This is a genomic window from Yoonia rosea (assembly GCF_900156505.1).
In the GTDB taxonomy this organism is placed as follows: domain Bacteria; phylum Pseudomonadota; class Alphaproteobacteria; order Rhodobacterales; family Rhodobacteraceae; genus Yoonia; species Yoonia rosea.
In genome coordinates, this window is the sequence record NZ_FTPR01000001.1 from 741,470 (window position 1) to 969,316 (window position 227,847).

The window sequence follows — 227,847 nt, forward strand, 5'->3', positions numbered from 1 at the left end:
CTTGACGATTACGAACCGGGTGCCACCGGCGCGCGCTTGGGTGCGATGTTCGCGGCCTTGCGCCCGCGTCTTGTCGCGCTGCGGGCGGCGATTTTGGATAAACCGGTGCCTGCGCCGTTGCGCACACACTTTGATGAAGCCGCACAATTGGCGCTGTCGGAAAAGCTCGCCCTCAGCTTTGGCTACGGTCTTGCAAACGGACGGATCGACAAGGCGGTGCATCCGTTCTCATCAGGCTCCGGCCTTGATGTGCGGATCACGACGCGGACCAATCCGACCGATCCGTTCAACTGCTTCTATTCCACGATCCACGAGGTCGGCCATGCCGCCTATGAGCAGGGAATTGACCACGCGCATTTGCTTACCCCTTTGGGGCGGGGTGTATCTATGGGCGTGCACGAAAGCCAAAGCCGGATTTACGAGAACCAGCTTGGGCGCAGCCGCGCCTATACGGGCTGGCTTTACGGGCAAATGCGCGATGCATTCGGTGATTTCGGGGTCGCCGATGAAGAGACCTTCTATGCCACGGTCAACCGCGTGCATGACGGGTTTATCCGCACCGAAGCCGACGAGGTGCAGTATAATCTGCATGTGTTGCTGCGCTTTGATCTGGAGCGTGCGCTGATCGCGGGGGATCTGGCTGTGACTGATCTGGAAGCGGCATGGAACGACCGCTTTCTGGCAGATTTCGGCTATGCGGTTGATAAGCCCTCGAATGGTGTCTTGCAGGATGTGCATTGGTCCGAGGGGCTTTTTGGCTATTTCCCGACATACACGTTGGGCAATGTCTATGCAGGCTGTTTGCATGTGGCGTTGCGTGATGCGGTCCCTGATCTGGATGCAGATCTTGCGCGGGGCGATACATCGAAAGCAACGGGCTGGCTGCGCGCGAACCTGCAACAATATGGCGGGCTGCGCACGCCGGTTGCGACGATCACCCATGCAACCGGTACAGCGCCCAGCGAGGCGCCTTTGCTGGACTATCTGGAAGAGAAATTCAGCGCGATCTACCGGTTGTAGGCGTCGGAGCCTCCGGCGGGGATATTTTCGGGCCAGTAATAACGCAGGCTAGGACCACTGCGGATCGCGTTTTTCCAGAAAGGCATTGATGCCTTCGTTGGTGTCGTCGACCAGCATGTTCTGCACCATGACATCGCCGGTGTAGGCGTAGGCCTCGGCCGTTGTCATCTGGGCCTGCGCATAAAAGGCCTGTTTGCCGATCTTGACCGCTGAGGGGAGTTTCTTGGCGATCGCCTGCGCAAGCTCTTGGGCGTCGCGCTCCAATGCGTCGGTGTGCACAGCGCGGTTGATCAGGCCGAGGTCCTGTGCCTCGCGGGTGTTGATAAAGCGGCCCGTTGTCAGCATCTCGAAAGCAGCTTTGCGGTGGATATTCCGGGTCAGCGCCACCATGGGGGTGGAACAGAAGAGGCCGATATTCACGCCATTGACGCCAAAACGCGTATCGTCCGACGCCACGGCCAGATCGCAGGTTGCCACAAGCTGGCAACCGGCCGCCGTGGCGATGCCGTGGACTTGCGCGATGACAGGTTGGGGCATGGACTGGATCCGCTGCATCATGGCGGCACAACGATCGAAGAGGTCCTTGAAATAGGCCGCACCCCCATCGGGCGATTGCCGTCCGGCCTGCATTTCCTTGAGGTCATGGCCCGCGCAGAACGCTTTGCCTGATCCCCGCAGGATCACGGCGCGGATGCTGCTGTCCTGTGCGATTTGATCAAACGCCCCGTGCAGGGCAGCCAGCATCGCATCCGAAAGGGCATTCAGGCGCTCGGGCGCGTTCATCGTCAAGGTGGCGATATGGCCTGTGTCTTCGCGAAGCAGGATTGTCATCTTGTCCCTTTCGGTGTTGCTTGGGTGAACCGTAATGCAGCGCGAGGTGATATGGAACACAAGATGGATATTCCCGGACTTCAATCGTTTCTGATTGAGGCTTTTCCGCAGGTTGCCGGAGAGATCGCGGTGACTGAACTGGCCGCTGATCAGCTGACGGTGCGTTTAAAGGTCCAAGACAAGCACTTGCGCCCCGGAGGCACGGTATCCGGGCCGACGATGTTTATGCTGGCTGATGTGGCTGTCTATCTGGCGATCCTATCGCGGATCGGGCCGGTTGCCTTGGCGGTGACCACCAATTGCAGCATCGATTTTATGCGCAAACCAGTCGCCGATGCCGATCTGATCTGCACGGCGCGGCTGCTGAAATGCGGGCGGGTGCTGGCCGTTGGCGATGTGCTGATCCACAGCGCGGGGCAGGCGGCCCCTGTCGCCCGCGCAAGCCTGACCTATTCCATTCCGCCAAAATAAAAAAATGGGCCGCAACCAGTGCGGCCCAGTCAGGAAAAGGCAGGAGGGGTTTAGTCCTGCCAGAACGGCTTGGCGGCTTCTGCCTGCGCAGAGAGGCGGTCCAACCCGATATCATGAAGCAGATGTGGTTCTAAGTCCTTCAATGCGCGGCGGGTTTTGCGTCGGGTGTCCCATTGTGTCACCACCACAGCAAATTTAACCGCAAGGCCAGCAACCATTGGCAGGTCTTTCCGGGCAGTGAGATTCATAAGTTGCGCGGTATGGAGCGCGTTTGACATGGGTCGACTCCTAAAATTGTATTGACACAATACAGAGAATTTCTACAATGCATTGGTACAAATGAAGAAACTAAAGGTCTATAAAATGATTGTATCCGATACAATTTGGCAGCCGAAAGTTTCAACCGCTGGCAAGTCCAAATACAAAGCGCTCGCACAGGCGATCCGCGAGGGAATTGTATCAGGACAATTAGCAGCAGGAGAGAAGCTACCGCCGGTGCGTGACCTTGCCTATCGGGTGGGTGTGACACCCGGGACCGTGGCGCGGGCCTATTCGCTTTTGATTGATGAGGGGCGTTTGATCGCCGGTGTGGGCCGGGGGACCTTTGTGTCGGGTCAGAAAACCGGTTCAGAGGCCGCCATCAAGGCACCTGTCATACTGGACAGACCCAGCAATGCGCCGGACCGCGCGCACCTGTTAAGCCCCAAGGTGCCCGATATGGGGCAATCACAGTTGCTGCGTGACGGGATGCAGGCGCTTTCGCGTAACTTTCACCCCGAGCATCTGTTGCGTTATCCCACGCGTGAGACCGACCTTGCCGCGCGGCTTGCGTTTCAGGCCGAGATTGTCCCCGAGAGTGTGGCGCATTTCACCGTTGATGACATCGTCACGGCCCATGGCGGGCAGAGTGCAATCGTGATGGTTTTACAAACGGTGCTGCATGGCACGCATCCCGTGATCGCGGTTGACGAGCTGAGTTATGGCGGTTTTCGCTCGGCGGCGCTTTTGTGTCGGGCGGATGTTGTGCCTTTGCCGTGGGATGAAGAGGGGCCGCTGGTTGCCGCCTTTGAGGAAGCGATCAAATCCAAAAGTGTGCAGGTCTATTTTACCGCATCCGAGGTCTGCAATCCCACGGTCAAGGCCACATCGCCCGCGCGCCGCGTTGAGATTGCGGCGATTGCGCAGCGGTATGGCGTGCACATCATTGATGATGATTGCTATCGTTTGATGAAAACAAAGCGGATCGGGCCGAGCTATCGTGCTTTGCTGCCCGGGCTGGGCTGGTATGTGTCCTCGCCGGCCAAGACGCTGACAGCGGCATTGCGTATCGGTTTTGCGATTGCGCCCGAAGGGTGGGGGCCGGCGCTGGTCAGGACCGCCACATATCATTCCTTTGGTGTCTCGCGGATGATCACGGACCTTTACGCGCATGTGCTGGCCACGCCCGAGCTGCCGCAGATCATTGCGCAAGTAAAGCAGAGGGTGGCCGCAGACATTCACGCGGCCGTCAACATCTTGGGGGGATACCAGTTGAACTGGTCAGAGGACGTGCCGTTCCTGTGGCTTGAACTGCCCAGAGGGTGGCGGGCCACCGCATTCTGTACCGCGGCCGAGGCGTCTGGGGTCCTGATCAAACCTGCCGAAGACTTTGCCTTGCGCGATGGGCGTTCCGTTCATGCGGTGCGTATTGCGATCAATGGTCTTATGCCGCACGACGCCTTCGTCGAGGCGATGGGGGCACTTCGTGCATTGCTTGATCAACCGGCAGAGCAACTTGCGACATAATTGATGGGGTAAAATAATACCTAAATTTTAACCCATTGAAAACGCATGAGTTTACCGCGTCAAAGGCGCTTGACTGCGCACCGGCTCTGTTTATAACGCCCCAATCGAATGACACGTGGCGCGAGCCACCCCAAACTTTTGGTGGAATATGAAAACCTTTACCGCAACTCCTGCGGATATCGACAAGAAATGGATCCTGATCGACGCTGAGGGCGTTGTTCTTGGTCGTCTTGCCTCGATCATCGCAATGCGCTTGCGCGGCAAGCACAAGCCTTCTTTCACACCGCACATGGATATGGGCGACAATGTGATTGTCATCAACGCCGAGAAAATCCAGATGACTGGTAACAAGCGTGATGAGAAATACTATTGGCACACCGGTCACCCCGGCGGCATCAAGTCCAAGACCAAGGCAGAGATCCTTGAAGGTGCGCACCCCGAGCGCGTCATCATGAAAGCCGTACAGCGCATGCTGCCCGGTGGCAAACTGTCCCGTCAGCAGATGACACACCTGCGCGTTTTCGCAGGCGCTGAGCACGGCATGGAAGCCCAGAAGCCCGAAGTTCTGGACGTGAAGTCCATGAACAAAAAGAACACGAGGACTGCATAATGGCCGATCAAGTAAACTCGCTCGAAGAGCTGGGCCAAGTTGCAACAGGTGCCGAGGCACCAGCTGCAGCGGTCGAAGCAACGATCACACGTGAGCCCGTGCGCGACGCGCTTGGCCGGTCCTATGCGACAGGCAAGCGCAAAGACGCTGTTGCCCGCGTCTGGATCAAGCCGGGTTCCGGCAAGGTCACAGTCAACGGCAAAGCCATGGACGCCTATTTCGCGCGTCCCGTTCTGCAGATGATCCTGCGCCAGCCATTTCAGGTTGCCGGTGTTGTTGACCAGTTCGACGTGATGGCAACTGTTGCCGGTGGCGGTCTGTCCGGTCAGGCCGGTGCGGTCAAGCACGGTGTGTCCAAAGCCCTGCAGCTTTACGATCCAACACTGCGTGCCGCGCTGAAGGCCGCCGGCTTCCTGACACGCGACAGCCGTGTGGTTGAGCGTAAGAAGTACGGTAAAGCAAAAGCCCGTAAGAGCTTCCAGTTCTCCAAGCGTTAATCGCTGGATGGCAGAGATTGGAAAGGGCGGTCCTTGGGGCCGCCCTTTTTTGTTTGAAGGCCGTGATTTGGACCAAGGTCCGCTGTGCGGTTCAAGTTTGCCGTTCGTTTCTTATGGTGAAATGACTGCTTGTAACCCAAGATGGACGTTATCCGTCGACGGTTGCACTTGCAGTATTTGACAGTGAGGGGCGGAAAGCGGCCTTTCGCTGCGCTTGGCATAGAGGTCCGCTTTGCGAGACCAAAGCCGACCTTGGTCTCATTATCGTCAATGGCTGCTTCGGGCGGTCGTTCAACAAACGAACCCTTTTGGTAACATCTTATTGGGTTCAGCGGGCTATGAAACTTGATCTGCAGGCCATAAAACGTAATACAATATTGAGCCTTTATTGGGGATTCAAAGATGGCTGATGCCTTGCCTGTGCGACAATATGTTGTCGAGGCCCTACGCTCAGAAATTTTGGCGCTGCGCTTCGCGCCCGGAGAAAAACTTGTCGAACGTCGTCTATGTGAAATGACAGGTGCATCGCGGACTGCTTTGCGAGAAGGTTTACGCCAGCTAGAGGCAGAGGGCCTGATCGAGATCATCCCTAATCGCGGTCCGATTGTCCCCAAGCTGACGCCCAAGAATGCGCAGGACATCTACCAACTGCGTGGGGTTTTAGAGGCTGATCTAAGCCGACAGGCGGCACAGTCCGCCACGGGGCGCGATGTGATCGCGTTGCGAGCTATCGCCGAAAAGGTGACTTCTGCTATGAGATCGGGCGATCGCAAAGCCTTGCTCGCCGCAAAATCAGATTTTTACGACTGGCTTTTGCGCCTTTCGGACAATGACGAAACAACTGTTGTGATGCGCAAGCTTCTTGGCAGAACAGCGATCATTTGGCCGTCGACTGTGCTCGACGATATGCCCGCAAATGTACATGGCATCCAGACTTTCACCGATTTGGTGGACGCAATCGCCGCGCATGATCCTGACCGCGCGGCGCACGCGGCCCGTGTCCAAGTCCTGTCGGCTGGCGAATTTGCCTTGGCCCACATGCAACGCTCTGCAGAAATGTAATACAAAAGACTTGATTAAGTATAAAATGTAATACTATTAAATACCATCTCATCGAAAGGAGATGGTATGACTTTACATCAATTCGACCACGACATTGATCCCGGACGCACGGCTCTTGTGCTGATCGAATGCCAAAACGAATGGCTTGCGCCAGATGGCAAGCTACAGCTCGTCATTGAGGACCGTCCGCAATTTGAACGTGCCGCCAAAGGCGCTTTGACCCTTTTGCAACTTGCGCGGGACGCACAGATGTCTGTTGCGCATGTTGGACTGCGGTTTGCCGAGGGCCACCCGGAAATGGGCGCAGGCGGCTTTGGATTGCGTGGTGCCATAAAGCAATTTGGGACTTTCCCGAGCGCGTCACCTGCGAGCGAATTTGCGCCCGGGTTTACACCTCGCACCGGTGAGTTCGTTGTCCGTGGCCGGGTCGGTGGTTCAGCCTTTGCAGGATCAAATCTGGACATCTGGTTGCGTAACAACGCGATTGATACCGTGATCCTTGCCGGTTTCGCCCTACATGTCTGCGTCGAAAGCTCCCTACGGGCTGCCCATGACCTTGGATACTTCAGCTATGTGGCGCAAGACGCCACCGCCGCATTCAATTCCGCACAGCGCAAGCACGTGCTTGACGATGTCGTGCCGCACTTTGGCAAGGCCTTGTCAAATGCGAACCTTCAATCCCTTCTCTCAACATTTCAGGAACTAAGTGCATGAAATCAATCGTTTGGGCCTTCAGCCTTTCCCTCTTCCCCATCATCACAACAGCAGAGACTTCCATGACCCCGATCAATCCCCCCTTCGTCGACATCCCTGGCGTATCACAGGCCGTTTTGGTCGAAAGTGGCCGGACGCTCTACATTTCAGGTCAGGTGCCTATGGGCCCAGAAGGGCTTGTTGACGGCGGCCTTCTGGCGCAAGCCGACCAAGCCTTTGCCAATTTCACAGCGACGCTCGAAGCGGCCGGTGCCGATTGGAGCAACGTTGCGCGGGTCACATTCTACATCAAGGATTATGACCCAACCCAGTTGGACGTCATGCGTGAGTTGCGCAACAAATGGATCAAAACTGATGTCCCACCAGCATCCGCCCTAATCGGCGTTGCGTCCCTTTTCCATCCCGGTGCATTGATCGAGATCGATGGAATAGCGGTGCTACCATCAGAGTAGATTTTTGCAGAAACTATCGGTGCTGTTCATTTTGAATGGGACCAAAACCGTCATTCTTGAAACCTAAACAAATCAACTTTTTGCTCTTCCCACTAACGCCGTTCAAAACGCAAATGGCTGTCGAACGCTTTTGGATCACTTGTGAAAGAGGCCTTCCGTGCAAAACGCAGCATCGGTGACTATGGGCTCACAGCTGCCGTTCGCTGCAAGATGCATCAACGGTAGCGTTAGGCCGAAATTGACCGAATGGTCGCTCAAAGTTCGCTACTCTGCAAAGCTCTATCCCTGCGCATTTCCGCCGTTCAGGCTGAAAGCAATGTCGGTCAAAGTGGATCCTACGTCGTCGTCGCAATAACCGATCCGCATGCTTGTGCTCTCATCACAGCTAGTCGAACTGATAGGACAGCCTGACCCCAACAGTCTCTAACCCCGGGTTCACTTCGGACAGATCGGCGTTCGAGCGGTGATCAAGAAACACCGAAAGGCTGCCCATGTCACCGAATTTGACACCAGCGCCGACTGATCCGCGCCATTGGAGCGGAAAACCCAGATCGGGGCCCTCGTCTTGTATATAGAGACCGGGCATGAGTGAGGCTTCGATAAAGATCGGGCTGTCGCTGATGCGTTCGCTGGACCATTTGGCACCGGCACCCAGCCAAAGATCGTTGTTGCTCGTCAGGCTTGCACCCACAGTCGGTTGCACCGCGCCAATGCGCTTGGGGAGGTCGTAGCTGATGAACACCTCATCGCCGATTACCTCTTCCTGAAAGTACGTATCGCCATATTGCACATGGATGCGCGCCGGTGCCTCGCTTTGCTGAAAGCAATCGCTCTGGCAGTCGTTCAGGTAGGTGTCTGTGGCGCTTACGATGATAAAAATCCAGGCGAACGTACTATCAGCCATTGGGGTCCTCACTGTCAGGTGCGATCAGGCCAAGCCCGCGCAGATAAATCCCGATCCCTGTCTCAAGCAGGTCTTCAGGCGGAAACGGGCTTTTGGTGCCGGGGTTGGAGCGGGCGAAAAGCTCGACCACGCCATGCGATAGCGCCCAGATATGGGCACTGAACATCTGGGGTGGGGGGCGCTTTTCGGCCGGAATATGTTGCGAGAGCTGTTCAGCCGCTTTTTCCAGAACGCCCATCGCGCGGGTGGCGACGGCGTGCAGCTCTGATGAGCGGTTGATCGAAATGCCGCTCTCGAACATCGCGATATAGTGGCCGGGATATTTGCGCGCAAAGGCCAGATAGGCGCGTCCCGTGGCCTCGAATGCCTTGAGCGCCGATGGCTGGCCGTCGCCATAAGCGTATTCCATCAGGTCACCGAACATCTCGTAGCCTTGCAGCGCTGCCGCCGCGATCAGATCCTCGCGGCCCTCAAAATGGCGGTAGACGGCGGCTGGGGTCACACCGGCCTCGCGCGCCGCCTCGGACAGGGTAAACCCCGTCGGGCCACGCTTTTCGATCAGCGTCAGACAGCCGTCGATCAGCGCCTCGCGCAGATTGCCGTGATGATACCCGCGTTTAGCCATGCCAGAGGTCAGGCCCCCCAAGGATCTTGTCATCTGTGGGGGTGACGGCAGTTTCATCCTTCATCGGGTAATCAAGCTGGCCCAACAGATGCCGGATCACCTGCACGCGCGCGCGGCGCTTGTCGTCTGAGCGCACAATCGTCCATGGTGCATGCGCGGTATGGGTGCGCTCAAGCGTCTCCGCGATTGCGGCGGTATAGGCGTCCCATTTGCTCAGGCCTTCGACGTCTATCCAGCTGAGCTTCCATTGCTTCAGCGGGTCTTTCTCGCGGTCCAGAAAGCGTTTGAGCTGTGTGGCACGTCCGACATTGAGCCAGATTTTGACCAGTGTGATCCCTTCATGGACCAGCATGTCTTCAAACTCGGGAACCTGCGCAAACCAGCGTTCACGCTGTTCCGGCGTGCAAAAGCCGAAAACATGTTCAACGACGCCGCGATTGTACCAGCTGCGGTCAAAGATCGTGATTTCACCTTTCGCGGGCAGATGGGCGATGTAGCGTTGGAAATACCACTGCGCGGCCTCCACATCGGTGGGCTTGGACAGAGCGACCAGTTTTGCGCCACGCGGATTAAGGTTCTCGCGCAAGCGTTTGATTGTGCCACCTTTTCCGGCTGCGTCACGCCCTTCGAAAACCACTGCGATGCGGCGTCCGGTTTCGCGCGCCCATGCCTGCATCCGGACCAGTTCGATTTGCAGGGCGGCCAGCTCGGCCTCGTATTCACTGCGCTTCCAGCGGTCCTGATAGGGGTATGCCGGGTTGATAATGTCACCCTTGCCCGCTGCTTTTACTGCGTCACGCACGTCGGCAGGGGCATCTTCAGTGAAATAGCGGCTGATCCCGCCATCAAAAGGTAAATCCATGAAAATTCTCCCAAACCTCGCACACCATATATGGGGGTTTGTATCTGGAAGCGCAATTCGGCTTTCAACGCCAAGAGAGACTAAGGTTGCAGGCCCGCGCGCTGTGCTGCGCGGTCAATTGCGCTGATCGCGGCAAGCGGGTCCGCATGGTGTGGCATATGACCCACGCCGGGCAGGCGGGTTGTGTTCACTTGCGGGACGATTTTCGCGATCTCTTCGGCATGAATGTGGATCGGGACGGTCGTGTCTTCCTCGCCATGCAGAATCTCGATCGGCAGCGTCAGCTCCGGATACCGCTGGGAGAGTTGCACGACATGCGGGCGCGATGTGTTTACCTGCCGCGTATTGGCGCGCATGCTGGATGGCCGCAGCGTCAGCCCGGCGCCGATGTAGTCTGCATAGCCTGCAGGCGCGCTTTGCGGGGCAAAGGTCGCTTCGATGCTGCTATCCACCACCGAAGGCGGCACAAAGGCGGAAATTGCAGGGATCGTCACGACACCGCCAAAGGCGCTGCCATTGACGGTATAGTATCTGTCCAGCCCGCCCGGCCACGGCATGGTGACGCCGGCAAATGACACGATTGCCGATGCATTCGCGGGGCTGTCTTGATCCAGACCAGCCACCGCCCATGCATAAGAAACGATGCCACCAAAGCTGTGTCCTGCCACAATCGGATCTGTGATGCCGATCTTTTCTGCGGCTTCGCGCAGCATGGCCGCTTGCGCCTGCGGGCTGTCACCTTCGGTCGCGGTCAGCCCAGTGGCGATGCCGGGCACCCTGTCGGTATACCCCAGACCGGGGCGATCAAAGGCCGTGACAGTATAGCGATCTGTCAGACGGTTCATCAGATCAAAGGTCCATTCGCGCAGGTTGCCACCCGCGCCATGCAACAGGACCAGATGCGGCCCGCTGCCGTCTTGCACATAATGCACCTGACCGCCCGTCACATCGACGAACTGACCCAGTGGCGGGTATTGCGTGGTTGCCTGCGCGGCGCGGTACTGTGAAATCACGGTGGTTGCCAGCGCTGTGACACCGAGAATGACGGAAAGGGTTTTAACTGCCAATTTTATCCAACTCAAAATGGGTGGTCTGGTAAATTTCGTTTATCCAGTTTCCATATAGGAGATGTGCGTGACTTCTCCACCTGTTCTGAGGTTGTTTCGTCGGGTCATCACCCGGATAGTAATTCATCGGCACGTTAATCGGCGTACCATTGCTGATATCGCGGTCATATTCCTGCTTGAGCGTGCCGCTGTCGTACTCGAAGTGATTGAAAATATAAAGCGCACGGTGTGCCGGGTCCTCGACAAGGGCAGGGCCCGCGTCATCGCTGGTAATCAGCGTCTTCAGCCCACCCGCTGCATCAATTTCATCCTGACGCATCTCTGTCCAGCGGCTGACTGGGATCACGCAATCATCCGAAAACCCGCGCAAATAGGGTGAGGCGGGGTCGGTGACATGGTGCCGGAAACAGCCGAAGGCTTTGTGATCCAAAAGGTGTTTCTGCACACCGTGGAAATAATTGATCATCGCCATGCCACCCCAGCACACGCCAAAGGTGGAATGCACATTGGTTTGGGTCCAGTCGAAGACCTCGGTCAGCTCGTCCCAATAGGTCACGTCCGCGAAAGGCAGGTGTTCAATCGGCGCGCCTGTGATGATCAGACCGTCGTATTTTTCGTCTTTCACCTCTGAAAACGGGCGATAGAACTCTTCCATATGCTCGGCGGCGGTGTTCTTGGTCTGGTGTTCCGTCATCCGCACCAGTGACAGCTCAATCTGCAAAGGGGTGGCCCCGATCAGGCGTGCGAACTGGTTCTCGGTCTGGATCTTTTTGGGCATCAGGTTCAGCAAGGCAATCCGCAGCGGGCGGATGTCCTGACGGGACGCTGTATCTTCATCAAGCACCATAACGCCTTCGTTCGACAGAACGTTATAGGCGGGCAGGGCACTGGGCAGTTTAATAGGCATTGTTCACATCCAAGATAAGACGGCAGAGATAGGCGGCTTAGCCGCGCATCTCAAGGGCGTCAGCGATCATGCCAACAAAGCCCTCCGTATCTTTGACCTTCTCAACGGCATGTTGCGGTACGGTGATGCCCCATTTGTCCGCCATCGCCTGATAGCGCGGCTGGCGGTGCGCCAGTGCCTTGGCAAAGGCCCAGCGGATGAAATCATCGGGGTTTACCTTGTCAGGGGCCACGTTGAACTCATCCAGATAGGCGTTCCATGTCGCTAACAGAAAGGCGGGATCATAGGACATCGGCTTGGGTTCGCGATCAAAGCGCCGGATCAGTTCGGCGGTATGCTCGTCGGTGCCTTTGATCCAGACCATCAGTGTCTTGGCGGCCAGATCGGTCATGATCGGATCATCCGGATCATTCACATCGACCCATTCACAGATGGACCCGCCCGTGTCGCAAACAAAATGCGGGTACTGGTAAAGCCTGCTGGAACGTTCGATGAAATGCCCCGTATCATGCAGTGCCGCGATTTCAGCCTGCTGAAACTGGTCCTGACGGCGGGTGTATTCATCCCAGGGCAGGCCGCCGAAGGCAGGATCACCCGGTTTGCCCAGATAGGACGACATCGGCCGCAGATCGTTGAACGAGATGTTCGAGCCGATATAGATGCTGTCCGAGCGCAGAAGATCACGCAGGAACGGCACCTTCATGGCTTCGCGCTTGGCGTTATCCGCGATCAGCTCGCCCATGTACCGCGTCCCGATACGGTAATCGATCGAGTAGTGAAACCAGTCGCCTGTGCTGCGCAGCATGTTGGACAGATACGTCTTGCCGAGGCCGGACATGGCAAACAGCAGAACGCGTTTTTGCGGGGCGTTGCGCCACTCGGATGCGGATGTGTAAATCATGCCGCAAGGGGTAGCGGCAGGTTAGCGCATTTTCCAGCGGTTTTTACGGCTCTCACCCCAAGACGCTGGGCCAATTTGCGTTTGCGGAGGCAATATGACCCGGAATATCGCGTTCCCAACGGCGGCGCACGCTGGTTGAGAAATTTAGGTAAAGCTTGTCGTCCACGATCGACCACGCCTCGGGCACAGTTGGCGCTGTGTAGCCTTGGCTGACCGCATAGGCGCAATAACCGCCGTATTGCGGCGCATAGCGGGCAGGGTCGGCGGCAAAGGCATCGCGGTTCTCGGTCGATGCGAACAGCCATGTCGCACCCATATAGTCAAACGTGATCTCGGGATTGCCCGCAACGGGGGCGCCTTGGGTGAAGTAGCCGACAACATCGGACCCATCCACGGCGATCCCGTTCTCGGCGTAAACCTCAGGCGTGGCGGCCATGGCGCGGGGGGCAAAGGCGGCGAAAGCGGGTGCAGCGATGGCTGCCGTCAAAAGGTGGCGTCGTGTGATCGTCATTGCGGGTCTCCTCGTGCTGGACTGGCATTTCTGATCCCAATAGGGGCATGTTGCCGCGCAAAAGCTAGAGGGCACACAGACATGTGACCTTTCGTTGCAAAACGCGCTATGTGTGATGTGGGCGCCTTATGCGCCGCGCCAGATCCAGCCGCCACCCAGCACCCGTGTGCTATCAGGGTCATAGAACACGCAGGCCTGCCCGGGCGAGACCCCTTGCTCGGCGACCAGCAATTCAACCTCGGCTTCCGTCTCGGAGATCGGGCGCAATACAGCATCCGTTGGCGGACGGGTGGAGCGCACGCGCACCGCGATCGGGCGCTCGCCCATATCCGTCAGGTTACCGCCGCCGATCCAGTTGATTTCGCGGATCGGCACGCGGCGGGTGGCCAGAAGGTCTTTGGGTCCCACAACGACCTGCTTTTTGTCGACATCAAGTTTGACGACATAGAGCGGATCAGCCAGCCCGCCGATCCCCAGACCACGCCGCTGGCCGATGGTGTAGTGTATGACACCCTTATGGGTGCCCAGCACGCGGCCTTCGGTGTCCACAATGTCACCCGGCGCCGCAGCACCGGGGCGCAGTTTCTCGATCACCGCCGCGTAATCACCATTGGGCACAAAGCAGATATCCTGACTGTCGGGTTTATCCGCCACGCTCAGCCCGTATTTGCCCGCCAGCGCGCGGGTTTCTTCTTTGGATGCATGATGGCCCAGCGGGAAGCGCAGGTAATCCAGCTGCTCTTGCGTGGTGGAAAAAAGGAAATAGCTCTGGTCCTTGGTCGGATCCGCGGCGGAATGAAGCTCGGCCCCTTCAGCGCCCATTTTGCGCTGGATATAATGACCGGTCGCCATGCAATCGGCGTCAAGGTCCTTTGCGGTTTCCAACAGGTCCTTGAATTTCACCCGTTCGTTGCAGCGAATGCAGGGCACGGGGGTGGCACCGCCCAGATAGCTATCGGCGAATTCGTCCATCACCGCTTCGCGGAAGGTATTCTCGTAATCCAGCACGTAATGCGGGAAACCCATTTCTTCGGCCACACGGCGTGCGTCATGGATATCGCGGCCCGCACAGCACGCACCCTTTTTGGCCAAGGCCGCGCCATGGTCATAAAGTTGCAGGGTCACACCCACCACATCATAGCCCTCTTCGGCCAGTTTGGCGGCCACGACAGAGCTGTCGACGCCGCCGGACATGGCAACAACCACGCGCGTCTGTGCGGGCGGCTTGGCAAAGCCGAGCGAATTAAGCGGCGAATCAAGTGACATAGGGTGTTCCGGAAGCTTCGTTTACAGAGATAAATATAGGAAAATGCGATACACTCTCAAGGCCCCCCTATACCACTCATTAAACCCTTCACCGGATATTTACCCCCGGAGTGACACAAAGGGGTGCAAATATGTACTTACGTAAGATTGAAGGACCAAGATCAGTGACCTTGTCTGATGGAACAATCATGACGCGGGCGGACCTGCCCAGTCAGAAAACAAGACGCTGGGTTGCGTCACGCAAGGCCGCGGTTGTGCGGGCCGTCGGCGGGGGGCTGATCACACGGAAAGAAGCGTTGGAAACTTACGCGCTTTCAGAAGACGAGTTTTCAGAGTGGGAGAAGGCGGTGGATCAGCACGGCGAAGCGGCGTTGAAGGCCACAGCATTACAACGCTATAGACAACTATAGGTTGTTTTTGGTAAAGGTACGTTGGGGGTAACGGCTAATTAACCTTTATTGGTTTAATTGAAGGCTACCGAACTCATAGCGGAGAACTGCCATGCGAGTATTGCTGGTTGAAGACGACCCCACAACGTCCAAAAGCATCGAGCTGATGCTGACCCACGCCAATCTGAATGTGTACGCAACAGATATGGGGGAGGAAGGGATCGATCTTGCAAAGCTTTATGATTATGACCTGATTCTTCTGGACATCAATCTGCCCGACATGAACGGGCACGAGGTTTTGCGCCAGCTTCGGTTGAGCCGTATTGATACGCCTATATTGATCCTTTCAGGGGACGATGGGACAGAAAGCAAGCTAAAAGGCTTTGGTTTTGGGGCAGATGACTATCTGACCAAACCCTTCCACCGCGAAGAACTCGTGGCGCGTATTCATGCAATTATCCGGCGGTCCAAAGGACACGCGCAATCCATCATCAAAACAGGGCAGATTGCCGTAAACCTTGATGCCAAAACGGTTGAGGTCGAAGGCAGCACCGTGCATCTGACGGGCAAGGAATACCAGATGCTTGAACTCTTGAGCCTGCGGAAGGGCACAACCCTGACGAAAGAGATGTTTCTCAATCACCTCTATGGCGGCATGGATGAGCCCGAACTCAAGATTATTGATGTGTTCATCTGCAAACTGCGCAAAAAGCTGAGCGAGGCCACCAACGGTGACAATTATATCGAAACGGTTTGGGGGCGGGGCTATGTCCTGCGTGATCCGGACCCTGTGACATCCCATGCACCGATAGCAATCGGGGCCTAAGACGCGCACCTTTCATGCTTTCTGACTGCGGGCATCCGGCACTGGACGCCGCAGTGCAGCCCGCCTAATTATGACGTAACCCCAACGGTGGGGCGTCATTGGGTGGGAGGCCGGCATGGTTCAAGATACAGCGCAACATCCGGAAACAGGTCAAACCCCCGTTGCGCAGCTCACCACAGCCCAGGCGCGCGCCGAATTGGCGTGGTTGGCCGAACAGATTGCGGCGGCAAATACGGCCTATCACCGCGATGACGCACCCGAGATCAGTGACGCAGATTATGATGCGTTAAAACGACGAAACGCCGCGATTGAAGCGTATTTTCCGTCGCTCAAGCGCACCGACAGTCCCAGCGATGTTGTTGGTGCCGAAGTCGCCGAAGGATTCGGGAAAGTCCGCCATGCGGTACGGATGTTGTCCTTGGGCAATGCTTTTGCGGATGAAGATGTGAGCGAATTCGATGCGCGCATTCGCAAATACCTCGGTCTGGATGCGGACACCGCATTGCGCTACACCGCCGAGCCAAAGATCGACGGGCTGTCGCTTTCGCTGCGCTATGAAAGCGGCGTGTTGATGCAGGCCGCAACACGTGGCGATGGCGAAACGGGTGAAAACGTGACCGCCAACGCCCGCACAATTGCCGATATCCCGCGCAAGATCACCGACGGGCCCGCCGTGCTCGAGGTGCGCGGTGAAGTCTACATGAGCCACGATGACTTTGCCGCACTCAACGCACGTCAGGCAGAGAGCGGTGGCAAGAAATTCGCAAATCCGCGCAACGCCGCCGCCGGATCATTGCGGCAACTTGACGCTGAGATCACAAAATCACGGCCGTTGCGTTTCTTTGCCTACGCATGGGGTGAACTCTCGGCGCCTTTGGCCGACACGCAATCAGATGCAATCGCAAAACTGGCGTCTTTCGGTTTCGTCACAAACCCGTTGACGCGTCGCTGCGACAGCCCCGACACCCTTTTGCAGCACTACAAAACGATCGAGGCGCAGCGCGCGACGCTTGGCTACGACATCGATGGTGTGGTCTACAAAGTTGATGACCTTGCGCTGCAAAAACGCCTCGGTTTCCGTTCAACGACCCCCCGTTGGGCGATTGCGCATAAGTTTCCCGCCGAACTGGCGTGGACAAGACTGGAAGCCATCGACATCCAGGTCGGGCGCACCGGCGCGTTGTCACCCGTCGCGCGATTGCAACCCGTCACCGTTGGTGGCGTGGTGGTGTCGAACGCGACGCTGCACAATGAAGACTACATTGCAGGGCGCGACGGAAACGGCGCACCGATCCGCGAAGGTCGTGACATCCGCGTGGGTGACTGGGTTCAGGTCTACCGCGCCGGTGACGTGATCCCGAAAATCAGTGACGTCGATCTGGCCCGCCGCCCTGAAGATGCGGTACCCTATGTGATGCCGAAAACCTGTCCCGAATGTGGGTCGGATGCGATCCGCGAAGAGGGTGATGCGGTACGCCGTTGCACCGGCGGCATCATCTGCCCTGCGCAAGCCGTGGAAAAGCTCAAGCATTTCGTCTCGCGCGCGGCCTTTGACATCGAGGGGCTTGGCGCCAAGCAGGTCGAGCAGTTCTACGCGGACGGCTGGATCACCACACCTGCCGATATTTTCACCCTGCGTGCGCGCTATGGCACAGGCGTGCAGCAACTCAAAAACCGCGAGGGCTGGGGTGAGAAAAGCGCCAGCAATCTCTTTGATGCCATTGACGAGAAACGCAAAATTTCGCTCGCGCGCGTGATTTTCTCGCTCGGGATCCGGCATGTGGGCGAAAACAGCGCGGCCCTTTTGGCCAACCACTACACGTCTTGGGACGCGTTCGAGCAGGCCATGACCACCGCAGAAATCGGCGCGGGCGCTGCCTGGGAAGACCTGATCGGGATCGACGGTGTGGGCGCTGTGATGGCCACGTCGCTGGTGACGACGATGCAACAAGAGGCCGAGCGCGCGTCGATTGACCGCCTGATCGCGGAGCTTTCCGTGCAGGACGCCGAGGCGCGGGCCACAGACAGCCCTGTTGCGGGCAAGACCGTGGTTTTTACAGGCACGCTCGAACGTATGACGCGGGCCGAGGCAAAAGCGCGCGCCGAAAGCCTTGGCGCCAAGGTGTCCGGCTCGGTCAGCGCAAAAACCGACATTCTGATCGCAGGGCCCGGCGCGGGCTCAAAGGCGCAGAAAGCGGCTGATCTTGGGGTTGAGACGATGGACGAAGACGCCTGGCTTGCCCTGATTGGCGACGCATGAGCGGGCGGCCCGAAATCCTTTTTCCGCTGTTTGCAGAATTGACGAAGCTTGATGGGATCGGCCCGAAATCGGCGCAAATCCTTGAAGCTGCGGCGATTGCCAAGCCGCTTGATATCCTGATGACACTGCCCGCGTCAGGTGTGGACCGCCACAGGCGGGCAAGCATTCGCGATGTGGTGCCCCCCACTGTTGCCACTGTTGAGGTGACGGTGGGCGAGCACCATCCGCCGCGCACGCGGGGGCGACCTTACCGTGTGCATGTCGAAGATGCGGAAACCTCGTTCCAACTGGTCTTTTTTCACGCGCGCGGTGATTATCTGCAGCGGCTATTGCCGACGGGCCAAAGGCGGGTCGTATCCGGCAAGGTCGAGATTTTTGACGGGATCGCGCAGATCGTCCATCCTGATCACGTGCTGCCTGTGGCCGAGGCGGCCGATATTCCGGCATTCGAACCGGTCTATCCGCTGCACGCCGGTATCACGCAAAAGGCGATGTGGAAGGCCACGCGCTCGGCGCTGTCCTTGCTGCCGGAGCTTGCGGAATGGATTGATCCGGCTTTGAAGACACGTGAGAACTGGCCGGATTGGGCGGCGGCGATGCAGGCCGCACATAGCCCGCAATCGACGTCCGATTTGTCGCCTCATGCGCTGGCGCGGGAACGACTGGCCTATGATGAGCTTTTTGCGCACCAGTTGACGTTGGCCTTGGCGCGTGCGGCCACACGGCGGGCGAAAGGGCGTGCGTCGCAGGCAACAGGCGTGCTGAGCACAAAGGTTTTGGAGGCTTTGCCGTACAAACCAACCGGTGCACAGAGCCATGCCATCGCTGAAATCGTCGCGGATCTGGCCACGCCGTTGCGGATGAACCGGCTGCTTCAGGGCGATGTCGGGTCGGGCAAGACGCTTGTTGCGTTGATGGCATTGCTGGCTGTGGTCGAGGCAGGCGGGCAGGGCGTGATGATGGCGCCTACCGAGATTCTGGCCCGCCAGCATCTGGACGGGTTGCGGCCTTTGGCAGAATCCGCAGGTGTGACCTTGGACATCCTGACAGGGCGCGACAAGGGGCGCGCGCGCGCGGCCAAGCTTGACGCCCTTGCGAAGGGTGAGATCAATATTCTCGTGGGCACCCATGCGGTGTTCCAGAAAGACATCGTTTTCAAGGACTTGCGCCTTGCCATTATTGACGAACAGCACCGTTTCGGGGTGGCCCAGCGGATGCAACTTGGCGCCAAGGGGCAGGCCGTTGATGTGCTGGTGATGACAGCCACGCCCATTCCGCGTTCGCTCGCGCTCGCGCAATACGGGGATATGGATGTCTCCGTGCTGGATGAAAAACCGCCCGGGCGGACACCTGTTCAAACCGCGCTGGTGTCGGCCTCGCGAATGGACGAGGTGGTGGAAAAGCTCCGCCATGCGGTGGCGCAAGGGCGGCAGGCCTATTGGGTGTGTCCCTTGGTCGAAGAAAGTGAAGTTGTTGATATGACCGCCGCCGAAGAGCGGTTCAAGCGATTGCGCGCGGCTTTGGGTGAGGGTGTTGTGGGGTTGGTTCATGGCCAGATGCCACCGTCCGAAAAAGATGCCGCCATGGCGCGGTTTGTGGCTGGCGATACCAAGGTGCTTGTCGCAACCACGGTCATCGAGGTGGGTGTCAATGTGCCCAACGCCTCGATCATGATGATCGAACATGCAGACCGCTTTGGTCTGGCGCAACTGCACCAACTGCGGGGCAGGGTCGGGCGCGGGTCTGCAGCCTCGACCTGTTTGTTGCTCTATCAAGCGCCGCTGAGTGAAAGCGGGCGACGCCGGCTTGAGATATTACGCGAGACAGAAGACGGGTTCCGGATTTCTGAAGAAGATCTGGCCATGCGCGGTGCGGGCGATGTGATTGGTACGGCGCAATCCGGTATTCCACGGTTCCGAATTGCCGATCTTGAACGGCAGACAGGGCAGATGGCAGTGGCCCAAACCGACGCGCGCAAACTGCTGAATGACGACCCGAAACTGGAAACACCCCGTGGCAAGGCCGCCAGAACGCTCCTTTGGCTGATGGAGCAGGACAAGGCGATCCGTTTAATATCAGTGGGTTAACCACAGTAGTCACAAAATGTTCTCAAATGTTCTATAAAAGTTCTTTACAGGTGGTTAATGATATGAGAACAAAGTAGCAACAGAGCATGAGGAGAACACACCAATGGCTGAAGAGATTAAATCCGTTATCGCACGTTCACGCGACACGATTGTCGCCGATGCGTTGGGCGTTGCCGCCCTCATGGTCATGTTGATTGTTGGATTGGCCTTGCCCGGGCTGATCTGACCTGCCGAAGCGATCACGGCCCGGTCTGTCACATTGCCCTGTCCCAAGAATGCAATGCTTGATGACCTGCCTGTCTGATATCCAAAGCGGGGGTTTTGCCTCTCCCCATGGAATACTGGATCGGGTCGTGATCGTTTTCAAACCTGCCGCCGCCATCTGCCCGGATGTGCGGCGGTTTTTTTATGCGCTGGCCTGTTGGCTGTGCAGGGCGTCCAATGTGGCATCAAAGGCAAGCATGATCGACGCGTGGCGGTTCTTATAGTCTTTGGCAGGCTGCAACACCTCAAGATCGCCAAAGGGGGCAGCGGGTACGGGGCCATCTGATTTGAGCATCGCATAAAGCGCATCACGGCCGGCTTGGACCTGATCGAGGGTCAGCCCGACGATATTTGCCCCAACAACAGCGGCCGCGGCCTGACCCAAAGCGCAGGCTTTCACATCCTGCCCGTAGCCCGTAATCACACCATCGGCCAGTTCCAGATCAACGGTCACGGTCGAGCCGCACAAAGGGGCCCGCTTTTTCGCGGTCGCTGTGGGATGGTCCAGCCGTGCCGTGCGCGGCATATCCGCAGCCAGCGCCAGAATACGCCCCGAGTAGAGTTTGATCAGATCGTTTTCCGCCGACATCGCGTTGCCCTTTTTCTTACACCCCATTAGATAGTGCGGGCCGCCCCGCTTGCAAAGGTTTTTGATATGCCCTTCGATCCCGCGACCCTGCTTTATAACGACGCAGGCCTGATCCCCGCGATTGCACAAGATGCTGCAACCGGTGAGGTGCTGATGATGGCGTGGATGAACGCCGATGCGGTGGCGCAGACACTTGAAACGGGGCGCGTCACCTATTGGTCGCGTTCACGGCAGGCATTCTGGATCAAAGGTGAAACCAGCGGCCATACGCAGGAACTGGTGGATTTTCGCGTGGATTGTGACCGCGACTGCCTCTTGGTGCGGGTCAACCAGACCGGGCCGGCCTGTCACACAGGGGCGCGTAGCTGCTTTTTCACCGCCGTGCACGACGGCGAAGAGGTCAGCGACTAATCGCGCCAGCCGATCATGTGCTTGATGTCCTGCACGCTCAGACCTTCGGCGCGGTATTTAGCCAGCGCCTTGGCGTGATCAATCTTCGCCAGCCGCTTGCCATCCGCGTCTGTAATCAGTGGGTGGTGATGATAGACAGGCGTCGGATAGTCCAAGAGCGCCTGGATCAGCACATGCAGCGGCGTCAGATCACGCAGATCCATGCCGCGCACCACATGTGTAATGCCCTGCAGCGCATCATCCACGACGCAGGCCAGATGATAGGCCGGATCGCCCGTATCCTTGCGCCGCAAGATCGGATCGCCAATGGTCCCCAGCAGCAGGTCATCGGTGATGTTTTGGGACGTGGTTGCGCCTGTCTCATCATATCCTAACGGCCCGTCGATCCGGGCCAAGGCCTTGGCGATATCCAGACGCAGCCCGTCACCGGGTTGTGCATCCGCCATACTGCGGTGACGACACGTGCCGGGATAAACCAATCCGTCCGCACCCGGTTTGGCGCCTGCATCTGCAATCTGGCGGCGCGTACAGCTACAGGGATAAATCAGGCCCGCGTCGCCAAGGTGTTCCAGAACTGCGTCATATTCCGCGTAATGGTCGGACTGGCGGCGCACCGGTGTTGGCCATGTCAGGCTAAGCCATGCCAGATCTTCATATATACCCGCCTCATGTGCGGGGCGTACCCGCGTGCTGTCGGTATCCTCGATCCGTAAGAGGGCGGTGCCACCCAGATCGCGGGCAACTTGCCAGACGGTCAAAGCCGAATAGGCGTGTCCAAGATGCAGAGGGCCGGTGGGCGATGGGGCAAACCGCGTCAGCACGCTATTCGGCGGCGTCCAGCATCGTCTGGCCCAGCCACGCCTGCCAATCGGCCTTGGCGCGGTCGGTATAGGCTTTGTAGCGCTCTTTGCGGCCACGGCGCCCGCTTTTCACACCGTCAAGTGGCGGGAACAGCCCGAAATTCACGTTCATCGGCTGAAACGTCTTGGCCTCTGCGCCGCCGGTGATGTGGGTCACTAGGGCGCCCATGGCCGTCGTGTTCGGGACCGGTGCAAGGCTGCGCCCCGTCATTTCCGCCACCGCCATACGCCCCGCCAAAAGGCCCATGGCAGCACTTTCGACATAGCCTTCAACACCCGTGATTTGCCCTGCAAAGCGGATATTGGGGCGGCTGCGCAGGCGCATTTGATCGTCAAGCAAGGTGGGCGAGTTAATGAATGTGTTGCGGTGGATCCCACCCAGCCGCGCGAATTCCGCATCCTCAAGGCCGGGAATCATTTTGAAAACAGCCTTTTGCGCGCCGTATTTCATCTTGGTCTGAAAGCCGACGATATTGTAGAGCGTGCCCAATGCGTTATCGCGGCGCAACTGCACCACAGCATAGGGCTTGTTTTGCGGATCATGGGCGTTGGTCAGTCCGACGGGTTTCATCGGCCCAAAGCGCAGGGTTTCGCGCCCGCGTTCAGCCATCACCTCGATCGGCAGACAGCCGTCAAAGTAGCCTGCGGTCTCGCCTTCTTTGAATTCGGTCTTTTCGGCGTCCAAGAGCGCATCAATAAACGCTTCATACTGGGCCTTGGTCATCGGGCAATTCAGGTATGCGGTGCGTTCCGCCTCGGTTTCGCCCTTGTCATAGCGCGACTGCATCCACGCCACATCCATGTTGATGCTCTCGTGATAAACAATTGGCGCAATCGCATCGAAGAAGGCCAGTGCCTCGGCACTGGTCTCGGCCTGAATGGCCTCGGCCAAGGCGCCCGAGGTCAGCGGACCCGTGGCAATGATCCAGTTCCCGCTTTCAGGAAGTGCCGTAATCTCTTCATAAGACACAGAAATATTGCTATGGGCCTTGAGTGCCGCTGTCACGCTTTCCGCGAACGGATCACGGTCCACCGCCAGTGCACCACCGGCAGGCAGGCGGTGTTTGTGGGCGGTGTGCATGATCAGCCCGTCGGCCTGCATCATTTCCCAGTGCAGCAATCCGACAGCGTTTTGTTCATGATCATCCGAGCGGAACGAATTGGAACAGACCATTTCGCCAAGGTTGCCTGTGCGATGTGCAAAGGTTTCCACCTTGGGGCGCATTTCGTGAATGACAACTTTCAGGCCCGCGTTTGCCGCCTGCCATGCTGCCTCTGATCCGGCCATGCCGCCGCCGATGATATTGAGTGTTTTATCCATAGGCGTGATCTAATCCGCAGCCCCGCAAAAGAAAAGGCCCGCGACAATCTGCGGGCCTTTTGCGTTATTCTGTGACGGGGTTTTCCTCATCCTCGCCCTGGTCGGCAATCCAGGCCACGCTGACCACGGTTTCGCCCTTGCCGGTGTCGAACACTTTGACGCCACCAGCCCCGCGTGAGCGGAAGGAAATCCCTTCAACAGGCACGCGGATGGACTGACCGGTCGAGGTGACCAGCATGATCTGGTCGGACATCTCCACAGGGAAGGATGTGACCAAAGGACCGCCGCGCATCGCCTTGTCCATCGCGGCCACACCCATGCCGCCACGTCCGCGCACTGGGTAGTCATGGCTGGAAGACAGCTTGCCGGACCCTTTTGCCGTGATCGTCAGGATCAGGTTTTCGGCCGCAGACATCTCTGCATAGCGTTCTTGGGTGATCGCACCTGCGACAGCCTCCTCCTCGTCATCGACCTCGGCGTCATCGGCCAAACCGGCCATTGCGCGGCGCATTTTCAGATAGGCGGCACGCTCTTCGGCCTCGGCCTTGAAGTGGCGGATGATCGACATGGACACGACCTTGTCGTCGCCCTGCAGACGGATCCCGCGTACACCCACCGAACTGCGCGAGTTGAAAATGCGCACGTCGGTGGCGGGGAAACGGATGGCGCGCCCGCTGTCGGTGACCAGCATCACATCATCATCATTGGATGCAATACGCGCGTTAATCAGCGTGGTATCCGCATGTTCATCCTCGAATTTCATCGCAATCTTGCCATTGCGCATGACATTGGTGAAATCCGATAGCTTGTTGCGGCGCACAGTACCTGCCGAGGTCGCAAAGACGACCTGAAGGTCATCCCATTCTTCCTCGGGGCGGTCGACAGGCATGATCGCGGCAATGGAAACACCCGGCGGAATTGGCAGGATGTTCACGATTGCCTTGCCCTTGGCGGTGCGGCTGCCCAGCGGCAGACGCCATGTTTTCAGCTTGTAAACCATGCCGTCGGTCGTGAAGAACAACAGCTGCGTATGGGTATTTGCGACGAAGAGGGTGGTTACCACGTCTTCTTCTTTGGTGGCCATGGACGACAGGCCCTTACCACCACGCCGTTGCGCGCGGAAATCAGCGAGGGCCGTGCGTTTGATGTACCCGCCCGAGGTCACGGTCACGACCATATCCTCTTTCTCGATCAGGTCCTCGTCTTCCATGTCGCCCGACCAGTCGACGATTTCGGTGCGGCGCGGCACGGCGAAAAGATCGCGCACCTCGGTCAACTCGTCACGGATGATCTGCATGATGCGTTCGCGTGAGCCCAGAATTTCAAGGTATTCGCGGATTTTTCCAGCGAGTTCCTGCAGCTCGTCTGTGACTTCTTTCACGCCGATCTGTGTCAGGCGTTGCAAACGCAACTCAAGGATCGCGCGCGCTTGCGCTTCGGACAGGTTATAGGTGCCGTCTTCATTCGCAGGATGGGTCGGATCGTCGATCAGCTTGATGTATTCAAGGATCGCTTCTGCAGGCCAGCGGCGCGTCATCAGCTTTTCGCGCGCTGTCGCGGCGTCGGCGGACGAGCGAATGGTCGCTACAACCTCATCAATATTGGTGACAGCAACGGCCAGACCGCACAGCAGGTGCGAGCGTTCGCGCGCCTTGCGCAATTCATATGCGGTGCGGCGTGCCACCACATCTTCGCGGAAATCGACGAACGCGGTCAGGAAGGCACGCAGGGTCAACTGCTCGGGCTTGCCGCCGTTCAGCGCCAGCATGTTGCAGCCGAAATAGGTTTGCATCGGGGTAAAGCGGAAGAGCTGGTTCAGTACCACTTCGGCTGTGGCATCACGCTTGAGTTCGACCACCACGCGCACACCGTTGCGATCGGATTCGTCCTGCACGTGGGCGATGCCTTCGATCTTCTTGTCGCGCGCAGCCTCTGCGATCCGGTCAATCATTGAGGCTTTGTTCACCTGATATGGAATCTCATTGATCACAATGGCATAGCGGTCTTTGCGAATTTCCTCGACCACTGTCTTGGCACGGACAATGACGGACCCACGGCCTTCAAGATAGGCTTTGCGCGCACCCGCGCGGCCCAGAATAATCCCGCCAGTCGGGAAATCGGGGGCAGGGATATACTCGATCAATTCCTCTGACGTCATGTCGGGATTGTCGATCAGCGCGAGCGTGGCGTCGATCACTTCGCCCAGGTTATGGGGCGGGATATTCGTGGCCATGCCCACGGCAATACCACCGGCGCCATTGACCAGCATATTGGGATAACGCGCAGGCAGAACCGTCGGTTCACGGTCCTTGCCATCATAGTTGTCCTGAAAATCAACGGTGTCCTTGTCGATATCCGCCAGCAGATAGACCGCAGGTTGGTCCATCCGCACCTCGGTATAGCGATAGGCCGCCGCACGGTCGCCATCCATCGAACCAAAGTTGCCTTGCCCATCCAAAAGCACCAGCGACATTGAGAAATCCTGCGCCATCCGCACCAGCGCATCATAGATCGCGCTATCACCGTGGGGGTGGTATTTACCCATTGTCTCGGCCACCGGACGTGATGATTTCCGGTAAGGTTTGTCCGGTGTGTTGCCCGTACCATGCATCGCGTACAAAATCCGGCGGTGCACCGGTTTCAGACCATCGCGCAAATCCGGAATCGCGCGCGACACGATGACGCTCATGGCGTAATCCAGATAGCTGGTCTTCAGCTCATGCTCGATCGTGACAGAAGGCCCCTCATACGCAGGGCGCATGGGCGGGTTTTCTTCATCGTTTTCAGGTGTTTCTGGGGTATCGTTCACGTGATCCGCCTGTTGGTTTTTGGACTGCTACATCTGGTTGGAGCCACTCTATCAGACACTTGATATGGGGTGCAATGATGGATGCAGTCAGGCGTTAGCAGCCACACGGACATGCTGCTAATATATTGTTTTTGTTGACATAATTTTATCCGGTGGAATCATGAAGCAGGGGCAAATGTGAGCAAGGAAAAATAACATGCCATCAGAAACCGAATTGATGTTGAAGGGTTACGGGCTGACGACAGCCGAGATGTTCTATCACATGCCGGACTACCCACATGTGCTAAACACCTTTGTCTGGCAGGACTATGATTTGGCACCCGACCACGACAAGCTTTTGAATTTCATCAGCTTTTGGCGCAAAGAGTTGGAAGGGCCGCTACATTCCGTGCGATTTGTCCATCGCAAGATGATCAGCCCGGGTGAATGGCGGCATGTGACAGGCGAATTTACCTATCACTAAGCCCTAAAACTGTCCGGGCGTCGGTTGTGGGACAAGCGGGATATCACGGGCAGGCGCAGTGCAAGCGGCCAGCGTGAGAAGGCCAATCAGTGCGGTTAGAAGAAGGGTCCTTTTGTACATGAAGACATACCTTTTTTTGTTCTTTGCCTACCAATAGACGCGGCAGATTCTTTCGAAAAGGTAGATAATGCGTCTTTACGAAAAACCGCCTATCCCGCGCGCTTGATCATCCCGAACAGATCGCGCGGATCATCAGGATCGGCAATCAGGTCCAGATCAAGATAATAGGGCGTATCTTGGATTTTGCGGTGCACGTAGCGCAACGCACTGAAATCCTCGATGGCGAAACCGACACCATCAAAAAGCGTGACTTCACCGGCCGATTTACGCCCTGCCTGCGCACCTGTGATCACTTGCCAAAGCTCGGTCACCGGGTGATCGGCGGGCATCTGCTGAATTTCGCCTTCAATCCGCGTTTGAGGCGGGTATTCGACGAAAATCGAAGACCGCGCCACAATATCGCGGTGCAATTCTGTCTTGCCGGGGCAATCGCCGCCGATAGCATTAATATGCACGCCCGCACCGACCATATTGTCGGTCAGAATCGTTTGCATATCCTTATCCGCAGTCGCCACCGTGATCACGTCTGCGCCTTCAATCGCCTCTTCCGGCGTTGTGCAGGGGGTGATGTGAAAGCCAAGTCCCGCAAGGTTTTTCATGCATTTCTCGGTCGCGGCACTGTCGATGTCGTACAGGCGGATATTGTCGATCCCGCAGACCGCCTTGATCGCGAGGCACTGGAACTCCGACTGCGCGCCATTGCCGATCATTGCCATTGTTTTGGCATCAGGGGACGCCAGATGTTTTGTTGCGACGGCCGACATCGCACCGGTACGCAACGCCGTCAGGATCGTCATTTCCGAAAACAGCAGCGGATAGCCGCTATAGACGTCTGAAAGCACACCAAAGGCCGTGACCGTTTGCAGGCCTTCTTTCATGTTCTTGGGGTGGCCGTTGACATATTTGAAGCCGTAGAATTTGCCATCAGAGGTTGGCATCAATTCAATGACACCTACGTCCGAGTGGCTGCCCACACGTGGTGTTTTGTCAAACAACTCCCAACGGGCGAAATCCGCTTCGATCTCATTTGCGAGATCGGCCAGAAATGCCTCAATGCCGATGTGATGCACCAGACGCATCATGTTATCGACGCTGACAAAGGGCACCATGGCGCGCTGCGATGCTTTCAGGCTCATTTCTTATCTCGTGTTGGGCGGTCAAAGACGCGACGGCCAAGAAGGGATGCGGTCAAATCGACCATCAGGTTCGCGGTGGTGCCGCGGTCATCCAGAAAGGGGTTCAACTCGACAAGGTCGAGCGAGGTGACAAGTTCACTGTCCGACAAGATCTCCATCACCAGATGCCCTTCGCGTACGGTCGCACCGCCCGGCACCGTGGTGCCGACAGCAGGGGCGACAGAGGGATCAAGGAAATCGACGTCCAGCGATACGTGCAGCATGCCATCCACAGCCGCGACGCGTTCCAAAAACGCTTTCAGCGGGGTGCTGATCCCTTCCTCATCGATCCGGCGCATATCGACCAGTTCAACATCACCGCCCGCAAGGACCGCATGTTCAGCCTCATCGACAGAACGCAGACCGATCATGCAGATATTCTGCGTCTCGACCTTGGCGGGCAGGGGTGGAAAGGCGTCAAACCCGTCGCGTCCTGTCACGTAACCCACGGGTGTTCCATGCAGATTGCCACTGTCAGAAGTATCGGGCGTGTGAATGTCGCTATGCGCATCCAGCCATAGCGCAAAGAAAGGGCGGCCCAGCTTTTGCGCATGGGCGGCCATGCCCGCCACGGTGCCCGCGGCCAAAGCATGATCGCCACCAAGGAAAATGGGCATGCCGCGCGGGGCGGCCTCCTGCGCGGCGGCCATTAAGGTCTGGGTCCAGCCGATATTCTCCGCCAGCTTGTGCACCAGCGGGTTTTTCGGGGCGGCCACCGTGACATCGGCAGGTGCCAGATTGCCGATATCTTCAACCGTATGGCCAAGTTTCGTGATCGCCTCGGCAATGCCGGCGGTGCGGTAGGCGTCGGGGCCCATCAGGCAGCCCTGGCGGCGTTTGCCACAGTCCACAGGGGCGCCAATCAATATGCAGTGTTTTTGTGTCATGGTCAGAGTGTTGCCCAAAACAGGGGGTGGGTTAAGCGTGCAAATTGTGCAAAATGTAAATGGATTACACAAAATGGATAATACGAATGGACGAATTGGATGCTCACCTGATCGCTGCCTTGAAACGCAACGGGCGCGCGTCGCTGTCCGAGCTTGCCGCCCAGCTTGGCGTCACCCGCAGCACGGTGCGCGTGCGCCTAGACCGGTTGGTCCAAGGGGGCGAGATCGCGGGATTTACGGTGCTGACAAGGTCAGACGTGCGGCCTGATCCTGTGCGCGGTCTGATGATGCTGGAAATCGCGGGGCGCGGGGCCGAGAAGGTGATGAAGCAACTGCAAAGGATGACTGAAGTACAGGCGGTCCATTCCACCAATGGCACATGGGATCTGATCGCCGAGATCGGAACCGACACGCTGGAAACATTCGATCAGGTGCTGTTTGCGATCCGGCGTCTGGAAGGTGTCACGCGCTCCGAGACGAACCTGCTGCTGTCGACGCGCCGCTAAGCCGGACTGCGATGATCCAGCCGATCACCAGACCAATCGAGAAAATCGCGTTCCAACTGGCCATAGAGAGCGAAAACAGCTCCCAGCTGACCTGATCACACATCACAACGCGCGGGCCTGTAACGGTCAGCAGGTCCGCACCGGTTAGCCCTTCGAGGCTACTTCCGCCTGTACAGCTGCTCGGGCCTTCCCACCAATCGCGTTCGACGCCGGTATGAAACACGCCAATCGCTGCGGTTGTTGCGGCGGCAATGGCGCCAAGCAAAGGCAGAACACGGCCCGGAAACCGCAAGGCCAAGAGACCGATCAGGATTGCGGCCGCATGGGGCCAGCGTTGCCACAGGCACATCGCGCAGGGAGGATAACCCAGCGCCTGAAACAAAAAGGCGCCGGCCAGCAATGCGGCAGATCCACCCGCAGACAACAAGATCATCAGGTTTCTGGTCATAACAATCCAATCATAGCGAATCCCGCGATCAGGAGCACGCAAAAGACGATGAACACCAATCCGAGCCGACGTTCGATAAAGTCGCGGATCGGTGCGCCGAATTTCCACAAAAGCGCGGCGACAAGGAAGAACCTGAGCGCGCGCGCAAAAATGGACGACACGATAAAGACGGACAAGGGCAGACCGGTGACACCCGAGGCGATTGTAATCACCTTGAACGGCAGGAATGTGACACCTGCCACCACCACGGCCCATGCGCCATATTCGTTGAAAACAGCCGACATCTCGGCAAAACTCGCGTCTTTGCCATAAAGCGCGAGGATCGGCTGGCCGATCGTCTCCATCAAGACAGCGCCAATGTAATAGCCGAACAGGCCCCCCGCCACGGAGGCGACGGTGGCGACGGCCGCAATCAAAAAGGCACGCGAAGGCCGTGCAATAATCATCGGGATCATCAGCACGTCGGGCGGGATAGGAAAAAACGAGGACTCAATAAATGACACAAACGCCAACACCCAAAGGGCGTAGGGCGACTGCGCGCTTGAAATCGTCCAGTTGTAAAGCCTGCGTAACATCTTCTGCCCGATGGTTTTGTGCCTTAGGCCACGAAGTGCCCCTATCGTCAAGCTTGCGTCGTTCAGGGGAGCATCTAAACTGCTGGCAAACGCCCGACAGGAGATAAGCGATGAAGTGGCAGGGACGACGTGGAAGCGGCAATATCGAAGACCGCCGGCGGCGCAGCGGGACCCGGCGGGCAGGGGGGATCGGTGGGATCGCAGGGGTCCTGATTTTGCTTGCAGGTCTGTATTTCGGGGTGGATACAAGCCAGTTCGTCGATCTCGGCGGCGTTGGTGTGCAGAGCAGCGCAGAAACCGAAATCACACCCGCGGATGAACGCGCCGCACAGTTTGTGTCGGTCACGCTTGCGGATACAGAAGAGGTCTGGACCGATATTTTTGCGCGCCAGCTCGGCCAGACTTATGATCCGCCGACGCTCGTGCTGTTCAAGGGCCAGACACGTTCAGCCTGCGGCGGGGCATCTGCAGCAACCGGGCCATTCTATTGTCCGCCGGAACGCAAAGCCTTTCTCGACACAGCGTTTTTTACGACGATGGAGGACCGTCTGGGCGCCGGTGGAGATTTTGCCGCCGCTTATGTGGTCGCCCATGAGGTCGCGCATCACGTACAGAATGAATTGGGCATACTGGGGCAGGTCAACCAGATGCGCGCACAAATGAGCGCGGCTGATTCCAATGCCATGTCCGTCAGGGTCGAACTTCAGGCGGATTGCCTTTCGGGGATATGGGCCCGTACCGCGCAGGAAAAATTCGGCAGCCTCGAGCGCGGCGATATTGCCGAGGCGATGAACGCCGCCGCACAAATCGGCGATGATACCCTGCAACGCAACGCAGGGCAGCGCGTGCAACCCCATACTTTTACCCATGGGACCAGCGAACAAAGGCAGCGCTGGTTCCAGCGCGGATTGGACAGCGGCAACCTTGCGGATTGTGACACGTTCTCGACCAACCGTTTGTGATAAATCACGATTGACGCGCCCGAATAGGGGCATTAGGAGAAGCGCTGTTGCCGATGTGGCGGAATGGTAGACGCAGGGGATTCAAAATCCCCCGATAGCAATATCGTGAGAGTTCGAGTCTCTCCATCGGCACCACTGGTCCTGCTTGTATGACCAGTCCGCGTTTCTCCACCAAGGGTTGTGACTTTCTGCAGGAAAGACACAACATGAGCATATTTTAGCCAAATTTGTATGATTCAAGCTGAGGGGGTCTTTCCTTTAACGGACTATCTATGTCTTTGTGTGTACATAGTATTTTAGCCGTCAGGACGCCCGGAACATTAAGAGTGTGGCGCGCCTCAAATAGACAAGAGGCAGAGGTCGAGATCCATTTGCTGGGTGACAGATCTATGCGTTCAAAGCAGCCTGTGAATGGGCTTGGTTCAAGAGTTGGAATTGCAAGGACCCTTTGTTGGGGCCGCCGCAACGATGAGATGAGTGGTCGGATGCCCGTGGATTTTAAGGCTGGTTTGACATGACGCGTGACACGCAGAACAAGCTGTCAACCGACATTGATAGCGACAACACGGATACAGCGGCAGGGGCCGATTTCGTTCACAGCTTTCATGAACTTGAGCGCGTGGTGCCTTGCTTTACCCCAGGGACGATGATTGCAACCCCGCGCGGTGAGGTGGCGGTTGAAACGCTGAAGGCAGGCGGCCGTATTCTGACCCGCGACAATGGTATTCAAGCCATAAACTGGGTCGGTCAAAAGCGGCTTGATTTCATGGAACTGAAAAAGGCGCCACAACTGCGGCCGATCGTCATTGCCGCCGGCGCACTTGGCGACGGAATGCCGGAACGGGACATGATGGTGTCGCCGACCCACCGTGTCCTGATCACGTCGCACAAGGCAGAACTCTATTTTGGCCAGTCTGAAATTCTCGTGCCCGCCAAGTATATGCTGGCATTAGAGGGAGTATCAGTCTCGGATCAGCCCTATGTCACCTATATCCACATGATGTGCGAAAATCACGAGATCGTACTCGCTGACGGCGCTTGGAGCGAGAGCTTCCAGCCCGGCGACCACACACTCAAGGGCTTTGACGAGGATCAGCGCGAAGAACTCTTTGCACTGTTCCCCGAGTTGGCAACCGAAGAGGGGCTTGCCGCCTATCGCGCAGCGCGACGGACTTTGGGCAAGCGTGAAGCGGCCCTTTTGTTCACGTCCTAGTCAATCGCCAGGCGTCCCAGTCTTCCGGCGTATCAAGATCGAACCGCGCGCGTGCATCCGGCAGCGCGACAAAATGCGTGGCACCTGTGTGCTTTTTCACGAGCGCATCCGCGCCTTTATCGCCCGCAAGACCTGCAAAATCGGGCCGCAATGATGCATCAAACAGGATAGGATGCCCCGGTTTTCTGTCAGCGGTCGTGCCCCGCCAGATCAAGGCATCAGGGGCCGCGTTGCGGGCATCCAGAACTGCCACAAGATCTGCGGTCTCAAGTGCCACCAGATCGCCCAGCATGACCAGAAAGGCCGGTGCATCTGGCAATTGCGCCACGCCACTGCGCAGACTTGCGGACAAGCCTTCATCTGCATCCGCGACGATCAAAGCTGTTGCCTTGCTTTCGTCAATGATCGCCCGGCGGGCGATAGCATCGGGGGGGACGGCCACAAAAACCGGCTGCCCTGTGCCCTGTGCCATTTCGATCTGGCGGCGCAATAGTGGCAGGCCATCGACATCTTCCAACAGCTTGTCTTGCCCGCGCATCCGGCGGGACCGGCCAGCCGCAAGGATCAGGATCGGGACGCTGGTAATCTCGGGCACTCCTCTTTGCGGCGTCGTATGTATCGCGCTGAAAAACCGCTGACGGTTCGGAAAACGACAAAAGGTGTCGGTGGGCGGCTATCGCTTGCCCTTACCATTGCAGACGGTGGGCCTGTCATCAAACGAAAGGTTCCGCCGATGCGCACCCATGCCCAAGCCGTTGTCATCGGAGGCGGTGTGATCGGTTGCTCCATTCTGTACCACCTTGCCAAACTGGGCTGGACCGATGTTGTGCTGCTGGAACGCGATGAGCTGACATCCGGTTCCACATGGCATGCGGCGGCGAATATCCACGGGTTGCATGACAGCACCAATATCAGCCGGATCCAGCATTACACGATGAACCTTTATAATGCGCTGGAAGAGGAAACGGGCCAGTCTTGCGGCGTGTTCCAGCCCGGATCGCTCTATCTGGCGCAAACCGAGGCGCGCGAACACCAGCTCCGCTTGCAGGCCGCGAAGGCCAAATTCTACGGGATGAATTTTCACGAAGTTGACCGCGCCGAGGCCGAACGCCTGCACCCGCTGGTCGATTTTGATGGCATTCGCTGCATCATGTTCGAACCCGATGGCGGCAATGTCGATCCATCAGGTGTGACCAATGCCTATGCCATCGGCGCGCGCCAGCGCGGTGCCGAGATTCACCGCTTTACGCCGGTGACGGCGACTGTCCCGCAGCCGGATGGCACGTGGATTGTCGAGACGTCCAAAGGCAATATCCACACCGAATGGGTCATTAACGCCGCAGGGCTTTGGGGGCGGGAGGTGGCGCAACTGGCAGGCATCACCTTGCCGCTTTTGCCGACCGAGCATCAGTATTTTGTTACCGAAACGATCCCCCAGATCGCCGCACTGGACCGGCGTCTGCCTTCGGTCGCGGACCGTGACGGGGAGTATTATCTGCGTCAGGAAGGGCAGGGCCTCTTGGTCGGGGCCTATGAAAAAGACGTGCGCTTCTGGGCCGAAGATGGCACCCCGCAGGGCTTTGGCCATGAATTGTTTGCCGATGATCTTGAACGGATCGAAGACAATATGATGCGCGCCATCGCCCGCGTACCGGCTGTGGGCGAGGCGGGGATCAAGCGCGTCATTAATGGGCCGATGATCTGGTCACCTGACAGCAACGTCCTTTACGGTCCGCATCCTGATTTGCGCAACTACTTCTGCTGCAACGGCATTATCCCGGGATTCAGCCAATCGGGTGGCATGGGCCTGATGGCGGCACAGTGGATCATCAAAGGCGAAAGCGAATATGACATGTTTGCGTGGGATGTGGCGCGTTTCGGGCCCTGGGCGGACGCGAAGTTCACCAAAGCCCGCGTCGGCGACCAATACGCCAAACGTTTTGCGATCCATTTTCCCAATGAGGAACGCAGCGCAGGCCGGCCTGTTCGCACACGCCCTGTCTATGAGATGCAAAAGGCTGTGGGCGCGGTCTTTGGCCTGAACTACGGCTGGGAACATCCGCTCTGGTTCGCCGATGCGCCTGATGTCGCCGAAACCAATGGGTTCACCCGCCAGAACTGGTTCGAACCCGTGGGCCGTGAGGCGCGGATGCTGCGCCAAACCGCCGGGATCATTGATATATCGAACTTCGCCAAATACTTCGTCAAAGGCCCCGGCGCCGCGGATTGGCTGAACGCCGTCTTTGCCAATCATATGCCCAAAGCGGTCGGCCGGTCGTGCCTGACGCCGCTTATTGGCGTGAACGGCGGTATTGCGGGGGATTTCACGGTCACGCGGCTGGCCGGTGATGCCTTCATGGTCATTGGCAGCGGAGCGGCAGAGCATTATCACCAGCGGTTCTGGAACGCGGTTCCATTGCCGGCAGGGACGACATTCAAGAGCCGTACCGATACGATGTGCGGCTTCAACGTTGCGGGGCCGCAATCCCGTGCTTTGCTGGCGACACTGACCGACGCAGACCTGAGCAACGAGGCGTTCCCTTTTATGCATTCACAACAGATCACGGTCGCTGGTGTCGATGTGGTTGCGTTGCGTGTGTCCTTTACCGGTGATCTGGGCTGGGAACTGCATTGTGCACAAGCCGATCAGTTGCAGCTCTATGAGGCGCTCATCGCGGCAGGGCGTGATCTGGGCGCAAGGCCTGTGGGATCGCGGGCACTGATGTCGCTCCGTATCGAAAAGGGCTATGGCAGTTGGGGCCGCGAATATTCGCCGGAATACTGGCCGCAAGAGGTGGGACTGGATCGTCTGATTAAGCTTGAGAAAGATTTCTTGAACAAAAGCAGCTACCTGAAGATCAAAGACAATGTGCCGCGCGAACTTTTGCAGGTCATTGAGGTGACTGAGGTCACCGATGCAGATGCATCGGGCGGTGAGCCGATCTTTTTGCCGGACGGCAGACCCGTCGGCCGCGTTACATCGGGAACATACGGCTATAGCGTCGCGAAATCACTCGCCTTGGGCTATCTCAAAAACGTGCCCGCAGGCACCGCTGTTGACGTCATGATCCTTGGAAAGCCACACCGCGGTGTTGTGCTGGCGGAGCCACCGTTTGACCCCGCCGGAAAGCGGTTGCGCGCTTAAGGAATGATGCGCGTGTATTTGGTGCCCTCAAGCGTGGCACCAAGGCGCAAACCTGTCTGCGCAAACACTACGGCAATCACTGGGGCCAAGGAGGTTGTTGTCTCGGCGCGGATCATCTCGCTTTGATCGCGGAACGCGTATTCCATATCCGCACCTGCGGCCCAACCAGGGCCTTGGCGGAATTCCATCAACGCTTCTGGTGTCATGAAGAAAAGCACATGGCTGAACTGTTGTGCGCCAATCTGGAAACCCGCACTGCCGGACGTGGCCGAGTAATAATCGACGGTCGATCCACCGACGCGCAATGCGCCACGTCCAAATGATCCGCCCAGACCGAGGCCCACTTCCGTCACCAATGGCATCACCAAGAGCCCCGAAGACCGCTCTGCAAGATCGCGCGTGCCCGGATACTGCTGGAACATCCCGTTCAGCGTACTGTCGACGCGTGCGTCGATTGTCGCACCACCGGGGCTGCCGATGCCGTTGCTGCATGCTGCCAGCGTTGACGCTGCCAATGTCCCCAACGCAAAACTGCGCCTTGTCAAATTGCTCATGATATATCCGCCTATTGCCTGTGATGGGGCCGTTTTTCGACCCTTATACTGATTTTTATAGGGCAGGATCACAGCGGTGTCACCCTTCAAGGTGCCTTGCGTGCCAAAGTTCGCCCTTCAAATGGTCCGGGAAAGAACGGGTGGGGGAACAAGCAAGGTTAGCCGTTCAGAATTCTTGCCGCTTCAGGCGCGAAATAGGTCAGGATACCGTCACATCCGGCGCGTTTAAAAGCCAGCAGGCTTTCCATCATGACCTTTTCACCGTCAAGCCATCCGTTCTGGGCCGCCGCCTGCAACATCGCGTATTCGCCGCTGACTTGATAGGCATAGGTGGGCACACCGAAAGTATCTTTCACACGGCGGCAAATATCCAGATATGGCATCCCCGGTTTCACCATCACCATATCGGCCCCTTCGGCCAGATCACGCGCCACAAGGCGCAGGGCCTCATCACTGTTGCCGGGGTCCATCTGATAGGTTTTCTTGTCGCCTGTCAGCGCAGAAGAGGCACCCACCGCATCACGGAAAGGGCCATAGAACGCCGAGGCATATTTGGCCGTATAGCTGAGGATCGTTACATTGTGGTGTCCTTCGGCCTCCAATGCCGTGCGGATCGCCCCGATCCGTCCATCCATCATGTCAGACGGGCCCAGAATATCAGCACCCGCATCGGCCTGCGCGAGCGCCATTTTGACCAAAGCCTCGACGGTGCGGTCATTCACGATCTCGCCGTTCTCGACAAAACCGTCGTGTCCGTTGATGTTGTAGGGATCAAGCGCGATATCGGTCATAACCGCGATATCCGGGGCAGCTTGCTTGATCGCGCGAATGGCCTGATTGGTCAGGTTGTCGGGGTCCCATGCCATCGCGCAATCCTCGGTCCGGGCTTCCATGCCCGTATAGGGAAAGATACAAATCGCAGGGATACCAAGGGCTTGCGCCTCTTTTGCGGCCAGCGCGACGCGATCCACCGTGCGCCGGACGACGCCAGGCATCGAGGCGATCGGTGTTTCCGCATCCTTGCCATCCATCACAAAGACCGGCCAGATCAAATCATCCACCGTCAGCGTGTTCTGGCGGGACAAAGCGCGCAATGCAGGGCTCTGACGCATCCGGCGCAGGCGTGTGGCGGGAAAAGGTGCAACGGTCGGGTTCATGGTCTGTGGCCTCAAATAAACTGAATTTCTTGGTGCCACGGATTTTGCGCCATCACAAGGCTGGGCAAGGGCGGTCTCGGGCGCTAGGTTCCGGCTCAAGACGCAAAGACAGATGGATAAGACGCTTGGAATCGACGATTGAGCTGCTCCGGCTACTTGAATTTCAAACCTTCGACAGCTTCTGGTACTGGATGGCGGTGATGGTCACTTATGCGGTGGCCAGCAACTGGTTGCTTGGCGTCCCGTTTGATGTGCTTTTTCGGGCGCGCAAATTGGACAGCCCGCATCTGGCCGATCTTGAAAAACTGGTGGATGTGAATGTCCGGCGGATCGTGGCGATCAACGCATATCTTGGCGTCGCCATTGCGATCATGGTTGCCTTCAGCCTGAGTGTTCTTGTGGTCCTGGGCGTCTTTTACCGCGTCGAGCTTGCACAGGGGCTTTTGGCGCTGACCGCCCCGCTGACGTTGATCATGGTCATGAACATGCGTCTGGCGCATCAGTTGGAAGCGGCACCTTTACAGGGGCGGGAACTGGTGGACAGGCTGTTTCGCGTACGTTTGTGGACGCAGGTAGTAAGCATGATCGCGCTGTTCTTGACGTCGATGTACGGCATGTATGTGGTGATTTCCGCGCAGCGTTTCTTTTAGAATCAGGGCCCTTAACAGTTGACACGGCGGGCGCGCGGGGTAGGTCAGCGGAATGTCTGATCCCAATCATATTACTGTCAGTGGCGCGCCCGAAGGGTATGACGCTCAATTGATCCTTGCCGAACTTGGCAAAGGTGCACCGGTTCTGCATGTCGCGCGCGATGATAAACGGCTTGCGGCTATGCAGGCGGCTTTGGCGTTCTTCGCGCCCGATATGCCCGTTTTCGTCTTTCCTGCATGGGATTGTCTGCCTTACGACCGCGTCTCGCCCAATACCGATATTTCGGCGGCGCGCATGGCGACGCTGGCGGCGCTGGTGCACGGGATGCCGCAGCAGTTCATCATCCTGACAACCCTTTCGGCGGCCATGCAGCGTGTGCCAGCGCGCAGCCTGCTGCGCGAGGCGGCGTTCAAGGCCACTGTCGGCAACCGTATGGACGAAGAGGCGCTGCGCCATTTCCTTGTCCGGATGGGGTTCACCCAAAGCCCGACCGTGATGGAACCGGGGGATTATGCCATTCGCGGCGGGATCATCGACATCTATCCACCCGGTCAATCGGGCCCTGTGCGCCTTGATCTGTTTGGCGATGTGCTTGATGGCGCGCGTCGCTTTGATCCGGCGACGCAACGCACCACCGAAAAGCTGACCGAGGTCGAACTGGCACCCGTATCCGAAGTGATCCTAGACGAGGCCGCGATCACCCGTTTTCGCCAGAACTACCGCCTTGAATTCGGGGCCGCCGGGACGGACGATCCGCTTTACGAGGCGGTTTCGGCAGGGCGCAAACACGCCGGTGTCGAACATTGGCTGGGGTTCTTTCAGGACGATCTGGAAACGCTGTTCGATTACCTGCCTCAGGCAACTATCACACTTGATGACCAGATGACCCCGATGCGTCTGGCGCGCTGGGACAGTATCGCCGACCAATACGGCACGCGCATGCATGCGCTAAGCCAAAAGGGGCGCATGGACAGCGTCTATAAACCGGCGCCGCCGCAACTGCTCTACCTCGATGAGGCCGGGTGGGACAAGGCAGTGACCAACCGCCGCGTGATGCAGTTTTCACCGCTCAAGCAGGCCACAGGTCTTGGGGTGATTGATGCAGGCGGGCGGATCGGACGGAATTTCCTACCAGAGCGTCAACAAGAACAGATCAGCCTTTTCAGCGTCTTGGCAGATCATATTAAAGCAAAACTGAGCGACGGTCCTGTCGTGATCGCGTCATATTCCGAGGGCGCGCGCGAGCGTCTGGAAGGGCTGATCGAGGATGAAGGGATCGGTGAGACGATCACGGTCTCTGATTTCAGCCGTGTCGGGAAACGGGGTGTGCATCTGGCGGTGTGGCCGCTGGATCACGGGTTCGAGGCCCCCGGCCTGACCGTGATCTCCGAGCAGGATGTGTTGGGCGACCGGCTGATCCGGCAGACCAAACGCAAACGCCGCGCCGAGAATTTCCTGTCCGAGGCCAATAGCCTGTCCCCCGGTGATCTGGTAGTGCACGTCGACCACGGTGTCGGGCGCTATATGGGCATGGAAGTGGTCACCGCTTTGGGTGCGGCCCATGAATGTCTTCTGTTGGAATACGCAGAAGACTCAAAGCTTTATCTGCCTGTCGAAAACATCGAACTGCTGTCGAAATACGGCCATGAGACAGGGCTCTTGGACAAACTCGGCGGTGGGGCATGGCAGGCCAAGAAGGCCAAGCTGAAGGAACGCATCCGCCAGATTGCCGAACGTTTGATCCGTGTGGCGGCAGAGCGCGAATTGCGCACCGCACCTGCGTTGGACCCGCCTGATGGACTATGGGACCAGTTCCTTGCGCGCTTTCCCTATGTCGAAACCGACGATCAACTGGCAGCGATTGCCGATGTGCTCGAAGACCTTGGGTCGGGCAAGCCGATGGACCGCCTGATCTGTGGCGATGTGGGCTTTGGCAAGACCGAGGTTGCGATCCGCGCGGCCTTTGTCGCCGCACTGTCAGGCGTGCAGGTGGCGATCATTGCGCCCACGACCCTGCTGGCGCGCCAGCACTACCAGAGTTTCGCCGAACGTTTCCGCGGGTTCCCTGTGAACGTGCGGCCTTTGTCGCGTTTTGTGTCGGCGAAGGACGCGAACCTGACCCGCGAAGGTCTTGCGGACGGGACCGTTGATGTTGTGGTCGGGACCCATGCGCTGTTGGCCAAAGGGGTGAAGTTCAAGAACCTTGCCTTGCTTGTCATTGATGAGGAACAGAAATTCGGGGTGCAGCATAAAGAGCGCCTGAAACAGTTGCGCACCGATGTGCATGTGCTGACCCTAACTGCGACACCCATTCCGCGGACCCTGCAGCTGTCGCTCTCGGGCGTCCGCGATCTGTCGATCATTGGGACACCGCCTATCGACCGGTTGGCGATCCGGACTTATGTCAGTGAATTCGACACCATCACCGTGCGTGAAGCGCTGTTGCGCGAACACTATCGCGGCGGGCAGTCCTTTCTCGTGGTGCCGCGCATCACCGATATGGCAGAAATGGAAGAGTTCCTCAAACGTGAGGTGCCGGAAGTCACCTTTATCTCCGCCACGGGGCAGATGGCGGCAGGTGAGCTCGATGACCGCATGAATGCGTTCTATGATGGCAAATATGACGTGCTGCTGGCCACGACGATTGTGGAAAGCGGTCTGGATATTCCGACTGCGAACACGATGATCGTCTGGCGCGCGGATATGTTCGGTCTCAGCCAGCTTTACCAGATCCGGGGTCGTGTCGGGCGTTCGAAAACCCGCGCTTATGCGTACCTGACAACCAAACCCCGCCAGAAACTGACCGATACCGCACAGAAACGCCTGCGCGTGTTGGGATCGATTGATACGCTGGGGGCAGGCTTTACGCTGGCATCACAGGATCTGGATATTCGCGGTGCGGGCAACCTTTTGGGTGAAGAACAATCAGGCCAGATGCGGGAAGTGGGTTACGAGCTTTATCAGCAAATGCTTGAAGACCAGATCGCCGCAATCCGGTCGGGTGAGGCCGAAGGCATTATCGACGATGGCCAATGGGCACCACAGATCAATCTGGGCGTGCCCGTGCTGATCCCTGAAGACTATGTGCCCGATCTGGACGTGCGTCTGGGGCTGTACCGGCGCCTGTCAGAGCTTGCCACCAAGGTTGAACTGGAAGGGTTTGCTGCGGAACTGATCGACCGTTTCGGCAAGCTGCCGCGTGAGGTGAACACGCTGATGCTGGTCGTGCGGATCAAGGCGATGTGCAAACGCGCAGGCATTGCCAAGCTGGATGCAGGGCCCAAGGGGGCCACGATCCAGTTCCACAATGACAAGTTTGCCTCGCCCAAAGGGCTGGTTGATTTCGTCCATGCACAAAACGGCACGGCAAAGATCAAGGACAACAAGATCGTTGTGCGCCGCGATTGGGAAAAAGAACGCGATAAAATTCAGGGTGCGTTCAATATTGCCCGTGATCTGGCGCAAAAGCTGGCGGATGAGAAGAAAGCCAAGGCCAGCGCCTAAGAGATTTTATGCCTCCGGCGGGGATATTTACGGGCCAGTAAGAACCCCTAGGTTTCGCCGGGGCGTTTGATTTGCGTCGTGAGCCAAAGGGCGATTGAGGCCAGTACCAGCGATCCGATCGCGGCGGGCAGGGGTGTGCCGTCGAAAAGCAACGCGATGGGTACAGCAATCAGCACACCGCCCACTGTGGCGACCGAGGTCAGGACAGAGGCGGCAAGCCCGGCCATATGTCCCATCTCCTCCATGCCGAGTGCGTTGAGGTTGCCGATACTCAGGCCTGCCTGAAAGAAGTTGGACAGGACCCAAAGGACGTAGACCGGAAAGGCGATGTGGTCCGGCGTGCCTGTCACCAGCACAGCAATCAGCAGAAGCGTCATGAAAATTTGCGCGGTGTACATTGCCTTGATAATTGCGCGCATCCCCAGCCTGACAACAAGGCGCGCGTTCAAAAAGCCTGATGAGGATGCCACGACCGCGATGCCGCCGAACCAGAGGTGAAAGTTGTCACCTTGCCCGTATGTCAGATCAAAGATCGGCTGGGTTGAGGACAGGATGCTGTAAAGCATCGCAAATGTGAGCGTCTGGATCAGGATCGAGAGGCGCGCGGTTGGGTGGGTGAACATCTCGATCAAGGCGCGCCAGAGCGCGCCGCCGCTGAGCGGTCGGCGGTTCTCAGGGCGCAGGGTTTCCGGTTGGCGGATCAGCAGCCAGGTGGTTGTGATGAAGGAAAACAGGATGCAGGCCACAAAGATCGCGTGCCAGTCGAAGGCTGTCACGATGTAATGTCCCATGGTGGGTGCGATGGCAGGAACCAGCGTGAAGATGATCATCACGAATGACAGGATACGTGCCATCTGCGGCCCTGCGTATAGATCACGGATCAGTGCCATCGCCACCACGCGTGGACCTGCGGCCCCAAGCCCTTGCAGCACACGGGCCGCCAGCATGACCTCAAGCGTTTGGGCCTGCCATGCGGCGGCACTTCCAAGCATGTAAATGATCGTACCGCCGACCATGACAGGCTTGCGCCCAAAGGCATCAGACAGCGGTCCGGTAAAGAAAGTGCCCACGCCCAGGCCCAGAATAAAGCTGGTGATGATCAGCTGCACGCGGTTGAAGTCGTCCGGCGAAAGTGCGGCCGCCATTTCCGGAAGCGCAGGCAGCATCGCATCAATCGAAAACGCCACAGTCGCCGAGACCATCGCCATCAATGCGATAAACTCGGTCTGTGGCAATGCGCGGGCTTTCGGTGACACGTTCATTCGTCGGCAGCCATCTGCGCCATGATGTCTTTAATCACGTCCACCCACATTTCGGGCGGCTGCGCGCCGGGAACCGCATGTTTGTGGGCGACAATAAATGTAGGGACCGAGTTTACGCCCATTTCGCGGCTGTGCTTGTCACGGGCGCGGATGTCGTCCGTATCCGCATCCGAGCCAAGCAGTTTCGTGACCATTGCCGCGTCCATTTCGGCAGTGTCGGCAACATCGGCCAGCACTTCGTGGTCGCTGATATCGCGCCCATCGACGAAATAGGCTTTGAACAAAAGGTCCACGACAAAGGACTGGCGCTGTTCGATGCCCGCCCAGTGGATCAGGCGGTGGGCGTCGATCGTGTTGGGGGTGCGGTGGATGGCTTCAAAGTTGATATGCGCGCCGGATTTTTCGGCATGTGCGACGACAGGGGCGTAGGCTTTGACAGCGCCTTCCTTGCCGCCGAATTTGCCCTCCAGATAGGCGCGGCGGTCCATGCCTTCTGCGGGCATGTCGGGGTTGAGCTGGAACGGGTGCCATTCGATTGTGAACGGGTGGTCGGGGAATTGCACCAGTGCCTTATCCAAGTTCGTTTTCCCGATATAGCACCAAGGGCAGATCGGATCGGATATGATATCAAGCTTGACCATAGGTGGTCTCCCATTCGTCGCGCAGCACGCGGCGCAAAAGTTTGTTGTTGGCCCCGCGGGGAAGTCTGTCTCGGGCGATCAACAGGCGGGGCCGTTTGTAAGTGGCCAGACGCGCAGCTACGAAATCGCGGAGTTCCTCTTCATCTATCACGTCTGTCGCGACGTAAAACCCCGCAATCACATGAACCCCTGTGCGCACCTGCACAGCGCAAGCAGCGGCCTCCGCGATCAGCGGATGCGCGGTCAACGCGTCTTCCACCTCAATCGGACTGACGCGGTGGCCGCCTGCGTTCATCATATCATCGGCGCGGCCGGCGTAGGTGATCGCACCGCTTTCGTCCATCGTGGCCAGATCACCGGTGACAAACCAGTCGCCCTGATAGCGCGCGGCTGTTTCCTCGGGGCGGTCAAGGTAGCCCAGCATCAGGCCCGGATCGTCCTTGTGGACCGCGATTGTACCAACTGTGCCACGCGGGACCGGCCCGTCAGGGCCAATTAGCGCCACGCTGCGGCCTGGCTGGACAAACCCCGCAGCCCCTGCGGGGACGGGCCTGTCCGGAGCGGATGAGATGAAGGTGGAACACTCGGACATCCCGAAGGCCTCATGCACCTGTGTGCCGGTTTTATCCTGCCAATCGGCACGGTCCCGCGCCGAGAGTTTTTCACCCGCAGAGAGCCCGTGGCGAAGCGCGGGAAGCGGCGGTATGTCCGCCCGCAAGAGCCTGCGGTAAATGCCTGGCGCTGCGGCAAAGAGCGTTGCATCGAAGCGTTTCATCAGCATTGGCAATTGATCGGGGGTGACGTCGCTTTCGGGGATCAGTGCCGTCGCCCCGATTGACCAAGGGTCGAGCAGTCCGGTGCCCAAAGTGTAGGTCCAGTTGAAAGCACCCGCGTGCAGCATCCGGTCATCTTCGCGCAGCCCGTACCAGCCATCCCACATCATCCGGCGCGCCCAGATTGCGCGGTGCGCGTGCACCACAGGGGTAGGGCGGCCGCTCGTGCCCGACGTATAGATGATATAGGCAGGGCGGTTCGGGTCACCAAAGGCAAAACCCGCTTGCGGCAACGTCCAAAAACGGCGCAGCGCTGCGAATGGGAGCGCGCTGCGCGATGTCTGTGGTGCGCTGGCCGCGCGGATTTCCAACGCGGGCCGGATCGTCTTGACCACATTGCTGTATTCATGCTCGGACAGGGCGCGCGACAAAGACACCGGAACAATGCCGGCCGCAATCGCACCCAAAAAAGCAATCGGGAATTCCGGCGTATTGCCAAGCTGGAGGATTATCCTTTGCCTCGGTTGCACCAACGCGCGCAGTCCGGTGGCGGTCCCGAGAACCGCGCGTTTCAGGAAACGGTAGTCAAAGCTGTCGCTGCCCTGCATGCCGATAATGCGCAGCGCAGTTTTGTCGCCCAGACGGTCCGCATGGGCCAGCACATAGGCGGCGAGATTGAACTGGCGCGGAGCGGGCGGATACCTATCTGATTGTACGAGCGACAGCATGTCTCACCGCTACCCACACCCGGGTGCTGTTGCAAGATCCAAGCGGGCTGCTTAATAGGAAGTGCATGACAGAAAACGGCCCCAAAGATATCATCCGCGTCGCGCGCGAGAACGGCGAAGCAAGTGTTGCACAACCGCTTGATCTGGGCGCGCGTGTGCGTGAATTACGCAAAGCCCGCGACTGGACGCTGGAACAAGCGGCGCAGCAGGCGGGGCTTGCGCGCTCGACCCTGTCCAAGATCGAAAACGGCCAGATGTCACCGACCTATGACGCGCTAAAAAAACTGGCGGTCGGGCTAGAGATTTCGGTACCTCAGCTGTTCACGCCGCCCTCAAAGGGGCAGGTCAACGGGCGTATGGCGGTCACACGCAACGGCGAGGAAACTGCCAAGGTCACGACCACATATGAACACGCGATGCTGGCCGAGGCGCTGACCACCAAAAAGATGCTGCCCTATCGTGCCCGTATCCGCGCGCGCAAGATCGAGGATTTTGACGGCTGGGTGCGCCATGACGGCGAAGAGTTTCTCTATGTGCTCACCGGTCACATCCGGCTCTACACCGAGTTTTATGAGCCTATTGAGCTCAAGCGCGGCGACAGCGCCTATTATGACGCTGCCATGGGGCACAATGTTGTTTCGGTCAGCGCCGAGGATGCGACGATCCTTTGGGTCACGTCACTGGTCTAACCGGCACGGTCGATTGGCGGCTGCGGCGTGAGATCGTCGCCAAAACGCCGATCATCATCTGACGGATCTTCGCCCGCCGGAACGTTTTCAGTTGTGGCGCTAATCTGTGCGTTATCGCGCGTGGGGTCCATGACCGCATCCGCAGGCTGTTCGCCCATCAACCATTCATCCAGTTCGCTTTTCGCAGTGACTGTGTCCTGATCATTGAACGAGGCAAGATAGGCCACAAAAGCATCCTGATCGCCATCAATGGCAATGACTTCGTTTTCATCAAGGTCGGGCCAACGTGTCGTGATCCGGGGGAGAAAAGCAGTCCAGTGTGATGCGACATCGTTCCATTTCATAATTCGGTTTCCTTCTTTGGTTGAAAAGGAAACGATCGAGATATCGGTTTGGTTCCGAAATGCCCGCAAAGATCACGGTGATGGATGGAAAAAGGGCGCGGTGATGACCGCGCCCTTTTATCAAGACCTGTTATTCCGCGTACCACCAGACATCAGGTTGCCAGCCGGGCCAGTCGCCAAAAATCGGGATTTCTTCGGGAAAACGGAGTTCTTTGGCATGGGCAAGCCGGCTGATGTTCCACTGATAGATCGGGATGACATAGCGGCCAGCGGTCAAGGTCCGGTCAAGCGCTTTGACAGCCGCCACAAAGTCATCCTGACTTTCCGACGTCAGCAGACGGCCGATCATCGCATCTACTGCCGGCGATTTGACACCCATCAGGTTGCTGCCACCGGGCGTGTCCGCGGCCTCGGACCCGTAGTATACGTACTGCTCGTTGCCGGGCGACAGCGACACACCGCGCCGGTAATAGGTCATGTCAAAATCAAAGGCATCGGTGCGTTCGGCAAATTGCGCGCTATCCACCACGGCAACGGTCGGCGTCACCCCGATCCGCGCGAGCGATTCCGTATACATGTCGATGATCGCCTGATTTTCCGAACTGCCCTGCGGGAGCAGGATTTCAAAGGTGAAAGGCGTGCCCGCGGCATTAGCCATCACGCCATTCTGCACCGTCCAGCCTGCGGCTTCCATCTGGGCAAGGGCCGCTGCGGTGCCTGCACGGTTACGCTCGGATCCATCGCTGACGGGCAGGGCATACCCCTCAAGCGCGTCGGGCGTCAGATCGGCGGCGAATGGTGCAAGGAATTCTGCAACGCGCCCTTCGGCGGGGCCATGCGACATGCCCAAGGGCGAGTTCGACCAATAAGAGGTGATGCGCGGTTGGGCCGATCCTGTCATCGCCTCGTTGATGAACTCAAAGTTGAAGGCATGGATCATCGCATCGCGCACACGCCAATCGGCAAACTGGTCGCGGCGGGTGTTCATGACAAACCCTGTCATCCCCGAGGGGCGTTCATGCGGCAGGATCGACAACACCACATCGCCGTCCTGCACGGCGGGGAAATTGTACTGGCTTTCCCAGCGGGCCACGTTGAATTCGCGGTTGGAATTCACCTCGCCCACCTTGAAGGCCTCGAACGCGGCGGTTTCATCGCCGAAAAATTCCAGCCGGACCTCATCAAGGTTGTTGGTGCCCACACGGAACGGCACATCCGCACCCCAGTAATCGGGATTGCGGCGCAGTGAAACAAACCGCCCCGGGTCGTAATCGGCGATCACATAGGGGGCCGATGTGATCGGCACGACCTCGGTTGTGCTTTCAGCAAAGTCCACGCCGTCCCACTGCGCCTTTTTCAGGATCGGGCGCAGGCCCGCCAGCAAGGCCAGTTCGCGGTCTTCTTCGGTGAAGGTAAACCGCACGGACCGTTCGCCGGTTTGTTCCATACTGGCGACCTTGGCCCAGAAACCCAGATAGCGGGGGTGGCCCACGGTGCCCAAGGTTTCATAAGACCACATGACGTCTTCGATGGTCACGGGGCTCCCGTCCGAGAATTCCGCCCCTTGGCGCAGGGTGAATTCCACCCACTCGCGGTTCGGTCCGGTCTCAACCGATTCGGCCAGAACACCATAAAGCGAGAAGGGTTCGTCCAAAGACCGGCCCATAAAGCTCTCGCCCAAGAAGAACCGCAACTGCCATGGTGTCGACCCTTTGCGGATAAACGGATTGAGGCTGTCAAAGCTGCCAACCTCAGCCGTGACGATCTGCCCGCCCTTGGGCGCGTCGGGGTTGGCGTAGGGGAGGGACACAAAATCAGGTGGTAGGGCAGGATCGCCATACATAGCTATGCCATGCCGGGGTTCGGCAAAGCCTGTTTGCCCTGCCAGTCCCAGCGCCACTGCGAAGGCTGTGCTGCGGATTGCTCTGCGCGAAAGTCGTCTCATTTCGGTGTGCCCTTTGCGGTTCTCTCTGCTCTTAGCATCGGATCGTAAAGAGGGTTACCAACCTTTTCAAACTTTTAGCTTGGAGGCGGGCAAGGGATTGCTTATAAAGAGATCACTGCTCGATAGGTTTCTTGCCTGTATGAAACCTGCCTCAATAACTTTACGCCCGCCTTGTGCGGGCGTTTTTTTTATGGCTCACGCAACCGTTTCGTGGCTTTCGCAGTTGCAGCATATACACTGAGTCGCAAAGAAATAGAATCGGAGCCAAACTATGTCCCTGTCAGGAAAAACTGCCGTTATTACCGGATCGAATTCGGGCATCGGTCTTGGAATCGCCCGCGAATTGGCCAAGGCGGGGGCCAATGTTGTCTTGAACTCGTTCACCGACACGGAAGAGGATCACGCGCTGGCCGCGGAAATCGCGGATGTCACAGGGGTTGAGGCCAAATATGTGCAGGCCGACATGTCCAAAGGCGAGGATTGCCGCCGCCTGATCGTGGCCGCAGGTGGCTGCGATATTCTGGTCAACAACGCCGGTATCCAGCACGTCGCACCGGTGCAGGATTTTCCCGCCGCCAAATGGGACGCAATCATCGCGATCAACCTGACATCGGCCTTTCACACCACCGCCGCCGCTGTGACGGGGATGCGTGAACGCGGCTATGGCCGGATCATCAACATCGCCTCGGCGCATGGCTTGACGGCATCGCCCTATAAATCTGCCTATGTCGCTGCCAAACACGGCATCGTCGGGTTCACCAAGACCATCGGTCTGGAAACGGCGCGCGATCCGATCACCTGCAACGCGATCTGTCCGGGCTATGTGCTGACACCATTGGTCGAGGCACAAATCCCCGACACGATGAAGGAATACAACATGTCCCGCGAGGACGTGATCAAGAACGTCATGCTGGAACGCCAACCATCCAAGGAATTCGCGACCACCGAACAGTTGGGCGGCACAGCGGTTTTCTTGTGCTCGGATGCGGCAGCCCAGATCACCGGCACCACCATCAGCGTGGATGGCGGCTGGACGGCCCTGTGAAGCGGATCAATCTCGCACTGCAAGGCGGGGGCGCGCATGGCGCCTTCACCTGGGGTGTTCTCAACCGGTTGTTGCAAGACGACGATATTGAGATTGCGGCTATTTCCGGCACATCTGCGGGTGCGCTGAATGCGGCAGCGCTCAAATCCGGCTGGGTTGCAAATGGCCGTGCTGGCGCGCTGGCGAACCTTGATTGGCTTTGGAACCAGATCGGCGCGGTCACTGACCCGCAGTTTACCCCGTGGATCGGGGCTGCATCGCCCACTGCCGAACTCTGGGCCAAAGCACTCAAGTATTCGCCTGCCTACACGGCCTTTGACATGACCACGCGGATGTTTTCGCCTTATGTCTACGGCCCCGCGATGCAGAACCCGCTAGCCAAGATCGTGAAGAAATTTCACTACGATGCGGTCTGTGCCGGCACCGGCCCCGCATTGCACATCTGTGCCACGAACGTGCGCTCGGGCAAGATCCGCGTGTTCACCGGTGACGAAATCATGCCCGAGGTGATTATGGCCTCTGCCTGTTTGCCGAGCCTGTTTCAGGCCGTGGAATTCGAAGACCCGCAGACCGGCACGGTCGAGGCATTCTGGGATGGGGGCTATACAGGAAATCCTGCACTTTTCCCATTGTTTGCCAATGACTTGCCGGACGATCTTCTGATCGTGAATATCAATCCTCTGTATCGCGAAGAGCTGCCGATGGACAGCCAATCCATCGAAAACCGTGTGAACGAGATCAGCTTCAACAGCTCATTGTTGCGTGAGTTACGCGCCATCGAATTCGTGAAACGCCTGCTGGCCGATGGGTCGATCAAACGCGGGACGATGAAGGATGTGCTGGTGCACATGATCGCGGATGACGCGCTGATGAACGCGCTGAATGTCGCCACCAAAACCATCCCGACACCTGTGATCCTTGCGCGACTGAAAGAGGCGGGCGAGGCGGCGGCGGATGCATTCCTTGCGCAGCACAAAAAAGACATCGGCAAACGCAGTTCGGTCAATCTGACCGAGATGTTCAACTAAGCAATTTGAACGCCAGCGCCCACATCACGACCCCGATCACAATATCAAGTATCCGCCATGCGCGTGCCGATTGCATCACAGGGGCCAACAGACGCGCGCCATAGCCAAGGCTGAAGAAGAAAACGAACGACGATGTGACCGCACCGATCCCGAAAGCTGTTTTCTCGATCGGGTCGACAAACTGCGTTGATATCGCCCCCACAAGACCAAGCGTATCAAGATAGACATGCGGGTTCAGCCACGTAAAGGCCGCACCAGTTGCCAGTGTGGCCCAGAGACCTGCGCTTTTTCCGGCGAGTTGCAGCGTATATGCGCCTTGCCACGCCGCCCACAGGCGCAACGCTCCATAAACGGCAAGAAACGCGGCACCGCCCCAGGCCATGATCTGTGGCAGCATCGGATAAAGCGTCACGATATACCCGAAACCAAGCACACCTGCAGTGATCAGGATCGCATCAGAGGCCGCGCAAAGCAGGCAAAGCCAAAAGACATGCGCCCGTAACAGGCCTTGCCGCAGGACAAAGGCGTTCTGCGCACCGATCGCAAGGATCAAGGCAAAAGCCGTCGCGAAACCGGTCAGGGCTGCAGGGATCATCCGTTAGTCTGCGGGGTTCGTAACGGGCAGGGCGGATTTGTCGTTTGGATAGACAAGACCTGCCGAAATCACGAGCTTGGCTGCATCCTCGACCGTCATATCCAGCTCCTTGATGTCGCGCTTGGGCAGGAACAGCAGGAACCCCGAAGTCGGGTTCGGCGTGGTCGGCAAGAACACAGTCACGAAAGGCTCACCGTCGTTCAGTTTGCTATCAATCTCGCCTTTGGCATTGATCGAAATAAAGGCAATGGCCCAGATGCCCTTGCGCGGGTATTCGACCAGACAGGCCCTATCGAATGAGGTTTCACGCTGCGAAAAGACCGTTTCCGCAATCTGTTTGACCGCGTTATAGATCGAACGGACAACCGGCATCCGGTCGACGAACCGTTCACCTATGCCAAGAAAAGAACGCCCGATCAGCCCCTTGCCGACCCAACCGACGATGATGGTGAAGATCAGGAAAATCACCACGCCAACACCGCGCACGTTCACCGCGATCTGGTCTTCGCCTTCCAGCCCCAAGAGGCCATTCAAGAGGGCGGTGGGCTGATAGGCATCCGGGATAAAGGGCCAGACCCAGCTATCGACCCAGCCAACGGCCGTCCAGATCAGCCAGATGGTCAACCCGATGGGGGCCACAATAATCAGACCCGCCAGAAAATTACTGCGCAATCTGGCAATGATGCCCGGCTGATGGCGGCGCTTGTCGTCTGAATGTGGGTCGATCATTTTGATGGTCTCGAACTCTCTTGCCGAACACTTAGGTGTTGCGCGCCCTTGCAGCAAGCAGTCATCGGACCGTCACAGCGCTATTTCGTCATTGCGATGGCAATTTGTGCAGCTAACCGCGCATTGTTCCGCACAAGGGCAATATTTGCAGTCAACGAACGCCCTTCGGTCAGTTCAAAGATACGTCCCAGCAGGAAGGGTGTGACGGCTTTGGCGGTGATCCCTTGTGCCTCGGCCTCTTGCAGGGCCTGTGTGATGATCGGGTGCAGTACCTCGGCGGGAATTTCATCAGCTTGCGGGATCGGATTGGCCACCAGCTGTCCACCCTGCAGGCCCATCGCCGAGCGGGTCTGTTGGGCCCTTGCGATGTCTTCGGGCGTGTCCATGCGCAATGGGGCAGGCAGATCAGAGCTGGCAGACCAGAAAGCGGGCAGGCGGTCTTGCCCGTAGGCAATCACTGGCACACCCAGCGTTTCCAGCACTTCGAATGTTTTCGGCAGATCAAGAATGGCCTTCGCCCCCGCGCCGACAACCGTGACAGGCGTTTGTGCCAATTCGTGCAGATCAGCCGAGATATCAAAGCTATGCTCCGCTCCGCGATGCACACCGCCAATCCCGCCTGTCGCAAAGACATGGATACCTGCCAGATGCGCCGCAATCATGGTCGCGGCAACCGTCGTGGCACCTGTCCCACCCGTTGCAATGCAGGCCGCCATGTCGGCACGCGACAGTTTGGCGACATTCTGCGCCTGACCCAATGCCTCAAGCGTCTCGAGTTCCAGCCCCACGTGCAGCTTGCCGTCCAGCACAGCGATCGTTGCAGGCACGGCACCGGCCGCGCGCACATCGTCTTCGACCAGCCGCGCGGTTTCAACGTTCTGCGGGAAGGGCATACCGTGGGTAATGATGGTACTTTCCAGCGCCACGATGGCTGCGCCGGATGTGCGAGCGGCGGCGACTTCGGTGCTATAGTGGATCGGGATCATAGGGGTGTTTCTCCGGAAACATAGGTGGCGGCGGCGTTCAAAGCGCGGGTCAGCGAGGCGGCACGGTCCATGCCTTGTGCCTCGGACGCGATATGCGCGGCCATAAAGGTATCGCCCGCGCCGGTCACGCGCGTGACCATGACGGCGGGCGGAGTTTGCGTGATGATATCCCCTGCGGTCCCTTCGGAGGCGGATTTGCCGCCATCGGTCACCAGAACACGGTGCGCGCCCCGTTTGATCAGGGCTACGGCGGCATCGGCCGATGTCTCGAATGCGCTCTGGCAGAGCAACCCGGCCTCTTCAAGGTTCACATAAAGCGTAGCTGAGGGGTGCCCGACAAGCGCCAAAAGCCGCTCAGCCTTGCCGGGGGATGCCGGCGCGACACGCAAATCAGTGGCAGCAAAAAGTGGTGATGTGGCAATAACTTGCAACAATTCCTCGGTCAGGTTGCCATCAAGCGCAACAAGCCCTGCGAATGGGGTCTCGGCAGATCCCAAGCGGCCGTCTGCCAGAGGGCGCAGGATTTTTTCCCCCGCGGCTTCAAGCGAATGCGCATCGGCAATGGCCGCGACCAGCCCATTGGCCCCCTCAATCGCCATATACACATCTGTCGGCAGGTCATCCGAGCGGTACATATAATCGCAAATCATGCCCATGCGGATCGCTTCGCCCATCAGTTCTTCGCCCTCGGCATCGCGGCCGACGGTGGTCAGCAGGGCAGGCGTCATGGAAAAGCGGCGCAGGGTCATCGCGATATTCATGGCCACGCCGCCGGGCAGACGGGTGATCCGCCCCGGCACATCAGAGCCCACGCGCATGTGGCTGGCCGCGCGCCCGATCACGTCCCACAGGACGGACCCGATGCACAAAATGTCAGGTGTCTTGGTCATGCGCGTCTTCTGACCGAGAGCCGCGCCAAGGGCAAGTCCTAGTCGGGAACAGCAAACGTCAGATTGGCCCAGAGCGTTTCCCAGACAGCACCGGATAGCTCGGCCAGCCGTTCATTAGGTTCGCGCAGGACAACCGCATCTACCATGTAGCTATAGCCAGGCCGCACGGGGAACGTCGCGATCCCGTTTTCATCGGTTTGGTAAAGCGAGATTGAAACCTGTGAATCAGCCGCTTTCTCAAAGACTTCAACCTGTGTGTTGGCGCGCAGGTCATTGCGGTAATAGACCTGCACCTGAAAGCCGTCGCTCAGATCATCCGTATAGGGATTGGTCAGGGCGACGATCTCGGTCTCCAACCCCACACGGCGATCCGCACCAGCGCTGTTGCCGACGCCGATCAGGGATTTGGAATAACGGGAATAAACCTCGGTAAAATTCTCGAGCGGCAGGCCGCGTGCCTCATGCTGGGACAGCACATCGCCAAAGTCCTTATGATCAACGAAACGTTGGAACCTTTCCCAATTCTCGTAATCCACCGTCGCACTGTTGGCCTGATAGGCCGCGATGTTCAGCCCCTCTGCCACTGGCTCCTGCTGCAACGCGGGGGTATCGCCCGTCCGTCCGGTCACACGGGCCGAGGCATCGCCGGCAAAAAGCACAAAGTTCACAAAGCGCTGCGGCAGATAGGCCAGCTTGACGCCCGCAAACTCTTCCCCATTGACAATATCTGCCTCAAGGCTACCGTCGGCCTCCACCTGATAATCGGTTGGTTCGATCCAAAACTCGTGGGCCTCTGCAGGTGCTGCAAATACAATGAAAGCGAAGGCAAGAATGCGCATGGATATTTCCCCTATTACGCGGGTGAGGGTGGCCTTTCTGCGGTTGTTGTCAAGCGCTCTCCTCATTTGGTTCACGACACTGTCAACTGCGCAGGCCCATGAGGTGATTCCCGCGATCGCCGACATGCGCGCGGTTGAAGGTGAATTGCGATTTGAGGTTCGCGCAAATATCGAAAGCTTCATAGCCGGTGTGAACCTGGCCGAAACAGAGGATATCAATGACAGCGACCGGGCCGAGATCTATGATCGCTTGCGTGCGCTTCCGCCAGCTGAGCTTGCCGCGCAATTCGAGGCCTTCTGGCCGCAGATGGCCCAAGGGATCACGCTGACAGCAGATGGCATGCCTTTGGTGCCGACCTTCGGGTCTGTCGCGGTCGACCCCGTGGGAAATGTTGAGGTTGTCCGCTTTTCCGTCTTTGAATTCAGCGCCGAGCTGCCCGCAGGGGTCGCGACCGTCCAGGTGGGGTGGGCCCCCGAATTTGGCGTGCTTGTCTTACGCCAGATGGATGTCCCTTTGCCCTACGATGGCTATCTTGCCGGTGGCGCGTTGTCGGATCAGATTTCGCTTGCGGGTGGCGGACAGACAACATGGTGGGTGACATTTGCCAACTACACTCCCGTGGGGTTTGACCACATCGTGCCCAAGGGGCTGGATCATATCCTTTTTGTATTGGGGCTGTTCTTTCTGGCCGCAAGGTTCCGCCCGCTATTGTTGCAGGTATCGCTCTTTACACTGGCCCACACGATCACACTGGCGGCGGCGGCCCTCGGCTATACCGATTTTGCTGATGAATTCACGCAAAATGCCTTTGGCATTGCCTTTATTGATATCGTCGAGCCGCTGATTGCGCTGTCGATCGCCTATGTCGCCATTGAGAATATCTTTACGCGAGGGATCAGCCCATGGCGGCCTTTCGTGATCTTCATTTTCGGTCTGTTGCACGGGCTTGGCTTTGCATCGGTACTGGCGGAATTCGGTCTGCCCGAGGAAACCTTTGTTGCCGCCTTGATCGGCTTTAACGTCGGCGTCGAGGTGGGACAGCTTGCCGTGATCGCGGTGATGTTCTTTTTCGTCTGGCAGGCGTTGCGCATTGATCGCGGTGCGAATGACATCACAAAGGGACTCGTGCTTTACGGCGTTCTTGCCGTGGTCGGCGTGGCGCTGATCGCGTTCGACAGTGCGCAGATCCCGGCTGTGCTGGCGTCTCCGCTTTTGCTCCTCGATACACCCGCGTTGCTTTTTGCTGTCACCTTCGTTGCGATGGCGGTGCTTTGCAGTATCTCGATTGTGCTGCGTGACCGCATTGACGCCTACCGCCTTTTCGTGGCTGTTCCGGCCTCGGTCGTGATCGCCGCGATTGGCCTTTACTGGTTCATCGAACGGTCATATGGCACGCTCACGGGTATCTAATGCGGGTCTGCATATCATCTTGCCCTTAAAAACTCCCGCCGGAGGCATCCTGAGGCTTGCGCAAGCGCGCGACCCCCGCTAAAGAGCGCTCACTTAATCCCGCAGGCGGGGGCGGGTCCAATGGGGAGACATCCCAAAGGATCCACCGGTTGGCATGATGCTGATCCCCCGCTGAGGCTTGAAACCGGAAAAGGAAAACGACATGGCTCTTCCCGAGTTCTCCATGCGTCAGCTGCTTGAAGCAGGCGTACACTTTGGTCACCAGACCGCCCGCTGGAACCCCAAGATGGATCAATACATCTACGGTTCGCGCAACGGCATCCACATTATGGACCTGACACAGACTGTTCCAATGCTGGACCAGGCGCTGCAAGTCATCCGCGACACTGTCGCCAAAGGCGGCCGCGTTCTGTTCGTCGGCACCAAGCGTCAGGCAGCAAAGCCGATCATGGAAGCCGCAGAGAAATCCGCACAGTTCTATATGAACCACCGCTGGTTGGGTGGCACGCTGACAAACTGGCAGACAGTTTCGCAGTCCATCAACCGTCTGAAAGCTATCGACGAAGCCTCCGCAAACGGCTTTGCCGGCCTGACCAAGAAAGAGCGTCTTGGCATGGAGCGCGAGCAGGGCAAACTGCAGGCATCCTTGGGCGGTATCCGCGAAATGGGCGGCGTGCCTGACCTTCTGTTCGTCATTGACGTGAACAAAGAAGACCTGGCCATCGCAGAAGCCAACAAGCTGGGCATCCCTGTTGTTGCTGTTGTTGACACCAACTGCTCGCCTGCTGGCATCGACTATGTCATCCCCGGCAATGACGACGCCGCACGCGCGATCGCACTTTATACCGATCTGGCTGCACGTGCTGCCCTTGACGGTATGACCGCACAGATGGGCGCCGCTGGCGTTGACATGGGCGAGCTCGAAGAGCTGGTGGAAGAGGTCGTTGCCGAAGAAGCAGCACCTGCCGAATAATCCATTCGACATCTTTTAGGGCAGGGGACGTTTGTCCCCGCCCATCCCTTTTTACCTCCAAAGGAGAAGAAACATGGCAATCACCGCTGCAATGGTGAAAGAGCTGCGCGACAGCACAGGCGCAGGCATGATGGACGCCAAAAAGGCGCTGACCGAAACTGATGGCGACATGGAAGCGGCAGTCGACTGGCTGCGCACCAAGGGCCTCGCAAAAGCCGCCAAGAAATCCGGCCGTACCGCTGCAGAGGGCCTCGTGGCTGTTGCTGTATCCGGTGGCAAGGGTGTGGCTGTTGAAGTCAACTCCGAGACCGATTTTGTCGCGAAAAACGCAGACTTCCAGAAAATGGTTGCCAGCATCGCGAATGTGGCCCTGGGCACATCCGACATCGACGGCCTGAAGGCGGCTGACATGGGCGGCAAGACTGTCGAGCAGACCGTAACAGACGCTGTTGCCGTGATCGGTGAAAACATGTCCGTGCGTCGTATGGCGACACTGGAAGGTGGTTCTGTCGTGAACTACGTCCATAACGCCGCCGCACCCGGCATGGGCAGCATCGGCGTTCTGGTTGCAATGTCCGGCGACAACGAGGCTTTTGGCCGTCAGGTTGCAATGCACATCGCCGCTGCAAACCCTGCGTCCCTGTCCGAGGCCGATCTTGATCCGGCAGTGGTCGAGAAGGAAAAGCAGGTCCAGATGGACATCGCACGTGAAAGCGGCAAGCCAGAGGCCGTGATCGAAAAGATGATCATCGGCCGGATGCAAAAGTACATGGCCGAAGTCACATTGCTGAACCAGCAGTTTGTTGTGAACCCCGACCTGACCGTTGGTCAGGCGGCTAAAGAGGCCGGTGTGGATATCACAGGTTACATCCGCCTTGCAGTAGGTGAAGGCATCGAGAAAGCCGAAGAAGATTTCGCAGCCGAAGTTGCAAAACTGAACGGTTAACCAAAGTGCCTTGAAAAAAGAATACGGCCCGCGATGAACAATCGCGGGCCGTTTCCCGTTTTAAGGGAAATCCGCGACACCACACTCGGAAGAAAGCAGGTGCCGCAACGAGAATACTCAGTTCAGTTTCGGGACGAAAAACTGAGCGCTATCGTTAAAGCGCTGACGCGACCAGGCAAACCTGCCACGCCAGCATCCGGTTACCCGGAACAAGAAAGCAGGGCCCTGTAATTACAAGGGAATACTTCCTCATGTTCCCAGGCCTAAGGCCACCACTCACGGAACATCGTCAGACTGCCACCTTACGTCGGGTCACGAAAGTAAGGTAAACCTGACTTCACAAAAAGTTGTTCAAAAGCGGCGCAGAACCGCCGACGCACGGGCCCTCAGGCGGTCTCTGGGTCCATCAGAAACATCTGATTGTAGAAAGCGGCCTTCAACACAGCCTGTGCCGTGGTTTCGACACCCAGCGTATCGCGTGCCAGCCGCAAGTGTTTCTCAACCGTCGCCGGTGTCAGTTTCAAAAGTGCTGCAATATCTTGTGTGGTTTTGCCATCGCCCACCCATTGCAACACCTCACGCTGTCGCTTGGTCAGCGTCCGATCACCCGAATAGGGCAGGGTCAGCAGTTTGAGGTGCATGACGTTGTTCATGACAACAATTTCGTCGCCATGTTCGGCCCACACCTGTTCCACGGCATCTTGTGTCATGCCCGGTTTTGCAGTCAGAGCAATGGCACCTTTGGTGCGTTCAGAGACCGAACGAAAGCTGATCGTATAACCGGCTGTCACGTTCATGGATTTGTTGAATTCGACCACCCGCAATTCGCTCGGGGTGAGGTGATCAACACGTTCCATATCCAGCATCCAGCGCCAGCTGCAGGCGCCGCTATTTTCCAACGCCCATCGCAACATCGGAGCGTAGGTATAAAGCCCCTCATTGATAAAGACATTCATGTATTCTTCGGTCTGGGTTGAAAGCAGGACCCAGTCCTGCGGATCACCAAGACCTGTTGATGTCCGGTACCGGGTGAATCCATACATCAACCTGTCGAAACCATAGGTGGCCATCTGACGGGTGTGAAGATCCCACAGTTCCTCGACCGAGTGGGCATTGGTCAGCTTTGCAAGCTGCGCTACCAATGATGTCATTGGACCTTCCCGATATATGAGACAAGCGCATCAATCGCCAAAGGATAACCGGCCGCGCCAAATCCGCAAATCTGTCCTACTGCAACGGGTGCGATATAGGATTTCTGGCGAAATGCCTCGCGGGCGTGGATGTTTGACAGGTGCAGCTCAACCACAGGCAACATGATGCTTGAAATCGCATCCATCAAAGCGACCGAGGTATGTGTGTAGGCACCCGCATTCAGGATCACACCCGCATGCACACCGCGCGCGCCATGCAGCATGTCAATCATTTCACCTTCATGGTTGGATTGCGCAAAAGCAATCTGAACCCCCAGCGCCTTGGCCCTTTCGTGGCAAAGGGCTTCGATATCGGCAAGCGTCGTTGGCCCGTAGACTTCGGGCTGGCGCGTGCCAAGCAGGTTCAGGTTCGGTCCGTTTAGGATCAGGATAGAATGTGTCATGCGGTTTCATTAACAGCTTTAACTATTGGGCCCAACGGATTTTTCACCACAAATTTTTGCAGTTTCCGACCACATCCGAATATGCCATTCACAGTGGCATGTTTTGCTCGCACACTCAGACCCAAGTGCGGTAGGTGCTCGCAAATGCCAGGCCTATGGCCCAGGGAATGCTGAAAGGGAAGTTGTTGTTACGTGAATTTCTGGAGCAGGTTTGCACCCGTTGTCCCTTTGTTTCGCAGGTCTCGCGGAAAGGAGACCTGTTGTGACTGAAAATAGGTTCGCGCGCACAGCTTTGCCTGAGGCAGCTGTAGTAGATGACTTTCTGCGGCCTTATGCAACGGACACGCCATTGATCCGCGTCGGGGATTTTGGTGACGGCGGGTATTTGGTACCGGACGATTTTCGCGGCATTGCCGCCTGCTATTCGCCCGGGGTTTCACAACAGGCCAGCTTTGAGATGGACATGGCCAAGCGGCGTATACCGTCTTTCATGGCGGACGCCTCGGTCGCGAATCCGCCGCTGCAGGTGCCCGGTGCGCAGTTCATCCCCAAGTTTCTGGGCGATAAGGACGAGGGTGATTTTATCACGCTCGCATCATGGGTCGCAGCAACCGACCCCAATCCGGATGCCGATCTGCTTTTGCAGATGGATATCGAGGGCGCGGAATACGAGACCCTCGGCGCTGCCCCCCGAGATCTGCTGCGCCGCTTTCGGATCATCGTGATCGAGCTTCACCATTTGCCCTCAATACTGACCAAACCGAAATTTCTGAACCGGGCGCTTTCAGCGATCAATAAGTTGCACGACGACTTTGTGACGGTTCATCTTCACCCCAACAACGTTTCGGGCACCGTGGAGATTGAAGGCGAAATGATCCCGCGGGTGATCGAGGCTACGCTACTGCGGCGTGATCGTGCACAGGGGCTCCGGCCGGTGCAATCGTTGCCGCATCCATTGGATGTCCGTCACAACCTGCGCAAACCGGCTTTGGCCTTGCCGGACAGGTGGATGGGTGCCGCAGAACGCGGAGCTGAGGTGTAGGTTGTGATGTGGAGCCAGGACTGGCGTGTCCGTCCACAAACCGAACTATCCGTCATAAGACAAAAGAAAATTGCGGGCTCAGGACAAAATTGAAAGCGGATGGACAAAGAATGCAGTGGAGTTTGGAAAAGGGATATGTCTTGGCGGACGGGCTGCATTACCTCGGCTTTCTCGAATTATTGCATCAGGTCATTCATCCCGACTGGTACCTGGAAATCGGCACCCGAACAGGGGCCAGTCTAAAACTCAGCGCGGCCAAATCCATTGCCGTTGATCCGGACTATCAGCTCAGTCACGAGGTGATACAGAACAAGCCTGCGCTCCATGCCTTTCAGGAAAGCAGTGACGCTTTTTTCGAAGCCGGGCGTATACAACACCTCGGGGCACGCATTGACCTTGCAAGCCTGAATGGCAAGCATCTGTTTGAAGATCTGCTGCGTGACTTTATCGGTACTGAAAAGTGCTGCGCGCAAAACGGACTTATCGTGTTTCAGGGCGGCCTGCCGCAGGATGAGGCGATGGCGTCGCGCGATCACGGGCCCGTTGCACCAGCGGACTGGGCTGGTGACATATGGAAGATCCTGCCTGTTTTGAAAAGATACCGTCCCGATCTCAAGATTGACGTCTTGGATGCGGCACCAACCGGACTGGTGATTGTCAGCAATCTTGATCCGCACAACACAGTGCTGGAAGAGAACTACGCGGCCATCGTGCAGGACTACCAGAATACGACCCTGCAAGACTATGGCGTTGAACGCTACTTTTCAGCGCTCGATATTCAAAGTGCCGCTGACAGCAGATGGCTCTGTGCCTTTCCCTTCGAGCTTGGGAAGGGCTGGCGGGACAAACCCGATATATCCATCAAGATCGCGGCACCCACGCGCGACAAGATGGTCAAATGGGGCGATTATCACTTTGCAAGAAGCCTTGCGCGCGCGTTTTGTCGATTGGGGTATAAGACAACGATCTGTCCGGCTGAGGATTGGTATCTGCATCGCCGCGCGGGTGGCATTGATCTGGTGCTGCGCGGGCGTGCCAATTTTCACCGCCAACCCGGGCGGTTATGCCTGATGTGGGCCATCTCAAAAGCGATGCGTGCAGTGAATTACACGAATGCAGATCATGTTTTCTGGGCATCAAAACAGCTGTTTGAAAAAGCAAAGCTAGACCAGCCCGACGGACAGTTTTCCCTTCTGCCACAGGCTTTCGACCATGATCTGATGACATTGGGGCCAAAAAAGGCGCGTAAAGGGTTGGCCTTTGTCGGGCGCGCGCGTGCGGGATTTGAACGATCAAGCGTTGTTCACGCCGCGCAGGCAAATGAAGATTTGCGGATTTGGGGGCCCGGATGGCAGGCTGGCAAATACGCGCCATATGTCGTTGCCGAAGGTGTGCCCAATGACGATCTTGCAGAGATTTACCAGTCAGCCCAGGTCGTCCTGAATGATCACACGGCGACCATGAAAGAGAGCGGTTTTCTCTCGAACAGGGTGTTTGATACGCTCGCTTGCGGGGCGATCCCCCTGTCGGAAGATGTGGGGTGGTTGCCCGATGACATTGCGGATTTTGTCTATCTTTACCACGATCAAGAAAGCTTTGCGGCGGGCGTGGCCCGTGCACGTGCTGAATCAGCCGCCAAGCGCAAGAAACGCGACACCTTGGCGCGGCAATTGGTCGCTGTGCATTCGTTCAAGGCGCGTGCGGTTGAAATTCTCAAGGTCGCAGAGGCTTTGCGCGCTGAAACCTTGTCGGCATGACAGGTAAGGGCGGTTGCCGAGATATGGCGCAACACGCGCGCAAGTGTGTTGATCAGCGTCAGGTGGTTGACTGATCGCTTCCGCGCGCCGCCGTTTCGGCATCCGGTACCAGCGCCGCCATCAGGTCATTGAAATCCGGTCGCGTCTGCAGCTCCCTGATCAAGGCACGGTGGTTTTCACAACAGGCGTCATGCAGGGTGCGCAGTTCGCTATCCGCAAGCAGCTCTTTATAGATCGCGGCTTTGCGCGGGCGGATCGCGTCGATGGAGCGATCCTCGATCCGGTTGTGGTTCATCTTCTGCCAGTATTCCAACCCAAGCGCCTCGCCCCCATGATGTGCACGCCCGCGTGCCTTTTTGACCAGATAGGATTCGCATGACTTCAAGGCGTAGTGGTTCAGCTGGACAAGATCGTAGCCAAGCGAATCCGGGCCCGACCGCCAGCTGCCCTGCATGTACCTGTCCGGCATCGGCTGGCCAGAGCCGTTGTACCACTGTGTTTCCGAAAACTGTTCGACCGTGGGGCGTTTGGGACGATGCACACCGATATGCCCCCAAAGATCGCGCTGGAACATGGTCTTGAGACCCCAGGCCTGCGGCGGGCGTGGTGTGTGATCTGCGGCGGCGCTGCGGAATTGATCTGTCAGGAACTTGTCCTTGTAGCCGACCACACCCGCATTTCCGAAAAGGCGCCATGTCATCGACAGCGTCCGCGCATCAGGAACCGCACGGGTCAGCGCCTGAAGCGTGTGATCGCCTGTCTTGATGTTGATATATTCGTCAGCATCAATCGGGATCACCCAGTCTTCGGGACCCGCGAGATCCATCTTCAGAAAGCGACGGTAGGCGCGGCGCTGGGGCGCGGGTTTACCGCCGAATGTATTGTCGAAGTGATGCACTTTGCCCATCGCATCAAGCCGGTCAAGCAGCGCATCGGAACCGTCAGAACAATCGTTGGAAAAGACAGCAATCGCATCCACGCCGATGGCCAGATTATGCGCAACCCATTCAACGATGAACGGGCCTTCATTTTTCATCGGGGTCGCGATGACAAAGCGTGTCATATCCGTGTCCTTATCCAAAACTGCCTGATCGGCCTTGGGCAATGCGTCTTTCAGTCTGGCTTGCGATCAATAATCTTTCTGGTCAACGGCAGCCGTGGTTTCAATCCGGTTCTCATAGAGCCAGTCATAGAAAGCATCCCATCCCTCACGTGCCTTCAGTTCGGCAATTTTCGCGCGATGCCATGCGCAGGCCTGATCATGCAACGGCCCCAAGACCGGATCGGCCTTCAGCGCGGCCAGCAAAGGCCGCGCGCGGTCGGCGTGCGGTGCCATTGTGTGATCCTCGGCGCGGTTGACGTTCATATCCGACCAGTAGTGTTCGGTCTGTTCGCGGGCGATGTGGTTCGTGCGGCCACGGTCACGCTTGACCAGAAAACTCTCGAGCGAGCGCACGGAATAATGGTTCAGCCGCGCGTATTTATGGCTGAAGCCCTCCCATGCGCGCCACCCGATCTGGTCCATCGGTCTGTGGTTCCCGCCACAATCGGACCACCGCACCTCGGCCTCGCGCCCCTCGGGCACGTTCTTGGGCCGGTGGGGATTGAACCGCCGGAACAACCCGTTGTTGCGGAACAGTGTCTTAAAGCCGTTGGCGCGTCCGTTGGCAGGATCATCTTCGATATCCGCGAGCGTGAACTGGTCCATCACAGGGCGGTCTTCATAAGGACCGATGCCGCCACAGCCGAACAGTTTCCAGACAAATGAAACTGCGTCGCAATCACCGATCTTTGCCATCATCTGGTCAAGTGTTGTCAGTCCGCCGCGCAGATTGATGAATTCATCCACATCAAGGCACATCAGCCAATCTGCATCCATCACCCAAGGGTGCGCTGTGGCCCGCCGCAGTGCCTTATGCTGCGGGGGGGATCCGTCCGAGACGTCATTGGGCCGGTGACTGCAATAGCCAAGCTCTTCCAGCCGCTGCAGCATCAGATCGGTGCCATCCTCGCAATCATTGGTGAAGACCACAAAACCCGTGAAGCCAATGGCCAGATTATGGGCAATCCATTCAAGCAGGAATGGCCCCTCGTTTTTCATCGTGGACATGATGACATGGGTGCCGCCAAGGGCAGGGGCTGGCAGGGCAGCGGATTTTGTCATTCTGCGCCTTCTCTTTTGAGCTTGCGAAATGCGGGCGTGACGCGCGCCGCAAGCGCATCATGCCCGCGCGCTTGCAGGTTTGCGATCAACGCCTTGCGATACCACGGCAACGCACGCCGTGCGCGGATCATGTCGTAAAAGACCGCAGGGGTCAGCGTATCGTCAAAGGCGTGCTGCATCAGCGGCTTTAACAGGCCCGCGCGGCGCAGGAACACAGGCGAATAATGTCCCGAACACCATGTCTTGAGAAGGACCAGCTTGTCGCTCTCAAGCCGTTCAACATGCCGTCGGTCAGGGGTAAAGAACGGGTCATAGATGACAAATGCCTTTTGCACGTCGTCGATTTCAAAGGCGCAGTCGCTGTGGGGCAGGGACCAGTCACGCGCGCGCCCCATGGCAAAGCGTTCCTCCCAAGGCACCAAGGCCTCTTCCAGCGTGGTTTGCGGATTAAAGCTGATGACGGTTGCACCCGGCGACAGTGATGCGAAGGCCAGTGCAGCAAAGCCGCCCATGGAAGTGCCTGTCAGGATCACCTTGTCGAAAGCCGCAAAGAACCCGTCAGAGGACAGCTTTTGCAGATAGCCAATCAGCTGTGGATCGCGGAACCAGTCTTTGCGGCGCGCCATGACGGACAGATGCGAAAAACCATTGTCATGAACGAATTTATAGGCCCATGGCTCGCGCTCGGCTGACATGTCATTGACGCTGGACAGATTATCGAATGTCACGACAAGTCGGTCTGGGTTCCGTTCAACGTATGACACCGCATGGTTTTTCAGACGGGTGTAGAAGCCCTGATTGTCACCACTGGTATGGATTTCTGCAAACCAGCGGGGCAGCTTTGCACCGGCCTCGGGGCGTGGATCATCGTCCGCGATGCTGGTCTCATCGGTTGCGATGACCGTCTTGGATGGCTCTGTCGTCTTTGCTGGGGCCTCGCCATTCATGGCTGCGATCACAGCCTGGAAATCAGGCGATGTGTCTCGCAGGTTTTCGCGGGTGGCGGTTTCCGCGTCGCACAATGCGGCCTGTGCCGCTGCAACATCAGGCAGGGCCATCAGTGCAGAGACTTCCGCGCCTGCTGCACCCAGACGCATGTCCACTGTCCAGCGTGCGCCGGTGGTCGTGGCCAAGGCTTGCAGCCGAGCCGTGTGAACCGCGACACTGGGGTGCTGCTTGGCGGGCAGGGCGTGCTGGTGGACCAGATAGGTCTCCACCGATGGCGCGGGAATTTTCAGAACCGATGCTTTGCCGCCGGCACGGGCCGTAACGGTCGCGCCGGCAAGGCTTTGGGGGGCAGGGATCACACCGCCATCACCATCGACCCAAACGAGGTCTGCCTTCCCTTGAACCGGTCCGACAGGCCGTTCCGGTGTGCGTGATGCAAACAGGCCAAGCCGCGTCACACTGCGCTGTGTCCCTGCACCCGCAAGCGATATCGCGTGTTGCAAAAGCCCACCCGGAATATGGGGCCGTTTCGGCGCAATTCCTGCGATCTGGAGGGGCGCGCAGAGCACATCTGCATCACCGCAGGACTGCATGAGCGCAGGCAGACTCTGTGACGGATCACTGATGCAGAAATACTCGTCCGGCGCGAGGTAGAGCCCGTAACCGCCGGTTTCTGCCGCCTCCATGCGGGCCGCACGGATTGCCGAATTGTGGATTTCTTCCTTGATGTCGGAATCAACGGCAACGGGCACGATTTCAATCACGCCTGCCGCGGCCAGCGCATCAAGAAGCGGTTCCTTTCCGGCCTGTCTGCGATCAATGTAGATCATCGTCTGCGTCACACCGAGCGTGCGGTGATAGGCCAGCCATTCCACAAAGGCGGACGTGGGCTTCCATACGAAGGCGCTGAGCAACAGTCGTGGACCTACCCTCATGATATTGCGCCTCCTTCTTCCACTGCCCGGCGGTGGGAGTGCTTGTGAATATCGGCGTGAATGTATAGGCTTTGCTGTGGTTAGAAAAGGTTGATTTACGATGCCGCGGACAGGCCAAAGTCGGGGTTTCTTTATTGGCCTGAGGCGGGATCAATTGGGCGCGCGCCTGTTGATGATGCTCAACAGTATGCGCCTTGCGGAAGACTATGAAACGGATTTTCGCATTAACTGGTTTCCGCGCGGTGCTGCGGCCCCCAAGCTGGACACGCCGCTTGATCTGTTCGATCCCGCGTTCATCGACCGGCATTTTATTGCGAACGAAGATTTTGAAGAACTATCCGCAATCACCAAGCCGATTGAGAGCTTCCGGCGCGATTCTGATCCAGGCAGATTGAACGCCCATCTCGCCGGCGGTGGTCACGTCCTGCTAGACGAAGGGTTCGAGATCGAGAGACTTCCCTTCGAGACAGGTGAAGACCATCAGGACCGTTTTCGCACCTTTCTGTCGCGCATTGGTTTCAACCACAGCGTCAAGGCGCATATGGCCGAGATCGAAGGCGCCATGGCCGCATTGCCGGGCCCGGTGATCGCCTATCACATCAGGCGCGGCGACATCCTGAACGAAGCGCCATGGAAGCATAAGGAATGGCCCTCAAAAATTGAGCCCGACGAACTTTATTCCGCCTATCTGACAAAGAACCCCGGTGCTGCCGCATTGGTTTTTTCGGATCAGGCCGAGAGCATTGCGGGTCTGATGGCCGCGCATCCGCAACTGCGCAGCATGGCCGATCTGGTGGACCTGTCACATTGCAAACCGGTGCAGCGCGATTTTCTTGAGCTTTATACGATGTCGCTTGCGTCGCAGATTATCGCGCCGCCGGTCAGCGCCTTTAGCCGGGCCGCCGCCCGTCTGAGCGGCCAAGAGCGCAAGTGCTTTCACGAAGTGATGGAACTTGAGGAACGCGACCGCGCCTATGCCAGCACGATTGCACGCTTCCACAAAGGTGTTGCGGCTTTCATTACGCCCAGCGAGGCGGCCCATATCTATGTGAAAGTGGCCCGCAGGTTACAGGTGTCGGGGCGGGAAGAAGACGCGTGGAAATTTGCGGACAAGATCCTGACGGCGGGTGCGGACAATGCATTTCTGCCCCTGCTACAGGCAGCCAATTGCATTTACCTCAACAAGTGGGACGAGGCACTCGCCCATGTGCAGACCGCCATTGAGGACCCCAATCAATGGCAGGAAAACTATGTCTCTGCCCTTGCCATCCGCGCGCATATTCTTGGCGCGCTCGGCAAGGCTGTGCAGGCGCGCAATTCCTTCCTGAAGGGCTTTTGGCAAAAACCGTCCTTGCCTGATGTCACCGTGGTCGGCACCTTCATGATCCGCAGACAACGCCTGCGCCCCGGTGAGGCGCTGCCCTTTGACCGTGAGACGGTGATGGCGCTCCAGCTTGGGTATCAGCTTCACAATATTGTATTGCAGCAAAACAAGATCATTCGTGCGCGTGCACTGGACCTGTCGTCTATCGCCGTCGAATGGCCATGGTTTGCCCTTGATGGCAAAACGCAGAAAATGCTGAACGCCAAACACGCGCTCAAGGCTATGCGCGCAAAGCTTATGGAAGGCGATCACGCTGCACCGGGGGCAGGGCCCTTCAGTTTCTGTGCCTTGCTGGATGCGCGCATGGGTAAATTGGATAAAGCTCTGCAACAAAACACTGAGGCACTCGAGCACGCGCCTCAGGATCAACTGGTGCACAAGCGACAGGCGGAAATCCTGTTTCTCAAAGGTGATCATGACGGTGCGCTGGCCCAGATGGAGCAGTGTATAGCACTGGGTCCCAACCATGCATTCTGGCATTTTTTGATAGGCGTGATCCATGAAGGGGCAGGGGATAGCGCCGGCGCCGATCAGTCATTTGAGCGGGCCACCGCGATGGATGAGACGACAGCGGAGCTTCACGCCTATGTCGCAGAGTTCCACCGCAACAACGGAAATGAAACCGCCGCTATCGCCGCGCTTGATAGGGCGGCTCGGATTGCACCCAATCAAAAGCGGTATCAAAACCGCCGCGCGCGTATCTTAAAGAAAATGCAGTGAACGCCGTGGTCCATACGGCACCGACTACTGCATGGGGAGAGGCCTAGTCTTCATCGTAGGATGTTGATAAAGAAAAAGACATTCCGGGTATCTGGATCTGCATATAATCTACTGATCGTGTTAAAGGACGGTTCATGCTTTGGATCCATATCGGGATGCCCAAGACAGGCTCAACAGCGTTGCAGGGTTATCTGCATAGCAATGCCCCGTTTCTGGAAAAGCATGATATCCGCTATATGGCGACGGGGCGGGACCGTGGTACAGGCCGTGTGCGCCTGATCTGCCAGAACACGATGGCGATCGCGATGTCACGTGGCTGGGCCGATGCACCAGCGCCAGACGCTTTTGTCGAAGAATATCAGGCACATGCGGAGCAGCACTGCATCCTCTCGAGCGAGATGTTTTTCGGGCGCGATCTTTCGCCGCTTTATGACCGTTATCTGGCAGCGATCCCGACGCCGGTCAAATTTGTCGTCTACATCCGGCGCTTTGATGAATTTATCGAAGCCGACTACAAGCAGCGCGCAAAAAACGGGATGCGCACGCGCGGCGTCGAGGCTTTTGTCAAAAATCGTTTGACGCAGATCGAGAGCGACCCTGACTACATGGATTTTTCTATCATTTTTGACCGGATCCGCGCACAGGTGCCAGGCGCAGAAATTGTCCCGCGGCTTTATCTGCGCGCGGAAATGGCGGGCAACGACGTGATCAGTGATTTTTTGTCATTGATGGATGTCCCGGTGCATGACGTGGTCTTGCCAAAGGGGGCCGCGAACAAATCATTGTCCCGTGTCGCAAGCGAGGCTTTGGGCCGGTTTGACGGCGGCGCCGGTTTTGACAAAAAAGCCCGTCGGCAGCTGGGACGGGTGCTGCAACAAAGCGGTGACCCGCGGCTTTTTGGACGCGATGACGTGCTGACACAAGACGAGCGCAAGCGGATCAACGACACCCTTGAAGCCCGAAACGCTGCATTCCGCGCGGCCTATTTTCCCGATCGTGCGCGCCTTTTCACAGCAAATATAGACACAGAGAAAGTGTTCCAGCGTGGCAATCCAAGTGAACAAGAAGACTATGATTATACAGTCAAAAAGCTCCAAGAACTTGTCAAAAAGCAAGGCTGATCATGGCAAGTGGAACACGATTTGCATGGTGCCGCTACGACGCCAGGAACCTGCGGACAAAACCGTGATCGGATACGTATATGCCACTTTATGACGTTGCCAGTCTTTGGGTCGGCCCGGAACTGACTTGGATGGAGCAGATGTGTCTTTTGTCCTTTGTCGAAAAAGGCCATCGCACGATCCTTTACGTCTATGATGAAGTGAAATCGGTGCCTGATGGTGTTGAAATCCGTGATGCCAACGAAATCATGCCCGCAGATAAAATCATCTATCATGTCAATACCGGAAGCCCGGCATTCCATTCCGATGTGTTCCGGCTCAGGCTGATTGCGCAGACCGATTATCTTTGGATTGATACCGATGCTTACTGTTGGAAGCCGTTTGTGCGGCCTGACCACGGCTACTTTTTCGGTTGGGGTACAGATCGTCAGCGCAAGCTCTATTCCGGCGTCCTTGGTTTGCCCAAAGAGTCCCAGACATTGCAGGCCATGCTGTCGCTGACAAACGACGAATATCCCGTGCCGCCATGGTTGCCGCAAAGGCAACAGAACAGATTGCAACGCCTGAAAGCCGCGGGCGAGGGCGTGCATATGTCGGTCATGCGTTGGGGCGTTTGCGGACCGGATGCCTTGCATCATTTCGCCCACGCGAACGGTGAAGTCGCACATGCCTTCGAGGGTGACGTTCTTTATCCCGTACCATTTGCGTCTACGCGTTCATTCCATCGACCGCGTTTGAAACAGGATGTCTACAACCACATTACCGAACGGACGCTGTCGGTGCATTTCTATGGGCGACGGTTTCGGAATATCTTTGCGCTCAGTCAGGGCATTCCACACGAAGGGTCATTTGCGGACGAGCTGTGCAAACGGCACGGGCTGGATCCGGCGCTGACGGGCCATCTGTTTGTCCGAAAGTCCAAGAATAGCAGTTAACGCAGGATTGCGGTGTTCTGATGTGGATTAATATTACATAATACTGATTATGCGCTTAATGGATTAATCGGAATTGCAACGATATCAACGGCCTACCCTTTAAGGTTCCGCAAGACTTCACGGGCTGCCGCCATGACGGGATCATGGGTGTCTTTCAGGATCGCGATCCGGTCAAAGCGATCAGGAGCCGTATTCACTGCTTCACGCAGTGCTGAGCCGAAGGCCATGCGCAATTCTGTCCCAATGTTGAATTTGCAGATGTTTGTGGTCTTGGCCAGACGTCTGCGCTGTTCAATTGGCACGCCTGATCCGCCATGGATCACCAAAGGCACCTGTGTCGCGGCCTGAATGGCCGTTATCCGCGCTTCATCAAGGCCTACGTCTGTCTTTTGCTGCAAATGCACATTTCCGACGGAGATCGCCATCGCGTCAACGCCGCTTTCTGTTGCAAATATTGCGGCCTCCGCTGGGTCTGTCCCGGCTGAACTCTCTCCGCCCGCATAGCCGACAAAGCCGATCTCGCCCTCGCAGGAAATTCCTGCTTTTCGTGCTATTTCAACGATTTGCCGTGTTTCCTTAATGTTCTCGGCCAATTGTTTTCGTGATCCGTCAAACATCAGCGACGTAAACCCTGCATCCACTGCGGCGGAACATTCATCATAGGTGTAACCATGATCGAGATGCGCCACGACCGGCACGCTGGCACCTTCGGCCAAATGCCGGAACATCTTGCCCAGAACAGGCAAAGGCGTATGCGCGCGACACCCCGGCCCCGCCTGCAGGATGACCGCGCAATTCTCGGCCTCTGCTGCGGCAACAAAGGCGCGCATGTCCTCCCAACCCAGACACACCAGACCGCCGACGGCATAGCCGCCCCGCAACGCAGGCTGGAGCACATCTTTGAGCGTCGCAAGGGTCACTTGAACTTGGCAATCATGTCTTTGATGCCGGGGATCGTCTCGATCTGATCGGCATGGGAGGGTTGGAAATACTGGATCAGGCTGCGCTGTGACAGCCCGCCCAGAATGGTGAAGTAATACATCTGATAGCCTGGCAGAACTGCACACGGGTGATAGCCGCTGTCGAGACAGATCGTCGATCCATCCACGATATGATAGGCATCGCCCGCCTTGCCGTCCTCACGCTGGAGCATCTGTACGCCAGAGCCATGGTTGGGCTTGAAACGGAAATTGTAGGTCTCGTCGTGCCGCGTCTCAAGCGGCAGGCGATCGGTGTCATGCTTGTGGGAAGGAAAGCCTGACCAGCCGCCCTCGCCCACGGTGAAAAGCTCGGACACCAGCAGACGCCCCACCTTGTCGTGATACTTCGTGCCAAGGATGTGTTTGATTTTACGGTGCGTTTTGGTGTCGTCTGACCCGTATTGCACCAGATCAAGATCGTCCGCACGCACAGCAAAAGCATCCAGCACCTTGTCATAGCGCGCACCGCACACAAAAACCTCGGCCGTGTCCGAGGTGCAGGCCATCTGTGCCTTGGCGGCGGTGGGCACATAAACGCCCTCAGGTTCGCCATCCCAGACATCCGCGCCCCGATTGCCGATGCCGTCGGCCCTGAACCCTTCGATATCAATATCCAAAGTTCCGGTCGCGGGCACGATGCAGGTCTCATACCCGGGCACAGCGTATTCGAACGCCTGCCCCTTTGTCAGCTTGACGATGTTGAAATAGTTCAGCGGAACGGTCGGGTCATCCACATCGACGATTGGCTTGTTCTGGTTGTCATATGGCGGGATATGCATCTGTTTGTCCTTTATGCGTCGGTCGGACCGGGGTGTTCGGCCATAAACTTGGTTAATGTCGCGCGATCCGGCATCGCAGGCGCGCAGCCCGGGCGGGATACGGTCACAGAGGCACAGGCCGATCCACGCAGGAGCGCGCCGCGCAAATCCTGCCCCTCGGCCAGACCCGTGACCAGTCCGGCCATAAAGCTATCCCCTGCCCCTGTGGGTTTCAGCGCCTCGACAGGCCAGATCCCCGTGCGGATCTCTTCGCCCGCGGCAAAGGTGATCGCCCCCTTTTCGCCCATCTTGTACACCACAATTGTGGCGGTGCTGGCGGCCAGCGCACGTGCTTTGGCAAGGCCCTGGTCAATCCCGCCCGCCATAAAGCCGAATTCCTCGTCATTGCCGATAATCATATCCGATTGGGCTGCGGCACGGCTCAGAACCTCTTCGGCGACCTGCGGTGAGGGCCATGAATACGGGCGGTAATCCACATCAAAGATAATCGGCAGGCCCGCGGCTTTGGCGCGTGCAAAGGCGTCAAACGTCGCGCTGCGCGATGGTTCGGCGGCAAACACTGTGCCGGCCGTGATCAGCGCGCCGAATTTGGTATAATCCACGGCGGCGACATCATCTGCATCCATCTGGAAGTCAGCGGCACCGTTGCGGTAAATCACATTTCGGTGGCCTGCGACGCGGCTTTCGTAGAAGGCCAGTGAATTGCGGTATTCGCCCCCCACCGGCGTTACATATTCGGTGCCAACGCCGTACCGTTTCAACTGTCCGATACAGTAACTGCCGATGCTGTCGTCGGACACACGGGTGACAAGTGCGGCCTGCCCGCCCAGTTTGCAGATGCCAGCGGCGATATTGGCCGATGACCCGCCCAGCCCCACAGTAACGGTTTCCGCATCTTCGGTCGCCACGCCCGCATCGGTGAACAGATCGATACCCGCACGCCCGACGACCAGAAAGTTGTTGGCGCCTATGCCCTCAATCAGCCCCGCCATCATACACCGTTCCGTTGCTTGTGACGGGTTGCTTCCTGATCGAGATGGGCTTTGCGCACCTTGTCCGAGGTCGTCACATGCGGTGTGCCGACTTCCCACCATGTGTGGCCTTGCGTCGTCCAGCCCTCATACGGGTCGACCTTCATGACGATCACATAGGTGTTTTTGGCCGCCTGCGCGCGCCCGAAGGCCGCCTCCAACTCTGCAGGCGAACTGACGGTTTCTGCCTCAGCCCCCATCGCCTTGGCATGCGCTTCGAAATCCACATCCACCTGCGCGGTCGCTGTCGGCGTATCCGCGATCAGGTTATTGAAGCTTTCATTGCCTGTGTTGTTCTGCAGCTTATTGATGACCGCAAAGCCACCGTTGTCCAGCACCATGACGATCAGCTTTTTCTCTGTGAGAACAGAAGAATAGATGTCGGAGTTCATCAAAAGATAAGATCCATCACCGGTAAAAACGATGGTATCACGTGCGGGTTCCTTCTGCGCCTGTGCAATCCGCGCACCCCAGCCGCCCGCGATCTCGTATCCCATGCAGGAAAACCCGAATTCCACATCAACCGTGCCGACATCCAGTGTTTTCCAGTTGGCGGTTACCTCGGCGGGCAAACCACCCGCCGCCGCAACAATCCGGTCGCGGGGGTGACACAGGCGGTTCACTTCACCAATGGCCTGCGCGTAGGACGCAGGGCCGTTCCCAACGCGCGTATTCTCGGCCACGTAATCGTTCCAGGTCGCGCGCTCCGCTTGCGCCTGCGTGGTCCAGCCTTGTGGTGCGCGGTAGGATGAAAGCCCCTCTTGCAGCGCCCCCAGCCCCAGTTTCGCATCGCCCACGACCGTGGCCGACATATGTTTCGCCGCATCATGGCGCGCCGCGTTCAGGCCAATCAGCTTGGCATCATGGGCAAAGGCCGTCCATGATCCGGTTGTGAAATCCTGCAGGCGCGTGCCGACGGCCAGGATCACATCCGCCTCTTCCGCGATTGTATTGGCGCTGTCCGATCCGGTCACCCCAATCGGCCCGATATTGAGCGGATGATCATGGACCAGATTGGCGCGCCCTGCGATGGTTTCCACCACCGGAATCCCCGTGGCCTCGGCTAATGCGGTCAGTTCCGCCACTGCGCCGGAATACTGCACACCGCCCCCCGCAATGATCATCGGACGCTTGGCGGATTTCAGGAGGGCAACCGCATCATCCACCTCTTCACTGTCAGGCATCTGGCGGCGAATGCGGTGCACACGTTTGTCAAAGAAGCTGCGCGGATAATCATAGCTCCAGCCCTGCACATCCTGCGGCAGGCCAAGAAACGCGGGCCCGCAATCGGCGGGGTCCAGCATGGTGGCAAGCGCCGCAGGCAGCGACTGGATCACCTGCGCAGGATGCGTGATCCGGTCCCAGAAACGGGTCACGGCCTTGAAGGCATCATTCACGCCAAAAGTGGGATCGCCGAAATGCTCAAGCTGCTGCAAGACAGGGTCCGGCAAGCGGGTGATGAAGGTGTCGCCACAGAGCATCAGCATCGGCAGACGGTTCGCATGGGCAAGAGCGGCAGCCGTCAGCAGGTTCGCCGTACCGGGACCGGCGGATGCGGTGCAAAACATGAACCGGCGGCGCAAATAGGTCTTGGCATATGCGGCGGCGGCAAAACCCATCCCCTGCTCATTCTGTCCGCGATAAAGTGGTAGCGCGTCTTGTGCGTTGTAAAGCGCCTCACCCAGACAGGTGACGTTGCCATGGCCGAAAATGCCAAAGCCGCCGCCGCAAATGCGGGTTTCGACCCCGTCGATGTCGATCCACTGATTGGCCAGATAACGCACAATGGCCTGTGCCGTTGTCAGCGTGACCGTTTCGGCGATGTGCCCCATGATCGTCCCCCCATCGGCGCATAATTCCTGCGTCGGTCGCGATTGTTTATTGACCAACCACCAGAAAGAACGTTACGCATTTTGCAACCGGTTGCAACCGGTTTCTGGGAAGGGGAGCGGACATGACAGAGATCGGTATCGGGATTATCGGCGGCGGCTATATGGGCAAGGCGCATGCGGCGGCCTACGCCTCTGTTGGCGCAATTTTCGATACTGCCCTGCGGCCGCGTCTGGAAATGGTGTGCGCGTCATCGGATGCCTCGGCTGAAAGGTATCAAAAGGCCTTCGGCTTTGCGCGCGGTACCGCCGACTGGCGGGTGCTGGTGCATGATCCAAAAGTCGAGGCTGTCGTCATCGCCTCTCCGCAGGACACCCACCGCGATATCGCGCTTGCGGCTTTTGCCTTGGGCAAGCCCGTTTTCTGCGAAAAACCGCTTGGTGCGACGCTGGCCGATTCCATTGCGATGACCGAGGCCGCCAAACAGGCAGGTGCGATCAACATGGTCGGCTTCAACTACATCCGCACCCCTGCGGCCCAATACGCCCGTCAACTTGTAGCAGATGGCCGCATCGGTGATATCACATGGTTCCGTGGCGAACACACCGAAGACTTTTTTGCCGACCCCGCCCTGCCCGCCACATGGCGCTGCCAAGGCATGGGCAACGGGACGATGGGTGATCTTGCCCCTCATATGATCAACGCCGCACGCGCGCTTATCGGGCCGATTGCGGCCCTCTGCGCGCAGGTCGAAACCGTACATGCCCAACGCGGCGACATAGCCGTCACCAACGACGATCAGGCACAGTTCATGTGTCGGTTTGAAAATGGGGCGCAGGGGCATCTGTTTTTCAGCCGGATCGCGACAGGCCGCAAGATGGGCTATGCCTATGAGATCCACGGCACCAAGGGCGCGATCCGTTTTGATCAGGAAGACCAGAACGCCCTGCACCTTTACACCATGGAAGGTCCCGAGGCCGAACGGGGGTTTCGCAAGATTCTGACCGGCCCTGCCCACCCTGATTATCTGCCCTTTTGCCAAGGGCCCGGCCATGGCACAGGCTATCAGGACCAGATCATCATAGAGGCCAAGGATTTCCTGACCGCCATCGCCACCAGAACCAATATCTGGCCCACGTTTGCAGAAGGGCTTGAGGTCAATCGCGTCGTGACAGCCGCCATTGACTCAAGCGAAAAGCAAACCTGGGTCGACGTCTCAGACTACTAACCGAAAGACCTATGATATGATCAATATCGGCAATGCCCCCTGTTCGTGGGGTATCGAATTCGCTTCTGATCCTGCCTATCCCACATGGCAATCCGTGCTGCAGCAATGCGCCAGCGCAGGCTATAAGGGGATCGAGCTTGGCCCCATCGGCTATATGCCCGAGGACCCTGCTGTGCTGCGCGAAGAGTTGGATAAGAACGAACTCAGCATCATTGGCGGTGTCGTTTTCCGCGCTTTCCACGATCCTGCGAAATGGGATGACGTGATGGACGCCTCTGTGCGGACCTGCAAGGCGCTGGTGGCTCACGGCGCGCAGCATCTGGTGTTGATCGACAGCATCTCGCCGCGCCGCGCACCCACCGCCGGACGCGCCACCGAGGCCGAACAGATGGACAAGGCCGAATGGACCGCCTTTCGCGACCGTCTGGCGACGATTGCGAAAATGGGCACTGAGGACTACGGGCTAACCGTTGGTATCCACGCCCATGCGGCGGGTTTCATGGATTTCGAGCCGGAGCTGGAGCGCCTGCTGGACGAGGTCGATGAAAGCATCCTGAAAATCTGCTTTGATACCGGCCATCATTCCTATGCGGGTTTTGATCCGGTCGCCTTTATGAAGCGGCACATCGACCGCATCAGCTATATGCATTTCAAGGATATTGATCCGGTGGTCAAAGCGGATGTGGTCGCCAAGCGGACAGATTTTTACAAGGCCTGCGGACAAGGAATTTTCTGTAACCTTGGTCAGGGAGATGTCGATTTCCCCGCCGTGCATCAAATCCTTCTGGATGCAGGATTTGAAGGTTGGTGCACTGTCGAGCAGGACTGCGACCCTGCCCTGCCCGGCACGCCGCTTGAGGATGCCGAAAGCAACCGCAAATATCTCGAATCCATTGGTTTCTAAAACCTAACAGACGAAAGTTGACGACGATGACAAAACTGAAATGGGGCATGATTGGCGGCGGTGAAGGCAGCCAGATCGGACCGGCACATAGGTTGGGTGCAGGGCTGGACGGGCTTTTTGAATTCAGTGCGGGTGCGCTGGATCACCGGCCGGAATATGGCATTGATTACGGGCAACGCCTTGGCCTTGGCGACCGTGCCTATGGCGGCTGGCAGGACATGCTGGAAGGCGAGCTGAAGCGCGACGACCGCGTTGATCTGGTTACGGTTGCCACGCCCAATTCCACGCATTTCGCAATCACCAAGGCGTTCCTCGAGAACGGGTTTCATGTGCTCTGCGAAAAGCCCATGACCATGACCGTGGAAGAAGGCGAGGAAATCGTCGAGATTGCCAAAAAGACCGGCAATATCTGCGCGGTAAACTATGGCTACACGGGCTATTCGCTGGTGCGCCACATGCGGGCGATGATCGCGCGCGGTGACATCGGCAAAGTCCGTCTGGTCAACGCCGAATTTGCCCATGGCCACCACGCCGATGCGAGCGATGCCGATAACCCGCGCGTGCGCTGGCGCTATGATCCGGCTCAGGCAGGTGTCTCGGCACAATTTGCCGATTGCGGTATCCACGCGTTGCACATGGCCAGTTTTGTGACCGGTCAGGAAGTGACGAAGCTCTCGGCTGACACGGTGTCCTGCATTGATGTGCGTACGCTCGAAGACGACGCCATGGTGAATTTCCGGATGGATGGCGGCGCTGTGGGGCGGCTTTGGACCAGTTCGATTGCGATTGGCCGTCAGCACGGTCTGGGCATTCAGGTTTTCGGCGAAACCGGCGGCCTGCGCTGGAGCCAGGAACAGCCCAACCAGCTTTATTATATGCCGCTGGGACAGCGCCTGCAGGTGATTGAACGCGGCGAGGCGAACCTCTCGCCCGAGGCGGATCGCACCAGCCGCGTCACCATCGGCCACGCTGAAGGGATGCCTCTGGCCTTTGCCAATATTTATGCCGATCTCGCCGAAGCGATCCGTGCGCGCAAGGAAGGCCGCATGATGGATCCGGCGGCGAACCTCTATCCGCGCGCCGAAGATGGCTTGCGGTCGATGGCGGCGGTCTATGCTGTGGCCGAATCCGGCAAAGCGGACGGCGCGTGGCTGGATGCGCGCCCACCGATGTTCCGGTAAGGTGGATTGAAATCCACCTTACGGCAAGGGGCGCAAAGTGCCCCGCTCGACGATGGAACAGTCAAACAGCCGCGCCTCGGGGGCGCGGCTGTTGTCGTTCAGACTGGCCGCGATCACATCAATCGAGGCCGCAATAATCTGTGCAAAGGGGTTGTGGATCGTGGTGAGGTTGATGTTCGCCCACCCTGCCATTTCCATATCATTGAGCCCGATCACCCCGATATCCTCAGGTACCCGCAGACCAGAAGACTGAATGGCGGAAAGCGCCCCGATTGACAGCACATCATCGCCACAGAAATAGGCCTCCGCCGGTGCGCCTGCCGCCAACAGCCGCAGCATTTCCGCGCGCCCCGCATCAAAGGAATAGTTGCTGGCATAGCTGAACGAGAGATCAAGTCCGGAGGCCCTGAACACCTCTGCAACCCCTGCAAAACGGTCCTGTGTCGAGGTCGCCGTCGCAGGCCCGCCTAGAAATGCTATCCGCTGGTAGCCCCGCTCAATCAGCGTCCTGGCCGCCAATCGCCCTGCGGCGATATTGTCGATCCCCAGCACGTTCACCCGCGGGTTCGCTATATGGCGCCCAAAGGAATGGACCACGGGCACACCCGCGTCATGGAACCCTTCCGCAAAGCTGGCGGGCAGCGTCGATGAGGCAACGATCACCCCGTCCACCGAATAGGCCCGTAGCATGCGGATCGAGTCCTCGGGGCGCACCTCATCGGTGAGATTGACCAGCAAAGGGCGCAGGCCCCGCGCTTGCAGGCCTTTGGTGAACAGATCAAAGACCTCGAGAAAGACCGGATTGTGGAAGTTGTTCGACACCAGACCGATCATCTTGGTCCGGCCTGTGGTCAGCGAAGAGGCAAGCGCATTGGGGCTATAGCCCAAAGTCGCCGCAGCCTTCTCGACCTTGGCACGGGTCTTGTCCGACACCGAGGCGCCCGCGGTAAAGGTGCGCGACACAGCGGACCGCGACACGCCTGCAAGCAACGCCACATCCCTCAGGGTGATTGTCCCTCTAGCGGTCTCGCGTGGCATCTTTCTCCGCTTCTGCGGCCACAGCCGCCCAATCCGTCGTCGCGAATTTCCAGATCGCGACCCCGCCAAGTGCCACAAACAACAGCGCCCAGAGCGGCGCGCCATTGGCGTATTCAACCACGGCCCACAGCAAGGGCAGAACGACCGTCACAACCCTGCGCCATACCGGCAAAAAGAACGGCACCCCGAGATCGAAGAACCCCGGTTTGGGTTGATCAGACCGCACGCGCAACCCTCCCTGCCGATCTCAGGCAAATCGCTTTTCGCACAGGGCGCAAAGCCTGCGGCAACAGAAATTGTATGTTGAATAACAGGTACATGAGACGCGGCTTTCCCCCAAAGACTGCGATACTCTAGCTTCATACACGTAATATGCAACCGGTTGCATCGCCATCTACGGGGCATTGCGCGCGAATTTCTGATTGTGCAGCCATACCCCTGTGCACCATAAGATATGCATGCATTTGACCCGTCCTCGCATCTTTGGCCTGATTGCTGTGATCGCCACACTTCTGGTGCTTGCGGGAACGGTGTCATTTCCCGCGCTTGAGCGGCATTATATGCGCCAACAAGCCGAGAAAGACGCCGTGCCGCTGAAACTGGCGGTCGAGGGCCTGCGTGCCGCTGTTGACAGATATGCCCCCCTGCCCGCGTTGATCGCAGAACGCAGCACCTTGATTGACCTGCTCAATAACCCCGATGACGCCGCACTTGTGGCGGCCGTGAACGAGGATCTGCGCCAAACCGCAGCTACGGTGCGGGCAAGCGATGTCTATCTGATGGATATCTCGGGCCTGACCATCGCCGCGGCAAGCTATCGCGAACCGGGCAGCTTTCTGGGGCGCAACTTCAATTACCAGACCTATTTCACCCAAGCGCTCAACGGGGCTTTGTCCAGTTTTTCGGTCTACGGCACGACCACAGGCGAGCGCGGCTATTTCTATGCGGCCCCTGTCGAAGATGGCGAACGGATCGTCGGGGTTCTGGCGGTCAAATTCAACGTTTCGGCCTTTGAGAGCATTTGGCGCGGGGCCAACAGCGAATTCATGGTCGCGGACCGCAATGACTTTGTTTTCATGTCCTCACGCCCTGACTGGCATTTCCGCGCGATGCGCCCGCTGAGTGACGCCACCTTGCGGCTGATTGCACAGAACCTGCAGTACCCGATTGACCGGATCGAGCTTTTGCCGATCACAGTGCGGCCGCTCGATGCGGATGCGCGGTTGGTCACGATCGAAGGTGAGACGCGCGAAACCTATATTCTGACCGCGCAGCGCCTTGCTGATCTCGACTGGACGATGTCGTCACTCTCGCCGCTTGGCCCCGCGACGCTGAGCGCTTTGCGGTCAATGTTGATTGCTGGCCTCACGGGTCTTTTGCTCCTTGGCGCGCTGCTTGCCTATCTCCTCAAGCAAGCGCGCCAGACCGAGGCCCTTGCCCGAGAGAAAGAGGCGAAACGCTTGCTGGAAGCCGCGGTCGCTGAACGCACCACCGATCTTGAAACCGCATTGGGTGATTTGCGCCAGACCCAGACCGATCTTATTCAGGCGGGCAAGCTTTCGGCGCTGGGGCAAATGTCGGCTGCACTCAGCCATGAATTCAACCAGCCTCTGGCGGCGGTGAAGTCTTATGCCGACAACGCGGGCGCATTCCTTGATCGTGGTCGGGTGGCCGAGGCAAAAGACAATATCACCCGCATCTCAAAAATGGCGGACCGGATGGCCACGATCTCGGCGCATTTGCGCAATTTTGCCCGCCGTCCCCAGCAAGCCACTGGTCCCTTGTTGCTCAATGCCGTTGTGCAGGATGCGCTGGCAGTGATTGACATGCGGCTGACGTCAGAGGGCGGCGAAATCGCCTATACGCCACCAAAATCAGAAATCTGGGTCACGGGCGGGCACGTGCGCCTACAGCAAGTCATCGTCAATCTGATCAACAACGCGCTTGACGCGATGGCAGATCAACCCGAACGGATTGTCGACTTGCGCATCGAGAACACGCGCCTGCAGGTCCGCGACACGGGTCCCGGTATTGAGCATGATGCGATTGCCAATATATTTGATCCTTTCTTTACCACCAAAGCACCCGGCAAGGGGCTTGGGCTGGGGCTGTCGATCTCTTTTAATATCGTGAGCGATTTTGGCGGCACGCTCAGTGCTGCGAACCATCCTGACGGGGGCGCGGTCTTTACGGTCACATTGCAACCGGCAACACCTATGGAAGTGGCCGCGCAATGAAACAGACCGTGATCTTTGTCGATGACGAGGAAGAGTTGCGCCACGCGACCAGCCAGACGCTGATGCTGGCCGATATTCCTGCGGTGGTTCTTGATAAGGCGGAACTGGCGCTGGCACAGATCAGCCGTGGCTTTGAAGGGGTCCTGGTGACGGATATCCGCATGCCGGATCACGATGGTCTTTGGCTGATGCGCAAGGTGCTTGAGCTTGATCCCGAGTTTCCGGTGATCCTGATCACGGGGCATGGCGATGTGAACCTTGCGGTGCAATCCATGCGCGAGGGGGCCTATGATTTCATCGAGAAGCCCTTCGCGCCTTCGCGGCTGGTGTCAACGATCCACCGCGCGCTGGAAAAACGGCGGCTGACCATCGAGAACCGCGCGCTCAAACGCGAGGTTGGCGGGCGGGACAAGCTTGAGGCGCGATTGATCGGGCGCTCGGATGCAATGGTGGCTTTGCGCAAACAGATCCGCACAATTGCCGCCACAGACGCCGATGTGCTGATCACAGGTGCGACCGGTGTCGGCAAAGACATGACCGCCCATGCGTTACATGATCTGTCTGCCCGTGGCCCCCACCCTTTTGTCCATATCAACTGCGCTGCCCTGCCCGTCGATCTGGTGGAAAGCGAACTATTCGGGCACGAGGCCGGAGCCTTTCCGGGTGCGATGCGGGCCCGCTTCGGGAAATTCGAATTTGCCCGCAAGGGCACGGTATTTCTCGATGAGATCGACAGCCTGCCCGTCAGCGTACAGGCGAAACTGCTTCATGCCATTCAGGCGCGACAAATCACGCGATTGGGGGCGAATGATCCGGTTGATCTTGATATCCGCATCGTTGCTGCCGCAAAAACAGATTTGTCAGAGGCTGTTGCTGCAGGCCAATTCCGCGCGGACCTGCTTTACCGGCTGAACGTCGTGACGCTGCATGTGCCAACGCTGGATCAGCGGCGTGACGATATCCCGTCACTCTTTCTTAATCTCGCGGCCCAAGCTGCGGCGCGCTACTCAAAACCAGCCCCCGATGTGCCTGCGGATGTTCTGGCACGCATGGCCACGCAAAACTGGCCGGGCAATGTGCGCGAGCTGCGCAATGCGGCGGATCGCTTTGTGCTGGGACTTGATCCGACAGTGACAACCGCGACAGAAACCGAAACGCAATCGCTCGCCCAAAAGATGGCCGACCACGAGCGCGCGCTGATTATGGCAACCCTGACCGCGCAAGGCGGCAGCCTCAAACAGACCTATGAGGCGTTGGGGCTGTCGCGCAAAGCCCTCTACGAGAAGATGCAGAAATATGGACTGTCCAAGGCCGACGCAGACCAAAGCGGCTGAAATGCACCCGTTTCGACACATGTCTGACCCCGTTTGTCCCCTTTGCGACCCATCGTCCTGTATAAGTGTTAACTGTTATCGCAAACAGTGCGGCTGAAACCTTGTGCTTGCAGTCAAACAAAGTGGAAGTGCCCGCCATGCGATCTACTTGCACCTCGCGTGCTTGTGATCACGCCCTGATCTTGGAGAGATCAGGATCAACTAGTGGAGGAAGACCTTATGAAATTTGCAGCGCTTATCGCGACAACTGCTTTGACAGCAACAACAGCTTTTGCCGCCGGTCACGAGGACCGTACAGGCTGGCCAGAGAGCTTTACCGTTGGGACAGCATCCCAGGGCGGCACCTATTTTGCTTATGGTTCCGGCTGGGCCAACCTGGTGGCCGAAGAGCTGGGCCTGACAGGCGGCGGCGAAGTAACCGGTGGCCCAATGCAGAACATGGCGCTTGTGCACACTGGTGACGCGCAGTTCGGCATGACAACAATGGGTCCAGCGGCTGAATCCATCGCCGGTACCAACCCGATTGCACCAGGTCTGCAAATGACCAACGCCTGTGCGATGTTCCCGATGTACCAGACACCGTTCTCGGTGACGACACTTGCCTCTTCCGGCATCACATCGATCGCGGATATCCCTGATGGCGCACGTATCGGTTTTGGCCCTGCTGGTTCAACATCCGACACATACTTCCCGCTTATGATGGAAGAGCTGGGTGTAAACTTCGAGCGCCGCAACGGCGGTTGGGGCGACCTTGGTGGCCAGTTGCAGGATGGTCTGCTGGACGTGATCGCCTTCGCAGCCGGTGTGCCTGTGCCTGCTGTTTCCCAGCTGGAAGTGCAAACTGACGTGAACATCATCGAGTTCACCGAAGAAGAGCAAGCAGCAATCATGGCGGCCTTCCCGGTCTCTGAATTTGACATCGCAGCTGACACATACACAACACTGGAAGCACCGGCGCGTTCGGTTTCCATGTGGAACTTTGCAATTGCAAACTGTGACCTGCCAGCATCCTTCGTCAAAGCCGCTGTGGATGTCGTCATGTCCGACAACGAGCGTATGGTGAACATCCACCGTGCCGCCCGTTCCACACTGCCAGAGAACTGGACAAAGAACGCAGGCGTTCTGCCTTGGCACCCAGGTGCAGCCGAGTGGTTCATTGAGAACGCTGGCGCTGACATCCCTGCCGACCAGATCTTCGGTAACTAAACCCTGATCTCCCGAGGTCGCTGTTTCAGGCGACCTCGGACCTCTTGATAACTCAGACAGTATTGATGCAAGCTAAATGTCCCATGAGGGCATTCTCCACGCATGCGAGGACCACACCATGACAACCGATAAAACACTGGACGATCAAACCGAAGGCCCCGTTCTGGCCGAAGGCGTTGACGAAGAACCGGTTGAGCATAACCGGCGGATCTTTACCGGCCGGACATATCTGGTCATCGCCGGGATGTCGGCGTTTTACGCGCTGTTTCATATGGCCGCTCTGAATGGTTGGTCAATCAGCGGCTGGACCGGAATCAATATACCCTTCCTTCCTGTTTTCCCGATGGAGACGTGGAACTTTCGCATCGTCCACGTGGCCGGTGCGCTGATCCTTGGCTTCACGCTCTATTCCGCGCGCGCCTTTCCTGATGAGGACGCCGATACACATAGCCCACTGGATTATCTGGCTTATGTGGCTCTGCTTCCTGCCCTTTACGCCTGTTGGACCGCCCTTGGGTTCGCCGCGGACATTCAGGGTGGTGTCATGTGGAATGGCATGGACGAAGGGATCCGCAACGCGGAAATCTATCACTATGGCTATCCACTGATAGCGGCGACAATCGCAGGGATCGTCCTAGGCTGGCTGCGTCCCCGCGTCCGCGGGACAATTGCCCCTGCCGATCTGCTGCTAAGCGTCTGCGGCATCGCGGTTGCGATGTATCTGATCACGATCTTCGGCACATTGATGCGCAATGCGACCGGGACGCCCTTTGCGCCCATCGGTATGAGCATCGCCGCGGTTGCCGGCACTGCCCTGATTATGGAACTGACCCGCCGTGTGGCCGGCATGGCGCTGATCGTCATCGCGGGCATCTTTCTGGTCTACGTTTTTGTGGGTGACCTGCTGCCGGGCTTCCTGAACGCCCCCGATATCACGTGGCAGCGGTTCTTTAGCCAAGTCTATACCGATGCCGGTATTCTTGGGCCAACGACGGCTGTGTCCTCGACCTATATCATTCTGTTCATCATCTTTGCCGCTTTCCTGCAGGCGTCCAAAGTCGGCGACTATTTTGTGAACTTCGCTTTTGCGATGGCTGGCCGCGCACGCGGCGGCCCTGCGAAAGTGGCGATCTTTGCCTCCGGCCTGATGGGGATGATCAACGGCACCTCGGCGGGGAACGTTGTGGCGACAGGGTCGCTTACGATCCCGCTGATGAAAAAGGTGGGTTACAAACCAACAACGGCAGGCGCTGTTGAGGCGGCCGCTTCAACCGGTGGTCAGATCATGCCGCCGATCATGGGTGCCGGTGCCTTCATCATGGCCGAGATAACGGGTATTCCCTATACCGACATCGCTATTGCCGCGATCATTCCTGCAATCCTCTACTTTGTGTCGATCTACTTCATGGTCGATTTCGAGGCTGCCAAACTGGGCATGCGCGGGATGCGCGAAGATGAACTGCCGAAACTGAAGGACATGGTCCGCCGCGTCTTTTTGTTCCTGCCGATCATCATTCTGATTGCCGCACTCTTCATGGGCTATTCGGTCATCCGTGCGGGCACGCTCGCCACGGCATCGGCCGCGGTGGTCAGCTGGTTCACACCGTACCGGATGGGCCTGCGGTCGGTTACCAAAGCGTTTGAGCTTGCCGGTATCATGTCGATCCAGATCATCGCGGTCTGTGCTTGTGCCGGTATCATCGTGGGTGTCATCTCGCTCACCGGTGTTGGCGCGCGCTTCTCGTCCGTGCTGCTGAACATTGCCGAAGCCAACCAGCTGCTGGCCCTGTTCTTTGCCATGTGTATCGCGATCTTGCTGGGCATGGGCATGCCAACAACGGCGGCCTACGCTGTGGCGGCATCCGTGGTGGCACCGGGCCTTGTGCAACTGGGTATCCCGTTGCTGACGGCGCACTTCTTTGTGTTCTACTTCGCTGTTGTCTCTGCCATCACGCCACCTGTGGCCTTGGCCAGTTATGCGGCGGCGGGTATTTCGGGGGCGAACCCGATGGCCACGTCCGTCGCATCGTTCAAGATCGGCATCTCGGCCTTCATCGTGCCCTTCATGTTCTTCTATAACGGTGCGATCCTGATGGATGGGACATGGCTTGAGGTGATCCGTGCCGGCATAACAGCGGTATTCGGGGTCTTCCTGCTGTCCTCGGGTGTGCAAGGCTGGTGGGTTGGCAATCGCGCCGCACTGCCGATCCGGATTGGCCTGATGATTGTCGCACTTTGCATGATTGCAGGGGGCTGGCTGACAGACCTGATCGGGATAGGCGGCGCCGTTGCCCTGTATCTGATGGCCAAGCTGTCGCAGCCCAAAGTCACGGCATAGGCTAACAGAACCTTTGAATAGGAAAGGGAGCGGCGCAAAAGCCTCGCTCCCTTTTATATTTTGGATCAGACCTTTAATCATGTTTTTGGCGGCCTACGTGGTCGACAAATCGTACGAAAGGGCAAGCATGAACGGGAATGTCCCATGTCCAACAGCATACGCGGCGCGGCAATCACAGCGATCCGCGTGGACAATCGCTATTACACTTGTGGGCCAAATAGGATATTCGCCGCGCACTGCATATAAAACTGACCAATTACCTGGAAGTCTGCTTTGATTGAACTCAGCACCTATGAGCTTTTTGTCCTTGCCGCTGGCGCCATGGCCTTCGGCATCTATCTCTTGATCAAAGGTGGTGACTGGACGGTCGATGCCGCCGTCTTTGTCGCCGAGCGCACGGGGCTGTCGCCGCTTTTTATCGGGGCGACCATCATCTCTTTCGGCACGTCGGTGCCGGAACTTTTCACCTCGGTCACCGCGAACCTTCAGGGTTACCCCGGCATTGCATTGGGCAATGTCCTTGGGTCGAATGTTGCGAATATCCTCTTGGTTCTGGGCGCCACGGCTTTCGTGTTTCAGGTGACGGCGCGCCCCAAAGACCTGATCAAAGACCTTTGCATGATGCTTTTGGCCACGGGCATTATGGCCTTTGGTATGTTGACCGGCGGATTCAACCAGATCCTTGGTCTGGTCATGTTCGCCATTCTCGCATCCTTCGTGTTCTACCAGTACAAAACGGACAGCATCCCGCTCGAAGAAGACGACGATGACGACGACACCCCCAGCATCACCACGATGAAAGGCGCGATTGTCATTCTTCTGGCAGGTCTTGCAGCACTGGGTGTCGGCTCGGAATTGCTGGTGAAAGGGGCCGTGCAAACCGGTTCGGCTATCGGTGTTCCAGAAGCGATTATCGGCCTGACTGTTGTTGCTTTCGGCACCTCCCTGCCTGAGCTTTCGACCTGTATCGCCGCCGCGCGCAAGCAATCCGTGGGCCTCATCCTTGGCAATATTATCGGCTCCAACACCTTTAACATCCTGTCAATCATCGGCCTGACCGCCGTCATCGCGCCATTAGACGTCGACCCGGTCCTGCTTGGCGCGGATCTCTGGATCACAGTGGGTGTGGCGGTTCTCTTCACGCTGTGGATGCTTACCGTCGGCCGTTTGAACCGGACCGCCGGTATTATCATGATGGCCGCCTATGTGATCTTTGTCGCGGCACAATATCTGACGCCATAACCAAGAAGGCCCCATATCATGAGCAACGCAGAAATCGGTCTGATCGGCCTTGGCACCATGGGTGCGGCCCTCGCACTCAACATCGCTGACAAGGGGTTTGATATCGCCGTCTGGAACCGGACGACCGAAACCACCCGTGAATTTCACAAGAGCGCCGGCGATCTGTCAGACCGCATCACGCCGACCGAAACGCTTGAGGATCTCGTGCGCGCGCTCAAATCACCACGCGCGATTATTCTGATGGTGCCTGCCGGTGCACCGGTCGATGACCAGATCAAGGCGCTGCGGCCCCTGCTTGATGACAACGATATGATCATCGACGCTGGCAACGCGAATTTCCACGATACCAACCGCAGGATGCAGGACGCGGGCGAGCTGCCGTTCCTTGGCATCGGGGTGTCAGGCGGCGAGGAAGGGGCGCGTTTCGGTCCTTCCATCATGGGCGGCGGCAAGCGGGAACATTGGGACCGCGTCGCACATATCCTGGAAGCGATTTCTGCCAAACATAAGGGCACGCCCTGTGCCACATGGATGGGCGAAGCCGGTGCCGGACATTTCGTCAAAGCCGTTCACAACGGGATCGAATACGCCGACATGCAGATGATTGCCGAGGTTTACGGCATCATGCGTGACGGGCTGGGCATGGATAACGCAGCCATCGCAGAGACATTCGCCAAATGGGACGACGGCCCACTGCGCAGTTATCTGATAGAGATTTCCGGCAAAGTCGCCGCTGCGGTGGACCCCGAAACAGGCAAACCCATGCTGGATGTGATCGTCGATGCGGCGGGCCAAAAGGGCACCGGCCGCTGGACCGCGATCGAGGCCCAGCATCTCGCGGCCGCAATCCCCGCAATTGAGGCGGCCGTTGTGGCGCGGAACCTGTCCTCTCAACGCGAAGAACGCGCGGCTGGCGAGGCGCTTTTTGGTGCGGCTCCGCACCATATTGCCCATGATGTGCTATCCTTGGACGCGCTGGAAGAGGCGCTGATTGCGGGCAAGATCCTGTGCTATGCGCAGGGGTTCGGCATGATCGAGAAGGCATCAGACACATATGGCTGGGCACTCCCCCTGCCCGCAATTGCCGAAGTCTGGCGCGAGGGCTGCATCATCCGCTCTGATATGCTGGATGATATGGCGACTGCGCTGCGCGAAAACCCTGAACGCAATCTGATGATGGCCTCCGGTTTCGCAGACCGGCTCAAGCACACGCACAACGCGCTGCGCAATGTGGTGGCACAAGCGGCGCTGCACGGGCTGGCCGTTCCTGCGCTGTCATCGGGTCTGGCGTATTTTGATGCCATGCGCACCGCACGCGGCACGGCAAACATGATCCAGGGCCAGCGTGACTTTTTTGGCGCCCACGGCTTTGCACGTGTCGACGGCGGTGAAGGACACCACGGCCCTTGGGGAAACTAACCCAGGGCGTAGCCTGCCCCGCGCACCGTGCGCACGGGATCAGCGCCGCCATTTTGCGTCAAAACCTTGCGCAACCGGCCCACATGCACATCAACGGTCCGGGTATCGACATAGATATCGCGGCCCCAGACACGATCGAGCAGCAGATCGCGTGACCACACGCGCCCGGGCTTTTCCATGAACGTCGACAGCAGACGAAACTCGGTTGGCCCAAGCTTGAGTGCCACATCATTGCGCGTCACACGGTGGGTTTCCGCATCCAGCACAATGTCATCATAGGTCAGCACCTGCCCCACCGTTGCCGGACGCACACGGCGCAGCTGTGCGCGCACACGCGCCATAAGTTCGGACACGGAATAGGGTTTGACGACATAATCGTCAGCACCCGTTTCCAGCCCACGGACTTTATCCACCTCTTCGGCGCGCGCCGACAGCATGATGATCGGGATCGCGCGGGTCTCATGGCTGATCTTCAGCCGCCGGCACACCTCGATCCCTGACAGATTTGGCATCATCCAGTCCAGAACGATGACATCCGGCGCATCTTCGGCGACACAAAGCAGACCCTCTTCGCCGTTTTCGGCGCGGGTCACGCGAAACCCTTCTGCTTCCAGATTATAGCCCAAGACCTCGCGCTGAGCGGCTTCGTCTTCGACAACCAAAACATGGGGATGTTGGGTCATTGGTTTAGCCCGGATCTGTCACATAAGCTGTTTTGTCACTTTTCGGCCGCGCCTCTTCCGGCATTTCACCGGTCACCAGATAGATGACCTGTTCGGCCATATTCGTGGTCAGATCGCCCATGCGCTCGATATTTTTTGCCATGAAATGCAGATGCATGCAGGGCGTAATATTGCGCGGGTCTTCCATCATGAATGTCAGAAACTCGCGGAAGAGCGCGTTATACATCTGATCCACTTCCTGATCGCGCTGGCGCACGTCCTCGGCCAGTTCCGCATCCCCGCGCAAATAGGCATCCAGCGTGTCCTTGAGCATCTGCTCAACCTCGCGCGCCATGCGCCGCAGGGCCGCGTCAGACCCGTTGACCGAGTTCATTTCGACAAGCACGCTTGTGCGTTTGGCGATATTCTTGGCGTAGTCGCCGATCCGCTCAAGCGATGCCGCAAGGCGAAGCACTGTAAGAACGGAGCGTAAGTCTTTGGAAACAGGGGCGCGCAGGGCAATGGTACGTGCGGCCTCGTCATTGATCTGGATCTCCAGCGCATCAATGCTCTTGTCGCCTTCGCGCACTTCTTCAGCCAGTTCGGTGTCACGGTCCGAAAGGGATTTGACCGCCTTGAGGATTGCCTCTTCAACCTGACCACCCATCTGCATGATCAGCGTGGTTATCCCTTCGAGATCACGGTCATAGGCCGACGAAATATGATCGTTCATAGCGGTGTCTCCTTACCCGATCCGGCCGGAAATATAGCTTTCCGTCCGCGGGTCTTGCGGGTTGGTAAAAATCTTGTCGGTGTCATCGTATTCGACCAAGTTACCAAGGTGGAAAAACGCGGTTTTCTGGCTTACACGGGCGGCCTGTTGCATCGAGTGGGTGACGATCACCACCGAATAGCTCTGGCGGAGCTCGTCGATCAGTTCCTCGACCTGCGCTGTGGCAATCGGGTCGAGCGCAGAACATGGCTCGTCCATCAGCAACACCTCGGGCGCAGTCGCGATGGCGCGCGCGATGCAAAGGCGCTGCTGCTGACCACCTGACAGGCCGGTGCCGGGCTTATCAAGCCGGTCCTTGGCCTCTTCCCAAAGGGCGGCCTTGCGCAGGGATTTTTCGACAATCACGTCCAGATCAGCCTTGTTGCGGGCCAGACCGTGGATCTTCGGGCCGTAAGCCACATTATCATAGATCGACTTCGGGAACGGGTTCGGTTTTTGAAACACCATGCCGACCTTGGCACGCAGCTGTACGGGATCAATGCGCGGGTCATAGATGTCTTCGCCGTCAATCAGGATGTCGCCCGATACTCGTGCGATATCAATGGTGTCGTTCATCCGGTTGAGACAGCGCAGGAAGGTCGATTTCCCGCAACCTGACGGGCCGATAAATGCTGTGACAGTATTGTCGGCGATCTCGACACTGACATCCTTGATGGCATGTGTTTCGCCGTAATAGACTTGTACGCCGCGGGCGCTGATCTTGGAATCTTGCATCGTGCTCATCTTTCGGTCCACTGGTATCATATCTTTCATATCTGGGCTCCTACCAACGGCGCTCGAATTTGCGGCGCAGGATGATTGCGATGATGTTCATGGTCAGCAGGAAGATCATCAAGATGATAATCCCACCCCATGCTTTTTCAAAGAAGGCTTCGTCCGACCGGGCAGCCCAGGTGTAGATCTGCGCCGGCATCGCCGAGTTCGGATCAAGCAGGCCAGAAACCAACCCGTCAGGGTATTCACGCGCTACGTAACCCACCATACCGATCAGCAAGAGCGGGGCGGTTTCACCCAATGCCTGCGCCAGCCCGATGATCGTGCCGGTCAGGATACCAGGCATGGCTAGCGGCAGCACATGGTGAAAGACCGATTGCATCTTCGATGCCCCTACCCCCAGTGCCGCATCGCGGATGGATGGCGGGACAGATTTCAACGACGCCCGCGTCGAGATCACGATTGTCGGCAACGTCATCAGCGTGAGCACAAGGCCACCGACCAGTGGCGCCGACTGCGGCAGATGCGCAAACTGGATAAATACGGCCAGCCCGAGAATACCGAACACGATGGACGGGACCGCCGCAAGGTTCGAGATATTCACCTCGATCAGGTCGGTCCAGCGGTTCTTTGGTGCAAACTCTTCCAGATAGATCGACGCGGCAACGCCGATGGGCAGCGACAAGAGCAGAACAACCATCATCATAAAGAAAGACCCGATGACCGATGCGCCTATCCCTGCGCCGCCGGGGTTATCAACACCGGTGTCCGTGCCGGTAATGAAATTCCAGTCAAATGCACTTCCGATGATGCCCGCATCGACCAGTGCATCAACCAAATCAAGGTCGGCAACTTCTAAAAAGCGCCCGTCAACAACCATGTCTCGGGTCAGTTGGCCCTGCAAATAGCGGTCAACGCGGCTGGCCGCCGAAAGTTCAAAATCAACAGGTTGCCCGATCTGGTCGGGGTTTTCGCGATAGTATGTGCGCAGGTCACCGCCGACCTTACCCATCACACGCTCGATCGTATCGCCATCAAAATCCACGTCCATCCCACGCTCTTGCAGCGTCCGGGTGACGTCGTTCACAAAAAACTCTGTGTAGGCCGCGGTCTTGAGCATCTTGCTCTCGGCCTCGTCGAATTGTTCCTGTGTCAGCGTAAATTCAACATTCACAACCGTTTGCGTAAAGGCGGGCAGACCGCTGCGCAGGATCGAGACGACCAGGAAAATCAGGAAAACCAGACCAACGATGATGGCCAGCAGCCCGTACATCTTGAACCGTGCCTCGGCCGCGTTGCGTTTCTTCATCAACGGGCTTTCGGAGAGCAGCGATCCATGCGCGGCCGGTGCGGCTTTCCCACCGGACATATCTGTTGCGGCGTCGGTCATTCGTACTGCTCCCGGTACTTGCGGACGATGTAGAGGGCAAAGACGTTCAACCCGAGGGTCACGACAAACAGGCTGATCCCGAGGGCGAAGGCCACCAGCGCCACAGGCGAGGAAAAGTCGCTATCGCCGGTCAGCTGGCTGACGATTTTTGCCGTCACGGTTGTCATGGCATCAAAGGGGTTCATCGACAGACGCGCCGCAGCACCCGCCCCCAGCACCACGATCATCGTTTCCCCGATGGCCCGAGATGCGGCAAGCAGGATCGCACCCACAATACCGGGCAGCGCGGCGGGAATGATTACCTGACGCACGGTTTCGGAATGAGTCGCGCCAAGCCCGAGCGAGCCGTCGCGCATGGCTTGCGGCACAGCATTGATGATGTCATCCGACAAAGAACTGACAAAAGGGATCAGCATCATGCCCATCACAAGGCCTGCGGTCATTACGGCGGTACCGCCGGACATCCAGTTGACCCCCAACATCCCGCCTTCGCCAAAAACATCTACCAGCAGCGGCCCGACCGTCAGCAGTGCAAACAGACCGTAAACGATGGTCGGGATACCGGCCAGCACCTCGAGCATCGGTTTGGCCACGGCCCGCACCGACTTGGAGGCATATTCTGACAGGTAAATGGCCGCGAAAAGCCCGATCGGCACGGCGACGAGAAGTGCAATGAACGAAATGTAGAGCGTGCCCCACAGCAGAGGCAATATCCCCAACTGGGATGACTGGCCGCGCCCTGAAAAACTGGGCGACCAGTTCAGACCAAAGAAGAAGTCGGCGGCCGGATAGAGCTTGAAGAACTCATAGGTGTTGAAGATCAACGACAGGACAATGCCGACCGTTGTCAGGATCGCGATAGATGCGGCAAGGATCAGAACCGTCAAAATACCCTTTTCAACAACGTTGCGCGCGCGGTAGTCCCGCGTGATGACGCGCCATGTCAAGACAAGACCGCCCAAGGCGATCGCGATCACAGCAATGGTCTTGAGCCAGTTGCCCGTCCACGCCATCTCTCTGTAACGCTGCGCTGCCTGCAACGTCTCCGCGCTGACACCTGACCCAAGCGCCACCCCCACTTCGGCAAGTCGCTCGCGCACATCGGTGAAATCCGTCTGCATATCGGATGCGGCCTGTTCGGTCATGGCGCCTCGGGCCACAGCCACATCAAGCCCTTCGGCAACGCGGCGCACATCCGACATGATCAGGCCAAGCGAGCTGCCTTCTGCGATTGCCTCTTGGTCGATCATCCCCGAGACCGAATTGTTGATTATGAAAGGCTGCACGATCAGCCAGACAGCCAAGGCCACTGCGGCAGGGACAACAGCATTCAGCGCCGTGTTGGCGCCATAATAGTTGGGGAGCGAATGCAGATTGCGGCGGTCACCTTCGGCCGCGGCCATTGCACGGGCGCGCCCTGCAAAAAACCCGAGCACGCCAAGCACAGAAATGACCAGCAGGATCAGAGTGTTCGCCATTGATTGCCCCTTTTGCAGCGTTTCATCCACAAGCCCCGCAAGGCTTTGAGGACCGGATAAATGCTACAACCGCATATTGAAAGGAATTGTTCGGCCCCGGCGCGAAGCCGGGACCGAACAGAGCCGTATGGCTCTTAGTTCATTGTCACGTTGTTCATGACAGCCTGTTGTGTCGCAGCGAGCTCTGGGTCGGACACCAGACCGTAGGCCGCCAAAGGACCGGATGGACCCGCAACTTCGTCAGAGATGAAGAAGTTTGCGAATTCCTGCAGGCCGGGGATCACACCGATATGTGCCGCCTTGATGTAGAAATACAGCGGGCGCGATACAGGGTAGACGCCTGCAGCGATTGTCTCGGTTGTTGGCTCAACACCGGACATTGTTGCCACTTTCAGCTTGTCTGTGTTGTTCTCGTAGAACGCCAGACCGAACACGCCGATGCCATTGGTGTTTGCGGCAATACGCGCCAGTGTTTCTGTATAGTCGCCGTCAATGTCGACAGACCGACCGTCTGTGCGGACAGCCAGACATGCATCTTCTGCGTCATCTTCGGACATACCGCCAGCGATCATGGCTTCCATTGCACCCGTGGCTTCGCAGCCAGCGGCGATCACTTGCTCTTCGAACACTTCGCGTGTGCCGTGCTTGGTGCCCGGGATAAACGCCAGAATGTCTGCATCTGGCAGATCAGCGTTGAAGTCGGACCATTTTGTGTGCGGGTTCTCAACCAGCGCGCCGTCAACCATGACCATGGGCGCCAGCGCGTTGAAGATGTCGGAAGGCTCGAATGCAGTGAATGCAGGACCGTCGATTTGCGATGCAAAGACGATGCCGTCATACCCGATGCGGACTTCGATGATGTCTGTCACACCGGCTTCGGCGCAGGCCGCAATCTCGTTCTCCCGAATGGCACGCGATGCATTTGCAATGTCGATGGTGTTTTCGCCGACACCTTCGCAGAAGCGCGCGAGACCCGCAGAAGAACCGCCGGATTCGACGACAGGTGCCGGAAAGTCAAAGTTGTCGCCGAATGCTTCGGCAACGATGGATGCATAGGGCAGCACTGTGGAAGACCCCGCAACCTGCACGTTGTCACGTGCAAAAGAAGTTGTGGCAGTAAGGGCAATCGCCGCGGTCGTCGCGGTCAGCTTCATGAGAGACATAAAAACACTCCTGTCTGTCAGGTTTCGGTGAAGCGCGAGCCGCCCCACCATCGCGGCCCGTCTATGCCGCCTTCCCGAAGCTTTTGTGACACTTATGTAAAAGTTTTATGACAGTCGGGCCGTTGGCAGAAAAACTGACACAGTGGTCCCCTCTCCCAGCTGGCTTTCGATCGTCATGCGCCCGCGATGCCGGTTGATGATGTGTTTGACAATCGCAAGCCCGAGACCGGTGCCGCCCACCTCGCGCGACCTGTGGTTATCAACGCGGTAGAATCGTTCGGTCAAGCGCGCCAGATGATGTTCGGCAATGCCCTCGCCTTTGTCTGTCACTGTGATTTGGACCGCTTCCGCGCGCAAGCGCTGGTGCATGGTGCGCGGCATCAGCGCCACCCTTACCTCTTTTCCGGTCGCCCCGTATTTGATCGCGTTCTCCACCAGATTGGTAAACACCTGCACCAACTGCCCCGCATCACCCGGAACGGTTTCTTCGCCTGCAACCAGAGCAAGGGCAACCGAAACACCCGCCGCCGCTGCCTGCGGTTCTAACCCCTTGATCACCGAGGCCAGCAATGCGCCCAGTTCCACCTTTTCGCGGGGCCGGACCCGTTCATCCTCTTCCACGCGGGTCAGTGACATCAGATCATCCACGAGCCTGCGCATCCGGTTCGCTTCATGTGCCATGATGTCCAGAAACCGCGTCCTCGCGACCGGATCATCCTTTGCCGCCCCATTCAATGTTTCAATAAAGCCCAGCAAGGCGGTCAGGGGCGTACGCAACTCATGGCTGACATTGGCCACAAAATCGCGGCGCATCTGACCCGCCTCTTCCGAGGCTGTCTGATCTTCAAATGTCAAAACAATATCCCTTTGCGCCGCGGCAACACTCACTTTGTAGATCACGTCCTTGGACCCTGATCGTCCGGTATAGCGGACGGATGCGCCCTCACCGGTCCGCCGTGTCTCGGCAATGGCGGCAAGGACCGCTGGTTGTCGCAGAGCGGTGATATAGTGCTTTCCCAACAGGTCCGGCCCAAGAATCACATCGACCGTCGCGTTTGATGCGCGCACGCGCTCATCCTGGCCGATCACCAGGACCGGCATTGGAAAGGCTTGGATGATGGAAACAATTTGTTCGAGCGTCATGCGTTTTTCCTAAAGCGTTTCAATGAAGTCGGAAAGCCTGAGACAACATGCCTCACCAAAGTAGCAGATTTGGCGCAATCGTGAGTTGAAACACCGATTAAAAATTTCATAGTGGGAGTTACTATTTCTCATTACGTGACATGGTTTATGAATGCAAAATTCTGCACGGCATCCATCCGCTGTCTTTCCCGCACCTGAGTTAGCGTCGGCTGATCGGATATTAGTGATCGGAAATCTGTCGCGATGGAGCGCCGAGGGCCGCAGTGTCGTCCCGTTTGAGAATGTACAATTTATTGATCCATCTCGTTTAACGGCCGAACTGCTTGATGCAGTGAATCCAGATTTGATCCTGTCACCTCTTTGGGGGGACGCGTTTGATGTGATTGACGTGGCGCAGCAGTTGGTCGGATTGGGCTATCAAGGCCGGTATCGTGCCATTAGCGAAAATATGCCGGATGTCGCCATGATCCTCAAAGAAGTCCGCACGCAAGCTGAGGGGCTCGACTTCGACCTGTTGTCGCTGCCGCCACCCTGTCAGAAATAGTCAGGACAGTTGCTTGAGGTCACGCCGGAAGCGCGCGGCGTTTTCCTGATAATGCAGGGCCGATAACCGCAGTCCGGCAATCGCCTCGGCGTCCAGTTCCCGCACGACTTTGCCCGGGGCACCCATCACAAGGCTGCCATCGGGGATCACTTTGTTTTCCGTAATCAACGCACCTGCACCAATCAGGCAGTTGCGGCCTATGACGGCCCCGTTCAGGATCGTGGCACCCATACCGATCAGGGTGTTTTCCCCGATCACACAGCCGTGCAGCATGACCTTATGGCCGATGGTACAGCCAGGCCCAATTATAAGCGGAGATCCCATATCGGTGTGCATCACGGTATTTTCCTGCACATTGGTCCCTGCACCCACTGTGATCCGCTCATTATCACCGCGCAGGGTGCTGCCGAACCAAACGGAGGTCTTTTCTTCCAGCACAATGTCGCCAATCAAGTGACAACCCGGCGCGACCCAGGCATCATCCGCGATCTGTGGGGCGATTTCACCCAAAGCGTAAAGGCTCATGATCTTTCTCCAAATTCGGTCTGCAAGGTGCGCACATGATCCACCAATTGCGGTTGCTGAGAGCGGCGCAGACGCTCGGCGCTGATGATCGTCTTGAGCTGCTCTTCGGTCTTGTCCAGATCATCATTCACAAGGACATAGTCATAGCCGTCCCAATGGCTGATCTCGTCCCAGCTTTTCTGCATCCGGCCTTCAATCACCTCGGGTGTATCCTGACCACGGCTGACAAGACGCCGGTGAAGTTCTGTAATGGATGGGGGCAGGATAAAGATCGACAGGACATGTTCCTGCAACGATGAGTTGCTGATCTGCTGTGCGCCCTGCCAGTCGATGTCGAACAGCACATCGCGCCCGCTGTCGATGGCCGCTTTCACTGGGGCCTTGGGCGATCCGTAGTAGTTCCCGAAAACCCGCGCATGTTCGAGCATCTCTTGGGCGGCAACCTGCGCCTGAAACTCGGGCACCGAGACAAAGAAATAATCTTTGCCGTTCTCCTCACCCTCACGCGGCGCGCGTGTTGTGGCCGACACCGAAAACCGCAGTGTGTCATCCCACGCCCGCAGCCGGCCTGCCAGCGTGGATTTCCCAGCCCCCGAGGGTGACGACAGGATGATCAATAGGCCGCGTCGGGTCATGTCTTACTCCACATTCTGTATCTGCTCGCGCATCTGGTCGATCACTGCCTTGAGATCAAGGCCGATGGCCGTCAGCGGTGCTGCCTGCGCTTTGGCGCAAAGTGTATTGGCTTCACGGTTGAATTCCTGTGCCAGAAAATCAAGCTTCCGGCCCGCAGGTTTGGGTTCGTCCAAGAGTGCCCGCGCCGCTGCAACATGCGCTTTCAGGCGGTCGATTTCCTCGGTCACATCCGACTTTACGGCCAGGAGGGCCAGTTCCTGTGCCACGCGCGCGGGTTCAACCTCGGCCACATCGTCCAACACACGGCGCAGTGCAGCAGTCAGGTTTGCTTTGACCTGCGGCGCACGGGCCTCGGCGGCTTGGGCGGCCGCTGCGATCAAACCGGCAATCTGGTCCAACTGATCGCGGATCACCGCCGCAAGGGCAGCCCCCTCGCGCGCGCGCATGTCAACGAAATCGGCGACCAGAGGGGCAATATCGTCAATCAACGCCTGCGCCAAAGCTGCGGCATCATCCTCGGGCTTGGCAGGGATCAATACGCCGCGCTGCGCCAGAACATCCGCCGCCGTTGGTTGGCCAAGCGTGACACCCATGGCAAAAGCACGTTCCTGCACCAAGTCCAGCGCTGTGAGCACTGCATCAAGATAGGCTTCATCCACGGCCAGTGCACCTGTCGCGTCCTCACGCTGCAATCGCAGGTTCACAGTGACATTCCCGCGCGACAGCGCCTTGCCTAATGCGGCGCGCAGTGCTGGTTCCAGCCCCTCAATCCCGTCAGGCAATCGCAACCGTATGTCCAGCCCCCGCGCATTGACCCCCCGCATTTCCCACGCCCATGAGGCCGTATCAGATGCGCCTGTCCGGCTTGCGAAGGCTGTCATAGAGTGTGTCATGGGATGCACCGATCTGTCTTTGTTTGCCTGCACCTAATGCCAATCGACATGATGGGGCAAGAGGCGCATTGCCAGAGACAGATTAACTAATTTACACTTTCTTAAATGATTTGAGTTCAGCATTTTGATACAAAAACTTTAACGCGATGTGAATGAGTGCTCCTGTGTTTGGAGAAGAAAGAGTGATAATGAGCAAAGATATTTATGACGATCTGATCGAACGCCGGCGCGGTGAGATGTCCGCGAAAAACGATCTGATCCTCAAAAACCTAGAGGAATACTGGCAAACCCTGCGGCACGCCCAACGGCTTCCGGCGCGCAATGATGTGGCCCCCAGCCGGATCGACGACGCCCTGCCCCATGCCTTTATCCTTCAGCGCGTCGCCCCCGGCACAGCGCGGTTCAGGGTCGCAGGCCAACGGCTTCATGATCTTCTGAAAATGGATGCGCGCGGTATGCCATTCAGCACGATTTTCCTTCCAGAGGCACGGGACTCGGTGCAGGCCTTGATGGAATCCGCGTTCAGCTCTCCTGCGATTGTCAGCATTCCACTGGTCTCACCGGCCACAATCCTGCGGCCTGCGTTGCGTGGAAAGGTCCTGCTGCTGCCATTGCGCGACAGCGACGACGATACCACACGCATGCTGGGTGCTTTGGTCACTGACCCGGACACTGCAAATCGCCCACGGCGTTTCGCAATCAACACAGCAGAGCGTATCCGGCATGAGCGCATCGGTTTGCGGCTCGCCCCGACACCGCTGTTTCCCACACCACCAACAGCAAGGCCGGACGCAACAGTACGCCCGGCCCTGAGACTGGTTGTCAATAACGGGTGATCAGCCCGCCTTGGCCTGTGCCATTGCGGTGCGGCGCGCAGACAATTCCTCGGCCACGAGGAATGCCAGCTCGAGCGACTGGGATGCGTTCAGGCGCGGATCGCAGGCGGTGTGGTAGCGGCTTGACAGATCTTCGTCTGTCACAGCGCGGACACCGCCGGTGCATTCGGTCACGTCTTTGCCGGTCATCTCGAAATGCACACCACCTGGCACGGTGCCTTCGGCGTTGTGGATCGCAAAGAATTCCTTCACTTCGCGTAAAACACTCTCAAACGGACGTGTCTTGTAACCGCTGGAGGATTTGATCGTGTTGCCGTGCATCGCGTCACAGGTCCAAACGACGTTGGCACCCTCTTCCTCGACGGCCTTGATCAGACGCGGCAGGTGCTCGCCCACCGACCCTGCGCCAAAGCGCGCGATCAGGGTCAAACGGCCCGCTTCGTTCTTGGGGTTCAGCGCGGCCATCAGCGCCTTGAGGTGTCCGGTCGTCATCGACGGGCCGCACTTGAGACCGATCGGGTTCAGCACGCCTTTGCAGAATTCGACATGGGCGCCGTCCGGCTGGCGTGTGCGGTCACCGATCCAGATCATGTGACCCGAGCCTGCCAGCCATTTGCCTGAGGTCGAATCCAGACGGCACAGCGCCTCTTCATATTCGAGCAACAATGCTTCGTGGCTGGTGTAGAAATCCACCGTCTGCAATTCATGGTTCGTCTCGGTCGTCAGACCGGCAGCTTCCATGAAGTCCAGCGTGTCGCTGATACGGGACGCCATATCGCTATACTTCTTCACTTCATTGCTGTCGGTAAAGCCAAGTGTCCACTTGTGGACTTCATGCACATTGGCAAAACCACCGGTGGAGAAGGCGCGCAGCAGGTTCAGTGTGGCCGCTGCCTGCAAATAGGCCTGCAACATACGCTCCGGGTCGGGGATGCGGCTTTCGGGTGTGAAATCGAACCCGTTGATGATGTCACCACGGTAGCTTGGGAGTTCAACACCATCGACTGTTTCGGTGGGCGCAGAGCGTGGCTTCGCCATCTGGCCGGCCATGCGGCCCACCTTTACCACAGGCACTTTCGCGCCATAGGTCAGAACCATCGCCATTTGCAGCATCACCTTGAAGGTGTCGCGGATGCCATCTGCGCCGAACTCTGCAAAGCTCTCGGCGCAATCGCCGCCTTGCAAAAGAAAAGCCTCGCCCCGGCTCACAGCGGCGAGTTCGGCGCGCAGATTGCGGGCCTCGCCTGCAAACACCAGTGGCGGATAGCTTGCAAGACGACGTTCAACAGCGTTCAGCGCGGCTTCGTCGGTATACTCAGGCATCTGGACCCGGGGCTTTTTGCGCCAGTCAGATTTTTGCCAGTCAGTCATCGTCTTGCTCCATATCGGGGTCGGTTAGCGTTATCAGCCCAAAGCGTATAGCGCGTGCATACCAGCAGGCCAATGGCAAAATGCACGGCATAGCACGGCCCTGCTTGCGCGACTTTTCCCTTGTCCACAGGCGTCAAACCTGTTGATGTCTGCAGCGGAAGAGACCCGCCAGAAAGAGAACGATGCTCAACGACCCGCAGATCGTGGACGTAGACCACATTGGCAAACCACGCCGGTTTGTTTTCGCACTGATGGCCGATTTTACCATGCTCAGCTTTGCGGCAGCAATCGAAAGCCTGCGCATTGCGAACAGAACCGCGGGCAAAGAGCTGTATTCGTGGATCATTGTCAGTGAAGATGGCGCCGAGATCAGCTGTTCCAATGGCTGCGTTTTTCGCGTGAACCAAGGGCTGGATGAGCTTGAGCGCGATGATACCATCATGTTGTGCGGTGGTATTGATGTGCAAAAGGCCACCACGAAACGGCTGCTGAACTGGCTGCGCCGCGAGGCGCGGCGCGGTGTGACTGTCGCAGGGCTTTGCACGGCGGGCTATACGATGGCGAAGGCAGGGTTGCTTGATGGCAAGAAGGCCACGATCCATTGGGAAAATCAGGATAGTTTCGCCGAAGAATTCGAAGAGGTGCAACTGACCAAGTCGATCTTTGTGGTTGATGGCAACCGGATTACGACCGCAGGCGGGACGGCCTCGATCGATTTGATGATCAAACTGATCGCCGATGAACATGGTGAGGAACTGGCCAATGCGGTGGCCGATCTTCAGATCTATTCCGCGATCAGGACCGATCAGGACACACAGCGCCTCTCGATCCCGACACGCATCGGCGTGCGGCACCCGAAACTCAGCCGCGTGATCCAGATGATGGAACAAAACATCGAAGACCCGATCAGCCCCGCGGTTCTTGCCAAAGACGTGGGCATGTCCACCCGCCAGCTTGAGCGGCTGTTCCGGCGCTATCTCGCGCGTAGCCCGAAGCGCTATTACATGGAACTGCGTCTGCAAAAGGCGCGCAACCTGCTGATGCAGACCGATATGACGGTGATCAATGTGGCGCTGGCCTGTGGGTTTGCGTCGCCTTCGCATTTTTCCAAATGCTACCGATCACATTACGACACCACGCCCTACCGTGAGCGTGGCAGTCATGCAGCCCGGCTGCCCGGGTAATCCGATGCGATGGGACTGAAGCTGCTCAAGATGATACTTCTGATCCTTGGGATCGCCACCATTGGTCTGTCGTTCTACGCGCATCTTGTGAATGATACTTATCTTCGGTCAACAGCATTTAGCCTTTTGGCGGTGGTGCTGGCAGCGGCCTATGCCTTTGGCATGTTTCGCCGTAAACCGGTTGTGAAAGCACCAAAGGCGCCCCCCGCCCGCAAAGTGGTGAAAGACAATAGTGCCCGACAGCAGCGGCGTCCGAACCCTGCGCCGCGCCCTGCCCCGAAGGCCATCGTTGAAGAGGACGACGACCTGAAAGATGACGAGCTTTATATCGTTTTCTCTCGTCTTGCCGGTCACAAGACAGGCGACGCTTTCCGGGTCCATGTCCACGAGATCATTCAAAAGAATGCCCTGCCGAACCTGACTACAGAAGAGATCGACCGGATTGCCGCCGAAATCGACCGCCGTGATCTGCGCGGCAAGACGTTCAAGCGCACGCCCGGGATCGCACTGGTCCGGATGCAACGTGCCGATCTTGATGTGGAATATGGCGGGACCAGCTGGCTGGGGGGGCTCCCGACCTTGGGGGATACGCCGTGGCCACGGGATGAATTCGGCCGCGCGATGCACCATCTGGCGCAAATTGACCTTGATACTGTTCCTGATCCGCTCTTGCCAGCTGGCATGCCACAAAACGGCGCGCTGTCGTTCTTTATGAATACGGCAACTGACGGGCCCCGTCAGGGCAAGGTGATCTATTCGCCAACAATCGGAAATACCGCCACCGAACCGCCCGCTGATCTGGTGCCGATCTATCACGGGCCGGACTGGGGCTATTATGTCAAAGGCCATGCCCGCGAAACAGCTCCCGACACGTTTCCCCGCTGGCCTGTCGAATTCGTGCTGCTGCCCATGACAAACCAAAACCGGGACGATGACGCCCACGAACTCATGGGTGATCTTTTGCCGTATCAGGCCGCAGGAGAGCTTTCACCGCAAAACTACCGTACAACCCTACCGGATTTCGCGCGCCCTTGGTTCTGGGATACGGCCTACCGGTTTACGATGTCGGTGCGTTTGGCCCGCGACGACATCCAAGACACGTTGCAGAATGCCAAGAAACGGGTCCAGCAATACGGGCCAAGCTATCAGGCTGCTGTGGATATAATCCGGCGCGATCAGGATGCGTTTTCCGCCTTTGTCGATGAGGTCAGCATCTGGGCCGTGTCACATGAACCGTGGGACCGGATGCGCCCTGAGGATGCCGCACAGTTGGAAACCTATTTTGCCCAAGTGCGCGACAATGGCGCAGAGCCAGGCCGCTTCAAGCCGTTCTATCAGTTCACCCAAGGTGAACTCATCAGCGTGCAGGAAGCCGCAACCGCCACGCTTGTGGCCGCTGCAAATGCAGCCCCCGAGGTCTATGCGACACTGCCTTTCGAGGTGCGCGACGATATCGACACACGTTACCGGATCGCCAATGTCGGCCGCTGGCACCAGATGTTCGGCCTTGGTTTCAAGATCGGATCGGCCGCATCAACGCACACACACCACCATCTGCTGCTGCAACTGCACTCGGACCAGCTCGTGAACTGGATGTGGGGCGACCGTGGCGTGGTGCAATTCTGGATCAGCGAAGAGGACCTCATGGCGCAGAACTGGGACGCGGTCGAGATGACGCTCGAAGAGAATTAGCGCAATCCGGCTCAATAAATACCCCACGGCGCATTCAAACAGTCAAATTGGCTTACAAACCCCTATTCAAAGGGACAAATTCCTGTCGTTCCGGCTTTCCTTTTGGAAAGCGGCTGATAAATTAACTCAGGATAAAAAATCCAACTTGGGAGAATAGTAATGAAAAAACTTATGTTGGCGACCTCTGCTGTCGCCATGATCGCTGGTGGTGCCTATGCCGCTGGTCACGCTGAAGAAGTAAAGATCGGCGTGATCCTCGGCTTCACCGGCCCGCTTGAATCGATCACACCCGCCATGGGTGCCGGTGCCGAAATGGCGATGGCCGAAGTGACTGCAGCCGGCACATTGCTGGGTGGCGCGACTGTCACTTCCGTGCGCGGCGACAGCACATGTATTGATGCGGGTGCCGCCACTGCAGCGGCCGAGCGTCTGGTCACATCCGACGCGGTTGACGCGATCATGGGTGCAGACTGTTCCGGCGTGACCGGCGCGATCCTGCAAAACGTTGCACGTCCGAACGGCGTTGTAATGATTTCGCCATCCGCAACATCGCCTGGCCTGTCGACAGCCGAAGATGACGGTCTGTTCTTCCGCACAGCCCCATCCGACGCACGTCAGGGTGTGATCATCACCGAGATCCTGCAGGACCGTGGTGTGAGCGAAGTTGCGTTGACATACACAAACAACGACTACGGCAAAGGTCTTGCCGATGCGTTCCAGGCCGCTTTTGAAGAAGCTGGCGGCACAGTCACAATTTCCGCAGCACATGAAGACGGCAAAGCCGACTACTCTGCCGAAGTGGGCGCGCTGGCATCCGCCGGTGGTGAAGTGCTGGTTGTTGCCGGCTATGTTGACCAAGGTGGTTCTGGCATCATCCGCTCATCCCTCGACAGCGGTGCGTTTGACACATTCTACCTGCCCGACGGCATGGTTGGTGCGGTTCTGAACGACAACTTCGGTGCGGAACTGAACGGGTCTTTCGGCGCCTACCCCGGCACCGATAACGCCGGTGCAGGCATTTTTGTTGAATTGGCAGAAGCAGCAGGCTTTGACGGCACAGGTGCATTTGCCCCTGAATCCTATGACGCCGCAGCGCTGATCATGTTGGCGATGCAGGCGGCTGGTTCGAAAGATCCCGCTGACTACAAAGATCACATCTTTGATGTGGCCAACGCACCCGGCATCGAAATCCTGCCCGGCGAACTGGCCCGCGGTCTAGAGCTGATCGCAGCTGGCGAAGACATCGACTATGTTGGTGCATCGGCAGTTGAACTGATCGGCCCCGGTGAATCCGCTGGTTCCTATCAGGAAATCGAATTCGCCGACGGCGTCTATTCCACTATCAACTACCGTTAATCGGTTGATTTGATCCAGAAACGGCGCGGGGTTTCCCCCCGCGCCGTTTTGCAAAACAAGACACGGAAAAACCCGTGCGCAAGGGGATGTGCGATGATTGTTGTTGAAGATGTGGTCAAGACCTTTGGGGGCTTTCGTGCCGTTGATGGCGCGACACTGACCATCGCAGAAGGTACGATCACAGGGCTGATTGGCCCCAATGGTGCGGGAAAAACAACGCTTTTCAATGTGATCGCAGGCGTTCTTAAACCAACCTCGGGCCGCATCACCATGAATGGCGAGGACATCACCGGTCTGCCGCCGCATGAATTATTCCACAAAGGGCTGCTGCGCACCTTCCAGATCGCGCATGAATTTTCCTCGATGACTGTCCGCGAGAACCTGATGATGGTGCCCGGTGATCAGTCTGGCGAGAAACTCTGGAACACATGGTTTGGCCGCAAACGTATCGCCAATGAAGAGCGCGCGTTGCAGGCGAAGGCCGACGAAGTCATTGAATTCCTAACGATTGATCATCTGAAAGAAGAGAAAGCCGGCAACCTGTCCGGCGGGCAGAAAAAGCTGCTCGAGCTGGGGCGCACCATGATGGTTGACGCCAAGATCGTCTTTCTGGACGAGGTCGGCGCAGGTGTGAACCGCACCCTGCTGAACACCATTGGTGATGCGATTATCCGCCTCAACAAGGAACGCAACTACACCTTTGTTGTCATTGAACACGACATGGATTTCATCGGGCGTCTTTGCGATCCGGTGATCTGCATGGCGGAAGGCCACGTTCTGGCCGAAGGGACCTTGGACGAGATCAAGGCCAATGAGCAGGTGATCGAGGCCTATCTCGGCACCGGGTTGAAAAACAAAGACAAGGTAAGTGTGACATGAAATTCCTACTGACCATTCTTCTAGGGGCCATTTTGGGCTCTGCGGCGACCTTCTATTACATCTATCTCAACCATGCGGATGGGACCGAGCAGGCGCTGATGCGCGACACGCTTTTGACCTATGCGCCCTTCCTTGAAGAGTACATCACCCCGTGAGTGACAATCCCTACCAGAACGACCGTGGCAACAAGGACCGGTCGATCGCCAATCCCAATGGCGGCACAATGACGCCGGGCAAGAACACCGCCCGCAACAGCCAGTCCAATCCGGGTGAACCGTTCCTGATTGGTGATGCAATGACCGGTGGCTACGGAAAAGGCCCCGACATCCTGCATTCCTGTACAATTGCTGCGGAAAAAGGCGAAATCGCCGTGATTGTCGGCCCGAATGGCGCCGGTAAGTCCACCGCGATGAAAGCTGTGTTCGGCATGTTGAACGTCAACCAAGGTGCTGTGCGCCTTGATGGCGAGGATATCACCCATCTGTCCCCGCAACAGCGTGTTGTGAAGGGCATGGGGTTCGTGCCGCAGACCTCGAACATTTTTACGTCGATGACCGTGGAAGAGAACCTTGAGATGGGCGCCTTCATCCGGCGTGATGATTTCCGCGATACGATGACACAGGTCTATGACCTTTTCCCGATCCTCAAGGAAAAGCGCAATCAGGCCGCGGGCGAGCTCTCAGGTGGCCAGCGTCAGCAGGTCGCCGTAGGCCGCGCGCTGATGACACAGCCCAAGGTGCTGATGCTGGATGAGCCGACCGCCGGTGTGTCGCCTATCGTGATGGATGAGCTTTTTGACCGGATCATCGAGGTTGCGCGCACGGGGATCCCGATCCTGATGGTGGAACAGAACGCCCGCCAAGCGCTTGAGATCGCCGATAAAGCCTATGTTCTGGTCCAGGGCCGCAACGCCCACACCGGCACCGGCAAAGAACTGCTCGCGGACGAACAGGTCCGTCGCAGTTTCCTGGGTGGATGAAAATGGCAGCCGTTCTTTGCGCCACGATTGTCGGGCCTGCCTGTGCGGATACCGTCAGATGCGACTTTTCCGGTGTGGCGGTCGCTTTTGCGATTGATGCGTCACAGTTTGCGCCCGCGCAGGATGCATCCGACCCGCCCCGTCGCCAGCTTACCACCGTGCAGATGGGTGACGCCGCGTTTTCCGCAGAGCCGTTCATCATTGGCGATACCCGCGGGTTCTGGACCACACAGGATGACGGTGCCGAGGTTGTGCTTGTGATGCAGCCTGATGGTGGCGCCGTCTACTCCGATACACGCAACGTCACGCCGATGACGGGCACCTGTGAGGTGCTGCAATGACTAGAATACTGAACGCTGGGGATCGTTTCTCATGGATTTTCTGAACGCGATTGTCGCATTCGCAAACTTCGTTTTTGTGCCGGGCCTTGCCTACGGCGCGCAGCTCGCTATCGGCGCGCTGGGTGTCACGCTGATATATGGCATCCTGCGGTTCTCGAATTTTGCCCATGGTGACACGATGGCCTTTGGCACAGCGATCACCATTCTGATGACGGGCCTGTTGACGACGGCAGGGATCACCTTTGGCCCGCTGCCCACTGCCCTGCTTGCCCTGCCCGTTGGCATTGGTGCAACGATCCTGCTTTTGCTTGGCATCGACCGTGGGGTTTACAAATTCTACCGCGATCAGAAGGCCTCGCCGGTGATCCTTGTGATCGTGTCGATGGGTGTGATGTTCGTGATGAACGGCATTGTGCGTTTCATTATCGGCGTGCGCGACATCAATTTTGCCGATGGCGAGCGGTTCATTATCACCGCCCGTGAATTCCGCGATATGACCGGCCTTCAGGAAGGTCTGGCGATCAAGACCACCCAAGCGATCACGGTTGTTGTGGCTTTCATCGTCATGGCGCTGTTGTTCTGGTTCCTCAACAAAACACGTACCGGCAAATCCATGCGCGCCTTTTCCGACAACGAGGATCTGGCGCTATTGTCCGGCATCAACCCTGATTGGGTGGTCAAGGTCACATGGATGATCGTTGCGGCCCTCGCCACCACCGCCGGTGTGCTTTACGGGCTGGACAAGTCTTTCAAAGCCTTCACCTATTTCCAACTGCTGCTGCCGATCTTTGCCGCTGCCATCGTGGGTGGCTTGGGCAATCCGCTGGGGGCAATTGCGGGTGGTTTCGTGATCGCCTTCAGCGAAGTCACCATCACCTATGCGTGGAAAAAGGTCCTGACCTATCTGTTGCCCGAAAGCCTGGAACCTGACGGGTTGGTGCAGCTTTTGTCCACCGATTACAAATTCGCCGTCAGCTTCGCGATCCTGATTATCGTGCTGCTGTTCAAACCGACGGGCCTCTTCAAGGGACAATCCGTATGAGCACTACAGTCAAAGATACCGCCCTCTTCGGTCTTGTCGCCGTCCTGTTGATCGGGACCGGCCTGATCCAAGGCTGGAACTCGGCCCTTCTGATCCTGAACATGGGTCTGATTTCGGCCATTATGGCGCTGGGTGTGAACCTGCAATGGGGCTTTGCGGGTCTGTTCAACATCGGTGTCATGGGTTTTGTGGCGCTTGGTGGACTTGCCGCTGTGCTGGTCTCGACCGAGCCCGTGCCAGAAGCATGGCAGGCTGGCGGTCTGCGGATTTTTGCAGGCCTGGCCTTGGGCGCCCTGACTGTCGTTGCCGCCGTCATCGCGCAAAAACGGCTTGAGGGACGCACGAGAACCATTGTCACGCTGGTGATCCTTGTGGGCGGTTTCTTTCTCTATCGCGCTGTGTTCGATCCTGCAAAGGACGCGATTGAGGCTGTAAATCCCGCCTCGACCGGCAACCTTGGCGGTCTGAACCTTCCCATCCTGTTGTCCTGGCCTGTGGGTGGCCTGCTGGCTGCCGGTGCAGCGTGGGTGATCGGTAAAACCGCCCTTGGTCTGCGCTCTGATTACCTTGCGATTGCGACGCTTGGCATCGCTGAAATTATCATCGCGGTGATGAAGAACGAAGACTGGCTGGCGCGGGGCGTGAAAAACGTCATCGGCCTTGATCGTCCGGTGCCGTTTGAAATTGACCTGCAACAGGACCCTGTGTTTGTGGAACGCGCCGCAAGCGTGGGTCTTGATCCGGTCTTGGCTTCAACGCTTTACACGAAAATGGCCTATGCGGTGCTCTTCACCATTGTATTGCTGATCCTGCTGTGGCTGGCGCAGAAGGCACTCAAAAGCCCATGGGGCCGCATGATGCGCGCGATCCGCGATAATGAAACTGCCGCCGAGGCGATGGGCAAAGACGTGACCAAACGGCATTTGCAGATCTTTATCCTCGGTTCAGCGATTTGCGGGATCGCCGGTGCGATGATGACAACGCTGGATGGTCAGCTGACACCGGGCACTTATCAGCCGCTACGCTTTACCTTCCTTGTCTGGGTCATGGTGATCGTCGGCGGGTCCGGTAACAACTTTGGTGCGGTGCTGGGCGGCATGCTGATCTGGTGGCTCTGGGTGCAGGTCGAACCGCTCGGTCTGGGGCTGATGAACATCCTCAGCAGCGGGCTTGAGGACGGGAGCGCCATGAAAGACTGGATGATTGAATCTGCGGCCCATATGCGTCTGCTGACCATGGGTCTGGTGCTGCTTCTGGTGCTGCGGTTCAGCCCGCGCGGGCTGATCCCCGAACGCTAACTTGTCCTTGCTGTCTGCCCTGCTACAACGGGGCAGACACAACACCCCGAGGACCATATGGCGTTTGTTTTTCGCTGGCTCATCCGGCTTGCCACTGCCCTGATCATTCTAGGCGTCGCTGCGATTGCGCTCGTTTATTATTTCGCGTCACGCTCGCTGCCGGAATATAACGCCAACCGTGAAGTTGCGGGAATTGCGGCACCTGTCGAAATCGTCCGCGATAACGCCAATGTCCCGCATATTTTTGGCCAAACCGACAATGACGTCTATTTCGCGCTGGGGTACGCCCACGCGCAGGACCGTCTATGGCAGATGACAATGCTGCGGCGCACAGCCCAAGGGCGCTTGTCTGAGTTGTTCGGCGAACGGACACTGGGCATTGACGAGGTGCTGCGGCGCTTTGATCTTTATACAACGGCCGTGGCTTCGGTGAACGTGCAAACGCCCGAAACGAACGCCGCTTTGGGGGCCTATGCGCGCGGCGTAAACGCATGGCTGGCCGAGGTGAACACAGGGGCGCTGGGGCGTGGTGCGCCGGAAATGTGGCTCTTCAATCATGCGATCGCACCTTGGCAGCCTGCCGATTCCATTGCGATCCTGAAACTGATGGCGCTGGACCTGACGTCGAACCTTGAGGATGAGGTCCTGCGCGCCCGCACCTCGCTCTTGCTTGAGAACGACCGCCTGCGCGATATCCTGCCCGACGATCCCACCAGCGCCACTGCGGCCCTGCCCGAATACACAAGCCTGATCCCCGGAGTGCCCAACTACACCCCCAACATGCGGCTGGCCTACGATCCGCTCTCGCCGCTGAAACCCGCACCGCTTTCGGGGGCCTCCAATGCATGGGCGGCCAGCGCATCACGCTCGGCCACAGGCTCGACACTGCTGGCCAACGATCCGCATCTGGGGCTGACCGCGCCATCCATCTGGTATCTGGCACGGCTTGAGCTTGAAACAGGTGGCATCATCGGCGGCACGGTTCCCGGCATGCCGCTTGTGCTGACCGGGCGGAGCGACGTGCTCGGATGGGGCCTGACAAGCGCCTATGTCGATGATCAGGACGTGATGGTGGAAGAGATCAACCCCGAAAACCCTGAAGAATACCGCACCCCGACAGGCTGGGCCCCATTTCGGACCCGCGATAGTATCATCAATATCAAGGATGCCCCTGCCGTGACCCTGCGCCTGCGTTGGACGGCGAATGGCCCTGTGATGCCGCGGGGCCAGTATGACCTTGGCACCATCACCCCCCCGGGGCACGTGACTGCGATCTCATGGACCGCGCTGTCCGACCGCGACACCTCTATGTCTGCCGGCTTCGCCATCAACCATGCCCGCACGGTCGAAGAGGCCATCACAGCAGGTGCGGATTTCATCGCGCCCGCCATGAACCTGACATTGGCGGATCGCAACCGGATCGCCATGAAAACCATCGGCGCCATCCCTGCCCGTGATGCAGCGCACCAAAGCCAGGGCCGCCTACCCGCCTTTGGCTATCTGCCTGAAAACCGCTGGCAAGGGCGGTTTCCCTATGGCGACAACCCGGAATTCCTTGATCCCCCCGGCGGGATCTTGGGGAACACCAACAACAAGACCGTCGACCGGCCCTTTCCCTTCCACGTCACACACAGATGGGGGGACACGCAACGGATCAACCGCTGGCGGCGTCTGATGCAGGCGCGCGAGGTGCATACCCGCGACAGTTTTATCGAAACCCAGCTTGATACGGTCAGCTTTGCCGCGCGGACGCTGTCGACGCTGATGGGTGCAGATCTGTGGTTCACCGGCGATGCCGCCGCCGAAGGCACCCCCGAACGCCGCCGCCAGATCGCGCTGGACCTTTTGTCGGCATGGAACGGCGAGATGAACGAACACCTGCCGGAGCCGCTGATCTATGCAGCCTGGACCCGCGCATTCCAGCAACGCCTGATCCGCGACGAATTGGGGCCATTGGCGGAAGAATTTACCCATGTCGAGCCGGTATTCATCGAACGCGTGTTCCGCGATATCGACGGGGCCAGTGTGTGGTGCGATGTGATCCAGTCCGCGCCAGTGGAAACCTGCACCGATATCGCGCGGCAATCGCTGGATGATGCACTGGTCTGGATCACCGAGAATTATGGCGAAGCGATCGAGGCCGTGCGCTGGGGTGACGCCCATGTGGCGACCCACGACCACCCCGTACTGGGCAACACCCCGATCCTTGAATGGATCGTGAATATCCGCCAGTCCACCAGCGGCGGCGATCACACCCTGCAACGGGCCAAGACATCGGGCATGGACCCGCATCCGTTCCACAACGTCCACGCGGCAGGCTATCGCGGCGTCTATGATTTCGCCGATCCCGACAGTTCTGTGTTCATCAACTCCACAGGGCAATCCGGCCACCCGCTGTCACGGCACTACGACAATCTGGGCGAGCTGTGGCGGCGCGGCGAATACATCCCGATGTCACTCGATCCCGATCTGGCGCGGGCTGCGGCGGTTGGTGTGACAGTGTTGCGGCCGGTGGAGTAGGATCGTGCAGAGTTGCAGCGAAAGTCGGCTGTGAGCCCATTTTGACCAATGCTATGTGGTGAACAAATGACTGGTTCGCAGAAAACTGGAAATCGGTCTAGTGCTCCCTTCCCAAAGTTGCCATGCAATAATTTTGACTACTTGTGCGTTTCAGTCCGTCGAAGCCGTCAGTCGTCGCAGTCGCATAATTCAAGCGACGAGGAAGGCTAAGATTCGTGCTCCTTGAATTTGGCCGGCCGATGTCTGCTTCAGAACATTATTTCTGCACTCAACCTGGTTCACCAACTTCAGGTCCCATCGAATCTACCTTCCCTGCGTTCGAGGAGAGCTGAAACCGCTTCGGCGTGATCTTGCGTTTGGTGAACAGCACCTTGGTAGGCAGCGGCTAGTTCGAGGACTTGATCCAGCGTTGAATTGGTGCCCTCGCGCATCAAACGTTTGGTAAGCCTTAGTTGGCGAGGCGGGTTGCGTGCAATGCGTTTCGCCATGGCCATGGCTGCTTCCATCAAGCCTTCGGGCGGTGTGACCTGCGACACCAACCCCCAAGCTAAGGCCGTTTCGGCATCGATAGGATCTGCGGTAAAGGCCATCTCTGCCGCGCGTGACAGGCCGACCTGACGCGGCAAAATCCAAGACCCACCGTCGCCTGACACAATCCCCACATTGACGAAGTTCTCAGCAAAAACAGCTGCTTCAGACGCAATACGAATGTCGCAAAACAGTGTCAAATCACAGCCCGCGCCATAGGCCGGACCGTTCACGGCGGCGATCATCGGCACTTCTACGGACCAGACTGCTTTGGCCACGCGCTGGATACCAGCGCGGTAGCTGTTGCGCACAGCGATGGCATCTCCGCCGAAAATGCCTTCCTTGTCACGCATATGTTTTAGGTTGCCGCCCGATGAAAACGCCTTGCCCGCACCCGTCAGGATCGCACAGCGGATTGACTGGTCTTGGTTCAACCAATCCATTGCGGCGCAAAGATCATTCACAACATCCGCATCGGTGATCGGGTTGCGCAGGTCCGGCATGTTGAGCGTTAACGTGGCGATCCCGTCTTGATAAGTCACAAGAAGTTTGTCGGTCATGGCTGGCCTTTCAAGAACAGAACCGCACCTGCGGCTTCCAATCCGTTGATATCAAAGTCGCTGGGGTCAAAGGGCTGGCTGAGGACAGCAAAGCTAGCCCTCAATTCAGGCGCCGCCTTGGGCGGAATGGGTGGCGTTTGCGGCGGTTTCAGGGGCGAGGCGACGCCCTGTAAAAGGGGGCCGTCAATTGCAACGGGGCCGGTGCGCATCCCGCGCGGCTTTATTTGATCGTCGAAAATGACGTGGGAGATAAAAAGCTGGAGGCGATGTTGGCGACAACCTCGCCGTGCGCCTTTTGATGGGCTGCTCGCGCGGCAACCCATTCTGGGTCGCTGGCAAAGGCATTCCAAAGCTGTTCACGTTCTGCCAGCGACTCCCATGCCAAAAAGTAGGTCAGATCGTGGTTTTTAGTCCCGACCAGCGTGGTGAAGAACCCAGCTGGACGCAGGCCCATTCGGTCCCAAATCTTCAGGGTCGTCGTTTCAAAACGTTCCAATAGGGCTGGCATGCCGCCCGGAACGCAGGAATAAACGCGCATCTCGTAGATCATTAAATGTCCTTCGTGTCTTAGGCCAACGTGTAGGCGGTTTTGACGGTTGTATAGAATTCAACAGCATAGCGCCCCTGTTCGCGCGGGCCAAAGCTAGAGGCCTTACGCCCGCCGAATGGCACGTGAAAATCCACGCCGGCGGTCGGCACGTTCACCATGACCATACCGGCCTCAGCGTTGCGTTTGAAATGGGTAGCATGTTTCAGGCTGGTCGTCGCAATCCCCGCAGACAGCCCAAAATGGGTGTCGTTGGCCACATCCAAAGCCGCGTCATAATCGGCGACGCGGATCACCGCGGCAACGGGGCCAAATATTTCTTCGCGCGCGATGCGCATGTCATTGGTGCAATCCGTAAACAGGGCCGGACGCTGGAAGAAGCCTTCGGTTGAACGGGTCAACCGTTCTCCGCCCGTAACAAGACGCGCGCCCTCGGCCTGGCCTATCTGAATGTAGCCTTCGTTCTGCGCCAACTGGCTTGCATCCACGACCGGGCCGATCTGCGTCGCCGGATCCAAGGCATCCCCAACCGTCAGCGCATTGATGCGCTCGCTTAGTGTGGTGACAAATTTATCGTGGATCGCGTCTTCGACGATGATGCGCGATGATGCCGTGCAGCGTTGGCCGGTCGAGAAAAATGTCCCTTGCGTCACACAGTCGACGGCCACGTCCAAATCGGCATCTGCCAACACTATAAAGGGGTTCTTGCCACCCATCTCCATCTGCGACTTGCGCATGAGCTTGGCGGAGTCCAAAGCGAGTGCAGCGCCAGTTGGTTGAGACCCAGTAAAGGTCAACGCATCAACATCCGGGCTTTGCACGATGGCCTGACCTACGACAGATCCACGCCCCATTACGAGGTTCAAGACGCCTTCGGGTAGCCCCGCGCGTTGCAAAATATCCACCAGTTCCCAAGCGCAACCTGGAACCAGATCGGCAGGCTTGAACACCACTGTGTTGCCATAGCAAAGCGCAGGCGCCAGTTTCCATGCGGGAATGGCAATCGGAAAATTCCACGGCGTGATGACCCCGACAACGCCAACCGCTTCGCGTGTAACTTCAACGCCAACACCGGGCCGCACAGAGGGCACGGTTTCGCCCGCCAGTCGCAAAGCTTCGCCAGCGAAAAAGTCGAAAATCTGTGCCGCGCGCACGGTCTCACCGATACCTTCGGCCAGGGTCTTACCCTCTTCACGAGACAACAACTGGCCAAGCTCGTTCTTGCGCGCAAGAATTTCGTCAGAGGCGCGGCGCAAAATACCGTGACGTTCAAGTGGCGCACTACGTGACCACGCAGGGAACGCCGCCTTGGCCGCACTAATCGCATCAAGCGCCTGCGCCTCGTTCGCGCGGGCATAGTGGCCGATGATATCCGCAGTATTGGACGGGTTGATATTGGCTGCAGCGTCGCCAGCCACCCAAGTCCCACCAATAAAGTTCTGTTTTTGATCCGACATATTGGTCTCCTGAGTGGATTTAGCCGATATCGGCCGATTGATCTGAATAGCGTACGGTAAACGTCATTGCGCCTTCGTTGAGCATCCAGCGGTTCACTTTATAGCTGCGCAAACCGGCAGCGTGGAATGGATCGGCATCCGCATGGGCGCGGGCCTCGGCTTCGTCCTTGGCGCGCAGGATGATCATGCCGCCATAGGGGATCGCCTCACCCTCTTCGAACAAAGGGCCGGCACCAAACAGGATGCCGTCGCGCTCAAGTTTGACCTGGTACTCCAGATGGGCAGGCAGGACATCTTGCATCCCTTCGCCGCGCGCCGGAGTGGTTGTTATGACATAAAGGGACTGGCGCAGCATACTGGCATATAGGTCTTCGGGTTTTGTCGTGCTCATGATGCGGCTCCTTGATGGAATAGAGATGGCCCGCCAACGGGGGTGCGGCGGGCCAGAGTATTTAGCGCTTTTCGAGGCCAGCGCTTTCGATCACGTCGGTCCAAACAGAAATCTGACCTTCGATAAGCGCTGTCATTTCCTCACCAGTAGACGGCGATGGCTGCGCGCCAAGCGAGGCGATCATTTCGCTCACATTCGGAGCTGCTAAAGCGGCGTGTACTTCAGTGCGGATACGATCAGCAATCTCGTCAGGGACACCTGCTGGCATGCCGATCCCTGTCCATGAGACCACGTCAAAACCTTCGGCGACTGTTTCCGACACCGTTGGCACATCGGGGGCATCAGGCCAGCGTTCGGCAGAGGTGATGGCGAGGATATCATAGACACCTGCCTCCGCTTGTGGACGGATGACCGTGCCTGTATCGATGACAACATCAACTTCGCCACCCATCAAAGCTGTCGAAGCGGCTGCACCGCCTTGGTATGGAATATGTAGGAAGTCAGCATCTGTCCGCAGGTCAAGCAATTCACCGGTCAGGTGTTGTGTAGACCCAACGCCCGAGTGGCCGATTTTGATCGTCCCAGGCGCGGCAGCGGCCGCAGCAATCAAGGCTTCCATGGACTCATATTCGCCAGCGCGGGCCGCGACCATGAACGGGAACTGTCCGAGGGTCGAGATGAAGGTAAACCCGTCCACGGATTCGTAAGGTAGGCTTTCATAAAGCGCTGCCGCGACGGCGTGGCCACCAACCATCAGCTGCATGGTATAGCCGTCCGGATCCTCTTTGGAGACATAGCCAGAGGCCACAGTGCCACCTGCACCGGGGCGGGATTCCACGACCACAGGCTGGCCCAAACCTTTGGACATTTCTTCGGCCATTATCCGGGAAACAGTATCAGCGTTACCGCCCGGGCCAAAACCGTGAACAATGCGCAGTGCGCGATCAGGGAATTCCTGTGCCGCTGCCGGCATGGCAAGGGCTGCCACGAGCGGCAGCGTCGTCAGTAGTTTCTTAAACATTATAGTTCCTCCCATTAGGTTGAGCCCCTTTCAGTGTCACCTCGGGCTCGGTAAGGTGTTCCGCGTCACGGTATCGCGCGCGCGGTTTTACGTCGTTGTGATAGACCTGACCAAATTGCCCAAACGATCAAAATGACCGAGCAGATGAACAAAACTCCGCTGATCGGGCGGGTCACAAAAATTGTGAAGTCACCGCCGTAAAGCAACATCGTCCGGCGGAAATTGTCTTCTAGCAGTGGCCCAAGGACAAAGCCGAGGAGCACAGGAGCAGGTTCAAAGCGGTAGTTTTTCATTAGGTAGCCAAGGACACCGAAGGCCAGTGTAAGTAGAACGTCAGTCACACTGGTTCTGTGTGAATAGACGCCAACACAGATCATCAGGAGGATCATCGGATAAAGCTTCTGGTAGGGAATGCGCAGCAGCAGAACCCAGAGTTTGATCAGCGGAATGTTGATCAACAGCAAGATGATGTTGCCGACAAAGAAGCTGGCGATCACGCCCCAGAACAACTCCGGTTGATCCGCCATCAACCGCGGACCCGGGATGATGCCGTTCAAAATCAGCGCACCGATAATCAATGCCATCACAGCATCACCGGGCACACCAAGCGTCAGGGTCGGAATAAATCCGGTTTGGGATGCCGCGTTGTTCGCGGACTCAGGCGCCGCAAGTCCCGGCAGGTGCCCCTTGCCAAACTTTTCCGGATTGCGTGAAAACCGTTTTTCTAGCGCGTAGGCCATAAATGACGCAATCGCAGCACCCGTCCCGGGCAGGGCGCCAAAGAAAGAACCGATGCTGGAACCACGCATAATCGGAAAGATCAGTGACTTTGCCTGCGCGCGGGTCGGGATCACGTCGCGCATGCTGACGGATAGCGGTGGCGCACCGCGTGCAGGCCTGCGGGACGCATGGCGGATAACCTCGCTGACACCAAACAGACCCATAGCCAGCGAGACTAGGCTGATCCCGTCTGCCAATTCAGGCATCGCAACGAAACGATAGTATCCGGTTGTGGCATCCGCACCGACCAAGCCAAGCGCGATGCCAAGAACAACCATTGCAAGCGATCTAATCTGTGATCCGGTCCCGATCATTGAGGCCGCCAAAAGCCCGATGATGACCAGCATTGCATATTCAGGCGCACCGAACTTCAAGGCAATCACGGTCATCGGGATCGCCGCAAGGACCAGAATAGCCACTCCGAACATGCCGCCCAAGAAGGATGAGAAAGCCGCAACAAAAAGAGCAAGTCCCGCACGATTGCTTTGCGCAAGGGGGTAGCCTTCCAGGCAGGTCACAACCGAGGATGGCGTTCCGGGCAAATTCAGCAGAATTGACGCGATGGAGCCACCATATTGCGATCCATAGTAAATACCTGCCAGCAAAATCATAGACGAGGTGGCATCAAGGTAGAACGTCACAGGCAGCAACAACGAGATTGCCGTGATCGCGCCTACACCGGGCAGAACCCCGATAAGCTGTCCCAGAAATACACCTAAAAACGCATAAACCAGAACGCTGGGTTGCATCACCACCGAGAGGCCAAGGATGAATTGATCCAGCATTACCACCTCCAGAACGCAGGAATTGGCAGCCCAAGTCCCACAAGGAACAAAAGCCAACCCAAACCCGCCGCGATAATGGAATAGATCAACACGGTCAGCGGCTTAGACTGATCATCGGCGAACATCGAAACGCCGACCGCCAGAAACATCGACGGGACAAGGCCCGCACGGTCGACCAGCACAGCGAAGATGATGATTCCCGCAGAGACAAAACACAGGCTGCGCCACTGGATTGCGCCAGGGCGCTCCAATTCAGGGTCGCCCAGATCAACAATGAGAATGGCGACGGCGAGAAGTGAAATCAGGACGCCGATTGTCTGCGGAATAAAGCCGGGGCCCATCTGGTTGAGCGATCCCGTCGGGTAGCCCCAGGCGAAGAACGAAATAACCAGACCGGCCACCAAAAGCACAGCCCCGCTTACAGCGCGGGCCGCTTTGCTTTGTCTTTGATGTTCCTCAATCAGTGCCAAGGTTCCCTCCCAAGAACGTTAATGCCCGTCGTTAAGTAACGTTCTGCCTGCTCTCATTTTTCAATCTGCATCACGGCCGGTTGATCCACGCCGAGCCTGTTACCTAAGGTCGCCAACCGATCTAGCGTGCCGTCTGCCAAGGGGATGCCAGTCTGCATCCGCTCATCTGACAAACGGAACCCGCGTTCACCTGGCATGAGGATTTCCTCCGTGCCAGGTGCTTTCGGCAAGCCTTTCAATTGCTGCACAAGCTCCGCGATCTGGTTTGTAAAGACGTCTGGCGCCCCGAAAGAGTCAATCTTGATCGCCAGCGCAGCCCCGTTCATCGCGCCTTTTCCGCCGCCCAGAACGGTCGAGATGACGGGATTTGCCACCAGTACGCTGCACAGTACCTCGATCATCAGCGACAGGCCCGACCCTTTGGGGCCGCCAAGCGGTGTCAAAGTCGAGACCTGCGTGGGATCCGTCACCGGATTGCCGTCCGCATCAATCGCCCATTCGGGTGGGATCGCTGTGCCCGCGTCCTTGGCATGCATGATTTTGCCCAAGGCGGCGGTTGATGTGGACATATCCAGCAGCAACGGCAGGCCAGTTGACGGCGCAGAGATAGAGATCGGGTTGGTCGACAACCCTGAAACCTTCGCACCGTGATAGGCCATCAATGGTCCAGAGGCTGTCATCACGATACCAATGTAACCGCGCTCTGCGGCCCTCAGCGCGAAATATCCCACAGCACCTGCATGGGTGATACTACGTGCGGAACACCAGCCAATGTTGGATTTTTCAGCCAAATCAATCGCCGTGTCCATCGCCGCGACCATCCCAGAAGGGCCCGGTGCTTTAGCGGCGTCGAGAACGGCAACGGCCCCGTCGCAGCTTTCCAACCTAGGCTCGGCGGTTGGGTTAATCAGCCCCGTCTCAACCATCTCAATATAGCGCGGAATGCGCAGCACCCCGTGGGAATTAGCCCCCCGCGCATTAGCCCAGACCAGAGCATCGGCCGTGCGCTCCGCGTGCGCTAATGCGTAACCCCCCGCCTGTAAAAGGGCCGATGCATAAGCCTTCAGGGTTTGCGCACCCAACAGTTTCATGACGCGTCGCTGAACTGGACAGGGAAGAACTTTTTCAGCCAAGCCTCGACCAAGGCTTGCGTATGCGGGCGGTCTTCGTCCGACACGGGGAAATGTGACATGCCGGTCGGAATCATAAGTTCGGCATTGGCGCCGGCTTTTTCGAACAACCGGATGGACTGCTCCATCGGCGTAATCACATCGTGGGCCGTATGGAAAAGCAGCAGCGGCCGCGGTGCGATAGAGGCCACAACGTCTTCAGCACGGAAGTTATACATGCTAATTGCGGTTTCCACTGGAACCTCGAACTGCGCCTTTGGCGACAAGTTGACCCGCAGTTCTGGCGGGATCGGCACCACGTCGAAACGCGACACCCACATGCTTTCGCCTGTCTCGGCCTTGTGTTTGCGGCCTTTTTCCAGAATGCCCGTGAACTTCTCCCACGCTTCGGGCGTCGGGTGCTGGCCACGGAACTTGCGCTCTCCGTCGCCCCAACCACAGAACGAGACAACGCAGGCAATCCGCTCGTCCACACCGGCGGAAAAAATCGCAACCGCCGCGCCAAAGCTGTGTCCCGTGACACCGATGCGCGCCGGATCGACTTCTTCAAGCCCAGACAGGAACGTGACGGCATTGCGCGTGTCAGCCACTTGATCGAAGCACCTCACTTCGCCGCGCGCGCCTTCGCTTTCGCCACAGCCACGGAAATCCATACGGAACACGCAATATCCAAGGTCCGCAATCATGCGGGCGATGATTTCCACGTGGGATTTGTCTTTGGTGCCCACAAAACCATGAAGAACAATAAAGGTGGGCAAGCGCGCGCCAGGCTTGCGATTCTCGGGCACATGAAGCACGCCAGACAGCTTCAGGCCATCGGACATAAAGGTATGCTGCTGTTCCATGTGTTTATGCCTCTTTCAAGTCAGGTCAGGGCTGCGTTCAGGCTGCGGCCCATGTGTTGCAAAATGCCGTGAAGGCAGAGAGGTGACCGCGCAGAAACGCTTCGGTCTCAGGGTTGGTGATGGCGCCCGCGTCCACATCCAGCTTGCCTATGGCTCCTGCGATCTGCACTTCGGGTTTCGCCATCACGATCATGTCCTGCGATAGCAGCGTTTGACGCAGGCTTTCGTGAACCCGCGCGCCTCCAAGAAGTCCGGGGGACACACTCCAGATCGACACCGGTTTATGTGCCAGTGGGTTCGGGTTTTTGCGCGACAGCCAATCGATGGCGTTTTTCAGGCCGCCCGGAATGGACCAGTTGTATTCAGGCGTCACAATCAACACCGCGTCTACGCTTTCGACCTGAGAGATGAAGGCCGCCACAGCTTCAGGCATCCCCTCGTCCAGCAGGTCCTGATTGAACAAAGGCAGCGTGCCCGGATTTGCAAGTGCCACCGCCTGCGCGTCGTGAGGCAGCAGACTGGCTGCCGCCCGTGCTGCCGCGCGGGACAGGGATGCGCGCCGTAAGGAACCTTCTAGTATACCGATTCTCAACATGGGAACGTCCCTTTCTGTTAAACTGCGGGTGCCGCCCAAGGAAAGTGATGCTCACGCCATGGCAGCGGTGCCGGTTCCCCCCAGACATTCATCACGCGGACATTTTCGGGACGTTTGAGCGCGGTGATAATGTTCGGCTCGTAGCGGTCGTCATCGTTGATAAGGGCCATGTTTCCGGCCAGCTCGACCATCGCGCCGCACGTGTCTATGTAATAGGCAAAGGTGTTGTCACCCGGCCGGTGCCGCCCTGGCCCCCAGATGAAGTTCTTGCCAATGGTGTCGAGCCGGTCCCCCAAGTGGCAGTAGCTCGAGAATTCGGCCACTTCCCACGAATAGTGATGCAAACCGGTGCCGCCCTTCACGATGCCCAGAATGTGGTGCAACCGGTTCGCGGCGCGCATCCAGTTCAGGCCATCATCGACCATCCTTTCAGACAAGCGCATACCGAAGATCTTTTCCATCTGGCCGCGCGTTTCGGCAGGTTCAGGAGAGAGAATGTTGACATGGTCTAGCCGCAAGGGCGCCATCCCTGGGGTCGCGTGGCGGTTGCCGTAAATTTCAGTCTCGACTGGGCTGTGAAGTTCGAATGTGTGGCCCTGTGGCGTGACGAACTGCATGCCCGCGACACAACACTCCAGACTTGGCTCGTTAGAGATCAGCTTACAGCCCGCCTCTTCGACCCGGCCTACAGCCTCGGCCACCGCCCCCTCAGAGACCGCCTCAAACCCGAGCGACCGCATCGCATTCTCGTCGGATTTGTGCAGCACCAGTTCGGCCATGCGCCCGTTAGATGACAGCCAGACGCAGTCCGTTTCCTCCCGCGTGACGCGCAATCCAAGGATGTCGCAAGACTCCCGAACCAAAGCCTCAATGTCGACCACGTTCAGTTGAACATGTCCCATCGAATTTACCAGATAGCCCATGGCTGCAGTCCTCCACCACTTGATCCCAAATGGGTAACATACATTTTCGCAATCGCAAGTTATTTTCGAAACTATTCGGATAGTAGAATAATATTAGAGCTCATGCAGTTGGATATGCATGGGATTTTGCCTCTTCTTCGGCCTCTACAGTGTTCGAAAGCACGCCGATCCCTTCAATTTCCACATCTACCACGTCCCCCGGCGTCAGAAATTCCTTTGGGTCGCGGGTGATACCAAAGCCCGTACAAGTCCCCGTGACGATAACATCTCCTGCCTGCAGTGGCGCAAAGGTCGAGATGTAGGAAATCAAATAGGGGATATCGAAAATCATCCGCGAGGTATTCGTGCCTTGCTTTTCCACCCCATTTACACGGGTCGTGAGTGCAAAGCCTGTTTTGGGGCTTGGCATATCTTCAGATCGCACCATCCATGGGCCGAACGCGCCGGTTCCGACAAAGTTCTTGCCTGGCGTGAACTGATGCGAATGCTTCTGCCAATCGCGCACGCTGGCGTCGTTGTAGATGGAATAACCCGCTACGTGATCCATGGCCTGTTCTGGGCAGATGTGTCGTCCGCCTTGCCCAATGATCACCGCAAGCTCACCTTCAAAGTCCAGCTTTTGCGAGGACCTCGGTTGGATCAGGGGCGCGCCGTGTCCAATTTGCGAAGAGGGCAAGCGCAAGAAAAGAACCGGATAAGATGGCACCTTGTCCGGATCGGTGTCGTCTTCCCAGTAATTGATTGCGGCCAGAACAATTTTGTCGGGATTCGGGATCACCGGCGCAAGTTCAATATCTGTTAGGGCAAGGTCAGCGTCACGAAGGCCCGTGAAGATTTCAAGCGGCATCCCGCCTGAAATATAAGACTTTAGATCAGGATATAGGCCACTATGGCGTGCGCCTAGATCGAACAGCCCCCGATCATCAACGCAACCCCATGACGGCGTTCCATTGCGTAAGAATGAGACAAACTTCATTGATTACCCCTCTTTAGTCCGTCACCAATAACTACAAGCAAGCTTGCGGAAATACATCTAGTTTTTCGAAAGTTGTGGTGATCGTTGAAATTCTGAGATATTCGAAAGCTTGTAGCAAGGGAGTGGTCGGGGCATAGGACGCTTGCCACCTCAATGTTCAATCAAGACAGGAGAGCCATGTGTCGCCAAATCGTTTGGGTCCAACAACTAGCCAATCCTTGACGCGGGACGGGACCCAGAACCGCGATGTCCTGACCCGTTTGCGCACAGACATCGTCAGCAGTGAGTTTGCGCCGGAAGCAAGGCTCAAATTTGCAGAAATGACAAAGCGTTACGATGTGGGGGTCGGAACCTTGCGCGAGGCTCTCTCGCAGCTATCATCGGAAGGGTTCGTGACGGTTGAGGCGGGCAAAGGCTTCAGGGTTGCGCCAGTCTCTGCGAAAGAGCTTTTGGAAATCACCGACCATTTCATCAATTTTGAAAAACGTGCCGTGCGCGAGGCAATCGAACATGGCGGGGAAGACTGGGAAACCAAAATCGTTGCCGTACACCATCGCCTAAGCCTGATCGAAGGGCTGCCATGGGAACAGCGGATGGAACGTCATTCAGAATGGGTAGAGCGCCACCGAGAGTTTCATGAAGCTCTCGTGAGTGCCTGCCAAGGACAATGGCTATTTCGCCTGCGGTCGATCATGTTTGACCAACTCGACCGATACAGATTTGTGACCAAACGCACGCCTGAGGGTTTGGGCGGCCGCAAGTTCGAAGAACATCGCGACATCATGGCCGCAACGCTCGCGCGGGATGCCGATCTGGCGTCAAGCTTGATCGAAGAACATATCCGCGACACCTCTGAACGTGCGATAAAATTGCTATGACGGATGTCTTGAGGCATCTGGCCGCCGCCTTGTCTCCAAACTCGATCTTAACTGGTGAAGATAAGGCCCCCTACCTGACCGACTGGTTGGGTGAGTTCAAAGGTGAAGCGCTGGCCGTGTTGCGGCCATCGACCACGCAAGAGGTCGCGCAGATTGTTAGAATTTGTCGCGAAGCGGGGGTGGTGGTTGTGCCACAAGGCGGCAATACCGGATTGGTCGGCGCTGCCACACCTATAGGTAAGACGCGCCAAGCCGTAGTGGTGCAACTGGGGCGCATGAACGCCATTCGCAAGATCGATGCGCGCGACAACGCGGCCCTAGTCGAGGCGGGATGCGTTCTCGCCCGCCTGCAAGCCGCCGCCGAAGACGAGGGGCGGCTGTTTCCATTGTCTCTTGGGTCAGAGGGCACAGCGCAAATTGGGGGGCTCATCGCAACCAATGCAGGGGGCACGATGGCCTTGCGTTGGGGCATGATGCGCGACCTCGTCCTTGGTCTGGAAGTGGTTCTGCCCGACGGTCAAATCTGGAGCGACCTGTCCAGCTTACGCAAACGCAACGTCGGGATCGACCCCAAGCATCTCTTCATTGGAGCAGAAGGCACGACAGGTATCGTTACAGCGGCAGTGCTAAAACTGATACCGCGCCCCGCAGCCCGCGCAACCGCTTGGCTTTCACTAACGAACCTTGATGCCGCGCCAGCGTTCCTCAGTCTCGCGATGGAGCATACAGGCGGGGCGGTCGATGCATGCGAGTTGATCCCCAAGCAGGGCCTTGCCTTCGCCTGTTCCCATGTTCAAGGGGCGCGTGCACCGCTTAGCAACGAAGCAGACTGGTCAGTCCTTATTGAGATTAGTGGCCCCGATGCATCTCATCTTCAAGACACTCTAATGGAACTCTTGGAAACGGCAATGATGCAAAACCTCGTTTGTGACGGGGTCGTTGCCGCCAGCGACACACAACGTCAAGACCTTTGGTTTCTGAGGGAGGCAATCGTCGAGGGTCAACGGCTTGCAGGGTATCAGATCAAACACGACATTGCTGTACCAATCGCTATGGTTCCTGATTTTATCCGAGAGGCCAGCGATCTCGTTTGGAAGATAAAGCCCGACACGTTGATTTCAGCCTTTGGCCACATTGGCGATGGGAACATCCACTTCAATCTATCGCCAGGCGACAACACGTTCACTGCGGCACTCTCAGAAAGCGTGTACCGCGCGGCGCTTGCGTTTGGCGGAACCATCAGCGCTGAACATGGACTGGGTCGAAAGAAGTTAAAGACTGCCGAAGACCTAGATGCTGGCCAAACCTTCCCGATGGATATTGCAACTCTCTTGGACCCAATCCGAGGTCTCAACCCACTTTACTATTAAGGCAAGGCTGGACCGAATTCGGTCATCCGGCTGGTGTCGAGAATAACCATCAGCTCTCTTCTCGTAATTGACAACTGTTCGATACAAGATGGTAGAAAGCAGCCGCAAAATGACGCGCCTTACCGTCAAGCTGCACGAGCAACTCAGAGCTTCCCAAGACAGCAGCACGGTCTCCTTTGGAGAGTCGAGCTCGCTGTTCGCGGTCCACCAGCAAATGCCCCGCCTTCTTGCATTGCACTTTTCTGCATTTGCAGTCCCGCAAAATCGGACATTGGCTGTGAATACTTCGAGGTCCGCTCCGTCCCTCAAAGCTGCCTTTCACCTACAACCTGACAAAGCGCTCTTTTTGCAACTGCGTCCAGAACACTGTCAGGTCGTAACCCGTCTCGGTCTGGACCTCATCCGTCACGATCCCCGCATCAAAGAGCCATGCGCGTTTGCGCCCTTCGGCGAAGGTCAGTGTCAGCTTTTCCTCGCTGCGCGGGTCCTTCAGCTTGTCGGGGATGGCAGCCAGCAGCGTATCCAGCCCCTCACCGGTGACCGCAGAAATCGCGTAGAGGTCGTCCATGCGCGCCGCTTGCGTCAGCACTGCATCACGCGCGTCACCTTCCAGCAGGTCGGTCTTGTTCCAGACCTCGATGATCGGGGCCTCGTCGGCCACGCCAAGGCTTTGCAGAATGGCGCGCACGTCCTGTGCCTGTTCCTCGGTCTGTTCATGGCTGATATCGCGGACGTGCACGATCAGGTCCGCGTCCAGCACCTCTTCCAATGTCGCACGGAAGGCCGCGACCAGTTCGGTGGGTAGGTCACTGATGAAACCCACCGTGTCGGACATGATGATTTCGTCACCTGTCGGGAGCACGATCTTGCGCATGGTCGGATCAAGTGTCGCGAAGAGCATGTCCTTGGCAAAGACTTCGGCCCCTGTCAGGCGATTGAAAAGCGTGGATTTGCCTGCGTTGGTGTAGCCCACCAAAGCGACAATCGGAAAAGGCACCTTGGCGCGGGACGCGCGGTGGAGTTCGCGGGTTTTCACCACTTTCGCCAATTGCTTGCGCAGGCGGTTGAGCTGTTCGTCAATCGCACGGCGGTCCGCCTCGATCTGGGTTTCACCCGGGCCACCGACAAAACCCAAACCACCGCGCTGACGTTCAAGGTGGGTCCATGCCCGCACCAGTCGGGTGCGCTGGTAGGACAGCGCCGCCATTTCAACCTGCAGCACACCCTCGGAGGTGCGCGCACGGTCGCTGAAGATTTCCAGAATCAGGCCGGTGCGATCCAGCAGTTTGACGCCCCATTCCTTTTCCAGATTGCGCTGCTGCACAGGGGTCACGGGGCCGTCGATCAGCACAAGTTCGATCTCGGCGTCGTGAAACACCTGTTTCAGCTCTGCGATCTTGCCTTTGCCAAACAGCTTACCGGGCTGGATTTTCGGCAGGCGTACGATGGTGCCACCAATCACATCCAGATCAGGCAAGGCAGCAGCCAAAGCCAACCCCTCCGCCAACGCAGGTTCAGCCGCGCGGCGGTTCTGGTCGTTTTTTAATTCGGGATGCAGGACCCAAGCCCGTGTGACGGGGCGATCATGTGCGAGCAAAGTTACTCTTCACCTTCATACAGGCTGATCGGTTGCGCCGGCATGATCGTGGAAATCGCGCTTTTGTACACAAGCTGCGATTGACCATCACGACGCAAGAGAACGCAAAAACTATCAAACCAGGTAATCACACCCTGCAGTTTCACACCGTTCACGAGGAAAATCGTGACGGGTACTTTTGTCTTACGCACATGATTAAGGAATGCGTCTTGCAGATTTGCTTTGTCGGCAGCCATCGCCAAACCCTTTTTTCTTGTTCTTGCGGCCGCGGACCGGCCCCCCAGTGTTGTCAGACTTAGTATGTCGCGGCTGATCTGGAGTTTCCACCCCCTATTTACACATTAAAAGAGGCGCTTAGCGTTGCCAGATTTCCGGATTGAAGAGCGCAATAATCGCCAGCGTCTCCAATCGTCCCAGCACCATGGCAAAGGCGAGAATACCCTTGGCGGCATCCGGGATCCCCGAGTAGGCAATCGGCGTTTCTGCCGCGACCGCAGCCAATGGCCCTGTTGTCGACAGCGCCGAGACCGCCAGCACCATTGACGTTTCGAACTGTACCCCAGTCAGCGACAGGGCCAGCATCACCGCAGCAATGCTGATCGCAAACAGCATGAAGAATACCCAGGAAATATAGGCGCCCTGTTTGCGGATACGCCGCGCATCCTTGCCTCCGCCACCAACAGAGGACGGATGCAAAAGGCGTTCCTGTTCACGTTCCCCGTGACGGTAGAGCGCGTAAATCCGCAAGAGTTTGACCCCGCCTGCCGTTGTCGCCACACCGCCCCCGATCAAGGCAAGCCCGATCAGGAACAGCCCCGGCGTGTTCAGGCCTGACCAGTCCGTTGCCCCCGCCCAGAAATGCGACTCAAATCCGGTTGTCGTCAGGAAAGAGGTGACCGTGAACAGCCCGCCCCAAAGCGCGGATGCAGCTTCCTGCAAACCGGCGGCGTCCTCGCGCTCGGCGGCGCCGATAAAATGCCGCAGAAACAAAATCGCCGTGACCGTACCGATCAGAACAAGGGCTGTGAGAAATTCCGGATCACGACGCAACCCGCGTTCGCGTTCGCCGATCAGGCCACGGCTAAACGTCAGGCGGGACAGGGCGAAAATGAAGAAACAGAAGATCAACAGCTCACCCCAGAACCGCGAGGCTGCAAAATAGAGCCCGCCAATAGGCGAAATGCCCGAGGTCGAGAGCGTCGACATCGCGTGGATCAGCGCAATGTAGGGAAATTCCCCTGCAATCACGAGGCCGATCCACAGCAGCGTTGTCAGCCCGATATAAATCGGCGTCAGGGCCAGCGTATAGCGCACAAGTCGTTCAGACGGATCGGCAATCCGCGCAATCTGCGTGAATCCACCACTGGTGCCCCTGCCCGCGTTGCCCGTTGCGCGCACCTCAAACCCGCCAAGGTTCATGGGTGCAAAAATTGACACGGCTGTCAGCCAGACCAGCAAACCGCCCAACCAGCCCACAAGCCCACGCCAAAGATGCTGGGATGGTGTCAACCGCCCCGCAGTGTCATAGACGGTGGCCCCCGTCGTGGTGAAGCTCGACACCATTTCAAACCATGCATCCAGCAATGTCGTGTTCTCGACAGCCACATAGAAAGGAATCGCAAACATGATCGGCAAAGCCGTGAAAGCCGCAACAAGGCCCACCAGCTGGCTGCGCGCCACGCTGCGCGGCGCATAGCCTCCGGTGGCCAGACCGATCATCAGCGTGATGATCGAAAACAGGATAAACCCGTAAAAGAACACGCGCATTGTGTCGAAATCTTCCATCACCGCGCCATGGGCCGCCGGCACGATCATCGACGCCGCACCCAGACCCATCAGGATCACGAAAAATGGAAGCCGGACAATCCAAGCCATCAGAAGAAGTCTATCGAGACCTGCAAGAGGCGTTCAACTTCGGGCACGTCATCGGACATCGCGAAAATCGCAATCACGTTGCCCTCTTCTATCCGGGTCTCACCTGTGGGGCGTATGATCTTGCCCTGTTGCATCACCGCGCCGATCAATGTGCCTTCGGGAAAGTCGATATCCTTTACCTTCTGGCCCGCAATCGGGGATGTTCCCAGCACTTGTGCTTCAATCACTTCCGCCTCGGCGTCCCCGATCGAGTAGACACCGCGCACGCGCCCGTGGCGAATGTGACGCAGGATCGAACTCACAGTCACCGCACGCGGGTTGATATAAGCATCAATATCCAAAGGCCCCATCAGCGGCACCAAAGTCGGATCATTCACCAAAGAAATCGACATTTTACAGCCCATCTCTTTGGCGCGCACAGCGGCCAGCAGGTTTGTCTTATCATCATCCGTCACAGCAAGCACGGCGTCAGCAGATGAAATATTCGCCTCTTCCAGCAATCCACTGTCCAGCCCGTCGCCATGCAGCACGATCGTCCGGTCCAGCGCATCCGCCGCGCGTTCAGCATTTACGCGGTCTTTCTCAATGACTTTGACGCGCACCCGTTCCGTGCGGGCCTCCAGTGCCTGTGCAACACCAAGCCCGACATTTCCGCCACCAATGATGACGATACGTTCTTGTTTTGATTGGGTTTTGCCAAAAATTTCCAGCGTGCGCGTCATATCTTCGGTGTCAGTAAAGATATAACATTCATCATCGGGAAAAATCTGGTCACCGGGGGATGGCACAAAAAGCGTGCCTTCGCGCCGGATGCCCACCACGACGGCGCGGAGCGTGGAGAAAAGATCGGTCAGCTGGCGCAGGGGGGTGTTGATGACAGGGCAATCGTCATCAATCATGATCCCGAGCAGTTGCGCGCGCCCTTCCAGAAAGCTTTCGGTGTCAAAGGCTGCAGGTGCCGCCAGACGTTGCAAAGCGGCCTCTGCCACCTCGCGCTCGGGCGAAATCACCACGTCGATAGGCAGGTGGTTGCGGCGGTAAAGATCGGCATAGGCCGGATCAAGATAGTTCTGAGCGCGCAGGCGCGCGATTTTGCGCTGCACCGAAAACACCGAATGGGCCACCTGACAGGTGACCATATTCACCTCATCGGAATGGGTGGCAGCAATGACCATATCGGCATCCGCAGCACCCGCGCGGTCCAGCACGTCCGGGTAGCTTGCAAAGCCTGCGATACCCTGCACATCCAGCGTATCGGTGGCACGGCGCACCAGTTCCGGGTTGCTGTCCACAACCGTCACATCGTTGTTTTCGCCGGATAAATGGCGGGCGATCTGCCAGCCAACCTGACCCGCACCGCAGATGATGACTTTCATTCGTCCTCGCCTTCAATATAGGCCACGCGGCCACCCGCCTTGTTCGTTGTCACAACGCCTAGCGATTTCAGCTTCCGGTGCAAGGCCGAACGCTCCATGCCCACAAAAGACGCTGTGCGGCTGATATTGCCGCCAAAGCGGTTAATCTGGGTCAGCAGATACTCGCGTTCGAAAAGCTCGCGCGCCTCGCGCAAAGGCAGCGTCGCAAGACCACCAGCCAGCACGATCCGGCCTTCTTCACCCCCGCCATCCTCACTGTTGGGCAGCTCTTTGGCGCTGATCTCACCCGTGTTTTCCCCAAGAATAAGAACGCGTTCAACCACATTCTTCAACTGCCGCACATTCCCCGGCCAGAGCATGGTTTGCAACAGCGCGCGTGCATCCTCTGCCAATTTGCGCAGTGGCAGACCTTGCAGCTTGTTACAGGTTTCAATGAAATGCTCGGCCAGAAGCGGAATATCCTCGCGGCGTTCTTCCAATGACGGCACCGCAATCGGCACAACGTTCAAACGGTGATAGAGCTCTTCGCGGAACATGCCCGCAGCGATGGCTGCGGATAGGTCGCGGTTGGTGCTGGAAATCACTCGCAAATCCACCTGCACCTTGTCGTTGCCGCCCACACGCTGAAATCGCTGTTCGACCAGTACCCGCAGGATTTTTGACTGTGTTCCCAGAGGCATATCCGCAATTTCATCGAAATAAACGACACCGCCATTGGCCTCTTCCAGCAAACCCTGCTCGATGCCGCGTCCTGCGTCTTCGCGGCCGAACAACACTTCTTCCATGCGCTCGGGTTCGATCGAAGCCGAGTTCACCACCACAAACGGTGCCGAGGCGCGGTTGGAATTGGCGTGGATATAGCGCGCCGCGATTTCTTTGCCCGCCCCTGCAGGGCCTGTCAGCATCACGCGGCCATTGGATTTCGTCACCTTGTCCAGTTGCGATTTGAGTGTCCGGAAGGCCGCACTGTCGCCCAACATCTCGGCACTCTGGCTCTCGCCGCGCCGCAGTTGCACGTTTTCGCGGCGCAGGCGCGAGGTTTCCATCGCGCGGCGGATCACAACCAACAACTGGTCAATGTTGAAAGGCTTTTCGATAAAGTCGTAGGCGCCCTGCTTGATCGCGGCGACCGCAATCTCGATATTGCCGTGACCCGAAATAATAACGATCGGTATCTCCGGATGGTCGCGCTTGACGGTCTTGAGAATATCAATCCCATCCATATTGCTGTCTTTCAGCCAGATATCGAGGATCATCAGCGCGGGCTTCTCGGCCGCGATCTGGGCCATACATTCATCGGAGGTTCCGGCCAGCCGCGTGGTGTAGCCTTCGTCGATCAGAATTTCCGAAATGAGTTCGCGAATATCGCGTTCATCATCCGTAATCAGAATATCGCCCATAATTTACCTCATGCTGGAATTTTGGGGGCACGCGCGGCTTGCGCCGATGCGGGCAGTTGAATAATGGCGCAGGCCCCCGCGTGAGCGTGGCCTGCAAAAATCTCGGCATCTGTCAGTGTCAGCGTACCGCCGTGTTCTTCGATGATCTTCTTGACGATGGGCAGGCCGAGACCCGTCCCCTCGCCGCGCGTCGTCACGTAAGGCTCGAACAGGCGCGCGCGATCTTCCGGCAGGCCGATCCCGTTGTCCGAGATTTTAATCGTTACTGTATCGTTGTCCTTGGACATCCGCAGCTGGATTTCAGGGCGATAGCCCTCTGCCCCGTTACGGTCGATGTAGGTTTCCGTCGCCTCTCCTGCGTTTTTCAGCAGGTTCGTCAGCGCTTGCCCGATCATGGTGTCATCCATATCGACCAACACCTGTTCTTCGGGGATCTCGGCGGCAAAATGCACATCGGGCTGGCCTGCGATCTGCAATGACAGCGCATCATGCACCAGTTGCGTCATGTCATTGATATGCAATTCCGGTTCCGGCATGCGCGCGAATTTTGAAAACTCGTCCACGATGCGCCGCAGATCATTTGTCTGGCGCACAATCACGTCTGTCATCTGTTCCAGCTTGTCCGCATCATGGCCGACCTGACTATGGAACTTGCGCTTGATCCGTTCCGCCGAAAGCTGAATGGGCGTCAGCGGGTTCTTGATCTCATGGGCAATCCGGCGCGCCACATCGCCCCAAGCGGCCATACGCTGGGCGCTGACCAGATCGGTGACATCGTCAAAGGCAACAACATAGCCCTCCAACGCCCCGTCCACATTCCGGCGCTGCGCCATCCGGACCAACAGGCTCTCCTGTTGACCTTTGCGGATCAGGTTCACCTGGCCCTGCACGCTCTCACGGTCGGTTTCGCAGACCTGCGCAAAGAGGTCCGCAAACTCGGGAACGGCAAACGTGAGCGCCGTTTCTTCGGGTTGATCACCCACGGATAACAAGCGGCTGGCCGAGGGGTTCACAAAGGTCACGCGGCCATAGGCATCAAGCCCGACAACGCCCGATGTGACCGACCGCAGCACGGAATCAAACAGACGCCCCCGCCGTTCGGTCCGCTGGTTTGTCTCGATCAGTTGGTCGCGTTGCCCTTTCAGGCGGCTTGTCATCTGGTTGAAGTAGTGGCCCAGTTGCGAAATCTCGTCGTCGCCGTCATCTTCGATCACGCGCACATCCAGATCGCCGGACCCCACGCGCTGTGATGCTGACACAAGGCGCCCCACAGGCGTTGACAGACGCTCGGCAAAGACCAGACCGCCCCAGATCGCGCCAAGGATCAGGATAAAGCCAAACCCCAGATAAAGCAGGCCGAACTGGAACAAAAGCTGGCCGCGCTCGTTCTGCAGCTCTTCATATTGCGCCACTGTCTCGGTCGTATCATCCAGCAGCGTCAGCACATTCCCGTCCACAGGGCGTGTGACGTAAAGATACCTGTCACGGAACGCGACAAGCGGGATCAGCGCGCGGAATTCGTTGTTGGCAAAATCCTGAATGATCGCTAGCCCCGTGTCGTCGGCGCGGGTGAAATCCGCAGCCGAAGGGCGTTCATAGCCAAACTCATAGGACCGCGCGCCGCGCGCGGCAATCGTCCCCAGGCCGTCAATCACAAAGGCCTCGCTCAGGCCGCGCTCGACCTGCGCCTGCACCTCACCCAACGCGAACCGCACCTCGCCATCGTCCATAAAAAGGTTCGCCTGCCGTTCGCGGTTCAGATAGGCCGCCAGAGCAAGCCCGTCGCGTGTCAGCTCTTGGCGGTGCTCTTCTTCATAGGCCTGTGCCGTAGTCAAAGAGGTCCGCAATACGTTGCCCACGGGTTCGGAAAACAGCCCGTCCAGTGCGATCGAAATCAGCGTGACAGAAAAGACCGCCACCAGCACGATGGGCACCAGCGCTGACAGCGCAAAGACCCCTGTCAGGCGCAGACTGAGCCGTGAGCCGGCCGATTTGGCGCGCCGTGCGGACACCATCCGTGCCACCTGCCGCATGACCAGAGCCGCTACGACCAGCACATAGATGAAATCCAGAAGCAGAACCAAACGCAATGACGTGGACGACGCCCCGCGATCCAGCGGACCGACGACAATATAGGTCAGCACGGCCAGCAGTGGCCCCGCCACCACAAGGCCAATCGTCAACGCCGTTTGCACATGGCGCTGGCGGAACCAGCGACCGAGTCGCGTCATATTCAGGCCCGGAAGCGAACGCCGCACGCGCAATGCCCTGTTATTAAGGTGAGGTCGCCCTCACGGTACCGCCAATCACTGTGGTCTTTCTGCTACGCTGACGCAGCAGTGCCACGGTTCTGTTGCGGTTTTACATCAATTTGCGGCGGCGTGTCACGCGGATATCGAGGTCGGTGATCTTCTTGCGGAGCGTATTGCGGTTTATTCCCAGCAAATCCGCGCATTTGGCCTGATTTCCGCCCGTTGCATCCAGTGCAATCTCGATCAGCGGGCCCTCAACCTCTTTCAGGATTCGGTTATACAGCCCCGGAGGCGGCAGCACCCCGCCATGCAGATCGAAATAGCGGCGCAGGTGTTTGTTCACGCTCGCACTCAGTTTGTCGCCCTCGCCGCCTGAGCGCAGCGGTTCGATGGCAGGCTGGTTGCCAAGGACCAGTTCCACCTCGGCGCGGGTAATTTCATCCTCGGAAGCGGTAAAGACCAACCGGCGCACGGCATTTTCCAACTGCCGCACGTTGCCCGGCCAGCTATAGGCGCGGACCAGATCAAGGGCGGCATCACCAAAGCGGCGCAACGGCGCGCCATCACGTTCGGCGCGGGCCAGAAAATGCTCGGCCAGCAGCGGGATATCATCGACACGCTCGCGCAGTGACGGAACATCCACGGTGACACCGCCCAGCCGGTAAAACAGATCTTCGCGGAACAGCCCGTCTTCCATGCGTCCCATCAGGTCGGATTGCGAGGTGGCCATGATCCGCGGCGCGTTATCGCCCAGCGTGTCCAGCATCCGCACAATCCGGCCCTGCGCCTCTTCGGAGAGGTCACTGACTTCATCAAAGAGGATTGATCCGCCTTTGGCACGGCTGAGAACGGTGGACGGCCCGTCCATCCCTTCCAGATCCGCGGCGGACACCACGACAAACGGCAGGCTCCGCCGGTCTGAGAAATCATGCACGGCGCGCGCGATCAGCGATTTGCCCGTCCCGCTTTCGCCGGTGATCAGCACCGGCAGTTGGGTGTTCATGACCCGCGCGACAAGCCGGTAAAGGCCCTGCATCACCGGCGTACGCCCCACCAGCGGCAGATCACCGCCCTGTTCGGTTGCATTCACATCGGGGGCGCGTGTCGTGGGTGCACGGCGCTTGACCTCCAATGCACGCGCGGCGCGTTTCATCAGATCAGGCAGGTCAAAAGGTTTCGGCAGGTAATCATAGGCATCGGCCTCAGCGGCCTGAATGGCCGTCATGATGGTGTTCTGCGCTGAGATCACGATCACGGGCAGACCGGGGCGTGCCTCTGCGATCTTTGGCAACTGCTCAAGACCATTGCCATCGGGCATGATCACATCGGAAATAACCAAATCGCCTTTGCCCTCATCAACCCAGCGCATCAGCGTGACAATCGAGGATGTCGCATGCACCTTGCAGCCTGCCCGCGTCAACGCCTGGGTCAATACCGTTCTGATCGTCCGGTCGTCATCGGCAACAAGTACTGTCCCGTCCATTCTTATTCTCCTGCTTCATAATCTTTGGGCACCACCGGCAGCGAAATCCGGAACACCGTGCGCCCGGGCACGCTATCCACAGAAATCCATCCACCGGCGTCACCGATCAGTTTTGACACCAATGCCAACCCGAGCCCTGTTCCGTTTTCTTTCCCCGAGACAAAGGGTTCAAAGATATCATCCGCAATCTCGCGCGGCAGGCCGGGGCCATCGTCAATAATCTCGACCTGCAAAGGCAGGCGGGCATGGGTGCCGTCGGACCGGTGCACGCGCAACGAGGTGTCGTAGAAGGTATGCAGCGTAATGGTCCCCGCTTCCTTGCACGCCTCCGCTGCGTTTTTCAGCAAATTCAGGAACACCTGCAAAAGCTGATCCCCATCCGCCAGCGTTTGCGGCAGGGAGGGATCATAGGCTTCGACAAAAAGCATATGGGCGCCAAAACCCACCGCCGCCGATTGGCGGGCGCGGTCCAGAATATCGTGAATGTTGATCGGCTTGAGCACCGGTTTGCGCAGGTTTCCGAATTGTTCAACCTGTTCGAGCAGCTTCACAATCCGGCGGCTTTCCTCGACGATCAGATCGGTCATTTCCTGATCTTCCGAAGACAGCCCCATCGAGAGAAGCTGTGCCGCACCGGTGATGCCCGCCAGCGGGTTCTTGATTTCATGGGCGAGCATTTCTGCCATCCCGATTGCGGATTTCGCCGCCTTGCCGGACGAATGGTTCTGGTTGATACGGCTGGCAATCTCGCGCGGACTGATCATCACGATCATCTGGTCGTCGCTGCCTTGGAGGGGGGCGAATTGCAGGTTGCACAGCATCGGCGGGCGCTCGCCGCTGCCGACATCCACATCGTTCACGAACAGCGATGTGCGGTTTTCCTTGGCGCGGCGATAGGGCGCCTCAAGCGGCGCATCAATCATGACCTTTTCCCAAATCCTTTCGCCCACCAGTGATTTGGACGACAGGTTGAGAAAACTTTCCGCCGCAGGGTTGCTCATGATGATGACGTCATCACCATCAAGCATCAAAGACGGCACCGGCAAGGATGACCAAAGTGATTGTCCGAAAATCATGCCGCCACCTTTAAATCAAACGCTTCAGGAAGATCGCGCAGGACATCTGCGGGTGATGCGTGGGTCAGGATTGCCTTGCGCAGCGCAGGCGGCGTGCCCGCATCGTCCATGTACCAGCCCAAATGCTTGCGCGCGACCTTGCGCCCCAATTCGGAGCCATAGAAGGCCAGCATCGCTTCATAGTGACCGCAAACCATATCAATCAGATCACGGCCCTGCGGCACAACAGGGTCCGCCAGACCGTGCAGTGCCGCCGAAATCTGTGCGAGGACCCAAGGGCGCCCCTGCGCCCCGCGGCCGATCATCACGCCGTCGCCACCGGACAGGCGTAACGCCGCGCGCGCGGTATCCGCATCCACAATATCGCCATTGGCAATTACCGGAATCGTCACCGCCTCCTTGATCTGCCGGATCGCGGCCCAGTCGGCCGCGCCTTTGTAAAATTGGCAGCGTGTCCGCCCGTGGATCGTGACCAGCTTGATCCCCGCCTCTTGGGCCCTGCGGGCCACATCGGCTGCATTCAGGCTGTCGTGATCCCAGCCAAGGCGCGTTTTCAGCGTGACGGGGACATCAACGGCATTGACCACGGCCTCGATCAGGCTGAGCGCATGATCGGGCGTGCGCAAAAGCGCCGACCCCGAATAGCCATTCGTCACCTTTTTGGCCGGGCAGCCCATATTGATGTCAATGATCGCGGCACCGTTCCCTGCCGCCATGCGGGCCGCCTCGGCCATCCAATAAGCCTCGCGTCCGGCGATCTGGACGGCCGTGCCGTCCTGATCATAGCCCAGTTCGGCGCGTTCGCGCACGCCGGGTTTTGCCTGCACCATCTCCTGGCTTGCCACCATTTCGCTGACAACCCAGCCCGCGCCGAACGACGCGACCAACTGGCGGAACGGCAGATCGGTGATTCCCGCCAAAGGCGCAAGCGCCACAGGCGGCGTCAAAGCCACATCGTCCAAGACCAATTGTTTGGTTACTGCCACAGAGATAATCATTCGCTTACAGGTAAGGCGTCGCGGTACATCTACGGAGATTTGCAGCCCCCTTCAACGAAACTCGACCCATTTATCCCGATAAAATGGCGTTTGCTTAATTTTTGTGCATTTCGCTTGCCAAACTGACGAATTGCACCGGCGCGGTCTGAGGCCTAAACCTGACGCAACTAGAGGACAGACCACAGATGACAGTAGCGGCAATCATCGTAGCGGCAGGACGCGGCACACGCGCGGGGGGCGACGTGCCTAAACAGTGGCAACAGATCGGTCACCGCCCTGTGGCCGCCTATGCCATGGCGCGTTTCGCAAATCACCCGGCGATCACACAGTTGATCCTTGTGTTGCATCCCGATGACGTCGACACAGCCCTCTGGCCGCGTGACCCCGCGGCCACTGTCGTCACGGGCGGTGCGACCCGTGCTGCATCGGTTCAAGCGGGATTGGCAGCAACAGGTCCCGGGATCGAGACCGTGCTGATACACGACGCGGCCAGACCGCTGGTGACCGACGCTGTGATTGATCGCGTCCTCGATGCCCTTGCCACCCATATTGGTGCTGCCCCTGCGATTGCGGTGACTGATACGCTCTGGCATGGCACGGACGGCACAGTCGCGGGTGTGCAGGACCGCGCGGGCCTCTACCGTGCGCAAACGCCCCAGGGTTTTCACCTTGCCCCGTTGCGGGCCGCACATGCCGCGGGCACCGGGCAGGAAACCGATGATGTGGCCGTTGCCCGCGCGGCAGGGCTGGACGTTGCGATCGTGGCAGGCGATGAAGCGAACATAAAGATCACCACGCCCGAGGATTTCGATCGGGCTGCAGAGCTGATGAGGCGCAACCCAATGACTTCAACCCCCGATATCCGCTGTGGCAACGGCTATGACGTGCACCGCTTTGGCCCCGGCGATCATGTCTGGCTGTGCGGTGTGCAAATCCCCCACACCCGCAGCCTTCAGGGCCATTCCGATGCGGATGTGGGCATGCATGCTGTTACAGACGCGATCTATGGCGCATTGGGCAAAGGTGATATCGGCCAGCACTTCCCGCCCTCGGACCCGCAATGGAAAGGTGCCGCGAGCCATATATTCCTTGAACATGCCGTGGCCCTTGCCGCGTCGCTGGGGTTTCGCATTGGCAATGCAGACTGCACGCTAGTCTGCGAATTCCCCAAGATCGGACCGCATCATGATGCGATGAAGGCTGTGATGTCCGCCTATATGGGCATCGAGAGCGACCGCATCAGCGTCAAAGCGACAACATCAGAAAAACTGGGCTTTACGGGGCGCGAGGAAGGCATTGCTGCTATCGCCACCGTGACGTTGATCAAGCCATGACACATCTGATCGCCACCTTCTTTTATGTGGGCCACATCCGCCCTGCCCCCGGCACATGGGGATCACTTGCCGCCCTGCCCGCTGGTTGGGCGATCTATACGCTCTTTGGTCCTTGGGGCCTTATCGCGGGCATCGTGCTGTCCTACGTGCTTGGCGTCTGGGCCACGGGTGTCGAGACCAAAGGCAAGGACAACCACGACCCCTCCGAGATCGTGATCGACGAGGTTTGCGGCCAATGGATTGCCCTTCTGCCGCTGGCCTTCGGCGCGGCACGTCAGGACGTTGATATCCTCCTGCTCTGGCCTGGTTGGGTTGCTGCATTCGCGTTGTTCCGGCTTTTCGACATCACAAAATGGGGCCCGATTGGTTGGGCCGACCGGATCCATGGGCCAACCGGCGTGATGCTGGATGACGTGATTGCAGGCATCTTTGCCGCCATCGGTGTCGCCGCACTTGCCGCGCTTTACCATATCGTTCTGATATGAGTGCGCAGGCGCTTCTGGACGCCGCAAAGGCAAAAGGTGTGATGCTGGCTACGGCTGAAAGCTGCACGGGTGGGATGGTCAGTGCCGCCATCACCGATATTGCAGGCAGCTCGGCGGTGTTTGATCGCGCATTCATCACCTACACAAACGCTGCGAAAATCCAGATGCTGGGGGTGCTGCCTGCCACGCTGGACGCGTACGGTGCGGTGTCCGAAGCGGTCGCACGCGAGATGGCAGAGGGCGCGTTGCGCAACTCTGACGCTGATATCGCGGTGGCGATTACCGGTATCGCGGGACCCGGCGGATCAGACCACAAACCCGAAGGCCGCGTGTGTTTCGGGCTGGCCACGGCCGCCAGTGTGCACACCGAAACGGTCGAGTTTGGTGCGCAGGGGCGCGCCAAGGTGCGCAGCGCTGCGCGCGATCATGCGCTCGCGCTTTTGTTGCGTGCGGTCGAGACCTAGCGATAAAGCTCTGCCGCGCGCCGCTCGAACGACCGCACGACCCGCTGCATCGCCTCATTAAAGAACATGCCGGCGGCACCCTGCAAAAGGCGGCTTTTGAATTCAAAATCCACCGCGAAGGACACCTCGCAGCCCCCCTCGACGTCCTTGAAAGACCACTGGCTTTCCAGATACCGGATCGGCCCGTCAAGGTATTCCGTGTCGATCTTCATCTGTTCGGGCCAAAGCAGGACACGGCTGCCGAATTTTTCGCGGAACACTTTGAACGAAATCACCAGATCCGCCAGCATTTCCTGATGGTCGCCCTTATCGGTGATACTGCGCACACGCGCGGCGGCCGTCCACGGCAGAAATTTCGGGTAATTTCCCACATCGGCGACAAGGTCATACATCTGCTGCGCACTATAGGGCAGGAACTTCGTTTCAGAATGACGGGGCATAACGGCCTTTCGCGGGTGACTTCGCTGATGGATGTCGTAAACTTGGGCCAGAAAATCAACCTATTTCCCTGTATTGAGGCCTGAATGACGCACCCCACCTATGTGATCGACGAAATGATCAGCGCCAAAGCGATTGCGGCACGGATCGAAGATCTTGCACGCGCGATCAGGACGGAGTTCGCGGATACCAACAAGCTGGTCGTCGTGGGGCTTTTGCGTGGGTCTTTCGTGTTCATCGCCGATCTGGTGCGCGAGCTGGACCTGCCTGTTGAAGTGGATTTTCTTGAGGCCTCGTCTTATGGCGACGGCATGGAAAGCACCCGCGAAGTGCGTATTCTCAAAGACCTGCGCGGGCAGATCGAAGGACGTGATGTGCTGATCGTCGAGGATATCGTCGACACCGGACATACGCTGGCCCATGTGACCAAGTTTCTGTGGTCGCGCAAACCCGCCCGCATGAAGACCATCGCGCTGCTGGATAAACCCGCCCGCCGCGAGGTTGATCTCAAGGCGGACTGGATCGGCTTTGAAATCCCCGATGAATTCGTCGTGGGTTACGGAATCGATTTCGCCCAACGCAACCGCAACTTGGGCTTTATCGGCAAAGTGCGGTTCGTCGAGGAGACATGAACCCCCGCTGGCTCTTGAAGGCCAAACGCTGGGCGCAGAACCCGCCCTCGCCCGCCAGGATCAAATTCATTGCTGGAATCATTGTGGTCTGCCTGATCCTGTTTGGGGTCGAGCAGTTGTTTGGCTGGCCGGACTGGCTCACCCCGACCGATTTACGCCGAATGCGATAATCACGAAAACGTTATGAGGCGTTTTGTCGCACAGAGGGGTACGCTTTCGGTATTATTTTTTTGATTTCGTAGGAGAACCCCATGTCAAAAAAACTGAACCGTGTTGTCGCAACTGCTGTTGCTTTCTGTATCGCCGGGGCCGCATTCGCTGCAGGGCACCTGACCGAGGACCAGCAGCGCGCCCTGGATGCGCGACAGTCCCATATGGGTCTCTATTCCTTTAACCTTGGTCCGATTGGCGCAATGGCACAGGACCGCATCCCTTATGATGCCGCAATCGCAGCCACTGCCGCATCAAACCTTGCAGCGCTCGCCAGCATGGATCAGGCCGCCTATTGGGTCGAGGGGACTGACGCGAGCATCGAAGGGTCACGCGCCAAGGCCGAGATCTGGACAGACGCCGCCGGATACATGGCAGAGAAAGAGAAACTTGCCGCAGCAACCGCTGCTCTGGCAGCTGTCGCAGGTGACGGGCTTGATGCCATGAAGGCGGCGTTCGGTCCTGTCGGCCAATCCTGCGGATCTTGCCACGAAGCTTACCGCGCGCCGCGCACCTAAGATCACATGGCAAAATGGCGGATCATCGGGGTCTTTGCCCTTCTTGTGATCGGTGCCGGCTGGCACATCACCAAACCGGCACCATTGCCGTCTGATGCGCTCGACGGTCTCACCGGTGATCCTGTCAATGGCGAGCTTGTTTTTGCGGCAGCGGGCTGTGCCTCATGTCACACCAGCGAAGACGGCCCGCCAACGCTTTTAAGCGGCGGCCGTACCTTTGCGTCCGATTTCGGGACCTTCGTGGCCCCCAACATCTCATCCGATCCCGAGCATGGCGTGGGTGCGTGGTCCGATCTGGCGCTTGCCAGTGCAATTATGCGCGGGGTGGGTGCAGACGGTGAACATCTCTATCCCGCTTTCCCCTACACCAGCTATCACAAGGCAGAGCTGGGCGATATCGTCGATCTGATCGCCTATCTGCGCACCCTGCCCCCATCCGATGAACCCAATGCGCCCAATGATCTGGCGTTTCCGTTCAACCAGCGGATCGCCTTAGGGCCGTGGAAATTCCTTTTCGTCAACTCTGACTGGGTCTTGCAGGACGCGGCGACACCCGAACTGATGCGCGGGCGCTATCTGGTCGAGGCCTTGGGCCACTGCACCGAATGTCACACACCCCGCAACGCACTGGGCGGCTTGGATACAGCGCGCTGGATGGGCGGTGCCCCGCATCCGTCCGACGAAGGGCGTATCCCGAATATCACAACTGCGGCCCTGTCGTGGTCAGAACGCGATATTGCCGAATACCTGAAGAGCGGCTTCACGCCCGATTTTGACAGTGCAGGCGGCGAAATGGCGGAGGTCGTCAAAAACACCGGCCAGTTGACCGATGACGACCGCGCCGCCATCGCCGCATACCTCAAGGCGATCCCGCCGGTGGCAGAGTGATCAGGCCAGCCCGAGCTTTTTCTGGCGGGCATCACGCAGACGCGCGAAATCATCACCGGCGTGATAGGACGACCGTGTGAGCGGTGTCGCAGAAACCATCAGGAAGCCCTTGTTATAAGCTGCCTTTTCATAGGTCTTGAATTCTTCGGGCGTCACGAACCGATCCACCCTATGGTGCTTCGGCGTTGGCTGGAGGTACTGACCGATGGTCAAAAAATCAATGTCGGCCGCGCGCATGTCTTCCATCACCTGCGTGACCGCCTGTTTGTCCTCGCCCAGCCCGACCATGATGCCGGATTTGGTGAACATGGTGGGATCAAGCTCTTTTACGCGCTGTAAAAGACGCAAGGAATGGAAATAACGCGCACCGGGGCGCACTTCGGGGTATAGGCCCGGTACGGTTTCAAGATTGTGGTTAAACACATCGGGGCGTGCCGCAACGACCACCTCTAACACCTTGGGATCGCAGCGGATAAAGTCAGGCGTCAGAATTTCGATCGTTGTCTCGGGCGACTGGCGGCGTACCGCGCGGATTGTCTGGGCAAAATGCTCGGCACCACCATCTTCGACATCGTCGCGGTCCACCGAGGTGATCACAACGTGCTTCAGCCCCAGCTTTTTGACCGCATCTGCCACGCGCCCCGGTTCAAACACGTCCAGCGCCTCGGGCGGTTTACCGGTGGCGATATTGCAGAACGTACAGGCCCGTGTGCAGACCTCGCCCATAATCATCATCGTGGCGTGACCTTGGGACCAGCATTCGCCAACATTGGGACAGCCCGCTTCTTCGCAGACCGTCACCAGCTTGTTGTCGCGCATAATGTCACGCGTCTTTTTATAGCCCTCGGACGTCGGTGCCTTCACCCTGATCCAATCCGGTTTTTTTGGTTGCGGTGCATCCGGGCGGCGCTGCTTTTCAGGGTGGCGCTGCGCAGGAATTTTCAAATCGCGTGTGGGCATATCGGGCTCCAGTGATGTTGCCCAATACCTAGCGCCGCCCTTGGCATTTGTCCAACCATCAGGCGTGGGCGCATGTCGGGCCTGTGCACCGCGCATGGCCCCGTAAGATGGTCCGGCCTTACCCGATCATCGGCCCATAGCGCCCTTGGGTTTGTTCGTAATGCCGTTTGAGCCGTTGCAAGGCGATCCGCAAGACGATCTTGCCGGAGCGCGCCGACCACCCCATCTTTTTCTCGGTCTGCTCCAGACCTTCCAGAAAACAACAACACCGCAAAACCACATCCCCCAGTCCGGGCCCCAGTTCCGTCAAGGCATCCTTGATCCGGCCATGGGCGGCCAGCGCCCCTTTTGGGCCCTCGGTCGCTTCGGCAAGCGCTTCTCCGTTCACAAAGCTTTCCCAGCTTGCACTGCCGCCAAGACCCACTTCGACCAACTCATAGTCTTCGCGCAGCCGCTCACCCACCGCGACCAGCTCGCGCGGCAGAAACGGTTTGCCGTCGCGGTCTTTGCGGCGCGCGAGACCCACAAGCGGGCTCTCGATCGCATAGGCGCGTGATGGCGGGCGGTGGGCGCCCTCGATACTGGCAATGTCCCAGCCCGCGTCACCGTCAGGATCGGCGCTGCGTTCGGCAAAGCCGCTGGCGCGGTTTTCATCCTCGGCGGTCAGGCGGCGCAGGGCGGCGCGGCCTGTGTTGGTGATGAAATACCGCGCAATCCGTCCGTCCGGATCGGGGCACGTGATCCAGTCCTTCAAGGCCATGGCCTGCGCGATCTCGCGATCGACAATAGCTGTCCGCACCTGTTCGCCTTCGGGTGTCATGCGCACCACCACCGATGTCTCCATCTCGCGGGCCACCGCAAGCACGGCACTTTGTTCACATAAACGCCGCAAGATGCGTTTGGCTTCCTGGTCAATCCGTGCCTGTGTCAGGCCAACCGGCTGATGCGGGTCACTCTTCAAACACTCCATTTTCATTGTCTTTAAATTCCCCTTTCTCAAAATGTCACGCGCAGAGACCTGCGCAGAGAGCGACCGCAAAGCTGAATCTATCAGCGGATCATCGCGGCGGCCTTCTAATCGACGTACCTGTCGCAGAACCGTTGACGGGTGACAGTCACTGGCCCGCGCCAATGCGCGGATCGAGAGCCCAGTTTCTGTGTGAACAAGATAGTGACGGGCTGCATCCGGAACCCAACGTGGAAGATCAGACGCCTTTTGTTGCCCTTGTGGTGCTGTCATGATCATGCATCCTTTTGCCGAAACTACCGACGCAACAGACAGAGCCACATGCAATGGGGCATGATGGCATACCACCTGAGCGTGCATGGTTACGTATTTGTTAACGCCGCCAATTGCCCGTCAACTATTCTTTCCAAAAGATAAACAAACCTAACCGCAGCGTTCTTAGCTCATGGTGTTTCCGCAACACCCGCATAGGTTGTGTCATGTTGAGCGGACTCATATCCATGTAACAGGACGTTGACAGATGCTTGATCTTCACACACGAATTGCCGCGCTCAAACGCCCCGCGCTCTTGGCGCGCGCGGCCCGCTTTGGGGTGGATGACTACCGCCGCGATGTGCACCTGCGCCGGATTCTCGGGCGGGACAGCCTGCCCCGCTCAGGCCCCGCGCTGATGCAATTACTGGATGTCGAGGCGGAAATAGACGCGCAGCGCAAAGACCACGCCGCAAGCTATCGGCCCGCGCGCCATGTGGAAGTGCTGATCGCGATTCTGGGCGAGGCGCATCTGTTGCGCGCCACCGCCCTTCACTCAGTTACGTGAATGCATCCGGCATGCTGGCCTTCTTTTCGGCCACATAGGCCCGCAGGCGCGCTTCGATCTCGGGATCAAGGGAGGGCTGCTGATAGGTGTCCAACATCTTGGCAACCCGCGCCTTGGCCAGGATTTGTGTATCGCGCGCGCCCTCTTCGTCCCAGGTCTCGAACGGTTTGTAATCAAACAGGTCCGAGCGCCAGAAGGCCGATTTGAAATTGGCCTGCGTGTGCTCGCAGCCAAGATAATGCCCGCCCGGCCCCACCTCGGCAATCGCGCCCATGGCTTGCCCGTTTTCGGACATGTCCACGCCACGGGCAAAATGGTGCAAGGCACCCAGTTGATCGGCATCCATGACGAATTTCTCGAAAGATGCCACAAGCCCGCCTTCGAGCCAGCCACAGCTGTGCAGCATGAAATTCACACCCGACAAAAGGCCCATGTTCAGGCTGTTGGCGCTCTCATAGGCGGCCTGCGCATCAGGCAGCTTCGATCCGCAGAACGCACCTGCAGAACGGTAAGGCAGGCCCAGACGCCGCGCCAACTGCCCTGCACCATAGGTGATATGGCTGGCCTCGGGTGTGCCGAAAGTGGGCGCGCCCGAGTTCATGTCGATCGAGGTCACGAATGTCCCCATGATCACCGGCGATCCGGGACGAATGATCTGGCTATAGGCCACGCCTGCCATCACTTCGGCCAAGACCTGCGTCAGCGTACCGGCCACCGACACAGGCGCCATCGCGCCGCCAACGATGAAGGGGCTGATGATTGAGGCCTGGTTGTTGGCGGCGAACACCTCGAGCGCGCCCATCATGATGCTGTCGAAGGTCAACGGCGAGTTGATGTTGATCAGCGACGTCATCACCGTGTTTTCTTGGACAAACTCCTTGCCGAAAAGAATCTCGCACATTTCGATACTGTCTTGCGCGCGGCTGGGTTCGGTCACCGACCCCATGAAAGGTTTGTCACTATAGATCATATGCGCGAGCAACATATCGAGGTGGCGCTTGTTGACCGGCACATCGGTCGGCTCACAGACCGTCCCGCCGGAATGGTGCAACCATTTCGACATATAGCCCAGCTTTACGAATTTTTCGAAATCCGCCATCGTCGCATAGCGGCGTCCGCCATCGACATCGCGCACGAATGGCGGACCATAAACCGGTGCCAGCACAAGGTTCTTGCCGCCAACCACAACATTACGTGCGGGGTTGCGGGCGTGCTGGGTGTATTCCGACGGGGCCGTCGCGCAAAGCTTGCGGGCCAGACCACGCGGAATGCGGACACGCTCACCGTCGACTTGGGCACCAGCTGCTTTCCAGCGCGCCAGACCCTCGGGGTTGTCCACGAAATTTATGCCGATTTCTGCCAGAACGGTTTCGGCGTTGGCTTCGATTACGTCCAGCGCCTCTTCGCTCAGAACCTCGTAATTGGGGATGTTGCGTTGGATATACTTCGCTGTCTCAATGCTCACAGCCGTCCGCTCGGCGCGACGGGCAGCCCCGCCTCCGCCCCGTGCGCGTCTGCCTGCTGTTGCTGGTGCGTCCGACATGTTCTTTCCCCGTGGGTTCGCTCTGAAGTTGGTGCTTCATACAACGCCGCGGGGAACGCCCTTACCAAATTTGCGGCCCCTGAGGTGCGAAAACGACATGCGCGATCAGTAGACCCGAAAACTGGCGACAAAGGGCAAGTGATCCGACACGTCGTCCTTGAACCGTTCGCGCCCCATATCCATGGTCCAATGCATTGGAAACAAACGCAAAGACCCACGCACATAGTCCGTCGCATAGGTGCGCGACACGGCAAACCCATCCAGAAGGTTCGCACGGCCCTTATCCAGAATATGGCTGAACCTGTCCTGCAGATCCCAGCTTGAGACGAAGTCCATCAGGTCGTCACCGCCCAAATGGTGGAAGTTGCTCACATCCTGACCGGGGATCATGTTGAAATCACCCATCAGTAATAAGGTTTTACGCTTATAACCCGGGGTATTGCGCAGGGCCGTCAGGTAATCGCCAATCGCCACACATTGCGTGTCGCGCAGCTGTTGTTCCGGCCTGTCGCGGCCGGATTTCAGATGCACGCCAAGCAGATGCGCCGAAAATTTACCCATCTTCACGTCAACCGCGATTGCGCGGCGGCCATTGGCGTAGGCCCCCTCCGATCCGGGCACCAGTCGGGGATTTTTGACCTCAACCCCTTTTTTGTGAAGAAAGCCGATATGCAGCCCCCCCGGCTGCGGCAGGATCGTGGTATCGTAGTGCAAACCGTAGGTGCCAATCTCGGCGGCGAGGTCAGTGATATAGCTGACAGGATTGACCTCCACCAAGGTCACAAGCTCGGCATCCAGCAAAGCCAGCCCCTCGGCCTGCCGTTTCATGCGGGCCTGATCAATGCCGCCAAAGCCCGCAAGGTTCCAGACGGCAACACGCGCCAATGTGTGCTCGAATATCTGCATCGTTCAAACTCCTCAAAACAATGCCCCTATCATAACACATTTTCGGGTTTTTGTGGCGCGCGGAACGCATCAGCCCCTTGCACAAATCCGGCCCTGCCATTACCGAAGCGCCATGGAAAACAGCACCCACGAACGCCTTCTCATCATTGATTTCGGCAGCCAGGTGACGCAGCTGATTGCGCGTCGCCTGCGTGAATTGAACGTCTATTGCGAAATTCACCCCTATCAGAACGTCACCGATAGCTTTCTGGCCGACTTCGCGCCCAAGGCCGTGATCCTTTCAGGGGGTCCCGATAGCGTGACCCGCGAAGGCTCGCCCCGTGCCCCGAAATCGGTGTTCACAATGGGCGTTCCTGTGCTGGGCATCTGCTATGGCCAGCAAACGATGATGACGCAACTGGGCGGCAAAGTGACCAGCGGGCATGGCACCGCCGAGTTCGGCCGCGCCTATGTGAAACCGGAAGGGAAACTGGCGCTTCTTGATGGCTGGTTCATGACTGACAAGGAACAGGTCTGGATGAGCCATGGCGACCATGTCTCTGAAATCGCTCCGGGTTTTTCGGTTTACGGCACCTCGCCCAACGCGCCTTTTGCGATCACCGCAGATGTTGCGCGGAACTTCTACGCGGTGCAATTCCACCCCGAGGTGCACCACACGCCGAACGGTGCGAAGCTCTATGAAAATTTTGTCCGGATCGCGGGCTTCAGCGGTGACTGGACAATGGGCGCCTACCGCGAACAGGCAATCGCGGCGATTAAGGAACAGGTGGGCGACGCCCATGTGATCTGCGCACTGTCGGGCGGCGTTGACTCTTCTGTTGCCGCGGCCCTGCTACACGAAGCCATCGGCGATCAATTGACCTGTGTGTTCGTTGATCACGGTCTTCTGCGGCTGAACGAGGCCGAAGAGGTCGTGGGCATGTTCCGCGACCATATGAACCTTAACGTGATCCACGCCGACGAATCCGAATTGTTCCTGGGCGAGCTGGACGGCGTCAGCGACCCTGAAACGAAACGCAAGATCATCGGGCGGCTGTTCATCGACGTGTTCCAGAAATACGCCAACGGGATTGAGGGTGCGGCCTTCCTTGCGCAAGGCACGCTTTACCCAGATGTCATTGAAAGTGTGAGCTTTTCCGGCGGTCCATCCGTGACGATCAAATCGCACCACAATGTCGGTGGCCTGCCCGAGAAGATGGGCCTGAAACTCGTTGAACCGCTGCGCGAACTGTTCAAGGACGAGGTGCGCGCCCTTGGCGTGGAACTGGGCCTGCCGAAATCCTTTATCGGGCGCCATCCGTTCCCCGGCCCGGGCCTTGCCATCCGCTGCCCCGGTGAGATTACCCGCGAAAAGCTTGAGATTTTGCGCAAGGCTGATGCCGTCTATATCGACCAAATCCGCCGCCACGGGCTTTATGATGAAATCTGGCAGGCCTTTGTTGCGATCCTGCCAGTGCGGACCGTCGGCGTGATGGGCGACGGACGCACCTATGATTTTGCCTGTGCGCTGCGTGCGGTGACGTCGGTGGATGGGATGACCGCGGATTACTATCCGTTCAGCCATGAATTCCTTGGTGAGACCGCGACGCGGATCATCAACGAGGTGCAGGGGATCAACCGCGTGACCTATGACATCACCAGCAAACCCCCCGGGACGATCGAGTGGGAATAGCAGCCTGTCAGGCACTGATGCGAAAAGGCATATAGCCTTATGTGGAAACAGTGGGAATGCAGCGCGTAGATTGTTTCGTTGCATTTGCGCAACGGGGCTGTCTAGAATAAGCTGTGCAAAATTGCATTTATTTATTAATTACAGAGAGTTATATCACATTCTTCATTTTTATATTCCGCTTTGCTTATCGCGCTATGCGTGCATAATACCCTAGATTAACCAACTATTAAGTGTTCCACACAAAGCTCATCTGGACCGCAACTTGATGAGTTAGACCCGTGCAACCTAATCTGACCCGCCCGACATTCCGCCCTCTCCGCGAAGGGATTGCCGCAAACCGGATTTTGCGATCGCTCGCGCTGCCCGTGCTGCGCAAATGCGATCGCGCGATCACCATGACCAATCCTTTTTCGGGCTTGCCATTCCACCTGCGCAGCTATGCCCATAAAGGCTATTGGTTTTACGGCCGTCACCGTGAACGCGACACCATGCAGCGGCTTGCGGCACTGATCCGGCGCGGCGATACCATCTTCGAAGTCGGCGGGCATATCGGCTATTTTGCCCAGTTTTTTGCCAAAAAGGTCGGCTACCGCGGTCAGGTGCATGTGTTCGAACCCGGAGAGCAGAACCAGCACTTCCTGCGCCGCAATATTGCACGCTGCACGCAGTGTATTCATGTGAATGCCGCTGTCAGTGACAAAATCGGCAAGGCGCTGTTTTATGAAGAAAATTTGGGTGGCTTTATGAATTCGCTCAGCCCCGAATTTGCCAATGGGACCGGAAACGCCGCAACACAGCGCAGCGTGCTGAAACTCCGGCAGCGGCGGGTGAACACCACGACACTTGATGCCTATGCAACAACCCACAATGTCTGGCCCGATTTGATCAAGATCGACGCCGAGGGTGCGGAACTAGCCGTATTGGTCGGGGCGGTAAAGGTGCTGCAGCATGTGCGCAGTCTCATGATCGAAGTCTCATGTCATCAGACTGAGATATTCGAAATCCTTGTGGATCATGGCTTTGCGCTGTGGCATCCGGACGGCCGCGCAATAACGGATGCAATGCAGATGGACGGGAATATCTTTGCGATCCGGGTTTAGCGGTTCAGAGCGTCAATCAGCAATTCAGCGGTAAACTCACCCGGCCCGCAGGCCGACAGATCGCCCCGCTGTCCAATCGCCAGCCATTGCGCGCGCGCGGCCACCCCGATGCTCACCTCGGGGCCAATTCGAAGCGGATCACGCCCCCAATGGCTGTCAGTGAACGGCTCTTGCGCGAACGCAGTGTCCAGGTCAAACGGCGGCACACCGGCCCGTGCCAGCAGAAAACCTGCGATACATTCCACCTGCCGCGTGACCAACCCGCGCAACATCGCCTCTTCCGTGCGGCGTTGACGGATCTGGCGTAATGCAAAATCAGCAACACCGTGCTGCACCTGCACCGCGTGACCATAGACATGGGCCAGCATGTACGGCGTCTGGGGCGCGGCCGCCGCATGACGCGCCAGCAGTATCCGGTTGGTAGACGTGCAATAGGCCACAACCGCATTGACGCTTTCGTCAGCCCCGCAAAGGCCCGCAATCCGATCAACCTGCTGCACCACCGGCATGCGATCAAACGCGGCATTTGCGGCGGCTTCGACCTGCGCCACAGGGTCTGCGCCTGCCGCCTGTCCCAGAAACACCGCCGCAATGATCCATTTCACCATTTCAAACCCCGTAATTGCTGTTCTCAACCAAACACGATCCGACAGGGCTTGCCAAATCACAAAACAAAGGCACAACTGCTGGCATGAACACCGTCGCAAAAGCAGCCTTCTGGATGATTGGCGCCATATCATCCTTTACTCTGATGGCTGTCGCTGGACGTACCGTCAGCACAGAGCTTGATACGTTCGAGATCATGCTGTTCCGCAGCCTGACAGGGATCGCGATTGTGGTCAGCGTCGGCATTGCGACAGGGACCATATCGCAGATCGGGCGCAACCGGCTTGGCCTGCATGCCACACGGAACCTGTTCCATTTTACCGGCCAGAACCTGTGGTTCTATGCCATCACCGTGATTCCGCTGGCACAGGTCTTTGCGCTGGAATTCACCACGCCGATTTGGGTGATCCTTCTGTCACCGCTGATCCTGCGCGAACAGGTCACTGCAATTGGCCTGCTGAGCGCCTTGATCGGGTTCATCGGCATCCTGATTGTCGCCCGCCCCGACCCTGCGAACCTCAGCTGGGGCCTGATGGCCGCCGCCAGTTGTGCCGTCTTCTTTGCGCTGACCGCGATATATACCCGCAAATTGACCCAGACCGAAACCATCACGACAATCCTTTTCTATCTCACAACCATGCAGGCCGTCTTTGGCCTGATCTGCGCGGGATACGACGGCGATATCGCGCTGCCGTCGCTGACAGCGCTGCCTTGGGTGGTGCTGATCGGTTGTGCCGGGCTTTTGGCGCATTTCTGCCTGACCAAAGCGCTGAGCATCGCGCCGGCAAGCATCGTGATGCCTATTGATTTCGTGCGCCTGCCAACCATCGCGATCGTGGGGATGGTCCTTTACAACGAACCGCTGGAGGTGTGGGTGTTTGTTGGTGCCGCGCTTATTTTCGGGGCAAATTATCTCAACATTACCAACGCGATGCGGCCTGCAAAGGCCTAGGCGCGCATCCTTCCAAAGGCCAAAGCTGAAGACGATTGTCACAGATATGTGACGCTACGGCGTGTCGCAATAAATGACGTGGCGTCAATAATTGACGTAAAGCTTAGGCACTCCCTAGGGTGATCTGCACATATTTTATTCATGACAGGGATGAGGACATGAAAAACGTAATGACGGCAGGGGCGGCGCTGCTGCTTTCAACAAGTATTGCTTCGGCGGGGGGAATTGACAGGTCCGGAAACGCATATTCCGTGCTCTTCGAGGACGGCAACTATGCGCAGTTGTCTTTTTCGACAGTAAATCCTGACGTCTCCGGGGACTACCCGGTTGGACTTGGCGGCGGCTCGACAGACAACATGGCCGAAAGTTATCTGTCTTTCGGTGCAGCGGTGAAATATGGGGTCACGGATCAGCTTGACCTGGCTCTGTTCATCAACCAGCCATTTGGTGCCAACGCGGATTATACGGCGGGACCCTATACAGGATTGAACGCAGAGTGGAAAAGCACGCAAGTCGCTGCCATTGCAAAGTATCAAGCATCCAATGCTGTGTCGGTCTATGGCGGTCTTCGCGCGGTCCAGTCCGAAGCAACAATCGGTATTCCTGCGGCTTTGACGGGTGCCGTTCCGTACACCGCTGAGACAGAGGCTGACACACAATTTGGTTACGTCGTCGGCGCAGCCTACGAAATGCCTGAAATTGCGCTTCGCGTGTCACTCACCTACGAGAGCGGCATGACGCATGAATTCGAAACCAGCGAAGCATTTGTTGGGGCATCAGAGCTTGATAGCACCACAGATATCGAACTTCCGCAAACCGTTGCACTGGATTTCCAAACAGGGATCGCCGCTGATACGCTCCTTTTCGGCTCGGTGCGCTGGGCAGAATGGTCAGTTTGGGAAGTCCGCCCCGCACTCTACGAAGGGGCAACGAATGACAGGGTAACCGGCATTGACGATGACGTATTTACCTACAAGTTGGGTCTTGGTCGCCGTTTGAATGACGAGCTTTCGGTGTTTGGACGCGTCACCTTCGAAGAGAGCAATGGCGGTGAAGCATCCCGCCTCGCGCCAACTGATGGTTCCACCAGCTTTGGGTTTGGCGGTAGCTATGCAATCGACCAAATTAAAATTACAAGTGGTATTGAATACGCTTTGCTTGGTGATGCGACAGATGGCTCAGGCGTTGAGTTCGAAGACAATACTGCAATCGCTTTTGGTCTCACCGTAGGCTACAGCTTCTAAGCAACTGTAACAGACACATCAAAAGCCCCGCCCTCACCGGCGGGGCTTTTTCATTGGCTTGCGCAGGAAACGGGTTGCACAGGCCCCGTCAAAGGGCGCATGTCAGCGCCATGGCACCAGTACAGAAAACCATCTCTCCGCAAGCCTGGGCAGGGCTTATGATCCTTGCGTTCATTTGGGGCGGGTCTTTTCTATCGGTCCATGTGGCCTTGGAAGAAATCGGGCCGCTTACCTCGGTTGCACATCGGACCGGATGGGCGATGCTGATCCTGTGGGCCTATGTCCTGATCCGCCGTTTGCCCCTGCCGACAGACCGGCGCGTGTGGGGTGCGTTTCTTGTCATGGGCCTTTTGAACAACGTCATCCCCTTCAGCCTGATGGCATGGGGGCAGTTGCACATCGAAACCGGCCTGACCTCGATCCTCAACGCAGCGACCGCGATTTTCGGCGTCACCGCCGCCGCGCTTTTTTTGGCCGACGAGCGGATGACCGCCCGCAAGGCGATTGGCGTGGGCATCGGGTTTCTGGGGGTCTCGACTGCCATTGGCCTGAACGCCTTCAAGGACTTTGACATCCGCTCACTTGGCCAACTGGCCGTGATCGGTGGTACAATCAGCTATGCGCTGGCGGGCGTCTGGGCGCGCAAAACGCTGGGGCACCTCAAGCCGCAGGTCGCCGCCGCCGGCATGTTGACCGGCGCAAGCCTGATCACGCTGCCCGCCGCATGGATCATCGAAGGGCCCATCACGCTGAGCCTCCAGCCCCAAACATGGGCCGCAATCACCTATTACGCCGTGGTCGCGACAGCCATCGCATATATCCTCTACTACCGCGTGCTGGCGCTGGCAGGCAGTGGCAACGCGATGCTGGTCACGCTGCTGGTCGCGCCGGTCGCTATCGTTTTGGGCGCGATCGTACTGGGAGAGGCCCTGCCGCTGCGCGCCTATATCGGCTTTGCGATCCTGGCGCTGGGGCTACTGATCCTTGATGGCCGCCTGGTCAAGCCGCTCCAACACCGCCTTCGCCGCGCGTAGGCCGGGGGCCTCACCACCCTGCCCCAGCCGTTCCATGGTCAGCGCCATTGCGGCCTGTTGGGCCTGCGGATCAGCCAGTACCGCCAACACCGCATCGGCAATCGGTCCGGGCTGACAGGCCTCGCCGATGAATTCCGGCACGACACGGGTGTCGCTGACCAAATTCACCAAGGTCACCGTATCCACCAACAACATCCGGCTGATGATGATCCGGCTCAGCCACGCCATGTCATAGGCAATCACCATAGGCGTGCCGCTTGCTGCCAGTTCCAGTGACACTGTGCCAGAGGCCGCAAGCGCCACATCGGCACGCTTGAACCACGCGGCCTTATCCGGTGATTCCGGCGGCAGGACCGTCACGGGCGTGGCCCAGTGTTTGACCTGCGCCTGCACAAGATCATGCACACCGCGCGTTGTCGGGATCACGAAGCGCGCATCAGGCACGCACGCTGCGATTTTGGCAACCGCCTTGCCAAACCGCTCAGCCAATCGCCCGACCTCGCCTTTGCGACTGCCCGGCAGGACCAGCACGACGGTCCCCGAACCCAATGACGTCGCCTCTGCATCGGTGGCCACGGGGTCTGCGACCACAGGATGTCCCACAAAATCGCAGTCCATGCCCGCGGCCTGCATCAAGGGTGGCTCAAAGGGGAACAGGGCCAGGACATGATCAATATGCCGCGCCATCTTTTCCGCACGCTTCGGCCGCCATGCCCAGACCGTCGGGGCAACATAATGCACGGTGCGAATGTCGCTGCCCGCCTTCACCAGACGCGCGACGCGCAGGCAGAAATCAGGGCTGTCGATGGTAATCAGCACATCGGGTTTCGTCGCGATGATCGCTTCGGCCATCTGCCGGATTCGCGCCTTGAGCGCGCGATATTTCGGCAGGATTTCGGCAAGCCCCATGACGCTCAGTTCTTCCATGGGAAAGCGGCTTTCCAGCCCCTCGGCCTGCATCAGCGGCCCACCGACACCGTCAAATGTCACCTCAGGGCGCAGCGTTTTGAGCCCCACCATCAGGGCCGCGCCCAGTTTGTCACCCGAGGCTTCGCCAGCGATTACAAAAACTCTCATGCGCCCCCCTTGGGCCGCACCCAGAAGAACAGCCCTGCCGCATCAAGCGTGGCCACGACATCATCCAGTTCCAGAACCATGACGCCGCCCTGTTCGATCACAATGCCGCTCAGGCCTGCTGCAACCGCGCCCTTGGCCGTGTGCGGCCCGATGACAGGCAAATCCGCGCGGCGGTCCTGATCGGGCTTAGGGGCCTTGAACAACAAAGCACCCCGCGCATCGGTGGGTTCACCATCTGCCCCGCTCAGCCATTCAGCCGCATCACCCAGAACCGCCCCCAGCCCGTCAACCACACCCCATAACGGATCATCGCTGGGGGCGAACCGCGCGAGCATCGCATCTGTTCCCGCTTGCCCTTCGCGCGCCAGCACACGGCCATTGCGCACCACGCAGGCTTGGCCCACATCCGCGCGCCCCATCTCGGCGATAGTCTGTTCTGCGGTCACCGCGTCCTGTCTTTGATCAATTGTCACGGGCTTGCGGCTCAGCACGCCTGCGGGCGGGAGCAGATCAGGCGCGATCTCATGTGCGGCGCGCACGACCAGCCCCGACTCTTCGAACAACGCGATGACAACGCGCAGGGCCCCGTCATCCCCCTGTGCAATCGCCTGCATGATGCGCGGCACCAACGGTTTGGTGGCCACATCAATGGCCGCAGGATCAATAGCCGGACGTTTGATGGCCCCTGCGAGGCAAACCTCGGTCACGCCGCGGTCTACCAATGTGGTCAGAAAACTACCTAGGTGTTCAATGCGAAACGTGATCTCGGGTGTCAGCGCGGGGCGAAACCCGTCAAGCGCACAAATCAAGGGCCGCTCTGGCAGGCGCGCCACAAGCGCGGGCGGTAAATCCCCGGTTCCGGCAATCAGTGCAAGCATCAGCCCGGCGTCAGGAAATTGCGATCGGTGTCGCCCAGAATAAAGGCCACCATCTGTTGCACATAGGCGCTGTCGCTTTCATCGGCCTGCCGGTTGGCGCGATCCTGAAAGGTGCCTTCACCGTCCCGCAGCATCTGAAAGGCGGCACGCAGTGCAGTGATATCGGCACGGCTCACGCCCTTGCGCTTCAACCCCACAAGGTTGAGCCCGTCCAGAACGCCGCGCGGCCCTTGCACCAGACCATGCGGCACCACGTCCTTGGTCACCATCGTGACGGCGCCAATGATCGCGCCCTGCCCGATGCGCACATGCTGATGCACCCCACACAGACCGCCGATGATCACGTCATCCTCGATAATGCAGTGGCCTGCCACGGCGGAAGAATTCACCACAATCACACGGTCGCCGACCTGCGCGTCATGGGCGATATGACAGCCTGCCATAAACAAGCCGTCATCGCCCACCCGCGTCTCGCCCCCGCCGTTCGCGGTGCCGGTGTTCATTGTGACATGTTCGCGGATACGGTTGCGGGCACCAATGCGCAGGCGGGTCTTTTCGCCATCGAATTTCAAATCCTGTGGGATTTCGCCGATCACGGCGAAAGAAAACACCACCGTATCATCGCCAATATGGGTGTCGCCATCAACCACAACATGGCTTTTGAGCGTCACACGGTCGCCCAGCACCACGTCCTTACCGATCACGCAAAACGGGCCGATCACGCAATCCGCGCCGATCTGCGCACCATCGGCGATCACAGCAGAGGGGTGAATATCTGCCATCAAGCTTGCATATCCATCATTGCGGTAAACTCGGCCTCGGCGGCCATTTCGCCATCTACCGTTGCCACACCGCGGAAGCGCCAAACCTTGCCACCCGGTTTGCCCCGTGTGGTTTCAACGTGCATTTCAAGCACATCGCCAGGCACGACCTTGCGGCGGAATTTGCACCCATCAATTGCCATGAAATAGACCAGCAGATTGCCATCGGTCAGGCCCAGGGATGCACCTACCATCACGGCGGTTGTCTGTGCCATCGCCTCGACAATCGTCACGCCGGGCATAATGGGGTTGCCGGGAAAATGGCCCTGAAAATGCGGCTCGTTCATGGTGACGTTCTTGATGCCAACGGCAGATGTGGTGCCGTTGATGCTATGCACCTTGTCCACCAGCAGGAACGGATAGCGATGCGGCAGGATTTTCTGGATCAGCTGGATATCGGCGGTGGTGACAGCTTCGCTCATGCGGGGCGGCTCCTCTTATTGTTTGTGGCGCGCCATGGCCGCCGTTTGGACATGACTACCAAGCCGCGACAAGCGCGGCAAGCATCGGCTACTCTTCACCGTTGCCCAATTCTGCATCAATCCGCACGATGGCATCATCGGTGATATTCGCCGCGCGCACGGACAGGACCACATTGCGCTGCTCCAACACAAGAATGGCCCCGCGTTCGAGCATCAGGTTCGCCACGATCCCCTGCACACGTTGCTCGAACCGCGCGCGCGCTTCGGCGGTGGCAACCTGCAATTCGACGTTCTTGGCATCCCGCACGCGGCGCACATCCTGCACCTTGCGGTCAAAGGCCTCGGCCTCGGCGCGAAACGCCTCTGGCGTCATTTCGGGGCGGCGGATCGTCAGGCTGCGCTCTTCAAGCGTCAGCGATTCAACAATGCGGTCATTCTCGGCCTGCAGCGCGGCCGCCTGTTCGGCCAACTCGGCTGTCAGCCGTTGGCCGTAAAGCGTTTCGATAAACAAGCGATCACTGTCCACAATCAGCACCGGAGGTGAGGATTGCTGGGCTGATGCCGGCAGCACCAGTATCAGCCAAACAATTATCGCGCGCAGCATACCCATCAGAAGCTTGTCGAGATCGTCACATCAAAGTTACGTGTCTTGTCGAAGTCCTGCACATCAAGCGGTTCGGTAAAGTTGAACCGCAGCGGGCCAATCGGAGTGTCCCAGAAGATCGATAAGCCAATAACGGACCGCGCAATCGGGTCGTTTGACAAAATAGCGGAATCGTCTGCGACACCCACATCCCAGACCGCGCCGTAGTCGATAAAGGCACCTCCCGTAACACCGTATTCGCTTGGCAGACCAAGCGGGAATTCGGCCTCGAGCGTCAGAACAGAGAAAGCGTTCCCGCCCAAAGCATCATCAGTGTTCTCATCGCGCGGACCGATACCACCCGCCTCAAAACCGCGCATCAGGCGGCTGCCAAGGAAGAAGCGGTCTGTGACACGGCTGCTGCCCTCCTGATAGTTCAGAACGCCACCCTGCACTGACGCACGCAAAGAGACTTCCTCGTTCAGGATCGCCGTTTCAGCACCGGCAAAGGCGGTTGTCTTGATGAACTGGGTGTCGCCAAAGCCGAATTCCTGACCGAAGCGCAAAACATACCCCGTCGTCGGGTTCACACCCGTCCGGCGGCTGTCATAGCTGTAATTATACCCGATCGCATTGGTCCAGACACCACCTGCGTCTTCTTCGGCTTGGATAATGGGGCTGGCATCGTCTGAAACATCGGCCAGATCGGTATATTCAAGCGCGTAGAAAACAGACAAACGCCCCGTTTCACTCAGAGGGAAGCTGATCGCAGGCGACATCCGCAATGTTTCGGTATCATAAAGCGCGTTTTCGTTGTCTGTGGTCCCGTAGCTCAGGTCAAATGACCCCCGCAAATCACGCCCCAAAAGCTGCGGTTCGGTAAATCCGAACCCAAAGCTGCGGTTGGTTTCGGCGGTCGAGAAGTCAAAGTTCAACCGCTGCCCACGGCCCTGAAAATTGCTTTGGCGGTATGATGCCAACAGGCTGACGCCATTGTCCGTACTAAAGTTGGTACCGAACGACAGTGTCCCTGTGGGCCCTTCGGTGACATTCACGTCAACGACACGCTGGCTTGGGCTGGAACCGGGACGCGTGTTGACACTGACATCCGCAAAAAAGCCAAGCGCACGGATGCGTTGCGCACTTTCCTGAATTTCACGGCTGTTCAGCGGGTCGCCCTCGACCGAACGGAACTGGTTGCGGATCACGCGGTCGAGCGTTGTTCCGTTCCCTTCAATGTCGATGCGTTCGATAAAGACGCGTTCACCCGACACCAGTACATAATTCACATCAATCGTCAGATCGCGCGGATTGCGCGACATACGCGGTTCGACCGTGACAAAGTTGAGCCCACGCGCTGCAGCTTCGCGTTCGATCCGGGCGATGTCTGAATCAATCGGCACAGGCGAGTAGGTCGCGCCCGACCGGACATTGATCAAATCAGCGAAATCAGCCGCATTCACACCGCTAATTTCACTGGAAAGCGACGTCGTGCCAAAACTGAACTGCTGTCCTTCGCGAATATTGTATGTGACCAGAAAGGCATCACGCTCACGCGTCAACGACACGTCAATATTCTGCAAAACAAAGTCGACATAACCACGCGAGCGATAGAAATCGGTCAATGCTTCGCGATCTTGTGCCAGGCGCTCGGGCGAGTAGGTATCACGCCCGACCAAAATCCGGAAAAAACCCGCCTGTTTGGTTTCCAGCACGCGGCGCAAGCGCCCCTCTGAATAGGTTCTGTTGCCCAGAAAAGAGATCCGTTCAATTTCGGTCACGGCTGACTCGACCACCTCGAACACCAAATCAACGCGGTTGTCGGATTGCGGAATGATGCGCGGGGTAACGGATGCATTGATACGGCCACGGCGGGCATAGGCCTCGGTGATTGCGGCGGTATCGGCTTCGGCCTGAGCTGGCGTAAAGACACGCCGTGGTTGGGATTGCACCAGTGACAGAAGTTCCTCGTCACGCAGGCGGTTGTTTCCCTCGATATTGATGCGATTGATCGTCGGATACTCGACCACACGGATCAACAGACGGTTTCCCTGCGGGATGAGGTCGACACTCTCGAAAAGGCCGGAGGCGCGGATGTTCTGCCCTGCTGCGTTCAGATCGGCCGTCGAGATACCGGCGCCCGGCGTTAAACCACCAAATGTCAGGATCGTTCCATCGGCCACCCGCAAGTTGCCCTCGATCTCAAAGCTGCTGAAAGCAAAACTCTGCGCATTTACAGCACCGGAGGCAAAAACCACGATACAAAGCGCCATCCAAAGTGATCGCATCTTCGCAAAACCCTGCGCCAGAAAGCGCCCCACATTTGTCTTCATAACGACCGCCCGTACCCAGATTATTCTTACCGTTTTGAGTAGCGACAATATGCGGGGATGTCAAAACGCCAGCGCAACTGATTTGCACGAAAAACAGCGGCTGTTTTACGGGCAGAGGATCGTGTCGTTGAGAATGGTGAACATCATCAGCGTGAGGATCAGAGACAATCCAACAAACATAAAGACTTGGACCGCACGATCACTGGGCTTGCGCCGCGTAACGGCTTCATAGGCATAAAACACAAGGTGCCCGCCATCCAGCACAGGGATCGGGAAAAGGTTGATCAGGCCCACCGCGGCGGACAGCGCACCGATGAACCAGATAAAGCTCTGCGCGCCCTGCTCGGCCATGGAACCACTTGTTTCGGCGATGCCCACAGGGCCAGAGAGGTTACACGTCGAAATCTTGCCAAACAGAATGTGCTGCATCGCCGAAAGCGATGTTGTGGTTGTGTCCCACAGTCCCTGCGCACCAAGACTGATCGCGGTAAAGAGCCCCACGCTTTCGGTCTTTTCCTCAAAGAAGATCGTGCCGCTGATCCCGATCAGCCAGCGTGTCTCAAACCCACCCTCAGGGTTCGGCAAATCCACGCGACGCGGCGCAATTGTTTTCTCCAGCGTTTCGCCATCCCGCCAGATCGTAAAGACCAAAGGCGCGCCATCTGCCTCCAGTACGACCGCCTGCACCTGTGAGAATGCAAAAACCGGGTCCCCGTTGATTGCCGTGATCACATCGTCAACCTTGATATCGGCATCATCCGCTGCCGAACGTGGGCTGACGCTCGACACCGCCGCAGGGAAGAAATACGGGCCTTCCACCGTCATCTGGCTCCCGTCACGCAGGACTGTATAGTCCAGACGCTCGCGCAGAGGCACAAGATCGGACATCACCGCCGTCCGTTCAGGATCATTGAACATGACACCCTCGACGGAAAGCACCTGATCGCCCGCACGCAGATCGCTGGCATAGCTGGGCGGAAACGGGCGCATTTCGCCAAACGTCAGCGGATCGGTGGAACGGCCCTGAAACATGATCGAGCCCGCGAAAATCGCAATTGCCAACACAAAGTTGAACACAGGCCCTGCCGCCACCGTTGCGGTGCGCGCCCAAAGCGGTGCACCCAGCATGGTGCGGCGCAGATCAGCCTCGGACACCTGCCCGTCGCTGCCCACACTGGCCGCATTTGCGTCACCCAGAAATTTTACGAAACCGCCCAAAGGCAGTGCTGCAATCTGCCATGTCGTGCCGTGTTTATCGACGCGCCGAAAGATCACCGGACCAAATCCCAGTGAGAACACCTCAGCGTGGATACCGCACCAGCGCCCGACGATGTAATGCCCGTATTCATGGATCGCCACGATCACCGACAGCGCCACGACGAAGGCGATGATCATAAAAGCGAAGTTGCCGAACATCGGCACAAACTGCATCAGGTCCAAAGGTCTTATCCCAGTCGGCTAAAGGTTTCGGCGGCATAGATCCGCGCCAGTCGGTCGGTCTCTAGCACGTTATCTAGGGTAATTGCCGCATTTTGCAGCCCATTTCCCGATGACATTTTGTCAAGCGTGCGCGAAACGACCTCTGACATGTCCAGAAATCCTATGTCACCTGCAATAAATCCGTCCAGCGCGCGCTCTTTGGCCGCGTTGAAGACCGCACCGGACAGACCACCCTGCTCCATCACGCGCGTCGCGATGGCCAATGCGGGATAGCGTGCCGGATCTGGTGCTTCGAATGTCAGGCTGCCGATCTTGGCCAGATCAAGCCGTTCGACAGGCAGCGCGCGCCGTTCGGGCCAATGCAGCGCATAACCGATGGCATGGCGCATATCGGGCGGACCGACATGGGCCATCAGCGCCCCGTCGTTAAAGCCCACCAGCGCGTGGATCAGGCTTTCGCGGTGCACCAGCACCTCGATCATATCGGGCGTGACCTTGAAAAACTCTTTCGTTTCAATCAGCTCCATCGCCTTGTTGAACATTGACGCGCTATCAATGGTAATCCGCTGCCCCATGTCCCAGTTGGGATGGCTTGAGGCCTCGACCAGTGTCGCGGTGGCAAGTTTTTCGATGGGCCAGTCCCGGAACGCGCCGCCGCTTGCGGTGATAATGACCCGCTCGACAGCCGCCATATGTTCACCCACCAGCGCCTGAAACACTGCTGAATGTTCACTGTCCACAGGTAGTACGGTCGCGCCATGCGCCTTGGCGCGGCCCATCAAGAGCGGCCCCGCGGTGACCAGAGATTCCTTGTTTGCAAGCGCGAGCGTCGTGCCGTGGGCCAAAGCCTCTAACCCCGGCACCAGCCCCGCCGCACCGACAATCGCCGAAAGCGCCCAATCAACGGGCCGCGCCGCGGCTTGCGCAATCGCATCCGGTCCCGCCGCGACCTCGACATCTGTGTCGGCCAGCAAGTCCTTCAGTTCGTTGTAACATTCAGGATAACATGTCACCGCCAGATCGGCGCGCAGATGCCGTGCATCCGCTGCAAGCTGCGCAATATTGCGCCCGCCCGTCAATGCCACGACATCATAGGCATCTACATCACGCGCCACCAGATCAAGCGCATTCTGCCCGATTGACCCTGTCGCGCCGAAAACCGAAATCCGCCTCACCAGACGACCCCTGGCACATCAAAGATAACTGCAAGGACAAGCAGGAACAGCGACGCCCCCAAAAGCGCATCGAAGCGGTCAAACAACCCGCCATGACCGGGGATCAGTGTCGAGCTGTCTTTCACGCCCATCCGGCGTTTCAGCGCACTCTCCGCGATATCGCCCATCTGTCCGGCAAAGCTGAGCAGCATCGAAAACAGGACAATCAAAAGCCCCGCATTGGTGAAAAGCGAAAAGATCCACCCCACCAGACCGGCACCGAGCCATCCCGCAACAGTCCCGCTCCACGTCTTCTTGGGGCTGATCCGGGGCCAGAACTTGGGCCCACCCAGCGATTTACCTGCAAAATACCCGAAAATATCGGTGACGATCACGACCGACATCAGCCACAACAGCCACGTGAATCCGAAATCCGACCGGAAATGCACAAGGCCCCAACCTGCAAGCTGAATCCCCAAAGCAAAGAAAAAGAACGTCTTGGTCTCGGCCTTGAGTTGCGTGATCCCGATCAGTGGAACCACCAGAAACAAGAGCATGCCCCACGCTGATCCTTCCGCCAACTGCCCTGACATCACCGAGGCAACCAAGGCCGCCATCAACATGCCTTTGGTCGGTTCGCTGGGCCGGATCATCATCCACAGTTCCCACACCATGACCGCTGTGACGAACACAACAAGCATCTGGAACCAGACACCGCCCAGTATGACACCAAAGGCGCCGATCACGACCATCGCCGCACTTGAAGTGAGGCGAACGGTCAGATCATCCCATTTTGCGGGCGGAGGCACGGCATTCGTCATTCGCAGGCTCGGATCGCCCCGAAACGCCTGTCCCGCTTGCCATAGTCGTGCAGGACGCGGGCGAACTCCTCTGCCGTGAAATCCGGCCAGAGCGTGTCAACAAATTCATATTCGGCATAAGCCGATTGCCAGAGCAGGAAATTCGAAATCCGCGCTTCCCCGCTGGTGCGGATCACCAGATCGGGATCTGGCAGAACATGCGTATCAAGGAACCGCGCAAGCGTTTCGGCATCCACGTCCTCATGGGTCAAACGGCCCTGCTCGATCTCATAGGCAAGCCGCTTGGCGGCCCGTGTCACCTCATCGCGGCTCCCGTAGTTCAGCGCAACAGTCAGATGTACACGATCATTCCCCGCCGTACGCAGTTCCAGATCATCCATCAACGACACCAGCTTGTCATCAAGCCGCACGCGGTCACCGATAAAGCGCACACAGACACCGTTGTCAAAAAGCTCCTGCGCTTCACGTTCAAGGTAGCGGCGGAAGAGGCTCATCAGGCCGGCAACTTCGGTCTGGGTGCGTTTCCAGTTCTCGGTCGAGAACGCAAATATCGTCAGATACTTGACCCCAAGATCAGGACAGGCCTCAAGGATTTCGCGCACCTTGCGTGCACCCGCATGATGGCCAAACAGACGGGGACGCCCGCGCTTTTGTGCCCAACGCCCGTTGCCATCCATGATGATCGCGACATGGGCGGGGGATGATTTGGCGTCTGCGTCCTTGGGCATATGGCCCCCTTCTGGTAAAAACCTTGTGGGTCAGACCTGCATAATTTCAGCTTGTTTCGTCTCGACCGTTTCATCGACCAGCTTAATATGCAGGTCGGTCACTTCTTGTACCGTCGCTTCCCAGAATTTCTGATCATCCTCGGACAGGCCGTCGCTTTTGGCCTTCTTAATCTGGTCCATCCCGTCGCGGCGCAGGTTGCGGATCGCAACACGTGCACTTTCGGCATATTGGCCCGCCACCTTGGTCAACTCACGGCGGCGTTCCTCGTTCAACTCGGGAATCGGCAGCATAATAATTGTGCCGTTCAGTTGAGGATTGATCCCCAAGCCACTCTCACGGATGGCTTTTTCGACTTTGCCAACAAGGCCCTTGTCCCAGACATTGATGGTTACCATCCGCGGTTCAGGCACGTTGACGGTACCCACCTGATTGATCGGTGTCATTGACCCGTAGGCATCCACCATTACAGGTTCCAGCATCGAACCAGAGGCGCGTCCGGTGCGCAATGACGCCAGTTCAACACGCAGGTTTGCGATTGCACCCTCCATGCGGCGGGTCAGATCATCGGTATCAAGTTCAAAATCGTCAGACATATTCTAATTGCTCTTCCTCATCGGGCGCAGCCCGCTTTTGATCGTTTTAGGCCAAAGGGACCGCCTTGTATAGTCAGGCAAATCTGGCGCTATTGTGCAGTTTTCGTGCAGCTGCCCTTTTTACGTTGGCAAATCACCAAAGCTGCTCAACAGCCGGAATGCGGGCGCGTCCTAGTCTTTGACAATCGTATAGGTGCCTTCACCGGCCAGAATACCTTTGAACCCGCCCGGTTCATCCAGCGAAAACACGATGATCGGCAGATCATTGTCGCGTGCCAAGGCAATGGCGCTGGCGTCCATGACACCCAGATGCTTTTGCAGCACTTCGTCATAGGACACGTTGTCATAGCGAACAGCGTCATCATGTTTGGCAGGGTCTTTGTCATAGACACCGTCCACCTTGGTCCCTTTGAAGATCGCCTCGCAATTCATCTCGCTGGCGCGCAGTGTTGCAGCGGTATCTGTGGTAAAATACGGGTTGCCCGTACCTGCAGCAAAGATGCAAACGCGCTTTTTCTCAAGGTGGCGCACGGCGCGGCGGCGGATATAGGGCTCGGCCACCTCGTTCATGGTAATAGCCGAGATCACCCGCGTGTGGATGCCCAGTTCTTCCAATGCCGATTGCATCGCCAGCGCGTTCATGACCGTGGCCAACATGCCCATATAATCGGCTGTCGTGCGCTCCATGCCTTGGGCCGAGCCTTGCAACCCGCGAAAGATGTTGCCGCCGCCGATCACCATGCAAATCTCGACACCCATGTCGTGGACCGACTGCACTTCGCGCGCGACGCGCTGCACCGTTGGCGGATGTAGACCAAAGGATGTGTCGCCCATCAGCGCCTCACCCGAGATCTTAAGCATCACACGTTTATATGCTATTTTCTCAGTACCGCTCATGACGCGCCCCTATGTCTGATTATTTGAACGGCAAAATGTCGGAAAATGACGGTAGTTTCAATGCCACATTCACGACAAAAGGCATTGCCAAGCGTTGACCCGCACAAAGGCTGCATCCTATGTTCGCAACATATTCATTCCGCGAGAGAATTTCAGTCTGATCCGCGCCCGCAACCAGTCCAAAGGAACACCCAATGAAAACTGTGACCAAGACAAGTCTTCTTCTCCTCGGAGCCCTTGGCCTTGCCGGCTGTGAAGCACCAAGTGATCCATTCGAATTTGCGACGACCTTTGACAGTTTCGATGACTACGGCGCGCTGAGTGCCTTTCCAGAAACGTTGGTTGACGAGGACGGCCCCATCACCACTGATGATATTGCCCAACCCGATAACTTCGCCACCGCAGGAACCGGCACAACCAGCTACACGGGCGCTATCCTGACCGAGACTGTTTCAACAGCTGATGACCCCAGTCGTTTGTTGGTGGGCCAGTTGCAGTTGGATGTTGCGTTCAGCACCGACACGATCACCGGCTATGCGGGCAATTTCATTTATGAAGACGATGAAGCCCTCAATGGCACCCTGATCGGAAACGGCGGTTTCGTGCGGGTGTCCGAGCAAGACCCGGACGACGCTGACGTCTTTTCCCCCCATTTCACCGATATGACCCTGACAGGCGCGTTGTCAGGGCCAAATGGCGAGGCCTATAACGCCAATATCGCGCTGACAGGCTATTTCCTGGCTGATGGCACCGATCCCACGTCTCCCGTCGACAGCATCGCAGGGATCGCGGACGTCGATTTCGGAAGCACGGGACCCGAATTCGAATTGGGTATCTTCGCCGTCACGGATTAAGATCCGGCCCTTGAGATCGCGCCACGACGTGACAACACAGGCAGATAGACCGCTGATCCTGCCGGATCGGCCTGTATTGATCGCGGGGCCGACTGCCTCGGGCAAATCTGCGCTGGCTTTGCACATCGCGCAGACCCAAGGGGGTGTGATCGTCAATGCCGATGCGTTGCAGGTCTTTGACGGCTGGCAAATCCTGACAGCGCGGCCCGACAACCATGATCTCGCCCTGGCCCCACACGCGCTTTATGGCCATGTGCCCTTTGATGCGGATTATTCCGTCGGGCACTGGCTGCGTGACGTTGCGCCATTTGTGAACGGCCCCCTGCGGCCGATCATCGTGGGTGGCACCGGTTTGAACTTTCACGCTTTGACCCAAGGGTTGGCCGAAATACCGCCAACACCGCCCGAGGTCAGAGAGGCCGGAAACGCCCTGCCCCTGCCCGCGCTGCTTGCCGCGCTTGATGCAGAAACCGAAGGTCGCATCGACACCCAGAACCGGATGCGTGTGCAACGCGCGTGGGAAGTGCTGCAAGCCACCGGTCAGAGCCTTGCTGTTTGGCAAGACAAGACACCACCACCGCTTTTGTCTGCGCATGCAGCCACATGCATCACGCTGGATGCCCCCAAAGACTGGCTCAACGACCGCATCGCGCGGCGTTTTGACCAGATGCTCGACCAGGGCGCCTTGGATGAGGCGCGCGCCATGCTGCCCCGTTGGAACCCTGATCACCTCTCATCCAAGGCCATCGGCGCACCCGAGCTTATCGCCCATCTGCAAGGCAGCCTCAGCCTGTCCGAGGCCCGCGAGGCCGCCATCATCGCCTCACGGCAGTATGCCAAGCGCCAGCGCACGTGGTTCCGCGCGCGGCACAAAGCCTGGCACCATGTTGCAGCAGACAGCGCTGACTTATCTGCAACACTCCGATTCGCTCATTCAGCAGAGGATTGATTCCAAAGCGAAATCTGCAAAGACTTGCGAAAAATCAACAATGAGGCAAGTTGATGAACATGATGAGCACCGATCACACAGCGCTTGCGCTGGCGACCCTGACACATGGCGGCCCCGCGTCGCGCTGGCGCACCGAAGCCATGCGCAGCCATAGCACGGCGCGATTGATCCACATCACCAAAGGTCAGGGCCGGATCACGGTCGCTGGGCTCACAAATGGCTACGGCCCCAACAACCTGATCTATATCCCGCCCCATACGATGTACGGCATCGAAGTCGGCCCCACTGTTTTCGGTCAGATCATGACACTGCCTGCATCGGAAGGCTGGCCCGATGCGCCGTTTCACTTGCGGCTTCTGGATGTGGTGCCACAAAAGGAATTGGTCTCGCTGATCGAGGCGATTGAACGGGAACTCAAGCCAACGGGTGATCCGCGCGCCGCACTTTGCCACTTTGGCCTGCTCGGGATTTTTGTAGAACGCCAACTGGCAGGCCGTAACCCCGCCACAATCGACGCAAGGCGCACAACCGCGGCGGCCAAGCTTGTCGCGCAATACACCAGCTTGATCGCACAGGATTTCCACTCGGATCGCAGTGTCGCAAGCTATGCCGCAACGCTTGGTGTGACACCCACGCATCTGGCCCGCAGTTGCAGGCAGACCTGTGGCCGCTCGGCCCTGTCGCTGCTCAATGACCGCATTCACTATGAAGCCTGCACCTTGCTGCGCGACACAACCATCCCCGTGCAGGAGATCGCCAAGCGTCTGGGGTTCAGCTCGCCCGCCTATTTCACGCGCAGCTTTCAGGAAAAATCGGGCCAAGCCCCTACGGATTTCCGTACGAAAGGGACAGCACCTGCACGGACCTGAACAGGCCCGCTAGTCCCCCCAGATCACCCGCACATAGTTTTGTGTTTCGGCGAAGGGCGGAATCCCGCGATACCGTTCAACGGCCCCCGGGCCTGCGTTGTACGCGGCGAGTGCCAGTGGCCATGATCCGAAGGTCTCGTATTGGGCCCGCAGATAGCGCGCGCCACCATCAAGATTTTGCTCCGGATCCAGCGGATCAACGGCCAACGCACGGGCGGTTTCGGGCATCAGTTGCGCTAACCCCAAAGCGCCTTTGACAGATCGTGCCGTCGGGTTCCAACCGCTTTCCTGCGCGACCAAGCGCAGAAATACGCCCACCGGAATACCGTGCCGCGTCGCCGCCGCCTGCGCGAGAGGCAGATGCGGGCCGTTGTAGTTGCCCGTGTAGGCGGGGGTGCGCGTGATCCCTTCCGCGCGGGGCGGCAAGAGGCGGACCGAATTCTCATATTGTTCGGCGGCGCGTCCGTCCAAGACAGAGGTCTGGCTTTTCAGCAGCCCTGACCGCGACATGGTAGACACCTGCTCTTGGGCGGCCATAGAGGTGGCGGCGAGGGCCGCGCACAGGAAAACGGTCACTGGCAATCGGGACATAAAGGGCGCTCTCATCAGCTTCGTGTGGGGATTACCTAATCCTTTTGTCCGCCCACGCCAATGCTCTTGCACGTGAACCACTCGTTAACCTTGTTGCGCCATCCCGTGTCTGTCACAAAAGCGCAAAGCAGAATCGTCGGAGGAGCCATCATGGCCGGATCAGTCAACAAAGTTATTCTCATCGGTAATCTGGGTGCTGACCCTGAAGTGCGGACGTTCCAGAACGGTGGCAAAGTCGCCAACCTGCGCATCGCGACATCCGAGACATGGAAAGACAAGAACACCGGCGAGCGCCGCGAAAAGACCGAATGGCACACTGTGGCGATTTTTCAGGAAGGGCTGGTGCGCATCGCGGAACAGTACCTCAAGAAAGGGTCCAAGGTTTACATCGAAGGCAAATTGCAGACCCGCAAATGGCAGGACCAGTCCGGTCAGGACCGCTATTCGACAGAAGTCGTGCTGAACGGCTATGACGGCACGCTGACCATGCTGGACAGCCGCAACGAAGGTGGCGGCGGCGGCAACTATGGCGGCGGCGGCGGTGGCGGCTATGGTGGTGGATCTTCGGGTGGCGGCTACGGCGGCAACGATGGCGGCTATGGCGGCGGCAGCGGTGGTGGCGCGCCATCGGGCGGCGGCAGCGACATGGACGACGAAATCCCGTTCTAAAGCCGATGGTCCTTGCACCCGAAGCACAGATCCTGATCCTTATCGGCATTATTCTGGCGGTTGCCTATCTGGGCATCTTCCCGACGCTTGAAGAAAAAACCATCAATAAGCTGATGGGGATTGATCTGGCTCTGAATGTACTGGCCCTGATTGTGGCCGGTGCATGGTTCTGGGGCACAGGCGTGACCTTTACGCTGGTTTTCTACGAGACAAACTGGGCGATCTTCACGATTGTCTGCTTTGCACTTCTGGAAATCCCGCTGTTTCTGAACTTTGCAAAGAAACACGGCATCCGGCTGGATGGCCGCGACGACCACGATTAGGCGTAACGCAGTCCCGGACGTGCTCCGGGACCTCGTGTTGCGTCGAATCCTACGCCGAGATCAACCCCGCGACGGTGCGCCGAGCGCGTCTTCCAAGACACTCAAAACAGCTTCGCCGGGGACATCGGACGTGATGAAGGCATCGCCGATCCCGCGCGCCAGAATAAACCGCAGCTTGCCATCCAGTACTTTCTTGTCCTGCCCCATCAGCGCCAGAAGGCCCGCTGCATCAGGCAAATCGCCCGGAATATCGCGGATATCCACCTTCATGCCCATGTCACGCAGGTGCGCGCGCACACGGCTGGGCGCTTCCTGACTGCACAGGCCCATGCGCGCCGAGAGTTCGAACGCCAGCGCGCAACCAATCGCCACCCCTTCACCGTGCAGCAGGCGATCAGAATAGCCCGTTGCCGCCTCGAGCGCATGACAGAACGTGTGGCCAAGGTTCAACAGCGCACGGTCGCCCTGCTCTGTCTCATCACGTTGCACAATATCGGCCTTCATTTGACAGGACCGCGTCACGGCGCGCACACGCGCATCCATATCGCCCGCAGCCAGCGCTGGCCCTTCGGCCTCAAGCCAGTCAAAAAACGCCGCATCGCCCAAAAGCCCGTATTTGACGACCTCACCGTAGCCCGCCAGAAAATCGCGCGAAGGCAGCGTTGCCAGCAAAGCGGTATCGGCCAGCACAAGGCTGGGCTGATGAAAGGCCCCAATCAGGTTCTTGCCACTGGGGGAATTAATGCCGGTCTTGCCCCCGACCGAGCTATCCACCTGCGCCAAAAGCGAGGTCGGAATTTGCACAAAGCGCACACCGCGCCGCAGGATTGCCGCCGCAAAGCCCGCCAGATCACCGATCACGCCACCGCCGAAGGCCACCACAACATCGCCGCGCTCGACCTTCTGGGCCAACAACCATTCCACAGAGCGTTCCAGTTGCGCCCAGCATTTTGTCGCCTCGCCTGGCGGCAGGGCCAGCGCCTCGCTCGTCAGACCGGCGTCTGCCAACGACGTTTGCAACTGCGCCAGATGCAGTCCCGCGACATTCTCATCCGTCAGAATACAGACATGCCGCCGCCCACCCATCTGGGCAATCCGCGTGCCTGCCTGCGACAGCACACCGGGGCCAATCAGAATGTCATAGGCGCGGCCGGGCAAATCGACGTGGACGGTAGCGGTCATTTATGTGATCTCCAGAATATCGGGGCGGCTGGCCAGTATGTCGCGCACGGAACGCATCGTCTCGTCGATACTGGCGTTTTCTTTGACGTCGATCTTCAGCCCCGCAAGCGCATAAATCGGCGTCCGTTCGGCATAAAGCGCCGCAAGCGTGGCTTGGGGGTCGGCTGTGCGCAGCAAGGGCCGCGTGTCCTTATGGCGCACACGTTCCCATAGGATCTTGAGGTCTGCATCCAGCCAGACCGCGACACCCATCTGTGCGATAGCCATGCGGTTCGCCTCGGCCAGAAACGCCCCGCCACCGGTTGAAACGATCCCCGGCGGACCCGACAACAGCCTTTTGAGCACCTCGGCCTCGCGCTTGCGAAAGAAAGCCTCGCCATCACGGGCGAATATTTCGGCAATCGTTGACGCCGCCGCCTCTTCGATGGCCGCATCACTATCCACAAACGGCACATCAAGCGCGGCCGCCAAGGCGCGCCCGATCGCGGTCTTGCCAGACCCCATCATGCCCACCAGAACAACGGTCCGTTTGAGGTGATAGGTCTGCCCTTCGGCCATCGCGATACTGCCTTTCCTGTCGGCTAACCTATGCCGAACGCAAAATTTAATGCATGAATGCCGTGATCTTGCACGAAAGGCCATATATAATCCCTTCAATAAGCGGGGAAGAACCCGCATATTGAGGCAACATAAGAATTGGGGCAGACGATGTGGCGGCTCATCAAGGCAGTTTTATTTTTGATTATTATCGCGGGTCTGGGTCTCGTGGCCTATGCCTATATCGGTCCACTCTTTTTTCCGACCGATTTCGCAGCCCCCTCAGAAGAGGTAAGTTATCCTGTTACGCTGGAAACAAACTAAGGCATTTGGTTTGGCATTTTGCCTGACGGCAACCGCGGTGTCCGCGCAAGGCGACGGGCAAAACGAACCGCTGTCCGCCATTGAATGGCTGTCGCGCAGTGTTGAGCCGACACCGCTTTACGAACCCCCTGCTGTGGGTGATGCCACATCGCCTGATGTGCAGGTCACGCCCCTCGACCGCCCCTCGAAAGACCCGATAGGCCTGCTCTCGTCTGACGTGACCGGCCTGCCCCCGACACTTTGGGCTGCCAGCGATGAGGCTGTGCTCGTCGATCTTGTCCGCGCCGAGCGTGTTGACACGGTCCCGGCCTTGCAGGATTTTCTCAAAGTGCTGATGCTGGCCGAGGCTGATCCGCCGCGTGGCGCGGACGGCGAAGGGGCGCTGTTTCTGGCGCGCGTCGACAAACTTCTCGACATGGGCGCACTGGAACCTGCGCAGGCGCTGATTGAACAGGCCGATCCCGATACGGCACCGCTATTCCGGCGCTGGTTCGATGTGGCGTTGCTGACGGGGACCGAGGATTACGCCTGCGACGCCATGCGCAGCACGCCCGCGATCGCACCCACTTTTTCGGCACGTATCTTCTGTCTTGCCCGCACCGGTGACTGGGCCGCCGCAGCCCTGTCACTGAACACACACCGCGTACTGGGCGATATCAACCCGCAGGAAGAGGCGCTTTTGTCGCGCTTTCTGGACCCCGAGCTTTACGAGGGCGAACCGCCACTGACGCCCCCTGCCCGCATCAGCCCGCTGACATTCCGCATGCACGCCGCTATTGGCGAGCCGTTGATCACCGCCAACCTGCCCTTGGCCTTTTCCCATGCGGACCTGCAACCGACGACCGCCTGGAAAGCCCAGCTTGAGGCGGCCGAGCGCCTGGCCCGTTTGGGGGCGATTTCCGAAAACGTCCTGCTCAAGCAATACACCGCCCGCACACCCGCGGCCTCGGGTGGGATCTGGGATCGCGCCGCCGCAATCCAGCGCTTTGATGCGGCGATGGCCGCGAATGACCCTGCGCGCGTGGCACGCACCCTGCCCGACGCATGGGCCGCGATGCAGCAGGCCCGTGTCGAAGTGCAATTCGCCAAACTCTACGGCGCGGCGCTGCAAGATATTCCCTTGTCCGGCCAAGCGGCGGTGATCGCTTTTGAAATCGGTCTGTTGTCGCCAAGCTATGAGACCGTGGCCAATGCCGCCGCGGGCGCTGGTTTCGATCCATTCCTGATCGGGATCGCACAGGGCTTGCCGCAAGAGGTGCGCGCCAATTCACCACAAGCGCGCGCTATTCAGGAGGGTTTTGAGAACGTGCCGCCCCCTGCCGAGTTGGAAAGCAAGGTAGACCAGGGGCAACTGGGCGAGGCATTGTTGCGCGCGCTGGCCCTTTTTGCGGAAGGTGCAGAGGGTGATCTGCGCTCTGTGACAGATGCGCTTTTGCTGTTCCGCGCGGTCGGACTGGAAGATGTCGCGCGTCGTTCTGCGTTGCAGTTGATGTTGTTGGACCGTAGGGCATGACCCCAACCGATCAACCGATGGCGCGTTGGGTGCAGGTCTTTCTCGAGGCGCAGGCGGCGGAACTAGATGCGGCCACAAACACGCAATTGGCCTATGCCCGCGACCTTCAGGATTTCGCCGGCTGGCTTGCGCGCAAAAAGCTGCATTTCGCGGATGCGACCCGTGATCACGTGGAAAGCTACCTGATTGATTGCGAACATGAGGGGCTGGCAAACAGCACGCGGGCACGCAGGCTATCGGCGATCAAGCAACTCTACCGCTTTGCGTTCGAGGAAGGGTGGCGCGACGATAATCCCGCAATCCAGATCAAAGGCCCCGGACGCACACAGCGTCTGCCCAAAACGCTCTCGATTGCCGAGGTGGACAGGCTGCTGGATGCGGCGCGCAATACGCCGCGCGAGGCCTTGCGCAATACCTGCCTGATGGAGCTGCTCTATGCCACGGGTATGCGGGTGACCGAGTTGGTCAGCCTGCCGGTTTCGGCTGCACGGGGTGATCCGCGCATGCTGTTGGTTCGCGGTAAGGGCGACAAGGAACGCTTGGTCCCGCTGTCACCTTCGGCGCGCGATGCATTGGCGCTCTACCTTGAAGACCGCGACGCAGCCGAGGACGCCGCGCGCCAGAAAGGCAACCCGCCCTCGAAATTCCTCTTCCCCTCACGTGGCAAGGCGGGGCACCTGACGCGGCACCGGTTTTTCGGGCTGATCAAGGAATTCGCTGTTGCCGGCGGCGTGTCGCCTGCCAAGGTAACGCCGCATACCCTACGCCATGCTTTTGCGACACATCTTTTGGCAGGCGGGGCCGATCTGCGCTCCATCCAGACAATGCTTGGCCATGCGGATGTCGCAACGACCGAAATTTACACACATGTGCTGGATGAACGCCTGAAATCGCTTGTTTTGGACCATCATCCCCTTGCAAAAGGCGCAAAGTCTTGAAGCTGACGCCCAGACCCCCCATAACAACGATGTTCTTGCTTGAAAGCCTCTGATGGAAACCGCTTCTTACGACGCCGCCTTTTGGTTAACCGCTGGCGCCATTCTCGTTCTTCTCGTCCTCTCGGCCTTCTTCTCCGGCTCGGAAACCGCGCTGACTGCGGCTTCACGGGGCAAACTGCGGTCTGCGGCCGATAAAGGCTCAAAGGGGGCCGAACGCGCGCTCAAGATTACCGAAGACAACGAACGCCTGATCGGGTCGGTGCTTTTGGGTAATAACGTGGTGAATATTCTGGCCACATCGCTGGCGACAGCCGTTTTGACCAAGCTTTTCGGCCAGAACGGCGTGGCTGCCGCGACCTTGATCATGACGCTTCTGGTGCTGATCTTTGCCGAGGTGCTGCCGAAAACCTTTGCCATCACCAATCCCGAAACCGTGGCCTCCGGCGTGGCGCGCCCGATTTCGGTGATCGTCTTTGTCTTTTCACCCATCGTGGCCGCCGTGCGCTATCTGGTGCGCGGTGTTCTGTTTCTATTTGGTGTCCGCACGGACCCCGACAGCAACATTCTTGCCGTGCGCGAAGAGATCGCAGGCGCGCTGTCGCTGGGCCATTCCGAAGGGATCGTGCAGAAAGAGGACCGCGACCGTATTCTGGGCGCGCTTGATCTGAACGAACGCGCGGTCGAAGAGATCATGCTCCACCGCTCGCAGATCGAGATGGTCGATGCAGACCTGCCACCGCAGGATATCCTCGCGCAGATCCTCGAAAGCCCCTATACCCGCCTGCCGCTCTATCGGGGCGAGCAGGAAAATATCGTCGGCGTGATCCACGCCAAAGACCTGCTGCGCGCGATGCACAAACTGCTGCGCGGCGGGAATGACGCGGCGGGGCTGGCCGCGTTTGACGTGATGAAAGTGGCGATGCCGCCCTACTTTGTGCCCGATACCACGACGCTTGATGACCAGATGCGCAACTTCTTGAAGCGCAAAACGCATTTTGCGCTGGTGGTGGATGAGTATGGTGCGTTGCAGGGTCTGATTACACTCGAAGATATCCTAGAAGAAATCGTCGGTGAAATCGCCGATGAATTCGACGACCACGAAGAAGACCAGATCGAGGCCACCTCGGACGGAGCTTATATCGTGGATGGCGGCATGACGATCCGCGATCTGAACCGCGCGCACGACTGGAACCTGCCCGATGACGAGGCCAACACCGTCGCCGGATTGGTCATCCACGAGGCCCAGATGATCCCTGTCGAGGGTCAGGTATTCTCGTTCCACGGATTCCGCTTTGAGGTGCTGGCCAAGGATGAGAACCGGCTGGCGACGCTGAAGATCAGGAAACTCTGACAGGCGCAGCCCGCGAGCGCCCGGAAATTCCGTTTTGCGTAACAAACAGGCATGACGCTGGTTTTGCGTTCAGGACCGGTGTCAGCACCCAACGTCCATGGTGCACTCAAGAATTTACTTTGTTCTGCTAGGTCGTGCCAGTATTATGCCAAAAAGCGCTCCGCGTGCACCCACACGCGAGACGAGGTATATACCGGAGATCGTTATGAGTCAGATTTTACAAGTTGCAGCGATCGCCATGGCTACGGTGGGGACCGGTGCTGCAACGATGACAGTCATGAAGCCGGAGATGGCAGACCTTGCCGTGCCTGAGGGCGATTGGTCCGCAGACAAGATGTTGGATGGTCAATCGTATTATATTGAAGGGGTTGATCTAGATAGTGGTACTGCCTTGCTGGATGAGCTCGTTTTTCGCGACGGGACGTTTCAATCCGTGAATTGCCAGACTTACTGCGATTTCGGGTGGAGCAACTACCAGACGAAAGTACTCGATGATGTGATCCACTTCACGGCCACGACGCAATGCCCGGACGCACCCCATACGGTCGTCTGGTACGGGACTGTGACCGAAGACCAGATGCAGCTTGCTGGCACATGGACGACGCGGCGGTGGTACTGGAACCATCAAATTCGCTTCTCGGCTGAAGGATCGACAACGCCGCCCATTGATCCGAACGTCACCGGATAAGGCCGCACCTGTGAACCCTTCACGCACGAGCACGACGAAATTCGTGGTGCGGTTTTTGATCCTGATCGCTTTTCTTGTGCTGGCCACTTGGGGCGTGCATATGGTCAAAGAGGCACTGAACCTCGAAATCAGACCCGGCAATGAGGCGATGGTCCATCGTGCCATCATGCTGGGTGGGGTGGCCTATGTCGGGCTGCTGGCCCTGCCCTTTGTGCCGGGGGCCGAAATCGGCATTGCAATGCTGGCCGCCTTTGGTCCCGGGATCGCACCGCTGATTTATGTGGCGACCGTCGCCTCCATGATGCTGGCCTATATGATCGGGCGGTTTCTTCCGATAAGCGCGCTGGAACGTTTTTTAAACTTGCTGCACATGCAACGCGCCGCGGCCCTCGTCGCACGCGCCGCACCGCTGTCCGGCGACGATAGGCTTGCGATGCTGCTGGACGGTCAGTCCAAACGTGCGGTCCGTGTGGGGCTGCGCTATCGCTATATCGCCCTTGCGGTCGCGGTGAATACACCGGGCAATTCCATCATTGGCGGCGGCGGCGGGATCATGATGATCGCAGGTCTGAGCGGGATATTCTCGCCACTCCTCGCCTTTCTGACAATCGCCATCGCCGTGTCGCCCGTGCCCTTGGCCGTCCTGTTCCTCGGGTTGCGGTTGCAGTAAAACGCGGACCCTAGCGCCCCTTGAACAAACTACCCAAGATGCCCCGCACCAAACGGCGACCTGTTGTGCCCTTGAGTTCTTTGACAACGACCGACGCCAAAGCCCCGCCAAAACCCTCATCCGATGACTTGCGCGATGAGGATGACTGTTTGCTGCGCGTCCCGTCATACCGCCGTGCCGCCTTGAACTCGCGCTCTTTTTCTTCAAGGCGCGCCTCTTCGGCTTCGGCCTCTTCGGCGGCTTTCGCGGCGGCGTCCGCCCGTTTACTCAGGATTTCAAACGCGCTCTCGCGGTCCAAGGTCTTGTCGTATTTGCCCGCCATGTCCGAGACGCTCATGATCGCCTTGCGGGTTGGTTCATCAATCGGCCCCAGTTGCGACGACGGCGGGCGGATCAGGGTGCGCTCAACGACCTGCGGAATACCCTTGCGGTCAAGGAATGACGTCACCGCCTCACCGGTGCCGACCTGTTGAATGGCCTCTGCAGTGTCAAACGCCGGATTATCGCGATAGGTCTCGGCAGCGGTCTTAAGCTCTTTACGGTCCTTGGCCGTGAAGGCACGCAGTGCATGTTGTACGCGGTTCCCCAACTGGCCCAAAACATCATCAGGAATATCGCCGGGGTTTTGTGTGACGAAATAGACGCCCACACCTTTGGAGCGGATCAGGCGCGCGACCTGCTCGACTTTATCGACCAGTGCTTTGGGTGCGTCGTCAAACAGCAGATGCGCTTCGTCGAAAAAGAACACCAGCTTGGGTTTGTCAGGGTTGCCGACCTCGGGCAGTTCTTCAAACAGTTCCGACAGCAGCCAGAGCAGGAAAGTGGCATAGAGGCGCGGGCTGCCCATCAGTTGATCGGCGGCCAGAATGTTGATCTCGCCGCGTCCATCGTCGCGGGTGCGCATCATATCGGCCAGATCAAGGGCCGGTTCCCCGAACAGGGCCGTGCCGCCCTGATTTTCCAGCACCAGCAATTGCCGCTGGATCGCCCCCACAGAGGACGCCGCTACATTGCCATAGCGCAGCGAGAGCGCCTGCGCATTCTGCCCGACCCAGACCAAAAGCGCTTGCAGGTCTTTGAGGTCCAGCAATGGCAGGCCCTCTTCATCCGCGACACGGAAAGCGACGTTCAAGACGCCTTCCTGCACATCGGTCAGGTCCATCAGCCGCGACAGCAGCAAAGGCCCCATTTCGGCGACCGTCGCACGGATCGGATGGCCCTTTTCGCCAAAAAGATCCCAGAAGGTGACGGGGAAACTATCATATTGCAGGTCAAGGCCGATCGTTTCGGCGCGCGACATGAAGGGTTCGTGCAGTTTAAATTCGGCAGAGCCGCTCAGCGCCAGACCGGACAGATCACCTTTCACATCAGACAGAAACACTGGCACGCCTGCCGCGGCAAACCCTTCGGCCATGATCTGCAAGGTCACTGTCTTACCGGTGCCCGTTGCCCCCGCAATCAGACCGTGCCGGTTGGCCTTATCCAGCAAAAGTGTCTGCGGTGTGCCATAGCCCTCACCACCGCCGCCAATAAATATACTTTCCGACATACACCCGTTCCCCTGCATGAATTTACCAAACAAAATACATTGTTAACCAATTCGTGCCACCTTAAAGCGCGCGATCCTGTCAGAGATTGGCATTATTGCATACGTCCTCCCTGTTTGACTGGCCGTGCCTTCGGGCACGGCTTTTTTCTGCGAACGAGACAACAACCATCTTTACCAAGACGTCAGATATTTGCTGTTGACGGTCACATTTTGTTTTCGTAGCTTCTCCTCAATTAGTCGGCCAAGTCCGACAGGGAGAACATGAAGCAGGGTCCTGGCGAAGGGCCCTTCTTCTTTTTCAGCCCTCGAAATTGTGAGCGGAAGCCAGCGCAGTCACAGGTTTTTGCCCCTGACACCCCGTCCGCCCCATGTTAAGCCGCCAGAAAGCGAATGAGGAAGAATTCAATGCGCAGTATACTCAAATCCGCCCTTTTGGTCGCCTTGCTCAGCCACGCAGGCGTCACAGTGGCACAAGAGACAGCAGACGAGACAGCACCCGCAGCCGAGGATAACCTTGCCTTGGGTGAGCCGCTTGGCCCACAGGTTGGCGAGCCTTACGAGCGTGAGGTTTTCGGTGACTGGTCCCTGCGCTGCATCAAGGCAGAGGAAGGCCAGCAGGATCCTTGCAACCTTTATCAACTGCTGACCAATGACGACGGTGTTGCTGTTGCGGAATTCAATCTTTTCCCGCTTCCCGAAGGCCGCCGCGCCGCGGCAGGCGCCACAGTGGTTGTTCCGCTTGAGACACTTTTGACCGAACAACTGACAATCGCTGTAGATGGGCAGAATGCACGCATCTATCCAATTACGTTCTGTAATCGTGCAGGCTGTGTGGCACGGATCGGCTTTACCCAAGCCGAAGTCGACCAGTTCAAGCGCGGCTCGGTCGCCACGGTCCGCCTCGTCCCTGCAGTGGCACCTGACACAGAGGTCGTGTTGGATGTATCGCTAACAGGCTTTACCGCAGGCTTTGAGGCCTCGTCGCAAACCAGCGCGGACTAAAGCACGACTGCATTGTGCGGCCCACCGGCCGCTCAATGCCTGCGCAGCGCGATCACCGCATTCATGCCGCCAAAGGCAAAGGCGTTGGACAGGGCGACATCCACCTGCGCCTCACGTGCCACATTCGGCACCACATCCAGCGCGCATTCGGGATCAGCTTCTTCATAGCCAATCGTTGGCGCTATGATCCCGTCGCGCAGCGCCATGATGCAAGCGATCAGCTCGACCGCACCGGTGCCGCCAATCAAATGCCCATGCATGGATTTGGTCGACGATATCATCAAGCGGTCCGCATGTGCGCCAAACACATCCGCGACAGCGGCACATTCGGTTTTGTCATTGGCCGCAGTACCGGTGCCATGCGCGTTGATATAGCCAACCGCGTCTTTCGATAGTCTCGCATCCTTGAGCGCGCCATCAATCGCACGGGCAGCACCCTGTTTGGACGGTGTCACGATATCGCAGGCGTCCGACGACATTGCGAAACCAGCGACTTCACAAAGGATTTCCGCACCTCGGGCCCGCGCATGTTCAGAGTCTTCGAACACAAAGACCGCCGCCCCCTCGCCCTGCACCATGCCGTTGCGTGTTGCTGAAAACGGGCGGCAGGCGTCGCGTGACATCACGCGCAGCCCTTCCCAGGCCTTGATCCCGCCAAAACACAACATGGCTTCGGAGCCGCCTGTCACCATGACCTTGGCCGTGCCGGAACGCACCATGTTGAACGCCTGCCCCATCGCGTGGTTCGAGGACGCACAGGCGGTGGCGACCGTAAAGGTCGGGCCGCGCAGGTTCCATTCGATCGACACATGGCTGGTGGCTGCGTTATTCATCAGGCGCGGCACAATAAAGGGATGCACGCGGTTCTTGCCCGCCTCATAAACGGCGCGGTAGTTTTCATCCTGGGTGTTCAGCCCGCCACCCGAAGTGCCAAAGATCACTCCGGACTGATCTGCCAGCTCACCCGAAAATGTGAGGCCGGACTGACCTATCGCCTCACGCGCGGCCAAAAGCGCGAATTGCGTAAAGCGGTCATAAAGCGCGATTTGCTGGCGGTTGAAATGGGCGGCTTCATCATAGCCTTTGATCTGCCCGCCGATCTGGATCGACAACCGGTCGACGTCCGCGATCTCAAGCGGTCCGATACCGCAGCGCCCTTCCTGCATTGCCAGAAGTGTACTTGGCATGTCGGAGCCCAGCGGATTGATCGTCCCTGCCCCGGTGATGACCACACGCCGCATTCAGGCAGCCTGCTCGGACTTCAGCTTTTCGACCGCCGCGACGATTGCCGCGACAGATGAGATATCAAAATCACCGGCCGTCGGGTCATTGGCGTTGAAGGGAACGGAAATATCAAAGGTTTCTTCAATCGCAAAAATGCTCTCGACAAGGCCGAGGCTGTCGATGCCGATATCCTCTAACGTGTTGTCCAATTGGATATCGGATGGTTCCAGCATGGCCTGTTCGGCTATGATTGCAATCACCTGATCTTTGATGCTCATCTTATCACACCCATGTTGCTTGGCGGGGATGTAGTCATTCTATCAGCAATTTGAAACAGACAATTAACGCTGCGCCAAATCGCGCAGGATGCGGGGCAGACGGCGCAGGGCCTTGTAGCTGTCGATATGGACCTGCATTTTGGTGGCCGGATAGCCCATCATCACGCGTCCCGCAGGGACATTGGACAGCACGACACTGCCGCCCCCCAAGACCACATCGTCGCCGACTTTGAGATTATCCGCGATCCCTGCCTTGCCACCCACAACAACACGATCCCCGATCACCGTGGACCCCGCGACACCGGCCTGCGCACACAGCAGACAATGTGCGCCCACAATCACGTTGTGGCCGACCTGCACGAGGCTGTCGATCTTGGTGCCGTTGCCGACACGGGTGGGGCGGATCGTGCCTGCATCAATGCAGGAATTTGCCCCCACTTCCACATCATCGCCAACAACCACCCCCCCCAGCGAATGAATCCGGTGCCATGTGGGATCGTCAGGCGCCTGCATCGCAGCCTCGCCCAACGTCTCGCGCGCCTTTTCAACGTTCGAAGGTTCTGCGGTCACAAAGGAAAATCCGTCGCCGCCAATCGCCACATTGGGCTGCAGGATCACGCGCGCGCCAAGGTGCACGCCACGTTGCAGGCGCACGCCCGCGTGAATTTGACACGCCGCACCAATCTGCACGCCCGCCGCGATACTGACATGATCGGCTATCCAGCTTCCCGCGCCGATGACCACATCCGCACCGATCACGCAAAACGCCCCGATTGTCACATTGGCCCCGATCTGTGCCGACGGATCAATCGCCGCCTGGGGGCTGATCCCTGTGCGCGGCAGGTCTGCATCCAGCATCTGCGTCAGATGCGCCATCGCAAGCCGTGCGCGCGGTGCGATGATCGCGGCCTCCAGCCCCAGCGCCCGCCAATCGGCACCGGGCCAGACCACAGCAACGCGCGCCTGCCCTTGCCCTAAAGCTGCGCCATAGGCGGGGCTCATGGCCAGCGCCAGATCATCGGGGCCCGCGCTTGCGGGTTCAGACGCACCATTGACCAAAAGCTCAACGGCGCCAAAGGCTTCTGCCCCCAGCGCCGCAGCGATATCTTTTACACGATGTGCCATTCTGCCCCCGGGCGTATTATTCCGGGGCCAGATTTACCCGCGAACGGCGCGAAGAGCCACCCCTTCCCGCGCAAGCGCGTTCCAGATCCGCCCGTCACGGCCATAAACATCGCGGCGGAATTGCACACGCCCGTCCGCAGGCACAAAGGCCGTCCGGTAGATAATGTGGACCGGTACGGGCGCCTCAAGATCAACGCGCCGTTCCCGACCAGAGCGCAAATGCGCCTGAAACACCTCTTCGGGGTTGCCCACCTGCCTTGCAAGCAAGGCATAGGCAAAATCGAACGGATCAGCCAGACGCACACACCCGTGGCTATAGGCGCGCACCTCGCGGCCAAACAGGCTCTTGGACGGGGTGTCATGCAGATAGATGTTGTAGCGGTTCGGGAACATGAACTTCACCAGCCCCAAGGCATTGCCCTGACTTGGGGGTTCGCGCATGGAATAGGGGAAATTTGTTTCGGTGTACCCGCTGAAATCAGCACTGCTACGGTCAACCACACGGCCATTGCGATCTGTGATCACCAGATTGCGCACTGCATTGGGGTTTGCCCGCAACTGCGGCAGATATTCCTTGGTGATGATGGAACGCGGGACGTACCAGCTTGGATTGATGACCATAAATTCCATCACATCCGAAAACTCGGGTGTCACGCGGTCGCGGTCACGCGCGCCCACGACCGAACGGGTCGAGAAAGTCTCGACGCCGTTGTCGAATATCTTGGCGGTGAAATCCGTGATGTTCACCCAGATATAACGCTCGCCACGCGGGCGGTTGATCCAGCGCTCACGCTCCATCGCAACGATGATGGAGCGCAGGCGTTCTTCGGGCTGCTTGTTGATCTCGGCAAGTGTGCCCGGACCTGCGGTGCCATCAATGGCAAGGCCATGGGCCTCCTGAAAGCGGGTAATCGCGCCGAAGATTGCATCGTCGTAGGTTTGGGTCGTCGTGCGCGGCAGATAGCCCATCGCGATCAGACGGTTACGCAGCGCGACAACACCCGCGCCGCTATCGCCACGCTCGTATTTCTGGCCCGGTACCGTGGGGCCCCAGCCGCCATCAGCCAACAGACGTTCCATCCGCATCTTTTCGGACATCAGACGTGTATATTCAGGTGCGCTTGGCGGCAGCGCCCGCAAAAACGCGGCAGGGTTGGATTGCGCGAAGGCCCGCATTGTGCTCAGCCGCGACCGCAAAGGCACCTGCCGGACGATCGCGGGATCAATGCTTGACGGTGTCAGCAGACCTGTCTGGATATCACGGGCATAGTCGAGGAACTGGCGCGACAGCGCGACTTCCAAACGGCCCTGCTCTTGCGGGGTCGCTGCGGCCTCAAGCTGGGCAATCAGACCTGCCGCATCATAACGGTCGCTCGGCAGACCGTGATCCCCCGCGCTATTGAAGGCCGCAAGCAAAGCGTTGCGGCGATTGCGGTCACCCCGCGCACTCCAAATGCCGTCAAATCCGCGCTCGCGGTAAAAGCTGAGCAAATCGGGGTCATTCGATGCCGCCTCGGCCACGGCCTGCCGGAATTCCGTGACCTGCGCCTGCGCCACAGGAGCAGAAAAGAGAAAAACAAAGACAGCAAAAATCGTTGGCAACACAGCGCGCAAACGGTTCCGGGGCATAATGGCAGCAGACATCGCGTTCGGTCCCTTAATAAAACAATGACTTACAATGCACTTTGTACAATGTACTCTGAACTATGCATATCCCTACCCGAATTTGTGTCTATTGACAAAAGCGCGAGCCCTTCACGCGATCGCAAAGTGTTGCACCGTTGCAGCCCCTCGGTGTGACATTGAATCCTCAAAGCCACAAATGCGCGAAAATTCGCCAATTTCCCACTTGTTAAGCACAAATGCCTAAACAGGTCTTGGTCATCGATTCGAAATGTGCAATACCACCTGCACATCTGGGGAGATGTGGGCACAAGCCACTAAGAAGATTGGCCAATTAAGTCGAGCGACGGGACAGGCGCGAAACACATGAAAAAGACAAACTCCTCTGGGTTGACCCGGCGCGGATTACTGGGCGCATTCGCGGCAACAGCCGTAGCAGCGACACCGACATATTCCAATGCGGCGGGTTTCTTGCGTGGTGCAGGCGATGTGCGCCGGATCGCAATGCATTCTGGGCGTACCGGCGAGCGGCTCGACACGATCTACTGGATTGAAGGCGAATATATCGCCGAAGCGGTCCGCGAAATTAACATGCACATGCGCGACTGGCGGACAGGCGAAGCGGTGCAGATGGATTTGCGGACAATCGACATCATGGCAGCTGCGCTGAATTTGATGGAAACCAGCGAACCTTATCTTCTCCTTTCCGGCTACCGCTCCCCCCAGACAAACCAGATGTTGCGCTCAAACACGCGCGGCGTTGCACGAAATTCCCTGCATATGCGCGGCCAGGCCGCAGATTTGCGCCTGACCAGTCGCACGCCGGCACAGATGGCGAGTGCCGCGATTGCATGCCGTGCAGGTGGCGTGGGCCGCTATAACGGATCAAACTTTGTGCACATGGATTGCGGCCCAATCCGGAGCTGGCGCGGCTAGGCCAACTCCCCCCCTAGTCGAGAATAATCGGCGATTGCCCTGTTTGCAGGTTTGCACGCGCCGCACTGCGGATGACATCCGATAGACGCTCGAACATCGCCGCGTTCGCCCCCCGCCGCCACACCAGACCAATAGACCGCGTCACAGAACTACGCCGGAATGGACGCACAGTAACATTGCTGGACCGGCTATCAATTTCGGACCACGCATAAAGCCGTGGCAACAGCGCCACACCCATCCCCATCCCGACCATCTGCCGGATTGCATCAAGGCTCGTGCCTTCATAATCGCGCGCGATCACACCCCCATGCTGCTGGCACAGGGCGGCGATTTGGGCATGCATGGCATAGTCCGGGCCCAGCGAGAGCACGTTCAGATCCAGCAGGTCGGCTTCGGTCACTTCGGATTTCGCCGCCAAGGCATGGTCATCCGGCATTGCCAGAAGCAAGGGTTCACGGAACAGACGTTGTGTGGTCAGATCCGCGCCGCCTTCAGGCAATTGTGTGAGAATGACATCAAGACTGCCCGCCAAAAGCTCGCCGCGCAGATCGCGCGGTGCGACCTCGCGGATATAAAGCCGCAAGTCGGGATATTTCGCGTGCAGCCGTTCAACCACGAACGGCATGAGATAAGGCCCGATTGTCGGCGTGGTGCCAAGCCGGATCGTACCGGTCAGCCCTGTCTGAAAGGCCGTCGTCAGATCCATGATCCCGCGCACCTCATGCAGAATACGCGAGGCGCGCGCCACGACCTCGCGCCCCTCAGGCGTGAGCGTGACAGGTCCACGCCCCCGCTCCACAAGATGCAGGCCCAAAAGCTCTTCCAGATTGCCGATTTGAAGGCTGAGTGAGGGTTGGCTGATGCCCATGGTTTCGGCCGCTTTGCGAAAGTGCCGCGTCTCGGAGAGCGCCAGCAGATAGCGCATTTGAAGCATACTGGGCAATTTGATCATCTGTCCCCCGCGTGATAGGAAATTCCTATCAAAATTTAACGTCCCATTGTCTTCACTATACTATTTTTGCTGCTACATCCAGTCGCAGTTAGGGACAAAAAGGGACACTCTCGCAAGGACTTGCACGAAATTGCACTTCATTGCGGGACGCAGACAGCATGCAACGATTTCAAATCACATGTGATGGGCCAGTGCGCGGGGCGAAGGCGGCCTTGGCACCGCAGTATCCAGCTGTCTCTCTAGTTGCTTCTGACACTTGAAAAGCTACGTTCACCCAAGCGGCGCACATCACTGACCGGATAGAAACATTGGATACATCAACGCCCTCCCGCTGGATAACACCCGCTGGCCTTTTGCCCGTAGCGATTGCGGGCAGCCTCTTTGTCTGGTTCGCACAGATGTTGCCTGTGATCGCGGCAGGTGACACGCTGCGGTTCGTATGGGAATGGGTGCCAAGCCTTGGCGTCAACGTCAGCATTTATATTGACGGTCTCAGCCTGACATTTGCACTGCTGATTACCGGCATCGGTGCTTTGGTGATGCTGTATTCCGCCCGCTATCTGGCGGGTCACGTGCATCAGGCGCGTTTTTCGCTATACCTGACCAGTTTCATGTTGGCGATGATCGGTCTGGTGATTTCGGACAACCTGTTGGCGTTGTTCGTCTTTTGGGAATTGACAACGATCACGTCCTATCTGCTGATCGGTTTTAGCCATGACACGGTCAAGGCGCGCCGTTCGGCGCTGCAGGCGTTGATGATGACAGGTGTGGGTGGTCTGGCGCTTCTGGCGGGGATCATCCTGATCGGCACCACCGCAGGTACCTTTGAGATGTCCGAGATCAATGCCATGCCCGGCGTGTTGACCGGAAGTGTCATGTATCTGCCGATTACTCTTTTGGTTCTGGCCGGTGCCTTTACCAAATCTGCACAGATGCCGTTCCATTTCTGGCTGCCCAACGCGATGGCCGCCCCAACCCCCGTCAGCGCCTACCTGCACTCGGCCACGATGGTGAAAGCGGGCGTCTATCTGATGGCGCGCACGCACCCGTCGCTTGCCGGTACCGATTTCTGGCTCTGGACCCTGACGATCGCAGGCGCGATCACGATGGTTTTTGCCTCTGTCATGGCATTGCGGCAGACCGATCTGAAGCTGGCGCTGGCCTATACCACGCTGATGGCGCTGGGTGCGCTGACGCTGCTTTTGGGCAATGAAAGCGGCTACACGATCACCGCCGCAGCCACATTCCTGATCGTCCATTCCCTTTACAAGGCGGCCCTTTTCCTCGTGGTTGGTATTCTGGATGCCCAAACCGGCACGCGCGAGGCGGGCAAGCTGTTCGGGATGGCGCGCGCCATGCCTGTCACAGCCGCCGCTGCCGCTGTGGCCGCACTATCCATGGCGGGTTTCCCGCCTTTCCTTGGCTTTATCGGTAAGGAACTGAAATATGCCGGTGCCATCGCTGTGGCCTCCGAGCCGTACCTTGTCGCGGGTGCCTTCCTGATTGCCAGCGCCTTGATGGTGGCGATTGCAGGTATCGTGTCATTCCGCCCTTTCTGGAGCAAATCCGGCGCGCCGATTGCAGGCGTCAAAGAAGCGCCATGGCCCATGCTGGTCGGCCCCGTCGTCTTGGCCCTCCTTGGCGCTTTCTTCGGCATCTTCCCGGATACACTGGCCACAATGTTGGTGAACCCGACCGTCGCGTCGATTGTCGGCAATGCAGAGCCAGCAAAGGAACTGAAACTCTGGGCCGGCGTCAACCTGCCCCTCTTCCTCAGTATCGCCACCTTCGTTCTGGGCTTCTCAATATACGCCTACAAACTCAAACTGCGGGCAATCCTGATTGATCTGACCGAGCGTAGCCCGAAATTTGATAATGGCTGGGACAAGCTGATGGCGGGGATTGCAGCGGGGTCCAAGGCCCTGACCCGCGTGATCCAGACCGGTGTGCTTTATCACTATATGGTTGCAACCTTCGGAACCGCCCTTGCCGTGCTGGCTGTGACGCTGTTTTTCCGCAGCACGGGCATTCCTGCCTTGGGTGTCCCGCAGGTTCAGCTTTGGGACTGGCTGGTGTTCTTGCTGGTCCTTTTGGGATCGATCCTCGTGCTGGTCACGAATTCGCGGATCACCGCCATTGCAGGGCTTGGCGTCGTCGGCATCGGCATGGCAATGATCTTTATCCTTTACAGCGCGCCAGACGTGGCAATTACCCAGCTTCTGGTCGAAACCCTTGTTGTGGTGCTTTTTGCTGCGGCCGCGCTGAAATTGCCAAGCCTGACTCCAGAACCGCTGCGCAAACGCTGGCTTGATGTGATCATTTCGGTCGGCTTGGGCTTTGTGACGACGGTGATCCTGCTCAAGGTCACAACAGGTCCGATTGATCGCGAATTGACCACATTCTTTGAAACCGCCAGCTATCCGCAGGCGTTCGGGCAAAACATCGTCAACGTGATCCTCGTGGATTTCCGCGCGCTGGATACATTCGGCGAAATCGCGGTCGTTCTGATCGCCGCGATCAGCATCTTTGCCCTGCTCAAGAGTAAGCCCGAGGAGGATAAGCCATGAACTCCGTCATTCTGCGCGCAGGTGCGCGGCTGCAGGTCGTTCTGCTCTTGGTGTTTTCCGCCTATATGCTGCTGCGCGGGCACAACGCACCGGGCGGCGGGTTTATTGGCGGACTGATCGCCGCCACGGGTTTTGTCGTCTATGCCATCGCCTGTGGCACGGCAGATGCTCGCAAGGCACTGCGTTTTGATCCGGGCAGTATCGCGGGTGCGGGTCTTGGGATCGCGCTGGTCGCGGGTCTGATGGCCGTGCTCTGGGGTGATGCGCTCTTTACCGGACAATGGCTCTTTATCGGCGCGACCGAGACCGAAAAAGGCCTGCCACTGTCCACCGTGCTGGTGTTTGATATCGGGGTTTATCTGGTGGTCTTGGGGGCGATCCTGTCGATCACCTTTGCATTGGAGGAGGCGGTCTGATGGAACAGCTTCTCTCGATCCTGATCGGCATTCTGGTCGCGGCGGCGGTTTATCTGATGCTTGCGCGGAACCTGCTGCGGTTCCTCTTCGGGCTGATCTTGTTGTCCAACGCGGCCAACCTGACGATCTTTGTCGCAGGCCGCCTGACGCCAGGTGCGCCGCCGCTGGTGCCTGACGGGCTGGATGCGCCTGCCGGTGTAGTGGCCAACGCCCTGCCCCAGGCACTCGTGTTGACTGCGATCGTTATCGGCTTTGGCCTTTTCGCCTTTGCCCTCATCCTTGCCTTCCGCGCTTATCAAAGCCTTGGCACCCTGAATACCGACGAGATGCGCGTCGCCGAACCAAAAGAACCCCATTCATGAGTTGGTATCTGACACTTCCCCTCGCCATTCCGTTCCTGACGGCGATTGTAGCCTATCTGCTGCGGGCCAATCCCCTTGGCGCGTGGGTGTCGATCATCGGATCGGGGCTTGGGCTCTTGGCCTCTATCGCGCTGATGGTTGTCGTGCTCGACGCGGGCGTCGTTGCCGGGCAGATGGGCAATTGGCCCGCGCCTTTCGGGATCACACTGGTGGCGGACTTGCTGTCTGCTGTCATGGTCCTGATCACCGCCATCACCGGCTTTGCCGTCGCTATCTATGCCTTGGGTGACATCACAGAGCGGCAGGCGAAACTGGGCTATCATGCGCTGTTCCAACTGCTGCTCGCGGGTGTAACAGGCGCCTTTATGACAGGCGATCTTTTCAACCTTTATGTCTGGTTCGAGGTGATGTTGATCGCCTCCTTCGGCCTGCTGATCCTGAACGGCGGCAAAGAGCAGATCGACGGCGGCGTGAAATACGTGGCCTTGAACCTGATTTCGACGATCCTGTTCCTGACCGGCATCGGCCTCCTCTATGGCATGACCGGCACATTGAACTTTGCCGATCTTGCGCTGAAGGTCGAAGGCGTTGAAAATCAAGGCCTGCTGACCGTTGTCGCGATGATGTTCATGGTGGCCTTCGGCGTCAAAGCAGCGGTGTTTCCGCTCTTCTTCTGGCTGCCTGCTGCCTATCACACGCCCAGCTTTTCGGTTTCGGCGGTCTTCGCGGGCCTGCTGACCAAGGTCGGGGTCTATGCGCTGATCCGGATGTTCACGCTGGTCTTTGACCACGACATCGGCTTTACGCACACGGTCCTGTTGTGGGTCGCCTGTCTGACCATGGTGATCGGCGTTCTGGGGGCTGCGGCGCAATCGGATTTCCGCAAGATCCTGTCGTTTCATATCATCAGCCAGATCGGCTATATGATCCTCGGGCTGGCGTTGATGACGCCGCTGGCACTGGTCGGCGCTGTCTTCTATCTGGTGCACCATATCATCGTGAAAGCGAACCTGTTCCTGATCGCGGGTATTGCCAAACGCCTGACCGGCGGCACCGAGGTTTACCAGATCGGTGGTCTCTATAAATCCGCGCCACTGCTTGCGATCCTGTTCCTGATCCCCGCATTTTCGCTGGCGGGTTTTCCCCCGCTGTCAGGGTTCTGGGCGAAATACATTATCGTTAAGGCAACCCTTGATATCGAAATGTGGTTTGTCGCCTTTATCGCGCTGGCGGTAGGTCTGATGACGATCTATTCGATGACAAAAATCTGGGCCGAGGCCTTTTGGAAGAACCATCCCGACGGAATCCAGCCCGAGCTGAAGAACCTTGAGCACAAATGGCCGCAACTGATCCCGGTCGCAGGCCTTGCCGCACTGACTATCTTTATCGGGCTCAACCCCGAACCCTTCGTCCAGTTTGCCGAGCGCACAACAGCCCAACTGCTTGATCCGACCGCCTATATCACCACCGTGTTGGGAGACATGCGATGAACCTGTTTCTTCTCAACCTGCTGCTGGCGGTGATCTGGGCGTCACTCTGGGGCAGCCTGACCTCGTTCCAGCTGGTGACGGGCTTTATCGTGGGCTTTGTGACGCTGTGGATCGCGCAGCCGCTCTTTGGCGGGCCAAGCGGATATTACCTGCGCGCCTACCGTATCGTGCGGCTGGTGCTGTATTTCCTCTATGATCTCTGCGTCTCTAGTTTCCGTGTCGCCTATGACGTGATCACACCGACCGATTACAGCAACCCCAAGATTCTCGAGATGCCGCTGGATGTGAAATCCGACATCGAGATTCTGCTGGTGACTAACCTGATATCACTTACCCCCGGTACGCTGTCGCTTGATGTGACGCCCGACCGCAAAACACTGATCGTCCATGCAATGTTTGCCGATGACCCTGATGCGGTGATCGCAAGCCTGAAGAATGGCATGGAACGTATGGTCAAAGAGGTATTCGAAGAATGACATCCGCCGCATTTCTGGATCTCGCGATCTACGCAAGTTTTCTGATGGTGATGCTGTCGCTCGCCATCGCTTTTATCCGTCTTGCCAAAGGCCCCACCCTCGCCGACCGCGTGGTGGCGCTTGATATGATGACGGTATCGATCATCGCCGTCTGTGGTGTGGTTGTCGTCGGAACCGGTGAGCCTGCCTTGCTTGATGTCGCGCTTGTGCTTGCGCTGGTTGGTTTTCTTGCCACCGTCGCACTTGCCCGTTTCGCCGAACGTCGCGACGCCCGTGAAGAGGACAGCACCAATGGTTAACGTCATCATCGGTATCTTTCTGCTTTTGGGCGGTTTCTTTGCCCTTGTCGCCGCAATCGGCGTCCTGCGCCTGCCCGATGTGCTGACCCGCATGCACGCCTCGACGAAGGCCGGTATCCTTGGCAGTAGTCTGATCCTGATCGGCGGTGCGATCTATCTGGCCGAAACCGAGATCACCGCCCGAGTTGTCGCGACGATCCTGTTCCTGATGCTCACGTCGCCGATTGGCGCACATATGATCGGGCGCGCCTCTGTGCGTGATCTCAAACACCGGCATACCAAGACCGGGAATAGCGACTAAGGGACTTGCGGAAACGGCGGTGTGAAGGGCAACATGCACCCAACACGCCGCAAGGAGCCGCCCCATGTCCGACCCGTTCGATTTACTGATCACAGGCGGCCGGATCGTGACACCGGCCGGTGTGGTGGCAGGTGATCTTGCTGTGCGCGGGGAAAATATCGCGGCGATCGGTACACAGCTCGGTCCTGCGAAAACGACCATGAACGCGGCGGGAAAATACGTCATGCCCGGGGGCATCGACCCGCATGCGCATATCGAACAGATGTCCGGCATGGGTGTGATGAACGCCGACACCTTCGAGACCGCCACAAGGTCTGCGGCCCTTGGCGGCACCACAAGCGTGATCTCTTTCGCGGCGCAGGCCAAAGGCGAGCGGCTGGCCCAGACCGTCGCCGATTACAGCGCCCGCGCCGAACGTGGTGCAATGATCGACTATGCATTTCACATGACAGTCACCGACACGGTCGTTCCCGATTTCGCCGATGATCTGGCGGCGCTTGTCAGCGGCGGCAACCGGTCCATCAAGGTCTTTACCACATACAACATCCAGCTGTCGGATGCGCAGATCCTGTCCGTGATGACGCAAGCCCGCGCACATGGTGCATTGGTCTGTGTTCATGCCGAAACCGATGCCATCATCGCACAGGCCAAATCCGCGCTGATCGCTGCAGGCAAGACCGCCCCCCATTTCCACGCAGCCTCGCATCCGCGCATGGCCGAGATCGAGGCGGTGGAACGCATCTGCCGCTTTGCCGAATATCTGGGGCAGCCGGTGATGCTCTTTCACATCTCCACCACTGAGGGTGCCGCCGCCGTCAGCAGCGCCCGCGCACGCGGTGCGCCGGTCTGGGCCGAGACCTGCCCCCATTACCTGTTCATGACCGAGGACATCCTGCGCCAGCCCGGATTGGAGGGCGGAAAATGGATGTGCTCTCCCCCGCAGCGACAGGTCGCGGATCAAGAGGCGCTCTGGTCCGCTCTTCTAGAGGGTGATCTGCAAATCGTCTCTTCCGACCACGCGCCTTACCGTTTTGACGAAAGCGGCAAACTCTCGGCCGGACCTGACGCAGGGTTCCACGAAATCGCAAATGGGCTTCCCGGGCTGGAAACCCGCCTGCCACTGATGTTCGACGCGATGGTCAGCCAGGGCCGTGGCGGGCCCGCGGCCTTTGCCCGCCTTACCGCCACCGCCGCTGCCGAAATCTATGGCCTGCCGCAAAAGGGGGCTTTGGCTGTCGGCATGCACGCCGATATCACCCTGTGGGACCCTGAAAAGACGGTCACCTACGGCGCGAACGACCTGCATGACAACGTGGGCTACAATCCGTGGGTGGGCCGCACCGTCACAGGTTGGCCCACGGATGTCTGGCTGCGAGGCAAGCGGATTGTGACAGACGGTGCCCTGACCACAACGCCCGGCACGGGCCGCAAGATAGACCGCCCCACGCTTGCTGTCACGCCAACTGCCCCCCAAAGCTGAGGATCACGCATGCCCCGTCCCAACGCCCCGAACACGCTTGCCATCACCTTTCTCTATTACCGCGACCTGCCCACCGCGATGGCGTTCTACGAAGATATTCTCGGGCTGCCGCTCGCCATTGATCAGGGATGGTGCAAAATCTACCGGATCTGCGCGGGCGCGCATGTGGGGCTGGTCGATGAAAGCCGTGGCATGAACAAATGGCAGGCGGTCAAACCCGTACAGCTTTGCATCCGTGTGCCCGATGTGGATGCGTGGTATGCCTACGCGCAAGAGGAAGATCTTGCCAACCTGTCCAAGCTCTTTGTCAATGATGCCTTGGGCATCTGCGCTTTTGTTTTCAACGACCCCGAGGGCTATCAAATCGAAATCCAGTCCGCCACGCGTGAGGGTGCATGACCAGTAAAACCTTGATTGTGATCAATCCCAATTCCTCCCAGACCGTCACGGACGGGATCAAACGCGCACTTGATCCGCTGCGTCAATTCGGCACCCCGATCCGTTGTCTGACACTCGCCGATGGCCCACCCGGCATCGAAAACCAACGGCAGGCCGATCTGACCATCGCCCCGATGCTGGCACTTGCGGCAGCACAAACCGATGCGGCGGGCTATGTGATCGCCTGTTTCGGCGATCCGGGGCTGCATGCACTGCGCGATCAAACCGGCCTGCCCGTCGCGGGTATCCAGGAGGCCGCCGTGATGACCGCGCTAACCCTCGGGCAGCGCTTTGGCGTCATCGCAATCCTGTCCGCCTCGATCCCGCGCCACTTGCGCGCCTTTGGCGCGATGGGTGTGCTTGACCGGCTGGCCGGCGACCGCGCCCTTGGCCTCGGGGTGGCCGACCTCGCTGATCCGGACAAGAGCCTTGCGGCCATGATCGCCACTGGCAAACGGCTGCGCGATGAGGACGGGGCGAATGTGCTGATCATGGGGTGCGCGGGCATGGCGCAATACCGCGCCACCCTTGAACACGAAACCGGCCTGCCCGTGGTCGAACCCTGTCAGGCCGCCGCCGCAATGGTGCTTGGCCAGATCGCCCTGCAACTTAGCCACAAAGGAAATTCACATGCTTGATGAAACCGCCAAAGGTGTCTTCACCATTGCAGTGACCCCTTTCAAGCCGGATGGCGCATTGGATTGGGACAGCGTGGACCGGATGGTTGATTTCTACATCGCACAAGGTGCGACGGGGCTGACCATTCTGGGCATGATGGGCGAAGCGGGAAAACTCTCGGCCGCGGAATCAATTGCCGTGGTCAAACGTGTCACAGCGCGCAGCACTGTGCCCATTGTCGTTGGCGTTTCGGCACCGGGGTTTGCCGCTATGAAAACGCTGTCTGATGCGGCGATGGATCTTGGCGCCGCCGGCGTGATGGTGGCACCCCCCGGCAATCTTAAGACTGACGACCAGATCCTGACCTATTATCACAACACGGCCGAGACCTTGGGGGATGCACCTTTCGTGTTGCAGGACTTTCCGCTTGTCACCAATGTTGTGATCCCCACCAAAGTCATCCTGCAAGTGGTTGCGGACTGTCCGACCTGCGTGATGCTGAAACACGAGGACTGGCCGGGGCTGGAAAAGATCAGCGCCCTGCGCCGCGCATCAGACGCAGGCGCGCGGCGAATCTCGATCCTGTGCGGCAATGGCGGGCTCTACCTGCTGGAAGAAATGCTGCGCGGGGCAGACGGGGCCATGACTGGTTTTGCCTATCCCGAAATGATGGCGCAGGTGATTGCCGCCCATAACGCGGGGAATATCGAACACGCACGCGATATCTTTGACGCCTATATGCCGATGGTGCGTTATGAGGCGCAACCGGGTCTGGGGCTGGCGATCCGAAAATATACGCTGGCGCAGCGCGGAGTCATTGCGCATGACACGCTGCGCAAACCGGGCGGTGTTCTGAGTGCCGCCACAAAGGCCGAAGTCGATGCCTTAGCTGCGCGGCAGGCGGTAAAGCTTCAGGCTCTTGGTCTATAAAAATTGGCGCACCCGAGAGGATTCGAACCTCTGGCCTCTGCCTTCGGAGGGCAGCGCTCTATCCAGCTGAGCTACGGGTGCCTGAGGGTTCTATAGCGGCGCACAATATCTGTCGCAACGCCTATGATTGAACTTACGCAAAAAGATCGTGGCAAAGTTCCAGCGCGTCGATCAACACATCCACCTCGTCGGTGGTGTTATACATGCCAAAGGATGCACGGCAGGTGGCCCCCACGCCCATATGTTCCATCAATGGCATCGCACAATGGGTGCCGGCACGCACAGCGACACCTTTTTTGTCCAACACGGTCGAGATGTCATGCGCATGCGCCGCCCCTTCCAGCGTGAACGAGAAAATAGCCCCCTTGGTCGCGGACTGCCCCTGCACGCTGAGCCAGTTCAACCCGCCCAGACGGTCGCGGGCATAGTCGCGCAAACCACGTTCATGGGCGGCAATCGCCTCCATGCCGACATCCATCATGTATTCCAGCGCCACACCAAGGCCGATTGTCTGCACAATCCCCGGCGTGCCTGCTTCAAACTTCATCGGCGGGTCATTCCATGTGACCGTATCGCGGGTCACATCGCGGATCATGTCGCCACCGCCCATGAAGGGGCGCATTTCGGCCATACGCTCCTTGCGCACATAGATCGCACCCGACCCCGACGGACCGTAGAGTTTGTGCCCCGTCACCGCATAGAAATCGCACCCGATATCCGACACATCCACCGGCATATGCACGGCGGCCTGACTGCCATCGACCAGCACAGGCACGCCTTTGGCGTGGGCTGCGGCGGTGATGGTTTTGACGTCAACGACGGTGCCCAACACGTTGGACATATGGGTAATCGCCACCAGCTTGGTCTTGGGGCCGATCGCATCAATCACTTTCTGCGGGTCCAGATCGCCGTTGGCATCCACATCGACCCATTTGATCACCACGCCCTGCCGTTCGCGCAGGAAATGCCACGGCACGATATTGGCGTGGTGCTCCATGATCGAAAGCACGATTTCATCACCCGCCTGCAGATGCGGCATGGCCCACCCGTAGGCCACCATATTGATACCCTCGGTCGTGCCGGAATTGATGATGATGTCATCCTCGGAGGGCGCGTTCAAAAAGCGCGCGATAATCCCGCGCACGCCTTCATAGCGTTCGGTCGACAGGTTGCTGAGGTAATGCAAACCGCGGTGCACATTGGCGTATTCCTCGGCATAGGCACGGGTGACCGCATCAATCACGACCTGTGGTTTCTGGGCCGATGCGCCATTGTCGAGATAGACCAGAGGCTTTTTGTTCACCTCACGCGACAGGATCGGAAAATCGGACCGGATTTTATTGATGTCATAGCTCATGCCATACCTCCTGTCGGACTTGCGCCCAGAACAGCCAAAATGATGCCGGAGACGAGTGCCGTACCAATCAGGGCCAGAACAATCGCACCCAAGGCTTTGCCGAGATTATTAAAACCGTGCAAGACGTTGATAAAATTCATAAAACACCAGATCAAAGCACCAAGCGTCAACAGCCCGAAGATCGACCCGATCGCGGGGCTGATCAGCACAAGCACAAACTGCATCCCCTCAAGCGTCAGACTGACCGCCTGAAACCAGACCACGATCGTCAAGGTGGCTTGCAAGGTGCCTTGGCCACCGATCATCCGGCCCGCATAGAAAATGCCGTAAACAAACAGCACGAAAAAGATGCCGATAATCCCGAAGAAACCAAAGGGCGACAGCGCGAACCCTTGCTCCTGCATCGCTTGTGGCATGGGCGATATCACCTGCAACAGCGCCACAAGCATCACGTTCAGCACTGCGACAAGCGCCAGCCCTGTCCAAAGCGCCTGCGCAGGAATATCCATTGCAAGCGCTTTACGTGCGCTCTCCGTCGGTTCCACAATGCTGGTCCAGACCGCCCGCATCCAGGTTTGAAAATCAATTGTCATGAATGGCTTTCCGCCTCGCGCAAGCATTGTACCCAGATAAAAACAAAGGCAAGTGCACCGATCGCACCCACAAGAACCGCCTGTGTGCCGTGGCCAATCAGGCCGCGCACCAGACCGTAGAACAAGAACATGGGCGTGGTCGCCAGCAAGGTCCAGAACAGGGCCAACCGCGCCCCGAACCAAGTGCCCTGCCCGCCCAGCACTTTTGCGACAAGATGTGACAGTGCCGCGATCCCGTACATGACCAAAGGCAAGATGATGACCGATCCGAAGAATGTATAGGTCATCATGCCTTCAAAGTTCATATCAGGCGGAAACGGAGAGGGTTCAAATCCTTCCGCCACCCGACGCAAACGGGGCCATTGCGCGACAAAGATCAAAAAACAGCTGACCATCAGATACATGATCGCCCTGTCTTCGCGCGGCCCTTGAGCAAGCAGATCACGCATAACAGCGCGCGGCCTGCGCCACGTCCGCATGATGTCGTTTGTGACAGGCATTACCGATGCCGCGCCAGCCAGCCTTCAAGCCGGTCGCGCAAATCTTCCGCCAAAGTCTCGTCCTCGATTTCTTCCAGCGCCTCAGCCAAAAAGGACAAGGTCAACAGATTGCGTGCCTCGTCATGCGGTACACCGCGCGAGCGCAGATAAAACAAAGCTGTTTCATCAATCGCACCCGAGGTGGAGCCGTGCGAACAGGCCACGTCATCGGCGTAAATCTCAAGCTCGGGCTTGGCAAGAAACTGGCTGTCATCATCAAGCAAAAGCGACTGGCTGATCTGGTAGCCATCGGTCTTTTGCGCGCCTTCCTTAACCAGAATCTTACCCTGAAAGACGCCCGTAGCACCATTGCGCAGCACCTTTTTGAACACCTGACGGCTTTCGCCATTCAGCGCGTCATGGGTGATGAACACGGTGTCGTCGTGATGGAAATCCTTGCCGTCACCGACACAGACACCCGCCACATGGGCGACAGCATCGTCACCGGCAATCTCAAGCACACATTCGTTGCGTGTCAGCACCCCGTTGAAGGTGAGCGTGAAGGACTTGAAAGTCGATTCCGCAGCAATCCTTGCAAAACAATGGGTTACAGCACGGCGTTCATGATCGCGCCCTTGGGCACGGACGTGGTTGAACTTGCCGCCATCAGCAACGTCGACTTCCAACAGCTTAGAAAACCGCGCCGCAGCGGGCCCGGTTTCCAGCAAGGTCATCTCGGCCCCCGCTTCAACCTTTACCACATTGTGCAGGATCGCGTCAGAGGTGGTATCATTGTGCAGGTAAATAAAGTTCACGGGCTTTGTGGCCTTGCCGGTGACACGAATCACGACGCCATCGGTGGCAAGGGCCGTGTTCAGTGTCGCCAAAGGCCGCGCCACAGGTTTCTGACCGCGCGCTTCCAGCACACCATAGATGTCCTTGGCCCAGTGGATATCCGTCGCCATGGCATCAGAGAGGCGTTCGATCTCAAGGCCTGTCGCCTCCAGATCGTCAGACGCATCCGCATCGAACACACCGTCCACAAAAACGACCTTTACACGGTCTACTGTGTCAAAAAGCGGCGCTTCATCGCTGGCAAAGAGCGCGGCCTCTGGCGCATCTACCGCAGTCAAAGATGTCGGATCGGTATATTTCCAGTATTCATCACGCTTAGTCGGCAGACCCATCTGGCGCACGCGCACCAAAGCGTCTGCCCGCGCGGCATTGCCCCACGCAGCCCCTTGCGGCACATCGGCATCGGCCAAACGCGCCTCTGTTGTATCAATTTTCAACTGTGCCAGTGCCATTAGGCCACCTCGGACAAGATATCAGCATAACCGTTGTTTTCGACCTCAAGCGCAAGCTCGGGGCCACCGGATTTGATGATCCGGCCATTCGCCATGATATGCACGATATCTGGCTTAATGTGGTCCAGCAGACGCTGATAGTGAGTGATCACAAGGAACGACCGCCCTTCGGAGCGCAGCGCATTCACGCCATCGGCAACCAGCTTCATGGCATCAACGTCAAGACCGGAATCAGTCTCGTCCAGAATGCACATCTTGGGCTCAAGCATGGCCATCTGCAGGATTTCATTGCGCTTTTTCTCACCACCGGAGAATCCGACGTTCACCGGACGCTTCAGCATCTCTGCGTCGATCTTCAGGCTTTTGGCTTTTTCGCGCACCTCTTTGAGGAAATCGGCGGCGCTCAATTCGTCCTCGCCGCGCGCCTTGCGCTGTGCGTTCACAGCGGTGCGCAGGAAAGTCATGTTGCCGACACCCGGAATTTCCACAGGGTACTGGAACGCAAGAAACAGGCCCAAGGCCGCGCGCTCTTCGGGCTCCATATCCAGCAGGTCTTCGCCGTCCAGCGTGGCGGATCCACCGGTGACCTCATAACCGTCCTTGCCCGAGAGCACATAGGACAAGGTCGATTTGCCGGACCCGTTCGGCCCCATGATCGCATGCACGGTTCCCGGTGCGATCGACAGGTCCACGCCTTTCAGGATCTGCTTGTCTTCTTCTTCCAGTTTGACCTCTAGGCCTTTGATTTCCAGCATTTTATTCTCCTGAAGATGATTGTGTTACGCCAACGCGCATGGCCCCGAGACGGGCAAAGCCGCGCAGGGTTTTCGCATTGCGATAGAGTGGGTTTACAGGCCGAAAACGGTCCCGCGATACACAACGGAATGTTGTGTTGTAACTTCCATGACCTGATCCACGTATTCCGCGGTATAGATCATTGCCATCGGTTCGGGCCAGCGCCAGATCAGGTTGTGCCCTGCGGTCAGCATCACTGCGATACCCGCGACCTGCGCGAACCGCTCGGTTATCTTGCGCCGATCCAGCATGGCCGAGAAAAGCACCATGGCCCAAAACGCGATGAACAGTTCCAGATAGAACACCACATCGCTTTGATCGAGCAGACCGAAATACCGGACCCGCACCACTTGCGCAAAAAGCAACGCCAGCGCGCCGATAATCATCGAGACGATAAACTTGCCCAGAAACGATGGTTCCTGCGGTTTTGTGATCTTTTCGCGCGTAACGCGCTTGGGAATGTGCATTCCCAGATCTGGATCGTAATAGGACTTGTTGCGCGGGTTTTTGATGTTCTTCACCCGCGCATTGAAATCGTTGATATCGTACTTCCGCGTCGCCATAGGCTGTTGACCCACCAAAATATTGCTCAATCCCTAATAGCATTGAACTGGGGCAAGAAATTGGCCGCAGCGTGACAAGGTCACGACAGTTATGTTGACGTAGGGGAAGCATATTTAGCCAACAGACCCTTCCAGCGAAATCGCAACAAGCGCCTGCGCTTCCATGGCAAACTCCATGGGCAGCGCTTGCAGCACTTCCTTACAGAACCCGTTTACGACCAGCGCGACCGCCTCTTCCTCGTCCATGCCGCGCGAACGGCAATAGAACAGCTGATCATCATCCACCTTGGATGTGGTGGCCTCATGTTCAACCCGGGACGAGTTATTCTTGACCTCGATGTAGGGCACGGTGTGCGCGCCGCATTTATCGCCAATCAGAAGGCTGTCACACTGCGTATAGTTGCGCGATTTCGTGGCCTTGGGGTGCATCGACACCAACCCGCGATAGGTGTTCTGTGCCTTACCGGCGCTGATGCCTTTCGACACGATCCGCGACTTGGTGTTCTTGCCCAAATGGATCATCTTGGTGCCGGTATCGGCTTGCTGCATGTTGTTCGCAATCGCGATGGAATAGAACTCACCCTGGCTGTCATCACCGCGCAGAATACAGCTTGGGTATTTCCAAGTCACAGCAGAGCCCGTTTCCACCTGCGTCCACATCACCTTGGACCGGTCGCCACGGCAATCGGCGCGCTTGGTCACAAAGTTATAGATGCCGCCCACACCGTTCTCATCACCGGGGTACCAGTTCTGCACGGTCGAATACTTCACCTCGGCATCTTCCTCGACGATGATTTCCACAACAGCCGCATGCAGCTGGGCCACATCGCGCTTGGGCGCTGTACAGCCTTCAAGATAGGACACGTAAGAGCCTTTATCGGCGATAATCAGCGTCCGCTCGAACTGGCCGGTATTTTCGGCATTGATGCGGAAATAGGTCGACAGCTCCATCGGGCAGCGCACACCCGGCGGGATGTAAACAAACGAACCATCTGAAAACACAGCAGAATTCAGCGTAGCATAAAAGTTGTCCGACGGCGGCACCACGGTGCCAAGGTACTTCTTAACCAGCTCGGGGTGCTTCTCAATCGCCTCTGAGATCGAGCAGAAGATCACCCCCGCTTTTTCCAGTTCCTTCTGGAAGGTCGTCCCAACGGACACGGAATCGAACACCGCATCCACAGCCACCTTGCGGCCCTCGGCAGGCGCATCTTCGGCCCCTTCGACACCGGCCAAAATCATCTGCTCTTTCAGCGGAATACCCAGCTTTTCGTAAGTGGCCAACAGCTTGGGATCGACGTCATCCAGCGATTTCGGCTTCTCTTCCATGCTCTTGGGACGCGCGTAGTAATAGATGTCCTGAAAATCGATGTCAGGATAGTTCACCATTGCCCATGTGGGCTCATCCATCTTTTCCCAGCGGGTGAACGCGGACAGACGCCACTCGGTCATCCACTCGGGCTCTTTGTTCTTGCTTGAGATCAGGCGCACGATATCGGGGTTCACGCCTTTGGGGGCGTAATCCATCTCGATCTCGGTGTTCCAGCCGTATTTATAGTTGCCAGAGAGTTCCTTGACCGCATCCACGGTCTCCTGATCAACGCCTTCTTTGACCTCTACGGTATCCAAAGCTGTCATCTTTTCATCCTCTCAAGCGGCCCTGCGCCGCGCCCGTTTTTCGTTCCAGGCCTGCGCAAAACGCAAAACCTCATCCTCAGTTGTCTCGATGCCCAGTGACACGCGGATTGCGCTTGATGCCACCTCATCGTTCAGTCCCAGCGCCTGTAGCACCCGGCTTGTCTTGACCTTGCCACTCGAACAGGCCGAGCCTGCCGAGACAGCAAATCCAGCCAGATCCATCGCCATCACCTGCGTCTCACCCTTCCAGCCCGGAGAGGCAAAACAGCTCGTGTTCGGCAAACGCTGCGATCCTTTCCCGACAAAAATAGTGCTCTTTTCAGAGGCCTCAATGGCTCTTTCTAGAATATTTCTAAGTTTGGCAACCCGCTCCCATTTTCCGGCCGCCAGATCGGCCTGTGCCGCCAACGCGGCAGCCCCCATTCCGGCAATCGCCACGACGTTCTCGGTGCCGGACCGACGGCCCATTTCCTGTCCGCCGCCTTTGATTTGTGCTGCGATATCGGTCCCTTGCGGGAATATCAACGCACCCACCCCTTTGGGGCCACCAAATTTATGCGCCGACAAAAACACCATCTGCACGCCAGACCACGAAAAGGCGAAAGGCACTTTGCCGAATCCTTGGGTAATGTCGCTGACCGCCAGCCCTTGCGGCAAATCCTGCACAATGCCGGTTTCCGAATTCGCCAGTTGCACGCAGGATCCGGCAGGATCATCCACCTGCACCACCCCATCGACAACCGCCAGACAAGGATCAACCCACGCATGCACAGCGTCATGTTCGATCGGGGCGGCCTGCAACCCACGCCCTGCCAATGCCAGTGCGGCCGCCTCCGTCGCCCCCGACGTAAAGACAACATCCGCACCCGATGCACCCACAGCTTCGGCAATCTGCTGCCGTGCGGTTTCAACAACCCCTTTGGCTGCGCGCCCCTCGGCATGGACAGACGACGGATTGCCAACCACATCCATGGCCGCCAGCATCGCGGTCCGCGCCTCGGCCCGCAACGGGGTTGTCGCATTGTGATCCAGATAGGTTCTCATCGCATCATCTTGCCTAAAATACTCCGGGGGAGCGCGGAACGCGCGGGGGCAGCGCCCCCTTAAGTCTCTTCATCAACAACTTCGAACAACGCCGGTACAGCAGGACAAGGGGCAAGCTCGTTACTGACAACATCGGACAGGCGCGCCTGGTGCAGGAACACATAGACATGCGCGCTTAGCCCCTCCCACAAGCGGTTCGTCATGGACTGCGCCCGCGATCCCGACGCCCCGCCAGAGGCCCCCGCACCTTTGTGCATTGCGGACACGGTTTCATCCACCGCACCCAGAATCTCGACCACGCGAATGTCCGACGCAGGCCGCGCAAGGCGGTATCCGCCCCCCGGCCCGCGCACAGAATCAACCAGTCCCGCACGGCGCAACTTGACAAAAAGCTGCTCAAGATAGGGCAGTGAAATGTCCTGACGTTTGGAAATCTCGGTCAAATTGACCAAAGCATTTTCGGGCTGCAACGCCAAATCTGCCAAAGCAACCATCGCATAGCGGCCCTTCGTGCTTAATTTCATTGGCTTTCCCCAGATAAACAGGCGCAATTTCATTGACGGCGCAGGCTGGCGTCATTAGGTCACTTTGACTACAACAACATGGGCCCGCGCCCAAGTTTAGAATCTTTCTAAGGTGTCTGAGCATTTTCGTCAAGAATGTGAACGCACCGACAGCAGCAACGGAAATACCATGCCCGAAGTCATTTTTCCTGGTCCAGAAGGTCGCCTCGAAGGGCGCTATCACCCGCAAAAAGACCGGGATGCGCCAATCGCGATCGTTCTGCACCCCCACCCGCAATTCGGCGGGACGATGAACAACCGCGTCGTCTATAATCTGCACTATGCGTTCTACAACATGGGCTTTACGGTCCTGCGGTTTAACTTCCGCGGCGTCGGGCGGTCCCAGGGTGAATACGATCAGGGTGTGGGGGAACTCTCGGATGCGGCCTCGGCGCTGGATTATCTGCAGTCCATGAACAACAACGCCAAACATTGCTGGGTGGCGGGTTTCTCCTTCGGGGCATGGATTGGCATGCAGCTTTTGATGCGCCGCCCCGAGATCACGGGTTTCATCTCGGTGAGCCCGCCTGCAAATATGTACGACTTCAGCTTCCTTGCGCCCTGCCCGTCTTCCGGCCTTATCATCAACGGCTCGAACGACCGCGTGGCCCCGCCCGCGGATACGGTAAACCTTGTGAACAAACTGCACGAGCAAAAGGGCATCACGGTCACCCACGACGTGATGGAAGGTGCGGGGCACTTCTTTGAAGACCCCCACATGGACCCGATGATCGACACTGTGCGGACCTATGTGCGCCGCCGTCTAACAGAGAACACACGCTAACCATGGCCGATAGCTATCTCGAACGCGTCGCTGGCGAACTTGCCGATCTTGCTTTGGAAGATGCCAAGGCCAACGAAGACGAAAACATTGTTGATACAATCGGTGAAATTCTCGGCTCCTCCTCGCAAACCCTGCAAGAGGCTTTTCTGACCGCAGTGCGCGTCCGGCGCGCAGAAGCGCGCGCACGCAAGCTTTTGGCAGAACGCGCCGGCAAGAAAACAAGGGTAAAGTCGCGGCTCTTGTCTGATGGCGAGCAAACAAAAGCGTGCGCGAAGCCCATCGAAATGGGCGGCAAAGCACCCGAGGCCGCTGCGCCGGAAGCACCCGCCGCGCCGCAGTCACAAGAGGATGCGGCCTTTGCCGATGCGTTAAGCTCGCTTGACGAATTCCTGCAGTCCGAGGACACCGACGACACCCCGCCACCAGGTATTCAGCCCGCGCGCCCGTCGCGCGGCTAAGAACGCAACATGTCGCGCATAGATGCACAACTCGCCTTTTTGAATGAGGCCGACAAACTCAAAACGGTGCTGCGCGGTACCACGCTTTGCGATGGTTCGCGGCGCGAAAATTCAGGCGAGCATAGCTGGCATATCGCCCTTTACGCGATGGTCATGGCCGAACATGCCGTCCGGCCGGTCAATATCGACCGTGTGATCAAAATGCTGTTGATCCATGATATCGTTGAGATTGATGCAGGCGATAACCCGATCCACGGTGATCACGATCCCGCAGACCAGGACCGTATTGAACAAGCTGCCGCCGCCCGTATCTTCGGCCTCTTGCCGGATGATCAAGCCGCAGCGTTCCGTTTGCTTTGGGATGAGTTCGAAGCAGCCGAAACGGACGACGCCATTTTTGCCAAATCCATCGACCGTGTGCAGCCCGTCATCGCCAATCTGGAATCCGGCGGCGGCACATGGCCGGAATACAAGGTGACTGCAGCGCAGCTGCAAGCCCGCGTCGGTGTAAAGGTCGAAAAGGGCGCACCTGCAATCTGGTCTGCGCTCAAGACACGTATTGACGCGTGGTTTGCCAAGCACGCGCCGCATCATGACTGATCCACAAGAAAGCGCTACGACACGTCCCGTGACCGGTGGCTGCCTTTGCGGCAAAGTCCGCCTGACTGTCCCGCAACAGCCCCTGCGCGTGGGGCTCTGTCATTGTCTGCACTGCCGAAAACACCACGGTGCGCCATTCTTTGCCGCCGCTGTCTTTGCGCGCGGCGATGTGCAGATAACAGGCAAGACGCGGCACTATCAGAACCGTCACTTCTGTGGGACCTGCGGATCATCGGTCTTTGCGGTTAGCGGGGATGAAATTGAGGTGCATATTGGCGCACTCGATCAGCCGAATGTTTTTGCGCCCAGCTATGAACTCTGGACCGACCGCCGCGAAAGCTGGCTGCCCACACTTTCAGGGGTGAGGCAATATCCACGCAATCGCGATACCGCTTAGCCGATGCACAGACGCCGCAATCGCAGATTTCCCTCTATACAAACAACCAACACAGGCGTAGGGCGCAGGTCTAACGCCGAAGAAAGCACGTTTTTATGATCACGACCCTCGCCGACGCCCTTGCCAAACAGGGCTATACTGACCTTACCCCCGTCCAGGAGGCCGTGACGGACGACGCACTCGTCGGGCAGGACCTTCTTGTGTCCGCGCAAACGGGGTCAGGTAAAACAGTCGGCTTCGGGTTGGCCATTGGTCCCACCATTCTGAACGAAGAGGGCCAGTTCGGCCCGCAGAGTGCGCCGCAGGCGCTGATCATTGCGCCCACACGCGAACTGGCGCTGCAGGTCAAACGCGAATTGCAGTGGCTTTACGCGGGTGCCGGTGCAACGCTGGCCTCTTGCGTCGGGGGCATGGATTTCCGCGATGAACGCCGCCATCTGGAACGCGGCGCGCATATCGTCGTCGCAACCCCCGGCCGTCTGCGTGACCATATCATGCGCGGCACGATTGACCTGTCCGAGATCAAGGCCGTCGTGCTGGATGAAGCGGACGAGATGCTTGATCTGGGTTTTCGCGAAGACCTCGAATTCATTCTTGATCAGGCCCCCGCGACCCGCCGCACCCTGATGTTTTCTGCCACCGTCCCGCCGATGATTGCGACACTGGCCAAATCCTATCAGCGTGACGGCGTCCGGATTGCGACGACCAGCAAGGAAAGCCAGCACGCCGATATCGAATACCGCGCGCTGACCGTTGCCAACCATGACATCGACGCCGCCATCGTAAATGTGCTGCGCTACTACGATGCGCCCAATTCCATCGTCTTCTGCAACACCCGTGCGATGGTCACACGGCTGACCACACGCCTGTCAAACCGTGGCTTCTCGGTTGTGGCCCTCTCCGGTGAACTGACACAATCCGAGCGCTCCAACGCGCTGCAAGCCATGCGCGACGGGCGGGCCAAAGTCTGTGTGGCGACCGATGTGGCTGCGCGCGGCATCGACCTGCCCAACCTCGAACTGGTGATCCACGCCGAACTGCCAACAAACGCCGAAACGCTCCTGCACCGCTCGGGCCGGACAGGCCGCGCGGGCCGCAAAGGCATCTCTGCGCTGATCGTGCCCGCCAAGATGAAGCGGCGCGGTGAAAACCTGCTGAAATGGGGCAAACTGACCGCAACTTGGGCCCTGCCGCCTTCTGCCGAAGAGGTTGCGGCCAAAGACGAAGAGCGTCTGCTGACCGATCCGGTCTGGTCCGAAGATTTCACCGACGAAGAAATCACATTCGCCGCACGCCTGCTGGAACAGCATGCGCCCGAAAAAATCGCCGCGGCCTACCTGCGCCTTTATGCGGGCAAGCAATCGGCCCCCGAGTTCATTTCCGAATACAAAGATGGCCCCGCCGCCAAGGAACGCGCCCCGCGCGAAGTGAAATCCTTTGGCCCCTCCAAATGGTTCAGCGTCGATATCGGGCGCGAAGGCAAGGCCGAGGCGCGCTGGCTCTTGCCGATGATCTGCAAGGCCGGCGGGATCACCAAAAACGAGATCGGCGCGATCCGCATCCAGCCCAACGAGACCTTTATCGAGATCTCAGCCCCTGCTGTGCCCGGTTTTCTGGACAGCGTCGGCAGCGATATGAAGTTGGAAAATCAGGCCACCCTGACTGCCCTTGATGGCGCGCCGCAACTGGGCGAACGCGGTCCGCGCAAGACCAAGCGCGATTATGACGATGGCCCGAAGCGCGCGCCCAAGCGCGATTTTGGCGACAAGCCCAAGCGCGACTACGGCGATAAACCCAAACGCCACGCCCCCCGCGATCAGGCCGCCCCGCCGCCATCGCAACAAGATCATGTACCTGCGATCCAACCGATCCCCGGTGCCGCTGACGACTACAAAGCGCGCAAACCGCGCCACAAACCCGAACGCCGCGACCATGGTGATGCGCTGACCGAGAAGCGCAGCAAACCACCCTATAAGGGCAAATCTGACGGTAAAAAACCCGCAGGCAAAGGCAAACCGCCTTACAGCGCCGACAGCAAGCCGCGCAAACCCGGCGCGGGCAAGCCCGGCGGCAAACCCGCGGGCAATGCCAAGGATACGTCCAAAAGGTTCGTCCCGCCGGGCGGAAAAGCGAAGCCGCGCAAGGGCTTAGGCAAAGGCGGCAGCGGCGCGCCAAAGCGCGGAAAATCCTAAAACCCGCCCAATTGGTCACATTTATGTCACGCCAACCCCATGTTGTGGGCACAGGACCCTAGTGCTGTGGCTGCAATCATTCCTATCATCAACCCACGAGCAAGCTAAAGGACCAGCAAATGGCCACTGCAACATCAACGCCCCGCACAGCAGCACCAACACCACCGGCACCGCAGCAACAGGGCAAACCGACAGCGCCCGTCTATACCGATTACGCGAGTATCTAGCCGTTCACGCGCGCCAATGGCCGGTGAGGCCACGCCCGGACCGATCGCCCTCCCCGATCAGCCGTCCGGAACCTCACTGGCCCTTTTTTCGCAGCCTCGCTAATATCCGGGGATGGCGGAACTGACTTCCATCAAGAATATCGGACCGGCGTTTGCAGCGTCTTTGAAAGCTGTGGGGATAACCACAGCCGAAGAACTGCGCGCGCTTGGCGCAGATGCGGCTTATGCAAAGATGCTGGAAGGCGGCACCCGCCCCCATTTCATCGGCTATTACGTGCTGCATATGGCGCTGCAAGGGCGGCCGTGGAATGACTGCAAGGGCGAAGAGAAAAAGGCGCTGCGTAAGCAGTTTGACCAGATCAAAGCGGGCAGCTTTGATCAGGACCGCTCGGAACTGGAGCGCATCCTGAACCAAATCGGCGTTGTGCCAACAGTGCGTGAATAACGAATCATGCCATGCCTCCCGCGCCGCTCATCGATACAATCGCACCGAAAACGCGCCATTGTATCCATGCTGAAGGCTAACATAGTGCGTTCGGGGCATGATTTAGACGATTTCACACACTAGCACTCGTCGCCAACGTGTCGCTCCTTGATTCTCGCATGATATGATGTTGTGTATTAACATCGAGTTAACGCGTATGTGAGTGAGCCGAGCAAATGACACGATTTCCGGAAGAAGCACATTTAGCGTGCAAGCCTGCAGGCAAATCAGCCAGATCTGGTGGCTTTTCCTTTATAAAGTCGTTCCGTGAAGACGAGCGCGGCGTCGTCTCTATTGATTTCGTGGTTGTGGCCGCGTTGGCGACCATGCTTGGTATCAGCATTTCTGTTGCGATCACGAACGGCGTAACAGAATTTGCGTCAACAATGGAAGATGCACTGAGCGCAACGCCCCAAGCCCCAGGTAACGGTGGCGGCAACGGCGGTAATGGCGGCGGCAACGGTGGGAACGGCGGCGGCAACGGCGGTAATGGCGGCGGCAACGGCGGTAATGGTGGCGGCAACGGCGGTAATGGCGGCGGCAACGGCGGTAACGGTGGCGGCAACGGGAACGGAAACAGCAACGGGAACGGCAACAGCAATGGTGGCGGGAACAACAGCAACGGAAACGGTAACAGCAGTGGTGGTGGCGGCGGGAATAGCTAGGCTGCTTTGCTAGTTAACAGCGCTCAACCAAAAAATATGATGCGCTGCCACAAGCCTTTCTGACGCTACCGACGCTGCGATTTTGTCCCTTAGCCTCATCGATTTACAAAATCTCAGACATGAAAAAGCCGCCAGCGCCAATCAGGCACGGGCGGCTTTCACATTTTGGGACAGGCAGGATGGAACCCGCCCGCCATCAATTAGCCAACCAGTTCAAGACCGGAGAAAAAGAAAGCAATTTCTTCTGCGGCAGTTTCCGGCGCGTCGGAGCCGTGAACCGAGTTCTCACCGATGGAGAGCGCGAATTCCTTGCGGATCGTGCCAGGTGCTGCGTCTGCTGGGTTTGTGGCACCCATGACTTCACGGTTCTTTGCAATCGCGTCTTCGCCTTCCAGAACCTGCACAACGATCGGCTCGGAGATCATGAATTCGCACAGTTCGTCAAAGAATGGGCGCGCGGCATGTACACCGTAGAACTGCTGCGCTTGTGCCAGTGTCAGCTGGATGCGCTTGGATGCGACGATGCGCAGGCCTGCTTCTTCGAATTTCGCGGTGATTGCGCCGGTCAGGTTACGCTTGGTCGCGTCTGGTTTGATGATGGAAAAAGTACGCTGGATAGCCATGTGAGCCTCTTGATGATTTACAAGGCGAATGCCTCGATGAAATGATGGCTGCGCCCTATCACGCGCATCTGTCCGTGAAAAGGCGTGAATTGCGCGCCCCTAGGCGGGGCGTGGTTTGCGCAGCGGCAAAAACTCCAGCACACCCGCGATCAAGACCAAACTGCCGCCGATCCATTCGCCAGGCGACAAGACCTCACCGGCGATCACCGATGCTGACACAACACTGACCAGCACCTCCGAGAACATCAAGATGCCCACGCGCGCGGGCTCCAGCTTTGTCGTGGCCCAGAGCAGGCCCACGATCGACAGCGCCCACCACAGGATGGCACTCAACACCACCCAAAAGGCAACAGCACCGGGCTGTGGCAGTGCCGCGATATCCGGCAAAGGGGCCACAAGCGGCGCCAGAATCAGCCCGCCCCCCAAGGCACCTACGGCAAACAGGAACGTGCTTTCCGCTGGCCCCGCCGTCGCCTTGACCTTGATCCCGATCGAGGCCACGGCCCAGCAAACCCCGCTTGTGAGGCCAAGCCATTCGCCAAGCCCGCGGGGCACCGGCAATTCACCATCTCCGCCCAACATCAGCACCAGCCCCGCGACCCCCGCCAGAAGCGCGGCAATGCGCGGTCCCGTGATCGGCCACCCCATCAGGTAGCGCCCGATCAGCGTGCTCCAGATCGGGGTGAGATAGAACAGGATCACAATGATCGCCACGCGCCCGTACAGCAGGCCCAGCGAGTAAAACATCAGGGAACAGCCACCGAGGATCAGCGAGGCCACAGCCATCGGATGTGAGCGGCGCAACGCGTGCCGGCCCCGCCACCCCCACGGGGCCAGCACCGTGACAGCGATGACCATAATGGCCACCGTCCCCCATGGCCCCGTCAGCCCCAGCGCATCAATCTGGCGCAACGGCAGCCAGTAAAAGCCCCAAAGCATGCCAAACCCGACGATGGTCAGACTGGCCAGAAAGATCGTGCGCGGCGTCTCCATACCCATCGCTTAGCAACCCACCTCTCATGGCACCAGCCACAACAATCGTAGGGCAGCAGAAAACGGGTGATTGACCCCGCCCAGACGATCAATCATAGCGCGCATATGCTCAAGATTTCAGATATCACTTATTCCGTCGAAGGCCGCACACTGGTCGAACACGCAACCGTCACCATCCCTGCCGGCCATAAGGTCGGGCTTGTGGGGCGCAATGGCTCGGGCAAGACCACGCTGTTTCGGGTGATCCGCGGCGAAATGGTACTTGATACCGGCAGTGTCAGCATTCCCAAAGGCTGGAAGATTGGCGGCGTCAGCCAGGAAGTGCCCGGTAACGAGGTATCTTTGATCAACACCGTATTGCGCGCTGATACCGAACGCGAGGCGCTTTTGGCCGAGGCCGAGACCGCCACAGACCCCGCCCGCATTGCCGAGGTGCAGACACGTCTGGCCGATATCGAGGCATGGTCCGCCGAGGCGCGCGCCGCCACCATCCTGCGGGGTCTTGGCTTTACGCATGAAGAACAACAGATGCCCTGTTCCGCTTTTTCAGGCGGGTGGCGGATGCGTGTAGCATTGGCCGCAGTGCTGTTCTCCGAACCCGATCTGTTGCTCTTGGACGAACCGACAAACTATCTCGACCTCGAAGGCGCGCTCTGGCTCGAGGCCTATCTGGTCAAATACCCCCATACCGTGCTGATCGTCAGCCACGACCGTGAACTTCTCAACCGCTCCGTGGGCGGCATCCTGCACCTCGAAGACAAGGGGCTGATCTATTACACCGGCCCCTATGACACCTTCGCACGCCAACGCGCCGCCAACCGCGCGGTGCAGGCAGCAGCGGCCAAAAAACAGGACGCACAGCGCGCGCATTTGCAGGCCTTTGTTGACCGTTTCAAGGCGAAAGCCTCAAAGGCCAAACAGGCGCAAAGCCGCGTGAAAATGCTGGAAAAGATGGAAACGATCCGCGCGCCCGAAGATGCGGCGCGCACGGTCTTTACCTTTCCCGAGCCTGAAGAACTCTCGCCCCCGATCATCGCGACCGAAGGAGCGGCTGTGGGTTACGGCAACACCATTGTGCTGCATGATCTGAACCTGCGGATCGACCAGGACGACCGGATCGCACTGTTGGGCCGCAATGGTGAGGGCAAATCGACCCTGTCGAAAATGCTCTCGGACCGTCTGCCGCTGGCGCGCGGGAAAATGGTGACCTCGAACAAGTTGCGCATCGGCTTTTTCGCGCAGCATCAGGTGGATGAGCTGCGGATCGAAGAAACCCCGCTCGACCACCTGTTCCGCGAACGCCCCAATGAAGGCCAGGCCAAATTGCGTGCGCGCCTTGCGGGTTTCGGCCTTGGTGCGGATCAGGCCGATACCGAGGTAGGCCGCCTGTCCGGTGGGCAAAAGGCACGTCTGTCGCTGCTTTTGGCCACCCTGCCCGCGCCGCATCTTCTGATCCTCGACGAGCCGACCAACCACCTTGATATCGAAAGTCGCGAAGCGCTGGTCGAAGCACTGACCGCCTATTCCGGTGCGGTGATCCTTGTCAGCCACGACATGCACCTTTTGTCCATGGTGGCCGACCGTCTGTGGCTTGTTAAAGACGGCCATGTCACATCTTACGATGACGACCTGAACGCCTATCGTAAAATGCTGCTGACGCCGGAAAAGCCCCGCGAAAAGGAAAAACCCGCCCCTGTCAAAGCGCCGAAACCCTCGCGCGAAGCGATTGCCGCGTTGCGCAAAGAGGTGCGCAACAACGAAGAGCGGGTCAAGAAAATCAACGAGATGCGTGACAAACTTGCCAAGAAACTGGCCGATCCCGTCCTTTACGAGGATGGCAAGGCGGGCGAGCTTGCCACATGGAACAAGAAATACGCCGAAGTGATGGACGGTCTGGACCGCGCAGAGGCCATGTGGATGGCATCGCTCGAGAAACTCGAAAAAGCCGAAAAAAGCTGATCCCGGACTTTCTGCGTCCCCTCAAACTTCCGCCGGAGGCAATCCTGCCCTTGCCACCGCGCGGCCCCATCTGGCAGACACAAGACCATGACTGAAATACCAGCCCTCATCGCAGCCTTCACCACGCTGTTCATCATCATCGACCCCCCCGGTCTTGCGCCTGTCTTCATTGCGCTGACCCAGGGGATGAGCGCGCAGCAACGCCGCGCCATCGGCATCCGCGCATTTCTCGTGGCGGCCGCGTTGATGATGGTGTTCCTGTTTCTGGGCGAAGCGGTCCTCGGCTTTATCGGGATTTCGATGGACGCGTTCCGCATCGCAGGTGGAATCCTGCTCTTTCTCACAGCCCTTGATATGCTCTTTCAGCGGCGTCAGGCGCGGCGCGAAGACAATGCCGCCGAAGGTCAGGCCGAACATCACGACGATCCATCGGTGTTTCCGCTGGCGCTGCCGCTCATCGTGGGGCCCGGGGCCATCACAACCGTGATCCTGTTGGCAGGCGAAGCCCAAAGTGCAGCCGATATGGGCGCGATTGCCGCCGTGATCATCGTCGTGCTGCTGATCGTTTTGCTGGCCTTTCTTGCCGCACCTGCAATCGAACGCGCGCTGGGCAAAACCGGGCTGAACATCGTCACCCGTCTTTTGGGCATGTTGCTGGCGGCTCTGGCCGTGCAATTCGTGCTTGATGGTCTGCGGGGTTTTGGGATCGGCGCATAGTGCCTATATCTGTGCCATGACCACTGACCAAATCATGCAACTGACCTATCTGGTCCTTCTGGGGGCCGCCGTTGGCGGCTCTGCTATCGTGGTCGGGCGCAAGAATATGGGCAAAATGGCGCAGCAGGCCGCGATCTGGGCGCTGATCTTTATTGGCGTGATCGGAGCTTACGGGCTGTGGGAAGATATCAGCAATAACGTCAACCCACGCCAGACTATCCTGAGCGAAAGCGCCATCGCGGTGCCGCGCAGCAATGACGGGCACTATCACCTGACCCTTGATGTCAACGGCACAGCGGTTGATTTTGTCATCGACACCGGTGCCAGCCAGGTCGTGCTCTCCCAACGCGATGCCGCACGGATCGGGATTGATGCCAACAGCCTGAATTACTCGGGTGCGGCCAGCACCGCCAATGGCGTGGTGCGCACAGCCCCCGTGATGCTGGATCAGGTCCGCTTGGGTGCCATCACCGACCGTAATGTGCCAGCCGTGGTCAACGGTGGCGAAATGGACAATTCGCTGCTGGGGATGACCTATCTGGGGCTTTATAACCGGATCGAGATTGCCAACGGTGAGCTGGTGTTGAACCGATGATCCGCGCATTCGCCCTCCTGCTGCTTCTGGCGGCCTGCACGCCCGCGCCCGCCGAGCTGCCCGAAGGGTTTGATCCGACATTCACGTTCTAGCGGATCAGCGCATCAGGTAAGGTGGATCAGGATCCACCCTCCTTTTCGGCTTTCTTCGTCCAGCGCCCTGCCTCTTGCGCCCAGTATTGCGCAGCACAGCCTGCATCGGTCAGCGCCTTCCATTGGCCACGCGCCACATCAAGTGCGGCACCATCATGGCCATCAAACAAGATACAGGTCCGCTCGGCGGCGCTGACCTCCGCGGCGCTGACGGCCGCCCCGCCCACGCTCATGACGCAGGCAAACCCGTCACTGGGTACATCGCCCAACAACACAGGTTGGTCCGCGTCATGGGGCCCGCCTGCAAGGCCGTGGGGCAGAAAGCCGTCCTCTGGGCCCTGCCACAGCACCTCGTCCAACCGCTTCAAAAGTGCCGCGTCATGCCCACGCACCAGCACCCGCCAACCCGCGCCGCGCGCTTTGCCGATCAACATCGGCAAGGTCGCCTCAAGCGGGCTGTCGGTCAGGTGGTAGAAAAACGCAGCCCCCATCAGCCCTTCTCGTAATTGTCGGCAATCAACCGGTTCAGCGCCATCACACCCCAGCCCGTGGCCCCAGCAGGGGCCAGTGCGGTCTCTTTCTTGACGCTGGCGGTGCCTGCGATATCCAGATGTGCCCATGGCACGTCGGGTTTGACAAACCGCTGCAGGAATTGCGCGGCAATCACCGCACCACCCATGCGCCCGCCAACGTTCTTCATATCCGCAATCCGCGATTTCAGTTCGGCGTCGTAGCCCGCCCCTAATGGCATCCGCCAGACGCCCTCGCCCTCGGCTGCGGCGGCTTTGGCAATCGACGTACTCAGGCCATCCGAGTTCGAGAACATCCCTGCATTTTCATGGCCCAAGGCCACCATGATCGCCCCTGTCAACGTGGCCAGATTGATCATGCCCACAGGCTTGAACCGCTCTTGCGTGTACCACAGCACATCGGCCAGCACCAAACGCCCCTCGGCGTCTGTGTTGATGATCTCGATCGTGTCGCCCTTCATGGATTTGACCACATCACCAGGGCGGGTCGCATTGCCCGATGGCATGTTTTCCACCAGCCCGACAAGCCCCACGACATTGGCCTTGGCCTTGCGCAGTGCCAGCGTGCGCATGACACCTGCCACAACGCCCGCACCGCCCATGTCCATGGTCATCTCTTCCATACCACCGGGCTGTTTGAGGCTGATGCCGCCGGTGTCAAAGACCACGCCTTTGCCGACCAGCGCAAATGGCGCTTCCTTGCCGCCACCGTTCCACGACATCACAACCACTTTGGTGGGGCTGTCCGATCCTTGGCCGACACTCAACAGCGTGCGCATCCCCAGCTTGGCCAGAACATCCTCTTCGAGGATTTCCACCTCGAGCCCCAGTTCCTGCATCGCCGCAAGCCGTGCAGCGAAATCATCCGTGGTCAGCACATTGGCGGGTTCATTGGTCAGATCGCGGGTGAAGAACACGCCTTCGGCCACAGCCGCCAAAGGTGCGGCCGCTTTCGCAACCGCTTCGGGCTTGGACACCATGAAGGTCACCGTTCCAGCCGTCTTGGCCGGCGCGGTCTTGTGGGTCTCAAACGTGTACCCCCGCAGCGCGAGGCCCAAGGAAATCTCTTCGGCGCGCGCGATTGTACCGGCAAGGATCAGCAGGTCGTCACCGTTCTGGATTTTGGCCAGTTGCGCCCCGGCCTTGCGCGCATCCGCACAGCTCGGCTTGCGCCCCAGCTTCACCACAACCACAGCCACCGCCGCCATGCCCACCGGATATCCGAGCGGTGCTGCATCGCCCGCAGCCATCTTTTCAAAAGCTGCACTTTCAACAAACCGGGCCAGCGCCTTGCGGGTCAGCGTGTTCACCTTGCGCGCACCCGCATCCAGCTTGCCATCCTCCCCGACAAAGACAACAACCTTGCCCGCAGCACTGGCGATAGCCTCAAGATCGACGTCTTTGAATTTGATTTCTGCGGGTGTGGTCATGGTCTCTCCGATCTGTGTGAATGTCTTGGCGGCAATAGGTAGCCCGCGACCACCCCTTTGACCAGATAGCTGTTCAAACTGGCGCGCGCTTGGGCTAGTTTGACCCCAATACAGCGACAGGCATCACAAAGGACACAGCATTGGGGCGATTCGACAGATATATGTTGTCGCAACTGATGGTGCTGTTCGGCTTTTTCAGCCTCGTGCTGGTGTTGATCTATTGGATCAACCGCGCGGTGTCCCTCTTTGACCAATTGATCGCCGACGGGCAGTCTGCGACGGTTTTCCTTGAGTTCACTGCGCTGTCACTTCCTTCTGTCATGCGACTGGCACTGCCTTTGGCGGCCTTTGCATCGGCGGTCTATGTGACCAACCGCATGACGACAGAATCTGAACTGACCGTCGTGCAGGCAACCGGCTATTCGCCGTTCCGCCTTGCGCGGCCCGTGATGTATTTCGGGCTGATTGTCGCGGTGATGATGTCGGCCCTGATGCACTTTCTCGTCCCCCTCAGCAGTGCGCGTCTGGTCGAGCGTGAGGCAGAGATCGCACAGAACATCACTGCACGCTTTCTGACCGAGGGCCGCTTTCTCGAACCAGTCAACGGCGTGACCTTCTATATCCGTGACATCACGCCCGAAGGGGAATTACGCGATGTGTTTCTATCCGACATCCGCGACGCAGATGAACAAATGACCTATACCGCCGCACAGGCGTTTCTGGTCCGGCAGGACGGCGCGACACAGCTGGTCATGATTGATGGCATGATCCAGATACTCAGGACAGCGGATCAACGCCTGTTCCGCACATCGTTTGATGATTTCGCATTTAACATCAGCAGCTTGATGGCCGAACCCCGCACAGGCAGACGCCGCGAGACTGTTATACCGACGTGGGAATTGCTTAATCCGACGCAAGCCCTGCAAGATGAAACAAACCGCTCGGCCGCCCAGCTTCTGGCGACAGCACACGACCGGTTCAGCCAGTCCCTTCTGGGCGCCGTTGCCGCACTGCTTGGTTTCTCCGCATTGATGGTGGGCAGCTATAGCCGGTTCGGGGTGTGGAGGCAGATCATTTTCGCAATTGTCCTCATTATCATCGTCAAAGCCGTCGAGACATCCGGCTTGCGCACGGCGCGCAGTGATCCGGAACTCTGGTTTGTGGCTTACCTGCAATGTTTTGTCGGGTTTGTGATGATCTGGTTTTTGCTGTTCTGGGCCAGCCGCCCCTATCTTTTCAAACGCCGGATCCCAGAGGGCAGCGCACCATGATCCTGCACCGCTATTTCGCACGCCGTTTCCTGATCACACTCATGGGTGTGGGCGGGGTTTTCTTTATGATCATGCTGTTTTCCGAACTGGTCGAGCAGTTGCGCCGTTTCGGAAGTGCCGACGCGACTTTCACCGATGTGCTGATCCTGAGCCTGCTGAACATCCCCGACGCGCTTTATACGATTATGCCGCTCATCGTCATTCTTGCGACCGTGGCGTTGTTCCTCAGCCTTGCGCGCTCCTCCGAGATGGTGGTGACGCGGGCGGCGGGGCGTTCGGCCCTCAAGGCATTGCTCGCCCCGTTGGCCGTGGCATTTATTGCGGGTGTGCTGGCCGTTGCAGTTTTGAACCCCATCGTCGCGGGCACCTCGAAAGAATATGAGGTGCGCAGCGACGCCCTGCGCGGCACAAGTTCGGTGCTTTCGATCGGCTCGTCGGGTCTTTGGTTGCGTCAGGGGGATGCGATAGGCCAGACCGTCATCCGCGCCCAAAGCGCAAATCTGGATGGGACGCGATTGAGCGACGTGACCTTCCTGACCTTCACACCTGACGGCGAACCCAACCAGCGGATCAGTGCACAGGTCGCGGAATTGGTGGCGGGCGCATGGGTCTTGCAAGACGCCAAGTCGTGGTCCCTGTCCGAAGACACAACGCCCGAAGCAACAGCACAGATATTGGACGAACTCAGCCTGCCCTCTACCCTGACACCTGATCAGATCCGCGACAGCTTTGGCACGCCGTCTTCCATCTCGATCTGGGACTTGCCCGCTTTCATCGACCGGCTGCAAACGGCGGGTTTTTCGGCACAACGCCATCTGATGTGGTTCCATAAAGAGATGGCGCAACCGCTCTTTCTGGTCGCGATGGTGATGATCGGGGCGAGTTTCACCTTGCGCCATCAGCGCGGCGGGCGCACCGGCCTGATGGTCATGTTCGCGATCCTGCTGGCCTTTGTGATCTATTTTATCCGCAATTTTGCGCAGGTGCTTGGCGAAAACGGGCAATTGCCGGTGTTGCTTGCGGCATGGGCCCCGCCCTTTGTCGCAATCGGGATATCCATGGGTTTCCTGTTGCACAACGAGGACGGCTGATGCGCGTTTTCCTGGTAATTTTGATGCTTTGTCTGCCTCTTTCGCTGCATGCTCAAGGGGCTGCAACGCTTGTCGCGGATCGTGTTGCGCTGACCGAGGATGAACAGCTGATTGCGTCGGGCAACGTCGAAGTGCTCTTTGACGGCAGCCGCCTGACCGCCAGTGAGATTGTATTTGATCGCGCCAGCGACACGTTGCAGATTGTCGGGCCGATCATCGTTCAGGCGGCCGACGGCACCATCTTTACCGCAGACCGCGCCACGCTTGACCCCCGCCTTGAGAACGGCATCCTGCAAGGGGCGCGCATCGTGCTCCAGCAGCAGTTGCAAGTGGCATCAAACCAGATTGACCGCCGCGACGGACGGTATTCGCAACTCTACAAGACAACGGCGACGTCTTGCCGGGTTTGCGGCACGCAGACCCCGTTATGGGAAATCCGCGCCGAGCAGGTGATCCACGATTCAGAAGAACGGCAACTCTATTTCCGTAACGCCACCTTGCGTGTACGCGGCATACCGGTTTTGTGGTTGCCACGTATGCGCCTGCCCGACCCATCGCTTGACCGGGCCAGCGGCCTGCTGACCCCCGAACAGCGGAACACAACACAACTGGGTTTCGGGATAAAGCTGCCCTATTTCATCACGCTTGGTGACCATCGTGACCTGACGCTGACACCCTATATCTCACCGGAAACAACCACGCTGGAGCTGCGTTATCGTCAGGCGTCCGCAAATGGTAATCTGACGGTGCAAGGCGCAGTTAGCGACGACACATTGCTGCCGGAAGCGCGGTCTTATCTTTTCGCCGAAGGCCGGTTCAAACTTGCGGATGCCTATCAACTCAACTTTGACATCGAAACGGCCAGTGACCCCGCCTATCTTCTGGATTACGGCTATTCAGATATCGACCGGCTTGAGAGTGCGGTGCAACTCCTGCGCGTCATGGACGACACGCTCTTCAATGCAAGACTGACGAATTACGAGTCGCTCCGTGATGACGAAGACGACGAATCCCTCCCACCCATTATTGCAGATCTGGCTTATGAGACGCGCTATGAGCCTGCCTTTGGCGGTGTCTTGCGCTATGGAACAAGCCTTGATGCCGCTTACAGATACAGCACAACCGACGGGGACGCCGGACGCGATATCGGCCGCATCGGGGCGGCAGGCGCATGGTCCGACAGCTGGGTCCTGCCTTATGGCTTTGTCGCAGATATGCAAACCGGCTTGCGCACGGATGTCTATTTCGTCAGCGATGACGTTGACTTCGAAAACGAGGATGTGCGCGCAGCCTCCAGTATCGGGGGGACATTGCGCTGGCCGCTGGGGCGCGTCGGCACAGCCGGTACCACCCATCTTCTGGAACCTGTCGCCAGCCTCAGTTGGGCCGAAACCTATGGCGGCACGCCCCCCAACGAAGACAGCCTGCGGACCGAACTGGACCGCGCCAATCTTTTTGCCCTGTCACGCTATGCAGGCGATGATCGCATCGAAACAGGCCTGCAAGCAGCGGCCGGTCTGACATGGACGCGACTGGGCGGCCGGGGGGTCAACTCGGTTCTCAGCTTTGGGCGGGTGTTCCGCCAAGACGTGCAGGACGGGTTTACCAATACATCAGGTCTGAATGGACTGAATTCCGACTGGCTGATTGCCGGCCAGTTCACAGCCCCCGGCGGTTTTCTCTTTGACACGCGCAGCCTGTGGAATGGCGTACAGGACCTGACTGTCACCGACAGCCGGATCGCGTGGCAGAATGACCGCATATCACTGGGCGCAAACTATGTCTGGCTGGGTCCGGACCCAGAGGAAGACCGCCTGGAAACCAGTTCGGAATGGACGGTCGATGCAGGCTTTGTCATCAATGATGCATGGTCGCTCGAGGTGGATGCACGCTATGATCTCGCCGCCGAGCGACCCGTCCGCGCAGGCGCGATCCTGCAATGGAGAAACGAATGTGTGACAGTCGACGTTTCGGCCTCGCGCCGCTTTACGTCTTCCAGTACGGTTGAACCCACAACAACTTTCGGGATAAGCGGCTCTATCGGAAGCTTTTCCACAGGGCGTGCGACAGGCGGGCTCGCGACAGGATGCGGAAACTGAAACGAATGACGAGTTTTGAGATGCTTAGAAGTCGGTTTATGGCGGCAGTGGCCGTGGCACTTTTCGGGACATGTGTCGCGACAAATGCGGTCGCACAGGGCCAATTGACACCTGTGATTACAGTAGATGACCGCGTCATCACGCAATACGAACTGACCCAGCGCATCCGCCTGCTTGAACTGTTCCGCACGCCGGGTGACCTGAATGAAGCCGCGCGCAATGCGCTGATCGACGATCGTCTGAAGCAACAGGAAATGGCCCGGTTTGACGTGACCATATCCGACGATGTCCTCCAGCAGGAATTGGAAGCCTTTGCCCAACGCGCCAATATGACGCTGCCGCAATTCACACAGGTGCTCGCACAGAACGGTGTAGATTTCGGCACGCTGCGCGATTTCGTCGGGATCAGTGTCTTGTGGCGGGACTATGTGCGCGCCCGTTTCAGGCGTCAGGTGACAATCACCGATAGTGATGTCGAACGCGCCATTGCACAGCGCGGCAACGCGCGCTCGCAACTTGAGGTCCTTTTGTCGGAAATCATCATTGCAGCCCCACCCGATCGCGCCGCACAGGCACGACAGGTGGCCGAGCAGATTTCGCGGATGCGCTCTTTTGCCGAATTTGAAGCCGCAGCACGTCAGGTCTCGGCGTTGCCGTCCCGTGAGGATGGCGGACGCCTTGGGTGGCTGCCCCTTGACAACTATCCACCACAGATTGGTGCCATAATCGTTGATCTGGAACCGGGCGAAGTCACTGAACCGATCGAAATCCCTAACGGTATCGCGCTGTTCCAACTGCGTGGCACGCGCGAGGCCCTGCGCCCCGCACAGGCCCCCGTCAGCCTTGAATATGCCGCCTATTATATTCCCGGTGGAAAATCAGACGCCGGCCTGCGCGCGGCGGCAACAGTCAGCGATCAGGTCGACACCTGCGACGATCTTTATGGCGTGGCGCGCAACCAACCGGTTGAGGCCCTCGACCGGTTGACCGTAGCCCCTTCTGAGATTCCCGACGAAATCGCGCTGGAACTGGCCCGCCTTGATCCGGGCGAGGTGTCTTACAACCTGACGCGCGACAATGGTGACACGCTTGTTTTCCTGATGCTCTGCGCGCGCAATACCGCAGACGCCGACACGATTGACCCCGCCGCCGTGCGCCAGCAGATTTTCAGCCAGCGCCTGACAGCGCTTGCTGATGCGTTGCTCGAAGACCTGCGAGCCTCTGCCGTTATCCGCCCCTGATGCAACCGATCGCCATCAGTTGCGGCGAACCGGCAGGGATCGGCCCCGAGATCGCTGTTACGGCGTGGCAGGCGCTCCGAAACGAAGTGCCGCTGTTGTGGATCGGTGACCCAACGCATCTGCCTGCAGGGACCGATGTGCATCGCGCCACTGATCCCAGCGATATCCATCCCTTCAAGATGACAGTGCTCGCCCGCGATTTCGGCAGCCCCGCCACCCCGGGCAAACCTGACCCGCGCCATGCCAGCGGTGTCATTGCGGCCATCGCCGATGCCGTGGCGCTGGTGCAGGCCGGTGCTGCCCGCGCGCTTTGTACTGCACCCATCCATAAGGCCGCCCTGATCGACGGTGCCGATTTCGCCTACCCCGGGCATACGGAATATCTGGCGGCCCTCGCGGGGACCGATCAGGTGGTGATGATGCTGGCCTGTGATGCGCTCCGCGTCGTGCCGACCACCATTCATATCCCGCTGTCGGACGTCCCCACCACACTGACCGCCAGCCTTCTGACCGATACCATTCTGATTACGCATGCCGCATTGCGCCGTGATTTCGGGATCGCCAAGCCGCGCATCGCCGTGGCAGGTTTGAACCCGCATGCAGGCGAAGACGGGAAAATGGGCCATGAAGAGCAGGACATGATCACCCCCGTGCTGAATGCCCTTCGCGCCCAAGGCATGGATATCAGCGGGCCAATGTCGGCCGACACGATGTTCCACGCGGGCGCGCGGGCGCGCTATGACGTGGCGGTCTGCATGTACCATGATCAGGCCCTGATCCCGATCAAGACGCTGGATTTTTCCGGCGGTGTGAACGTGACGCTAGGCCTGCCCTTTATCCGCACGTCGCCCGACCACGGCACCGCCTTTGACATCGCTGGCAAAGGGATCGCCGACGCCACTTCGATGATCGCGGCCATCCGCATGGCCGCAACAATGGCCGATGCCCGTGATTGACAACCTGCCGCCCCTGCGCGAGGTGATCGCAACGCATGAACTGGCGGCGAAAAAATCGCTCGGCCAGAACTTTCTGCTCGATCTGAACCTGACAGCCAAGATTGCGCGGCTGGCGGGCGATCTCACTGGCGCTGACGTGCTCGAAATCGGTCCCGGTCCGGGTGGCCTTACGCGGGGTCTCTTGGCCGAAGGGGCGCGCCGCGTGCTGGCGATTGAAAAAGACCCCCGGTGCATGCCCGCCTTGGCCGAAATTGCCGCAGCCTATCCCGGCAGGTTACAGGCCATCAACGGCGATGCGCTCACGGTCAATCCGCTCGAACACCTGACACAACCGATCAAGATTACGGCCAACCTGCCCTATAACGTCGGCACGGAGCTCTTGGTGCGCTGGCTGACACCACCGGAATGGCCCCCGTTCTGGGACAGCCTGACACTGATGTTCCAACGCGAAGTGGCGCAAAGGATCGTCGCGACACCGGGCAGCAAAGCCTACGGGCGTCTGGCGCTCTTGGCGCAGTGGCGCACGGATGCCAGGATCGTGCTGGAACTGCCGCCCGAGGCCTTCAGCCCCCCACCCAAAGTGAATTCCGCCGTGGTCCACCTGACCGCCCTGCCCGCACCGCGCTATCCTGCGGATCCTGCCACGCTCAATAAAGTGGTGGCCGCCGCGTTCAATCAACGCCGCAAGATGCTGCGCTCGGCACTCAAATCCGTCAGCCCTGATATCGAAGACCACCTGAATGCGGTCGGCATCAAACCCACGGAACGCGCCGAACAGGTCGGATTAGAGGCCTTCTGCGCTTTGGCAAGAAGCCTCGACGCGTCCTAGGGCCCTTGGCCCCCGGGCTTTCCATGTCCCATCAAACTTCCGCCGGAGGCAATCCTGCCCCCGCCAAACAAAAAGCCCCCCGAAATCGGAGGGCTTGTCTTTATTCAGCAGCCTCTGGGGCGCTGTCGCTCTTTGGCCCCTCATCGGGGGCCTTGCGCGGTTTGCGCGGCTGACGCGGGCGCTTGGGCTTGGCCTCGGGCGTTTCCACCAGGCCGCTGTCACCTTCGTGCACATGATCCGGCTGATCCGTCTCCAAGGGCGCGTTCGCGGCCTCTTCCTGCGCGTTCAAACGTTCCTGACGCTCGCGGTCACGCTCGGCCTGACGCTGACGGTTCTGTTCTTCCTGTTCTTCGCGCTTTGCATCCACTTCGCGCTGCGCCTCGGCCAGCATCCGCGTGTAGTGCTCTGCGTGTTGGGCAAAGTTTTCCGCATCCACACGGTCGCCTGACAAAACGGCATCGCGGTGAAGTTGGTTATATTTTTCAATAATTTGCTGCGGCGTACCGCGCACTTTGCCATCAGGGCCCGAGCTGTCAAACACCCGGTTGATGATGTTACCGCCCGTGGGTCGGTTGTTGCGATTTTTATTTCGCGACCGTGACTTAGATGATCTCATAAGTTGCTTTCAAGCCTTTGGCTGTCGTTGCTGGGCCAATGTCGCGCCAAAAGCGCGTCTCAAATCTGTAGCCTTGCGATGTTTGGCGGCTGATCGGGGGGAGGTTAGTGGCGAGCCTCGTCCCATCCGATGGGAATGAATAAGCATGTGGGCGAGTGCAAGACAAGACTAAAGTGAGTAAAAGGCGCGTTTTTGCCGGTTAATGTGGTGCTGGCGGGTCAGGAGCGCCGGGTTTTGCCGGTTACAACGCGGTCACGGCCATCAAGGTCGGGAATCACAAAAACATGCGCCAGCCCCCCCTGCCGCATCAGTTCAGCCACAGCTTTGCCTTGCGTCGATCCGATCTCAAAGATCAACCGGCCCTCCGGTTCCAGCACATGCTGCGCCTGCGCAATGATGGTGCGGTAGGCGGACAAACCATCTGCTTCATCGGTGAGTGCCAAACGCGGTTCCCATTCGCGCACATCACGCGACAGGCCCGCCATTTCATCGGCGGCAATATAGGGCGGGTTCGCCACGATCAGATCAAAGGGCCGCCTGATACCCGCCATCCAGTCGCTTTGCACAAAGGTTGCTCTGTCATCCACGTGGTTGCGCTGCGCGTTGCGCAAGGCCACGGCAAGCGCCTTGGGCGACACATCGGCCCCCACACCGACCGCGCCCGGGTTTTCCGCCAGCAGCGTGATCAGAATACAACCAGACCCCGTCCCGAGATCCAGCACACGCGCGAAGGGATCGCGCAACGCCACATCAATCAGCGTTTCCGTTTCAGGGCGCGGGTCGAGCACATCCTTTGTCACCTCGAAATCGCGCCCATAAAACGCACGTGACCCGATCAGATGCGACACAGGCTCGAACCGCGACCGGCGCGCGATCAGGTGATCAAACCGTGTCATGACCTCTGCCGACACAGGCTCTGGCAAGATCAGCGTCAGCCGCCCTGCATCCGCGCCAGAGGCATAAGCAAAGAGCTTGCGCGCATCCCGCGCGGCATCAGGCACACCGGCTTTGGTCAGGTGCTGAACAGCCGCTGCCAGAACCTGACTGCCGGTTCTGGCGTCATTCACGCGCCCATCTCGGCCAACATCGTGGCTTGTGCGTCAGATTGCAGGGCATCGATGATTTCATCCAGATCGCCCTGCATCACCTGCCCCAAGGAATAGAGCGTGAGGTTGATCCGGTGATCCGTCAGGCGCCCTTGCGGGAAGTTGTAGGTTCTGATCCGCTCCGAGCGGTCGCCCGAGCCGACCTGGCTTTTCCGATCCGCAGAGCGTTGGCTGTCCACGCGCTGGCGCTCCATATCAAACAGCCGCGTTTTCAGCACCTGCATCGCAATCTCGCGGTTGCGGTGCTGGGATTTCTCGGAACTGACAACAATGATGCCGGTGGGAATATGCAGGATCCGCACCGCACTGTCCGTGGTATTGACGTGCTGTCCCCCCGATCCGGAGGCACGCATTGTATCAATGCGGAGATCATTCGCGTTGATCTCGATATCGACGTCTTCCGCCTCGGGCAGCACGGCCACCGTCGCAGCAGAGGTATGAATGCGCCCGCCACTCTCGGTTTCAGGCACGCGCTGCACGCGGTGCACGCCGCTTTCGTATTTCAGCCTTGCGAAGACACCATCACCGACAACCCGCGCGACAACCTCTTTCACGCCGCCAAGTTCGCTCAGGCTTTCTTCGAGGATTTCGAATTTCCAGCCCTGCTTTTCGGCATAACGCTGATACATCCGCAGCAAATCTGCCGCGAAAAGCCCCGCTTCATCACCGCCCGTGCCGGGCCGGATTTCCAGCAATGCAGGGCGGCCGTCAGCGGCATCTTTGGGCAAAAGCGCCAGCTGCACGTCATGTTCTGACGCTTCCAGCGCCGCTTTCAAATCAGGCAATTCCGCCTCGGCCAGTTCCTTCATCTCCGGATCGGCCAGCATCGCCTCGGCATCAGCGATCTGCGCGAGCAGGTCCTTGTAGGCGGTCACGGTTTCCACGACGGGGCGCAGATCGGCATATTCCTTGCCCAATTTGGCGATATCATTGCCGGCGGCACCACTGGACATTTTCGCCTCCAGAAACTGGAAACGGTCAATCAGCTGTTCAATTTTATCAGATGCGATCATGGATCACCGATTGGCGGATCAAAGCGGCTCGGTCAAGGGGGCAAGCGTTTCAAGCCAGCTTTCAACGCGGGCCTTGTTCACACCCATATCGGACTGGCCGAACCGCAACCTGCCATAAATCACAAGCAGATCGTCCTGCACGGCAACAGTTGTATGATCTGGAAACCCCCACAAAAGCGACCGTGTCTGAAAAGTCATCATACCCTCTGCTACACTGCCCGCCAGCAACCGTGTCCGTGGTGTCGCCAAGGCCCGCTGTTCAGCCAGCGCCAGCACGTCGGCAGCGGGGGCATTGATGCGGCGCACGGCAAGGAACGACCCCGGCCCCTCCGTATCGCCCGGCGCAGTCACTTCGGGCACTTGATGCCAGCGCGCTATGTCCGTCGGCGCAAACCGCACATAGGCCATAAGACCGGCAACAATGAGAATGATCAGATAAAGAATGCGCATAGGGCCCTCATAATTAATTTAAAATGCACCTAATGCGCCGCTGGCCACTTGTGAAGCCTAGCGGTACGGCACACCCGGCAAGATCGACAGCATTTCAAACATCAAATTCGCCCCTGTCAGCGCAGTATTGCCCGACGGATCATAGGGCGGCGACACCTCGACCAGATCGCAGCCCACGATATTCAAGCCCCGCAAACCACGGATCAGCTCCATCGCCTGCGGTGTGGTCAGCCCGCCAATCTCGGGCGTGCCTGTGCCCGGCGCATAGGCGGGGTCCAGACTGTCGATGTCATAGGTGATATAACAGGGCTGATCGCCGATCGCGGCCTTGATCTCGGCCGCGAGGGGCGTCAGCGACTTATGCCACAACGCGGGCGCAAGATATTGGTTGAACCCCCAGCCCGCGGCTTCGGTAAAATCATCTGCGGTATAACCCGTACCCCGCAGCCCGATCTGGAACA

229 protein-coding genes and 2 tRNA genes (2 of these 231 only partly in view) are annotated in these 227,847 nt (G+C 58.3%); 110 read left to right on the forward strand and 121 right to left on the reverse strand.

The features are described 5' to 3' along the window. Positions 1-1,020: the 3' portion of a carboxypeptidase M32 gene (locus tag B0B09_RS03550; RefSeq protein ID WP_076658395.1), read on the forward strand. It extends 450 nt beyond the left edge of the window; the window shows 1,020 of its 1,470 coding nt (coding positions 451-1,470); its start codon lies off the left edge, out of view; it ends in the stop codon at positions 1,018-1,020. Between the two features lie 48 nt (positions 1,021-1,068). Here B0B09_RS03550 and B0B09_RS03555 read toward each other — a convergent pair whose 3' ends face one another. Beyond that, positions 1,069-1,887 (reverse strand): enoyl-CoA hydratase, encoded by an 819-nt coding sequence (locus B0B09_RS03555; protein ID WP_278247278.1) that lies wholly within the window; start codon positions 1,885-1,887, stop codon positions 1,069-1,071. A 15-nt stretch (positions 1,888-1,902) separates the two neighbouring features. Here B0B09_RS03555 and B0B09_RS03560 point away from each other — a divergent pair, with 15 nt between their 5' ends. Continuing rightward, the gene (locus tag B0B09_RS03560) at positions 1,903-2,322 is read left to right on the forward strand and encodes a PaaI family thioesterase (RefSeq protein WP_076658397.1); all 420 of its coding nucleotides are present in this window, start codon (positions 1,903-1,905) and stop codon (positions 2,320-2,322) included. Positions 2,323-2,372: 50 nt separating this feature from the next. Here the strand turns inward: B0B09_RS03560 and B0B09_RS03565 are convergent, their stop codons facing one another. Then, entirely contained in the window at positions 2,373-2,600 is a 228-nt protein-coding gene (locus B0B09_RS03565; protein ID WP_076658398.1) for a DUF1127 domain-containing protein, read from the reverse strand. An 85-nt stretch (positions 2,601-2,685) separates the two neighbouring features. On the opposite strand from B0B09_RS03565, the gene B0B09_RS03570 reads away from it, so the two are divergent. The 6 genes from B0B09_RS03570 (at position 2,686) to B0B09_RS03595 (ending at position 7,442) form a co-directional block, all read left to right on the forward strand. Further along, positions 2,686-4,107, forward strand: a complete 1,422-nt coding sequence (locus B0B09_RS03570) for an aminotransferase-like domain-containing protein (protein WP_076658399.1) — start codon at positions 2,686-2,688, stop codon at positions 4,105-4,107. Positions 4,108-4,255: 148 nt separating this feature from the next. Continuing rightward, positions 4,256-4,717 (forward strand): 50S ribosomal protein L13, encoded by a 462-nt coding sequence (gene rplM, locus B0B09_RS03575; protein WP_055292774.1) that lies wholly within the window; start codon positions 4,256-4,258, stop codon positions 4,715-4,717. Continuing rightward, the gene (gene rpsI, locus B0B09_RS03580) at positions 4,717-5,214 is read left to right on the forward strand and encodes a 30S ribosomal protein S9 (protein ID WP_055292775.1); all 498 of its coding nucleotides are present in this window, start codon (positions 4,717-4,719) and stop codon (positions 5,212-5,214) included. The genes rplM and rpsI overlap by 1 nt, the downstream gene beginning before the upstream one ends. A gap of 402 nt (positions 5,215-5,616) precedes the next feature. Continuing rightward, positions 5,617-6,276 carry a GntR family transcriptional regulator gene (locus tag B0B09_RS03585; RefSeq protein WP_076658400.1) on the forward strand — a complete coding sequence of 220 codons (660 nt, stop codon included), beginning with the start codon at positions 5,617-5,619 and terminating at the stop codon, positions 6,274-6,276. Positions 6,277-6,342: 66 nt separating this feature from the next. Continuing rightward, positions 6,343-6,990, forward strand: a complete 648-nt coding sequence (locus B0B09_RS03590; protein WP_076658401.1) for a cysteine hydrolase family protein — start codon at positions 6,343-6,345, stop codon at positions 6,988-6,990. Next, positions 6,987-7,442, forward strand: a complete 456-nt coding sequence (locus B0B09_RS03595; protein WP_207552127.1) for a RidA family protein — start codon at positions 6,987-6,989, stop codon at positions 7,440-7,442. Before B0B09_RS03590 ends, B0B09_RS03595 begins: the two co-directional genes overlap by 4 nt. A 385-nt stretch (positions 7,443-7,827) precedes the next feature. On the opposite strand, the gene B0B09_RS03600 is transcribed toward B0B09_RS03595, so the two are convergent. The 8 genes from B0B09_RS03600 to mnmA all read right to left on the reverse strand — a co-directional run bounded on the left by B0B09_RS03600 (position 7,828) and on the right by mnmA (position 14,485). Further along, on the reverse strand, positions 7,828-8,346 hold the full coding sequence (locus B0B09_RS03600) for an acyloxyacyl hydrolase (protein ID WP_076658402.1): 519 nt from the start codon (positions 8,344-8,346) through the stop codon (positions 7,828-7,830). Then, positions 8,339-8,971, reverse strand: a complete 633-nt coding sequence (locus tag B0B09_RS03605) for a TetR/AcrR family transcriptional regulator (protein WP_076658403.1) — start codon at positions 8,969-8,971, stop codon at positions 8,339-8,341. Before B0B09_RS03605 ends, B0B09_RS03600 begins: the two co-directional genes overlap by 8 nt. Next, positions 8,964-9,833: a polyphosphate kinase 2 gene (ppk2, locus tag B0B09_RS03610; protein WP_076658404.1), complete on the reverse strand. Its 870-nt coding sequence runs from the start codon at positions 9,831-9,833 to the stop codon at positions 8,964-8,966. Before ppk2 ends, B0B09_RS03605 begins: the two co-directional genes overlap by 8 nt. Positions 9,834-9,913: 80 nt before the next feature. Beyond that, entirely contained in the window at positions 9,914-10,900 is a 987-nt protein-coding gene (locus B0B09_RS03615) for an alpha/beta fold hydrolase (protein WP_076658405.1), read from the reverse strand. After that, on the reverse strand, positions 10,890-11,807 hold the full coding sequence (gene metA, locus B0B09_RS03620) for a homoserine O-acetyltransferase MetA (protein WP_076658406.1): 918 nt from the start codon (positions 11,805-11,807) through the stop codon (positions 10,890-10,892). The genes B0B09_RS03615 and metA overlap by 11 nt, the downstream gene beginning before the upstream one ends. 37 nt (positions 11,808-11,844) lie before the next feature. Further along, positions 11,845-12,708: an ATPase gene (locus B0B09_RS03625; RefSeq protein ID WP_076658407.1), complete on the reverse strand. Its 864-nt coding sequence runs from the start codon at positions 12,706-12,708 to the stop codon at positions 11,845-11,847. A 52-nt stretch (positions 12,709-12,760) separates the two neighbouring features. Beyond that, positions 12,761-13,219 (reverse strand): YHS domain-containing (seleno)protein, encoded by a 459-nt coding sequence (locus B0B09_RS03630; protein WP_076658408.1) that lies wholly within the window; start codon positions 13,217-13,219, stop codon positions 12,761-12,763. A gap of 126 nt (positions 13,220-13,345) precedes the next feature. Beyond that, complete coding sequence (gene mnmA, locus B0B09_RS03635; protein WP_076658409.1) at positions 13,346-14,485, reverse strand: tRNA 2-thiouridine(34) synthase MnmA; 1,140 nt, start codon at positions 14,483-14,485, stop codon at positions 13,346-13,348. Positions 14,486-14,616: 131 nt separating this feature from the next. On the opposite strand from mnmA, the gene sciP reads away from it, so the two are divergent. From sciP to B0B09_RS18150, 5 genes are all read left to right on the forward strand, one after another. Next, on the forward strand, positions 14,617-14,895 hold the full coding sequence (gene sciP / locus B0B09_RS03640) for a CtrA inhibitor SciP (RefSeq protein WP_076658410.1): 279 nt from the start codon (positions 14,617-14,619) through the stop codon (positions 14,893-14,895). Positions 14,896-14,986: 91 nt separating this feature from the next. Further along, positions 14,987-15,700 (forward strand): response regulator transcription factor CtrA, encoded by a 714-nt coding sequence (gene ctrA, locus B0B09_RS03645; RefSeq protein WP_055292785.1) that lies wholly within the window; start codon positions 14,987-14,989, stop codon positions 15,698-15,700. A 115-nt stretch (positions 15,701-15,815) separates the two neighbouring features. Continuing rightward, complete coding sequence (gene ligA / locus B0B09_RS03650) at positions 15,816-17,960, forward strand: NAD-dependent DNA ligase LigA (protein WP_076658411.1); 2,145 nt, start codon at positions 15,816-15,818, stop codon at positions 17,958-17,960. Continuing rightward, positions 17,957-20,047, forward strand: a complete 2,091-nt coding sequence (gene recG / locus B0B09_RS03655) for an ATP-dependent DNA helicase RecG (protein WP_076658412.1) — start codon at positions 17,957-17,959, stop codon at positions 20,045-20,047. The genes ligA and recG overlap by 4 nt, the downstream gene beginning before the upstream one ends. 103 nt (positions 20,048-20,150) lie before the next feature. Further along, on the forward strand, positions 20,151-20,273 hold the full coding sequence (locus B0B09_RS18150) for a hypothetical protein (protein WP_278247265.1): 123 nt from the start codon (positions 20,151-20,153) through the stop codon (positions 20,271-20,273). A 180-nt stretch (positions 20,274-20,453) separates the two neighbouring features. Here B0B09_RS18150 and B0B09_RS03660 read toward each other — a convergent pair whose 3' ends face one another. Continuing rightward, a complete protein-coding gene (locus tag B0B09_RS03660) occupies positions 20,454-20,900 on the reverse strand; it encodes an iron-sulfur cluster assembly scaffold protein (RefSeq protein ID WP_055293388.1) in 447 nt (148 codons plus the stop codon). A gap of 66 nt (positions 20,901-20,966) precedes the next feature. On the opposite strand from B0B09_RS03660, the gene hisI reads away from it, so the two are divergent. Then, positions 20,967-21,311, forward strand: a complete 345-nt coding sequence (hisI, locus tag B0B09_RS03665) for a phosphoribosyl-AMP cyclohydrolase (RefSeq protein ID WP_076658413.1) — start codon at positions 20,967-20,969, stop codon at positions 21,309-21,311. Here hisI and gluQRS read toward each other — a convergent pair. The 3 genes from gluQRS to gyrA form a co-directional block, all read right to left on the reverse strand. Next, positions 21,308-22,132, reverse strand: coding sequence for a tRNA glutamyl-Q(34) synthetase GluQRS (gene gluQRS, locus B0B09_RS03670; protein WP_076658414.1), 825 nt, complete (start codon positions 22,130-22,132; stop codon positions 21,308-21,310). The genes hisI and gluQRS overlap by 4 nt on opposite strands. Before the next feature lies 1 nt (position 22,133). Beyond that, entirely contained in the window at positions 22,134-23,492 is a 1,359-nt protein-coding gene (gene trmFO / locus B0B09_RS03675; protein ID WP_055292790.1) for a methylenetetrahydrofolate--tRNA-(uracil(54)-C(5))-methyltransferase (FADH(2)-oxidizing) TrmFO, read from the reverse strand. A 64-nt stretch (positions 23,493-23,556) separates the two neighbouring features. Then, positions 23,557-26,301, reverse strand: coding sequence for a DNA gyrase subunit A (gene gyrA, locus B0B09_RS03680; RefSeq protein WP_076658415.1), 2,745 nt, complete (start codon positions 26,299-26,301; stop codon positions 23,557-23,559). 196 nt (positions 26,302-26,497) lie between these two features. On the opposite strand from gyrA, the gene B0B09_RS03685 reads away from it, so the two are divergent. Beyond that, positions 26,498-26,764, forward strand: a complete 267-nt coding sequence (locus B0B09_RS03685; protein WP_055685746.1) for an usg protein — start codon at positions 26,498-26,500, stop codon at positions 26,762-26,764. Between the two features lie 209 nt (positions 26,765-26,973). On the opposite strand, the gene ocd is transcribed toward B0B09_RS03685, so the two are convergent. Together ocd and rocF are read right to left on the reverse strand one after the other, a co-directional pair. After that, positions 26,974-28,020 (reverse strand): ornithine cyclodeaminase, encoded by a 1,047-nt coding sequence (gene ocd, locus B0B09_RS03690; protein WP_076658416.1) that lies wholly within the window; start codon positions 28,018-28,020, stop codon positions 26,974-26,976. Continuing rightward, positions 28,017-28,946 carry an arginase gene (gene rocF, locus B0B09_RS03695; protein ID WP_076658417.1) on the reverse strand — a complete coding sequence of 310 codons (930 nt, stop codon included), beginning with the start codon at positions 28,944-28,946 and terminating at the stop codon, positions 28,017-28,019. Before rocF ends, ocd begins: the two co-directional genes overlap by 4 nt. Positions 28,947-29,032: 86 nt before the next feature. Here rocF and B0B09_RS03700 point away from each other — a divergent pair, with 86 nt between their 5' ends. Continuing rightward, positions 29,033-29,452, forward strand: coding sequence for an Lrp/AsnC family transcriptional regulator (locus tag B0B09_RS03700; protein WP_076658418.1), 420 nt, complete (start codon positions 29,033-29,035; stop codon positions 29,450-29,452). Here the strand turns inward: B0B09_RS03700 and B0B09_RS03705 are convergent. Then, positions 29,409-29,900, reverse strand: coding sequence for a disulfide bond formation protein B (locus B0B09_RS03705; RefSeq protein WP_076658419.1), 492 nt, complete (start codon positions 29,898-29,900; stop codon positions 29,409-29,411). The genes B0B09_RS03700 and B0B09_RS03705 overlap by 44 nt on opposite strands. Continuing rightward, a complete protein-coding gene (locus tag B0B09_RS03710; RefSeq protein WP_076658420.1) occupies positions 29,897-30,475 on the reverse strand; it encodes a YqaA family protein in 579 nt (192 codons plus the stop codon). Before B0B09_RS03710 ends, B0B09_RS03705 begins: the two co-directional genes overlap by 4 nt. A gap of 110 nt (positions 30,476-30,585) precedes the next feature. On the opposite strand from B0B09_RS03710, the gene ypfJ reads away from it, so the two are divergent. The 3 genes from ypfJ to B0B09_RS03725 all read left to right on the forward strand — a co-directional run bounded on the left by ypfJ (position 30,586) and on the right by B0B09_RS03725 (position 32,650). Then, a complete protein-coding gene (ypfJ, locus tag B0B09_RS03715) occupies positions 30,586-31,437 on the forward strand; it encodes a KPN_02809 family neutral zinc metallopeptidase (RefSeq protein ID WP_076658421.1) in 852 nt (283 codons plus the stop codon). Positions 31,438-31,486: 49 nt separating this feature from the next. Further along, positions 31,487-31,572, forward strand: a tRNA-Leu gene (locus tag B0B09_RS03720). Between the two features lie 379 nt (positions 31,573-31,951). Continuing rightward, the gene (locus B0B09_RS03725) at positions 31,952-32,650 is read left to right on the forward strand and encodes a Hint domain-containing protein (protein WP_084190719.1); all 699 of its coding nucleotides are present in this window, start codon (positions 31,952-31,954) and stop codon (positions 32,648-32,650) included. On the opposite strand, the gene B0B09_RS03730 is transcribed toward B0B09_RS03725, so the two are convergent. Further along, positions 32,640-33,245 carry a nucleotidyltransferase family protein gene (locus tag B0B09_RS03730; protein ID WP_076658422.1) on the reverse strand — a complete coding sequence of 202 codons (606 nt, stop codon included), beginning with the start codon at positions 33,243-33,245 and terminating at the stop codon, positions 32,640-32,642. The genes B0B09_RS03725 and B0B09_RS03730 overlap by 11 nt on opposite strands. 138 nt (positions 33,246-33,383) lie before the next feature. On the opposite strand from B0B09_RS03730, the gene B0B09_RS03735 reads away from it, so the two are divergent. Then, positions 33,384-35,795: a GcvT family protein gene (locus tag B0B09_RS03735; RefSeq protein WP_076659777.1), complete on the forward strand. Its 2,412-nt coding sequence runs from the start codon at positions 33,384-33,386 to the stop codon at positions 35,793-35,795. Here the strand turns inward: B0B09_RS03735 and B0B09_RS03740 are convergent. Both B0B09_RS03740 and hemB read right to left on the reverse strand, forming a co-directional pair. Continuing rightward, positions 35,792-36,349 carry a lipid-binding SYLF domain-containing protein gene (locus B0B09_RS03740; protein ID WP_207552128.1) on the reverse strand — a complete coding sequence of 186 codons (558 nt, stop codon included), beginning with the start codon at positions 36,347-36,349 and terminating at the stop codon, positions 35,792-35,794. The two genes, B0B09_RS03735 and B0B09_RS03740, sit on opposite strands and share 4 nt — an antisense overlap. A gap of 158 nt (positions 36,350-36,507) precedes the next feature. Further along, on the reverse strand, positions 36,508-37,506 hold the full coding sequence (hemB, locus tag B0B09_RS03745; protein ID WP_076658423.1) for a porphobilinogen synthase: 999 nt from the start codon (positions 37,504-37,506) through the stop codon (positions 36,508-36,510). A 125-nt stretch (positions 37,507-37,631) separates the two neighbouring features. On the opposite strand from hemB, the gene B0B09_RS03750 reads away from it, so the two are divergent. Together B0B09_RS03750 and mfd are read left to right on the forward strand one after the other, a co-directional pair. Continuing rightward, positions 37,632-38,156, forward strand: coding sequence for a hypothetical protein (locus tag B0B09_RS03750; RefSeq protein WP_076658424.1), 525 nt, complete (start codon positions 37,632-37,634; stop codon positions 38,154-38,156). Positions 38,157-38,208: 52 nt separating this feature from the next. Beyond that, positions 38,209-41,661: a transcription-repair coupling factor gene (gene mfd, locus B0B09_RS03755; protein WP_076658425.1), complete on the forward strand. Its 3,453-nt coding sequence runs from the start codon at positions 38,209-38,211 to the stop codon at positions 41,659-41,661. 47 nt (positions 41,662-41,708) lie between these two features. Here mfd and B0B09_RS03760 read toward each other — a convergent pair whose 3' ends face one another. Genes B0B09_RS03760 through B0B09_RS03770 form a run of 3 tightly spaced genes read right to left on the reverse strand, consistent with a single transcriptional unit; the run spans position 41,709 to position 45,065 of the window. Then, positions 41,709-42,923 (reverse strand): multidrug effflux MFS transporter, encoded by a 1,215-nt coding sequence (locus B0B09_RS03760; protein ID WP_076658426.1) that lies wholly within the window; start codon positions 42,921-42,923, stop codon positions 41,709-41,711. Beyond that, entirely contained in the window at positions 42,920-43,564 is a 645-nt protein-coding gene (locus tag B0B09_RS03765) for a DsbA family oxidoreductase (protein WP_076658427.1), read from the reverse strand. The genes B0B09_RS03760 and B0B09_RS03765 overlap by 4 nt, the downstream gene beginning before the upstream one ends. Then, positions 43,551-45,065: a class I adenylate-forming enzyme family protein gene (locus tag B0B09_RS03770; protein WP_076658428.1), complete on the reverse strand. Its 1,515-nt coding sequence runs from the start codon at positions 45,063-45,065 to the stop codon at positions 43,551-43,553. Before B0B09_RS03770 ends, B0B09_RS03765 begins: the two co-directional genes overlap by 14 nt. Before the next feature lie 65 nt (positions 45,066-45,130). Here B0B09_RS03770 and B0B09_RS03775 point away from each other — a divergent pair, with 65 nt between their 5' ends. Then, positions 45,131-45,754 (forward strand): helix-turn-helix domain-containing protein, encoded by a 624-nt coding sequence (locus B0B09_RS03775; RefSeq protein ID WP_076658429.1) that lies wholly within the window; start codon positions 45,131-45,133, stop codon positions 45,752-45,754. Here the strand turns inward: B0B09_RS03775 and B0B09_RS03780 are convergent. Together B0B09_RS03780 and B0B09_RS03785 are read right to left on the reverse strand one after the other, a co-directional pair. After that, positions 45,751-46,098: a hypothetical protein gene (locus tag B0B09_RS03780; protein ID WP_076658430.1), complete on the reverse strand. Its 348-nt coding sequence runs from the start codon at positions 46,096-46,098 to the stop codon at positions 45,751-45,753. The two genes, B0B09_RS03775 and B0B09_RS03780, sit on opposite strands and share 4 nt — an antisense overlap. Positions 46,099-46,228: 130 nt before the next feature. Then, positions 46,229-48,043, reverse strand: coding sequence for an extracellular solute-binding protein (locus tag B0B09_RS03785; protein ID WP_076658431.1), 1,815 nt, complete (start codon positions 48,041-48,043; stop codon positions 46,229-46,231). A 271-nt stretch (positions 48,044-48,314) separates the two neighbouring features. Between B0B09_RS03785 and B0B09_RS03790 the strand changes: the two genes are divergently transcribed. After that, positions 48,315-49,088, forward strand: coding sequence for a 3-hydroxybutyrate dehydrogenase (locus B0B09_RS03790; protein ID WP_076658432.1), 774 nt, complete (start codon positions 48,315-48,317; stop codon positions 49,086-49,088). After that, complete coding sequence (locus tag B0B09_RS03795; RefSeq protein WP_076658433.1) at positions 49,085-50,116, forward strand: patatin-like phospholipase family protein; 1,032 nt, start codon at positions 49,085-49,087, stop codon at positions 50,114-50,116. The genes B0B09_RS03790 and B0B09_RS03795 overlap by 4 nt, the downstream gene beginning before the upstream one ends. Here the strand turns inward: B0B09_RS03795 and B0B09_RS03800 are convergent. The 5 genes from B0B09_RS03800 to B0B09_RS03820 form a co-directional block, all read right to left on the reverse strand. After that, positions 50,109-50,711, reverse strand: coding sequence for a LysE/ArgO family amino acid transporter (locus B0B09_RS03800; RefSeq protein WP_076658434.1), 603 nt, complete (start codon positions 50,709-50,711; stop codon positions 50,109-50,111). The genes B0B09_RS03795 and B0B09_RS03800 overlap by 8 nt on opposite strands. Positions 50,712-50,714: 3 nt before the next feature. Next, positions 50,715-51,440, reverse strand: a complete 726-nt coding sequence (locus tag B0B09_RS03805) for a DUF502 domain-containing protein (protein WP_076658435.1) — start codon at positions 51,438-51,440, stop codon at positions 50,715-50,717. A gap of 80 nt (positions 51,441-51,520) precedes the next feature. Further along, complete coding sequence (locus B0B09_RS03810; RefSeq protein WP_076658436.1) at positions 51,521-52,426, reverse strand: pseudouridine-5'-phosphate glycosidase; 906 nt, start codon at positions 52,424-52,426, stop codon at positions 51,521-51,523. Then, positions 52,423-53,316 (reverse strand): PfkB family carbohydrate kinase, encoded by an 894-nt coding sequence (locus B0B09_RS03815; protein WP_076658437.1) that lies wholly within the window; start codon positions 53,314-53,316, stop codon positions 52,423-52,425. Before B0B09_RS03815 ends, B0B09_RS03810 begins: the two co-directional genes overlap by 4 nt. A gap of 38 nt (positions 53,317-53,354) precedes the next feature. Further along, a complete protein-coding gene (locus B0B09_RS03820; protein ID WP_076659778.1) occupies positions 53,355-54,155 on the reverse strand; it encodes a DUF4198 domain-containing protein in 801 nt (266 codons plus the stop codon). Here B0B09_RS03820 and B0B09_RS03825 point away from each other — a divergent pair. The 3 genes from B0B09_RS03825 (at position 54,154) to tsf (ending at position 57,485) form a co-directional block, all read left to right on the forward strand. Continuing rightward, positions 54,154-55,566 carry a HupE/UreJ family protein gene (locus B0B09_RS03825; RefSeq protein WP_242654336.1) on the forward strand — a complete coding sequence of 471 codons (1,413 nt, stop codon included), beginning with the start codon at positions 54,154-54,156 and terminating at the stop codon, positions 55,564-55,566. The genes B0B09_RS03820 and B0B09_RS03825 overlap by 2 nt on opposite strands. 202 nt (positions 55,567-55,768) lie before the next feature. Next, positions 55,769-56,539, forward strand: coding sequence for a 30S ribosomal protein S2 (gene rpsB, locus B0B09_RS03830; RefSeq protein WP_055292815.1), 771 nt, complete (start codon positions 55,769-55,771; stop codon positions 56,537-56,539). A gap of 73 nt (positions 56,540-56,612) precedes the next feature. After that, complete coding sequence (tsf, locus tag B0B09_RS03835) at positions 56,613-57,485, forward strand: translation elongation factor Ts (protein WP_055292816.1); 873 nt, start codon at positions 56,613-56,615, stop codon at positions 57,483-57,485. A gap of 386 nt (positions 57,486-57,871) precedes the next feature. Here the strand turns inward: tsf and B0B09_RS03840 are convergent, their stop codons facing one another. Both B0B09_RS03840 and aroQ read right to left on the reverse strand, forming a co-directional pair. Continuing rightward, on the reverse strand, positions 57,872-58,636 hold the full coding sequence (locus B0B09_RS03840) for an autoinducer binding domain-containing protein (protein ID WP_076658439.1): 765 nt from the start codon (positions 58,634-58,636) through the stop codon (positions 57,872-57,874). Further along, positions 58,633-59,079, reverse strand: coding sequence for a type II 3-dehydroquinate dehydratase (aroQ, locus tag B0B09_RS03845; RefSeq protein WP_055292818.1), 447 nt, complete (start codon positions 59,077-59,079; stop codon positions 58,633-58,635). The genes B0B09_RS03840 and aroQ overlap by 4 nt, the downstream gene beginning before the upstream one ends. Before the next feature lie 262 nt (positions 59,080-59,341). Between aroQ and B0B09_RS03850 the strand changes: the two genes are divergently transcribed. Both B0B09_RS03850 and B0B09_RS03855 read left to right on the forward strand, forming a co-directional pair. Beyond that, the gene (locus B0B09_RS03850) at positions 59,342-60,121 is read left to right on the forward strand and encodes an FkbM family methyltransferase (protein ID WP_076658440.1); all 780 of its coding nucleotides are present in this window, start codon (positions 59,342-59,344) and stop codon (positions 60,119-60,121) included. 110 nt (positions 60,122-60,231) lie between these two features. Continuing rightward, entirely contained in the window at positions 60,232-61,878 is a 1,647-nt protein-coding gene (locus B0B09_RS03855; protein ID WP_131824990.1) for a glycosyltransferase family protein, read from the forward strand. Between the two features lie 58 nt (positions 61,879-61,936). On the opposite strand, the gene B0B09_RS03860 is transcribed toward B0B09_RS03855, so the two are convergent. The 3 genes from B0B09_RS03860 to B0B09_RS03870 all read right to left on the reverse strand — a co-directional run bounded on the left by B0B09_RS03860 (position 61,937) and on the right by B0B09_RS03870 (position 65,925). Further along, positions 61,937-62,941 carry a glycosyltransferase family 2 protein gene (locus B0B09_RS03860; protein ID WP_242654337.1) on the reverse strand — a complete coding sequence of 335 codons (1,005 nt, stop codon included), beginning with the start codon at positions 62,939-62,941 and terminating at the stop codon, positions 61,937-61,939. A 66-nt stretch (positions 62,942-63,007) separates the two neighbouring features. Beyond that, positions 63,008-64,042 (reverse strand): glycosyltransferase family 2 protein, encoded by a 1,035-nt coding sequence (locus B0B09_RS03865; RefSeq protein ID WP_084190720.1) that lies wholly within the window; start codon positions 64,040-64,042, stop codon positions 63,008-63,010. After that, a complete protein-coding gene (locus B0B09_RS03870) occupies positions 64,039-65,925 on the reverse strand; it encodes a glycosyltransferase family protein (protein ID WP_131824991.1) in 1,887 nt (628 codons plus the stop codon). The genes B0B09_RS03865 and B0B09_RS03870 overlap by 4 nt, the downstream gene beginning before the upstream one ends. 172 nt (positions 65,926-66,097) lie before the next feature. On the opposite strand from B0B09_RS03870, the gene B0B09_RS03875 reads away from it, so the two are divergent. The 3 genes from B0B09_RS03875 (at position 66,098) to B0B09_RS03885 (ending at position 70,085) form a co-directional block, all read left to right on the forward strand. Next, a complete protein-coding gene (locus B0B09_RS03875; RefSeq protein WP_131824992.1) occupies positions 66,098-68,029 on the forward strand; it encodes a tetratricopeptide repeat protein in 1,932 nt (643 codons plus the stop codon). Positions 68,030-68,163: 134 nt separating this feature from the next. Continuing rightward, on the forward strand, positions 68,164-69,150 hold the full coding sequence (locus B0B09_RS03880; protein WP_076658444.1) for a hypothetical protein: 987 nt from the start codon (positions 68,164-68,166) through the stop codon (positions 69,148-69,150). A gap of 80 nt (positions 69,151-69,230) precedes the next feature. Continuing rightward, on the forward strand, positions 69,231-70,085 hold the full coding sequence (locus tag B0B09_RS03885; RefSeq protein WP_076658445.1) for a hypothetical protein: 855 nt from the start codon (positions 69,231-69,233) through the stop codon (positions 70,083-70,085). 92 nt (positions 70,086-70,177) lie between these two features. Here B0B09_RS03885 and B0B09_RS03890 read toward each other — a convergent pair whose 3' ends face one another. Genes B0B09_RS03890 through iolD form a run of 4 tightly spaced genes read right to left on the reverse strand, consistent with a single transcriptional unit; the run spans position 70,178 to position 74,707 of the window. Further along, complete coding sequence (locus B0B09_RS03890) at positions 70,178-71,005, reverse strand: class II fructose-bisphosphate aldolase (protein WP_076658446.1); 828 nt, start codon at positions 71,003-71,005, stop codon at positions 70,178-70,180. Further along, positions 71,002-71,844: a 5-deoxy-glucuronate isomerase gene (locus B0B09_RS03895; protein ID WP_076658447.1), complete on the reverse strand. Its 843-nt coding sequence runs from the start codon at positions 71,842-71,844 to the stop codon at positions 71,002-71,004. Before B0B09_RS03895 ends, B0B09_RS03890 begins: the two co-directional genes overlap by 4 nt. Positions 71,845-71,855: 11 nt before the next feature. Next, a complete protein-coding gene (iolC, locus tag B0B09_RS03900) occupies positions 71,856-72,836 on the reverse strand; it encodes a 5-dehydro-2-deoxygluconokinase (protein WP_076659782.1) in 981 nt (326 codons plus the stop codon). After that, positions 72,836-74,707, reverse strand: a complete 1,872-nt coding sequence (gene iolD / locus B0B09_RS03905) for a 3D-(3,5/4)-trihydroxycyclohexane-1,2-dione acylhydrolase (decyclizing) (protein WP_076658448.1) — start codon at positions 74,705-74,707, stop codon at positions 72,836-72,838. Before iolD ends, iolC begins: the two co-directional genes overlap by 1 nt. Positions 74,708-74,829: 122 nt before the next feature. Here iolD and B0B09_RS03910 point away from each other — a divergent pair, with 122 nt between their 5' ends. From B0B09_RS03910 to B0B09_RS03920, 3 genes are read left to right on the forward strand one after another with little or no spacing between them, the layout of a single operon-like run. Continuing rightward, positions 74,830-75,933, forward strand: a complete 1,104-nt coding sequence (locus B0B09_RS03910) for a Gfo/Idh/MocA family protein (protein WP_076658449.1) — start codon at positions 74,830-74,832, stop codon at positions 75,931-75,933. A gap of 16 nt (positions 75,934-75,949) precedes the next feature. After that, positions 75,950-76,837: a sugar phosphate isomerase/epimerase family protein gene (locus tag B0B09_RS03915; RefSeq protein ID WP_076658450.1), complete on the forward strand. Its 888-nt coding sequence runs from the start codon at positions 75,950-75,952 to the stop codon at positions 76,835-76,837. A 26-nt stretch (positions 76,838-76,863) separates the two neighbouring features. Then, positions 76,864-78,018: a Gfo/Idh/MocA family protein gene (locus tag B0B09_RS03920; RefSeq protein ID WP_076658451.1), complete on the forward strand. Its 1,155-nt coding sequence runs from the start codon at positions 76,864-76,866 to the stop codon at positions 78,016-78,018. Positions 78,019-78,036: 18 nt separating this feature from the next. On the opposite strand, the gene B0B09_RS03925 is transcribed toward B0B09_RS03920, so the two are convergent. Both B0B09_RS03925 and B0B09_RS03930 read right to left on the reverse strand, forming a co-directional pair. Beyond that, positions 78,037-79,056, reverse strand: coding sequence for a LacI family DNA-binding transcriptional regulator (locus B0B09_RS03925; RefSeq protein ID WP_076658452.1), 1,020 nt, complete (start codon positions 79,054-79,056; stop codon positions 78,037-78,039). After that, positions 79,037-79,282 (reverse strand): hypothetical protein, encoded by a 246-nt coding sequence (locus B0B09_RS03930; protein WP_311135448.1) that lies wholly within the window; start codon positions 79,280-79,282, stop codon positions 79,037-79,039. The genes B0B09_RS03925 and B0B09_RS03930 overlap by 20 nt, the downstream gene beginning before the upstream one ends. Before the next feature lie 232 nt (positions 79,283-79,514). On the opposite strand from B0B09_RS03930, the gene B0B09_RS03935 reads away from it, so the two are divergent. From B0B09_RS03935 to gnd, 6 genes are all read left to right on the forward strand, one after another. Continuing rightward, positions 79,515-81,293, forward strand: a complete 1,779-nt coding sequence (locus B0B09_RS03935; RefSeq protein WP_076658453.1) for a sensor histidine kinase — start codon at positions 79,515-79,517, stop codon at positions 81,291-81,293. Next, the gene (locus B0B09_RS03940; RefSeq protein ID WP_055292836.1) at positions 81,290-82,627 is read left to right on the forward strand and encodes a sigma-54-dependent transcriptional regulator; all 1,338 of its coding nucleotides are present in this window, start codon (positions 81,290-81,292) and stop codon (positions 82,625-82,627) included. The genes B0B09_RS03935 and B0B09_RS03940 overlap by 4 nt, the downstream gene beginning before the upstream one ends. A 219-nt stretch (positions 82,628-82,846) precedes the next feature. Then, positions 82,847-83,833, forward strand: coding sequence for a TAXI family TRAP transporter solute-binding subunit (locus B0B09_RS03945; RefSeq protein ID WP_076658454.1), 987 nt, complete (start codon positions 82,847-82,849; stop codon positions 83,831-83,833). 118 nt (positions 83,834-83,951) lie between these two features. After that, the gene (locus B0B09_RS03950) at positions 83,952-86,171 is read left to right on the forward strand and encodes a TRAP transporter permease (RefSeq protein ID WP_076658455.1); all 2,220 of its coding nucleotides are present in this window, start codon (positions 83,952-83,954) and stop codon (positions 86,169-86,171) included. 273 nt (positions 86,172-86,444) lie between these two features. Then, positions 86,445-87,413: a calcium/sodium antiporter gene (locus B0B09_RS03955; protein ID WP_055292839.1), complete on the forward strand. Its 969-nt coding sequence runs from the start codon at positions 86,445-86,447 to the stop codon at positions 87,411-87,413. Between the two features lie 18 nt (positions 87,414-87,431). After that, on the forward strand, positions 87,432-88,832 hold the full coding sequence (gnd, locus tag B0B09_RS03960) for an NADP-dependent phosphogluconate dehydrogenase (protein WP_076658456.1): 1,401 nt from the start codon (positions 87,432-87,434) through the stop codon (positions 88,830-88,832). Here gnd and phoB read toward each other — a convergent pair. The 7 genes from phoB to B0B09_RS03995 all read right to left on the reverse strand — a co-directional run bounded on the left by phoB (position 88,829) and on the right by B0B09_RS03995 (position 96,175). After that, a complete protein-coding gene (gene phoB / locus B0B09_RS03965; protein WP_076658457.1) occupies positions 88,829-89,515 on the reverse strand; it encodes a phosphate regulon transcriptional regulator PhoB in 687 nt (228 codons plus the stop codon). The genes gnd and phoB overlap by 4 nt on opposite strands. 4 nt (positions 89,516-89,519) lie before the next feature. After that, positions 89,520-90,227, reverse strand: a complete 708-nt coding sequence (gene phoU, locus B0B09_RS03970; RefSeq protein ID WP_055292842.1) for a phosphate signaling complex protein PhoU — start codon at positions 90,225-90,227, stop codon at positions 89,520-89,522. Positions 90,228-90,239: 12 nt separating this feature from the next. Then, positions 90,240-91,001: a phosphate ABC transporter ATP-binding protein PstB gene (gene pstB / locus B0B09_RS03975; protein ID WP_242654389.1), complete on the reverse strand. Its 762-nt coding sequence runs from the start codon at positions 90,999-91,001 to the stop codon at positions 90,240-90,242. 49 nt (positions 91,002-91,050) lie between these two features. Next, on the reverse strand, positions 91,051-92,391 hold the full coding sequence (gene pstA / locus B0B09_RS03980; RefSeq protein WP_076658459.1) for a phosphate ABC transporter permease PstA: 1,341 nt from the start codon (positions 92,389-92,391) through the stop codon (positions 91,051-91,053). Next, positions 92,388-93,869, reverse strand: a complete 1,482-nt coding sequence (pstC, locus tag B0B09_RS03985) for a phosphate ABC transporter permease subunit PstC (protein ID WP_076658460.1) — start codon at positions 93,867-93,869, stop codon at positions 92,388-92,390. Before pstC ends, pstA begins: the two co-directional genes overlap by 4 nt. 134 nt (positions 93,870-94,003) lie before the next feature. Then, positions 94,004-95,032 carry a substrate-binding domain-containing protein gene (locus B0B09_RS03990; protein ID WP_076658461.1) on the reverse strand — a complete coding sequence of 343 codons (1,029 nt, stop codon included), beginning with the start codon at positions 95,030-95,032 and terminating at the stop codon, positions 94,004-94,006. Positions 95,033-95,137: 105 nt separating this feature from the next. Further along, positions 95,138-96,175 carry a sensor histidine kinase gene (locus B0B09_RS03995; RefSeq protein WP_076658462.1) on the reverse strand — a complete coding sequence of 346 codons (1,038 nt, stop codon included), beginning with the start codon at positions 96,173-96,175 and terminating at the stop codon, positions 95,138-95,140. A 331-nt stretch (positions 96,176-96,506) separates the two neighbouring features. Here B0B09_RS03995 and B0B09_RS18050 point away from each other — a divergent pair, with 331 nt between their 5' ends. Next, complete coding sequence (locus B0B09_RS18050) at positions 96,507-96,719, forward strand: hypothetical protein (protein ID WP_207552129.1); 213 nt, start codon at positions 96,507-96,509, stop codon at positions 96,717-96,719. Here the strand turns inward: B0B09_RS18050 and B0B09_RS04005 are convergent, their stop codons facing one another. Genes B0B09_RS04005 through B0B09_RS04015 form a run of 3 tightly spaced genes read right to left on the reverse strand, consistent with a single transcriptional unit; the run spans position 96,720 to position 98,761 of the window. After that, positions 96,720-97,244 (reverse strand): gamma carbonic anhydrase family protein, encoded by a 525-nt coding sequence (locus B0B09_RS04005; protein ID WP_076658463.1) that lies wholly within the window; start codon positions 97,242-97,244, stop codon positions 96,720-96,722. After that, a complete protein-coding gene (gmk, locus tag B0B09_RS04010) occupies positions 97,241-97,879 on the reverse strand; it encodes a guanylate kinase (protein WP_076658464.1) in 639 nt (212 codons plus the stop codon). Before gmk ends, B0B09_RS04005 begins: the two co-directional genes overlap by 4 nt. Positions 97,880-97,882: 3 nt before the next feature. Further along, positions 97,883-98,761 (reverse strand): YicC/YloC family endoribonuclease, encoded by an 879-nt coding sequence (locus B0B09_RS04015; protein ID WP_375342213.1) that lies wholly within the window; start codon positions 98,759-98,761, stop codon positions 97,883-97,885. Between the two features lie 200 nt (positions 98,762-98,961). On the opposite strand from B0B09_RS04015, the gene B0B09_RS04020 reads away from it, so the two are divergent. Further along, positions 98,962-99,609, forward strand: a complete 648-nt coding sequence (locus B0B09_RS04020; protein WP_242654338.1) for a PAS domain-containing protein — start codon at positions 98,962-98,964, stop codon at positions 99,607-99,609. Here the strand turns inward: B0B09_RS04020 and B0B09_RS04025 are convergent, their stop codons facing one another. Beyond that, positions 99,610-100,980, reverse strand: a complete 1,371-nt coding sequence (locus B0B09_RS04025) for a class II 3-deoxy-7-phosphoheptulonate synthase (RefSeq protein ID WP_055292853.1) — start codon at positions 100,978-100,980, stop codon at positions 99,610-99,612. A gap of 182 nt (positions 100,981-101,162) precedes the next feature. On the opposite strand from B0B09_RS04025, the gene B0B09_RS04030 reads away from it, so the two are divergent. The 10 genes from B0B09_RS04030 to B0B09_RS04070 all read left to right on the forward strand — a co-directional run bounded on the left by B0B09_RS04030 (position 101,163) and on the right by B0B09_RS04070 (position 112,271). Further along, positions 101,163-102,164, forward strand: coding sequence for a GlxA family transcriptional regulator (locus tag B0B09_RS04030; RefSeq protein WP_055292854.1), 1,002 nt, complete (start codon positions 101,163-101,165; stop codon positions 102,162-102,164). Positions 102,165-102,173: 9 nt separating this feature from the next. Continuing rightward, positions 102,174-103,856 (forward strand): DUF1963 domain-containing protein, encoded by a 1,683-nt coding sequence (locus B0B09_RS04035; RefSeq protein WP_076658467.1) that lies wholly within the window; start codon positions 102,174-102,176, stop codon positions 103,854-103,856. A gap of 159 nt (positions 103,857-104,015) precedes the next feature. Further along, entirely contained in the window at positions 104,016-105,212 is a 1,197-nt protein-coding gene (locus B0B09_RS04040) for an ABC transporter substrate-binding protein (protein ID WP_055292856.1), read from the forward strand. A gap of 93 nt (positions 105,213-105,305) precedes the next feature. Further along, on the forward strand, positions 105,306-106,091 hold the full coding sequence (locus B0B09_RS04045; RefSeq protein WP_055292857.1) for an ABC transporter ATP-binding protein: 786 nt from the start codon (positions 105,306-105,308) through the stop codon (positions 106,089-106,091). Further along, complete coding sequence (locus B0B09_RS17855) at positions 106,088-106,246, forward strand: hypothetical protein (protein ID WP_165689289.1); 159 nt, start codon at positions 106,088-106,090, stop codon at positions 106,244-106,246. The genes B0B09_RS04045 and B0B09_RS17855 overlap by 4 nt, the downstream gene beginning before the upstream one ends. 68 nt (positions 106,247-106,314) lie before the next feature. Further along, complete coding sequence (locus B0B09_RS04050; protein ID WP_055293399.1) at positions 106,315-107,070, forward strand: ABC transporter ATP-binding protein; 756 nt, start codon at positions 106,315-106,317, stop codon at positions 107,068-107,070. Positions 107,071-107,072: 2 nt separating this feature from the next. Beyond that, positions 107,073-107,411 carry a hypothetical protein gene (locus B0B09_RS04055; RefSeq protein WP_076658468.1) on the forward strand — a complete coding sequence of 113 codons (339 nt, stop codon included), beginning with the start codon at positions 107,073-107,075 and terminating at the stop codon, positions 107,409-107,411. Between the two features lie 31 nt (positions 107,412-107,442). After that, entirely contained in the window at positions 107,443-108,453 is a 1,011-nt protein-coding gene (locus B0B09_RS04060) for a branched-chain amino acid ABC transporter permease (RefSeq protein WP_055292859.1), read from the forward strand. Then, positions 108,450-109,751, forward strand: a complete 1,302-nt coding sequence (locus B0B09_RS04065) for a branched-chain amino acid ABC transporter permease (RefSeq protein WP_076658469.1) — start codon at positions 108,450-108,452, stop codon at positions 109,749-109,751. Before B0B09_RS04060 ends, B0B09_RS04065 begins: the two co-directional genes overlap by 4 nt. 57 nt (positions 109,752-109,808) lie before the next feature. After that, entirely contained in the window at positions 109,809-112,271 is a 2,463-nt protein-coding gene (locus B0B09_RS04070) for a penicillin acylase family protein (RefSeq protein WP_076658470.1), read from the forward strand. Positions 112,272-112,558: 287 nt separating this feature from the next. On the opposite strand, the gene B0B09_RS04075 is transcribed toward B0B09_RS04070, so the two are convergent. The 13 genes from B0B09_RS04075 to B0B09_RS04135 form a co-directional block, all read right to left on the reverse strand. Then, the gene (locus B0B09_RS04075; protein WP_076658471.1) at positions 112,559-113,359 is read right to left on the reverse strand and encodes a crotonase/enoyl-CoA hydratase family protein; all 801 of its coding nucleotides are present in this window, start codon (positions 113,357-113,359) and stop codon (positions 112,559-112,561) included. Further along, positions 113,356-113,568: a hypothetical protein gene (locus tag B0B09_RS04080; protein WP_076658472.1), complete on the reverse strand. Its 213-nt coding sequence runs from the start codon at positions 113,566-113,568 to the stop codon at positions 113,356-113,358. The genes B0B09_RS04075 and B0B09_RS04080 overlap by 4 nt, the downstream gene beginning before the upstream one ends. A gap of 11 nt (positions 113,569-113,579) precedes the next feature. Next, the gene (locus tag B0B09_RS04085) at positions 113,580-113,909 is read right to left on the reverse strand and encodes an NIPSNAP family protein (RefSeq protein WP_076658473.1); all 330 of its coding nucleotides are present in this window, start codon (positions 113,907-113,909) and stop codon (positions 113,580-113,582) included. A gap of 17 nt (positions 113,910-113,926) precedes the next feature. Further along, complete coding sequence (locus B0B09_RS04090; RefSeq protein ID WP_076658474.1) at positions 113,927-115,363, reverse strand: aldehyde dehydrogenase family protein; 1,437 nt, start codon at positions 115,361-115,363, stop codon at positions 113,927-113,929. Between the two features lie 19 nt (positions 115,364-115,382). Further along, positions 115,383-115,754, reverse strand: a complete 372-nt coding sequence (locus B0B09_RS04095) for a YciI family protein (protein WP_076658475.1) — start codon at positions 115,752-115,754, stop codon at positions 115,383-115,385. A 61-nt stretch (positions 115,755-115,815) separates the two neighbouring features. Further along, positions 115,816-116,775, reverse strand: coding sequence for a Bug family tripartite tricarboxylate transporter substrate binding protein (locus tag B0B09_RS04100; protein WP_076658476.1), 960 nt, complete (start codon positions 116,773-116,775; stop codon positions 115,816-115,818). Between the two features lie 65 nt (positions 116,776-116,840). Next, positions 116,841-118,340: a tripartite tricarboxylate transporter permease gene (locus B0B09_RS04105; protein ID WP_076658477.1), complete on the reverse strand. Its 1,500-nt coding sequence runs from the start codon at positions 118,338-118,340 to the stop codon at positions 116,841-116,843. Beyond that, entirely contained in the window at positions 118,340-118,810 is a 471-nt protein-coding gene (locus B0B09_RS04110; protein ID WP_076658478.1) for a tripartite tricarboxylate transporter TctB family protein, read from the reverse strand. Before B0B09_RS04110 ends, B0B09_RS04105 begins: the two co-directional genes overlap by 1 nt. Before the next feature lie 53 nt (positions 118,811-118,863). Next, the gene (locus B0B09_RS04115) at positions 118,864-119,901 is read right to left on the reverse strand and encodes an Ldh family oxidoreductase (RefSeq protein WP_076658479.1); all 1,038 of its coding nucleotides are present in this window, start codon (positions 119,899-119,901) and stop codon (positions 118,864-118,866) included. Next, positions 119,898-120,785: an alpha/beta hydrolase gene (locus tag B0B09_RS04120; RefSeq protein WP_076658480.1), complete on the reverse strand. Its 888-nt coding sequence runs from the start codon at positions 120,783-120,785 to the stop codon at positions 119,898-119,900. Before B0B09_RS04120 ends, B0B09_RS04115 begins: the two co-directional genes overlap by 4 nt. 37 nt (positions 120,786-120,822) lie before the next feature. Continuing rightward, positions 120,823-121,380, reverse strand: a complete 558-nt coding sequence (locus tag B0B09_RS04125) for an NADPH-dependent FMN reductase (RefSeq protein ID WP_076658481.1) — start codon at positions 121,378-121,380, stop codon at positions 120,823-120,825. A 17-nt stretch (positions 121,381-121,397) separates the two neighbouring features. Beyond that, positions 121,398-122,303: a VOC family protein gene (locus B0B09_RS04130; protein WP_076658482.1), complete on the reverse strand. Its 906-nt coding sequence runs from the start codon at positions 122,301-122,303 to the stop codon at positions 121,398-121,400. Between the two features lie 100 nt (positions 122,304-122,403). Next, on the reverse strand, positions 122,404-123,279 hold the full coding sequence (locus tag B0B09_RS04135; RefSeq protein ID WP_076658483.1) for a fumarylacetoacetate hydrolase family protein: 876 nt from the start codon (positions 123,277-123,279) through the stop codon (positions 122,404-122,406). 179 nt (positions 123,280-123,458) lie between these two features. Here B0B09_RS04135 and B0B09_RS04140 point away from each other — a divergent pair, with 179 nt between their 5' ends. After that, positions 123,459-124,157, forward strand: coding sequence for an FCD domain-containing protein (locus tag B0B09_RS04140; protein WP_084190724.1), 699 nt, complete (start codon positions 123,459-123,461; stop codon positions 124,155-124,157). Beyond that, the gene (locus B0B09_RS04145) at positions 124,154-125,527 is read left to right on the forward strand and encodes an FAD-binding oxidoreductase (RefSeq protein ID WP_076658485.1); all 1,374 of its coding nucleotides are present in this window, start codon (positions 124,154-124,156) and stop codon (positions 125,525-125,527) included. The genes B0B09_RS04140 and B0B09_RS04145 overlap by 4 nt, the downstream gene beginning before the upstream one ends. A gap of 322 nt (positions 125,528-125,849) precedes the next feature. On the opposite strand, the gene hflX is transcribed toward B0B09_RS04145, so the two are convergent. From hflX to dusB, 9 genes are all read right to left on the reverse strand, one after another. Then, the gene (hflX, locus tag B0B09_RS04150) at positions 125,850-127,124 is read right to left on the reverse strand and encodes a GTPase HflX (RefSeq protein WP_076658486.1); all 1,275 of its coding nucleotides are present in this window, start codon (positions 127,122-127,124) and stop codon (positions 125,850-125,852) included. Positions 127,125-127,126: 2 nt separating this feature from the next. Further along, positions 127,127-127,360 (reverse strand): RNA chaperone Hfq, encoded by a 234-nt coding sequence (hfq, locus tag B0B09_RS04155; protein ID WP_007204924.1) that lies wholly within the window; start codon positions 127,358-127,360, stop codon positions 127,127-127,129. 118 nt (positions 127,361-127,478) lie between these two features. Continuing rightward, on the reverse strand, positions 127,479-128,999 hold the full coding sequence (locus tag B0B09_RS04160) for a TrkH family potassium uptake protein (RefSeq protein ID WP_076658487.1): 1,521 nt from the start codon (positions 128,997-128,999) through the stop codon (positions 127,479-127,481). Then, a complete protein-coding gene (gene trkA / locus B0B09_RS04165; protein ID WP_076658488.1) occupies positions 128,999-130,375 on the reverse strand; it encodes a Trk system potassium transporter TrkA in 1,377 nt (458 codons plus the stop codon). The genes B0B09_RS04160 and trkA overlap by 1 nt, the downstream gene beginning before the upstream one ends. Continuing rightward, positions 130,372-131,775, reverse strand: coding sequence for a nitrogen assimilation response regulator NtrX (gene ntrX / locus B0B09_RS04170; RefSeq protein WP_055292865.1), 1,404 nt, complete (start codon positions 131,773-131,775; stop codon positions 130,372-130,374). Before ntrX ends, trkA begins: the two co-directional genes overlap by 4 nt. 8 nt (positions 131,776-131,783) lie before the next feature. Next, the gene (locus tag B0B09_RS04175; RefSeq protein ID WP_076659786.1) at positions 131,784-134,006 is read right to left on the reverse strand and encodes a sensor histidine kinase NtrY-like; all 2,223 of its coding nucleotides are present in this window, start codon (positions 134,004-134,006) and stop codon (positions 131,784-131,786) included. Positions 134,007-134,136: 130 nt separating this feature from the next. Then, positions 134,137-135,510, reverse strand: a complete 1,374-nt coding sequence (locus B0B09_RS04180; RefSeq protein ID WP_076658489.1) for a response regulator — start codon at positions 135,508-135,510, stop codon at positions 134,137-134,139. 2 nt (positions 135,511-135,512) lie between these two features. After that, positions 135,513-136,586 carry a two-component system sensor histidine kinase NtrB gene (locus B0B09_RS04185; RefSeq protein WP_076658490.1) on the reverse strand — a complete coding sequence of 358 codons (1,074 nt, stop codon included), beginning with the start codon at positions 136,584-136,586 and terminating at the stop codon, positions 135,513-135,515. Further along, positions 136,583-137,584, reverse strand: coding sequence for a tRNA dihydrouridine synthase DusB (gene dusB / locus B0B09_RS04190; RefSeq protein WP_076658491.1), 1,002 nt, complete (start codon positions 137,582-137,584; stop codon positions 136,583-136,585). Before dusB ends, B0B09_RS04185 begins: the two co-directional genes overlap by 4 nt. A gap of 185 nt (positions 137,585-137,769) precedes the next feature. On the opposite strand from dusB, the gene B0B09_RS04195 reads away from it, so the two are divergent. The 3 genes from B0B09_RS04195 to B0B09_RS04205 are packed head-to-tail and all read left to right on the forward strand — an operon-like array spanning position 137,770 to position 139,867. Next, positions 137,770-138,918: a bifunctional 2-C-methyl-D-erythritol 4-phosphate cytidylyltransferase/2-C-methyl-D-erythritol 2,4-cyclodiphosphate synthase gene (locus B0B09_RS04195; protein ID WP_076658492.1), complete on the forward strand. Its 1,149-nt coding sequence runs from the start codon at positions 137,770-137,772 to the stop codon at positions 138,916-138,918. Then, a complete protein-coding gene (locus tag B0B09_RS04200) occupies positions 138,915-139,403 on the forward strand; it encodes a phosphatidylglycerophosphatase A family protein (protein ID WP_076658493.1) in 489 nt (162 codons plus the stop codon). The genes B0B09_RS04195 and B0B09_RS04200 overlap by 4 nt, the downstream gene beginning before the upstream one ends. After that, positions 139,400-139,867 carry a CinA family protein gene (locus B0B09_RS04205; RefSeq protein ID WP_076658494.1) on the forward strand — a complete coding sequence of 156 codons (468 nt, stop codon included), beginning with the start codon at positions 139,400-139,402 and terminating at the stop codon, positions 139,865-139,867. The genes B0B09_RS04200 and B0B09_RS04205 overlap by 4 nt, the downstream gene beginning before the upstream one ends. Here B0B09_RS04205 and B0B09_RS04210 read toward each other — a convergent pair. Then, complete coding sequence (locus B0B09_RS04210) at positions 139,864-140,307, reverse strand: type II toxin-antitoxin system RatA family toxin (RefSeq protein WP_076658495.1); 444 nt, start codon at positions 140,305-140,307, stop codon at positions 139,864-139,866. The two genes, B0B09_RS04205 and B0B09_RS04210, sit on opposite strands and share 4 nt — an antisense overlap. An 84-nt stretch (positions 140,308-140,391) precedes the next feature. Between B0B09_RS04210 and hpt the strand changes: the two genes are divergently transcribed. The 4 genes from hpt to B0B09_RS04225 all read left to right on the forward strand — a co-directional run bounded on the left by hpt (position 140,392) and on the right by B0B09_RS04225 (position 142,553). Next, entirely contained in the window at positions 140,392-140,937 is a 546-nt protein-coding gene (gene hpt / locus B0B09_RS04215) for a hypoxanthine phosphoribosyltransferase (protein ID WP_055292873.1), read from the forward strand. After that, a complete protein-coding gene (locus B0B09_RS17860; RefSeq protein ID WP_165689291.1) occupies positions 140,934-141,107 on the forward strand; it encodes a hypothetical protein in 174 nt (57 codons plus the stop codon). Before hpt ends, B0B09_RS17860 begins: the two co-directional genes overlap by 4 nt. A gap of 81 nt (positions 141,108-141,188) precedes the next feature. Further along, positions 141,189-141,665: a c-type cytochrome gene (locus tag B0B09_RS04220; RefSeq protein WP_076658496.1), complete on the forward strand. Its 477-nt coding sequence runs from the start codon at positions 141,189-141,191 to the stop codon at positions 141,663-141,665. Between the two features lie 6 nt (positions 141,666-141,671). Next, complete coding sequence (locus tag B0B09_RS04225; RefSeq protein ID WP_076658497.1) at positions 141,672-142,553, forward strand: c-type cytochrome; 882 nt, start codon at positions 141,672-141,674, stop codon at positions 142,551-142,553. Here B0B09_RS04225 and lipA read toward each other — a convergent pair whose 3' ends face one another. Further along, a complete protein-coding gene (gene lipA, locus B0B09_RS04230; RefSeq protein WP_055292876.1) occupies positions 142,554-143,513 on the reverse strand; it encodes a lipoyl synthase in 960 nt (319 codons plus the stop codon). Between the two features lie 118 nt (positions 143,514-143,631). Then, entirely contained in the window at positions 143,632-144,753 is a 1,122-nt protein-coding gene (locus B0B09_RS04235; RefSeq protein ID WP_076659787.1) for a DUF6456 domain-containing protein, read from the reverse strand. 247 nt (positions 144,754-145,000) lie between these two features. Here B0B09_RS04235 and B0B09_RS04240 point away from each other — a divergent pair, with 247 nt between their 5' ends. Beyond that, entirely contained in the window at positions 145,001-145,300 is a 300-nt protein-coding gene (locus B0B09_RS04240) for a DUF6477 family protein (protein WP_076658498.1), read from the forward strand. On the opposite strand, the gene B0B09_RS04245 is transcribed toward B0B09_RS04240, so the two are convergent. Both B0B09_RS04245 and B0B09_RS04250 read right to left on the reverse strand, forming a co-directional pair. Beyond that, complete coding sequence (locus B0B09_RS04245; protein WP_076658499.1) at positions 145,293-146,843, reverse strand: trimethylamine methyltransferase family protein; 1,551 nt, start codon at positions 146,841-146,843, stop codon at positions 145,293-145,295. The genes B0B09_RS04240 and B0B09_RS04245 overlap by 8 nt on opposite strands. Positions 146,844-146,948: 105 nt before the next feature. Beyond that, the gene (locus tag B0B09_RS04250) at positions 146,949-147,749 is read right to left on the reverse strand and encodes an endonuclease/exonuclease/phosphatase family protein (RefSeq protein ID WP_076658500.1); all 801 of its coding nucleotides are present in this window, start codon (positions 147,747-147,749) and stop codon (positions 146,949-146,951) included. 112 nt (positions 147,750-147,861) lie between these two features. On the opposite strand from B0B09_RS04250, the gene guaA reads away from it, so the two are divergent. Both guaA and B0B09_RS04260 read left to right on the forward strand, forming a co-directional pair. Beyond that, on the forward strand, positions 147,862-149,421 hold the full coding sequence (gene guaA, locus B0B09_RS04255) for a glutamine-hydrolyzing GMP synthase (RefSeq protein WP_076658501.1): 1,560 nt from the start codon (positions 147,862-147,864) through the stop codon (positions 149,419-149,421). A gap of 278 nt (positions 149,422-149,699) precedes the next feature. After that, entirely contained in the window at positions 149,700-150,521 is an 822-nt protein-coding gene (locus B0B09_RS04260; RefSeq protein WP_076658502.1) for an FkbM family methyltransferase, read from the forward strand. Here the strand turns inward: B0B09_RS04260 and B0B09_RS04265 are convergent. Then, positions 150,518-151,129 (reverse strand): hypothetical protein, encoded by a 612-nt coding sequence (locus B0B09_RS04265; RefSeq protein WP_076658503.1) that lies wholly within the window; start codon positions 151,127-151,129, stop codon positions 150,518-150,520. The genes B0B09_RS04260 and B0B09_RS04265 overlap by 4 nt on opposite strands. An 83-nt stretch (positions 151,130-151,212) precedes the next feature. Between B0B09_RS04265 and B0B09_RS04270 the strand changes: the two genes are divergently transcribed. From B0B09_RS04270 to B0B09_RS04280, 3 genes are all read left to right on the forward strand, one after another. After that, positions 151,213-152,079 carry a DMT family transporter gene (locus B0B09_RS04270; protein ID WP_076659788.1) on the forward strand — a complete coding sequence of 289 codons (867 nt, stop codon included), beginning with the start codon at positions 151,213-151,215 and terminating at the stop codon, positions 152,077-152,079. Positions 152,080-152,237: 158 nt separating this feature from the next. Then, positions 152,238-153,323, forward strand: coding sequence for an OmpP1/FadL family transporter (locus B0B09_RS04275; protein ID WP_076658504.1), 1,086 nt, complete (start codon positions 152,238-152,240; stop codon positions 153,321-153,323). 110 nt (positions 153,324-153,433) lie between these two features. After that, positions 153,434-154,357 (forward strand): DMT family transporter, encoded by a 924-nt coding sequence (locus tag B0B09_RS04280; protein ID WP_076658505.1) that lies wholly within the window; start codon positions 153,434-153,436, stop codon positions 154,355-154,357. Here B0B09_RS04280 and lpxB read toward each other — a convergent pair. From lpxB to pyrH, 12 genes are all read right to left on the reverse strand, one after another. Then, on the reverse strand, positions 154,298-155,434 hold the full coding sequence (gene lpxB / locus B0B09_RS04285; RefSeq protein ID WP_076658506.1) for a lipid-A-disaccharide synthase: 1,137 nt from the start codon (positions 155,432-155,434) through the stop codon (positions 154,298-154,300). The two genes, B0B09_RS04280 and lpxB, sit on opposite strands and share 60 nt — an antisense overlap. Continuing rightward, a complete protein-coding gene (locus B0B09_RS04290; RefSeq protein WP_076658507.1) occupies positions 155,431-156,312 on the reverse strand; it encodes an LpxI family protein in 882 nt (293 codons plus the stop codon). Before B0B09_RS04290 ends, lpxB begins: the two co-directional genes overlap by 4 nt. Next, positions 156,312-157,094, reverse strand: coding sequence for an acyl-ACP--UDP-N-acetylglucosamine O-acyltransferase (lpxA, locus tag B0B09_RS04295; protein ID WP_076658508.1), 783 nt, complete (start codon positions 157,092-157,094; stop codon positions 156,312-156,314). The genes B0B09_RS04290 and lpxA overlap by 1 nt, the downstream gene beginning before the upstream one ends. After that, positions 157,094-157,555 carry a 3-hydroxyacyl-ACP dehydratase FabZ gene (gene fabZ, locus B0B09_RS04300; protein ID WP_055685836.1) on the reverse strand — a complete coding sequence of 154 codons (462 nt, stop codon included), beginning with the start codon at positions 157,553-157,555 and terminating at the stop codon, positions 157,094-157,096. Before fabZ ends, lpxA begins: the two co-directional genes overlap by 1 nt. Before the next feature lie 88 nt (positions 157,556-157,643). Further along, complete coding sequence (locus tag B0B09_RS04305) at positions 157,644-158,159, reverse strand: OmpH/Skp family outer membrane protein (protein ID WP_242654339.1); 516 nt, start codon at positions 158,157-158,159, stop codon at positions 157,644-157,646. 5 nt (positions 158,160-158,164) lie between these two features. After that, the gene (gene bamA, locus B0B09_RS04310) at positions 158,165-160,471 is read right to left on the reverse strand and encodes an outer membrane protein assembly factor BamA (protein WP_076658509.1); all 2,307 of its coding nucleotides are present in this window, start codon (positions 160,469-160,471) and stop codon (positions 158,165-158,167) included. Between the two features lie 105 nt (positions 160,472-160,576). Then, positions 160,577-161,911, reverse strand: coding sequence for an RIP metalloprotease RseP (gene rseP / locus B0B09_RS04315; RefSeq protein ID WP_076658510.1), 1,335 nt, complete (start codon positions 161,909-161,911; stop codon positions 160,577-160,579). 5 nt (positions 161,912-161,916) lie between these two features. Next, on the reverse strand, positions 161,917-163,086 hold the full coding sequence (gene dxr, locus B0B09_RS04320) for a 1-deoxy-D-xylulose-5-phosphate reductoisomerase (protein ID WP_076658511.1): 1,170 nt from the start codon (positions 163,084-163,086) through the stop codon (positions 161,917-161,919). Next, positions 163,083-163,886 carry a phosphatidate cytidylyltransferase gene (locus B0B09_RS04325; RefSeq protein WP_076658512.1) on the reverse strand — a complete coding sequence of 268 codons (804 nt, stop codon included), beginning with the start codon at positions 163,884-163,886 and terminating at the stop codon, positions 163,083-163,085. Before B0B09_RS04325 ends, dxr begins: the two co-directional genes overlap by 4 nt. Beyond that, positions 163,883-164,614 (reverse strand): undecaprenyl pyrophosphate synthase, encoded by a 732-nt coding sequence (uppS, locus tag B0B09_RS04330; protein WP_055292894.1) that lies wholly within the window; start codon positions 164,612-164,614, stop codon positions 163,883-163,885. The genes B0B09_RS04325 and uppS overlap by 4 nt, the downstream gene beginning before the upstream one ends. A 30-nt stretch (positions 164,615-164,644) precedes the next feature. Next, a complete protein-coding gene (gene frr / locus B0B09_RS04335; protein WP_055292895.1) occupies positions 164,645-165,208 on the reverse strand; it encodes a ribosome recycling factor in 564 nt (187 codons plus the stop codon). A gap of 171 nt (positions 165,209-165,379) precedes the next feature. Continuing rightward, the gene (pyrH, locus tag B0B09_RS04340; RefSeq protein WP_076658513.1) at positions 165,380-166,105 is read right to left on the reverse strand and encodes a UMP kinase; all 726 of its coding nucleotides are present in this window, start codon (positions 166,103-166,105) and stop codon (positions 165,380-165,382) included. 194 nt (positions 166,106-166,299) lie between these two features. Between pyrH and B0B09_RS04345 the strand changes: the two genes are divergently transcribed. From B0B09_RS04345 to B0B09_RS04355, 3 genes are read left to right on the forward strand one after another with little or no spacing between them, the layout of a single operon-like run. Further along, positions 166,300-166,959, forward strand: a complete 660-nt coding sequence (locus B0B09_RS04345) for a hypothetical protein (RefSeq protein WP_076658514.1) — start codon at positions 166,300-166,302, stop codon at positions 166,957-166,959. 28 nt (positions 166,960-166,987) lie between these two features. Next, positions 166,988-167,908: a tRNA (adenosine(37)-N6)-dimethylallyltransferase MiaA gene (gene miaA / locus B0B09_RS04350; RefSeq protein ID WP_076659789.1), complete on the forward strand. Its 921-nt coding sequence runs from the start codon at positions 166,988-166,990 to the stop codon at positions 167,906-167,908. Between the two features lie 59 nt (positions 167,909-167,967). After that, the gene (locus B0B09_RS04355) at positions 167,968-168,777 is read left to right on the forward strand and encodes a helix-turn-helix domain-containing protein (RefSeq protein WP_311135450.1); all 810 of its coding nucleotides are present in this window, start codon (positions 167,968-167,970) and stop codon (positions 168,775-168,777) included. Between the two features lie 9 nt (positions 168,778-168,786). Here the strand turns inward: B0B09_RS04355 and B0B09_RS04360 are convergent, their stop codons facing one another. Further along, positions 168,787-169,368, reverse strand: a complete 582-nt coding sequence (locus B0B09_RS04360) for a lytic transglycosylase domain-containing protein (protein WP_076659790.1) — start codon at positions 169,366-169,368, stop codon at positions 168,787-168,789. Between the two features lie 150 nt (positions 169,369-169,518). Here B0B09_RS04360 and ssb point away from each other — a divergent pair, with 150 nt between their 5' ends. Both ssb and B0B09_RS04370 read left to right on the forward strand, forming a co-directional pair. Beyond that, entirely contained in the window at positions 169,519-170,037 is a 519-nt protein-coding gene (gene ssb, locus B0B09_RS04365) for a single-stranded DNA-binding protein (protein WP_055292900.1), read from the forward strand. A gap of 5 nt (positions 170,038-170,042) precedes the next feature. Then, complete coding sequence (locus B0B09_RS04370) at positions 170,043-170,360, forward strand: hypothetical protein (protein ID WP_076658516.1); 318 nt, start codon at positions 170,043-170,045, stop codon at positions 170,358-170,360. 60 nt (positions 170,361-170,420) lie between these two features. Here the strand turns inward: B0B09_RS04370 and aroB are convergent, their stop codons facing one another. Both aroB and B0B09_RS04380 read right to left on the reverse strand, forming a co-directional pair. Continuing rightward, complete coding sequence (gene aroB, locus B0B09_RS04375) at positions 170,421-171,542, reverse strand: 3-dehydroquinate synthase (RefSeq protein WP_076658517.1); 1,122 nt, start codon at positions 171,540-171,542, stop codon at positions 170,421-170,423. Beyond that, positions 171,543-172,100 (reverse strand): shikimate kinase, encoded by a 558-nt coding sequence (locus B0B09_RS04380; protein ID WP_076658518.1) that lies wholly within the window; start codon positions 172,098-172,100, stop codon positions 171,543-171,545. Positions 172,101-172,250: 150 nt separating this feature from the next. On the opposite strand from B0B09_RS04380, the gene B0B09_RS17865 reads away from it, so the two are divergent. From B0B09_RS17865 to B0B09_RS04405, 6 genes are all read left to right on the forward strand, one after another. Next, positions 172,251-172,403 (forward strand): hypothetical protein, encoded by a 153-nt coding sequence (locus B0B09_RS17865; RefSeq protein ID WP_165689292.1) that lies wholly within the window; start codon positions 172,251-172,253, stop codon positions 172,401-172,403. A 10-nt stretch (positions 172,404-172,413) separates the two neighbouring features. Further along, complete coding sequence (locus tag B0B09_RS04385; RefSeq protein ID WP_242654340.1) at positions 172,414-173,916, forward strand: hypothetical protein; 1,503 nt, start codon at positions 172,414-172,416, stop codon at positions 173,914-173,916. After that, a complete protein-coding gene (locus B0B09_RS04390) occupies positions 173,913-174,854 on the forward strand; it encodes a site-specific tyrosine recombinase XerD (RefSeq protein ID WP_076658519.1) in 942 nt (313 codons plus the stop codon). Before B0B09_RS04385 ends, B0B09_RS04390 begins: the two co-directional genes overlap by 4 nt. A gap of 52 nt (positions 174,855-174,906) precedes the next feature. Continuing rightward, complete coding sequence (locus B0B09_RS04395; protein ID WP_055292905.1) at positions 174,907-176,205, forward strand: HlyC/CorC family transporter; 1,299 nt, start codon at positions 174,907-174,909, stop codon at positions 176,203-176,205. A 205-nt stretch (positions 176,206-176,410) separates the two neighbouring features. Beyond that, complete coding sequence (locus tag B0B09_RS04400; protein ID WP_076659792.1) at positions 176,411-176,893, forward strand: hypothetical protein; 483 nt, start codon at positions 176,411-176,413, stop codon at positions 176,891-176,893. A gap of 10 nt (positions 176,894-176,903) precedes the next feature. After that, complete coding sequence (locus tag B0B09_RS04405) at positions 176,904-177,563, forward strand: hypothetical protein (protein WP_076658520.1); 660 nt, start codon at positions 176,904-176,906, stop codon at positions 177,561-177,563. A 10-nt stretch (positions 177,564-177,573) separates the two neighbouring features. On the opposite strand, the gene B0B09_RS04410 is transcribed toward B0B09_RS04405, so the two are convergent. Beyond that, the gene (locus tag B0B09_RS04410) at positions 177,574-179,112 is read right to left on the reverse strand and encodes a helicase HerA-like domain-containing protein (RefSeq protein ID WP_076658521.1); all 1,539 of its coding nucleotides are present in this window, start codon (positions 179,110-179,112) and stop codon (positions 177,574-177,576) included. Between the two features lie 405 nt (positions 179,113-179,517). Between B0B09_RS04410 and B0B09_RS04415 the strand changes: the two genes are divergently transcribed. Then, on the forward strand, positions 179,518-180,114 hold the full coding sequence (locus B0B09_RS04415; protein WP_110549917.1) for an invasion associated locus B family protein: 597 nt from the start codon (positions 179,518-179,520) through the stop codon (positions 180,112-180,114). Positions 180,115-180,146: 32 nt separating this feature from the next. On the opposite strand, the gene B0B09_RS04420 is transcribed toward B0B09_RS04415, so the two are convergent. The 4 genes from B0B09_RS04420 to B0B09_RS04435 all read right to left on the reverse strand — a co-directional run bounded on the left by B0B09_RS04420 (position 180,147) and on the right by B0B09_RS04435 (position 184,385). After that, complete coding sequence (locus B0B09_RS04420) at positions 180,147-181,355, reverse strand: beta-ketoacyl-[acyl-carrier-protein] synthase family protein (protein WP_076658523.1); 1,209 nt, start codon at positions 181,353-181,355, stop codon at positions 180,147-180,149. After that, positions 181,356-181,616: an acyl carrier protein gene (locus B0B09_RS04425; RefSeq protein WP_076658524.1), complete on the reverse strand. Its 261-nt coding sequence runs from the start codon at positions 181,614-181,616 to the stop codon at positions 181,356-181,358. A 63-nt stretch (positions 181,617-181,679) separates the two neighbouring features. Continuing rightward, complete coding sequence (gene lpxD / locus B0B09_RS04430; protein WP_076658525.1) at positions 181,680-182,741, reverse strand: UDP-3-O-(3-hydroxymyristoyl)glucosamine N-acyltransferase; 1,062 nt, start codon at positions 182,739-182,741, stop codon at positions 181,680-181,682. Positions 182,742-182,774: 33 nt separating this feature from the next. Then, complete coding sequence (locus B0B09_RS04435; protein ID WP_076658526.1) at positions 182,775-184,385, reverse strand: L,D-transpeptidase family protein; 1,611 nt, start codon at positions 184,383-184,385, stop codon at positions 182,775-182,777. A 345-nt stretch (positions 184,386-184,730) separates the two neighbouring features. Here B0B09_RS04435 and mepK point away from each other — a divergent pair, with 345 nt between their 5' ends. Beyond that, positions 184,731-185,300: a peptidoglycan L,D-endopeptidase MepK gene (gene mepK / locus B0B09_RS04440; protein ID WP_076658527.1), complete on the forward strand. Its 570-nt coding sequence runs from the start codon at positions 184,731-184,733 to the stop codon at positions 185,298-185,300. A gap of 13 nt (positions 185,301-185,313) precedes the next feature. Here mepK and B0B09_RS04445 read toward each other — a convergent pair whose 3' ends face one another. Beyond that, on the reverse strand, positions 185,314-186,252 hold the full coding sequence (locus tag B0B09_RS04445; protein ID WP_076658528.1) for a hydrogen peroxide-inducible genes activator: 939 nt from the start codon (positions 186,250-186,252) through the stop codon (positions 185,314-185,316). Positions 186,253-186,560: 308 nt separating this feature from the next. Between B0B09_RS04445 and mbhE the strand changes: the two genes are divergently transcribed. The 11 genes from mbhE (at position 186,561) to B0B09_RS04500 (ending at position 195,629) form a co-directional block, all read left to right on the forward strand. After that, positions 186,561-188,819 (forward strand): hydrogen gas-evolving membrane-bound hydrogenase subunit E, encoded by a 2,259-nt coding sequence (mbhE, locus tag B0B09_RS04450; RefSeq protein ID WP_242654341.1) that lies wholly within the window; start codon positions 186,561-186,563, stop codon positions 188,817-188,819. Continuing rightward, positions 188,816-189,235: a Na+/H+ antiporter subunit B gene (locus tag B0B09_RS04455; protein WP_076658529.1), complete on the forward strand. Its 420-nt coding sequence runs from the start codon at positions 188,816-188,818 to the stop codon at positions 189,233-189,235. The genes mbhE and B0B09_RS04455 overlap by 4 nt, the downstream gene beginning before the upstream one ends. Continuing rightward, positions 189,235-189,597 (forward strand): Na+/H+ antiporter subunit C, encoded by a 363-nt coding sequence (locus B0B09_RS04460; protein WP_076658530.1) that lies wholly within the window; start codon positions 189,235-189,237, stop codon positions 189,595-189,597. The genes B0B09_RS04455 and B0B09_RS04460 overlap by 1 nt, the downstream gene beginning before the upstream one ends. Continuing rightward, positions 189,594-191,087: a Na+/H+ antiporter subunit D gene (locus B0B09_RS04465; protein WP_076658531.1), complete on the forward strand. Its 1,494-nt coding sequence runs from the start codon at positions 189,594-189,596 to the stop codon at positions 191,085-191,087. Before B0B09_RS04460 ends, B0B09_RS04465 begins: the two co-directional genes overlap by 4 nt. Further along, positions 191,084-191,563 carry a Na+/H+ antiporter subunit E gene (locus B0B09_RS04470; protein WP_055292918.1) on the forward strand — a complete coding sequence of 160 codons (480 nt, stop codon included), beginning with the start codon at positions 191,084-191,086 and terminating at the stop codon, positions 191,561-191,563. Before B0B09_RS04465 ends, B0B09_RS04470 begins: the two co-directional genes overlap by 4 nt. After that, entirely contained in the window at positions 191,560-191,862 is a 303-nt protein-coding gene (locus B0B09_RS04475) for an MrpF/PhaF family protein (protein ID WP_055292919.1), read from the forward strand. Before B0B09_RS04470 ends, B0B09_RS04475 begins: the two co-directional genes overlap by 4 nt. Continuing rightward, positions 191,855-192,163 carry a monovalent cation/H(+) antiporter subunit G gene (gene mnhG, locus B0B09_RS04480; protein ID WP_076658532.1) on the forward strand — a complete coding sequence of 103 codons (309 nt, stop codon included), beginning with the start codon at positions 191,855-191,857 and terminating at the stop codon, positions 192,161-192,163. Before B0B09_RS04475 ends, mnhG begins: the two co-directional genes overlap by 8 nt. 64 nt (positions 192,164-192,227) lie before the next feature. Continuing rightward, on the forward strand, positions 192,228-193,643 hold the full coding sequence (gene hydA, locus B0B09_RS04485) for a dihydropyrimidinase (protein WP_076658533.1): 1,416 nt from the start codon (positions 192,228-192,230) through the stop codon (positions 193,641-193,643). Between the two features lie 9 nt (positions 193,644-193,652). Then, positions 193,653-194,042 (forward strand): VOC family protein, encoded by a 390-nt coding sequence (locus tag B0B09_RS04490; protein WP_076658534.1) that lies wholly within the window; start codon positions 193,653-193,655, stop codon positions 194,040-194,042. After that, complete coding sequence (locus B0B09_RS04495) at positions 194,039-194,719, forward strand: aspartate/glutamate racemase family protein (RefSeq protein ID WP_076658535.1); 681 nt, start codon at positions 194,039-194,041, stop codon at positions 194,717-194,719. Before B0B09_RS04490 ends, B0B09_RS04495 begins: the two co-directional genes overlap by 4 nt. After that, a complete protein-coding gene (locus B0B09_RS04500; RefSeq protein ID WP_076658536.1) occupies positions 194,712-195,629 on the forward strand; it encodes a dihydrodipicolinate synthase family protein in 918 nt (305 codons plus the stop codon). Before B0B09_RS04495 ends, B0B09_RS04500 begins: the two co-directional genes overlap by 8 nt. Positions 195,630-195,633: 4 nt before the next feature. On the opposite strand, the gene B0B09_RS04505 is transcribed toward B0B09_RS04500, so the two are convergent. The 10 genes from B0B09_RS04505 to iscR form a co-directional block, all read right to left on the reverse strand. Next, positions 195,634-195,710, reverse strand: a tRNA-Arg gene (locus B0B09_RS04505). A gap of 52 nt (positions 195,711-195,762) precedes the next feature. Next, a complete protein-coding gene (locus tag B0B09_RS04510) occupies positions 195,763-196,986 on the reverse strand; it encodes a cysteine desulfurase (protein WP_076658537.1) in 1,224 nt (407 codons plus the stop codon). Beyond that, a complete protein-coding gene (locus B0B09_RS04515) occupies positions 196,983-197,579 on the reverse strand; it encodes a YIP1 family protein (protein WP_076658538.1) in 597 nt (198 codons plus the stop codon). The genes B0B09_RS04510 and B0B09_RS04515 overlap by 4 nt, the downstream gene beginning before the upstream one ends. Then, positions 197,576-198,079, reverse strand: a complete 504-nt coding sequence (locus B0B09_RS04520; protein WP_076658539.1) for a YIP1 family protein — start codon at positions 198,077-198,079, stop codon at positions 197,576-197,578. The genes B0B09_RS04515 and B0B09_RS04520 overlap by 4 nt, the downstream gene beginning before the upstream one ends. Beyond that, complete coding sequence (locus tag B0B09_RS04525) at positions 198,079-199,365, reverse strand: SufB/SufD family protein (protein ID WP_076658540.1); 1,287 nt, start codon at positions 199,363-199,365, stop codon at positions 198,079-198,081. The genes B0B09_RS04520 and B0B09_RS04525 overlap by 1 nt, the downstream gene beginning before the upstream one ends. Beyond that, positions 199,365-200,120: a Fe-S cluster assembly ATPase SufC gene (gene sufC, locus B0B09_RS04530; RefSeq protein ID WP_055292929.1), complete on the reverse strand. Its 756-nt coding sequence runs from the start codon at positions 200,118-200,120 to the stop codon at positions 199,365-199,367. Before sufC ends, B0B09_RS04525 begins: the two co-directional genes overlap by 1 nt. A 93-nt stretch (positions 200,121-200,213) precedes the next feature. Beyond that, entirely contained in the window at positions 200,214-200,723 is a 510-nt protein-coding gene (locus B0B09_RS04535) for a hypothetical protein (RefSeq protein ID WP_076658541.1), read from the reverse strand. A 114-nt stretch (positions 200,724-200,837) separates the two neighbouring features. Continuing rightward, on the reverse strand, positions 200,838-202,361 hold the full coding sequence (sufB, locus tag B0B09_RS04540; protein WP_055292931.1) for a Fe-S cluster assembly protein SufB: 1,524 nt from the start codon (positions 202,359-202,361) through the stop codon (positions 200,838-200,840). 12 nt (positions 202,362-202,373) lie between these two features. Next, complete coding sequence (locus B0B09_RS04545) at positions 202,374-203,405, reverse strand: cysteine desulfurase family protein (protein WP_076658542.1); 1,032 nt, start codon at positions 203,403-203,405, stop codon at positions 202,374-202,376. A gap of 59 nt (positions 203,406-203,464) precedes the next feature. Further along, positions 203,465-203,929 carry a Fe-S cluster assembly transcriptional regulator IscR gene (gene iscR, locus B0B09_RS04550; RefSeq protein ID WP_055292933.1) on the reverse strand — a complete coding sequence of 155 codons (465 nt, stop codon included), beginning with the start codon at positions 203,927-203,929 and terminating at the stop codon, positions 203,465-203,467. A 169-nt stretch (positions 203,930-204,098) separates the two neighbouring features. Here iscR and B0B09_RS04555 point away from each other — a divergent pair, with 169 nt between their 5' ends. From B0B09_RS04555 to B0B09_RS18055, 7 genes are all read left to right on the forward strand, one after another. After that, entirely contained in the window at positions 204,099-204,752 is a 654-nt protein-coding gene (locus tag B0B09_RS04555; RefSeq protein ID WP_055292934.1) for an alpha/beta hydrolase, read from the forward strand. Positions 204,753-204,754: 2 nt separating this feature from the next. Then, a complete protein-coding gene (locus B0B09_RS18095; protein ID WP_076658543.1) occupies positions 204,755-205,210 on the forward strand; it encodes a hypothetical protein in 456 nt (151 codons plus the stop codon). A 9-nt stretch (positions 205,211-205,219) separates the two neighbouring features. Next, positions 205,220-205,810 carry an HD domain-containing protein gene (locus tag B0B09_RS04565; RefSeq protein WP_076658544.1) on the forward strand — a complete coding sequence of 197 codons (591 nt, stop codon included), beginning with the start codon at positions 205,220-205,222 and terminating at the stop codon, positions 205,808-205,810. Beyond that, positions 205,803-206,207: a GFA family protein gene (locus tag B0B09_RS04570; RefSeq protein ID WP_076658545.1), complete on the forward strand. Its 405-nt coding sequence runs from the start codon at positions 205,803-205,805 to the stop codon at positions 206,205-206,207. Before B0B09_RS04565 ends, B0B09_RS04570 begins: the two co-directional genes overlap by 8 nt. A 95-nt stretch (positions 206,208-206,302) precedes the next feature. Continuing rightward, on the forward strand, positions 206,303-208,399 hold the full coding sequence (locus B0B09_RS04575; RefSeq protein WP_076658546.1) for a DEAD/DEAH box helicase: 2,097 nt from the start codon (positions 206,303-206,305) through the stop codon (positions 208,397-208,399). Between the two features lie 339 nt (positions 208,400-208,738). Next, complete coding sequence (locus B0B09_RS04580) at positions 208,739-209,071, forward strand: TfoX/Sxy family protein (RefSeq protein WP_076658547.1); 333 nt, start codon at positions 208,739-208,741, stop codon at positions 209,069-209,071. 215 nt (positions 209,072-209,286) lie between these two features. Beyond that, a complete protein-coding gene (locus B0B09_RS18055) occupies positions 209,287-209,775 on the forward strand; it encodes a hypothetical protein (RefSeq protein WP_207552131.1) in 489 nt (162 codons plus the stop codon). Between the two features lie 200 nt (positions 209,776-209,975). On the opposite strand, the gene ndk is transcribed toward B0B09_RS18055, so the two are convergent. Together ndk and B0B09_RS04595 are read right to left on the reverse strand one after the other, a co-directional pair. After that, positions 209,976-210,398 carry a nucleoside-diphosphate kinase gene (gene ndk, locus B0B09_RS04590; protein ID WP_055292939.1) on the reverse strand — a complete coding sequence of 141 codons (423 nt, stop codon included), beginning with the start codon at positions 210,396-210,398 and terminating at the stop codon, positions 209,976-209,978. A 99-nt stretch (positions 210,399-210,497) separates the two neighbouring features. Continuing rightward, complete coding sequence (locus B0B09_RS04595) at positions 210,498-211,391, reverse strand: DMT family transporter (protein ID WP_076659794.1); 894 nt, start codon at positions 211,389-211,391, stop codon at positions 210,498-210,500. Between the two features lie 105 nt (positions 211,392-211,496). Here B0B09_RS04595 and B0B09_RS04600 point away from each other — a divergent pair, with 105 nt between their 5' ends. The 4 genes from B0B09_RS04600 to B0B09_RS04615 all read left to right on the forward strand — a co-directional run bounded on the left by B0B09_RS04600 (position 211,497) and on the right by B0B09_RS04615 (position 214,754). Continuing rightward, complete coding sequence (locus tag B0B09_RS04600) at positions 211,497-213,350, forward strand: ABC-F family ATP-binding cassette domain-containing protein (RefSeq protein WP_076659795.1); 1,854 nt, start codon at positions 211,497-211,499, stop codon at positions 213,348-213,350. An 87-nt stretch (positions 213,351-213,437) separates the two neighbouring features. Then, positions 213,438-214,067, forward strand: a complete 630-nt coding sequence (locus B0B09_RS04605; RefSeq protein WP_055292940.1) for a MarC family protein — start codon at positions 213,438-213,440, stop codon at positions 214,065-214,067. Positions 214,068-214,083: 16 nt separating this feature from the next. Next, positions 214,084-214,662: a retropepsin-like aspartic protease family protein gene (locus tag B0B09_RS04610; protein WP_076659796.1), complete on the forward strand. Its 579-nt coding sequence runs from the start codon at positions 214,084-214,086 to the stop codon at positions 214,660-214,662. Further along, entirely contained in the window at positions 214,659-214,754 is a 96-nt protein-coding gene (locus B0B09_RS04615; RefSeq protein ID WP_055292941.1) for a hypothetical protein, read from the forward strand. The genes B0B09_RS04610 and B0B09_RS04615 overlap by 4 nt, the downstream gene beginning before the upstream one ends. A 26-nt stretch (positions 214,755-214,780) precedes the next feature. Here B0B09_RS04615 and B0B09_RS04620 read toward each other — a convergent pair whose 3' ends face one another. Further along, positions 214,781-215,245: a DNA polymerase III subunit chi gene (locus B0B09_RS04620; protein ID WP_076658548.1), complete on the reverse strand. Its 465-nt coding sequence runs from the start codon at positions 215,243-215,245 to the stop codon at positions 214,781-214,783. Then, positions 215,245-216,714, reverse strand: coding sequence for a leucyl aminopeptidase (locus B0B09_RS04625; RefSeq protein WP_076658549.1), 1,470 nt, complete (start codon positions 216,712-216,714; stop codon positions 215,245-215,247). Before B0B09_RS04625 ends, B0B09_RS04620 begins: the two co-directional genes overlap by 1 nt. Before the next feature lie 161 nt (positions 216,715-216,875). On the opposite strand from B0B09_RS04625, the gene lptF reads away from it, so the two are divergent. The 6 genes from lptF to rsmA are packed head-to-tail and all read left to right on the forward strand — an operon-like array spanning position 216,876 to position 224,201. Continuing rightward, positions 216,876-217,985, forward strand: a complete 1,110-nt coding sequence (gene lptF, locus B0B09_RS04630; RefSeq protein ID WP_076658550.1) for an LPS export ABC transporter permease LptF — start codon at positions 216,876-216,878, stop codon at positions 217,983-217,985. Then, the gene (gene lptG, locus B0B09_RS04635) at positions 217,982-219,076 is read left to right on the forward strand and encodes an LPS export ABC transporter permease LptG (RefSeq protein ID WP_076658551.1); all 1,095 of its coding nucleotides are present in this window, start codon (positions 217,982-217,984) and stop codon (positions 219,074-219,076) included. The genes lptF and lptG overlap by 4 nt, the downstream gene beginning before the upstream one ends. Further along, the gene (locus B0B09_RS04640; RefSeq protein ID WP_076658552.1) at positions 219,076-221,175 is read left to right on the forward strand and encodes an LPS-assembly protein LptD; all 2,100 of its coding nucleotides are present in this window, start codon (positions 219,076-219,078) and stop codon (positions 221,173-221,175) included. The genes lptG and B0B09_RS04640 overlap by 1 nt, the downstream gene beginning before the upstream one ends. A 5-nt stretch (positions 221,176-221,180) precedes the next feature. Beyond that, a complete protein-coding gene (locus tag B0B09_RS04645; RefSeq protein WP_084190728.1) occupies positions 221,181-222,416 on the forward strand; it encodes a peptidylprolyl isomerase in 1,236 nt (411 codons plus the stop codon). Continuing rightward, complete coding sequence (gene pdxA, locus B0B09_RS04650) at positions 222,416-223,372, forward strand: 4-hydroxythreonine-4-phosphate dehydrogenase PdxA (RefSeq protein ID WP_076658554.1); 957 nt, start codon at positions 222,416-222,418, stop codon at positions 223,370-223,372. Before B0B09_RS04645 ends, pdxA begins: the two co-directional genes overlap by 1 nt. Continuing rightward, complete coding sequence (rsmA, locus tag B0B09_RS04655; RefSeq protein ID WP_076658555.1) at positions 223,359-224,201, forward strand: 16S rRNA (adenine(1518)-N(6)/adenine(1519)-N(6))-dimethyltransferase RsmA; 843 nt, start codon at positions 223,359-223,361, stop codon at positions 224,199-224,201. The genes pdxA and rsmA overlap by 14 nt, the downstream gene beginning before the upstream one ends. Positions 224,202-224,301: 100 nt before the next feature. On the opposite strand, the gene B0B09_RS04660 is transcribed toward rsmA, so the two are convergent. The 5 genes from B0B09_RS04660 to speB all read right to left on the reverse strand — a co-directional run. Continuing rightward, a complete protein-coding gene (locus tag B0B09_RS04660) occupies positions 224,302-224,817 on the reverse strand; it encodes a DUF4167 domain-containing protein (RefSeq protein WP_076658556.1) in 516 nt (171 codons plus the stop codon). Between the two features lie 218 nt (positions 224,818-225,035). Next, the gene (gene prmC / locus B0B09_RS04665) at positions 225,036-225,884 is read right to left on the reverse strand and encodes a peptide chain release factor N(5)-glutamine methyltransferase (RefSeq protein ID WP_076658557.1); all 849 of its coding nucleotides are present in this window, start codon (positions 225,882-225,884) and stop codon (positions 225,036-225,038) included. Further along, the gene (gene prfA / locus B0B09_RS04670; RefSeq protein ID WP_076658558.1) at positions 225,881-226,936 is read right to left on the reverse strand and encodes a peptide chain release factor 1; all 1,056 of its coding nucleotides are present in this window, start codon (positions 226,934-226,936) and stop codon (positions 225,881-225,883) included. The genes prmC and prfA overlap by 4 nt, the downstream gene beginning before the upstream one ends. Positions 226,937-226,954: 18 nt before the next feature. After that, positions 226,955-227,386: a DUF1499 domain-containing protein gene (locus tag B0B09_RS04675; protein ID WP_076658559.1), complete on the reverse strand. Its 432-nt coding sequence runs from the start codon at positions 227,384-227,386 to the stop codon at positions 226,955-226,957. 57 nt (positions 227,387-227,443) lie between these two features. Further along, a protein-coding gene (gene speB / locus B0B09_RS04680; protein WP_076658560.1) for an agmatinase crosses the window boundary here: on the reverse strand, positions 227,444-227,847 show its final stretch. The gene runs 538 nt beyond the window's last position; only the last 404 of its 942 coding nucleotides appear in the window; its start codon lies off the right edge, out of view; it ends in the stop codon at positions 227,444-227,446.

Coding starts and splice junctions, on each gene's coding strand:
- B0B09_RS03560 (WP_076658397.1), top strand. CDS start 1,903: ATGGAACACAAGATGGATATTCCCGGACTTCAATCGTTTCTGATTGAG.
- B0B09_RS03565 (WP_076658398.1), bottom strand. CDS start 2,600: ATGTCAAACGCGCTCCATACCGCGCAACTTATGAATCTCACTGCCCGG.
- B0B09_RS03570 (WP_076658399.1), top strand. CDS start 2,686: ATGATTGTATCCGATACAATTTGGCAGCCGAAAGTTTCAACCGCTGGC.
- rplM (WP_055292774.1), top strand. CDS start 4,256: ATGAAAACCTTTACCGCAACTCCTGCGGATATCGACAAGAAATGGATC.
- rpsI (WP_055292775.1), top strand. CDS start 4,717: ATGGCCGATCAAGTAAACTCGCTCGAAGAGCTGGGCCAAGTTGCAACA.
- B0B09_RS03585 (WP_076658400.1), top strand. CDS start 5,617: ATGGCTGATGCCTTGCCTGTGCGACAATATGTTGTCGAGGCCCTACGC.
- B0B09_RS03590 (WP_076658401.1), top strand. CDS start 6,343: ATGACTTTACATCAATTCGACCACGACATTGATCCCGGACGCACGGCT.
- B0B09_RS03595 (WP_207552127.1), top strand. CDS start 6,987: ATGAAATCAATCGTTTGGGCCTTCAGCCTTTCCCTCTTCCCCATCATC.
- B0B09_RS03600 (WP_076658402.1), bottom strand. CDS start 8,346: ATGGCTGATAGTACGTTCGCCTGGATTTTTATCATCGTAAGCGCCACA.
- B0B09_RS03605 (WP_076658403.1), bottom strand. CDS start 8,971: ATGGCTAAACGCGGGTATCATCACGGCAATCTGCGCGAGGCGCTGATC.
- ppk2 (WP_076658404.1), bottom strand. CDS start 9,833: ATGGATTTACCTTTTGATGGCGGGATCAGCCGCTATTTCACTGAAGAT.
- metA (WP_076658406.1), bottom strand. CDS start 11,807: ATGCCTATTAAACTGCCCAGTGCCCTGCCCGCCTATAACGTTCTGTCG.
- B0B09_RS03625 (WP_076658407.1), bottom strand. CDS start 12,708: ATGATTTACACATCCGCATCCGAGTGGCGCAACGCCCCGCAAAAACGC.
- B0B09_RS03630 (WP_076658408.1), bottom strand. CDS start 13,219: ATGACGATCACACGACGCCACCTTTTGACGGCAGCCATCGCTGCACCC.
- mnmA (WP_076658409.1), bottom strand. CDS start 14,485: ATGTCACTTGATTCGCCGCTTAATTCGCTCGGCTTTGCCAAGCCGCCC.
- sciP (WP_076658410.1), top strand. CDS start 14,617: ATGTACTTACGTAAGATTGAAGGACCAAGATCAGTGACCTTGTCTGAT.
- ctrA (WP_055292785.1), top strand. CDS start 14,987: ATGCGAGTATTGCTGGTTGAAGACGACCCCACAACGTCCAAAAGCATC.
- ligA (WP_076658411.1), top strand. CDS start 15,816: ATGGTTCAAGATACAGCGCAACATCCGGAAACAGGTCAAACCCCCGTT.
- recG (WP_076658412.1), top strand. CDS start 17,957: ATGAGCGGGCGGCCCGAAATCCTTTTTCCGCTGTTTGCAGAATTGACG.
- B0B09_RS18150 (WP_278247265.1), top strand. CDS start 20,151: ATGGCTGAAGAGATTAAATCCGTTATCGCACGTTCACGCGACACGATT.
- B0B09_RS03660 (WP_055293388.1), bottom strand. CDS start 20,900: ATGTCGGCGGAAAACGATCTGATCAAACTCTACTCGGGGCGTATTCTG.
- hisI (WP_076658413.1), top strand. CDS start 20,967: ATGCCCTTCGATCCCGCGACCCTGCTTTATAACGACGCAGGCCTGATC.
- trmFO (WP_055292790.1), bottom strand. CDS start 23,492: ATGGATAAAACACTCAATATCATCGGCGGCGGCATGGCCGGATCAGAG.
- B0B09_RS03685 (WP_055685746.1), top strand. CDS start 26,498: ATGCCATCAGAAACCGAATTGATGTTGAAGGGTTACGGGCTGACGACA.
- ocd (WP_076658416.1), bottom strand. CDS start 28,020: ATGAGCCTGAAAGCATCGCAGCGCGCCATGGTGCCCTTTGTCAGCGTC.
- rocF (WP_076658417.1), bottom strand. CDS start 28,946: ATGACACAAAAACACTGCATATTGATTGGCGCCCCTGTGGACTGTGGC.
- B0B09_RS03700 (WP_076658418.1), top strand. CDS start 29,033: ATGGACGAATTGGATGCTCACCTGATCGCTGCCTTGAAACGCAACGGG.
- B0B09_RS03705 (WP_076658419.1), bottom strand. CDS start 29,900: ATGACCAGAAACCTGATGATCTTGTTGTCTGCGGGTGGATCTGCCGCA.
- B0B09_RS03710 (WP_076658420.1), bottom strand. CDS start 30,475: ATGTTACGCAGGCTTTACAACTGGACGATTTCAAGCGCGCAGTCGCCC.
- ypfJ (WP_076658421.1), top strand. CDS start 30,586: ATGAAGTGGCAGGGACGACGTGGAAGCGGCAATATCGAAGACCGCCGG.
- B0B09_RS03725 (WP_084190719.1), top strand. CDS start 31,952: ATGACGCGTGACACGCAGAACAAGCTGTCAACCGACATTGATAGCGAC.
- B0B09_RS03735 (WP_076659777.1), top strand. CDS start 33,384: ATGCGCACCCATGCCCAAGCCGTTGTCATCGGAGGCGGTGTGATCGGT.
- B0B09_RS03740 (WP_207552128.1), bottom strand. CDS start 36,349: ATGAGCAATTTGACAAGGCGCAGTTTTGCGTTGGGGACATTGGCAGCG.
- hemB (WP_076658423.1), bottom strand. CDS start 37,506: ATGAACCCGACCGTTGCACCTTTTCCCGCCACACGCCTGCGCCGGATG.
- mfd (WP_076658425.1), top strand. CDS start 38,209: ATGTCTGATCCCAATCATATTACTGTCAGTGGCGCGCCCGAAGGGTAT.
- B0B09_RS03760 (WP_076658426.1), bottom strand. CDS start 42,923: ATGAACGTGTCACCGAAAGCCCGCGCATTGCCACAGACCGAGTTTATC.
- B0B09_RS03765 (WP_076658427.1), bottom strand. CDS start 43,564: ATGGTCAAGCTTGATATCATATCCGATCCGATCTGCCCTTGGTGCTAT.
- B0B09_RS03770 (WP_076658428.1), bottom strand. CDS start 45,065: ATGCTGTCGCTCGTACAATCAGATAGGTATCCGCCCGCTCCGCGCCAG.
- B0B09_RS03775 (WP_076658429.1), top strand. CDS start 45,131: ATGACAGAAAACGGCCCCAAAGATATCATCCGCGTCGCGCGCGAGAAC.
- B0B09_RS03780 (WP_076658430.1), bottom strand. CDS start 46,098: ATGAAATGGAACGATGTCGCATCACACTGGACTGCTTTTCTCCCCCGG.
- B0B09_RS03785 (WP_076658431.1), bottom strand. CDS start 48,043: ATGAGACGACTTTCGCGCAGAGCAATCCGCAGCACAGCCTTCGCAGTG.
- B0B09_RS03790 (WP_076658432.1), top strand. CDS start 48,315: ATGTCCCTGTCAGGAAAAACTGCCGTTATTACCGGATCGAATTCGGGC.
- B0B09_RS03800 (WP_076658434.1), bottom strand. CDS start 50,711: ATGATCCCTGCAGCCCTGACCGGTTTCGCGACGGCTTTTGCCTTGATC.
- B0B09_RS03805 (WP_076658435.1), bottom strand. CDS start 51,440: ATGATCGACCCACATTCAGACGACAAGCGCCGCCATCAGCCGGGCATC.
- B0B09_RS03810 (WP_076658436.1), bottom strand. CDS start 52,426: ATGATCCCGATCCACTATAGCACCGAAGTCGCCGCCGCTCGCACATCC.
- B0B09_RS03815 (WP_076658437.1), bottom strand. CDS start 53,316: ATGACCAAGACACCTGACATTTTGTGCATCGGGTCCGTCCTGTGGGAC.
- B0B09_RS03825 (WP_242654336.1), top strand. CDS start 54,154: ATGGATATTTCCCCTATTACGCGGGTGAGGGTGGCCTTTCTGCGGTTG.
- B0B09_RS03820 (WP_076659778.1), bottom strand. CDS start 54,155: ATGCGCATTCTTGCCTTCGCTTTCATTGTATTTGCAGCACCTGCAGAG.
- rpsB (WP_055292815.1), top strand. CDS start 55,769: ATGGCTCTTCCCGAGTTCTCCATGCGTCAGCTGCTTGAAGCAGGCGTA.
- tsf (WP_055292816.1), top strand. CDS start 56,613: ATGGCAATCACCGCTGCAATGGTGAAAGAGCTGCGCGACAGCACAGGC.
- B0B09_RS03840 (WP_076658439.1), bottom strand. CDS start 58,636: ATGACATCATTGGTAGCGCAGCTTGCAAAGCTGACCAATGCCCACTCG.
- aroQ (WP_055292818.1), bottom strand. CDS start 59,079: ATGACACATTCTATCCTGATCCTAAACGGACCGAACCTGAACCTGCTT.
- B0B09_RS03855 (WP_131824990.1), top strand. CDS start 60,232: ATGCAGTGGAGTTTGGAAAAGGGATATGTCTTGGCGGACGGGCTGCAT.
- B0B09_RS03860 (WP_242654337.1), bottom strand. CDS start 62,941: ATGACACGCTTTGTCATCGCGACCCCGATGAAAAATGAAGGCCCGTTC.
- B0B09_RS03865 (WP_084190720.1), bottom strand. CDS start 64,042: ATGACAAAATCCGCTGCCCTGCCAGCCCCTGCCCTTGGCGGCACCCAT.
- B0B09_RS03870 (WP_131824991.1), bottom strand. CDS start 65,925: ATGAGGGTAGGTCCACGACTGTTGCTCAGCGCCTTCGTATGGAAGCCC.
- B0B09_RS03875 (WP_131824992.1), top strand. CDS start 66,098: ATGATGCTCAACAGTATGCGCCTTGCGGAAGACTATGAAACGGATTTT.
- B0B09_RS03880 (WP_076658444.1), top strand. CDS start 68,164: ATGCTTTGGATCCATATCGGGATGCCCAAGACAGGCTCAACAGCGTTG.
- B0B09_RS03885 (WP_076658445.1), top strand. CDS start 69,231: ATGCCACTTTATGACGTTGCCAGTCTTTGGGTCGGCCCGGAACTGACT.
- B0B09_RS03895 (WP_076658447.1), bottom strand. CDS start 71,844: ATGCATATCCCGCCATATGACAACCAGAACAAGCCAATCGTCGATGTG.
- iolC (WP_076659782.1), bottom strand. CDS start 72,836: ATGGCGGGGCTGATTGAGGGCATAGGCGCCAACAACTTTCTGGTCGTC.
- iolD (WP_076658448.1), bottom strand. CDS start 74,707: ATGGGGCACATCGCCGAAACGGTCACGCTGACAACGGCACAGGCCATT.
- B0B09_RS03910 (WP_076658449.1), top strand. CDS start 74,830: ATGACAGAGATCGGTATCGGGATTATCGGCGGCGGCTATATGGGCAAG.
- B0B09_RS03915 (WP_076658450.1), top strand. CDS start 75,950: ATGATCAATATCGGCAATGCCCCCTGTTCGTGGGGTATCGAATTCGCT.
- B0B09_RS03920 (WP_076658451.1), top strand. CDS start 76,864: ATGACAAAACTGAAATGGGGCATGATTGGCGGCGGTGAAGGCAGCCAG.
- B0B09_RS03925 (WP_076658452.1), bottom strand. CDS start 79,056: ATGCCACGCGAGACCGCTAGAGGGACAATCACCCTGAGGGATGTGGCG.
- B0B09_RS03935 (WP_076658453.1), top strand. CDS start 79,515: ATGCATTTGACCCGTCCTCGCATCTTTGGCCTGATTGCTGTGATCGCC.
- B0B09_RS03940 (WP_055292836.1), top strand. CDS start 81,290: ATGAAACAGACCGTGATCTTTGTCGATGACGAGGAAGAGTTGCGCCAC.
- B0B09_RS03945 (WP_076658454.1), top strand. CDS start 82,847: ATGAAATTTGCAGCGCTTATCGCGACAACTGCTTTGACAGCAACAACA.
- B0B09_RS03950 (WP_076658455.1), top strand. CDS start 83,952: ATGACAACCGATAAAACACTGGACGATCAAACCGAAGGCCCCGTTCTG.
- gnd (WP_076658456.1), top strand. CDS start 87,432: ATGAGCAACGCAGAAATCGGTCTGATCGGCCTTGGCACCATGGGTGCG.
- phoB (WP_076658457.1), bottom strand. CDS start 89,515: ATGACCCAACATCCCCATGTTTTGGTTGTCGAAGACGAAGCCGCTCAG.
- phoU (WP_055292842.1), bottom strand. CDS start 90,227: ATGAACGATCATATTTCGTCGGCCTATGACCGTGATCTCGAAGGGATA.
- pstB (WP_242654389.1), bottom strand. CDS start 91,001: ATGCAAGATTCCAAGATCAGCGCCCGCGGCGTACAAGTCTATTACGGC.
- pstA (WP_076658459.1), bottom strand. CDS start 92,391: ATGACCGACGCCGCAACAGATATGTCCGGTGGGAAAGCCGCACCGGCC.
- pstC (WP_076658460.1), bottom strand. CDS start 93,869: ATGGCGAACACTCTGATCCTGCTGGTCATTTCTGTGCTTGGCGTGCTC.
- B0B09_RS03990 (WP_076658461.1), bottom strand. CDS start 95,032: ATGTCTCTCATGAAGCTGACCGCGACGACCGCGGCGATTGCCCTTACT.
- B0B09_RS03995 (WP_076658462.1), bottom strand. CDS start 96,175: ATGACGCTCGAACAAATTGTTTCCATCATCCAAGCCTTTCCAATGCCG.
- B0B09_RS04005 (WP_076658463.1), bottom strand. CDS start 97,244: ATGAGCCTTTACGCTTTGGGTGAAATCGCCCCACAGATCGCGGATGAT.
- gmk (WP_076658464.1), bottom strand. CDS start 97,879: ATGACCCGACGCGGCCTATTGATCATCCTGTCGTCACCCTCGGGGGCT.
- B0B09_RS04015 (WP_375342213.1), bottom strand. CDS start 98,761: ATGACAGCCTTCGCAAGCCGGACAGGCGCATCTGATACGGCCTCATGG.
- B0B09_RS04020 (WP_242654338.1), top strand. CDS start 98,962: ATGAGCAAAGATATTTATGACGATCTGATCGAACGCCGGCGCGGTGAG.
- B0B09_RS04025 (WP_055292853.1), bottom strand. CDS start 100,980: ATGACTGACTGGCAAAAATCTGACTGGCGCAAAAAGCCCCGGGTCCAG.
- B0B09_RS04030 (WP_055292854.1), top strand. CDS start 101,163: ATGCTCAACGACCCGCAGATCGTGGACGTAGACCACATTGGCAAACCA.
- B0B09_RS04035 (WP_076658467.1), top strand. CDS start 102,174: ATGGGACTGAAGCTGCTCAAGATGATACTTCTGATCCTTGGGATCGCC.
- B0B09_RS04040 (WP_055292856.1), top strand. CDS start 104,016: ATGAAAAAACTTATGTTGGCGACCTCTGCTGTCGCCATGATCGCTGGT.
- B0B09_RS04045 (WP_055292857.1), top strand. CDS start 105,306: ATGATTGTTGTTGAAGATGTGGTCAAGACCTTTGGGGGCTTTCGTGCC.
- B0B09_RS17855 (WP_165689289.1), top strand. CDS start 106,088: ATGAAATTCCTACTGACCATTCTTCTAGGGGCCATTTTGGGCTCTGCG.
- B0B09_RS04050 (WP_055293399.1), top strand. CDS start 106,315: ATGACGCCGGGCAAGAACACCGCCCGCAACAGCCAGTCCAATCCGGGT.
- B0B09_RS04055 (WP_076658468.1), top strand. CDS start 107,073: ATGGCAGCCGTTCTTTGCGCCACGATTGTCGGGCCTGCCTGTGCGGAT.
- B0B09_RS04060 (WP_055292859.1), top strand. CDS start 107,443: ATGGATTTTCTGAACGCGATTGTCGCATTCGCAAACTTCGTTTTTGTG.
- B0B09_RS04065 (WP_076658469.1), top strand. CDS start 108,450: ATGAGCACTACAGTCAAAGATACCGCCCTCTTCGGTCTTGTCGCCGTC.
- B0B09_RS04070 (WP_076658470.1), top strand. CDS start 109,809: ATGGCGTTTGTTTTTCGCTGGCTCATCCGGCTTGCCACTGCCCTGATC.
- B0B09_RS04075 (WP_076658471.1), bottom strand. CDS start 113,359: ATGACCGACAAACTTCTTGTGACTTATCAAGACGGGATCGCCACGTTA.
- B0B09_RS04080 (WP_076658472.1), bottom strand. CDS start 113,568: ATGCGCACCGGCCCCGTTGCAATTGACGGCCCCCTTTTACAGGGCGTC.
- B0B09_RS04085 (WP_076658473.1), bottom strand. CDS start 113,909: ATGATCTACGAGATGCGCGTTTATTCCTGCGTTCCGGGCGGCATGCCA.
- B0B09_RS04090 (WP_076658474.1), bottom strand. CDS start 115,363: ATGTCGGATCAAAAACAGAACTTTATTGGTGGGACTTGGGTGGCTGGC.
- B0B09_RS04095 (WP_076658475.1), bottom strand. CDS start 115,754: ATGAGCACGACAAAACCCGAAGACCTATATGCCAGTATGCTGCGCCAG.
- B0B09_RS04100 (WP_076658476.1), bottom strand. CDS start 116,775: ATGTTTAAGAAACTACTGACGACGCTGCCGCTCGTGGCAGCCCTTGCC.
- B0B09_RS04105 (WP_076658477.1), bottom strand. CDS start 118,340: ATGCTGGATCAATTCATCCTTGGCCTCTCGGTGGTGATGCAACCCAGC.
- B0B09_RS04115 (WP_076658479.1), bottom strand. CDS start 119,901: ATGAAACTGTTGGGTGCGCAAACCCTGAAGGCTTATGCATCGGCCCTT.
- B0B09_RS04120 (WP_076658480.1), bottom strand. CDS start 120,785: ATGGAACAGCAGCATACCTTTATGTCCGATGGCCTGAAGCTGTCTGGC.
- B0B09_RS04125 (WP_076658481.1), bottom strand. CDS start 121,380: ATGTTGAGAATCGGTATACTAGAAGGTTCCTTACGGCGCGCATCCCTG.
- B0B09_RS04130 (WP_076658482.1), bottom strand. CDS start 122,303: ATGGGCTATCTGGTAAATTCGATGGGACATGTTCAACTGAACGTGGTC.
- B0B09_RS04135 (WP_076658483.1), bottom strand. CDS start 123,279: ATGAAGTTTGTCTCATTCTTACGCAATGGAACGCCGTCATGGGGTTGC.
- B0B09_RS04145 (WP_076658485.1), top strand. CDS start 124,154: ATGACGGATGTCTTGAGGCATCTGGCCGCCGCCTTGTCTCCAAACTCG.
- hfq (WP_007204924.1), bottom strand. CDS start 127,360: ATGGCTGCCGACAAAGCAAATCTGCAAGACGCATTCCTTAATCATGTG.
- B0B09_RS04160 (WP_076658487.1), bottom strand. CDS start 128,999: ATGGCTTGGATTGTCCGGCTTCCATTTTTCGTGATCCTGATGGGTCTG.
- trkA (WP_076658488.1), bottom strand. CDS start 130,375: ATGAAAGTCATCATCTGCGGTGCGGGTCAGGTTGGCTGGCAGATCGCC.
- ntrX (WP_055292865.1), bottom strand. CDS start 131,775: ATGGGCGATATTCTGATTACGGATGATGAACGCGATATTCGCGAACTC.
- B0B09_RS04175 (WP_076659786.1), bottom strand. CDS start 134,006: ATGACGCGACTCGGTCGCTGGTTCCGCCAGCGCCATGTGCAAACGGCG.
- B0B09_RS04180 (WP_076658489.1), bottom strand. CDS start 135,510: ATGGACGGGACAGTACTTGTTGCCGATGACGACCGGACGATCAGAACG.
- B0B09_RS04185 (WP_076658490.1), bottom strand. CDS start 136,586: ATGATTTTCGGACAATCACTTTGGTCATCCTTGCCGGTGCCGTCTTTG.
- dusB (WP_076658491.1), bottom strand. CDS start 137,584: ATGATTATCTCTGTGGCAGTAACCAAACAATTGGTCTTGGACGATGTG.
- B0B09_RS04195 (WP_076658492.1), top strand. CDS start 137,770: ATGACAGTAGCGGCAATCATCGTAGCGGCAGGACGCGGCACACGCGCG.
- B0B09_RS04200 (WP_076658493.1), top strand. CDS start 138,915: ATGACACATCTGATCGCCACCTTCTTTTATGTGGGCCACATCCGCCCT.
- B0B09_RS04205 (WP_076658494.1), top strand. CDS start 139,400: ATGAGTGCGCAGGCGCTTCTGGACGCCGCAAAGGCAAAAGGTGTGATG.
- B0B09_RS04210 (WP_076658495.1), bottom strand. CDS start 140,307: ATGCCCCGTCATTCTGAAACGAAGTTCCTGCCCTATAGTGCGCAGCAG.
- hpt (WP_055292873.1), top strand. CDS start 140,392: ATGACGCACCCCACCTATGTGATCGACGAAATGATCAGCGCCAAAGCG.
- B0B09_RS17860 (WP_165689291.1), top strand. CDS start 140,934: ATGAACCCCCGCTGGCTCTTGAAGGCCAAACGCTGGGCGCAGAACCCG.
- B0B09_RS04220 (WP_076658496.1), top strand. CDS start 141,189: ATGTCAAAAAAACTGAACCGTGTTGTCGCAACTGCTGTTGCTTTCTGT.
- B0B09_RS04225 (WP_076658497.1), top strand. CDS start 141,672: ATGGCAAAATGGCGGATCATCGGGGTCTTTGCCCTTCTTGTGATCGGT.
- lipA (WP_055292876.1), bottom strand. CDS start 143,513: ATGCCCACACGCGATTTGAAAATTCCTGCGCAGCGCCACCCTGAAAAG.
- B0B09_RS04235 (WP_076659787.1), bottom strand. CDS start 144,753: ATGACAGCACCACAAGGGCAACAAAAGGCGTCTGATCTTCCACGTTGG.
- B0B09_RS04240 (WP_076658498.1), top strand. CDS start 145,001: ATGCTTGATCTTCACACACGAATTGCCGCGCTCAAACGCCCCGCGCTC.
- B0B09_RS04245 (WP_076658499.1), bottom strand. CDS start 146,843: ATGTCGGACGCACCAGCAACAGCAGGCAGACGCGCACGGGGCGGAGGC.
- B0B09_RS04250 (WP_076658500.1), bottom strand. CDS start 147,749: ATGCAGATATTCGAGCACACATTGGCGCGTGTTGCCGTCTGGAACCTT.
- guaA (WP_076658501.1), top strand. CDS start 147,862: ATGGAAAACAGCACCCACGAACGCCTTCTCATCATTGATTTCGGCAGC.
- B0B09_RS04265 (WP_076658503.1), bottom strand. CDS start 151,129: ATGGTGAAATGGATCATTGCGGCGGTGTTTCTGGGACAGGCGGCAGGC.
- B0B09_RS04270 (WP_076659788.1), top strand. CDS start 151,213: ATGAACACCGTCGCAAAAGCAGCCTTCTGGATGATTGGCGCCATATCA.
- B0B09_RS04275 (WP_076658504.1), top strand. CDS start 152,238: ATGAAAAACGTAATGACGGCAGGGGCGGCGCTGCTGCTTTCAACAAGT.
- B0B09_RS04280 (WP_076658505.1), top strand. CDS start 153,434: ATGGCACCAGTACAGAAAACCATCTCTCCGCAAGCCTGGGCAGGGCTT.
- lpxB (WP_076658506.1), bottom strand. CDS start 155,434: ATGAGAGTTTTTGTAATCGCTGGCGAAGCCTCGGGTGACAAACTGGGC.
- B0B09_RS04290 (WP_076658507.1), bottom strand. CDS start 156,312: ATGCTTGCACTGATTGCCGGAACCGGGGATTTACCGCCCGCGCTTGTG.
- lpxA (WP_076658508.1), bottom strand. CDS start 157,094: ATGGCAGATATTCACCCCTCTGCTGTGATCGCCGATGGTGCGCAGATC.
- fabZ (WP_055685836.1), bottom strand. CDS start 157,555: ATGAGCGAAGCTGTCACCACCGCCGATATCCAGCTGATCCAGAAAATC.
- B0B09_RS04305 (WP_242654339.1), bottom strand. CDS start 158,159: ATGCTGCGCGCGATAATTGTTTGGCTGATACTGGTGCTGCCGGCATCA.
- bamA (WP_076658509.1), bottom strand. CDS start 160,471: ATGAAGACAAATGTGGGGCGCTTTCTGGCGCAGGGTTTTGCGAAGATG.
- B0B09_RS04325 (WP_076658512.1), bottom strand. CDS start 163,886: ATGACGAATGCCGTGCCTCCGCCCGCAAAATGGGATGATCTGACCGTT.
- uppS (WP_055292894.1), bottom strand. CDS start 164,614: ATGCCCAAGGACGCAGACGCCAAATCATCCCCCGCCCATGTCGCGATC.
- frr (WP_055292895.1), bottom strand. CDS start 165,208: ATGTCTGACGATTTTGAACTTGATACCGATGATCTGACCCGCCGCATG.
- pyrH (WP_076658513.1), bottom strand. CDS start 166,105: ATGAGCGGTACTGAGAAAATAGCATATAAACGTGTGATGCTTAAGATC.
- B0B09_RS04345 (WP_076658514.1), top strand. CDS start 166,300: ATGAAAACTGTGACCAAGACAAGTCTTCTTCTCCTCGGAGCCCTTGGC.
- B0B09_RS04355 (WP_311135450.1), top strand. CDS start 167,968: ATGATGAGCACCGATCACACAGCGCTTGCGCTGGCGACCCTGACACAT.
- B0B09_RS04360 (WP_076659790.1), bottom strand. CDS start 169,368: ATGTCCCGATTGCCAGTGACCGTTTTCCTGTGCGCGGCCCTCGCCGCC.
- ssb (WP_055292900.1), top strand. CDS start 169,519: ATGGCCGGATCAGTCAACAAAGTTATTCTCATCGGTAATCTGGGTGCT.
- B0B09_RS04370 (WP_076658516.1), top strand. CDS start 170,043: ATGGTCCTTGCACCCGAAGCACAGATCCTGATCCTTATCGGCATTATT.
- aroB (WP_076658517.1), bottom strand. CDS start 171,542: ATGACCGCTACCGTCCACGTCGATTTGCCCGGCCGCGCCTATGACATT.
- B0B09_RS04380 (WP_076658518.1), bottom strand. CDS start 172,100: ATGGCCGAAGGGCAGACCTATCACCTCAAACGGACCGTTGTTCTGGTG.
- B0B09_RS17865 (WP_165689292.1), top strand. CDS start 172,251: ATGTGGCGGCTCATCAAGGCAGTTTTATTTTTGATTATTATCGCGGGT.
- B0B09_RS04390 (WP_076658519.1), top strand. CDS start 173,913: ATGACCCCAACCGATCAACCGATGGCGCGTTGGGTGCAGGTCTTTCTC.
- B0B09_RS04395 (WP_055292905.1), top strand. CDS start 174,907: ATGGAAACCGCTTCTTACGACGCCGCCTTTTGGTTAACCGCTGGCGCC.
- B0B09_RS04400 (WP_076659792.1), top strand. CDS start 176,411: ATGAGTCAGATTTTACAAGTTGCAGCGATCGCCATGGCTACGGTGGGG.
- B0B09_RS04410 (WP_076658521.1), bottom strand. CDS start 179,112: ATGTCGGAAAGTATATTTATTGGCGGCGGTGGTGAGGGCTATGGCACA.
- B0B09_RS04415 (WP_110549917.1), top strand. CDS start 179,518: ATGCGCAGTATACTCAAATCCGCCCTTTTGGTCGCCTTGCTCAGCCAC.
- B0B09_RS04420 (WP_076658523.1), bottom strand. CDS start 181,355: ATGCGGCGTGTGGTCATCACCGGGGCAGGGACGATCAATCCGCTGGGC.
- B0B09_RS04425 (WP_076658524.1), bottom strand. CDS start 181,616: ATGAGCATCAAAGATCAGGTGATTGCAATCATAGCCGAACAGGCCATG.
- lpxD (WP_076658525.1), bottom strand. CDS start 182,741: ATGGCACATCGTGTAAAAGATATCGCTGCGGCGCTGGGGGCAGAAGCC.
- B0B09_RS04435 (WP_076658526.1), bottom strand. CDS start 184,385: ATGTCTGCTGCCATTATGCCCCGGAACCGTTTGCGCGCTGTGTTGCCA.
- mepK (WP_076658527.1), top strand. CDS start 184,731: ATGAAAAAGACAAACTCCTCTGGGTTGACCCGGCGCGGATTACTGGGC.
- B0B09_RS04445 (WP_076658528.1), bottom strand. CDS start 186,252: ATGATCAAATTGCCCAGTATGCTTCAAATGCGCTATCTGCTGGCGCTC.
- B0B09_RS04455 (WP_076658529.1), top strand. CDS start 188,816: ATGAACTCCGTCATTCTGCGCGCAGGTGCGCGGCTGCAGGTCGTTCTG.
- B0B09_RS04460 (WP_076658530.1), top strand. CDS start 189,235: ATGGAACAGCTTCTCTCGATCCTGATCGGCATTCTGGTCGCGGCGGCG.
- B0B09_RS04465 (WP_076658531.1), top strand. CDS start 189,594: ATGAGTTGGTATCTGACACTTCCCCTCGCCATTCCGTTCCTGACGGCG.
- B0B09_RS04470 (WP_055292918.1), top strand. CDS start 191,084: ATGAACCTGTTTCTTCTCAACCTGCTGCTGGCGGTGATCTGGGCGTCA.
- B0B09_RS04475 (WP_055292919.1), top strand. CDS start 191,560: ATGACATCCGCCGCATTTCTGGATCTCGCGATCTACGCAAGTTTTCTG.
- mnhG (WP_076658532.1), top strand. CDS start 191,855: ATGGTTAACGTCATCATCGGTATCTTTCTGCTTTTGGGCGGTTTCTTT.
- hydA (WP_076658533.1), top strand. CDS start 192,228: ATGTCCGACCCGTTCGATTTACTGATCACAGGCGGCCGGATCGTGACA.
- B0B09_RS04490 (WP_076658534.1), top strand. CDS start 193,653: ATGCCCCGTCCCAACGCCCCGAACACGCTTGCCATCACCTTTCTCTAT.
- B0B09_RS04495 (WP_076658535.1), top strand. CDS start 194,039: ATGACCAGTAAAACCTTGATTGTGATCAATCCCAATTCCTCCCAGACC.
- B0B09_RS04500 (WP_076658536.1), top strand. CDS start 194,712: ATGCTTGATGAAACCGCCAAAGGTGTCTTCACCATTGCAGTGACCCCT.
- B0B09_RS04510 (WP_076658537.1), bottom strand. CDS start 196,986: ATGAGCTATGACATCAATAAAATCCGGTCCGATTTTCCGATCCTGTCG.
- B0B09_RS04515 (WP_076658538.1), bottom strand. CDS start 197,579: ATGACAATTGATTTTCAAACCTGGATGCGGGCGGTCTGGACCAGCATT.
- B0B09_RS04520 (WP_076658539.1), bottom strand. CDS start 198,079: ATGCCTGTCACAAACGACATCATGCGGACGTGGCGCAGGCCGCGCGCT.
- B0B09_RS04525 (WP_076658540.1), bottom strand. CDS start 199,365: ATGGCACTGGCACAGTTGAAAATTGATACAACAGAGGCGCGTTTGGCC.
- sufC (WP_055292929.1), bottom strand. CDS start 200,120: ATGCTGGAAATCAAAGGCCTAGAGGTCAAACTGGAAGAAGAAGACAAG.
- B0B09_RS04535 (WP_076658541.1), bottom strand. CDS start 200,723: ATGGCGACGCGGAAGTACGATATCAACGATTTCAATGCGCGGGTGAAG.
- sufB (WP_055292931.1), bottom strand. CDS start 202,361: ATGACAGCTTTGGATACCGTAGAGGTCAAAGAAGGCGTTGATCAGGAG.
- B0B09_RS04545 (WP_076658542.1), bottom strand. CDS start 203,405: ATGAGAACCTATCTGGATCACAATGCGACAACCCCGTTGCGGGCCGAG.
- iscR (WP_055292933.1), bottom strand. CDS start 203,929: ATGAAATTAAGCACGAAGGGCCGCTATGCGATGGTTGCTTTGGCAGAT.
- B0B09_RS04555 (WP_055292934.1), top strand. CDS start 204,099: ATGCCCGAAGTCATTTTTCCTGGTCCAGAAGGTCGCCTCGAAGGGCGC.
- B0B09_RS18095 (WP_076658543.1), top strand. CDS start 204,755: ATGGCCGATAGCTATCTCGAACGCGTCGCTGGCGAACTTGCCGATCTT.
- B0B09_RS04565 (WP_076658544.1), top strand. CDS start 205,220: ATGTCGCGCATAGATGCACAACTCGCCTTTTTGAATGAGGCCGACAAA.
- B0B09_RS04570 (WP_076658545.1), top strand. CDS start 205,803: ATGACTGATCCACAAGAAAGCGCTACGACACGTCCCGTGACCGGTGGC.
- B0B09_RS04575 (WP_076658546.1), top strand. CDS start 206,303: ATGATCACGACCCTCGCCGACGCCCTTGCCAAACAGGGCTATACTGAC.
- B0B09_RS04580 (WP_076658547.1), top strand. CDS start 208,739: ATGGCGGAACTGACTTCCATCAAGAATATCGGACCGGCGTTTGCAGCG.
- B0B09_RS18055 (WP_207552131.1), top strand. CDS start 209,287: ATGACACGATTTCCGGAAGAAGCACATTTAGCGTGCAAGCCTGCAGGC.
- ndk (WP_055292939.1), bottom strand. CDS start 210,398: ATGGCTATCCAGCGTACTTTTTCCATCATCAAACCAGACGCGACCAAG.
- B0B09_RS04595 (WP_076659794.1), bottom strand. CDS start 211,391: ATGGAGACGCCGCGCACGATCTTTCTGGCCAGTCTGACCATCGTCGGG.
- B0B09_RS04600 (WP_076659795.1), top strand. CDS start 211,497: ATGCTCAAGATTTCAGATATCACTTATTCCGTCGAAGGCCGCACACTG.
- B0B09_RS04605 (WP_055292940.1), top strand. CDS start 213,438: ATGACTGAAATACCAGCCCTCATCGCAGCCTTCACCACGCTGTTCATC.
- B0B09_RS04610 (WP_076659796.1), top strand. CDS start 214,084: ATGACCACTGACCAAATCATGCAACTGACCTATCTGGTCCTTCTGGGG.
- B0B09_RS04615 (WP_055292941.1), top strand. CDS start 214,659: ATGATCCGCGCATTCGCCCTCCTGCTGCTTCTGGCGGCCTGCACGCCC.
- B0B09_RS04620 (WP_076658548.1), bottom strand. CDS start 215,245: ATGGGGGCTGCGTTTTTCTACCACCTGACCGACAGCCCGCTTGAGGCG.
- B0B09_RS04625 (WP_076658549.1), bottom strand. CDS start 216,714: ATGACCACACCCGCAGAAATCAAATTCAAAGACGTCGATCTTGAGGCT.
- lptF (WP_076658550.1), top strand. CDS start 216,876: ATGTTGTCGCAACTGATGGTGCTGTTCGGCTTTTTCAGCCTCGTGCTG.
- lptG (WP_076658551.1), top strand. CDS start 217,982: ATGATCCTGCACCGCTATTTCGCACGCCGTTTCCTGATCACACTCATG.
- B0B09_RS04640 (WP_076658552.1), top strand. CDS start 219,076: ATGCGCGTTTTCCTGGTAATTTTGATGCTTTGTCTGCCTCTTTCGCTG.
- B0B09_RS04645 (WP_084190728.1), top strand. CDS start 221,181: ATGACGAGTTTTGAGATGCTTAGAAGTCGGTTTATGGCGGCAGTGGCC.
- pdxA (WP_076658554.1), top strand. CDS start 222,416: ATGCAACCGATCGCCATCAGTTGCGGCGAACCGGCAGGGATCGGCCCC.
- rsmA (WP_076658555.1), top strand. CDS start 223,359: ATGCCCGTGATTGACAACCTGCCGCCCCTGCGCGAGGTGATCGCAACG.
- B0B09_RS04660 (WP_076658556.1), bottom strand. CDS start 224,817: ATGAGATCATCTAAGTCACGGTCGCGAAATAAAAATCGCAACAACCGA.
- prfA (WP_076658558.1), bottom strand. CDS start 226,936: ATGATCGCATCTGATAAAATTGAACAGCTGATTGACCGTTTCCAGTTT.
- B0B09_RS04675 (WP_076658559.1), bottom strand. CDS start 227,386: ATGCGCATTCTTTATCTGATCATTCTCATTGTTGCCGGTCTTATGGCC.